A 230,686-nucleotide genomic window follows, 5' to 3' on the forward strand; every position below is an offset into this window, starting at 1 on the left:
AAAGAGATATCCGCAGGCGGCGTCGTGTACCGATACCATGAAGGCGAGCTTCAAATTCAGCTCATCCAGGACCGGTACGGCAAGACCTCTCTTCCGAAAGGCAAAATGGAGCCGGGTGAAACGGTGGAGCAGACCGCGCTGCGCGAAATTGTTGAAGAGACGGGCATTGTTGGCCGCATCATCACACGAGTGGATATCATTCCTTATAAATACAATCATCCTGAATACGGTATTGTGGACAAGGAGGTTCATTATTATCTCGTTGAAGCAGTGCAAGGCACCTTGAAACCCCAGCTGGAAGAAATCAACGGGGTGGATTGGCATGCGCCGCTGGAAGCCTGGAACAAGCAGCGCCGCAACGGGTATAACAACAATGATGTCATCCTGCGCAAAGCTTTGGAGCTGCTTCAGGTGAACATTCCTCGCTAAATCCGCCGCAACGGCCGAACCTCCCGATCAGGGGCGGGGTTTCCGGGACCATACCGGGAGATAGCATAACGGCAGGGCCAGCAGGGAACAGATGATGTTGAACAGCGTCTGGGCGTGGGCGATCTGTCCGGCCGGACCAGCGGCAAACCAGCCCGAGACGGTGGTCAGTCCGAGGATGAATGGGGCGAACAGCACCGCTCCCCCGATATTGAGCACCATATGGGACCAGGCGACGAAGCGACCGGCAGCGGTGCTGCCGATGGCGGCGATCAGGGCGGTGACACAGGTGCCTACATTGGAGCCGACGACGATGGCAACGCCAAGCTCGGGCGGCAGCGCGCCGGCTGTAGCCAGGCTCATCGCCATCGCGATCACGGCCGCGCTGCTGTGCATGATCGCCGACAGTACAGCGCCTGCGGCAATGCCCCAGAGGACGCTTTGGGCAGCCTGATCAAGGAACCACTGGAACAGGCCGAGGCGCTCCAGGTCAGCCCCGATGGATTGCATGAAGCGGATACCGAGCAGAATGGCGGCAAAACCGGCGGCCGCAAGGCACAGATACTGGCTGCGTGTCAGCAGGTTCTTCAGCGACGCATAGCCGCGGGGGACCCGCTCGGCGGATATGACCAGTCCTGCCCAGAGCATCAAGGACAGCGTCAGCAGCGGCAGCGCAGCCTGTCCGATCTGCAGGCTGATCAGCTCGGTGGTGACGGTCGTCCCGATGTTGGTGCCGAGGATGATGCCAAGCGTTCCGGAATAGCTGAGCAGTCCGGCATTGGCGAATCCGATTGACAGCACGGTTACGGCTGTGCTGCTCTGGAGCAGGGCCGTAACCGCCATGCTGGACACCATGCCTTTCAGCGGAGTAGAGGTCGCCTTGTGCAGCCAGCGCTGCAGGAGGGGACCGGCCCAGCGCTGCAGCGCGGCTTCCATCACCTTCATGCCAAGCAGAAACAGGACAAGGCCGTAACAGATAGGAAACCATAGTGAAGACAGCATGATGTTCTCCTTTTCTGGCAGATGAATTCGTTGCTTCGAAGGCAGCCTTTTTAACTACGTATATGACCGGGGGCGGACATGCATGCCAATGAATAGCCCCGGGGAGACAAATAGAGGAGTGAAGTGTAAGTGCCATCGGTAATTTTGGATCGGAGCCGTAAAAAAAGATTAGAGCAGGGCCATCCCTGGATATTCAAGAGCGAGATTGCCTCTGTCGAAGGGGAGCCTGCTGCGGGGGAATTGGTGCAGGTACTGAACCATCAAGGTCGCTTCCTGGCCGCCGGCTATTATAATCCGGCCTCGCAAATTACGGTGCGGGTCGTATCTTATGAGCCTATTGAGCAGATGGACCAGGCTTTCTTCGCTGAACGATTCCGTCAGTGCATGAGTCACAGAGAACGGTTTGTGCAAGGGGAGAACGCGTATCGTCTTGTATATGGCGAAGCCGATTTTCTTCCCGGGCTCATCGTGGACCGCTTTGCTGACGTGCTGGTTATCCAGCTGCTGACGCTCGGGATGGATCGCTGCCGTGACGAGATTGTGAGCGCGCTGGTTGAAGTTGTGAACCCGACCGGAATATATGAGCGGAGCGATGTATCCGTTCGGGAGCTGGAAGGCCTTGAGCAGCGCAAGGGCCCGCTGTATGGGGAATGCCCGCGCCATGTCACGGTGACCGAGAACGGCCTGAAGATCAAAGTGGACATTGTGGAAGGCCAGAAAACGGGCTATTTCTTCGATCAGCGGGAGAATCGTGCGTCGATCAAGCCGCTGATGACCGGCTGGGGCAAACGCAGCGGCATTACACTGCAGGAGATCGAAGCGGACGGACAGAAGAAGAGGGTGCCTGTGAACAAAAGCGGCAAGGAGGTTACCTTTCCGTTCTGGGACGGCGCGACGGTGCTGGAGTGCTTCTCGCATACGGGCAGCTTCACCCTTCACGCCTGCCAGTACGGGGCGAAGAAGGTTACCTGCCTGGATATTTCCCAGCACGCCATTGACAGCGCGCGGGAGAATGTGGAGCTGAATGGCTTCCAGGAACGGGTGGAGTTTGTTGTTGATGACGCTTTTGTCTACTTGCGGAACCAGGTTAAAGGACTGGAGGAGCGTGAGCAGCGCGCACGCGCGGATCAGAAGGTGGATACCTCCAAACCGCTCACGGCCGGGGGCGGGCGATCCTGGGATGTTGTCATTCTTGATCCGCCGGCGTTTGCCAAGACAAAATCGGCGGTGAAGGGCGCTTGCCGCGGCTATAAGGATATCAATCTGCACGGCATGAAGCTCGTTAACGAGGGCGGTTATCTTGTCACCGCAAGCTGTTCCTATCATATGCGTCCGGATCTGTTCCTCGAGACGATCCAGGAGGCAGCGCAAGATGCAGGTAAAGTATTGCGTCTGGTCGAATGGCGGGCTGCGGGCAAGGATCACCCGCAAATTCTCGGTGTTCAGGAAGGACACTACCTGAAGTTTGCCATCTTCGAAGTGAGAAGCAAACTTAAAATATAGCGGTTCGGATTGGCTCCATCCATATGGAAATGAAAGGCTCTCTCCCGGTGTGGAGGGGGCTTTTTGGCGTGGAGATACGGTCCCCAGTCTGCTGGTCCGAATGCTAAATAAATCCAAACGTATGTTCCGTGGATATGGACTTATGTTATACTATTAACCATCAGCTTCAGGCTATTGCCCGCTGGATTTACGATCCGTCAGGCATGCTGCGAAGCGAGTTGAAGGGCGGCTTGAGCCTGCTGGATACCCAAGGGCCGGCTCTTTAGTGAAGCATAGTAATTTGCGTGAATAGACGCTTTATAGATCGCTCTAAAGTAGAGACAATGGATTCGTATATAACGTTTCAGCAGAGCTGGAACATGGGAGGAGGAACAGCATGTCGGTTCAGTTTCTGATCGGCAGGTCCGGCAGCGGAAAAAGCACGGCCATCCGTCGGGCGATTGCAGAGCGGTTGAAGGAGAACCCTTCGGGTAGCCCGATGATTCTGCTCGTGCCGGAGCAGGGCTCCTTTGAGGCTGAATATGCGCTCGTCGCTTCGGATGATGTCCGGGGGACGATGCGGGCCCAGGTGCTCAGTTTCCGCCGTTTGGCCTACAGAGTGATGCAGGAGACGGGCGGTGCCGCCAAAGTGGCCGTCAGTGAGGAAGGCAAGCGGATGCTCCTTTACAAAATTTTAAGGCGCCGCAAAGAGGAACTCAATCTGTTTAAGGATTCTGGGGAGCAGCTCGGGTTCGTCGGAAAGCTGAGCGAGCTGTATACGGAGCTGAAGCGGTATTGTGTGGATGCCGGCTGCATCGAGGAGCAGCTGGAGCGCTTGTCCGCCCCAGGAAACGGCTCTCCGCTGCTGCAGCGGAAGCTTGAAGATATTCTGAAGGTATATCGGGATTTTGAACTTGAAATCTCGCGATTGTATATGGATGAGGAGGATACGCTCGCCACGCTGGCTGAAGGGATGTCTGCTTCCGCGTATATGCGAGGGGCTGAGGTATGGATCGACGGCTTCAACGGGTTTACCCCCCAGGAATACAGGGTGCTCAGCGAGTTGATCCGGCATGCGGGCAGCGTTACGGTTGCGCTGACGCTGGACAAGCCCTATGCCGAAGGAACGGCCCCGCATGAGCTCGATTTGTTCCACCCGGCTGCGGTTACGTACATAAAGCTGAAGGGGATCGCCCATGAGCTGGGCGTAGAGACGAAAGATCATGTGCTTAGACCCGATCCGCTTCCCCGCTTTCAGGATCGGCCCGCACTTGCCCATGTGGAGTCGGGCTATGACCGGAAGATCCGGTGGCAAGGCAAGCCGCTGGCGCTGGATGGCTCAGACGGGCTGCTTCTATATGCGGCCAGCCATCGGCGGGCGGAAATCGAGGGGGCGCTGCGTGAAATGCTCCGCCTCGTCCGGGAGGAAGGAGCCCGGTTCCGCGAGATGGCCGTGTTTGTACGCAACCTGAATGTATACGAGCATCTGGCCGGTCCGCTATTCCAGGAATATGGCGTTCCGTACTTTCTGGACCAGAAGCGAAGCGAGCTGCACCACCCGGTTGTGGAATTTCTGCGTTCGGCGCTAGATATCATTGTGCGGCGCTGGCGATATGAGGATGTGTTCCGCTGCATCAAGACCGATCTGGTGCTTCCGCTGGACGGCTCGTTGTCCCGCGAAGACATGGATAAGCTTGAGAACTTCGTGCTGGCTTCCGGCATTCAAGGCTCGCGCTGGACCGATGGACGTCCATGGCGCGGCGTGCCAAGCCTGTCGCTTGAAGATGGGGAGGATGCATACAGCAGGGCCGACAGGGTGGATGAAGCACATCAGCTGATCGAGCGCTGCAGGGCTGCTATAGCGGCCCCTTTGCTGTCATTCGAGAAGCGATTGAAGAAGGCTGGCACAGCCAAGGAGCAGTGCACGGCGGTGTACTTGCTTATGGAAGAGCTGGCGATTCCGGAGAAGCTGGAGCTGCTGAGCCGTGCTGCACTGGAGGCCGGGCGGCCGGAAGAGGCGAGGGAGCATCGTCAGGTATGGAGCGCTGTGCTTGATCTCCTGGATCAAATTGTGGAGATGATGGGAAGCGAGAAGCTGGGGACCGAGCTGTTCGCCGGCGTGCTGGACACCGGTCTGACTGAGCTGAAGATGGGACTGGTTCCTCCGGCGCTGGATCAGGTGCTGATTGGCAGCATGGACCGGACGAGAGCGGGCGGCGTGAAATACGCATTTCTGCTCGGGATGAATGAAGGCGTCGTTCCGGCCCAGTTTCAGGACGACGGCGTTCTGACTGAGCAGGAGCGGACAAGCCTGGAACAAGCCGGCGTGGAGCTGGCCCCGGGCATCGCCAGAAAGCTGCTCGATGAACGATTTCTGATCTACAGGGCGCTGACGTCAGCGAGCATGCAGCTGTGGGTCAGCTATCCTGCAGCGGATGATGAAGGGAAGCCGCTGCTGCCGTCGGAGGTGATCCGTCATCTGAAGCGTATGTTCAGGGTCGAGGAAGGTGCATTGCCGCCGCGGCCGCACGGAGGACTAAGCGCCGACGAGCAGGAGCGCTATGCGGTTCATCCGGGAAAATCCTTGGCCTATCTGACCGCTCGCCTTCGAGAGTGGATGAACGGGGAGCGGATTCCCGACCTGTGGTGGCATGTATACAACTGGTTTGCGGAGCAGCCGGAGTGGAGAGGTTCACTGGAACGTATGCTGACTTCGCTTCAATATACGAATGAGGCTCGCAGGCTGGGGCAGGAGACAAGCAAGCGGCTGTACGGAACGAAGCTGCGGACGAGCGTATCGCGAATGGAGCGGTTTGTTGCCTGTCCGTTCTCGCATTTTGCCTCTCACGGCCTGAAGCTGCGGGAGCGCCAGCTCTACCGCCTTCAAGCCCCGGATATCGGGCAGCTGTTTCATGCTGCGCTCAGCAGCATGGCCCAGAAATTTCAGGCCCAGCATCGGAGCTGGGGACAGCTGACGCCGGAGGAATGCCTGCGCGAAGCCGAGGAAACGGTAGAGCGTCTAGCGCCGATGCTGCAGGGCGAAATACTGCTCAGCTCCAAGCGATACGGTTACATCAAGCGCAAGCTTAAAAATATAGTCGGCCGGGCTTCCGTCATTTTGGGCGAGCAGGCGCGCAGAGGCCACTTTGAGCCGGTGGGGCTTGAGCTGGATTTCGGTCCGGGCCAGCCGCTGCCGCCGCTTACCTTTCAGCTTCCGGGCGGGGTGACGATGGAGATTGTCGGACGGATCGACCGGGTGGATATGGCGCGTGGCGAGAACGGTCTGCTGCTGCGCGTGATCGATTACAAATCCAGCCAGACGGATCTGCGTTTGCATGAGGTATACTACGGGCTGTCTCTTCAGATGCTGACCTATCTCGACGTGCTGCTGACGTTCGCGGAAGATTGGCTTGGAGAGCACGCGCTGCCTGGAGGGACGCTGTATTTTCACGTGCATGATCCCGTGCTGCAGTCGGCTAACGGCATGGCCCCTGAGCAGGCGGCCGAGGAACTGCTTAAGCGGTTCAAGATGAAGGGTCTGCTGCTGGCGGATCGGGAGGCGGTGTCCCTCATGGACTCCTATCTGGAGAAGGGGCACTCGGCCATTCTGCCGGTGGCGGTGAAAGCCGACGGCAGCTTCTACAGCAGTGCGGCTGTGGCGACGCCCGAGCAGTGGGATGTGCTTCTCTCGGCCGTACGGGACAATATTCAAACGATCGGCGCCCGGATTACTGGCGGGGATGTTGCAATCGAGCCGTATCGCATACAGCAGGAGACAGCGTGTGCGTTCTGTCCGTACCGTCCAGTGTGCCAGTTTGACGAAGCGATTGAAGGCAGCGACTATCAGCTGCTTGGCAAGCCTGGACGAAATCAGGTATGGGAGCTGCTCGGACAGATGAAGGAGGGAGAGGGACAGTGAGCGAGATGATCGGCAGAAACGAAATTCCGCCCAAGCCTGAGGGCAGCTTGTGGAGCGATGATCAATGGAAAGCGATCGTCCTCTCCGGCAATGACATCCTCGTGGCTGCCGCTGCCGGATCGGGGAAAACCGCGGTTCTGGTAGAGCGGATTATTCGCAGGGTACTGGATCCGGAGGCCGGATTCAGTGTGGACCGGCTCCTCGTCGCCACCTTTACGAAGGCGGCGGCTGCCGAAATGCGGCAGCGGATTCGGGAAGCGCTGGAACGGGAGCTGACCGGCGACCCGGATAATGAGCATTTGCGCCGGCAGCTTGCTTTGCTTGGCAAAGCCTCGATCACGACGCTCCATTCTTTTTGCATGGATGTGATCCGGCGCTATTATCAGCTCATTCCGCTCGACCCTGGCTTTCGCATTCTGAATGAACATGAAGCGGATCTGATGCGGCAGGACATTATGGAGGAGCTGTTCGAGGAGAAGTACGGCGAAGCTGGGGATGGCGGTGATTTTATACGCCTGGCTGACTGGTTCAGCGGGGAGCGAACCGATGATGCGCTGTATCGGCTTGTGCAGCGGCTGTATGATTTTTCGCGCAGCCATCCTTGGCCGGACCGTTGGCTCAGAACGACAGCGGCCGATTTTCTGGTGAGCGACACGGCTGCGCTCGGAAGCACCGGATGGGTGCAGAGCATCATGGCGGATGCAGCCCTGGCTCTAAGCGGGGCAGCCGGTCTGCTGCAGCAGGCGCGTGTCCTTGCTGCTCAGCCTGGCGGACCGGGAGCATATGCGGATACGCTGGATGAAGATTTACAGCTGGTGAACAGGCTGCTGGAAGCTGTACAGAGCGGGCCGTGGGAATCGCTGTACAGCATCTTCCGCGATGCCTCGTTCGGCAAGCTGAAATCGGTCCGCAAGGACGAGGTGGAGCCGGAGCTGCAAGAGCGGGTGAAAGAGCTGCGCGAAAATGTGAAAAAGACGGTGAATGAGCTCAAAACCTCCCTGTTCGGTCGTCCGGCAGCCGAATTCTTGAAGGAGCTTCACACGGCAGCTCCGCTGATGAATGAGCTTGCGGAAACCGTTATCGCTTTCGGTGAGCGTTACCGGCAGGCCAAATTGGCCAAGGGGCTCGTCGATTTCAATGATCTTGAGCATTACTGCCTGCATATATTGCGGCACACGGATTCCGAGCCTGACCATACGATGCCGTCGGATGCGGCGCTTGAGTATCGCCAGCAGTTTGATGAAGTGCTGCTGGATGAATACCAGGATACGAACAGCGTACAGGAAAGCATCGTTCGCCTGATCTCCAGGGAGCAGCCGGGCAACCGGTTTATGGTTGGCGATGTGAAGCAGAGCATTTATCGCTTTCGGTTGGCGGAACCGGGGCTGTTTCTGGATAAATATAAACGGTTTGTGTCAGACATCACGGAGGGGCAGTCTCCTGCAGCGCAGGCCGAAGGCGGGCTGGATTCAGAAGCTGCAGGCATTCGCATCGATCTGGCGCGGAATTTCCGCAGCCGGATGGAAGTTGTCGATGCCGTCAACTTGCTGTTCCGGCAGCTGATGAATGAATCGGTGGCCGAAATCGCTTATGACAAGCGGGCTGAGCTTGTCTGCGGCGCTTCCTTCCCTGACCATGATGGGGCTGGGGCAAGTCCGTTTCAGCCGGAGCTGATACTCATTGACCGCGGCGGCAAAGGCGCAGATGAATCAGGCTCTGAATCTGAGCAAGAGGAGGAAGGAGCCGACACTGTCATCGAGGCGGTGGAGATGGAAACCGCCCAGCTGGAAGCCAGAGCGATCATAAGCAAGATTCGCGAGATGACCGGGGAGACGGGCGCGCCGTTAATGGTGTACGATAAGTCGCTCAAAGCGATGCGGCCGGTCGAGTATGGCGATATGGTTATTCTGCTTCGTTCGGCCCAGCTGTGGGCGCCTTTGATTCTGGAGGAGCTGCGGCAGGCCGGTATTCCCGCGCTGGGGGAGCAGAACAAGGGCTACTTCCAGGCAACGGAAGTGGAGATCATGCAGTCATTGCTTCAGGTGATCGATAATCCCCGGCAGGATATCCCGCTTGCGGCGGTGCTGCGTTCTCCGATCATTGGCTTGAATGAAGAGGAGCTGGCACAGGTTCGTCTGTGCGCGAAGGGAAGCTTCTATGACGCTTTGCTTGCGGCTGTTCGGCAAGGCGGACCGCTTGCCTTCTCGTCTGAGCGGAGAACGGGACTGGTGAATGGGCGCTGGGTGAGCGGCTATGAGCCGGAAAGCTTGGCCGAAGCAGCCGTGACGCATGAGCTGGTTGCCGGCCATCCTCCAGGGACCGACAACGGGCAGAGCGAACAGTCTGCCATATCGGCCGAGCTGGGGATGAAGCTGAGCGGATTCGCAGAGCGGCTGGAGCGCTGGCGTGAAGAGGCGCGCAAGGGAAGTCTGAGCGAGCTGATCTGGCGGATTTACAGCGAGACAGGCTATCTGGACTGGGTTGGCGGGCTGCCCGGAGGGAAGCAGCGTCAGAGCAATCTGACGGCGCTCTACGACCGCGCAGTGCAGTACGAGCAGGATACGTCCTCGAGAGGACTGTTTCGTTTCCTTACATTTATTTCGCGTTTGCGGGAGCGCGGCGGAGATCTTGGCGCCGTGGGCGGAGCAGAGAATCAGGGGAATGCGGTCAGCCTGATGACGATTCATAAATCGAAGGGGCTGGAGTTTCCAGTCGTCTTTGTAGCCGGATTATCGAAGAACTTTAACCAGCAGGATCTGAACGCTTCTTTCCTGATGCATAAGGAACTTGGCTTCGGTCCGAAATATGTGGACGAGTCGATTCGGGTCAGCTATCCGACGCTTCCCAACCTGGCGATCCGCCGGCGGTCGCAGCTCGAGCTGCTGGCTGAAGAGATGCGGGTGCTGTATGTGGCGCTGACTCGGCCGAAAGAGAAGCTGGTCTTGATCGGGACGATGAAGGATTTAGCGAAAAAAGCTTCTGCCTGGGCCCAGGCGGACAGCCATCCGGAGCTGCTGCTTCCGGACTACCTGCTTGCCAGAGGGCGCAGCTACCTGGACTGGATCGGGCCGGCGATCATTCGCCACCCGTCCGCCGGGCTGCTGCGTACGATGGCTGGGTTGACGGAGACGTCGTCATCCGGTGTACTGGCAGGGGAGCAGTCTGCCTGGAGCATTCAGGTGACGACGCCGGATGTGCTCGCGGCGCAAGATGTCCGGATCGCAGCCCCGGACGATGAGGATGGGGATGACCGCCACGGCAAGTGGAACGCGCTGCGGAACCTGCAGCCAGTATCTCTGGCCGAGCGTGCGGCTGCGGGGGAAGACGCTGATGCGCGCCGTTCCGCTGTGCGGGAAAGGCTGTCCTGGTCGTACCCTTACGAAACGGTCAGCCAAATTCCGGCCAACACCTCGGTATCGGAAATGAAAAAGCTGCTTGCGCTGCAGGACAGCCCATCCCTGGATCTGTTGGAGGAGCAGTCGGTGATGCGCGGCATGCGGGAAGGGGCGTCAGCGGCAGAGCACGCGTTCACGCTTCGCTTGCGACGTCCGAAATTCATGGAAGCCTCGAAGCTGTCGCCAGCAGAGCGGGGAACGGTATACCACACCATTATGCAGCATCTTCCGCTTCAGGCAGGGACGGGTCTGAATCAAGCGGAAGGAGATGGGCAATCGCATGCGGGTCACGAAGCGGCAGGCTCTTTCGCCTCGATTGCAGAGCAAACGATAGCCGTTCTCGTAGAGAAGGAAATTGTGACCCCTGAACAGGCAGAGGCGGTGCGTCCCGAGGAAATCGGGCGCTTCCTGGACAGTCCGATTGGCCAGCGGCTCCGCGCGGCAGAAGAAATTTGGCGGGAGATGCCGTTCTCCTATGCCCTGCCGGCAGCGGAAGCTTATCAAGGCCTTGCCCTTCTCGGCCAGGCCGCAGCGCTCGGCGAACGAGTTGAGCAGCTCGAGCAGCTGGAGGGCGAGTCTGTGCTGATTCAGGGGATCATCGACTGTCTGTTCCGCATCGACAATCGGCTGGTGCTTCTCGATTATAAGACCGATCGAGTGCTGGAGCATCGGGGTGGCCTGGACGCGCTCACGGAACTGTACCGCTTCCAGCTGGAGCTGTATGCGCAGGCGCTGGCCGACATTTTGGGAGAGCAGGTGCAGGAGAAGTGGCTTTACTTTTTTGATGGGGGCCATGCGGTGCAGCTCTAGGATGATGAGGATATCATGTTGTGATTGAGGATAGGCCGGACGGATTGCAATTGCCCTCGGATTGGAATTCTCTCTGGCGGGGAGAGGTAACGAGGTGCTTTGTAGAACATGTTCACGAATGAGAAAAAGGATCAAGCGGGTACGCTTGGACCCCGGGAAGGAGTATCACGATGCGCATTTTGCATACGGGAGACTGGCATTTGGGCAGAACGCTTGAAGGGCGCAGCCGATTGGAGGAGCAGGAGCAGTTCATCGATGAACTGGTTGCGCTCGCCGATGAGCAGCAGGCTGATCTGATTATGATGGCAGGGGATGTGTATGATTCGGTCAATCCGCCTGCAGCAGCGGAGCAGCTGTTCTATGAAGCGGCTGCAAGGCTGACGGAAGGAGGGCGGCCGATGGTCGTCATTGCGGGCAATCATGATCAGCCTGACCGGGTATCCTCTGTCAGACCGCTCGTGGCTGCCAGAGGGCTGACCCTGATCGGAGCGCCCGTTGCCGAGACGGTGACGGTATCTATTCCTCGAACCGGTGAAACGGCGAAGATTGCGGCTCTTCCGTATCCTTCAGAGGCCAGGCTGAATGAGCTTCTCGGCGGAGACGGCGACGAGGACCAGCTTCGCCGGGCATACAGCGAGCGGGTCGGCCAATTGATGAGCCTGATGGCCAGGGAATTCAGCCCGCATACGGTCAATCTTGCCATGAGTCATATTTATGTTCTCGGCGGCGTCGAGTGCGATTCGGAGCGGCCGATCCAGGTCGGCGGCGCCTATACGGTGGACCCTTCGGCGCTGGCCGTCGGAGCATGCTACACCGCGCTAGGTCATTTGCACCGGGCGCAAGCCGTCAAGGGCGATGGCCTGATCCGGTACAGCGGCTCGCCGCTCGCTTACAGCTTCTCCGAGGCGGGACAGGCCAAATCGGTGACGATGGTGGACGTTGCTCCGGGAGGAACGCCGGTGGTGGAAGAGATTTTCCTAAGGAGCGGGCGTCCTCTCGTGCGCTGGAAGGCCAAGGGGGGACTGGAGGAAGTGTACCGCTGGCTGGATGAGGGAAGAGATCCGGACGCCTATATCGATCTGGAGATCTCCTTGACCGAGGCGATGGGCATGGCGGATATTCAGCGTCTTCGGAAAAGCAGGGACGGCATTATCCATATCCGGCCCGTATATCCGGAGATGGAGGCGCTCCTGCTTGAAACGGAGCGTTCGCAGCTTCCGCTACCGGAAATATTCCGCAAATTTTATCAGCGTCAGACCGGGGGCGGCGAGCCGGAGGAGCATCTGGTTAACCTGTTCCTGGAGCTCGTTGAGGAAGAGGATGCGGACAGCGGGGAGGTGCTGGCCAAGTGAAACCGATTTTGCTGAAATTATCGGGGCTTCAAAGCTACCGGGAACCGCAGGAGATTCATTTCGAAACCTTGTGTGAAGCCGGAATATTCGGGATCTTCGGTCCAACCGGCAGCGGCAAATCGACGCTGCTCGATGCGATTACCTTGGCGATGTACGGCAAAGTGGAACGGGCGGTAAACGGAACACAGGGCATTATGAATCATTCCGAGGACAGTCTGTTTGTATCCTTTACGTTTGAGCTTGCTTCCGCGAGCGGAGCGGAGCGCTACCGGGTGGAGCGGAGGTTCAAGCGGGTGAACGAACTGTCTGTCAGCAACACGGTGAGCCGGTTTATTCACGTCACAGCGGAGGGCGATCAGGTGATTGCCGACAAGCTGGCCGATGTTACCCGGACGGTGGAAGAGAAGCTGGGGCTGAAGATGGACGATTTCACCCGGGCTGTCGTTCTGCCCCAGGGCAAGTTCGCCGAGTTTCTGTCCTTGAAAGGCAGCGAGCGCAGGCAGATGCTCCAGCGCCTGTTTCACCTGGAGCGATATGGCGACCAGCTGGCCATGAAGCTGAGCCGGCGGGTGAAGGAGAACGATGCCGAGCTTAAGTTGGTGGAGGCCGAGCAGCAGGGGCTCGGAATGGCTGGCAAGGAGGCGGTTGCCGAGGCCGAAGAGGCTTTAGCAGCGGCTAAAACGCATGCGGACGCGGTGCGCAAGCAGTTGACAGCTGTCACGGAGCGGGCCGAGGCGCTGGGCAGAATGCGTGAGCTCGATCTGGAGAAGCGGCGGCTGGATAACAAGCTGGCGGAGCTTGCGGCGCAGGAGGATGAAATCCGCAGGCTGGAGCGACAGCTCGAGCTGACGGGGGCAGCGGCGTCCATGTTGCCGGCGCTGGAGACGTGGCGCGAGGCCGAGCGGCAATGGCAGAGCCGGCGCGAAGCAGCTGAGGCGCTTCGCGTTCGAGCCGCCGAGGCGGACAAGCTCGCGGAGGAAGCGACAGCCGCTGACGAAGCGGCCCAGGCGGTGCTGGCCGCAGAGGAGCCGAAGCTGGTGCTGCGCGCGGAGCAGCTGGAGCAGGCGGCGGAGCTGCAGCGAGCGCGCGATGCGCTGCGGGCTGAGCTGGCGCAGCTGGAGCGCCAGTTAGGCGAGACCCGGCAGCAGATGGATGATGTCGGCGGGCGGCTCCGCAAGGAGCAGGAGCTGCTGGAACGCGGCAGCAAGCGCCGGGAAGAGCTTCAGCAGCAGCTGAAGGGGCTGGAGACGCGTTCCGGTGAACGGCAGCTGCTGCATGCGGCAATGCAGAGGCGGCAGGCCGTGGAGGCCGCCGAGAAGCAGCTGAGCCAGGCTGCCATCGAGCTGAAGGAGCAGGAAGAGCGGCAGAAGCAGCTGGAGGCGAAGCGGGATCGGAGCGCTCGCGAGGAACAGTTATTGCAGCAGCAATACATACAGCTTGGGAAGCAGGCGAACCATTGCCGCTCGGCTGCGGCAGCCGCGGGCGAAAGCATCGTGCAGGCGGAGGAGGCTGTGCGGCGTCTTGCCGCCGAGTGGAATGCTGCGCAGCGCGAGAAGCAGCGGCACCTCCTGTCGTTGCAGCTGGCCGCCGAGCTTCGGGATGGTGAGCCTTGTCCTGTGTGCGGCAGCCTGTCTCATCCTCACCCGGCAATGGCGAGTGACGGCCGGGGCAATGAGGACGAAGAGCGCCGGGAGCGTCTGGAACGAGTCTCTGAGCAACTGCAGGAGGTTCGAATCCGCCTCACGCATTTGGTGAATGAAGCCGGTTTGATCGCTGGCGGTTATGGTGCAGAAGCAGATGCTGATTCATTGGCGAATGCTGCGCATCCACTCTCTCCAGACCTGTCTCAGCCGGCTGAAGAGGCGGCTCCGGCGCTCCTGGCGAATCTCGGAGCCGAATGTGATGTGGACCAGGTGGAGTTATATGCGGCCGCTGCCTTGGCAGCCGTGGCCTCAATAGCCAAGGATATCGCCGAGTGCCGGGAAGCGGGCGAGAAGGTCCAGCGCGCGCTCCTCTCCTGTCAGCAGGAGCTTGCAAAGGAGACTGCGGCGGCGGAGAGCGGCAGTCTGCTGCTGTCACAGCTGCGCGAGAGAGTGCGTGTGCTGAAGGGCGAGGTTGCGGAAGCGATCGACGCCTGGGCGCAGGAGAATCCGGAGCTGCCTCTGTCCGAAGCGGAGGAACGCTTCAGGCGCATGCAAGAGAAGGATGCCGAGGCCGAGTCGGTGAGGGAAGGGCTGGAGCGGAGCGTGCCTTTCCTGGAGGAAAAGGCGCAGCTCGTCAAGCATCTTGAGCAGGAGCAGCGCGAGCTTGAGAAGCGCTGGATTCAAGGAGAAGCGCAAAGACAGAGCAAATCGGATGTGTTAAAGGAGAAGGAAGAGCGGCTTCATGCTTGGATCGGAAGCCAGTCGGCAGAGCAGCTGCTGCGCGAATGTGTCGCCAAGCTCAAGTCGCTGAAGGAAACGGCAGAGCGTGCCCACCATCATCGCAAAACAGCGGATGAAACCAGGGCCGCAGCCGCGAAGGAGGCTGCGGTTGCGCAGCAGGCAGCCGAGTCTGCGGAAGAGCATGCCAAAGCCGCCCGGCAGCGCTGGGATAGTCTGCTGGAGTCCTCTCCTTTTGCCACTGAAGCCGGCGTGCTGGAGGCATGCCTGTCGGCTGAAGATAAGGAGCGCTCCGAGCAGCGAGTGGCCGCTCATCGGGACAGTCAGCGGGAATGGTCGCTGCGCCTGCGGGACGTAGAGCAGAAGCTCGGGGGCGTGCCGTTTGACGAGGCGCTATGGCAGCAGATCTGTCTGGAACAGGAGCAGCTGCGCCAAGCGGATGAGGCTGCGATACAGGCCAGAGCGAGAGCCGAGCGGGATGTTGAAGATCTCAGGAAGCGCAATGTCCGGTTTATGGAGCTGGAGGAGCAGCGGGCCGGCCTTCAATTGCAGGGCGAGCGGTTAGCCAAGCTGCAATCCTGCTTGCGCGGGAATGCGTTTGTAGAATACATCGCAGAGGAGCAGCTGATGCAGGTCAGTCAGGCCGCTTCCCAGCGCCTGCGCTTTCTGACCAAGCAGCGGTATTCGCTCGAGGTGGACTCTGGCGGCGGCTTTGTAATCCGTGATGATGCCAACGGCGGTGTCCGGCGTCCGGTATCCACCTTATCCGGGGGAGAGACATTCCTCACCTCGCTGTCGCTTGCGCTGGCGCTGTCAGCCCAGATTCAGCTGCGCGGACAGTACCCGCTGCAGTTCTTCTTCCTGGACGAAGGCTTCGGCACGCTGGATCCCGAGCTGCTCGACACGGTCATCACATCCCTGGAGAGACTGCATAGCGACAAATTGACGGTAGGCATTATTAGCCATGTGCCGGAGCTTCGTGCCCGTCTGCCCCGCAAGCTGATCATTCAGCCGGCGGAACAGGCCGGTGCAGGATCGCAGATCCGGCTGGAGAAAATGTAGCTATTGCAGCTTTGTCAAACCGGTGATAAGGATCACAGAAACAGCAACAACCCGCTGTTATAATACAGTTAAGCCGACATTCTAAGAAGTGCCTGCGAATGGATCGGACCAAGGGTCTCACCATAATCTTTCCCCGCCCTTGCTCCGCTTCATCGATTGCTGGATTGCTGCGATCCGGCCGGGCACTTCTCTTTTTTTTGCCGACAGAGGCAAACATTGGACGAAGCTATGGGCTTTCTTGTATGATGGGAGCATAAGAATGCTTGAAGGGGGACTTTCGAATGGATTGTCTTTTTTGCAAAATTGTGAAGGGTGAAATTCCATCAAACAAGGTGCTGGAAAATGATAACGTACTTGTGTTCCACGACATACAACCTGCGGCGCCTGTCCATGTGCTTATCATTCCGAAGAAGCATATTGCGTCGATGAACGATGCGGCGGACGAGGATTTCGCCCTGATCGGGGAGATGCACCGGGCCGCGCAGCAGGCAGCCGCGGAGCTGGGCATATCTGACAGCGGATTCCGCCTGATTAACAACTGCGGCCGCGATGGGGAGCAGACGGTGTTCCACCTGCATTATCATCTGCTCGGAGGGGCGAGATTGGGCGCGCTGACTGGCCTTTCTTCCTCTCACGGCTAATCTGAGTTAAGCTCGTTTAGTAGACCCTGGAAAGTCCGAACAGGCTGCCGGGGTTATTCCTGATGAGCCGGGGTTTAAAATAAAGCGCCCAAGGTTGACACCATATTTCAGTTTGCCCTATAATGAAGTTTGATGAACCGTGTTATTGCTCTTGGACGGTCTGGTCGGAGGGAGGGAAAACTGGTGTCTGAAACTAAAGTTCGCAAAAACGAGACAATTGATGCTGCACTTCGTCGCTTCAAGCGTTCCATCGCTAAGGATGGCGTATTGGCAGAAGTGAAGAAACGCAAGCATTATGAAAAGCCAAGCGTAAAGCGCAAGAAAAAGTCTGAGGCTGCTCGTAAGAGAAAGTTTTAGGAGGATCTGAACTAGCATGAATCTTAGCGAACGATTGAACGAAGATATGAAGCAAGCGATGAAGAGCAAAGACAAGTTCAAACTCTCCACGATTCGAATGGTTCGTTCGACGATAAAAAATCTTGAAATAGATTTGAAAAGAAGTTTGGATGACAGCGAAGTGCTTGATATTATAAGTCGTGAAATCAAACAGCGCAAAGATGCCCTCCAAGAATTTGATAAAGCGGGTCGTGACGATCTTGCCAGCGAAGCCAAAGCAGAAATTGAGCTTCTTAGCTCCTACCTCCCGGAACAGCTTACTGAAGAAGAAATTAAAGTCATTGTACAGCAGACCATCCAGGAAACCGGTGCTTCTTCAAAAGCCGAGATGGGTAAAGTAATGAGCGCTCTCATGCCGAAAGTCAAAGGGCGTGCAGATGGAAAGCTAGTCAATCAGGTTGTTCAACAATTTCTGTAACAACATAAGTGAAACACTCCTTGAATGCTCAAGGGGTGTTTTTTCTTTATAAACGGTCTGTTGCATGCGCGGTTCGACAGGGTAATCATGGCTGCACAAGCGAGGGAACGGTCCGGCTGTTTTTAATGGGTGATGTCAGGGTAATCTTTTTGAAACGAAAAGGGATGTAATCCGTAATATATGCCATAAGGCGGGAAGTTGCCACATACATTTATCCCGGGGAAGCAACACATATTATGCTTGTGAGTGGTGGGTGAACCTGTCAAACTATATGAAAAGGGAGGGGGAAAGATATTGAAAGCTGAACATGCGTCATCACGAATGCGTTTACGGCAAATCGCAGCCATGCTGTTGCTGGCTTTGATTACGATTGTGTACATAGGTCCTTTGAAGCCTGCCTCGGCCGCCAATATCGGCTCGGTATATGTCATTCCGGTTGACCAGCAGATTGAGCGTGGATTGACCAGCTTTATGGTCCGTGGCTTCAACGAGGCCAAGCAGATGGAAGCCGGGCTGATCGTACTGGAGATCAATACGCCGGGCGGACTTGTAGACTCGGCAGGCGAGATCGCCGAACTGATGCAGAGCACCACAATTCCGATTGTCGCTTACATTACAGGCGATGCGGCATCGGCGGGCAGCTATATCGCGCTGAACGCGGACAAAATTGCCATGGCGCGCGGCAGTATGATCGGCGCTGCCTACATGGCCGATATGATGGGCAATCCGGTAGAGGACGCGAAGATGGTCTCGTGGTGGAAAAGCAAGATGGCCAGCGCAGCCCAGGCTGCAGGGCGCGATCCCAAAATCGCCGAGGGCATGGCCGATCTTAACATCACGGTAGAGATGCCAGAGATCGGGAAGACCAAATCGCCGGGCGAAATTATATCGTTAACGGCAGAAGAAGCATTGACGCTCGGCTATGCCGACACCATCGCTTCAAGCACGGAGGAAGTTATCACCTGGATGGATTACTCCACTCAGGATGTGTTCCGCATGGAGCAGACGTTCTCTGAGCGTCTGGCCTCGTTCTTGACACATCCAGGTGTGATGACACTGCTGCTCTTTATCGGAATCGCAGGCGTCCTCATTGAAGTGATTGTGCCGGGCTTCGGTGTGCCGGGAATCCTTGGCGTTACGGCCTTTGTGCTCTATTTCTTCGGCAATTACGTAGCCGGATTTGCAGGCTGGGAGACCTGGCTATTGTTTATCATCGGGATTGTGATGCTGGCGATGGAGCTGTTCGTCCCAAGCTTCGGCATTCTCGGCATCATCGGTTCGGCTAGCCTTATCGTGGGCGTTGTCCGGGCAGCTTACAGCACGAAGCATGTCGCTCTGTCTCTAGGCATTGCCGCTGCGTGCGCGCTAGTGGCCGTGATCGTGGTTGCCTTAGTGTTTAAGGAGCGGGGCATTTGGCGAAAATTCATCCTGTCGGATAGCTTGACGAAGGAACAGGGCTACATTCCGAACGAGGAGCGAGGCACCTTGGTCGGTCAGATTGGCGTCAGCCTTACGCCACTGCGTCCTGCCGGTACGATGGAGCTGGAGGGGCGTCGGCTTGATGTGGTCACCCTTGGCGGCTATGTTGAAGCCGGAAAGTCCGTTCGCGTCGTTCATACCGACGGGACAAGAATTGTGGTTGAGGAAGAAAAAGGGTGAACTGTGCCTCATAATTGTGTAGTATTAAAAGAGCCAAGCCGGGCAGCAAGGCCCGGGTAAGAATTTAAACTTGATGTGGAGGGTGAACTAAATGGAATTTGATGGGTCTTTGGTTACAGTTTTGTTGATCGGGGTTCTAGCGATCATTGTGCTCAGCGTATTCTTCAGCTTCTTCCCGCTGATGCTCTGGATTTCGGCGCTCGCTTCCGGCGTGCGCATCGGGATTATTACGCTTGTTGCTATGCGTTTGCGGCGTGTTACGCCAAGCCGGATTGTGAATCCGCTGATCAAGGCAACAAAAGCAGGGCTTGGATTAACCATTAACCAGCTTGAAAGTCACTACTTGGCGGGCGGTAACGTTGACCGGGTAGTCAACGCTCTGATCGCAGCTCAGCGTGCGAACATTCCGCTGGAGTTTGAACGTGCGGCTGCCATCGATTTGGCCGGACGCGACGTGCTGCAGGCGGTGCAGATGAGCGTTAACCCGCGCGTTATCGAAACGCCGGTCGTTGCTGCGGTAGCGAGAGACGGGATTGAAGTTAAGGTAAAAGCACGCGTAACCGTTCGCGCCAACATCGATCGACTCGTCGGTGGTGCCGGTGAAGAAACGATTATTGCCCGTGTCGGCGAGGGGATCGTTACGACGGTCGGCTCCAGCGACTCGCACAAGGATGTACTGGAGAATCCGGATCTCATCTCCAGAACCGTATTGTCTAAAGGTCTGGATGCCGGTACGGCATTCGAAATCTTGTCCATTGATATCGCGGACGTCGATGTAGGTAAGAACATCGGTGCATACCTGCAGACCGAACAGGCGGAAGCCGACAAGCGGATTGCTCAGGCGAAGGCCGAGGAGCGTCGCGCAATGGCGGTTGCCCAGGAGCAGGAGATGAAGGCTCGCGTTGTGGAAATGAGAGCGCGCGTGGTGGAATCCGAATCGCAGGTGCCGCTGGCTATGGCTGAAGCGCTTCGCAGCGGACAGCTTGGCGTCATGGATTACATGAATCTGAAGAACATCGAAGCTGATACTCAAATGAGAGGCTCCTTCGGTAAAATGGGTGAGAACACGGATAACTCCGGCAACAACGGCTCCAAAAAATAATGAAAGAGCTGAGGTGAGCCGATATCATGAGTTGGATACTTGAAAATATCTATATCGTCGCGGTTATCGCCTTCTTTCTGATATCAGCGCTCGGCAAGCGAAATAAGGGCAATGAGAACAGATCCCCTCGCGTGCCGGGCTACGGAGGAGAAGGGGAGCATCGGGAGGCTTCAGGAAGGGCTGATGCTTATCCTGAAACATCCTATGGAGATGCCGGGCAGGATGGGTATGAGGAAGATCGCGGGAACGGGTATTCTCTGGAAAATGAGGAGCTCAACCGGGGCCATCAGGGGATGCACCGAGAGCCTGACAGCATGGATCGCCGCATGCAGATGATGCAGTCGGATCTGGACCGCATTCACTCCCAGCTGGACCGGATTGGTCTGGATGTGCCGGAAACGATTCTGGAGGTTACCGATACGGATGAGCAGATCGGAAGCCGTAGAAGCGAGCTTGCCGAGCAGGCCAGAAACGGCATAGTATGGGCAGAAATTTTGGGCCCGTCTCGCGCAAAGCGGCCGCTCGGGCGCCGCTAGAATCTGAAAATCCCAGCCAGTATGTCAATATACAGCAGTTTCCGCTTAAGCTGAATCTGAGGTCATTTCAGACCGACTCGACCGCCTTGTCACATGGTGACAGGGCGGTTTTTTTGTATGTACAGGCCCTGTTACAAGTCCCGATTGGCAGGGGACGATCTTGCTTGGCACAGGCGGAGCAGAATGGGCACATCGTCTGGAACCTTTTGCAGCTTCGATCTCATAAAATGGTGGTGTTCGGCATATGGATTTACAGTACAGGAAGGAGGAAGGCCTTCATATGTCCCGCATCAGCCGCAAGCTGCAAAATTTGATGCAAGAAGTGCTGGATCTGCCCCAGGATCTGATGTTCGATTTGCCAAGGTTGACGCTGATCGGCAATAAGGAGCTGCATATCGAGAACCATCGCGGGGTGCGCCATTTCTCCGATGAACGGCTAGTGCTTGCTTTGTCGCAAGGGTCGTTGGAGATCTCAGGGGCCGGTCTTTCGATTCAGGCGATTCAATCTCATGAAGTGACCGTCATGGGTACCATTCATCATATTCAGTATTCAGAAACGGGGGAGAAACCGTGAATATTCCGACAATGATAACGGTACGGGGATATCTTAAACTGGCCGTCCGCGGAGAGCGTGTGGAATTGTTTATCAACGCGTTGACGGAGGCGGGAATCCCGGTTTGGGATGTCAAGCCGACCGGAATGCATGCCGCGGAGATCAAGCTGCTTCTCCGGGATTTCTGGAGCCTCCGTCCCCTTCTTAAGCGGACAGGCTGCCGGACGAAAGTGATCGAGCGGAACGGGTTGCCCTTCCGCGCCCGCAATCTGTGGAGGCGAAAAGCTTTTGCTCTCGGGCTTGTACTGTTCTTTGCGCTGTTAACCGCCTTGTGCTCGATGGTATGGGATGTTCAAGTGGAGGGGAATGAGACTATAGCTGATGAGGATATACTGGCGGCTGCACAGAAGGAGGGGGTTTATCCTTTTCAGTGGATTTTTCGTCTTCAGCCGATGGACAAGCTGTCAACGAACATGACAGCCCGGCTGCCCGAAGCGTCCTGGGTTGGCGTTGAGCGCACCGGTACCCGCATCCGAATCCAGATCGCAGAAGCGGACATTCCCGAGAAGCCGCCGCTGATGAGCCCGCGACATCTGATCAGCACCAGAGATGCTGTGGTAACCCGCATATACGCCGAGAAGGGTCTGCCCAAGGTCCAGGTCAACAGCCGGGTGAAGAAGGGCGACATCCTCATATCAGGCGTTCTGGGCGATGAGGAAAATTCGCAGACCGTGGTGGCCAAGGGAGAGGTCAGAGGGCTCGTATGGCATGAATATGACATCGAAGTGCCCCTTGTCAAAAAACATAAGGTATACACCGGTCAAGACAAGGAGCGGGCTTACCTGGTGCTGGGAGATCGCGCCATCCAGTTGTGGGGGTACGGGGATATCGCCTATGCCAAGCACGAGATGCTGACCTTCTACGACCCGTTTACGTGGAGAACACGCCAACTGCCTTTCGGATGGATGACCGAGAAAATTATGGAGGTGACCGAGGTACAGCAGACCATCACCGCCGAGGAAGCCAGAACCGAGGGGATCGAAGCAGCTAAAAGGGATATTTTAGCAAAATATGGGGCGGATTCGCGATTTGTGACCCAAAAAATTTTGCATGATAAGAACGAGAATGGTAAAGTTTATATGAAAGTGCTTTTCGAGGTGGAAGAGACCATCGCGAAAGAACTTCCCATAGTATACAATCAAGGAGAATGAGGCTATTTGTCAGAGCAAAAGACCAGCATTCAAATTTTACTTCAAAGTGCGTCAGAAGGTCTGTCCCTATTTGGACCGCAGGATACGTTTCTGAAAATTATCGAAGAGGAAATTCCCGCCACGATCGATTCGCGGGAGGCTGTCATTACCATTCGGGGCAATCAGCGCAACGTCGAGAGCCTGCAGCAGCTGTTTGAGGTGCTGCTTGAACTTGTCCGCAACGGGTATATACTTACCGAGCGCGATGTGCTGTATGCTGCCGAGCTTGCCAAGGATCTGCGGGCAGATCAGCTTCTTGATCTGTTCAAGGGTGAGATCACAACCACTTACAGAGGCAAGCCGATTCGGGTCAAAACGATCGGACAGAAGCATTATGTGACGACGATCAAGAAACGGGACGTTGTGTTTGGAATAGGTCCTGCCGGAACGGGAAAAACCTATTTGGCGGTTGTGCTGGCGGTTGCTGCGCTCAAGGAAGGTTCTGTGAAACGGATTGTGTTGACCAGACCAGCGGTTGAAGCAGGAGAAAGCCTGGGCTTTCTTCCGGGAGACCTGCAGGAGAAGGTTGATCCTTATTTGAGGCCGCTATATGATGCTTTGTATGACGTCATGGGACCGGACCAGGTGGCCAAGGCGCTGGAACGTGGATTGATTGAAATTGCTCCGCTCGCTTATATGCGTGGACGGACGCTTGATGATTCGTTTATTATTTTGGATGAAGCGCAAAATACGACGCCGGAGCAGATGAAGATGTTTCTGACCAGGCTCGGATTCGGCTCGAAAATGGTCATCACCGGGGATGTCACCCAGATCGACCTGCCGCGCGGCAAAAAATCAGGTCTTGTAGAAGCCCAGATTGTGCTGAGCGGGATTGAGGAAGTCGGATTTGTAAGGTTTGCTGAACAGGATGTTGTACGGCACTCTTTGGTACAAAAAATAATCGTTGCATATGATAAAGCTGCAGAAAACCAAGATTAAAAAGGGGATTGTCGCTATGGCCTCCAAAGAACCATCGACGGACAAGTCCATACGGGCGAAAAACAATGGCTGGAAATATAGCGTGGCAACACGCTATATTCTGTTTTTGCTGCTCGCGCTCATTTTTTATATCAGTCTATCTTCCAAGCTGCTCCCCGAGCGCTATGATATTCAGGTAGGAACACGCAGCGAGAAAAGCATCACCGCCCCGATTCAAATCGAGGATAGCAAAGCTACGCTGAAAGCGCAGGAGGAAGCCGCAGAGCGGGTTCAGCCGATCTATACATACGTGCCGCTGCGCAATGATGTGCTGGTTACCCAGCTGCTGGAGCGGATCGAGCGGCTCAATCAGGACACGGATATTTCCACCCAGGACAAAATCTCCATCTACCGCGAGGAAATTCCACGGCGAGTGGATGACTTCGTTAAAAACTTCGTGTCCGCCAACCGGGGAAATGATGCGTATTCATCCGAGCTTCTGGAAGAAATGCTGCGTGTGATTGAACAGCAGACCTACCGGATCCCGGAGGAGACCTTCATTAAGATTCCTAGGCTGGATTCCGAGGATATCAGCCAGATGAAGGTGGTCGCTCGCGATATCGTGTCCAGTCTGATGAATGAAACGACCGATGCGCAGACGCCGCGGGCCAAGGTGGCGGAAATGGTCAGCACCAGCTCGCTGGACGACCGGACAGCGCGCGAGGTCGTTCAAGAGCTGGCGAGAGTGTCGATTACCGCCAACAAGTTCATGGATGAGGAAGCGACCAAGGAAGCGAAGGTGGAAGCCCGTGAGAATACGCCGCCTGTATTTATCAAGCAGGGCGATATTCTCGTGGAGCGGGGACAACTGATTACGCCAGAGCTTTATGAGCTGCTCGGGAAGAACGGGCTGCTCAAGGATGAGGTCAATTATTGGCCGGAGCTTGGGCTGCTGATATTCTCGATACTGCTGTCGCTCGGCATCTTCATGTTCATCAGGCAATCCAACGCTGGATATTTCAAGTTCAACAACTCGCAGCTGCTGATGATGGTGCTTATCTATGTCATTACACTGGTGTCGATGCATTTGGCCGGCTACCTGCAAAGTGACAGCCGGACCTATGTGGGATACCTGGCTCCGGTTGCTGTAGGTGCAATTCTGCTCACGCTGCTGCTGGAGATGTCATTGGCCTATTTCAATGTCATTATTTTCACCATTCTGGCCAGTGTCATTCTGAACGTCCAGCAGGGCGAGATATTTGATTTCCGTTTCGGCCTGTTCGCGGCGATCACGTCCTGTGTTGCGATCTTCTCGCTGCATCGGGCGAGTCAGCGCTCTACGCTGCTGAAAGGCGGAATCATGGTGTCTTTGTTCGGCACGCTGACCGTCTTTATGATGCTGCTGATCAAGGACGGGGAATGGACCGGAACCGAGACGCTGTATTCACTCGGGTTTGCGTTTGCCGGAGGGCTGCTGACCGCCATCCTCGTGATCGGGCTCATGCCGTTCTTTGAAGTGACCTTCGGCATATTGTCTGCCCTCAAGCTGGTTGAACTGTCCAATCCGAATCACCCGCTGCTGCGCAAGCTGCTGACTGAGACGCCGGGAACGTATCATCACAGCGTGATGGTCGGCAATCTGTCGGAGGCGGCTGCGGAGGCGATCGGAGCCGACGGACTGCTGTGCAGAGTCGGGTCGTTCTATCATGATATCGGGAAGACAAAACGTCCGATTTATTTCATCGAGAATCAGAACAACATGGAGAATCCGCACGACTCGATTGAGCCGAAGCTCAGCAAATCCATCATTGTGGCCCACGCCAGGGACGGGGTGGAAATGCTGAAGGAATATAAGCTGCCGAAGCCGATTCGGGACATCGCGGAGCAGCATCATGGCACGACCTTCCTGCATTACTTCTATCACAAGGCGCTGAGGCTGGCGGAAGAGCAGGGGGTCGAACCGGATTTCACCGAGGATGACTTCCGTTATCCGGGGCCGAAGGCTCAGTCGAAGGAAGCGGCGATCGTGGGCATTGCCGACAGCGTTGAGGCTGCGGTACGCTCGCTTCGCAAGCCGACGGTGGAGCAGGTAGAATCCATGATTGAGAAGATCATTAAAGGCCGCCTGGATGACCATCAGTTCAATGATTGTGATCTGACGATGAAAGAGCTGGACATTATAGCAAAAACATTAAAGGAAACCGTGATGGGCATCTTCCATTCCCGGATTGAATATCCGGAGGAAGTGAAGCGTCCGAATCCGAAGCCGGCTGCCGCTGAGGCGGAAGCTGGGCCGGATGGGGAGGCGCCATCCGCGTCGGAAGAGGACAAAAGAAGGAGCGTTTAGGAATGAGCCTGAAGCTGGTATGGAATAATGAGCAGGAACTATACGAGATACCCGAGGAATGGATCGTGATGCTGGAGCGGGTTTTGCAAAAGGCTGCGGAATCCGAAGGCGTCACGGAGGGCGAGGTCGATCTGACCTTTGTCGATGATGAGCAGATCCATGAGCTCAATCGGGAGTATCGCGGCATCGATCGGCCGACCGATGTATTGTCCTTTGCGATGCATGAAATGGCTGGCGACGAGCTGGAGATTATATACGAGCTGGACGAAGAAGATGAGGAAGCGCCTGTTCCGGATGCGCTCGGTGACATCGTCATCTCGATTCCGCGAGCCAAGCAGCAAAGCGAGGAGTACGGGCATTCGCTGGAGCGCGAGCTGAGCTTCCTGTTTGTCCACGGCTTCCTGCATCTGCTCGGCTATGATCATCAGGATGAGACCAGCGAAGCGGAGATGATGGGCAAGCAAGAGGCGGTTCTGGCAGCGCTGGGACTGACAAGATAGTGAAGCCGCACAGACATTCGTTGTATCGGACATTTGCCAATGCCGCTGCGGGCGTCGTGCATGCTTTCAAAACCGAACGCAATATGAAAATTCACGCTGCTGCTGCATTGATGGTATTCATTGCAGCAGCTTTGCTGCAGTTAGACCTGATCCGCTGGCTGTTCCTGCTGTTGGCCGTAGGGCTGGTCTTTACCGCTGAGCTGATCAATACGGCGATTGAAGCGGTCGTGGATCTGGTCTCTCCGCAGGTGCATCCTTATGCGCGGATCGCCAAGGACACCGCAGCAGGCGCGGTGCTGGTCGCCGCCATTGTGGCAGTTGGCATCGGCATTGGGGTGTTCTATGAGCCGATTAGAGGCTGGATCGGTTCATTATTGTAATGTTGCAGCCGGTTGATTCAGCTTTACCTATTTGAAGGGGGAACGATCCATGATCGAAGCGGGAATGTTGATGCAGGAAGCGATTAAAGCAAGGAGCAGAGCCTATATTCCGTATTCGAAATTCGGAGTAGGCGCTGCGCTTCTGGATGCGGAGGGTCGAGTTCATTTGGGTTGCAATGTTGAGAACGCAGCTTACAGCCCGACCAACTGCGCGGAGCGAACCGCTTTGCACCGGGCCATAGCCGACGGACACCAGCCTGGAAGCTTTCAGGCGATCGCGATTGTCGGTGATACGGATGGCCCATGCGCGCCTTGCGGGGTGTGCCGCCAGGTGCTGGTGGAGCTGTGCAAGCCGGACATGCCGGTATTTCTCGGCAATATGAAGGGAGATATTCAGGAGACCACGGTCAGCGAATTGCTTCCGGGCGCTTTCGGGCCTTGGGATTTGGAGAAATAAAACAACCAGGAATAGTGACACAGGAATATAGCGGAGGAATGTTATGCAGAACAAATCATTTAAATCGGGGTTCGTAGCCATTATCGGCAGGCCGAATGTCGGCAAATCGACGTTGATGAACCAGGTCATCGGACAGAAAATAGCCATTATGTCGGACAAGCCCCAGACGACGCGCAACAAAATTCACGGCGTATACACAACCGAGGATTACCAGGTCGTATTCCTGGATACGCCAGGTATTCATAAACGTCAATCCAAGCTCGGGGACTACATGAACCAGACTGCGCTGAGCACCCTCGGCGAGGTCGAAGCCGTGCTGTTTCTGGTGGATGCTTCGGAAGGCATTGGAGGCGGAGACCGCTATATTGCCGAGCAGCTGAAATCGATTCGGACGCCGGTCATTCTGGTGATGAACAAAATTGACAAAATCGAGCCCACGGCGCTGCTGCCGCTGATTGAGGAATACCGGGGACTTCATGATTTTGCGGAGATTGTCCCGATTTCGGCGATGCTCGGAAACAATGTCAGCACGCTGCTTGATCAGATTCGAAAGTATCTTCCGGATGGGCCGCAGTACTATCCTGAAGATCAGGTTACCGATCATCCGGAGCAGTTCGTATGTGCCGAGCTTATTCGTGAGAAGATCCTGCACATGACGCGGGAAGAGGTGCCTCACTCCATTGCGGTCACCATTGAAGATATGCGTGCCCAGGAGAATGGAACGGTGTACATTTCAGCTGTCATTTATGTGGAGCGGGATTCCCAGAAAGGGATCATTATCGGCAAGCAGGGCGCTCTGCTGAAACAGGTAGGCAAGCAGGCGAGAGAGGATATCGAGCGTTTGCTCGGTTCCAAAATCTTTTTGGAGCTGTGGGTGAAAGTTAAAAAAGACTGGCGCAATCAGGAACGGGTTCTTCGCGATCTCGGTTTTCATAAGGGACAATAAGAATCCGATCATCCACCGGGGCTATCGGGCGAAGCATGAGCCTGCCAACAATTGCATTTCATAAATTTGCGCCGGACGCACATCCTATTTTCGAAGATGCAGACGTCATTTCCGAAGAAAGGATGAATACGAATGCGAGATTTTTCGTGGAAGTATTTTACGATGACTGGAGATGTCGATGCTTATTTGCTGTATAAAGAAGTAGCCGGTTCAGAGCCGGAGCTTGCAGCGGCGTTCGCAAATGAAGAGGCGGTCCCGGATGAAGAAGACGAATAACCACTGGTTGCTTCAGGAATGGTTGGGGGAAGAAACATGCTATATCGGGCGGAAGGGATTGTCATCCGCAGCATGGACTACGGTGAAGGGAACAAAATCATTACGCTTTGTACCGAAAAGTGGGGGAAGGTAGGCGTGCTGGTCAGGGGAGCGAAGAAGGTGAAGAGCCGGCACGCAGCCCTGACGCAGCTGTTTACTTATGGCGAGTACGTATTCTTTCGCAACGGAACGGGACTTGGTACCTTGAACGCCGGGGAAATTATCGAGTCTCATCATTCCCTGCGTGAAGATCTGATCAAAGCGGCCTATGCTTCTTATGCCTGTGAGCTTCTGGACCGTGTGCTGCAGGATGAGGAGACGGGCGCTTTTTGGTTTCATCAGCTGAAAGCTTGTCTGATGTCGTTAGAGGAAGGGAAGGATCCTCAGGTTATCAGCAACCTGTATGAGATGAAAATCCTTCAAACGGCAGGCTATGGTCCGGAGCTTGAGGTGTGCGTATCATGCGGTCAATCGAGACCGGATGAGGACATGCTGCTCAGTCCCCATTTAGGCGGAGTGCTGTGCCGCCACTGCAAGCATTTGGACCCGCCGGCCATGAATATTTCGGTCAGGACGCTGGGGCTGCTGCGGCTGTTTGCTAGGCTGGATCTCAGGCGGCTCGGCAATGTGGATGTCAAGGACAGCACCAAAACGGAGCTGAAGCAGGCGATGCGGGCTTTGATGGATGCGCAGCTCGGACTGCGGCTGAAGTCGCGAAATTTTCTGGACCAGCTTGACAAATACAACATTTGACGTGAAGATAAGTTTAAGGTATTATAACTTTTACAGTTTACCTAATGAAGGATTTGGCAACAATCCGAAGCAATTGAATAACATGCGTTGAACGGGAAAGTAGTGAATTGATTGATCCTCTAGCGAGCCGGAGATGGTGAGAGTCCGGTGGATGATGTTCATGAACATGGCACCCGGGAGCATGATGCAATGCATAAAGCGGGCTCTGCAAGCTGTTGGCTAGGAAGCGACAGTTCAGGGCCAAGTAGGGTGGAACCGCGGGAAGCGTCAGCTCTCGTCCCTACGTCTGTACAACAGGCGTAGAGATGAGAGCTTTTTTGTTGTGCAGACTCGTACTTTGAGGATGATTGCATCGTCGAGCGGCGGTTCTCAGCCGGCAATCCTTATGGTGTGGCGGATCAGCTCCCATAAGGCATGCTGCGGGAACGGCAGTATCGAGGTTTGCAACTCCGGAACCAAGAAAGGAGTAAAATCATGAATTTCCAACAGATGATTTTGACGCTGCAGCAATTTTGGGCAGAGCAGAACTGTATCATCGTACAGCCTTACGACACGGAAAAAGGTGCGGGGACGATGAACCCGATGACGTACCTGCGCTCCATCGGTCCTGAGCCGTGGAATGTCGCTTACGTGGAGCCTTCCCGCCGACCGGCCGATGGCCGCTACGGGGAAAATCCGAACCGGCTGTACCAGCACCATCAATTCCAGGTTATTTTGAAGCCGTCGCCGGACAACATCCAGGAGCTCTATCTGGAAAGTTTGAAGCGTCTTGGCATCGATCCGCTGGATCATGACATCCGCTTCGTGGAAGACAACTGGGAAGCACCGACGCTGGGCGCATGGGGTCTTGGCTGGGAAGTATGGCTGGACGGCATGGAAATCACCCAGTTTACGTATTTCCAGCAGGTGGGCGGCATTGATGCGAGCCCGGTAGCCGTAGAGATTACATACGGGATGGAGCGGCTTGCATCTTACATTCAGGATAAGGAGAATGTGTTCGATCTGGAATGGGTGGATGGCATTACTTACGGAGACGTGTTCCATCAGCCGGAGTTCGAGCATTCCAAGTATACGTTCGAAGTTTCGGATGTGAAAATGCTGTTTACCTTGTTCAACATGTACGAGGAAGAGGCTAACAAAGCGATGAACCAGAACCTGGTCTTTCCGGCATACGACTATGTCCTGAAATGCTCGCATACGTTCAACCTGCTGGACGCCAGAGGAGCGATCAGCGTGACGGAGCGCACAGGTTACATCATGAGAGTCCGGAACCTGGCACGCCAGGTAGCGGCCACGTATTTGGAGGAGCGCGAGAAGCTGGGCTTCCCGCTGATCAAGAAAGGGGGCGCGGAGCATGTCTAAAGATTTGTTGTTTGAAATCGGGCTGGAGGAAGTGCCGGCCAGATTCCTTCGTGCAGCCATGGAGCAGCTGAAGGACAAAACCGTCCAATGGCTGGAAGCTTCCCGCATACCGTTCGGAGAGGTGCAGGCTTACGCAACGCCTCGCCGGCTTGCCGTATGGGTGCGTGATGTCGCGGAGAAGCAGGAGGATGTCAGCGAGGAAGTGAAGGGGCCATCCCGGAAAATCGCGTTGGACGAGAACGGGCAGTGGAGCAAGGCGGCGCTTGGTTTTGCAAGAAGCCAGGGCGTAGAGCCGGACAGCTTCACCTTCAAAGAGCTTGGCGGTGTAGAATACATCTACGTTACGAAGAACAGCGCCGGCGTTCAGACCCAATCGATTTTGGCTGAAGGGCTGCTCGGCGTATTAACGTCGATGACCTTCCCGAAAAATATGCGCTGGGGCGGTCATGAGTTTAAATTCGTGCGTCCGATCCGCTGGCTTGTCGCTCTATTTGGCAGCGAGGTTATCAACCTTGAAATTACCGGCGTTCCATCAGGTAACGTAACCCGGGGACATCGCTTCCTGGGCGGTGAGGCGGTTATTCGTGAGGCTTCGGCTTATCGCGAGACGCTCCGCAGTCAGCATGTTATTGTTGATGTGAACGAACGCGAAGAGATGATTGTATCCCAGATTCAGGCACTGGCCAAGGAGAAGGGCTGGAATATCGCCATTAAGGACGATCTGCTGGAGGAAGTGCTGTTCCTGGTTGAAACGCCTACGGTGCTGTACGGTTCCTTCGATCCGTCCTTCCTGGAAATTCCGCAGGAGGTGCTCATTACCTCGATGCGCGAGCATCAGCGCTATTTCCCTGTTCTGGACAGCCAGGGACAGCTGCTGCCGTACTTTGTTACGGTACGAAGCGGGGACAGCCGCTCGCTTGAAGTAATTGCCAAAGGAAATGAGAAAGTGCTGCGCGCCCGCTTGTCAGATGCGAAGTTCTTCTATGAAGAGGATCAGAAGCTGCAGATCAAGGACGCCCTTTCCAAGCTGGAGAGCATTGTATTCCATGAGGAGCTGGGCACGATTGGAGACAAGGTGCGCCGCATTCGCCGCATTTCCGATGCGCTGGCTGCGAAGCTGAACGCTACCGGGGATACCGCCGATTCGGTGAGCCGGGCCGCGGATATTTGCAAATTCGACCTCGTAACCCAGATGGTCTACGAATTTCCGGAGCTGCAAGGCGTGATGGGCGAGGATTATGCCCGCAAGGCTGGAGAGAAGGAAGAGGTGGCCAAGGCGGTATTTGAGCATTATCAGCCGCGCTTTGCCGGGGATGCGGTACCGACGACACAGGTGGGCTCCATCGTCAGCATAGCGGATAAAATCGATACGATTGCAGGCTGCTTCTCCATCGGAATTATTCCGACAGGGTCGCAGGATCCGTATGCGCTGCGCCGTCAGGCTCAAGGGATCGTTCAGATCATACTGGAGCACAAGCTGCCGATCACGCTGTCGGAGGTGTTCACGATTGCGCTCGACGTGCATCAGAACATCCGGGCGCTGAAGCGCTCGGCGGACGAGATCCGCAAAGACTTGTACGAGTTCTTCGGGCTGCGTGTGAAGAAGCTGCTGTCCGAGCAGCAGCGGTATGATGTCGTGGATGCCGTCATTTCCGCTGGCTTCGACCAGGTGGTTTCGGTGGTTTCGCGCGGGCAAGCCTTGATGCAGGCCGTCACGGAAACCGATGATTTCAAAACGACGGTTGAATCGTTCAACCGGGTCAGCAATCTGGCTGCTAAAGCCGGAAAAGCAGCGGTGAATCCGGAGTTGTTCGTGGAAGCCGAAGAAGGGCGTCTGTATGAGGCGTGGAAGACGGTCCGCGAGCCTTACCTGGCTGCGCTTGAAGCAGCAGACGGCGTGCGCGCACTGGCCCTGCTTGGCGATATGAAGGCGCCGATTACCGGATTTTTCGATTCGGTGATGGTTATGGCCGAGGATGAAGCGGTCCGGACGAACCGGCTGGCGCTGCTGTCAGGCATTGACAGCGACCTTAAAAAGTTTGCGGATTTCACTAAATTGGTGTGGTCATAAGAGCTGCGCAACCATTCTTCGGAAAGCAGAACGAGCGGATGTTGCAATCGCCAAGGATAGTGACAGCATAACGGACGAAATGCTATAATAGTGTGCTCAATGAAAGCGGAGCCCGTGTTTAGGCGCGGGATGCCGCTTTCGTCATGCTACGACGGTTGATCATCGGGCTTATTCTTTTGCCGGGTGTTTATTTATGAAGCAGGATTTTAATCCGCTAAACAAGTATATAATAATATTTAAAGATGTTGTTCTGAATGAAGTTTCATGAAAGCGGGTAAGAAATGCAGTAAATACTGCGCTAATCGTATGGCTGAGAAGCAGGTGAGGCGAATGAACGAGGCTACGGGGACACGGATTGTAGTTGACGGGGACGCATGCCCGGTCAAGAAGGAGATTGCTGAGACCGCTCGCGTTTTTGGCGTGCCTGTGGTTCTTGTGTCGTCTTACGATCATCTGCTGCAGGCTGAAGAAGGCGTTGCTGTCGTCAAGGTGGACCGAAGCGATCAAAGCGCGGATCTGTATATCGCCAATCATATTCACCGCGGGGATGTTGTGGTGACCCAGGATTATGGACTGGCTGCGCTTGCACTGGCCAAGGCTTGTCATGTCATATCGTTTCGCGGGCGCCTGCTTCGCAATGAAGACATCGATTTTCTCCTGGATTCCAGACATCATGCGGCGAAGGCCAGAAGGTCTGGGAAATACGGCAAAGGTCCTCGCAAGCTGCTTGATGAAGACCGAAGTTTTTTTCAACATAAACTGACAAAACTTTTAACAGAGTTGCAGGAGAATGTCCACTTGTAGCGAATACTTATTTACGTGCTAACAGAGATGAAGGTGGTTTGGATGAGTACCGGACAAGGCGGTATTCCGGATGAAGTCATCGAGGCGGTGCTAGCCAAGGCCGATATTGTGGATACGGTCAGCAGATACGTGAACCTTACGAAGCAGGGGAAATACTTAAAGGGCTTATGTCCCTTCCATTCGGAAAAGACCCCATCCTTTACGGTTACGCCGGAGCGCCAGATTTTCTATTGCTATGGCTGCGGTAAAGGCGGAAACGCCATTAAATTCAGAATGGAAATCGAAGGATTCTCCTTCCCCGAAGCCGTTAAGACCATGGCCGAAGAGAATGATATCTCGATGCCGGAAGGGCAAGGGGTTCCCGTAATTCCTCGAAATCCGGAGAAGGAACGACTGCTGGAAGCTTATGAGCTGAGCGCCAAGCTGTATCACTTCCTGCTGAAAAATACCGAGCACGGCACGGAAGCGATGCGGTATTTGCGATCCCGCGGGATGAGCGACAAGATGATCGATCAGTTTCAGATCGGTTATGCGCCGGACCGCTGGGACACATTGGTACAATTTCTTGAGAAACGATCATTTGACCTGAAGGAGATGGAGAAGGGCGGTTTATTATCCGCGAGACATGAACAGGACGGGTATCTCGACCGCTTTCGGGGACGCATTATGTTTCCGATTCATGATCGTACGGGCAATGTGATCGCTTTCGCAGGAAGAATTTTGGGGGAAGGTCAGCCGAAGTATTTGAATTCCCCGGAAACGCTGCTGTTTAACAAAAGCCGCACGTTGTACAATCTGCATCAGTCGAAAGCGTCCATACGCAAATCGCGTCAGCTTCTTTTATTTGAAGGCTACGGAGACGTCATTTCGGCTTGGGAGGCAGGCTACCACAACGGTGTGGCCACCATGGGCACTTCGCTTACCGAGAATCAGGCGGCATTGATGAAGTCGATCGCCGACGAAGTCGTTATCGTGTATGACGGGGACAAAGCCGGAATGGCTGCGGCCATGAAAGTGATACCGCTGTTGGAAGGCGTAGGCCTCAGGGTGAAAATTGCTTTGATGAGCGATGGTCTCGACCCGGATGAATACATCCGCAAATTCGGGGCTGAACGATTCAGACATGTGATGGAGACGGCTGTCTCCACGACAAAATTTAAACTTATATATTTAAAGAAAAACCATATACTGCTAGAAGAAGATGGCAAAATTGCTTATGCCAAAGATGCGCTTCCCATTATCGCCGCTTTGCATTCCTCAACCGAACGGGAAGTTTATTTGAGGGAATTATCATCCGAGTTGAATCTTTCGTATGAAAGCCTCAAGCAGGATTGCAACCTGCTCAGGCAGTCCATGCAAAAAAAGATGGGGGATGGGGATAATAAGGGAAATCGGTGGAATAATGGTAGGCATAAAAAAGGGAGTCAGCCTGCACCTGTCCTTCTACCCGCATATCATGCAGCAGAACGAAGGCTGCTGTCCCTGATGCTTCAGGATGCAGAGGCCGCACGTTATGTAGGCGAACACCTCGGGGAATCATTTAATATTGAAGATCATGCAGCCATTGCTGCTTATCTATATGCTTATTACGCACAGGGGAAAGCTCCGGATATCAGCCGCTTTATGTCATCTCTGCACGATGATCGTTTGGAGAAGACGGTCAGCTCGATCATGATGATGGAAGCGCCGGCGGACTGGAATGTTCAAGTGCTTGACGACTGCATACGAGAAGTGAAGAAGTACCCCCAGCAGAAATTGATCGATCAGAAAAAAGAAGAAATGATTGCGGCGGAACGCTCCGGTGATTATTTGCGAGCCGCCCAAATTGCAAGTGAGATTATCGCCCTAGAAAGACAATGAAGGCCAAGCTTTACTGTTTCTAGGGAGGAGGGAGTCGAAAGATGGCGAATGATCAGCATACTGAACTAGAAACGGATTTTACGCTGGATCAGGTAAAGGAACAACTAATTGAACAGGGTAAAAAGAGATCCGTATTGAGTTATAAAGATATTATGGAAAAGTTGTCGCCATTTGATCAGGACACCGAGCAGATTGAGGAGTTCTATGAGCAGCTTGCCGATCTGGGCATTGATGTGGTGAATGAGAATGACGATGACGGAGCTCATCGGCCAGATGATGAGTCTCATGATAACGAGGATTTTTCGTTCGACGATGAGCTGGCGCTGCCGCCGGGCATTAAAATCAACGATCCAGTGCGGATGTATCTGAAAGAGATTGGACGCGTGCCGCTCTTGTCTGCGGATGATGAGATTGAGCTCGCGAACCGTATCGAGCAGGGGGATGAGGATGCGAAGCGTCGTTTGGCGGAAGCGAACCTGCGGCTCGTTGTCAGCATCGCCAAGCGTTACGTGGGCAGAGGGATGCTGTTCCTGGACCTCATTCAGGAAGGGAACATGGGTCTTCTGAAAGCTGTTGAGAAATTCGACTACAAAAAAGGGTTCAAGTTCAGCACTTACGCGACCTGGTGGATTCGTCAGGCGATCACTCGCGCGATAGCCGACCAGGCAAGAACGATTCGGATTCCTGTGCATATGGTGGAGACGATCAACAAGCTGATTCGTGTCTCCAGGCAGCTGCTGCAGGAGCTCGGACGTGAGCCGTCCCCTGAAGAAATCGCAGCAGAGATGGAGCTAAGCGTCGAGAAAGTTCGTGAAATTATGAAAATTGCCCAAGAGCCTGTGTCGCTCGAAACACCGATCGGTGAGGAAGATGATTCCCACCTTGGCGATTTCATCGAAGATCAGGAGGCTCTTGCACCCGCCGATGCGGCAGCCTATGAGCTGCTGAAGGAGCAGCTGGAAGACGTGCTGGATACGCTGACAGAGCGCGAAGAGAACGTGCTGCGCCTTCGGTTCGGTCTGGACGATGGTCGCACCAGAACGCTTGAAGAAGTCGGTAAAGTGTTCGGCGTTACGCGTGAACGGATCCGGCAGATCGAGGCCAAAGCGCTTCGGAAGCTGCGGCATCCAAGCCGAAGCAAGCGATTGAAAGATTTCCTCGAATAACGTGATTCCTGGGACCTTCTGCATGATGGCAGCAAGGTCTTTTTCTTTCCGTAGCGGCCAGGAAATTTAGTTCGTTATGGAAATAATTCCTTCATTTGCTTTTAATTGTAGCTCTTTTCAACAGGCATTGCAAATGATTGAAGTCATTCCTGGCTGGGAAAATATTGAAAACTTGAAGGCGGAATTTAGAGGGTTTGCAGTTTGTTGTAGGGCCTGGTACGGTAATTTTATGGACAATCGTCAATAATTTAATGAATGGTGTGTGGGAATGATTGTGAAGCTATCAAGAAGATTACAGCTCATACTTGAGCAGATTCCGGCCGGGAGCCGCCTGGCCGACATCGGGTCGGATCATGCGTTGCTGCCTGTCGCTGCGGCACAGCAGGGCGTGATAGTATCGGCGGTGGCCGGGGAAGTGAATCCCGGGCCTTATGAGGCTGCCCTGAAGCAAGTTAAGGAATCCGGGATGACAGAAGTTATCCACGTTCGCAAAGGGGACGGCCTCGACGTCATCGCCCCTGGTGAGGCGGATGTGATAACGATTGCGGGCATGGGCGGCAGCCTTATTGCGGCTATACTGGGCCGCGGAGTAGACAAGCTGGCCTCGGTGCGCCGTCTGGTGCTTCAGCCTAACGTAGGCGAGGATACGCTTCGAGTCTGGCTGCATGAACGGGGATGGGTTCTCATTCAGGAACTGATCCTGGAGGAGGACGGCAAGATCTACGAGATTTTGGTAGCTGAGCCGGAGTCCGCTGCGGCGATCTCCAATGATGAGGTTTACCAGGAACGTGTGCTGCCCGGAGGGTCCATGCTGACTCGGGAGTGGCTTCTTCGGTTCGGCCCTTGGCTGACCCGGAAGCCGGAACCGGTGTTTTATGACAAATGGAGATTAGAGCTGGACAAGATGGCACGTATTCTGGATTCATTGTCTCGCTCCGAACTTCCGGCAGCAGCTGAGAAAGCAGAGGATATGAAAGCAGAAATGAATGTCATTCAGGAGGTGCTGGCATGCTTGCCAAAGGACAAACGGTAATTCAATATATGGAGCAGCTTGCTCCAAAGCAGGTCGCTGAACCCGAGGATCGGATCGGCCTTCAGCTCGGAACGCTGCAGAAGGAGATCAAGACCGTGCTCGTAGCGCTTGATGTGAACGAGGAGGTTGTGGATGAGGCCATTGAGCTGGGTGCAGAGCTGATCATTGCTCACCATGCCATCATCTATCGCCCGCTGAAGCAGCTGGTGACGGATTCTCCGATGGGAAAAGTATATGAGAAGCTGATCAAGCATGACATTGCTGTCTATGTCAGTCATACGAACCTGGATGTGACCGAGGGCGGCATGAATGATTGGATGGCCAAAGCGCTCGGGATCGTAGATACGTCGCCGATTCATGACCTGCACAATGAGCAGCTGTCCAAGCTGGTAGTCTTTGTTCCGAAAAGTCATCACCAGGAGGTGCTCGATGCCGTGCTGGGCGCCGGCGCCGGCTGGATCGGCAATTACAGCCACTGCAGCTTCAACATTGAAGGGTTTGGCACCTATATGCCGCGAGAGGGAAGCGACCCCTATATCGGCTCCCATGGCAAGATAGAGCGGGCTGACGAAGTGCGGATCGAGACGATTGTTCCGCACGGTGTCCGCCATAAAGTCATTCAGGCTATGCTGAAGGCCCATCCGTATGAAGAGGTGGCCTATGACCTGTACCCGATGGATCTGAAGGGCCGATCGCTCGGGCTCGGACGGGTAGGGAAGCTGAAGGAGCAGATGACCCTGGCGGAGCTGGTCGAAGTGGTGAAAGAGAAGCTGGACGTTCCTCACGTGCGTGTCGTAGGGGAACCGGACCGCGTGATTCGGAAAGCAGCGGTCATCGGGGGCTCTGGCGGCCGATATATGAGCAAGGCACTATTCCGCGGGGCAGACGTGCTTGTCACCGGCGACATAGATTATCATACGGCTCAGGACGCACTGGCGGCCGGCCTGACGATGATTGATCCGGGGCATAATGCTGAGAAAATTATGAAGGCCAAAGTGGCCGAGTGGCTGCAGCAGAAATTCCAGGATGGAAAATACGAGACCCAGGCCGTTCCGTCTCAAATCAATACGGAGCCATTCCGGTTTATGTAACGCGGGGTGCGGCATTATTTTGAGCTATTACCAATCTTTTGTGTCTTGTGCCGCCTATCGAATTCCTGTATAATATGAACGTCGTCCGGAAAGTTTGACAGACAATCGCTGGCGGTGTTTCACCGCGAGAGGAAAGTCCGGGCTCCACAGGGCAGGGTGCTGGATAACGTCCAGTCAGCGCGAGCTGAAGGATAGTGCCACAGAAATGGACCGCCGATGGCTGCTGTATGGCAGCACAGGCAAGGATGGAACCGAGGTGTAAGAGACCCCGAGGAACGCTGGCGACTTCGTTCCTGGTAAACCCCACCTGGAGCAAGACCTAATGGAACGCAGTCTCTTTCGAGGAGACAGCCTTTGCCCGAGGCGCGTTCGGGTTGGTCGCTGGAGCCTATCAGTAATGGTAGGCCTAGATAGATGATTGTCGCTTCATGTGGCAGGGTAGTTCCCGTTATGACCACCAAGAGCACAGAACCCGGCTTATGGCAAACTTTCCTAACTGCAGACGGCCTCTACAATTTTTATGAATAACATGAAATGAAGCGCACACTTCCTGCGCCCGCTTGGGTGCAAGAGGTGTGCGCTTTTACCTGTTCTTGAAGAAGATATTGTTAAAGGGACAAACGTCCATACCAAATGGCCCCTGGTCTAATAAGCTGTAATCATCAAAGGAAAGGAGATGCTTAAATTATGTCCTATGGAAAAGGATGCCCTGGGCAAGGATGCCCGACTGTATCACCGATCGTGTGCGACCCGATTGTCATCGTGAGAGATCACTATGTTCCGCAGCTTGTTCCTGTCATACATCCCATCAAAGTGGTAGACAAGGTGCACTGCTGTCCGGTTGAGCAGCATTTCTACACGTATGAGGAGACCGGTCCTGTTGGCGTAGGCGGCCCTGTCGGCCCTGTCTCTGTATCCGGAACGAAAGCAGCCAAGAAGCGTGCAGGCAGCCGCGCCCGCAGAAAGCGTTAATCGGTACGGGTTCGCATTTGCCTAAAGGCGCTGAATTGACAGCATCAAGCAGCCTTTGCCGGTATGGATGGCAAAAGCTGCTTGAACGGTCGGTCATTGTTAACGCAGACGCCGGAGTTCTTCCAGCAGGCTGTTAATGACATTTTGCGGCCATAATTGAACGGGAGTTTGGCTATTTCCCGCCGCTGCATTCAGCGCCTCATAAATGTCGATCTGGCCACTTCCGTAATATTTATCCCTTCCTCTGTTGCCCAGATCAATTGTGTACGTGGTCATGAGCTCCATCACTTCCCGATTCGTAAGCTCCGGATTCAGGGACCGAAGAAGTCCCGCCATAGCTGCAGCATGGGGACTCGCCATTGAGGTGCCCGAAAGCGCGGCGTACTGGTTCCCCGGAAAGGTGCTGGCGATATTGGTTCCCGGTGCGGCAATGTCGATATAATCGCCATAGTTGGAATACTCGGCGCGATTCATATTGGCATCCGTTGCCGCTACGGCCAGCACCTCGGGGTAAGCCGCCGGAAATCCGGGGCGCTCGGTATTGTCATTACCCGAGGCGGCGATCAGGACCACGTCACGGTCATAGGCGTACTTAACCGCTTCATGCAAGAACTGGGAGTCAGCATAATTGCCGAGACTCATGTTGATGACCTTCGCACCGTGATCGGTTGCCCAAATAATCCCTTCGGCGACCGCATAGGTCGTTCCGGTGCCTGAGGCGTCCAGTGCCTTGACGGGCATAATTTTGTTATACCAGCTGATGCCTGCCACACCCTCGCCGTTATTGACCAGAGCCCCGATGATGCCAGCCACATGCGTTCCATGCCCTACATCATCCATCGGTTGTTGTTCCGGATCAACAACGTTGTATCCTTCAACGAATTGACCGTCCAGATCGGTATGATTCAGGTCAACCCCGGTGTCAATGACGGCGATGATGACATCCTCGCTCCCCTTGGACAGATCCCAGCCGCGATTCGTTTCAATGGCCGGCAAGTTCCACTGATACTCCGAGAACAGAATATCATTCGGTATATTGACCGTTTCGCTGTTGGCTGCGCCAGATCGGGAACGGGCCGATTGACGGGGAAGATCATTGGTTAAATAAATATAGTGAGGCTCGGTATATTTCGGCTGCCATTTCTTCTCGAAATATTGACGCAGCCCTTTATAATCCAGGCGGTTGGAACGAAATACATAAGCATATCCGAGCTTGCGGGGCTTGCCGCAATCGATGTCTTTGGAGATGGCTTCAAGCTCTTGCTCGGACGGCGGATTCCGAAAGGAAACCACGATTTCATTTTCGTAAAAATGGCTCGCTTTTTCGTTGTCATGGCCAGTTTTCACAGTGATGTCGCGCAGGGTGTCCGCATGGATCGACTCAACCCGGAATTTACCTTCCTTCGGATACGGAATCAGACGCAGATTACGTTTCTGGTGATGAGACACCTTCTGCAGCACCGCTTCATTGATCAATGCGGCTGCACCGATCTTCCTGTCAGCGGAAGGCTCGGCCACGATCACGTAGGGCTGTCCACCCACGGTGAATTTCGGTGATTCGTAGGCTTCTCCGCGCTTGAGCTTCTGCCGGGCCTTCTTGAAATGATGGTTAATCAGCTCCTGATCCTGCGGTTTCAGCTGCGGAAGTTTACCGTTCACATCTGTCGCTTGATTGCTATCGAGCTGGAACCACTTGACTTGGACAAAATGCGGATGAGTACGCTGCTCTTTTGCGGCATACGACTGAATTTGGCCGGGCTTGCGCAATTGGCTGTTGTTTGCCATGGCCCGCAAATGCTGCCTCGCATCCTGACGGTTCAATCGGTCTGTTGCAAGGATGTCGTTATGAACGGTGGATTGCTTGATTGTTTGTTCCTGATGGGGCGTCACCGCTCGGGGTTCTTCCTGGGCGGCCTGCCTAGGGCCTGGCGTTCCGGGCGCTCCGGGCGTATACAGGAAAAACATTAAGATGCCCACCGTAGCGGAGATGCCCGCGATCGTCCATAATAGGCGTGATCTCACAGTTGCTTCCTCCAATCCGTAATTCGTTGATGTGCTCTTAGCGTGGGAAGAGGAGCGCTATTTTATGCGTAAGATGCTTCGGATCAGGCTTGTTTTCTGTCGGGTCGAAGCCGGATAAAATATCCTTGAAAGTGTATTCATTATAGGGATTTCGTTAAGCCGGAAATTGTGATAGGATAATATTTAATAGAATGACCGACGGCTTCGGCCGAAGGTTTACGACCATTTAAGGGGGAGCTACCGTAATGCCAGCAGACAATCTTCAAAAGTTATGCTCAGACTCAAGACAAAAGTTGAAATCTGCTATTTCGATCATGGAAGCATTTTTGAATGAACATGCGTTGCCTCAATTGGTTCAGGATGAGGATGAAGAGACCGCTCATTTCTACAAAGGATTTCTTTCGGATGTTCGCCATCTGCTTGTGTTTTCGGAGGTTTCCTATGAAAAGCTTGGCGTCGTCGAACGTCGCCCTAATTTTGATGCCGAATTTGCCGAGAAGGCTTTGTATAACTTGTATCATCGCTGCGTGAACAATTTCTTTTACCCGAAGAATGAAAGCTACTCCGAGGATGGCCGTTACGCCTATACAGGGCAGGATGCCATTCGTTTCCGCAAAAAACCGGTGCGTCCGGCTCGGGACGTTATTATGAGCATTACCAAAATTTTTGAAGAGCTGCGCGATGATCTGGCTTATTACGAGAGCGATTATCTGACCGAGCGTCGCTTGCAATCGGAAAGAAACCATGCCTAGACGGCAGATATACATCTAACCTTATATCGATTATGATCAACCGGATTTGCAGCAGGCTATAAGAGGCCTGTTTGCAGGTCCGGTTTTTGCATTTGACCGAAGATTGCTGCGGTTAACACCAACTGACAATTCGGATTGTGCATACGGGGGTACCGCTGGGGAGAAAATGTTGACGAGGTGATGCAAAATGGCCATCGATGCCAAAACATTGGTTAAATGTAGTGTAAGCAACTGTCACTATTGGGGAGAACAAAATGTGTGCAAAGCCGATACGATTATGATTGAGATTGACCGTCATGCCGACGTGAAGCTGAATGAAGAATACGGGGAAGAGACGTTTATGAACAACCACCGCGATGTGGCCGAGCAATCGTCTGCCACCTGCTGCTTGACATTTAAGCCGAAGAAATAGGCGATGATCACCTTACAGGAAATGGAGGTCAAATCATGGATCAAAAAAGACGCAACACAGGGATGAAGGTCATCGAGGGGAAGCGTCACCGGGTTGATTTCCCGCGCAAAGATCATCGTGAGGAATTTTCAGCTGAAGTCGCGTCTCCTGTGCAAACTTACGAACGGAAGGAAGAGGTTCGGGAGGCTTCACCGGAAGCAGATCTGAGTACAGGCAGAACTGTCGGATATGTCGGACTTGTACTAGGGATTATCTCCTTGTTCATGTGGTCTGTCATTCTTGGCCCGATCGCTGCTGTAGTTGGTTACTATGCTTATAACAAAGGCAGCCGAACGATGGGAGCTTGGGGGATTGGCCTCGGCGTGCTCGCAACGCTGAGCTATTTTATCCTGATTCCATTTGCCCGTTAACGGCAAACATTAAAGCGACAACGCTTATTCACATTTCTTCTCGGCTGAAGACAGGTTAACTGCCTGGTCTTCGGCTTTTTTTCATCTGGAATGGCATTCCAATAGGTGTTACATAAATTTAACGAAATGGTATAGCAGATTGTACCAAAACGATGTAAAATAGATTTTAACAATCATAACGGGAGAGAATGTGATCCATATGATGCAAATCGATCCGGTAACCTATGTTCAAACGACAGCAACCCAGCGGGCCACGCGTTCCAGTACGGAAGAAACGGCGGTCCGGTTCAGCGATGTTCTTCAGCAAGCGGTGAACGAGGAATCCTCGGAGCAGACTGCCCGACCGATTCGTAGCCTGCCTCCTGGCGTCACTTACGAGGACGGACTGCTGTGGCAGCAACTCGGGAAGATAGACACTTCCATGGAGCGTGTACAGGATTTCCAGCCGGAGAACACCCGGTATACGAGCTTTGAGGAACTCATCACAGCAGCAGGTGAACGATATGGCGTTCCGGTTTCTTTGATCAAGTCGGTTATTCAGATCGAATCGGCTTTTAATCCGAATGCCGTTTCCCACGCGGGTGCCAAAGGCCTGATGCAGCTCATGGACGGCACGGCCAGAGGGCTTGGTGTCAGCGATTCATTTGACCCGGTGCAAAATATTGACGGCGGCACGCGCTATCTGTCCAATCTGCTGCAAAGATTCGGCGGTGAGGTGGCCGTTGCGCTGGCTGCGTACAATGCGGGACCTACTCGCGTAGCATCGCTCGGCATCACGTCGAACGAGGAGCTTATGGCTAACCTCCATGCTTTGCCGGCAGAAACGCAGGCGTACGTCCAGAAGGTCATGGATGCGCGGCGGAGTTATACCATTTAGGATATCATTGTTGAATAATGAGAAGTCGGGGATCAAACGAGAAGCATATCCCATCTGCCTGTTTGGGCGGGGTGCGCTTTACCGTTTGATCTTTTTGTGTAAATATATAATTCTGGACGAACTTTAAAGGATGGACGAAAGGGGATAATACCTTTGATATATTGGGATCACGCAGGAACAACTCCCCCGGATGACGACGTTGTGAGCACGATGGCTGAAGTGATGAAAAAGCATTACGGCAATCCATCGGCCTTGCACCAATACGGGGAGGAGGCTGCGAAGCTGCTGAAGAAAGCACGCGAGGTGTGCGCGGCAGCGCTGGAGGCGGAGCCTTCGGAAATTGTGCTGACCTCCGGTGCAACCGAAGGCAACAATATGGCAATAAAAGGAGCGGCCCTCCAGTACAAAAGCCGGGGCAAACATCTGATAACGACTCGAACTGAGCATCCGTCCGTCTATGAAAGCTTCCGCCAGCTTGAGCAGCTTGGCTGGGAGGTGACATACGTGCCGGTTGATGCCAACGGACGGGTGGATGTTCAGGCGCTTGCGGATGCGGTTCGCAAGGACACAGTACTGGTCAGCATCATGCATGTCAACAATGAGACGGGTGCGGTTCAACCCCTGATGGAGATCGGCCAAACAGTTAAACAACGCAACCACAGAACGCTGTTTCATATCGACGGGGTGCAAGGCTTCGGCAAGCTGGAAGTGTCGCTCAAGAACTGGCAGGCGGATCTATATACGTTGTCAGCGCATAAATTCAATGGCCCCAGAGGCATCGGCGTGCTGTATGTTCGCCGGGGCGTGGAGCTGTTCCCGCTGATGTCCGGAGGACAACAGGAGAACGGGCATCGGGCTGGTACGGAGAATGTGGCGGCTGCGGTCGGCATGGCCAAAGCGATGAGGCTGGGACGTGAGCGGCAGCCGGAATTTTATCGTCAAGCTTCCCTGATCCGGAATAAACTGCTTCAGGAAATCGCGGATATTCCAGGCACGGTCATGAACAGCAGCAGGGAAGGTGCGCCGCATATTATGAATTTCTCTTACCCTGGCGTGAAACCGGAAGTCATCGTCCATGCTCTAGAGGAGCTGGGGATGCTGGTGTCCACGAAATCGGCCTGCTCGTCCAAATTGAGCGAACCGAGTCGGGTTCTGCTGGAGATGGGAAAGGACATGTCCATCGCTTCGTCTGGCATCCGGATCAGTCTCGGCCGCCATCATCGGCTGGAGGATGCCGAGCGATTGATTGATGCACTGAAAACCGCGACGGGAAAACTGCGGCCTTTTATAGAAAGAAAGGGGACTACGAATTAAAATGACATACGATATGCTGCTGCTGCGTTTCGGTGAAATTACGCTGAAGGGCAGAAATCGCAACCGTTTTGAGAAAACGGTATACACCCATATCAAGGCGGTGCTGAAGCCGTATCCGAAGGTCCATATTATCCGGGAATACGGACGGCTGTATGTGGAGCTAAACGGGGAATCTGCGGAGGAGTTAACACAGGTGCTGCGGAAAGTATTTGGCATCGTGTCGGTCAGCCCGGTCCGGGTATGTCCGGTGGATCTGGATGCGATCATTGAAACGGCGCTTGATTTTCTGAGTGAGCGGGAACTGCCGGAAGGCACGACCTTTAAAGTGAATGCCCGAAGAGTGTGGAAAGCATTCCCGCATTCATCCCAAGAGATGAACCACCTGGTGGGCTCGCCCGTGCTTCGCGCTTATCCGAATCTGAAGGTGCAGGTGAAGCAGCCCGAAATAGAGCTGCGCATCGAGGTTCGGGAGAACGGAGCTTATCTGTATTATGAAACGATTCCGGGAGTGGCCGGATTCCCGCTCGGCAGTAACGGCAAGGCGATGCTGCTGTTGTCCGGCGGCATCGATAGCCCTGTAGCTGCCTGGGCGGCCATGCGGCGCGGGCTCGAAATCGAGTGTGTGCATTTCTACAGCTACCCTTACACGAGCCAGCTGGCGAAGGAGAAGGTCATCGAGCTGACCCGCATCCTATCCCGCTATGCAGGCCGGATCAAGCTGCATCTAGTTCCGTTTACCGAGGTGCAAACTTCCTTTGTCGGCAACGGCCAGGACAATATGATTATTACGCTGATGCGCCGGGCGATGCTGCGAATCACCTCCGCGCTTGCGGAGCGGTCTGGTGCGCTGGCGATTGTGACAGGGGATAATCTCGGCCAGGTAGCAAGCCAAACGCTGGCCAGCATGAATGTGATCGGCAGAGCGACGGAGCTGCCGATTCTGCGCCCGCTGGTCACGATGGACAAGAACGACATCGTCAACCAGGCCATCGAAATCGGGACGTATGAAACCTCGATTCTTCCGTATGAAGACTGCTGTACCCTCTTTGTGCCAAAATCCCCGACCACGAATCCGAATCTTCATGTCGTGGAAAGGGTGGAGGCTTCCCTTGAACGGCTTCCGGAACTGATTGAAGCCGCGATTGCCGCGACGGAGACGGTGATTATCAAACCGGATACCGACATAAGCCGGATTAGCGGCAAGGAGAGCCGGGAACCGGTCGTTCAGGAGGAATGGTTCTAATTTCGGACAAGTAGATTCCGGACAAGAACAGGCATCAGAATGCGATTCATCGCTTATTTTATATAACGCAAAAGTGCGAGTGCAATCCCAGGGTTCAATCCAGGGTACGCTCGCACTTTGTGCTTGTTTACAGCGGATGCTGCCTCTCTCAGCAGACTTGTTCTGTGGGTCCATCGTTCAATGCTGCGGGCTTGATGAAGGACGATGCGCATGCTTCCGGCGCAAATGTCCTGCGGTCAGCACGCCCAGAATAATGACGGCAATGAACAGGTAGTGAATAACGGGATGCGTCTCAAAATAAAGAACAAAATGCCGCTCATCGGTGATCATGGAAGATGCGGTATATGCGAGCACGGCTGCGCCTACATAGATAATCCACGGAAACCGGTTGATCAGCTTAATAAACAATGTGCTGCCCCAGACCACGATCGGCACGCTGATCAGCAGGCCGATGACCACGAGCAGCGCATTGTGCTTGGAGGCGCCAGCAATGGCAATCACGTTGTCCAGCCCCATTGCGGCATCGGCCACGATGATGGTGCGTATCGCTCCGCCAAGGCTTTGTCCGGCTTTGATCTGGCTGTGATCGCTGTTGTCATCGGCGAGCAGCTTGTATGCGATAATGACAAGCAGGATTCCGCCAACGAGCAGAAGCCAAGGGATATTTAACAGCCACACCACGAGGATGGTGGCTATAATCCGAAGAATGACAGCGCCGCCTGTTCCGTACAGGATAGCTTTTTTCTGGGTTTGTGGCGGTAAATTTCTGGCTGCAAGGCCGATCACGATGGCATTGTCGCCTGCCAGCACCAGGTCCAGAAATATGATGTTTAGTAATGAAAGGAAAAACTCGGCTGTAGTTTCCAATGTTCTGTCACTCCTCTTAGGACTGCCGATATATAACAAAATAAAAGGCGGATTCATTATAGGCCTATTTTTATCGTTGTGCAAGCATAGCTTGACCATCCCCCACATATGTGTATGTCATGGGGGTGTTGTTAGAGTGGAGACATGGCTGCTGTTGGGACAAATTCTGATGATTAACCTTGTGTTAAGCGGCGATAACGCCCTTGTCATCGCAATGGCGAGCAGGGACCTCCCGGAGACAAGCCGCAGGCGCGCGGTATGGATCGGTACGATAGCGGCTGTTGTGCTGCGTTGTCTTCTGACCTTCGCGGCGGTGATTCTGCTGAAAGTGCCTTACTTGCAGGCCGGTGGGGCTCTTCTGCTGATTTGGATCTCGTTTCAGTTGATGATGCCGAAGGCGGAGGACGAGGTCACTGTATCAGGCGCCCTTAGCTTATGGTCTGCCGTGAATACGATTTTGATCGCGGATTTTGTGATGAGCCTGGACAATGTGCTCGCGATTGCCGGACTTGCCAATGGCGATTTTGCATTAATTGTTATCGGTATCGTGCTCAGCATTCCGATCGTCGTCTGGGGCAGCGGCCTGATCTCGTCGCTGCTGAACCGCTTTCCGGTGCTGTTGTACATCGGCGCGGGGGTTCTGTCATATACCGCAGGCGAGATGATAGTCCAGGATGCTCGTACAGGCCAGCTGCTGGCCGTCTGGATGCCGCAGCTGTTCCCGGTGCTGCCGGTACTGGTCGCCTTCGCCGTGATGCTGTTCGGCGGCCTGGCCAGCTTGACCAGGCAGGACAAACGGCAGGGGTGACATAAGTGAAAGCGGATTGCCGCCACTGGCAAAAGAGGTTCTGGTCTATAATCGCCGCGCTGTAGATTGCGCAGCTGGGAGGGGCTTATGCAAGCCCCTTTTTGGTGTGCCATGTTTCGGACTGCTCCCCGAAATAACGGACAAATTCTGCCTGAACCTGACGGGTCGGTGGTTTTTTTTGTCGGAATGGGCTAAAATTAACGTAACTCCGGATTCATGAACCGAAGGGTGTAGGGAATTATACATACTGTATAGAGAGGGTGATCACAATGTCCTCCAGAAGAGATTTCATGTTAGGTCTGTTTATTATTGTAGCTGGCGTTGTTATTCTGCTCGGCAAGCTTGGATTTTTCGGTTTTGTCGGCCGGACGCTGTGGCCGCTTGTGTTGCTGCTGCCAGGGATCTTGATCCACCTGCTGTTTTTCGCTCGTCGCGTGTCTGCGGCCTTTCTGATTCCAGGCGGAATTTTGACCGTTTACGGCCTGCTGTTTTTGATCTGCAGCCTCGGCGGCTGGGGGCTTATGAGCGCCTTGTGGCCTGTCCTGATTCTTGGCGTTGCGGCCGGACTGTATGAATATTATCTGTTTGAAACTCCGAGACCCGCCAGGGTGCTTCCGCTTGCACTCGGGATTGCACTGATCGGGGTGCTGATTTGGATTTTCACATGGCTCCAAGCGGGAGCGCTGTACGTGATCGCACTTGTCCTGATTGCGATTGGCGTGTGGCTTATTTTCGGCCGGAATCGTTCCAAACGTGATAAATGGAGTCGAGGCTGGTAATATCATGACGTGTAATGACATCAGTTTTCTGAAAAGACTTGATTTCTGCGACGGTTTACCTATATTATAGTTTGTGTGTTGAAGCGTCGGCATATGGTCCGGCGCTTTTTGTGGTCATTCGAATAGAAGGGATTTGAGATATAGCTATGCAATCAAGAGATCAGATTCGCAACATTGCGATCATTGCGCACGTTGACCATGGCAAAACTACGCTGGTAGACAAATTGCTCCAGCAATCCGGTATTTTTCGCGAGCATGAAACCGTACAGGAACGAGCCATGGATTCCAACGATTTGGAACGCGAGCGCGGCATCACCATCTTGGCCAAAAATACGGCGATCACGTACAAGGATTTCTTGATCAACATTGTGGATACGCCGGGACACGCCGACTTTGGCGGCGAGGTTGAACGGATCATGAAGATGGTTGATGGCGTACTGCTCGTCGTTGACGCTTACGAGGGCTGCATGCCGCAAACGAAGTTTGTGCTTGGCAAGGCGCTTGCCCATAACCTGACCCCGATTGTGGTGGTCAATAAAATCGACCGTCCGGCTGCCCGGCCGGCAGAAGTGATTGATGAGGTGCTGGATCTGTTCATCGAGCTTGGTGCGAATGATGACCAGCTGGATTTCCCGGTCGTCTATGCCTCCGCACTGAACGGAACGTCCAGTATGGATCCGGACAAGCAGGATGACAACATGCTTGCCCTATACGAGACGATTATCGAGCATATTCCGTCCCCGTCCGAGAACATTGAAGAGCCTCTTCAATTCCTCGTTACGCTGATGGATTACAATGAATATTTGGGCCGTATCGCGGTTGGCCGTGTCAATCGAGGTGTCATTAAGCAGGGGCAATCGGTTACGGTCATCATGCGGGACGGAACAAACAAGACGGCCCGGATCGAGAAGCTGTTTGGCTTCCAGGGATTGAAGCGGATTGAGGTTCCTGAAGCGGGCGCCGGCGACATTGTGGCTATTGCAGGCATCAAGGACATTAACATCGGTGAGACGATTGCGGATCCGCAGCAGCCGGAGGCGCTGCCGGTGCTGAAGATCGACGAGCCTACGCTGCAAATGACGTTTCTGGTTAACAACAGCCCGTTTGCAGGACGGGAAGGCAAGTTTGTGACGTCACGCAAGCTTCGTGACCGTCTCTTCAAGGAGCTGGAGACCGATGTCAGCTTGAGAGTGGAAGAGACGGACAGCCCGGATGCCTATATCGTGTCCGGACGCGGTGAGCTTCACCTTGGAATTTTGATCGAGAACATGCGCCGCGAGGGCTATGAGCTGCAAGTATCCAAGCCGGAAGTTATCGTGCGGGAAATTGACGGTGTCAAAATGGAACCGATCGAGCGCCTGTTGATTGACATTCCGGAGGAGAGCATGGGTGCCGTTATGGAGAGCCTTGGCACACGCAAAGCGGAAATGGTCAATATGATTAACAGCGGTAACGGTCAGGTTCGTCTTGAATTCCTGATTCCGGCGCGAGGTCTGATCGGCTACCGGACACACTTCCTGACACTGACCCGTGGATACGGCGTCATGAACCATGCCTTTGACAGCTACGGACCGGTTGTCGGCGGCCAGGTCGGCGGACGTCACCAAGGTGTTCTCGTATCGACGGAGAACGGGACATCTACATTCTATGGCATGCTGTCCGTGGAAGACCGTGGAACGTTGTTCCTTGAGCCGGGCACTGAGGTTTATGAGGGCATGATCGTCGGGGAGCATACCCGCGATAACGATATTGTCGTGAACATTTGTAAAGAGAAACAGCTTACCAACGTTCGTTCGGCAACGAAGGATGACACGGTGAAGCTGAAGACGCCGCTCATTTTCTCCCTGGAGCAGGCACTTGAATATCTGAATGATGACGAGTATTGCGAAATCACGCCGAAATCGGTTCGTCTTCGCAAGAAGATTCTGAACAAGAGCGAGCGTGAGCGCGCAGAAAAGCATCGCAAAATGGCTCAGGCAAATCTATAATAGAGATGTTACCTTGTTAAAGGAGTGAACCGTTTATGCAAGCTTGGTTTGCCGCTCATCCGCTCATCTCCTATATTTTGATCTTCGTACTGGTCACCTATGTCTACAACAAGGTGTTCCGGGTACAGCAGAAGCTGCCGCTTCTGAAGGAAATTCTCCTGTATATTTTGATGGCATTAGGTTCGGGGATGCTGCTTATATTCCAGATAGACAAGCTGCCGATTATCCAGTGCCTGCTCGTAGCGGTTGCATTGATGCTGATGGTGCGGATTCGTTATTTTGTGGAAGCACGCCAGAAGAAAAAAGCACAGTCGGAAACGAAATCCTGAGGCGGGAAAAAAGTTTGTTGCTGTTCGGCTATGAAACTTTTTGTCGATTTCGCCGTTAATAAGAGAGAGAAGTCAGCCAGAGTCCGGTTAGCCGACCGAAAGGGAGGTTAACCGGACATTCTCTAATATTGAAGGAAATTAGGTGTTATCCAATGAATTCTACTCAATCAGGCCTTCCTCCGAGAGCCAAGAACGCGGGGAAGAGCCGGAAGAAGCCTGTGCAGAAGAAGAAAAAAAGCGGAGTCAGATCCTTTTTTAAATTTCTTTTTATTTTGATTCTGATCGCAATTTTGGGAGCGGCGTCTTATGCCGGATACCTATATCTTAAAGGAAATGAGATTATCGAATCGAGCGGTGTCGACAAGCCGGTTGCTCCTGGGCATTCCGCCAAGGAAAAGCCGATTACGATGCTGCTGCTCGGGACAGACCATCGTCCTGAAACTGGCACTTATCTTACCGACGTTGTCATGGTCGTCTCCATGCATCCCGAGACCAACACGGCGACCCTCGTCTCCCTTCCAAGGGACACGCTGGTGGAGCTTGAAGGGTATAAGGCAAACAAGCTGAACGCCTACTATCCGAGATTCAAATCCGCGGAGAAGAGCAGCGGGATCAGCGCCGAAGATGAGATGAAAGCGATGCTTGGCAAGTATCTCGATGTCAATATCGACTATGTATCCGTCGTTGACTTTCAGGGCTTCCGGGATGTCGTTGACGCCTTTGGCGGCGTGGATGTCAATGTTCAGTACAACATGTGCTACAAGGACTCTGCCGACGGCACCAACATCGACCTGAAGGCCGGTCCTCAGAAGTTGGACGGCAAGGAAGCACTTGACTATGTGCGATATCGCAAATCATCTAACAAGTGCAGCCCGCGGACGAAGGAATCAAATGACTTTGAACGGAATGCCCGTCAAAGCGAAGTTTTGCATTCCTTGCTGGACCGGATGAAGAGTCTGGGCGGTGTCGCAAGAATCGGCAATGCTTTGGATGCGGTCAAAGATAATTTGAAAACCGATCTCGAACAGGATCAGATTCGCCATATGATCACCACGTATCTGGACATCCGAAAGGACGATGTACTGTTTATGCCGGTGATTGGCGAATGGAGAAGCCCTTATGTTATCGTGAGCCCAAGCGAGTTGGAGAAAGCGAAGCAGGCGCTCAAGGATGAGCTGGCCGGGAAACACCGCCATAGCGAATCCGAAGGGACAGAAGCGGAAAATACGGACTCGCCATGACAATTGAAGGCAAGTTTTGCGCTGTGATATAATACAATATATCAGGAGAAAGTTCATTGTACAGGAGGCTGTAGTCATGTCCTACCTCACGATGCCACAAATCCGCTTGGAGATGCCCAGAGCGCTGATGAAGCTTGTTTATGGCGGCTGGAACATGAACGCCCATTCCTGGTTAGCAGTGCTGACTGATCCTAGTCTTGCTCCACATGGGGAGGACAATGCCTGCATTTTCGACAACCGTGACCTTGTCGACGACGAGGCTATTTGCTCCGTCAACGTACGAGATTACGACACGGGCAGCTTCCGTCCGGTAATCGCTTCTGGTCGGATGTCTGTTTATGGTCATACACAAAGCCCAGTGATAGCTCACTGGGCTTTTTTTGTATGGAATATGTGGGAAATTGGCAAAACCCGTCAGCATTTGATGGCTGTTATTGTCCCCGGTTGCCGGGTGCCCTTTGGCCTTGATTATGCTGGTGGCGGGGCGCAGCAGGCGTGTTCGCCCTCGGCTCCATCGTTTGTGGCACCTCGCCGCCAGTCTCGCCGCCAGTCTCGTCGTTGCCTGGAGCTACATCTCTAGGAAGCTGGGGAACAATACGGCCTACGATATCCGCGAGCTCGGCAGCGAGCCCGGAGATGGGGTTCCCTTCCTGGATATGCCGATTCAAATCGGCAATGCGGTTGTTCAGATCAAGATCAGCGGTAACGAGCGCATTAGCTCCGGCCGGATCTTTTCTGAGCGCCTCGGCTACGGTGTATTTGATCGTCCCGACATCCGCGCGATCAAGACTGCCATCCACATTGACACCAACGACAGCGGTATTGCCCATGACGACACAGTTCGCACTGTTCACTCCTGGAACTTTCTCTGCGATAGCCTTCAAGTGACTGGCAGTAGCTTGGTTCACTTGACCCTGCTCGGGCGCGGCATTATTGGTATTTGGATTTGTATTCTCATTCACATTCTGAACTCTGGCACCGTTTTGTTGATTACGAGGAGAGGGTGATGCGTTATTATGGGCCGGAGCGCAGCCGGCAAGCAACACAACCGTGAGCATAATGCAAATCGCAGTTCTCATAGGTTTGATCTGTCCTTTCGTGGTCATATTCACTGATGTCACCAAGTCACTAAGCTTATTATGTCCGGGATGGAAAGGTTTATGTGTACCTGATGAAGGAGCAGTGGAGGGATAAGATGAAAAAAATATTTGTGCTGGATACGAACGTACTGCTGCATGATCCCCAATCGATTTATGCCTTCGAAGAACATGAAGTGGTCATTCCTGCTATCGTCCTCGAGGAGATCGATTCGAAGAAGCGCCATGCCGATGAAATCGGCCGGAACGCCCGCCAGGTGTCCCGGCTGCTGGACGGGTTGAGAGAGCATGGTCATCTTCATGACGGGGTGCCTATGGAGAACGGAGGGCTGCTCAAAGTTGAACTTAATCATCGCAGCTTCGTCAGGGTACAGGAATTGTTCAGTGAAGCCTCGAATGATAATCGTATCCTGGCGGTCGCATTGAACTATAAGCTGGAGGAGGACGAGAAGGCGGGAGACGGCAGACCGGTCGTTCTTGTGAGCAAGGATGTTCTTGTCCGAATCAAGGCTGATGTGCTCGGTCTGGATGCGCAGGATTACTTGTCTGACCGGACGGCGGATCCAAGCGAGCTGTTTCCAGGCTATACGACCTTGAAGGTGCATCCGGCTGTCATTGATGAGTTTTACAGCTACCGTTATCTTCCGGTTCAACCCTTGCAGCTGTCCTACTCGCTGTATCCGCATGAATTTGTCATATTGAAAGATGAGATGGGGAGTGGTAAATCCGCTTTGCTCCGAGTCAATGAAGATGCAACGAGACTGGAGCCGCTCTATCTAAGCAATGAGCCGGTATGGGGCATCAGCGCGCGCAACGCGCAGCAGCGGATGGCGCTGGAACTGCTTCTCAATGATGACATTCCCCTCGTGACCATCACCGGAAAGGCAGGAACGGGGAAAACATTGCTCGCGCTTGCTGCAGGCCTGTCGAAGGTGGAGGATGAGCACAAATATAAAAAACTTCTGATCGCGCGTCCCGTCGTTCCGATGGGCAAGGATATCGGTTATTTACCAGGGGAGAAGGACGAGAAGCTAAGACCCTGGATGCAGCCGATTTACGATAATCTGGAATACCTGTTTGATACTAAAAAAGCTGGAGATATCGATAAAATTTTGATGGGGCTTGGAAGCATCCAGGTCGAGGCACTGACTTATATTCGGGGGCGCTCGATTCCCGGGCAATTTATTATCGTGGATGAGGCCCAGAATCTGTCCCGGCATGAGGTGAAAACGATCGTATCCCGGGCCGGAGAAGGCAGTAAGGTCATCCTGATGGGCGATCCAGAACAGATAGACCATCCTTATCTGGATGCGGTGAGCAACGGCCTTACTTACGTTGTTGAACGATTTAAGCAGGAGGGATTGAGCGGTCACATCACGCTAACCAAAGGTGAGCGCTCGAAGCTGGCCCAGTTGGCGGCTGATCTGCTCTAACCTGTATGTTATTTCCCGAGAAATGAATCATGGATGTCCCGGCAGCAGCTGTTAGTCTGCTCCCGGACATCCTTTTTCTTTTGGATATCTTAAAAAAAGATAGGACAGCAGCACTAGGAGTTTGGTAAAATAATTGCATGTACCCCAAAGGAGTGAAGATGGGATATGAAGCGGAAAAATTACTGGTTCCTGTTTGCCATATTGCTGCTGTCATTAACGAGTCTATCTCCCGGAAATGACTTCACTCACAACCCTCGCAGAGACTTGCCTGGGGATGAACCGGTACCTCCAAGACAGCAGCCGGAAACTGTAGAGGATAACTTGGGACCGATCCAGGTTGGGGTTTCCCTTTCTCACGACGAATGGGAACAGCTGTCGGAACTGAACGACACCTTTATAGAGACCACCGGAGCGGAGGTCGAACTCGTTCCTCTCGATCCGGAAGACTTGACGATCGAAGCCTTTATGAGCAATCGTGCCTTGAATGAAGGGCCTGATGTTTATTTAATGGACAGTCACTTCATTAAAACGCTTGCAAAGAATGGATACTTGCTTCCTGCGGATGCTTTCCAGGGCATCGTAACCGATGGTGAAATTCTCAATGGATTGATGCCGCCGCTGGCCTGGAACGGCTATCACTGGGGAATGCCTTTTGATATAAATCCTTATATGCTGGTTTGGGAACCGGACAAGCTGCCGGATGCGATGCCGCTCCCGGATGAGCGCAAGGCGTGGCAAGAGCTGCATGATAAAGTGGAGCTACCCGTCTTTTTCATGAATGCGGAAGATCCGTATGCATTTGGAGCGGTTGTACAGCTATTGGATGGAGAGCCTGGCAGACCAGATGCCGAGGTACTGAACTGGCTATCTGACCGTGAGGGGACCTGGGTGCTGCTGGAGAGAGATACGGAGATGGACGCGAATGAGCCTCCCGATGATGCTGCACAGCTCGAAGCGCTTGTCGAGATAACGGCCTATTCCGAGGTTCGCAATCGACAGCAGGAAGGGATCGATACAGCGCTTATCCTGAACAGTCATGCCGAGCAGCCGGTGATCCATACGAGATCGTTTGCAATAGCGGCCCATACAGCCTCACCTTCACTTTCCAGGAAATGGATTACATATATGACATCTAAAGAATCCCAGCGGGCCTGGACCGCCGCCGCCGGGACATTGCCCGTAGTATCAGAGCTGTACGATCCCGGAGCTGTCAGGACAGATCCATGGCGGCTCCACATGCACAATCTGCTGGAGCAAAAAGAAGCCGCGGCCCTGGATTTTGGACGGGAAGGATCGTTCCCTGACTATGCCAAATCCGTCTCGCAGCTGCTTATGGGAGAAATGGATGCCGAGCAGTTTACCGAACGCTATTCGGATGAACAGCCCTGACATGGGCAACTAAAGATCAAGCTCCATTCTGACAATGAGCCGCTGATCCGAACTGCTGACTTCCGTTGCTTTCAGAAATGAAATGAGCTGTTTGGGGTAAAAATTCATATCGAATTCGTCCTGGAGCGACCTCCGGGTAGTGTCGGGAAGCTCAAGACGATTGAATACGAGCCGCTCGACTTCGAACATAATGGCGTTCTGCGGTTCATCTACAACAGAATAACGGCCTTCAATCAGCAAGGACAGGTTGCCGCTCTCACCGGATGCGATGACTTTGCCATCCTCAAACCGGAAGGCAAACGTTTCAAATAACTTGTCCTCAGAACGAAGAAATCCATTCAGATCATCCTCATGTATGTTAATGGTGTACACCTTCCCATTGGTGCTGAGGATGTTTTTGCTGCCCTGAATAAATCCCGGCAAATTCTCCATGGCACTCGCCAGCGCTTGGAAATGCCGCTTCACTTCGTACAAGCCAACATTTTCCCAGTACAGCGTAAATTCATGGATCAGCGCCCGCATAGCCTCAGGATTACCGCTGGTATTCAATGCGCCGTCCACCTGCTGCTGCAGGGCAAGAACCCGCTCCCGCTGCTGGAGAAGGCTGTCCTTCACTTGGGCAAGTTCCGCCGCATTTCGTTCAGCACTTGCGCGTGATGCTTGCAGCTCCCGATACTGCTGATTATACGATTGAAGCACTTGCTGGTCATTCTGGATAATCATATCGTAAAAGTCCAATATTCTGAAAAATCCGGATAAGCTTTGCGCTGAGAGCAGCATGACCAGCAGATGATCGCGTTCCCCCATATAATACGCTCGAAGCACCGCATCCGCCCGGTCCCTTCGCTCATCGATCCGCTCCTCCAGAACGGTGATCCGTTCCCGAAGCTGGCGCTGGGTCACTTCAAGCTCCTGCTGCCTGGCCGTAATTCGCTCGATCTCATGATCGATTTCAACGATAGAGAGGCTATCCTCCAGTATTTTGCGAGCTTCTTCCGAATCCGGCATTATCGGTTCCTGGACCGAATAGGACACGGGTGCCGTCAGGGTGCTGACGAATAGGATGATAACGAGCAGGAACGGAAGGAAACGATATTTAATTCGTGTCATCAAAACAGGTGCCCCCCTGATTGTTAGGTATGTCGAAAGGAATCCGTCCGCTATCCCTTCATCTCAACCAATATATGATGATATAGGCTGAAATATTTAAAAAAAGCGATACGGCAGCTCAAGCGCCGATCGCTTTTTTTAATGGTGCTTTTATTGCTGAAGCGTTTACTTAGAACGACAGGCGCTCCCTTGTGCGAGGACTTTCAGTTTGTCCATTCTTCACGAGCGGATGGCCTTGCTGTCTAAGCCATTAAAGTGGTTTGCCCATATGGAAGACCGTCCAGTAGCTGAAACCGGTGAAGGTCACGATCATATAAGCCCAGAAGAGAAGAATGTAGGTTCTCTCCGTAAATTTCAGATACCCCAAAATTACAAAAAATGCGGTCTGCAGGAAGAAAAGCAGAGCCATCTCGACAAGATCCCCGGCAAAGGCCATTAAACCAATCGTAAGGGTGAAGAAGCCGAGAACTCGAAACATCCGTGCCACGATACCATCCTCCTCTCGTATGTACGCACATAATGCTGCTATGAACATTATAGCGTTATGGGAAAATCGTGTAAATGTTTAACTGGAGATATTTCTGTGATTTTTTACACACCATGTACAGCAGCTGCTGAAAATGCTTCCATCTTCAATGCTTGTTCCGATTTCCCCTTATAGGAGTATGATCTGTAATCAAAATGGAAATACATTTTAGTATCAAATAGATTCTATGAACTCTATGAGAGGCATAGGAATGAAATAAGCAGTTTTTATACCCTATTCAGTTCGCCGATGTTAACGGTAATGAAGACGGTTATTTTAAAGGATGTCGTTAGGAGGGTTTTATGGTATGTCAGCAGTGAGACAGGATGCATGGAGCGCAGAGGATGATCTGATATTGGCAGAGGTGACCCTGCGCCATATTCGCGAGGGCAGCACCCAGTTAGCTGCTTTCGAAGAAGTAGGCGAACGCATTGGCCGAACATCGGCTGCGTGCGGATTCCGCTGGAACAGCTGTGTCCGCAAAAAATATGAGGATGCCATCAGTTTGGCAAAATCTCAGCGCCAGAAAAAGAGCTATTACAAAAAGCAGTCCCAAACAAGCGGTGCACAAGTGGCCGGTTTGACTGCGCCTGAGCTGGACCAGGAGTTATACAAAAGCGAAGGTGCAAGTGAAGAAACGCTTTCCATTGATGCGGTCATCCGATTCCTGCGTCAGTTCAAGGGCGGATTCCAGGAGACTTCCCGTCAGTTCAAATTGATGGAGAAGAGCCTCCGGGAGAAGGATGAGGAAATTGCAAGACTGCGCAGTGAAAATGAGCGGCTGCTCAAAGAAGTGAGTGAAGTGAAGACAGACTATCATGTGGTCAACGATGACTATAAGGCATTGATTCAAATTATGGACCGGGCTCGTAGACTAGCTTTTTTGAACGAGGAAGACGAGGAGCTGAAAACCCGGTTCAAGATGGATGCAAACGGAAACCTGGAGCGGATCGAATAAGAAGGCTCCACGTTTGAAGCGATAGCCCATGCAAGGGGATGTTGTCATGTCCTCTGCATGGGTTATTTGCGTTTCATGATACCGGTTCTGATATATACTAGAACATAGGATTTGGCAACCATCGAGACAAGGTTCTCAGTTCAAGATTATACAGGGGGAACATAGCCATATGGAAAACGGGGGATCGGAATTGGACATTCAGATGATTGGAGCAGGCTCTCTTGGACTGTTATATGCAGGCAAATTAGCCGCCAGCGGGGCCAAGGTGACCTTGTGGTGCCGGAGCGACGAACAGGCAGCCGCTATTCATTCGTCCGGCATCACCATCCACCATAGCGATGGGGGAGAGCTGCATATCCCGCCTGGTGTAGTCCAGGCGCATCCGCTCTCGGAGTTTCACGAGGAAGCTGGAGCCGCGGCGGATTATCTGGTGCTGATGGTGAAGCAGCAAGGGATTGAGGATTTGGTGGAGCGGGTGTTTATCCCGTATGGGAGGAGTATTCAGCGCTGTGTATGCTTCCAGAACGGGACGGGCCATCTGGAGCTGCTTCAGCAGCATCTTCCTTCCGGCGCGATATATGCGGCGATTACCACCGAGGGCGCGAAGCGAATCGGGCCCCGGGAGGTGCTTCACGCCGGAAGCGGGACAACGACGATCGGCCCCTATAACACCGAAGGCATGCCGGAGTCAGGACAAAAGTCAGCATCGCGGGAAATTTCCGACATTAGACTGATTGAGCTGCTGAACAGAGCAGGATTTAAGACTTATTTGTCGAATGAAATTTATACTGCAATTTATCGGAAGCTGATGATCAATGCTGTGATCAATCCTTTAACGGCATTGTGGCGCATTCCTAATGGCGCCTTGCTTGACGATCCCATGCGCATTCAACTCATGAAAGAGCTATTCGACGAAGCATGCGCCGTATATGATGCTGCGGGCATTTCAAGGGAGGATCATCTGTGGGATCAGATCGTGGGCGTATGCCGGATGACTTCGACTAACACATCCTCCATGCTAAAGGATGTGCTGGAGGGGCGTGCAACCGAAATTTCCTGGATTAACGGGAGCATCGTTCGATTGGGGCAGAGACATGGTGTAGCGGCTCCGAAGCATGAACTGCTGTGCAGGCTTATTGAGGGGACAACCAAATAAGGAGGTCTGTGGATGGGGTTTCTGCTAACGATATTCAATACAATGAGCCTTATTCCGGTCATTCCGTTCGGGCTGGTGTATTTTCTGGCCGTAAGATGGGGGAAAGATCGGAAGCAGGCTGTAAAGCTGGCGATGGATGTCACGACGCTATTTTTACTATTTTCCGTCTCCGCGCTGTTTAACAATACGTTTCAATCCAGGTTTGGCTTTTATTTAATCCTGCTTGTGCTGCTCATTGCTGTTGGACTGATTGGCAGCGCCCAGACGCGGTGGAAAGGAAAAGTGGATGTCAGGCGGCTTGTGCGGGTCGTGTGGAGACTGGCTTTTGTAGCGATGAGTTTTTGTTATGTTGTTTTTACTTTTTTTGGATTGATCACATACATAATCAGAGTCATGTATGCCTAATATAATAGCGTGAAATGACAGTCAAATCTTCCTGTTCATCATGGACAGGAAGATTTTTCAATTCCAAGAATGTGGATTTTTATTGACCACTGGTTGTATAATCGGTTAGCATGTACCTTTAAATCTATGAGGAGGAACGCAAGATGAGGAAACACAAAAAACTTCTGCTGCTTATGACGCTGATTCTTGCCTTCAGTTCAGTGTTGGCGGCATGTGGAGCTAACAACAATAACGAGAGTGCCAACAATGGGGACGCTGGTAAACCGAAAGATCAAGTCTTTCGCATGAACCTGGCCTCTGAACCTCCGACATTGGATCCGGGACTTTCCCAGGACAACACTTCTAATACAATCATCAACGCTGTATTTGAAGGACTGGTACGCAAAGGTGAAGACGGAACCGAATTGCCTGGCGTTGCCGAAAGTTGGGACATCTCCGAGGATGGATTGAAATATGTGTTCCATCTGCGCCAGGACGCCAAATGGAGCAATGGCGACCCTGTAACGGCCAATGATTTCGAGTACGCTTGGAAGCGGGTATTGGATCCGAATCTGACGCCTGCATCTCCATATACGTATCAGCTGTACTACATTAAGAACGCAGAGGCTTATAACGGAGGCGACATTAAGGACGCGAGCGAGGTCGGTGTCAAAGCGACGGACGATTACACCCTTGAGGTAACGCTTGAGAACCCGACGCCTTATTTCCTGAGTCTGATGTCGTTCCAAACGTACTTCCCGGTCCACAGCTCGATTGAAGGCAATCCGCAGTGGGCTACTAAGCCGGATACGCTTATTGGGAACGGACCTTTCAAAGTGTCGCAAATGGTCAAAGGACAAAAGATTGAACTTGTCAAAAACGATCAGTATTGGGACACCGAATCGATCAAGCTGGAGAAAGTGGAGATGAGCATTGTGAACAGTGCCGCCACGGAGCTTGCCAGCTACCGGAATAATGAGCTTGACTACGCAGGTCATCCTACAGGAAACATTCCTACTGACCAATTGAACGCCGTCAAGAACGAGCTTGGGGATCAACTGGAGATCAAAGGGATTGCGACCACATACTACTATGTGTTTAATACAACGGAAGAGCCGTTCAACAATGTGAACATCCGTAAAGCTTTCTCGATGGCCATTGACCGCAACGCGATTGTAGAGAAAATTACGCAGGGCGGACAGCTGCCTGCTTTCGGTTTTGTGCCTCCTGGCATCAAGGGGGAGAATGACGAATATCGCAACGAAGTTTCCGATGCTTATTTCGAGGATAACCTGGAGGAAGCGAAGAAGCTGCTCGAGCAAGGAATGAGTGAAGAAGGTTACACGACATTGCCTGAAGTAACGATCATTCATAACTCGGATGACAACCACAAACGGATTGCCCTTGCGATCGCGGATATGTGGAAAAATAATCTGGGTGCCAATGTGAAGGTACAGAATCAGGAGTGGGGCGTGTTCCTTAAAAACCGGGATGACCTGAACTATCAGGTTGCACGTTCTGGCTGGGGCGCCGACTACAATGACCCGATGTCGTTCATCGATATGTGGGTATCGAATAGCGGAAACAACGACGCTGGCTTCAATAATGAAGAATATGATCAGCTGGTAAGAGGAGCTTACACGACCAACGATAATGCAGAGCGTATGGAGCTGATGGCTCAAGCTGAGAAAATTCTCGTTGAGGAGAATCAAGTCATCATGCCGATTTACTACTACTCCAGCGTATCTTTGATCAAGCCATGGGTGAAAAACCTGCACATTGATTACAAAGGCGACATCGATTTCACGCGCGCTTACATTGAGTAGTTCTCTGCTTGTGATGCTGTAATCTAATCTTTCGGGATATATATACGGGTCGTTTCCCAACCCCAATATATATCCCGATTTTTTGTATGGCCACAGGATTTCCAAATCCTGTTTTTGCTGGTGGAAGTTTATGCGTGCTAAGGTTCGCCAGGAAGACTACAATGAAATAGTTGAACTGGCTTGCAACATACTTGGTGTAGAACATCATGATCAGGGGGTTAGTTGAAGAAATGCTGAGGTATGTGGCGAGTAAGTTTTTTTATATGCTTGTATCGTTGTTCATACTGATCTCAGCCACTTTTTTTCTTATGAAGGCCATACCGGGAGATCCCTTTATGGGGGAGAAGAAGCCGTCACCGGAAATATTGGCAAGGCTGATGGAGCAGTATGATTTAGATAAACCGGTATTTCAACAATATACGAAATATCTGAGCAATATTATTCAAGGTGATTTTGGCCTGTCCATGAAACATCAAGGGCAGTATGTCACCGACATCATCGTCGAAACTTTCGGACCATCGCTGCGGCTGGGCCTGATCGCTATCATCGTCTCGGTAGTTATCGGAGTTCTGCTGGGGATGCTGGCCGCTTTATATCATCGCAAGCTGATCGATAATGTGGCGATGGTGCTGTCCGTGCTCGGCATTGCTGTGCCCAGCTTCGTGCTGGCCTCGCTCCTGCAGTATGTGCTGGCTGAAAAAGCGGGGCTGTTTAACGTCATGGGCTTTAACGGCCCGCTGGACTATGTGCTGCCTGTTATGGCGCTATCGGCGCAGCCGATCGCCTTTATCGCCCGTCTGACGCGCTCCAACATGCTTGAAGTGCTTCACTCGGATTATATTAAAACCGCCAAGGCCAAGGGCCTGAGCTGGTTTGCCATCATGTTCCGGCATGTGATCCGTAACGGTATTATGCCGGTCATCACGTATGTCGGGCCTATGACGGCCAACATCATTACTGGTTCGGTCGTGATCGAGCAAATTTTCGGTATCGGGGGCATCGGCAAACAGTTTGTCGAGAGCATTACGAACCGGGATTACACGGTCATTATGGGCATTACAATCTTTTACGGGATTCTGCTGATGCTTGCCCGCTTCATAACGGATATTGCGTATATGTTTGTTGACCCTCGCATCAAGCTGACCAGCAGGAAGGAGGGGTAAACATGGCGACAGAAAATAATATGGCGTATCCGGCCGGGCAGCAGCTGACACCCGAGGATTTCAAGAAAATCGGTCCGGATGAGAAGCAGTCCGAAGTCATTCAGCGCGAAAGCGTGTCCTCCTGGCGGGATGCCTGGGAACGATTGCGTCAGAACAAGCTTGCCATGTCGAGTCTTGTCATTATGATACTGATCATTCTGATGGCTATTATCGGTCCAATGATCTCTAAATATGACTATGAAACGAATGATTTGCTCAATACGAACATGCCTCCTTCTTCGGAGCACTGGTTCGGTACGGATGATCTGGGGCGCGACGTATTCGTCCGGACATGGATGGGAGCCCGGATCTCGCTTACCGTTGGTCTCGCGGCTGCCGCGATCGACCTGCTTATCGGTGTCATCTACGGGGGGATTATGGGATACTTCGGCGGACGTGTGGATGAGTTCATGAACAAGTTTGCTGAAATTTTGTATTCGATCCCGTATCTTCTCGTGACGATTCTGCTGCTCGTTGTGTTCGAGCCGAGTCTAGGGACGATTATATTAGCCTTGACCATTACAGGCTGGATAAATATGTCCTGGATCGTCCGCGGGGAAATTATGCAACTCAAGAGCCGGGAATTCGTGCTCGCATCCCGTTCGATGGGAGCCAGCGCACCAAGACTATTGTTCCGTCATCTGATTCCTAACGCGATGGGACCCATCATCGTGACATTGACGCTGTCTGTTCCAAGCGCCATCTTCGCGGAAGCGTTCCTGAGCTTCCTCGGACTCGGTGTACAGGCGCCGGTAGCATCCTGGGGCTCCATGATCAACGACGCCCTGTCCGGCTGGATGTATTATCCATGGCGGATGCTGTTCCCGGCATTATTCATCAGTTTGACCATGCTTGCATTCAACATTTTCGGTGACGGTCTTCGTGACGCACTGGATCCGAAATTGAAAAAATAGGAGGTGGGAAGGTATGGAACCGATCTTGCAGGTGAATGACCTGAGCGTATCGTTTCGTGTTCGCGGCGGCGAAGTACAGGCTGTGCGCGGCGTGAATTTTGAAATCGGCAAAGGGGAGACGGTTGCCATTGTCGGTGAGTCCGGAAGCGGTAAAAGTGTCACCGCCCAGACCATCATGCGTCTGATTCCGTCCCCGCCCTCAGAGATCAAGAAAGGGGAGGTTATCTTCCAAGGAGAGAACCTGCTCAAGAAAACGAATAAACAGATGGAGGCGATTCGCGGCAAGGACATCGGCATGATATTCCAGGACCCGATGACATCGCTGAATCCGACCATCAAGATCGGCAAGCAGATTACCGAAGTGCTGGAAAAGCACCAGGGCATGAGCTTCAAGGAAGCGAAGAAAGAAGCGATTGAAATGCTCAAGCTTGTCGGTATTAAAAATCCGGAAGAGCGCTTCAACCAATACCCGCATGAATTCTCGGGCGGTATGCGTCAGCGGGCCATGATTGCGATTGCGCTGGCCTGCAAACCGTCGCTGCTGATTGCCGATGAGCCGACAACAGCGCTGGATGTTACCATCCAGGCGCAAATTATGGATGTCATGAAGGACATGCAGCAGCGTCTAGGCACATCCATCATTCTGATCACACATGATCTGGGCGTTGTAGCGGGCATGTGTGACCGGGTGATCGTCATGTATGCAGGGGAAGTGGTCGAGACCGGCACGAAGTGGGAAATATTCAAAAATCCGCAGCATCCGTATACGAAGGGATTGCTTCGTTCGATGCCGCGCCTCGATCAGAAGAAGGGCGAGCCGCTCATTCCGATCGTCGGCACGCCGCCGGACCTGATTAAACCGCCGGTAGGCTGCCCGTTCAGCGCGCGCTGTGAAGAGGCGATGCGAATATGCGAACGGATCGATCCGGGAGCCACTGAGTTCAGCGACACCCATATGGCTCGATGCTGGAATCTGCATCCGATGGCGAAGGAGGCACAGTCGTCATGAAGGACAACCATCTCATTGAAGTTGCAGGACTGAAGAAATACTTTAATGTAGGGAAAGGCAATGTTCTTAAAGCGGTGGATAATCTGAATTTCTACATCCGCGAGGGAGAGACGCTCGGGATGGTCGGGGAATCCGGCTGCGGCAAATCTACGGCTGGACGGACGATTCTCCGCCTCTACGAACCAACTGCCGGATCCGTAAAGTTTAACGGGACCGATATTTACAAGCTGTCCCCCAAGAAGATGAAGGCGATGCGCCGGGATATGCAGATGATATTCCAGGATCCTTATGCTTCGCTGAATCCGAGATTCACAGTGTCGGATATTATCGGAGAGGCATTGGACATTCACGGCATGGCCGGCAGCCGCGCCGAACGCAAGAAACGGGTTGAAGAGCTGCTGGATATGGTTGGCCTGAACAGCGACCATGCCTCGCGCTATCCACATGAATTCTCCGGCGGACAGCGTCAGCGGATCGGGATTGCCCGGGCGCTGGCAGTCAATCCGAAGTTTATTATATGTGACGAGCCGATTTCGGCGCTGGACGTATCGATTCAAGCGCAGGTTGTAAACCTGCTGAAGGATTTGCAGGACCGTCTCGGCCTGACTTATCTGTTCATTGCCCATGATCTGTCCATGGTCAAGCATATCAGCGACCGGGTAGCCGTAATGTATTTAGGCAAAATGGTTGAGCTTGCGGACAGCGAGGAGCTGTACGCCAATCCGATTCACCCGTACACGAAGACGCTGCTGTCTGCTATTCCGATTCCGGACCCCGAAATCGAGGCGAACAAGCAGCGGCTGAGAATGGAGCATGATGGCCAAGGGCCAATCACTGCAGCGAAGGGCGAGGACGGGACCGTTCAGCTACACGAGGCGGACAGCGAGCTGGTTGAAGTGTCGAAGGGACACTGGGTATCCAAAGCTTTCGCATAAGCTCTGAGACCGAGCTCTACCAGCGATCGTCAATCCTGAAAATCCGAAGTATGATCAACAGCCGCAGGCTTGTATGCCGGCGGCTGTTGTTTTCCTTTGACGGAGAACGCCATCATTCGGTACAATCAAGAAAGGCTTCATAAGTCTAGAATGCTATAAATTGCAGAGCCTGCCCGTCCGATATAGGGGAATCATACCGTCAGACGTCAAAGGGAAGGGCGCAAGTATAGTTCCACATACATATTCGATATGGCTATACCTGTATACATTTATGGATGCTGCGATATAGAGAATAGGAGGCATACTTCATGAATATCGTTCCGGATCCTTTATCCGGCGGATCACGTCTTGCCCAGGCATATATTCATCGTTATGACAGCGTTAGCGGCTTTTACGGTGAAGATTACCGCAGCAGCGACGGCTATGAACGGAGAGCGGCATGGCTGGATCAATCCGAAGCCAAACGCATCTCCAGAGCGGCTGTGGTGGACTGTCTACGCACCTATAATCATAAGTTTAATGCCCATCCAGCGGTGGATAAGGCATTGGATGCGCTGGGCCAACCGGAGACACTTGCCATTGTAGGCGGACAGCAGAGCGGACTGCTTACAGGACCGATCCTTGTCATCTATAAAGCGGTGACTATCATTCAGGCTGCCTCAGATGCTGCCAAAAGGCTCAACCGTCCGGTGGTTCCTGTGTTCTGGATCGCCGGCGAGGATCATGACTGGGATGAGGTGAATCACGCCTATTTCCCGACCCGCGATCTCGATATAGCCAAAATCAAGCTGGACCCGAGAGAAAAGCTTCGCACCTCTGTAAGTTATACCGAAGTGAACGAAGAGGAGTGGGAGCTCCAGCTTCAAGGGCTGCGTGAGCTATTGCCGGACAGCCCGAGCAAGGCGGAGCTGCTTGAGCTGGCCCGCACGGCATTCAGCGGCTCCCGCAATTTGAGCGAAGGCTTCGCCAAGCTGCTGGGCGCGATGTTTGGCAAGCACGGACTCATTCTTCTTGATTCTGCGGACCCGAATCTTCGCGCTTTGGAAGTTCCCGTGTTCGAAGCGATCATCAACAACAACGAGGCTCTGGGACTTTCGTACCAGCAGATGGCCCGCGATATCGAGGGTGCAGGATTTGAAGTTCAGGCCGATGTTCCGGAGAATGGAGCCAATCTGTTCTACCTTCACGAAGGCATGCGTCTGCTCCTGTACCGGGAAGGCGACAGGTTCGTCGACCGGAAGGGATGGATTCAATTATCGCGTGATGAGCTGCTGCGCGAGCTGCACGAGCATCCTGCCAGATTCAGCAACAATGTGCTGACAAGGCCGCTTATGCAGGATTCGCTGCTGCCGGTGCTGGGGACGGTACTGGGGATGGGCGAAATTTCGTATTGGGCCATCACCCGCGGTGCTTTTGCGGAAATGGGGCTTCAGATGCCGCTCATATTGCCGAGAATGTCGTTTACATTGCTGGATGATACGGTGCATAAACATATGGATAAGTATGCGCTGTCGTTCCAGGACGTACAGCATCATCTGGAGGAGAAGCGGCAGGCCTGGCTCGACAGTCAGGATGAACTCAATCTGGAGGAGCGGTTCGGTCAGACCAAGGCTGCGTTCGAACAGCTGTATCAGCCATTGATCGAAGATCTTGGCAAGCTGCAATCGGGATTGGTGAAGCTCGGATCGACCAATAAGGATAAAATACTGAAGCAGATGGACTATCTGCTGCGCAAATCGCAAGAAGCACTCGAGCAGCAGCATGAGGCTGCTCTGCGGCAATGGCAGGCTATCGGGCAGAGCCTGATGCCGCTGGGAAGACCGCAGGAGCGGGTGTATAACATTTTCCATTATATGAACCGCTACGGTATGGACCTGATTGACCGGCTGATGGAAATTCCGTATGAGGCATCAGGCACGCACCGTTTGATTCACGTATAATAAAACCAATAACCATTTATTAGGAGGTAAGTGATGACTTCATCCTCGATTCAAAACAGCAGCATTACCGATTTGAAATTGGCCCCGGAAGGCCATCTGAAAATTGATTGGGTAAAGGCGCACATGCCGGTACTGAACCGCGTGCGCGAGCAGTTTGAACGTGAACAGCCTTTCAAGGGGCTCAAGGTGGCGATCTCTCTTCATCTTGAAGCGAAAACGGCGTACCTGGCCAAGGTCGTTAAGGCTGGCGGAGCCGAAGTGACCATTACCGGCAGCAATCCGCTGTCCACTCAGGATGACGTTTGTGCCGCTCTGGTGGAGGATGGCATTACCGTCTTTGCAAAATACAACCCCTCCCCGGAGGAGTACAAGGAGCATCTCATTAAAACGTTGGAAACGAAGCCTGATCTCATCATTGATGATGGCGGCGATCTGGTCACCATTCTTCATGCTGAGCGCCCCGAGCTGCTGGAAGGCATCCGCGGCGGAGCGGAGGAAACAACGACCGGGATTCTGCGACTAAAGTCCCTGGAGAAGGATGGGGCGCTCAAGTTCCCGATGATCGCGGTCAACGACGCGTATTGCAAATATTTGTTTGACAACCGCTACGGCACGGGGCAATCGGTCTGGGACGGCATTAACCGGACGACCAATCTCGTCGTGGCAGGCAAGACGGTTGTCGTTGTCGGATACGGATGGTGCGGCAAAGGCGTGGCCATGAGAGCGAAAGGGCTGGGCGCGAATGTGATCGTCACCGAGGTGGATGCGATTAAAGCGGTTGAAGCTTATATGGATGGCTTCCAAGTGATGCCGATGCGCGAGGCCGCCAAGCTGGGCGACTTTTTCGTAACGGTGACAGGCAATCGCGATGTGATCAGCGGCGCCGACTTCGATGTGATGAAGGACGGGGCTATTCTGTCCAATGCCGGGCACTTCGATGTGGAAGTGAGCAAGCCGGATCTGATGGAGCGCGCACAGTCCGTTCGGACCGTTCGCCGCAACATTGAGGAATACCAGCTGAAGGATGGCCGCAAAATCTATCTTCTGGCCGAGGGGCGTCTGGTCAATCTTGCCGCTGGCGACGGGCATCCGGCCGAAATTATGGATATGACGTTTGCGCTGCAGGCCTTGTCGCTGAAATATGTGAACGAGCAATACGAAACCATTGGCAGCCGTGTCGTGAACGTACCCTATGAAATTGACGAGCAGGTGGCGAGATACAAGCTGGAAAGTCTAGGAATCGGCATCGACCAGTTGAGCGATGAGCAAAAAGCTTATCTGGACAGCTGGGCACAGCATTAATCTGCGGCATATTTGGAAAAGAACGGTTCATAACAAACCTCCTTCCATTCCCGTCAGTGGATGTTAGGAGGTTTTTTTGCGCGCTTTTTTTGAAAAAATGCCCAAAAAAACAAAATGGGTCTTAAAGGTGTTTGATTCTTGACGTCGAATCTATTATTCTAAAGTGGAGGAAAGTGGTGCAAAGTGGGGATTCGGGGTTAAGGAGTGGAGTGCCTGATGTTTATGGGGGAGTTTCAGCATAGCATCGATGACAAGGGGCGGATCATTATCCCCGCCAAATTTCGTGAACTCCTTGGCATTTCCTTTGTCGTTACCCGAGGCCTCGACCAATGTCTCTTTGTATACCCTACTGAAGAATGGGCTGTTATGGAACAGAAGCTCAAATCCCTCCCACTGATGAAGTCTGATGCCAGAGCGTTTACCCGGTTTTTTTTCTCGGGAGCAACAGAATGCGAATTGGATAAGCAGGGAAGGGTAAACTTGCCGGCAAATTTGCGAGAGTTCGCCAAGCTGGAGAAAGAATGCGTCGTGATCGGCGTTTCGAACCGGGTGGAGATCTGGAGCAAGGAACAATGGCAGAAGTATTATGAGCAGTCGGAAGAAGCGTTTAATGATATCGCCGAGAAGCTGGTCGATTTCGACTTCGATCTGTAGCTGTCGGTGAAGCTTCCGTTCTACGCTCGCAAGGAATCTATGATTACATGACAAACGTTAAAAGCAATGGAGGGCGCAGACTTTGTTTCATCACATCACGGTGCTTAAAGAAGAAGCGACAGACGGGCTGCGCATCAAACCAGACGGTATATATGTTGACTGTACGCTCGGCGGTGCGGGGCACAGCTCCCTGATCGCCTCGAGGCTAAGCTCTGAGGGCCGGTTAATTGCGTTTGACCAGGATGACTGGGCGCATGAGAATGCGCAGAAGGTGCTGGAACCTTACGCGGATCGGGTTACCCTTGTCAAAGCCAATTTTCGTGACTTGGAGGAGGTGCTCCGGCGCGAAGTAAGGGCAGACGTGAACGGGCAGCCGCGGGTTGACGGCATACTGTTTGATTTGGGCGTATCCTCACCGCAATTTGACGAAGGGGAGAGAGGCTTCAGCTACAATCACGATGCGCCGCTCGATATGCGGATGGATCAATCGGCGGAATTAACCGCTGCCGAGATTGTAAATGAGTGGCCTGAGCAGGAGATTGCCCGGATTCTCTATGAATACGGTGAAGAGAAGTTCTCGCGGCGAATTGCCAGAGTCATTGCGGATAGACGGGTACAGCGACCTATTCAAACGACGGGGGAACTCGTCGATTTGATAAAAGAAGGCATTCCGGCCGCTGCCCGCAGAACGGGCGGACATCCGGCCAAGCGCAGCTTCCAGGCGCTGCGGATTGCGGTCAACGATGAGCTTGGCGCTTTCGAGGATGCGCTGCACCAAGCAGTTAGGTGTCTGGCGCCGGGCGGAAGAGTGTCGGTCATTACGTTCCACTCGCTGGAGGACCGGATCTGCAAACAGATTTTTAACAGCTATATTCCTAAATGCACTTGTCCACCGGATTTCCCGATGTGCGTCTGCGGGGGCGGGCAAGGCGACCTGAAACTGGTCAATCGAAAGCCGATTATTCCTTCGCAGGAGGAGATTGGCAGCAATCCAAGAGCGCGTTCGGCCAAGCTTCGAATCGCAGAAAAGTTGCAGCAACCAACTTAACCGTTCAAAGGGATTATGCACTAACCAAGAGCAGCTCTACCAGCAATGTTGCAAATCCTGAAACTAAGACAAAGGAGAATCAGCCATGGCATACACGCGCGGCAATCTGGCCGTTCAGGAGAGACAGAAGGAAGCGCAATCCACATATCTCGAGAAGACCAAAGTCATCAAACGCCGATCCCAGCTGCCTCAAAAAGAAAAGCTGCTGTATTTGTTGTCCGTGGTGTTGGTTGTCGCTGTCATGGGCGTGATCGGCATGAGGCATGTTCATTCCTATGACCTGAACCGTCAAATTCAGAGAACAGAGGCTGAGATCCGTACAGCTCAGAGAGAAATCGATCTGCTTCAGGTGAAGAAACAAACGCTGGAGATGGAAATTTTGGATAAAGCCAAGGAACTCGGCTACGTTCCGATTGAGGACCATAACGCGATCCATGTGCAGCCTTCTGCGGGAACGAGAGGGACACAAGGGCCGCTACCAGGGCAAAATGACTAAAGTGTGAGGTTTTTCGATGGTAAAAAAAATCAAACTGCGCACCGTGTTCATAGGGGGATGTATTATCCTCTTTTTTGCTTTATTGATTGGTCGGGTGTTTTATCTGCAGGTTATTGACAATGATTTTTGGCGGGAGAAGGCCTTAACTTATTGGTCGCGCCAGCAGCCGCTGCCTGCCAATCGCGGTACGATCATGGACCGGGACGGCGACGTTCTGTCCATGGATGCGCCAGCGTATACGGTCGTTGTCAATCCGAAGGTCATTCAGACGAATGGACTGGAGGATAAGGTGGTTTCCGGTCTTCATGAAATCCTCGGCAAGGATGAAGGCGAGCTTCGCGAATTGGTAAGAGCCCAGGATGACAAGGGGGAATACTTGATCAACCGCGAAGTGCGAAATGAAGGCTTGAAGATTGACCAGGATACTAAGCTGGAGGTCGAGGCGTTCTCTGAGAGTCTCAAGCAGGAGCTCCGGGACGAAGGCAAAACGCCGGATTCGGGCATCGGCTTCATCAATGAGAAGAAGCGTTTCTATCCGAAAGGCTCTCTTGCTGCCCATGTGCTTGGATATATCGACAGGGAAGGCAAGGCAGTCGGCGGGGTCGAATCCTATTACAATGAGCTGCTGCAAGGCAAGGACGGTTTTGCTGCTTACAAGAGTGACAAGAAGGGAATTAAGCTTCCGAGTGAGGATGACTTATACCAACCTGCCATTAATGGGAAAAATTTAGTACTGACGATTGATGATACGATCCAGTATTATATCGAAGATGCCATGCGCGAGGCCTATGAGCAGTACAAGCCCCAGAGCATCACGGTCATTGCGGCAAACCCGAACACGATGGAGATTCTCGGCATGGCCAACCTGCCGACCTTTGACCCGAATACATACTGGGATGTGCCGAATGTCGGCAACTTCTTCAATCATGCGGTCGGTTCAGTGTACGAGCCGGGCTCCACCTTTAAAATTGTAACACTGGCCAGCGCCGTGCAGGAAAAGCTGTTTAACCCGAACGCCTATTATGAATCCGGTTCGATCAAGGCGGGAGGCAGAACCCACTACGACATCAGGCGGCACTGGGGAACGATCAGCTACCTCGAAGGGGTGAAGCGATCGAGCAACGTGGCCTTTGTCAAGCTGGGCTACGAAATGCTTGGTGCCGAAAGGCTGACCAACTACATTCGCGAGTTTGGATTTACGGAAAAATCGGGCATTGATCTGCCTGCGGAATCTCTCGGCATCATCCATATGAATAATGATTCGGATATTTCAACGCTGACTTACGGCTATGCAGTATCGGTTACGCCGATTCAGCAGATCGCGGCGATTTCCGCCGTGGCTAACGGCGGCAAGCTGCTGAAGCCGTATATGGTGAAGGAGATTCAGGATCCGAATACCGGTGAAACACAGAAGATCGAGCCTGAGGTAATCCGGGAAATCATCACCCCGGAAACGGCGAGAGAAACCGGAACATATCTGGAGCAAGTCGTTGCCGATCAGGTCAACGGTTCCGGCAGACTCGCTTATATCGATGGATACCGTGTAGCAGGCAAAACCGGTACGGCGATTAAATCGACCGGAGGCTACCGCGACCGGACGAAGCAGGTGTCTTCTTTCGTCGGATATGCCCCGGTGGATGATCCGAAGATTGCCGTCATCGTCATCATTGACGAACCGAAGGAAGAGGTCGGCGGCGGCGCGGCTGCTGCCCCGGTGTTCCAAAAGATCGTCTCGCAAACGCTCAGCTATTGGGGCATTCCCAAATCGCAGCAGGATACTGACAACAGCAAGGGGAACGCGCCGAAGGCGAAGGATGCAGCGGCTGAGGTTCGAATGACCTCTCCGGATCTAAGCGGTATGAGAATCAGTGAAGTGAAGGATAAACTGCTCCAGGACGGCTTCGCCTTTGAGGTGCTCGGCAGCGGGAATACGGTGAAGGGACAGTATCCTGCCCCGGGAGCGGTAATGACTTCCGGACAGCGTGTCTATGTGCTGACCGAGGACGACCATGCAATGACGATTCCGAATCTGCATGGTGAATCGCTGCGGGACGCGATGGAGGTGCTCACCTTGATGAAGGTGAGAGTCATTGTCCAGGGCGAGGGCTATGTCACCAAGCAGGTGGAGAGCTCAGAGAATGGGCAGCGCACGGTAACGCTGACTTTGAGAACGGCGGAAGAAATGCTGACCGGCGCAACCGATTCGGAGGAAGAGGAACCCGAAACTCCGGATGAAGAGGCTGAATCGGATGGCAGCGCGGAGACCGACTCGGCGGATGCTGAAGGGCAGGGTTAGCGAGGTCAGCAACGAGGAATAGCTTGTTCTATCCCCGGCTTGTACCGAATACTCATGAGATAAACACCAGTTCATGGGTTTACAGGCTTAAGTCGGGGAGGGAAGCAAGGTGAAAGTTTCCAAGGTATCTCAGCGAAGAAGATTGCTCTGGAGCCTGCTGCTGCTGCTCTTGATGTTCTCGGCCCTGATCGTCAGACTGGCTTACGTCCAGATTGGACAGGGAGCCGAATTGTCCGCGAAGGCGGAGGAGTTGTGGCGGCGGGACATTCCTTTTGCAGCCAAGAGGGGAGAAATATTGGACCGTAACGGAACCGCGCTTGTGACCAGCATCACGACACCGACCATCTGGGCGATTCCCGTCCAGATCAAGGACGCGGACCATACGGCCCGGACATTGGCCCCTCTTCTTGGCATGAACGAGGCTGACGTGAAAAAAAGTATTACGAAACGTTCGAGAATAGAACGGATCAATCCCGGCGGACGAAAAATTACGATGGAGCTGGCTCAGGAAATTCGTGATTTGAAGCTGCCGGGTATCGTTGTTGCCGAGGATAACAAGCGGTATTATCCTTATGGTGATCTAGCTGCTCATATTTTAGGCTTTACGGGCGCCTATAATCAGGGGCTGACCGGACTTGAGGCGATGCATGATGATAAGCTGATGGGCTTTGACGGCAACATCTCTTATCTGTCCGATGCGAGCGGGAAGCAAATGCCGAATTCGACGGAGAAGTATGTGGAGCCCCGGGACGGGCTCAGCCTGGAACTGACGATTGACAAATCAATCCAGGCGATTATGGAACGCGAGCTGGATCAGGCGATGGTCAAGTATCAGGCCAATGGCGCATGGTCGATTGCCATGAACCCCAATACAGGCGAGATTCTGGCCATGGCCTCGCGCCCGGGCTTCTCGCCGGGGAAATACCAGGAATTCGAGCCGGAAACGTACAACCGGAATCTTCCGATCTGGATGACCTATGAGCCGGGCTCAACCTTCAAGATCATTACGCTGGCTGCTGCATTGGAAGAGGGAAAGGTAGATTTAAAAAATGACCACTTCTTTGATTCCGGTGCGGTTGAGGTCGGCGGAGCCCGGCTTCGCTGCTGGAAGAAGGGCGGCCATGGCAGCCAGACATTTATGGAAGTGGTGCAGAATTCGTGCAACCCCGGATTTGTTCTCCTGGGCCAGAAGCTGGGCAAAGAAAGCCTGTTCCAATATATCCGCGATTTTGGCTTTGGCGCCAAAACCGGAATTGACCTGAACGGGGAAGAGAACGGGATTCTGTTCAAGCTGGAGAATGTCGGTCCGGTCGAGCTGGCGACAACCGCTTTCGGCCAGGGGGTGTCGGTGACACCGATCCAGCAGGTTGCCGCGGTCTCAGCGGCAATTAATGGAGGCAAGCTGTATAAGCCTTATGTGGCCAAAGCCTGGATCAATCCCGAAACGGGCGAGAAAGTGGAGGAGATTGAGCCGCAGCTTGTGCGCGAGGTCATCTCCGAGGAGACTTCGAAGCAGGTCCGCGAAGCACTGGAGAGCGTGGTGGCCAAGGGAACGGGACGTCCGGCATTCATCGACGGCTACCGGGTCGGAGGCAAAACGGGAACGGCGCAAAAGGTAGTGAACGGCAGGTATTCTTCCACCGAGCATATCGTGTCTTTTATCGGATTTGCCCCGGCGGATGATCCGCAGATTGTTGTGTACACCGCCGTTGATAATCCGAAGGGCATTCAGTTCGGCGGCGTAGTGGCGGCACCGATCGTTCAGAACATTCTGGAGGATGCGCTGCGTTACATGGATATTCCGCCTCGCAAAGATCAGATGGCGCGCGTGTACAAATACGGGGAAACCCCGATGGTAACCGTGCCGGACCTGGTGGGAGCGACCGTTCAGGATCTGTACGAGGATTTGAACATGAATTTCATGCTGGCCAAATCGGGAACGGGCAACACTGTGATCTCCCAGGCTCCTAAGCCGGGAACCCGGGTAGAGCGCGGCTCGACCATCCGCATTTATATGGGAGAGGATTCCGAGGCAGGGCATGAACATTAAGATACGTATTGGTTTTATTATCCGGCCCTCGTTAACCGGATGATCAAGGATATAGAGAGAAGAGGGATTGCAATGAAATTGTACGAACTATCATCCGTGCTGGCAGCAGCAGTCGTTGATGGAGACGGTGATGTTGAGATTTCGGATCTGCAGGTGGATTCCAGACAGGTGAAGGCGGGTGATCTGTTCATCTGCTTGCCGGGGCACACCGTGGATGGCCACGACTACGCAGCGCAGGCAGCCGCTAGCGGAGCCAGCGCACTTATCGTCCAGCGGAAGCTTGATATTGACCTTCCGCAAGTTATCGTTAAGGATACCCGGCTGGCTATGGCCGCGATGGCTGACAAGTTTTTCAACCAGCCTAGCGCGCGTATGAAGCTGATCGGTGTGACCGGAACGAACGGAAAAACAACGACCACGTACCTGATCGAACGCATTCTTCAAGACTATGGTGTGAAAACCGGATTGATCGGCACGATTCAGATGCGATACAACGGGCAGTCATTCCCGATGCCAAGAACGACTCCGGAAGCGCTCGACCTTCAGCGTTACTTGAACGATATGGCGAGCAGCGGAACCGAATGCTGCGTGATGGAGGTATCCTCCCATGCGCTGGAGCAGGGGCGGGTGAAGGGAACAGACTTCCGGACGGCAATTTTCACGAATCTGTCGCAGGATCATCTGGACTACCATCATACGATGGAAGATTACCGGGCTGCGAAAGGGTTGTTTTTTGCCAGACTGGGGAACGCTTTTGCCAAGGACGAGAACAAGCGCAAATATGCCGTGTTGAACGCGGATGATGAGGCATCGGCTTATTTTGCAAAGCTTACTGCAGCCGAAGTGATTACTTACGGCGTACAGGAGGATGCAGACATTCGGGCAAGCCGTATCGTCATCACGGCGCAGGGCACTTCCTTCCATGTGGATACGTTCCGCGGCAGCGCGGATATCTCGATCCGGATGGTCGGCAAGTTCAACGTATACAATGCGATGGCGGCCATTGCTGCAGCGCTTCTGGAAGGCATTCCTCTGGAAGACATCAAGAACAGCCTTGAAGCCGTGCCGGGTGTTGACGGCCGGGTAGAGGTTGTAGATGAAGGCCAACCGTATGCGGTCATCGTGGATTATGCTCATACCCCGGATGGTCTGGAGAACGTGCTGCGAACCGTGAATGAATTTGCCGAAGGTCGTATCCTGACCGTGTTTGGCTGCGGAGGGGACCGGGACCGGACGAAGCGGCCGATCATGGGGAAAATCGCCTCCAAGTACAGCGACCTTGTATTTGTTACATCCGATAATCCCCGCACAGAGGATCCGGAGCGAATTCTGAAGGATATTGAAGCGGGACTGATCGAGGAAGGCGTGTCTAAGGCCAGCTATGAGCTCATCGTGGATCGCCGTGAAGCGATTGAAAAGGCTATTGAAATGGCAAGCCCGGGCGATGTAGTATTGATTGCGGGGAAAGGTCATGAGACCTACCAGCTGATCGCGGGCGAAGTGCTTGACTTTGACGACCGCATCGTAGCTAAAGACGCGATAAGGGGCAGACTAAAGTGATCCATAAAACATTGCGAAGCATCGCCGACATGTGCGGCGGAACGCTTTCGCCAAACCTTGACGAGAATACGATGATTCATGGGGTCGGCACCGACTCCAGAACGATACAATCCGGCCAGCTCTTCGTCCCGATTGTCGGAGAGAAGTTTGACGGTCACCAGTTTGTCCGTCAGGTGCTGGACCAAGGAGCAGGAGCCGCGCTGTGGCAGCGGGATCATGGACCGGCGCCGGAAGGCCCTGTCATTGTGGTAGAGGACTCGCTGGCGGCGCTTCAGGCGCTGGCCAAGGCGTATTTGCGGCAGAGCGGTGCCAAGGTTGTCGGCATCACCGGCAGCAACGGCAAAACGACCGTAAAGGATATGGTATCCGCCCTGCTTGAGACACGGTATAAGGTGCATAAAACGAAGGGCAATTATAACAATCACATCGGGTTGCCGCTGACCGTGCTGGCGATGGAGGAAGGCACCGAGATCATCGTGCTGGAGATGGGCATGAGCGGGCGGCATGAGATCGAGCTGCTGTCCGGACTTGCGAATCCGGATATTGCTGTTATTACGAACATCGGTGAGGCCCATTTGCTGCAGCTCGGTTCACGCGAGGAGATTGCGCGGGCGAAGCTGGAGATTATTAGCGGGATGAAGCCTGGCGGACTGCTCATCTATCACGGTGACGAACCGCTGATCTCGCGGGTGCTCGAAGAAGCGTCGACCATTAAGCCGGAAGGTCTTCAGACCTTTACGTTCGGAACCGGCAGTGATAACGACAGCTATCCGACAGGCCTGATGTTCCACGGCAAGGGAATTGTGTTTACCTCAAGCCGATCTGCCGGGGAGGCGTTCAGCCTGCCGCTGCTTGGACAGCACAACGTCGTAAACGCACTTGCCGCCATGGCGGTGGCCAGCGAGCTCGGGGTCAGCGAAGAGGAGATTCGCGAAGGCTTTGAGGGCCTCAAGCTTACCGGCATGCGGATTGAGTGCATTGAAACGCGTCATGGCGTAACGGTGCTGAACGATGCTTACAATTCCAGTCCGACAGCCGTCAAGGCTGCCGTGGATGTCCTCGGGAACATGAAGGGGTACCGGCGCCGCATTGCTGTGCTCGGGGACATGCTTGAACTCGGTCCGAAGGAAGCGGAGTTCCATGCGGAAATCGGCCATTACTTGTCTCCGGACAAGGTGGACGTCGTGTTTACTTACGGCCCGCTGTCCCGTCATACGGCGGAAGCCGCACGTCAGTATTATCCGGAGAACAGCGTGTTTGCTTATACAGATAAGGAGGCGCTGATCGCCTCATTGATAGAGCAGATCACCAGCAAGGATGTTGTGCTGGTTAAAGCCTCGCGCGGAATGAGGCTTGAACAAGTCGTCGAGGCACTTGCGGAACTGCCTGGCGGAAACAATGGAAGTAGGGGGTGAGCGGAATGGACTATCAATTGCTGCTGCTGACGATCGCTGTATCGTTTGTCATCGCCGTTATTTCAGCTCCGCTGCTTATTCCGCTCCTGCGCAGAATGAAATTCGGCCAACAGGTTCGGGACGACGGTCCGCAGAGCCATCTGAAGAAAGCCGGGACGCCGACGATGGGCGGCGTTGTCATTCTGTTAGCGTTTACGCTCACGTTTATTAAGTTTTCGCCGGTAGATACCGATTTCTATGTTATGCTGGTTGCCACGCTCGGCTTTGGTTTGATCGGATTTCTGGACGATTATATCAAAATCGTATTCCGCAGATCGCTCGGACTAACCGCGCGTCAGAAGCTGCTGGGGCAGCTGATCTTTTCCGGGGTAATGTGCTGGCTCCTGATCTCCAACGGCCATAGCACCGCCATCGGAATGCCGGGAATGAGCTGGTCTTTTGACTGGGGCCCGTGGTTCTACTATCCCTTCATCGTGATCATGATGCTGGCCATCAGCAATGCCGTCAACTTTACAGATGGTGTGGACGGACTGCTGTCTGGTGTCAGCGCCATCGCATTTGGCGCCTACGCGATCATTGCGATTCAGTCCACCTCGTTTGCAGCTGCGTTCTGCGCGGCGGCGATGATTGGTGCCGTGCTTGGCTTTCTCGTGTTCAATGCACATCCGGCCAAGGTGTTTATGGGGGATACAGGATCGCTCGGTATTGGGGGCGCCATCGGCGCAATTGCGATTGTGACCAAAAGCGAGCTGCTGTTCCTCGTGATCGGCGGGATTTTTGTCATCGAGATTCTTTCGGTGGTCCTGCAGGTCATATCCTTCAAAACGAGAGGCAAGCGGATATTCAAGATGAGTCCGATTCACCATCATTTTGAGCTGTCCGGATGGTCGGAATGGCGTGTTGTTATCACGTTCTGGACCGTCGGATTGATCCTTGCGGTGCTCGGACTTTATATCAACAAGGGGTTGTAGAAATGAAGCATCCAGAACGATACCGTGATCAAAAAGTGGTTGTGCTTGGCCTTGCCAAAAGCGGAGTCCAGGTAGCCAAGGTGCTCCACCAGGCAGGCGCGGTTGTCATTGTTAATGATCGAAAAGAGCGGGACCAGTGCCCTGAGGCTTCGGAGCTCGAAGCTTTGGGGATTTCTGTTGTGTGCGGGGGGCATCCGGATGACCTGATTGATGCGCAGGTGGCGCTTGTGGTGAAAAATCCGGGCATTCCGTACTCGGTTCCGCCAGTTCAACGGGCGATTGAGCTTCAAATTCCGGTAGTGACGGAGGTCGAGGTCGCGTACCATCTGTGCCGTGCCCCGATAATCGGCATCACCGGTTCGAACGGGAAGACGACGACGACAACCTGGGTGGGACAGATCCTCCAGGCTGCTGGCATGTCCCCGATCGTTGCCGGAAATATCGGCATTCCGCTTACGGAAGCAAGCCAGGAGGCCACGGAGGAGCAATGGATGGTTGCCGAGCTGAGCAGCTTCCAGCTGAAAGGCACCGAGGATTTCCGGCCTCGCATCGCTTGTCTGACGAACGTAACAGAGACCCATCTGGATTATCACGGGGGCATGGATGATTACGTTGCATCCAAGGCCAGACTGTTCCGCAATCAGACCGCTGAAGATACCGCTGTGCTCAACTGGGATGATCCCGTGTGCAGAGGTCTCGTGCCCTACATCAAGGCCCGGGTGCTTCCGTTCTCGATGAACGAGACGCTTCGGGAAGGTGTCTATGTGTCGCCGCCTTACATACCGGGGACCGAGGACCAACTGGAGCGGACGATCGTTTATACAGATGACAAAGGCTTTACGCATGAGATCATCCGTGTGGAGAACATCGGTATACCGGGACGCTTCAATGTGGAGAATGCGCTCGCTGCCAGCTGCATCGCGATTGCCGCTGGCGCGCAGCCGTCCCAGCTGGAGGGCTCGCTGTCCAGCTTCCGCGGGGTGGAGCACCGTCTGGAATATGTGAGAGAGACGGACGGCATTGTCTATTACAACAACTCGAAGGCGACCAATGCGAAGGCAACCAGCATGGCGCTCTCTTCCTTCACCCAGCCGATCGTGCTCATTGCGGGCGGACTGGATCGCGGCACGGACTATGATGAGCTGGTGCCTTTTCTGCAAGGCAAGGTGAAGGCTGCGGTACTGCTTGGTCAGACCAAGGATAAATTGGCGGATGCGGCACAGAAGGCCGGGATAAACACGGTCGTCCTCGTCGATAATGGGGAGGACGCCGCCCACACGTTGACCCTGGCTGTTCAGAAAGCTTCCGGCCTGGCCGAAGCGGGAGATATTGTGCTGCTGTCGCCTGCATGTGCCAGCTGGGACATGTTTCCTTCCTATGAGGTTCGGGGACGCATTTTTAAAGAGGCGGTGCATAATCTTTAAGTAGGGGGGTGTGGATAAGCCCCTACTTTGGATGTTCGAGGTGGCCTTCCTATGAACAAGAACCGTCAGGCGCCCGATCTGTGGCTGCTGATTTGCATTATGGCCCTGCTGGCCATCGGTCTGGTCATGGTATACAGTGCAGGCTCTGTGCTTGCCTTTCATGATTATGGCGACAAGTTTTACTTCGTGAAACGACAAGGTTTATTTGCGGTATTGGGACTGGTCGCGATGTATTTCACCTCCAATATCGATTTCAGAGTATGGAAGAAATATAGCAAGCTCATTCTGCTAGTCTGCTTCTTTCTGCTTGTCATCGTGCTTATTCCGGGCATCGGCGTCGTTCGCGGCGGCGCAAGAAGCTGGCTTGGCATCAGCTCTTTTGGCATTCAGCCCTCCGAGTTTATGAAACTCGGCATGATTCTGTTTCTTGCGAGATGGCTCAGTCAGAAAAACTATGATATTACGAATTTTTCCAAGGGGCTGCTGCCCCCGCTCGGACTGATCGGTCTGGCCTTCGGCTTGATTATGCTGCAGCCGGATCTAGGCACCGGAGCGGTGATGCTGGGCGCCGCGATGATGATTGTATTTACCGCAGGGGCCAGCCTGAAGCATCTCGGCTTCCTGTCCCTCGGCGGCATTGCCGGCTTCGTCGGTCTGATTCTCGCCGCACCGTATCGGTTGAAGCGAATTACCGGCTTTCTCGATCCGTGGTCAGATCCGCTTGGAACGGGTTATCAGATCATCCAGTCTCTCTATGCGATCGGACCTGGCGGGCTCGGCGGCCTGGGACTTGGCATGAGCCGTCAGAAGCATGCCTATGTGCCGGAGCCGCAGACAGATTTTATATTCTCCATATTGGCTGAGGAGCTCGGATTCATCGGCGGGTTGACAGTGCTGCTTCTGTTCGCTGCGCTCGTATGGCGGGGCATGCGCATTGCCATGACGATCAGCGACGGCTTTGGCAGCCTGCTGGCCGTGGGCATCATCGGTATGGTGGCGATCCAGGTTATCATTAACATCGGGGTCGTTATCGGATTGATGCCGGTGACGGGCATCACCCTGCCATTGATCAGCTACGGCGGCAGTTCCTTGACGCTGATGCTGACAGCGCTCGGCATTCTATTAAATATATCCCGTTATGCGAGGTGAACCGGCATGCGTGTCGTACTAACAGGCGGCGGTACGGGGGGGCACATCTACCCTGCCGTTGCCATTGCCAGACAATGTGAGGCTGAGGAGCTAACATCTCAGTTTTTATATATCGGAGGCAAGAGAGGTTTGGAAAGCAAGCTTGTCCCGCAGGAGAATCTTCCTTTTGAAAGCATAGATATTACCGGATTTCGGCGCAGCCTGTCCCTCGAAAATGTGAGGACGATCATGCGCTTCTTCAAGGGCGTCAGCAGATCGAAGAAGCTGCTGTCGGATTTCAAGCCGGACATCGTTATCGGCACCGGCGGTTATGTATGCGGACCGGTCGTATACGCTGCGGCCAAGCTGGGCATCCCGACATTGATCCACGAGCAGAATGCCATTCCGGGTCTGACCAACCAGTTTCTGAGCCGCTATGCGGACACGGTAGCGGTCAGCTTTGAAGGCTCGGAGAAGGCGTTCCCCAAAGCGAAAAGAGCAATTTATACCGGAAATCCACGCGCGACGACGGTGATGTCCGCCAATCGTGAGCGTGGATTTGCTTCGCTTGGGATTCCAAGCGACAGCCCGATCGTGCTTGTTGTCGGGGGCAGCCGCGGAGCCCGGGCCATCAACGAGGCGATGAAGGGGATGGCAGCGATGATCGACAGGCTCCCTGGCGTTCATTTTGTATTTGTAACCGGGGAGACGTATTTCGAAGGAACACGGGAGGCGATTCGCAGCGAGCTTGGCACGATGCCAAACCATCTGCATATCGTTCCGTATATCAGCAATATGCCGGAGGTGCTGGCTGCTACGTCGCTGATCATCAACCGGGCCGGGGCCTCGTTCCTTGCGGAAATTACGTCGCTTGGCATTCCGTCCATTCTGATTCCGTCCCCGAACGTGACCAACAACCATCAGGAAGCCAATGCCAGACAGCTGGAGGAGGCTGGCGCTTCTCGCATGATCCTGGAGCAGGATTTGACAGCGGAGCGTCTGTTCGGACAGATTGAGGACATTATGAAGAGCGGCGATGTGCTAGGCGCGATGACCGAGGCATCGCGCAAGCTTGGAAAGCCGGATTCGGCAGCCGTAATTGTTGAAGAGATTCGGAGGCTGACGGTCAAACGGTAAAACGGCCGGACGATTGTCACATCCCTATAGAGCGTGACATAAGATACTCTATAATCGTGACGCACCCATGAGGCCGACATTATGACACCCGGCCATCTCTTCGCCCCGTCGCAAAGATATGGCCTTTTGGTTTGGAAAGTCAAGGGAGGTTTATGTTAGATGCAGCAATGGAAATCGCTACTATCTGAGGCCAATGTCGGGGCTGTGCTATGGAATGAACCGCTGGCAAAATATACAACATGGAAGATTGGCGGACCGGCCGATGTGCTGATTGTCCCTGAAACGAAGGAGCAGCTGTCGGAATTGGTCACTCTTCTCCATGCCCATCAAATCCCGTGGATTCAGCTGGGCCGGGGCTCCAACATGCTCATTGCCGATAAAGGCATACGCGGGGCGGTCATCAAGCTCGGTAAGGGGTTTGAGCATTGTAGCTTTGACGGATGCACGGCATCTGCCGGCGGCAGTATGTCGTTCGTTAAGCTCAGTGTTCTGGCCGGAAAACAAGGATTAACGGGTCTCGAATTTGCCGGAGGCATTCCGGGCTCGGTCGGAGGGGCCGTGTACATGAATGCCGGCGCCCATGGGTCGGATGTGTCACGCATATTTAAGTCCGCTGACATTGTACTGGAAACAGGGGAATTGGTTACTTATGCTGCCGAGGATATGGCGTTTGATTACCGGCATTCCATTCTGCATGAGCGAAAAGGGATTGTAACGGGGGCGGTATTTGCACTCGAATACGGCGACCGCGAGCAGATTTCTGCGGTTATGGCATCCTACAAGGATCGCCGCCGGCGTACACAGCCGCTGCAGTCGGCGACCGCAGGCAGCGTATTTCGGAATCCCCCGGGCGACCATGCGGCCAGGCTCATTGAAGCAGCCGGACTCAAGGGGCTTCGGATCGGAGGAGCGGAAATTTCCGTGCAGCATGCCAATTTCATTGAGAACACCGGTCAAGCGACAGCAGAGGACGTGCTTGCCCTGATGGAGCATATCAAGGCCACCGTAGCCGACAAGAACGGGATCCAACTGGTGCCGGAGGTCTATGTGATGGGTGAGCGGTAAACTCGGAGGTGATACATTGGACAAATTGGTGATTGAGGGTGGAAATCCCCTATCAGGAACCATTCGTATCCATGGTGCAAAAAATGCTGCTTTGCCGATTCTGGCGGCAAGTCTTCTTGCCGAAGGGACTGTCCGTCTAAGCAACGTTCCGCATTTGCTCGACATTGAAGTGATGCTCAGCATATTGAACCGCCTCGGCTGCAAAACCAGACATGAGCTGGAGACGGTCACCGTGGATACGGCGTCAGCCAATTCGTCTCACGTCCCGGAAGATTTAATGAAGCAGATGCGCTCCTCGATCTTTTTGATGGGACCTCTGCTGGCCCGTTTCGGTGAAGTGACCATTTATCAGCCTGGCGGCTGTGCGATTGGCGAACGGAAAATTGATCTGCATCTCAAAGGACTCAAAGCGCTCGGCGCCGAAATCATAGAGGGCGACGAGAAAATCCACTGCCGTGCGAGCCGATTGACAGGAACGGATATCCATCTGGACTTTGCCAGTGTCGGAGCAACTGAAAATATCATGATGGCAGCTGCTACAGCAGCGGGAACAACCGTCATTACCAATGCAGCGAGAGAACCGGAAATCCAGGATCTCCAGCATTTTCTCAACAAGATGGGGGCGAATATTGTCGGAGCCGGGACCGATACGATTACGATTCATGGCGTAGAGCGACTTGAGCCATGTGAGTATGAGATTATTCCCGACCGCATCGTTGCGGGAACTGTCATGATTGCCGCAGCGGTAACAAGAGGCAATGTCACGCTGACGAAGACGAATCCGTCGCACTTATCATCGCTAATCCATGTGCTCAAGCGTGCTGGTGTTCAAACCAGTGCCTGCAATGATATAATGAACATAAGCTGTATGAGCCGCCCCAAAGCTGTGGAGCGGATCGTAACATCGCCGTACCCGTCCTTTCCTACCGATCTTCAATCACAGGTGATGGTTCTCCTGTCATTGGCAGACGGGTTTAGCGTCATGAAAGAGACGGTGTTCGAGGGACGCTTCAAGCATGTGGAGGAGTTGTCCCGAATGGGCGCAGACATTTCAACGGATATGAACTATGCATTTATTAGAGGCGTACAGAGAATTTATGGTGCTACCGTAGAGGCAACGGATCTGCGTGCCGGAGCCGCGCTGGTTATCGCCGGCTTGGCTGCGCAGGGAACGACTGTCGTGGAACAGGTGCATCATATCGATCGCGGTTACGATCGGATTGAAAACATGTTCCAAGGCTTGGGCGCCCGGATTTATCGAGAGACCCCGGTGCCACGGCCGCTTGATTTAGCCAATTGAGGTCCTAGGCGTCCCCTCCTTCACCGATAGGAGGGGATGACAGGCTTTATGGAGAGAGAGGATATGTCCAAGACACCCATGCCTGTCCTGAAAGAGGACAAGCCCAGACCGAAAACAGCCAGGAAAATCATATGGATACTGCTGCTGCTGTTTATAGCCCTGCTGACCATCCTGTTCTTCCGTTCCCCGGTCAGCCAAGTGACGGATATCGAAATCACGGGTAATACGTTTAATACGGATGAACAGCTGCTTGAGGAGAGCGGAGTCGGGGTTGGCGACCAGTTTTTTGGTGTTGATCCGGATAAAATTGGTGAGCGTCTGCAGGCTCTTGGCACGATTCGGGAGGCGCAGGTGATCAAGACGTTCCCCGGAAGCATCAGCATCGTGATTGAAGAACAGCCCACGGTCGCTTACGAGCTGACCAGTGACGGTTCGCTTCTGGCGATTCTGGCCAGCGGCACATCCGTGCCTGTATCAGCCAGCGGCATCGCGGTAGAGAAGCCGATTCTGACGAACTGGGAGCCTTCCGATCCGAACAAGGCGAAGCTGAGCGAGGTGCTGGCCGATATTCCCGGCAGCCTGACCTCGGATATTTCCGAGATCACGCCGTCGCCGACCCTGTCATTTCCGGATCGGATTAAGCTGTACACACGCTCCAAGTTTGAAGTCATTACTACCGTTTCCCTGCTGAAGGATAAAGTGGAGTACCTCAATCAGGTAACCGAAGTGGAGCAGCCGGGTCTCATTACGATGCTGGAGGCGGACTCCTATGTGCCTTTTGTTGCCGAGTCTGAGGACGAAGAAGGGGAATAAGCCCCCCCCTACTCAGCGATAGGAATAAATGGTACAATTGAGAGTATTGGCAAGCTGGTGCAATTCGATTCTTCTATTGAAATTTTAGTGCCTTTTGAATAGCAAATGTTGGCACTAAAAAATATGTAGAAAAAAGAGGGATAGCCCGGCGAATGTTGAATAAATAGAGTTGTGTCATTATAATGGTATTTATTTTGCTAAAAACAGGAGGTGCCAGGGCTTGAGCAACAATGACATCATTGTTAGTTTGGACATCGGTACATCCAAAGTTCGTGCTATTATTGGGGAAGTTAATAATGGAACCTTTAATATTATTGGAGTTGGATCTGCCGACTCGGAGGGAATTCGCAAAGGTGCAATTGTAGATATCGACCAAACGGTACAATCCATTCGCAGTGCTGTAGATCATGCGGAGCGTATGGTCGAGATTCAAATATCCGAAGTATATGTCGGCATTTCAGGCAGTCATATTGGACTTCAATCGAGCCATGGTGTGGTGGCAGTATCGAACGAGGATCGCGAGATTGGCGAGGAGGATATCGATCGGGTGCTGAAGGCAGCCGAGGTTGTCGCTTTGCCTCCGGATCGCGAGATTATCGATGTCGTCGCAAAACAGTTTATCGTTGACGGTTTGGAAGGAATCTCCGATCCGCGAGGAATGATCGGCGTTCGCCTTGAGGTGGAAGCAACGATTGTTACTGGCGCCAAAACGGCAATACATAACTTATTGCGATGCGTAGAAAAAGCAGGTCTGAAGGTGAAGGATCTGGTGCTGATTCCGCTTGGAGCAGGTCAGCTTGCGTTGTCCAAGGACGAGAAAACGATGGGTTCTGTCCTGGTGGACGTCGGCGCAGGATCAACCACCTTGACGGTTTTTGAAGGCGGCAGTCTTGCGGCGACCTCAACACTGCCGGTCGGCGGGGAGTTCGTAACGAATGATATCGCATACGGCCTCCGGACATTGACCGACCAGGCCGAGAAGGTCAAATTGAAATACGGGTGCGCCCTTATCGAAAGCGCGGCTCCTGATGTTGCATTTAAAGTAACGAGAATCGGAAGCAACGTAGACAAGGAATTCACGCAAGAGGATTTGGCGGCCATTATCGAACCGCGGGTTCAGGAGATTTTCCAATTGGTACGTCAAGAAGTGAAGCGCTTGGGTTACAATGAGCTTCCCGGAGGTTATATACTTACGGGTGGCACGATGTCCATGCCCGGTGTGCTGCAGGTGGCACAAAATGAGCTGGCGACTTCCGTGCGAATTGCCATACCGGATTATATCGGTGTTCGTGATCCGGGATTCTGCAGCGGAGTCGGCATCCTCCACAATGCGATCCGAAACATCCGAGTCCGCAATACAGGAGGAAGCAGCAGTGGGAATACCAAGAAACCGGTGAACCGCGCCAAGCAGCATAATCCTGTCGCAGCAACTCAGGAGAGCAGCCAGAAGCCGGGATTTATCGAGCGCTTGAAGAAGATGTTCAGTGAGTTTATATAGCGGATTCATTTGACAGTGGACGTGCCATCCACGCACATTGAGGGGGAGATGGATTAGATGTTGGAATTTGATTTTGAAATGGAGAGCTTGGCTCAAATTAAAGTCATTGGTGTAGGTGGCGGCGGCAGTAACGCGGTGAACCGAATGATCGAGAACGGCGTGCAAGGCGTGGAATTTATTACGGTAAATACCGATGCCCAGGCGCTCCATCTTGCTAAATCCGAGCATAAACTGCAAATCGGGGACAAGCTGACTCGCGGGCTTGGCGCAGGTGCCAACCCAGAGGTCGGCAAAAAAGCGGCCGAGGAGTCCCGTGATTTGATTATGAATACGCTGAAGGGTGCCGACATGGTGTTCGTAACAGCAGGCATGGGCGGCGGTACCGGTACCGGTGCAGCTCCTGTGATCGCTGAAATTGCGAAGGAATGCGGCGCATTGACCGTCGGTGTAGTCACCCGTCCTTTCACTTTTGAAGGCCGGAAGAGATTCTCGCAAGCGGAGCTTGGCATTGAAGCTCTGAAAGAGAAGGTAGACACCCTGATCGTGATTCCTAACGATCGCCTGCTTGAAATTGTTGACAAGAAGACGCCGATGCTGGAGGCATTCCGTGAAGCGGATAACGTACTCCGCCAGGCTGTGCAAGGCATCTCGGACCTGATCGCCGTTCCCGGCTTGATCAACCTCGACTTTGCCGATGTCAAAACAATCATGACCGAGCGCGGCTCCGCACTGATGGGAATCGGAATGGCAACCGGTGAAGACCGGGCGTCCGAGGCGGCTCGCAAGGCGATTATGAGCCCGCTGCTTGAAACTTCGATTGAAGGGGCACGCGGGGTCATCATGAACATCACAGGAGGCGCGAACCTGTCCCTGTACGAAGTGAACGAAGCCGCGGAAATCGTCACCTCGGCTTCGGATCCGGAGGTCAACATGATCTTTGGTGCGATTATCGATGAGAAGTACAAGGACGAGATCAAGGTTACGGTCATTGCCACCGGCTTTGAGAGCAAAGCAGCTCCGGCTGCCCCTGGGCGCCGCACGCAGCAGCCTTCCCAGCCTGAGCAGCACCAGACGCCAGCTGAGAAGAGCAACGTGAATTTAAGACCGTTCGGCAATCAGAGTGCCAGCGATCAGCTGGACATTCCTACATTCCTTCGCAATCGTTCTCGCAATAATGACTAATCGAGGAGCTTCCAGGCCTATCAGGCCTGCGAAGCTCTTTTTGGTTTCCGGCTTTATACTGCCGTTTATCCATGTAAGAGATTTAGCCGCCTGATCCGCTGTATCCTCTCATAACTTCCGCTGGGTCGACAAAAAAAGTCGGTGGACACCTCCCAGGTTTAGACAGACTTTGATTCCTATCCTTTTTATACTAGAAACATCTCCCGGGACCCTGAAAATGCCGCATGAAATGAACGGATATGATCCGAAAGAGACGGGTGAGGATACTGGTTGTTTATATCGATCTGATATTCATCGTCAACCTGCTGATTGACGGCATATTGCTTGCCCTGACAGCCTGGATGCGAAGAATCCGGCCGCGTTTATGGAGAGTGGCATGCTCCTCCTTGCTTGGGGCGATGTATGTCGTGATGATGTTTGTGCCGGAACTGTCGTTCCTGTACACCTTTCTCATTAAATTCATGCTATCCCTCATGATGATCTGGATCGCTTTCGGTTATGCAAGTCTGCAGGAATATATCCGCAATCTGGGCGCTTTCTATATCGTGAACTTTGCCATTGCCGGGGGGATTATCGGGTTCCACTATTTCCTGCAAAGTTCAGGTGAGCTGTTTGAAGGGATTTGGTATAGCGCGACCGGGGGACTGTCCTTTGAGCTGAAGGTGGGGTTCTGGTTTGCATGTATTGCCTTTTTTGTAGTTGTATTCGCGTTCAAGGCGGTTCAGACCACCAAACGCAAAACCGAGAGCCGGGAGACGCTGTTGGCTCCTGTCACCGTATGGATTGGCAGTACGAAAGTACAGTGCACCGGTCTTCTGGATACAGGCAATCAATTGAGCGATCCGTTAACGCGGACCCCCGTCATGGTCATGGAGGCTTCGCTATGGGAGCGAGAACTGCCCCCGGGCTGGAGTGATAAACTGATGGGCGGGGAGCCGGACAAACTGATCATGGAAGCGGATGTATCGGCATTTGCCTGGCAGGATCGATTGCGGCTTGTCCCCTATCGGGGCGTGAACCGGGGGGCGGCATTCATGCTGGCCATCAAACCGGACATGATCCGCATTGAGCTTGGCGGGATGGCCTATGAAACGACCAAGGTGTTGATTGGATTGGACGGAGGGCGACTGTCAGGCGACCGGGCTTACCGGGCGATTATTCATCCCGGGTTGATAGAAGGGGAAGGAATGCCGATTGCGGCCGGCGGCTGTGATGCTGCGAACGCGGAAGGCGGCATGATGGCGCATGAACAGGAAGCTGAGCGAACGGTCGGCTAACCGAATGAATGCGTGACCTGCTTGCCTTGCGAAGATCGGTTAGGGCGCCAATGAAGGATGGATGAGACTGCTTCTTGTTCAAGAGGCGAGGCAATTTCTACGACGTTTGTTTTCCAGCCGGAAAACGTTTAGGAGGAATAAACGGATGCCAGTGAAATGGAGATTAGCGCTGCAGCTGCAGTATTATCGGGTGTTGTTTTTACTGGGCTTGAAAAGCCAGGAGATCTATTATATTGGAGGAAGTGAAGCGCTTCCGCCTCCGCTGACGAAAGAGGAGGAGGAGTATCTCCTAAAAAAGCTGCCTTCAGGCGATGCGGCAACCCGCGCGATGCTGATCGAGCGCAATTTGCGTCTCGTGGTCTATATTGCCCGCAAGTTTGAGAACACGGGAATCAATATCGAGGATCTGGTGTCGATCGGCGCGATCGGTCTGATCAAAGCGGTCAACACGTTTGACCCGGAGAAAAAAATCAAGCTGGCAACCTATGCCTCGCGCTGTATTGAAAACGAGATTCTCATGTATTTGCGCCGCAACAACAAAACGCGGAGCGAGGTGTCTTTTGACGAGCCGCTGAACATCGACTGGGATGGCAATGAACTGCTGCTCTCCGATGTGCTCGGAACGGAAAATGATACCATTTACCGCAATATCGAAGAACAGGTAGACCGTAAACTGCTGCAAAAAGCACTGGATAAACTGAGCGACAGGGAGCGGATGATCATGGAGCTCCGGTTCGGACTTCAGGACGGGGAAGAGAAGACCCAGAAGGATGTGGCTGACCTGCTCGGAATCTCGCAATCTTATATTTCCCGACTGGAAAAAAGAATTATCAAGCGGCTCCGCAAGGAATTCAACAAGATGGTCTGAGGTGAAATCGCTTTGGAATAAAATGCACCCTCAAGGAGATAATGTACAGTAATGTTTCTCCTTGGGAGGTAAGCCATCATGACACGAAACAAAGTTGAAATTTGTGGTGTGGATACGGCAAAGCTGCCGGTTCTGACTAATGTGGAAATGAGGGAACTGTTCCATGAGCTGCAGCAAAACAATGAGCGGTCAGCTCGTGAAAAATTGGTGAATGGCAACTTGCGGCTCGTGCTGAGCGTCATTCAGCGATTTAACAATCGGGGGGAATTTGTGGATGACCTGTTCCAGGTCGGCTGCATCGGTCTGATGAAGGCCATCGACAATTTCGATCTGTCCCAAAATGTAAAATTTTCCACTTACGCCGTGCCGATGATCATCGGAGAGATTCGCCGCTATTTACGTGACAACAATCCGATTCGCGTCTCCCGTTCCCTGCGTGATATCGCCTACAAGGCGCTGCAGGTCCGAGATCAACTCACCAACGCGAACTCCCGCGAACCGACTATTTTCGAAATTTCCGAGGCGCTTAACGTGCCTAAGGAAGACGTTGTTTTTGCACTCGATGCCATTCAAGATCCCGTATCTTTGTTTGAGCCGATTTATCATGACGGGGGAGACCCGATCTATGTGATGGACCAAATCAGCGATGACAAAAATAAAGATGTATCCTGGATAGAGGAAATTGCGCTTCGGGAAGCGATGCACAAGCTGGGGCAGCGAGAAAAAATGATTTTGTCCATGCGCTTTTACGAGGGGAAAACCCAGATGGAGGTCGCCGATGAGATCGGCATCTCTCAGGCGCAGGTATCGAGGCTGGAGAAGTCCGCGATCAAGCAGATGCAAAAACATGTAAAGTCCTGAATGTAACTTGCAATCAAACCAGATAGCGATCCCGTGCGCGGGATCGTTTTTTCATGCCTTGCCGCGCGCATTTCGGGAATGGGCGATACAAAAAATAAAGTTATTTTGACGGCTGGCCACATATATTGAACTATAGGATGAGGCGTCATAAATACATCTAGGGTGTGATGGCATGATACCAGATCAGATGGTGGGGAAAAAAATGAAAATTTCCGACTTTCAAACAAAGGATGTTATTAATATTATCGACGGCAAGCGGCTGGGGCAGGTGAGCGACCTGGAGCTCGATTTGCGTCAGGGACGCATCGAAGCGATCGTGGTCCCTAGCTACGGCAAGTTTATGGGGCTGTTCGGAGGGGGCAGCGAACTGATCATTCCATGGCGAAATATCGTGAAAATCGGCTCTGACGTCGTGCTGGTCAAGATGGAGGAATTGAGAAGGCCGGAGGAGCAAGAGCCTCACGGTTATCTGGATCGGCCGGACCGGCCTGACAGACGAAGTTTCTAACGCAGGTCGAATCGAAGCCGTCGGCGCTGTTCGATAGGTTGCCTTGGGCAGGTTTTCTGGTACACTGGGATAGAGGTGAATGACATGGAACCGTTTGTAGGAATGGCTCGAAGCGGTCCCAATCTGCTCGCTCTCGAGGAGTGGGAGAAGCTGGGCGCGTCGTCGGGGTTGACGGCAGGCTTTACGGGGCGTGAAGGCGGCGTCAGCAGCAGCCCGTATCACAGCCTGAATCTGGCCTTTCACGTCGGGGATGAGCCGGAGGATATTAAGCAGAATCGCAGCCGGGTTGCGGAAGCGGTCGGGTTCACGCTGGCGGACTGGACTTGCGGCGAGCAGGTTCATGGCAGCCGGGTAGCTGTTGTCAGGGCAGACGACAGAGGCAAGGGCAGTCTGGACCGGGAATCCGCTTTTCAAAATACGGACGGACTGGTGACCCAGGTGCCTGGGGTGCTGCTGACCTCCTTCTATGCGGATTGTGTCCCGCTCTATTTCTGGGACCCCATAGAGGAAGCGGTCGGTCTGGCTCATGCCGGATGGAAAGGCACGGTGGCCGAGATCGCCCGGCATATGGTGCAGACGATGGCTGAGACATACGGCAGCAAGCCTGAAGCTATTCGCGCGGCCATCGGGCCTTCGATCGGCGTATGCTGCTACGAGGTGGATGAGCGGGTCATGTCGCGCGTGCGCGAATTAGGTCTGGAACGCTCCGGCAACGCTGGCGATTCCGGGATGTATATCGACAAAGGCAACGGGAAATACATGCTGAACTTGAAAGAAATAAACAGACACATTATGATTAAAGCAGGAATATTGCCGGAACATATCGAATGTACAACATGGTGTACAAGCTGTAGTCATGATATTTTCTTTTCTTACCGCAAGGACGGGGGAACGACAGGGCGTATGGCAAGTTGGATCGGGTTAAGAAAGAGGTGAACCGTCCCTTGAGTTTGTTGGAACGTATGGATCAAGTGCAGCAGCGCATAGCGGAGGCTTGCCGCCGCAGCGGCCGGGATCGTCAGGATGTCAACATCATTGCGGTGACGAAGTATGTCTCGCTGGAGAAGACAGCGGCGGTGCTGGATCACGGTCTGCAGCATATCGGCGAGAACCGCTGGCAGGATGCCAAGAGCAAGTGGGAGGCTTTGGGTGACCGGGGCACCTGGCATTTTATCGGTCATCTCCAGACGAATAAAGTGAAGGATGTCATCGATAAATTCCGGTACATCCACTCGCTGGACCGGCTGTCGCTGGCGAAGGAACTGGAGAAGAAAGCTGCTGCGTTGAATATACAAATATCCGCCTTTTTGCAGGTGAATATATCGGGAGAGGAATCGAAGTACGGTCTTCCTCCCGAGGAAGCAGCCGGCTTCCTGAAGAGCATCAGCAGTCTGGAGCATGTCCGCGTCATAGGACTGATGACGATGGCCCCTTATGAATCGGAGGCTGAGGACACGCGCCCTGTATTCCGCGGTCTGAGACAACTGAGAGATGAGCTGAACAGGCAGGCGCTTACCGCCGAGCCGCTGACCGAGCTGTCGATGGGGATGTCTAATGATTTTGAAGTGGCCATAGAGGAAGGGGCGACATGGGTACGCCTCGGCTCGATTCTAGTGGGAAAAGAGGAGGAGTGACGATGGGCGTGATGAACCGGTTTATGAACTTTATCGGGCTGCAGGAGGAAGAGGAAGTTGTAGAGCGGGAGGCGCTGACCTCTCAGGAAGACCAGGTGGAGACACCGTTTGAGAACCGCAAAAATCAAAATCAAAAGGGCAGCAATATTGTGAGCATACATTCGCAGAAAAATGTGAAGGTGGTGCTGGCTGAGCCTCGCTCCTATGACGAAGCTCAGGAGATTGCCGATCATCTGCGCTCGTTCCGGACCGTGGTGGTCAATCTGCAGCGCGTGCGGAACGATCAGGCGCTGCGGATCATTGATTTTCTAAGCGGAACGGTGTATGCGCTCAGCGGGGGCATCTCCAAGGTGGGCAGCAACATTTTTCTGTGCACGCCGGATACGGTGGAAATTCAGGGAACCATTTCCGAGATTTTAGCTGACGAACAAGACTATAACAGAATGAGGTGATATTTCTTTGACGAATATTTATAGCATTGTCGAATTGCTGTTTCAAATTTATTTCTACATGATTCTCGTGTATGTACTGATGTCCTGGCTTCCGAACGTAAGAGAAAGCTTTATCGGAGAGCTGCTGGGCAAGCTGGTGGAGCCGTATTTGTCTCCATTCCGCCGCTTTATCCCGCCGATCATGGGCATGATCGATATTTCCCCAATCGTTGCGCTGTTTGTGCTGCGGCTGGCTCAGAACGGGGTATATGCGATCCTCGGATATTTTGTATAACGATAAAGGGCGTGTGACCATATGAAACCGGACATCTATGATCATTTTCACCGAGACGAACGGGATTTTGTGGACCGGGCGTGGGAGTGGGTCGTTAACGCGGGGCAGTACCATGAAGCGAAGCTGACCGACTTTCTGGACCCGCGCCAGCGGTTTATTCTGGAATCGCTGGTCAACCGCGCCCCTGATGTGCACGCCGTCTACAGCGGCGGACATCCGGATGCAGAGCGTGTTCGTGCTTTCATCGCGCCCGATTACCGGGACCTGGCGAATGAGGATATGGGGATGAAGGTGCTCAGCATCACCTCTTCTGACCAGAAGCTGGGGGAGCTGGAGCATGGCGACTATATGGGCTCCATTCTCGGGCTCGGCATCAAGCGCTCCAAGATTGGCGATATTCATGTGCTGGAGAACGGCTGTCATGCCGTTGTCTCCGAGGATATCAGCGCGTATCTGCATTTGAACCTGAGCCAGGTGCATCGGGTGCATGTCATGACCGAGCTGTTGCCGCTGGACAAGCTCCAGGTGTCCCCGGTCACGCTGGATACGATGGAGATTACGGTCTCCTCCATGAGACTCGACGGCATTGCCAGCGATGCGTTCCGCATCAGCCGGGCCAAAATTGTCGTTCCGATCAAAGCGGGACGCTGCAGAGTCAACTGGAAAGTGGAAGAGGATCCTTCTACGCCGCTGAAAGAAGGGGATGTGATCTCCATTCAAGGGTTTGGTCGGTTTAAAGTGCTGGAGACGGGCGGCTTGACAAAAAAAGGGCGGTACCGTGTCAAGGTTGGGAAATATGCGTGATGCCTTTGAAGGAATTGCCGTTTTTTTGTCGAAGATTTACTAACAAACATTAATAATGGCGACCGATTAACCGATACATTCTGATGACCGCTGCTGTTTTCATAGACGGGTGGTTTGGCTTATAGCAGGGATGACCGTATCCCGTCTGCAACAAGCCGATATTCTTAGGAGGTGCACACCATGCCACTTACACCACTTGATATACATAATAAGGAGTTTGCCCGTCGAATCCGGGGTTATGATGAAGACGAGGTCAACGAATTTTTGGATCAGGTTATTAAAGATTATGAAAGCGTGATTCGGGAGAACAAGGAAATGCATAACCAGTTAATGGCGATGCAGGAGAAGCTGGATCATTTTGCGAATATTGAGGAAACCTTATCGAAGACGATCATCGTGGCCCAGGAGGCTGCGGATGAGGTGAAGAACAACGCGAAGAAGGAAGCGCAGCTGATCGTGAAGGAAGCGGAGAAGAATGCGGACCGGATCATCAACGAAGCGCTTGGCAAATCGCGCAAAGTCGCATTGGAAGTAGAAGAACTGAAGAAGCAGGCCTCCATTTACCGGACACGCTTCCGCTCGCTCGTGGAAGCGCAGCTGGAACTGCTGAAGCAGGATGGATGGGAGTCGCTGGAGTCGCCTGAGCCGAGTCTTGAGCCGAAAGAGGTATATTAGGCGGATAGCGGTTGACTTTTGGCCTGAAAAAGTCTATAACTAGTAACATAGTTGAATTGAATGAACAATCGTAAATTCGCAGATGGGAACAAGTACACAAGTGGCGCTGTCCCTCAGAGAGTTGGCATCCTGCTGAAAGCCAATGTTCAGACCTTGTGGAATATCGTCCTTGAGAAGCAAAGCCGAAGCGCCGTGAATCCGGAGTGTGTAAGCTAAGCCGTCCTCCGAACGTTACATCGGACCCGTGCCTGTCGTTATTGGCATGGAGCAGAGGTGCTGTTTGGTCTGCGCTTGATGTGCGTTGCAGTCAGACAGAATTAGGGTGGTCACGCGAGTTAAGGTTCTCGTCCCTTGGGGGATGAGGGCCTTTTTTTGATTTTACATGAGTTAGGATGAAAGGAAGATACGGCATGAACAGAGTTGATGTGAAAGAGAAGGCGCGCGCCAGAGAGCTGCGTATCCTGAACAAATGGAAAGAAGAGGACACGTTCAAGAAATCGATCCAGCACCGCGAAGGTCGTCCGAACTATGTATTCTATGAAGGGCCGCCGACAGCGAACGGTGCTCCTCATATCGGGCACGTGCTTGGACGGGTCATCAAGGATTTTGTAGGCCGTTACCAAACGATGAAGGGCTATCAGGTTGTCCGCAAAGCGGGCTGGGATACTCATGGTCTGCCGGTAGAGCTTGGGGTGGAGAAACAGCTGGGCATCTCCGGTAAACAGGAAATCGAAAATTACGGCGTGGAAGCTTTTATCCAGAAGTGTAAAGCGAGCGTGTTCGAATATGAGCATAAATGGCGGGAGCTGACCGAGGCGATTGCTTACTGGACCGATCTCGATCACCCCTATGTCACACTGGATAACAATTATATCGAAAGTGTATGGAACATCCTGGCGACGATCCATGATAAGGGTCTTCTCTATCGCGGTCACCGGGTGAGCCCGTACTGCCCGTGCTGTCAGACGACACTGAGCTCGCATGAGGTTGCACAGGGGTATGAGGACGTCAAGGATCTGTCTGCAACGGCTAAATTCAAGCTGCATGACAGCGGCGAATATGTACTCGCCTGGACGACTACCCCTTGGACGCTTCCGGCGCACGTGGCGCTGGCAGTCAATCCGGATATGGACTATGTTCGGGTACAGCAGGAGGACGGCGTATACATCGTAGCCAAGAATCTTGTGGACGATGTTATGAAAGGTGAATTCACCGTACTGTCTGAACTGAAGGGCGCGGAGCTGGTTGGAAGAAGCTACACCCCGCCGTTCAGCTACATCAAGGCGGAGAAAAGCAATGTGATCGTGGGCGCTTCCTTCGTTACCGATGCCAGCGGTACAGGGATTGTCCATATGGCGCCTGCGCACGGTGAGGACGATTACCGCGTCTGCCGGGAGAATGGCATCAGCTTTGTGAGTGTAGTGAACGGGCAAGGCCGTTATAACGACGAGGTGACTGATTTTGCGGGACGGTTCGTGAAGGACTGTGATCTGGATATCGTGAAGGCTCTTTCGGAAAAAGGGCTGCTGTACAGCAAAGAGAAATATGAGCACAGCTATCCGTTCTGCTGGCGCTGTAAATCTCCGCTCCTCTATTATGCGATGGAGAGCTGGTTTATCGAGACGACAGCGGTTAAAGACAAGCTGATTGAGAACAACAATTCCGTCACCTGGTATCCGGGCCATGTGCGTGAAGGCCGGTTCGGCAAATTCCTGGAGGATCTGGTGGACTGGAACATCAGCCGGAACCGCTATTGGGGAACGCCGCTGAACGTATGGGTGTGCAGCTCCTGTGACGGGCAGTACGCGCCGCACAGCATCGCTGATCTTCGCGCCAACGCTGTAGGGGAAGTGAGCGAGGATCTGGAGCTTCATAAGCCTTACGTTGATGAGGTGAAGGTAAAGTGTCCGCACTGTGAAGGCGGCGTGATGGAGAGAACGTCCGAGGTGATTGACGTATGGTTTGACAGCGGCTCGATGCCGTTCGCCCAATACCATTACCCGTTTGAAAATAATGAGACTTTCGAACATCAGTATCCGGCCGACATGATCTGTGAAGGCATCGATCAGACACGCGGCTGGTTCTACAGCCTACTGGCGGTATCCACCTTGTTTACAGGCAAAGCGCCGTATAAAGCCGTTATGGCTACCGGCCACATTCTGGACGAGAACGGACAGAAGATGTCCAAATCCAAAGGCAATGTCATCGATCCTTGGGAGATCATCGAGGAATACGGAACGGACGCCTTCCGCTGGGCGCTGCTGGCCGACAGCGCGCCTTGGAACAGCAAACGCTTCTCGAAAGGCATCGTCGGAGAAGCCAAATCGAAGGTCATCGATACGCTGGTGAACACCCATGCCTTCCTGACCCTGTATGCCGGCATTGACGGTTATGACCCGGCGAAGCATCAATTCCAAGGTTCGGAGAACAAGCTGGACCGCTGGATTCTGTCCCGCCTGAACAGCCTTGTGCTGGTCGTTGACAAAGGGCTGGCTGTGAATGACTTCCTGAATGCAGCCAAAGCGATCGAGGCATTCGTTGATGAGCTGAGCAACTGGTATATCCGCCGCTCCCGCGATCGCTTCTGGGGCAGCGGACTTGGCGAGGATAAGCTGGCCGCTTACGGCACGCTGACGCATGTGCTGCTGGTGCTTTCCAGAGTGATGGCGCCGTTCACGCCAATGCTGTCTGAGGACATCTACGTCAACCTGGGCGGCGGAGAGAGCGTGCATCTGGCGGACTTCCCGCAAGCGGACGAAGCGATGATCGACCAAACGCTGGAGCAGGATATGGAAACGGCGCGTCAGATCGTGGAGCTGGCCCGCAACGTGCGGAACGAAACGGGGATCAAGACCCGTCAGCCGCTGTCGGAGCTCATTGTGTCCATGGACCGCGAGTTCGACCTGTCCGGCTATGAAATGATTATCAAGGATGAGATCAACGTGAAGGGCATCGTTGTGGAAACGAGCGATAGCGGCTTCGTGGATTTCACGCTGAAGCTGAACCTGAAGGTAGCCGGGAAGAAATACGGCAAGAACGTTGGCTTCCTGCAAGGCGTCCTCAAAGGCATGAGCAGCGAAGAGACCCGAGCGGTTGTTCAGAACGGCGGTGTCGAGGTTGCCTCGCCGGAAGGCGAGCAGCTGAAGATCACTTCCGAAGAGCTGCTCGTGGAGAAGAAAGCGAAGGAAGGCTTCGCCTCAGCTTCCGGATATGGACTGACGGTGGCGCTCAACACGGACATTACACCGGAGCTGGAGCAGGAAGGCTGGGTGCGTGAAGTTGTTCGTGCGGTGCAGGACACGCGCAAGAAGCTGGATCTGCCGATTGAGAAAAGAGTGGCGCTTACGCTGGATGCCGATGATGAGCTCAAGGCGGCGATTACCGCCTTTGAAGAGGTGCTGCGTGAGAACGTGCTGGTCACCGAAGTGAAGTTTGGACAAAGCGCCGATATGGAGCGTGTGGAGCTTGGCGGCAAAACGATCGGCATTCTGATCGACTAATCGCAAAAGCCCGCTTGTATCCATTAGAAAAAAAGACCATCGACATGGTGCCTCCGGGAGGCTGCCATGGTCGATGGTCTTTTTGGCGTTCATGCGCTGTCAATGTCCGTGCAGAGGTACGGGGACGTACGCATGCACTGGCAAAACAGACGCTTCATCGGTGCCGTATGCAAGAATGAGCGGATACATTATTACACATAATAGCAGCACAATGGGCTATACGAGCGGTATCCCGGATTGGCTTCCGGAGGAGCAATGGATACGGCAATGCAGCAATGCGAGTCAAGCGAGCGGCATCAAGCGTCGTTTATCCGATGACTATTCCTGGAACAGCCGCTTGCTGCAGCGATTTACGAACACCGCCGCCGGCCGCGGAAAGGGGGCTTTTCTGTCCGATGTCGGATCAACAGAAATCAGAGGAGAAGCAAGAAGCAAAGCCGCAAGAACCAAAGGCAGGGCAAGAGATACGGGAGGGAAACAGCTCCGTATCGGATGAGGAACGGCTTCAAACCATTCATCGTCTGACGACTGATATCGCTCAGCAGCTTGAGAAATCCCGTATCGCGGACTATACACAGCTGCTGCATCGGCCGTGGAGACTGGTTGGTCTGAACCTGCTGGCAGGGACTGCTCGCGGGGTTGGGATTGCGATCGGCTTTACTTTTTTTGCTGCCACCATCATTTATCTACTTCAGGCCCTTGGCGCCTTGAATCTGCCAATCATCGGCGATTACATTGCGGATATTGTCCGCATCGTTCAACGTCAGCTTGAACTGACCTAATCACAGCAAGAAGATGGGGGTCAGGGGGCAGGTCAGATTAACGTATCGTCATCGTCTTCCCCGGCCACATTCGGATCAAGCAGGAAGCTGCCTTCCCCGCGCTGGATATATTCCACATACTGCGGACTCCGGACGAAGAATACATCGGTGCCATCGATGTTTGTAGCCACAAAATTTTCATATACCTCCACAAAGCCGCCCTGGTCATCTTCATGCTCGATGTCCATTTCGTTATAGCTGTCGATGTTGTTGCCTTCGGCCAAGGCGGGCGAGTTGGAGTTGCCCCAGCTTTCGACGATCTGCCATGCGTCCTCTCCGTCAAAGCCGGAATATTCATGCTCATCGAGACTTGAGCGGCCAAACGGCGGATGAAGAAACTCCTCTTCCACTGGACGGTCATGGGAAGGATTTTGCCGCGGGTTGTCTTTCAGGCAGTACTGGGTGTCCGGAACAGCCTCCAGACGCTCGTACGGGATCGCTTCCCCGCAGATGATGCATGTGCCATAGCGCCCGTGATGGATCGCTTCCAGGGAGAAAATGACACGCTGCAGTTCCAGGTCCATCCGGTCCTGCAGGGCCAGATCCTTCTCGCGTTCATAAACCTCGGTCGCCAGGTCGCCCGGGTGGTTGTCGATATGTGATAATTCACCGGTGTAATCTCGTTCGGATTCCCCCATGCCGTGCTGATCATTATGCACCATGCGCGATTCCAGCTCGGCCTTGCGCTCCATCAGTCTCTGCTTCAGTCGGCGGATCTGTTCCTGAGTTAAATGCGACATGTCAGGCTCCTTTCATGGTCCGGTTATGGGCCGATTGTTGATACCTATAGAGTGCGCGCTAACCAGGGGTTTTACTGACGGAAAATGTTCGCGGGACTGGACAGGAATGGACGATGGTTCAGCGGCTGTGCTACAATAAGACGAGCAAATTTCCGCAAAAGCAACAAAGCATGAGCGGATGAGACAGAACGGAGTGAACATAGCGACGTGGTGTATTATGTGATTGCATTGATCGCATTTATAATCGATCAGGGAACGAAATTTTTAATTGCAAGCAGACTTGAGATTGGGGATAAAATTCCGGTTATCGGTGATTTTTTCCTGATCACTTCTCATCGTAACAAGGGAGCGGCGTTTGGCATTCTGCAGAATCAGCTGTGGTTCTTCATTATCGTCACCATCGCCGTTGTAGTCGGGCTCGTCTGGTACTTGCAGAAGGTTCGCAAGGAAGAACGAAAGCTGCTGCCAACCGCGCTGGCACTTGTGCTCGGAGGCGCTCTGGGGAATTTTATCGACCGCTTGCTGATGGGCGAAGTGGTGGATTTTCTGCAATTCAATTTCGGCAGCTATACGTTCCCGATTTTTAATGTTGCAGATTCCTGCATCGTGATCGGGGTAGGGCTCATTATACTCGACACCCTCCTTGAGGGCAGACGGGAACAGATGAAAGCACATCATGAAACGACAGGCACGGAAGGGAATGAATAGGCTTGCAGGAAGGTGATATGACAGCGGCGATGTGGGAACGGGCCGAGCATGAGGGCGAGGTTATGGAGTGGACGGCAGGACCTGAGGACGCCAAGACGCGGATTGACAAATATATAGCGGAAGCACTTGGGGATGAAGTGTCCCGCTCGCAGGTACAGCTGTGGATCAGCGAGGGCCATGTGACTGTAAATGGCGCTCCGGTGAAAGCGAACTTCAAGCTGAGTGAGGGGGACCGGATATCCGTTCATGTTCCTGAGCCGTCTGCGGTGGAGATTGCCCCCGAGGATATTCCGCTGGAGGTCGTATTCGAAGATCGCGACGTCATCGTGGTGAACAAGCCGCGGGGGATGGTGGTGCATCCCGCTCCGGGTCATCTGACCGGAACGCTTGTCAATGCGCTGATGTTTCATTGCAAGGATCTGTCGGGGATCAATGGCGAGCTGCGCCCGGGCATCGTGCACCGGATCGACAAGGACACCTCCGGCTTGATTATGGCGGCGAAGAATGACAAGGCGCATGCTTCCCTGGCTGCACAGCTGAAGGATCATAGCGTAACCCGAAGGTATATCGCCCTCGTCCAGGGGAATATCAGTCATGATCAGGGGACGGTGGACGCGCCAATCGGCAGAGATCCGCATGATCGCAAGATGTTTACGGTCACGGATCGCAACAGCAAGCATGCAGTCACCCACTTCACGGTGATGGAGCGCTTTGGCGATTACAGTCTCCTTGAGCTGCAGCTGGAGACCGGACGCACTCACCAAATCCGGGTGCATATGAAATATATCGGTCACTCGCTCGTCGGTGATCCCGTATACGGCAAGAGCAAGGGCATTAAAATGAACGGACAGGCTCTTCATGCTGCCGTGCTTGGATTTGTACACCCGTCAAGCGGGGAATATGTGGAGTTTTCTGCGCCGCTGCCTCAGGATATGGAGGATCTGCTGGCGTCATTGCGGAGCCGGTAACGGCTCCTTTCTCATTTGTTCGAGAGGCCCCTGCTTATTGCGGTCCTGCTCCGGGATATGATATAGTGGACGTAATTCTAATGTTAAAGGAGGTGGGCCAGGATGAATTTCGAGAAGGTGAACAACCGTATTAACCAGCTGCCAATCGCGATGGCTGGTATTGTTCATGCTTTTTCCGACAACGGGAGAAGTCTGTCCAATTCCATGATACGTGTTGTAACATCTTCGAGAAGTTGCCTGCCTGCCTTTACGGATATAGCCTGATTTGAGATCAGGCTTGTTTACCAAGGCCGGGGAGCTTGCTCCCTGGCCTTTTTTTGATGTGCGTAATGCAGAGTGCAGGTCTTCTCCAATGACAAAAACCGCTGTGCGGGAGCTTGGTGCTCATCCGAACAAGCGATTTGGGAGGAACCTGAACATGAATATGATCACTGCAAAAAACTTGACCAAATATCACGGCGCCAATCTGGTGCTTGACCATCTTGCTTTTGACATTAAGGAAGGGGAGCGAATCGGCCTGATCGGCCTCAACGGCAGCGGCAAATCAACGCTGATGCGCCTTATTGCAGGCGTAGAGCAGCCGGATGAAGGGCAGATTATGATCCGGAAGGATGCCCGTATCGGCTATTTGGCTCAAACCTTGGCAGATCACGGCCAGCGCACGGTGCTGGAGGTGCTGTCTGCCGGGCTTCAGCAGCTGACAGACTGGAAAGCCGAAATGACGGAGCTGGAGCGGAGTATGGGCGATGCCGAGATTCATGCGCAGCCGGATGCACTCGATCGAATCTTGAAGCGGTATGCCTCGCTGCAGGAGCGCTTTCAGCGCGAAGGCGGCTATGCGATGGAGGCGAGCATTGACAAAATCGCTTCCGGGCTAAGCATCGCCAAGAGCAGTTATGGCCAGCCGTTCGGATCGCTGTCTGGCGGGGAGCAGACCCGGGTTGCGCTGGCGGCGATGCTCATTGTCGCTCCTGATATTTTGCTGCTTGATGAACCGACGAACCATCTTGATCTGGAGAGAGTGGAGTGGCTCGAATCCTTTTTGAAGGAATATCCGGGAACGGTGGTGCTGGTGTCGCATGATCGTTATTTTCTTGACCGGACGGTGACCCGGGTGATGGAGATTGAGGATGGCGAGGGATTCACGGCTGAAGGAGGCTATACCGCTTATATCGAGGCCAAGGAGAAGCGGCTGCTGCAGCAGTTCGAACTGTATCAGGAGCAGCAGAAAGTGGTGGCCAAGATGAAGGAATCGATCAAGCAGCTGGAGGAATGGGGCCGAGTCGGAGGCAACGAGAAGTTCTTCAAACGGGCGGCTTCCATGCAGCGGGCGCTTGATCGGATGCAACAAGTGAAAAGGCCCGTCCTGGAGCGCCGCAGAGCCGAGTTTGAGCTTGAGCAGCAGGACCGGTCCGGCCGCCGCGCAGCTGAATTCGCAGGGTTGTCCATGTCCTTTGGCGGCAAGGATGTGCTGAAGGAGATATCGGGACTGCTGGAATACGGGGAGCGGGTTGTGCTGCTTGGCGCCAACGGCAGCGGCAAATCAACGCTGTTCAAACTGCTGCTCGGTCACCTGGAGCCGGATGCTGGAGTAGTTCAGCTGGGCGCCCGTATCGAGGTCGGCTATTTGGCGCAGCAGGAGGAGCCAGCCGAACCGGGGCGGACCGTTCTCAAATATTTTCAGGAGCTGGCAGGCGTAAGCGAGGGGGAAGCACGCGGCATACTGGCGCGGTATCTATTCTATGGGCCGGCGGTGTTCCGGAAGCTGGGCAATCTGTCCGGCGGGGAATGGACTCGGCTGAGATTGGCGGTACTTGTGCAGCGGAAGCCGAATCTGCTGCTGCTGGATGAGCCGACGAATCATCTGGACACCGCCTCCAGAGAGGCGCTGGAAGAAGCGCTTCAGTTATACGGCGGTACCGTTCTGGCTATTTCCCATGACCGTTATTTTGTAAATCGGCTGGCGGGCAAAGTATGGGAGTTGAAGGATGGCCAATTGACCGTATACCACGGCAACTATGAAGCTTACCGGGATAAGAAGCTGAAGATGGAGCAGGCTATAGTAGGATGGACTCCGTCTCAAGCGGCTTCTTCTAGCAAGCACCAGGCAGCGCCCGTCCAGCGGTCTGTGTCAACACGGGACGATGATGGGATGAACAGTCCGGAACGTCTGGAAGAGGAGATCTCTGCCCTGGAAACGCAAATTCAGGCGCTTGATCGCAAGCTGGAGGACGCAAGCCTCGATACAGGGCAGCATCATGCTGACGTGTCCAGGCTCGAAGCGATCTGGAATGAGCGGAATATGCTGCAAATCCGGCTTGATGAGCTGATGGCGAGATGGGTGGAGATATCATAGCCTCGCCGGCGTGGGGGCAACCCTAATTTGGCAGAAGGAGACTGACTTAAATGTACAAATCATCTGATATAAAATGCATGGCTCTCACCATGTTTTTAGGGCATATTTAGGGTGACTATGATCGCTAGAGTAGGAGATGAATACAAACCATGAGTATTGAAAAATATCAAGAAACTTATATTCAGCAAAATTTTGCAGACCGTATCGGTGGGGCGGGCTATGGCAAGGACACCGCGATTTATAAATTCGAGAAAATCAAAAGAGCCAAAGCGGCTGCCAAGCTTGAGCATCCGGATACTGAACTGATTGACATGGGTGTTGGCGAGCCTGATGAAATGGCCGATGCAGGCATCGTTGCCAAGCTTGCCGAGGAAGCTGCCAAGCCGGAGAACCGGGGATATGCCGATAACGGGATTGCCGAGTTCAAGGAAGCGGCGGTACGCTATTTGAAAAACGTGTTTCAGGTAGATGGCATTGATCCGGCAACCGAGGTGCTGCATTCGATCGGCTCCAAGCCTGCGCTGGCCATGCTGCCTTCCTGCTTCATCAATCCGGGCGATGTGACCATTATGACGGTGCCGGGTTATCCGGTTCTGGGCACGCACACCAAATACCTCGGCGGCGAAGTCTACAACGTAGAGCTGAAGAAGGAAAATGCGTTCCTTCCGGATCTGGCTTCCATTCCGGAGGACATTGCCCGCCGCGCGAAGCTGCTGTATCTGAACTATCCTAACAATCCGACCGGTGCCAGCGCGACCGTAGAATTTTTCACCGAAGTGGTGGAGTGGGCCCGCAAATACGGCGTCGTTGTAGTGCATGATGCGCCTTATGCAGCGCTGACTTATGATGGATTGAAGCCGCTTAGCTTCCTGTCGGTACCTGGTGCGAAGGATGTTGGTGTGGAGCTGCATTCCCTGTCCAAGTCATACAACATGACAGGCTGGCGTATCGGCTTCATCGCAGGTAATCCGCTTGTGGTGAAAGCGTTCGGCGATGTGAAGGACAACAATGACTCCGGGCAATTCATCGCCATCCAGAAAGCTGCGGCTTACGGTCTTGACAATCCGCAAATTACCGAGAAGATCGCCGAGAAATATTCGCGCCGTCACGACATGCTGGTAGAAGCGCTCAATGGGCTTGGATTCAAGGCCGAGAAGCCGAAGGGTTCCTTCTTCCTCTATGTTGAAGCTCCGAAGGGCATCAAAGGCGGACGCCGCTTCGAGTCAGGTGAAGACTTCTCCCAATATTTGATCCGCGAGAAGCTGATCTCCACTGTGCCTTGGGATGATGCCGGCCATTTCGTTCGTTTCTCCGTGACCTTCGAAGCGAAAGGCGAAGAGGAAGAGAAGCGCGTCATTTCGGAAATCCGCAGAAGATTGAGCGACGTGGAGTTTGAATTTTAATAAACCTAATGTATATTGCTGCATGATAGGTTTGCGACAGAATTCGACTTGATGACAGTTGACATCTCATACAGGGTCTGTCATAATGAAGTCAATCGAATAGCACCTTTAAATCAGTCCCGTGAGGCTGGCAAGGTAACGTGAACCGAGGTTCATTCTTTGAAGGCATCATTCTGTCTGCGGACAGCTTGCCATGCTTTCATACGCTCGCATGAAGTATACCCCCTTGCCCCCTGGGCAAGGGGTTTTTTGTGTGCAGAATGTTGTTGGCAAAATGAATGGAGAGACAAGGGATGACCCTGAACATAATAAGGGCTACTGATAGATTGAAGGAGGCTGTAATCGATGAGCAGTGAACAGCAGCATGTCATTATGGACGAAACGGCCATACGCAGAGCGTTAACCCGAATCGCCCATGAAATACTGGAAAAAAATAAAGGCATCGAAGACTGCGTGCTGGTGGGAATTCGGACCCGGGGAGTGTTTTTGGCCAAGCGGATCGCTGAGCGGATCCATGAGATCGAGGGCACGCCCATTCCTTGGGGGGAGATTGATGTCACTACCTACCGGGATGACCGCAAGGTTGACGGAGAGCTTCTCCAGCGGAAGGAAGGGGCAATGCTAAGTCCGGAGCTGAACATCCATGACAAAAAGGTGATTCTGTTCGATGATGTGCTTTACACGGGACGCACGATCCGCGCCGCGATGGACGCGCTGATGGATTGCGGGCGCCCGCGGGCGATCCAGCTGGCGGTGCTGGCGGACCGGGGGCACAGAGAGCTGCCGATCCGGCCGGATTATATTGGCAAGAACGTGCCGACTTCCAGGCAGGAGGAAATTGTAGTTGCGCTTTCGGAGATCGACGGCAAGGATGAAGTGACGATCATTCATGAAGAGAGGAACGATAGATCATGACAACGGCAATTTCACTTAAAGAACGCAGTCTGCTGGGGCTAAAGGATTTAAGCCGGGATGAAATCATGTCGATTCTGAATCGCGCAGCGTATTGGGATTCGCAGAGCGAGAAGGTCGTGCCGATCTTAAACCACAAATTTGTCGTGAACATGTTTTTTGAAAATAGTACGAGAACCCGCTTCTCGTTTGAAATGGCGGAAAAGCGCCTCGGCGCTGAGGTGATGAATTTTGCAGCCGCCGCCTCCAGTGTGGAGAAAGGGGAATCGATCTCCGATACAGTGCGGACGCTGGAAGCGGTGGGCGTGGACGCAGGGGTAATCCGGCTGAAGCCGGCAGGCGTCCTGCAGGAACTGGCTGAACGCGTATCGATTCCGCTCGTGAATGCCGGTGACGGAAATAACGAGCACCCGACACAGGCGCTGCTGGATTTGTATACGATGAAGCAGGTGTTCGGCGAGTTTAGCGGACTGACGGTTTCGATCATTGGGGACATTAAGCATAGCCGCGTAGCACGCTCGAACCTGTGGGCGCTGCAAAAGCTTGGAGCCCGCGTACAGTTCTGCGCGCCTGAGACGATGATGGCTCCCGAGCTTGCCGTACATGCGCCTTATGTCTCCATGGAGACGGCAATGAAGGCGGATGTGGTGATGATGCTGCGAGTACAGCTGGAGCGCCACAGTGAAGGGGTGTTCAAATCGAAAGCGGAATACCGCGAGCATTACGGGCTGACAGAGGAAAGAGCTGCAGGGCTGGCAAGACATGCGATCATTATGCACCCTGCTCCATTCAACCGGAATGTCGAGATCGACGATGCGGTGGTGGAAAGCGAAAAGTCGACGATCTTCAAACAAATGTCCAACGGTGTGCCAATCCGGATGGCTGTCATTGAACGAGCCATGAAGGGCTAAGCGAGGCAGATCATCATTTTTGACGCACTTTTCTAATAAATATACACAAAAGTGAATTTTTATTATACAATATACAGGAAGCGAGCCGCGCTTCTGCTGCGGAGGGGAACAATGGTGCAAATTATAAAAAACGCAAAGGTGCTAAATGAACAGGGACAGCTCGAAACCAAACATATCGTCGTGAAAGACGGGCGGATCGAGGCGGTCCTCGGAGAAGGAGCGGATGTACCGGTTCAGGACGGCAGCGTTCAAACGATAGATGCGCAAGGAAAGCTGGTTACGCCGGGATTCATCGATATGCATGTTCACCTGAGAGAGCCTGGATACGAGCACAAGGAAACGATTGAAAGCGGCAGCCGCTCGGCGGTAAAGGGCGGATTTACAACGATCGCTTGTATGCCGAACACGCGCCCGGTAACGGATACGCCGCAGACGGTGGAGCTTGTGCTTGAGAAAGCCCGCCAGGCCCAGATGGCCAAGGTGCTCCCTTATGCGGCGATCACGAAGAACGAGCTGGGCCGCGAGCTGACGGACTTTGAAGCTTTGAAGTCGGCAGGGGCCATCGGATTTACGGATGACGGCGTCGGGGTCCAAAGCGCCCAGATGATGAAGGATGCGATGAAGAGAGCGAAGGCTCTGAACATGCCGGTCATTGCGCACTGTGAAGATGATTCCTTGGTGAAGGGAGCGTTTGTCACGGAGGGTAAATTCGCGGAGCGCCATGGCCTGAAAGGCATCCCGAACGAATCCGAAGCGATTCATGTCGGAAGAGACATCCTGCTTGCAGAAGCAACAGGGGTACACTACCATGTGTGCCATGTCAGCACCGAGCAGTCGGTCAGACTGATCCGGCAGGCCAAAGCGATCGGCATCTCCGTAACAGCCGAGGTGTGCCCGCACCATCTGGTGCTCTCGGATGAGGACATTCCAGGGCTTGACGCCAACTGGAAGATGAACCCGCCGCTTCGCTCGCCGCGTGATGTGGAGGCTTGCATTGAAGGGCTGCTGGATGGGACGCTCGATATGATCGTGACCGACCATGCGCCGCACAGCGTGGAGGAGAAAGCGAAAGGGATGGAACTGGCGCCGTTTGGCATCGTAGGCTTCGAGACCGCCTTCCCGCTGCTCTATACGCGGTTTGTAGCGACTGGCAAATGGGAACTGTCGTTCCTGGTGAAGCGGATGACAAGTGATCCGGCTCGTGTGTTCGGGCTTGACAGCGGTGTGCTGACACCGGGAGCGCCGGCGGATTTGACCATGATTGATCTGGATTTGGAGAAGGAAGTTAACCCTGAACAATTTGCAACGAAAGGCCGCAATACACCGTTTACCGGCTGGAAGCTCAAGGGTTGGCCCGTGATGACCTGGGTCGACGGACAAGTAAGATGGTCGGAGCAAGACGGATTTTAATTGGAACACTTAGGCGGCTGCCCTCTTAAAATAAATTACACATAGATGACAGGAGTGATCGGGATGCAGGCAAGATTGTTACTGGAGGACGGAACGCTGTTCAGCGGAAAATCCTTCGGCGCGGATGCTGAAATGACCGGGGAGGTTGTTTTCAATACAGGAATTACAGGATACCAAGAGGTGCTAAGCGACCCATCCTATTGCGGTCAGATCGTCACAATGACATACCCTCTGATCGGCAACTACGGCATTACGCGGGATGACTTCGAATCGATTCGCCCGTTTGTACATGGGTTCGTCGTTCGCCGTCATGAGCCTGTACCGAGCAACTGGCGTGCGGAGTATAGTGTGGACCAACTGCTCAAGGAGTACGGCATTCCAGGGATCAGCGAAATCGATACCCGGATGCTGACCCGAATCATTCGTCACCACGGCACGATGAAAGGGATTCTGACAACCTCCAACAAATCGGTGGAAGAGCTGAAGGAAATGCTCGGCGATACTTCGATTGCAGAGCTGCGCAATCAAGTGGCCAGAACATCGACTCCGCAAATGTTCGCCAGCCCAGGCGCCAAGGAACGGATCGTACTTGTTGATTTCGGTGCGAAAAGCGGGATTTTGCGCGAGCTGACCTCCCGCGGCTGCGATGTCATCGTCGTGCCGCACAACGTAACGGCCGATGAAATTCGCAGGCTTCACCCTGACGGCATTCAGCTGTCCAACGGTCCTGGGGACCCGAAAGATGTGCCTTACGCCGTAGAGATGGTGAAGGAACTGCTCGGCGAATATCCGATCTTCGGCATCTGCCTGGGCCACCAGCTGTTTGCCCTTGCTGCCGGAGCGAATACGGAGAAGCTGAAGTTCGGTCATCGCGGCGGAAATCATCCGGTGAAAGAGCTGGCTAGCGGGCGCTGCTTCATCACGTCCCAGAACCACGGTTATACGGTGAACGAGGATTCGATTCAGGGAACGGATCTTGAAGTGACGCATATCAACAACAATGACAAAACGGTAGAAGGTCTGAAGCACAAGAAATTCCCGGCCTTCTCGGTACAATATCACCCTGAAGCTGCACCTGGTCCTCATGACAGCAGCTATCTGTTTGATGACTTCCTGAACATGATCAGAGAGCATAAGAAGAATGAAATTCGGAAGCCGCGCCAAGCAGAGATGGTCGCAGCCGTGAAAGGAGCACGCTAACATGCCTAGAAACGAACAGTTGAAAAAAATACTTGTCATCGGCTCCGGCCCGATCGTGATCGGCCAGGCGGCAGAATTTGACTATGCCGGTACGCAAGCGTGCCAGGCGTTGAAAGAAGAAGGGGTCGAGGTGGTGCTGATCAACAGCAACCCGGCGACCATCATGACAGATACCAACATGGCGGATAAAGTATACATCGAGCCCATCACGCTGGATTTTGTGACGCAAATCATTCGTCAGGAGCGCCCGGACGGATTGCTGCCAACGCTCGGTGGCCAGACCGGTCTGAACATGGCGGTGGAGCTGGCGCGCGCCGGCATTTTGGAACAGGAAAATGTGAAGCTCCTCGGCACACAGCTGGACTCGATCGAGAAGGCTGAAGACCGCGATCTGTTCCGTGAACTGATGCGCGAGCTGGAGCAGCCAGTGCCGGAGAGCACGATTGTGACCACGCTGGAAGAAGCGCTGGAATTTGCACAGGAAATCGGCTATCCGCTGATCGTGCGCCCGGCTTATACGCTTGGCGGAACAGGCGGCGGCATCTGCGCTACAGAGGAAGAGCTGCGCGAAACGGTCAGCTCCGGCCTTCGCTACAGCCCGATCAGCCAATGTCTGGTTGAGAAGAGCATCGCAGGCATGAAGGAAGTGGAGTATGAGGTCATGCGCGATGCCAACGATAACTGTATCGTTGTGTGTAACATGGAAAACTTCGATCCAGTCGGCGTTCATACCGGCGACAGCATCGTGGTTGCACCGAGCCAGACGCTGTCGGACAGAGAATATCAGATGCTGAGAAGCGCCTCGCTCAAAATCATCCGTGCGCTCAACATCGAAGGCGGCTGCAACGTGCAGTTCGCGCTGGATCCGAACAGCTATCAATATTATGTCATTGAGGTAAACCCGCGGGTAAGCCGCTCCTCGGCGCTTGCTTCCAAGGCAACAGGTTATCCGATTGCGAAAATGGCGGCCAAAATCGCCATGGGCTATACGCTGGATGAAATCGTCAACCCGGTGACAGGGCAGACCTATGCCTGCTTCGAGCCGACGCTCGATTATATCGTCAGCAAAATCCCGCGCTGGCCGTTTGATAAATTCACGCAGGCCAACCGGAAGCTGGGAACACAGATGAAAGCGACAGGCGAAGTGATGGCGATCGGCCGCACGTTCGAGGAATCCATTCATAAAGCGGTGCGTTCGCTGGAGATCGGGGTTCATCGTCTGTACCTGAAAGATGCGGAGACACTGAGCGACGAGGTGCTGAAGGAGCGTCTTGTGAAAGCGGACGATGAGCGGATGTTCCTGGTGGCGGAAGCATTCCGCCGTGGCTATACGCTGCAGGAAATTCAGGATCTAACGAACATCGACTGGTGGTTCCTTGACAAAATCGAGGGTCTGATCCAGTTCGAACAGCATATCCGCAGTGAAGCATCCTTGACTTATGAAACGCTGTATCAAGCCAAGCGGCTTGGATTCACCGACCGCGCCATTGCCGAGCTTCGCGCCGAAGGCAAGGCGAGCACGCACATTACGGAAGCATCGATCCGCTTCCTTCGCCATGAGCACGGACTTCGTCCAGTATACAAAATGGTGGATACATGCGCAGCGGAGTTCGAAGCGACAACGCCATACTACTACTCGACCTATGAGACCGAAAATGAAGTGACGCACTCCCAGAAGGAGAAGGTCGTTGTCCTTGGCTCCGGTCCGATCCGGATCGGTCAGGGCATCGAGTTCGACTACTCGACGGTCCATGCAGTATGGGCGATTCAGAATGCCGGCTACGAAGCAGTTATTATCAACAATAACCCAGAGACGGTATCCACGGACTTCAATACCTCCGACCGGCTGTATTTCGAGCCGCTGTTCTTCGAGGATGTTATGAATGTCATCGAACAGGAGAAGCCGATCGGCGTTATCGTTCAGTTCGGCGGTCAGACGGCGATCAATCTGGCCGAACCGCTGAGCAAGGCGGGCGTCAACATTCTCGGTACGAGCCTCGAGAGCATTGATGAGGCAGAGAACCGTAAGAAGTTCGAGGCGCTGCTGTCCAGACTGAACATTGCGCAGCCGAAAGGAAGCACGGTCACCTCGGTTGACGAGGCGGTGGGCACTGCACAGTCTCTGGGCTACCCGGTACTGGTCAGACCATCCTATGTGCTTGGCGGACGTGCGATGGAAATTGTGTACTCCGATAGCGAACTCCTGAACTACATGGAGCAGGCCGTCAAGATCAATCCGGAGCATCCGGTGCTGATCGACCGCTACATGCTGGGCAAGGAAGTGGAGGTCGACGCGATCTGTGACGGCGACACGGTGCTCATCCCGGGCATCATGGAGCATGTGGAGCGCGCCGGGGTTCACTCGGGTGACTCGATCGCCGTGTACCCGCCGCAATACCTGTCGGAGGAGCTCAAGCAGAAGATTACGGAGATCACGATTAAAATCGCCAAAGAATTGAATACTCGCGGACTTGTTAACATCCAGTTCGTTATCTATAAAGGCGAAGTGTACGTCATCGAAGTGAATCCGCGTTCCTCACGGACGGTTCCGTTCCTGAGCAAAGTGACCGGCATTCCGATGGCGAACCTGGCGACCCAGGCCATTCTCGGCACGAAGCTGAAGGATCTCGGTTACGAGGAAGGCATGTGGCCAGAGAGCGAGCATGTATCTGTCAAGGTGCCGGTATTCTCCTTCGCGAAGCTTCGCCGGGTAGAGCCGACGCTTGGACCGGAAATGAAATCGACGGGCGAAGTGATGGGGCGCGATGTCAAATATGCGAAGGCGCTGTACAAAGGCCTGATCGGGGCAGGAATGAAAATTCCTTCCTCCGGCGCGATTATCGCGACGGTTGCCGACAAGGACAAGGCTGAAGCATGCGAGCTCTTGAAGGGATTCCACAAGCTCGGTTACAAAATCATCGCCACCGGCGGCACCGCCGCAGCTTTGAAGGCATCGGGACTCGATGTGACGACGATCAACAAACTGTCGGAAGGCACGCCGAATATTCTGGATATGATCCGCACCGGAGAAGCGAACTTTGTCTTCAATACGCTGACCAAAGGGAAGACACCGCAGCGTGACGGCTTCCGGATTCGCCGGGAAGCGGTTGAGAACGGGGTTGTGTGCATGACCTCGCTGGATACGGTTCGCGAGCTGCTGACGATGCTGGAGACGATCAACTTCTCCTCTGAAGCGATGCCGGTTTAACCGATAAGGAGGGGAATATGACAGCCAGTTATGAACAAATGGCGGGCCGCCTGATGGTGGCCCTGGATTACCCTGACGCCGGGCAGGCCAAGGAGCTCGTGCGCAAGCTGGAAGGCATCCCTTGTTATTTGAAGGTCGGAATGCAGCTGTTCTACACGGCCGGACCGGAGTTTATAAAGGAACTGAAGAGCAAAGGATATCGTGTGTTCCTCGATGTGAAGATGCATGATATTCCGAATACCGTAAAAGGCGGGGCTCACAGCGTAACCCGGCTCGGCGTGGACATGTTTAATGTCCATGCCGCCGGCGGGGCTGCGATGATGGAGGCGGCAAAGGCCGGGGCGGAAGCTGCAGTGGCGGACACCCCGGGGCTTGCCATGCCTGTCATCATTGCGGTAACGCAGCTGACCAGCACCACCCAGGCTGTGATGAACGAGGAAATCGGCATCCCGGGTGCTGTGGAGAACACCGTCGTTCGTTATGCCTCGCTTGCCAAGCAGGCAGGACTGCACGGCGTAGTCGCATCCTCCCTGGAAGTTCCGGCAATCGCCGCAGCTTGCGGAGATGACTTCAAGACGGTAACGCCGGGCATTCGCCCAGCGGGAGCGGATATCGGTGACCAAGCGAGGGTGCTGACGCCGGGGGAAGCCATCCGCAGCGGCAGTCACTACCTTGTGATCGGCCGACCGATTACGGGGGCAGCAGATCCGAGACAAGCAGCAGAACAGATGATCGAGGAGATGATTCAAGCGTGAGTACATTAACGAACATTCCGGAGAAAATCGCAGCGTATCTGCTGCAGATCGAGGCGGTGTCCCTGCGTCCGCATCAGCCGTTCACATGGACATCCGGCATCAAGTCGCCGATATATTGTGACAACCGGCTGACGATGTCTTACCCTGAAATCCGCGATGTCATCGCGGAATCGTTTGCGGCCATCATTCGCGAGCAATATCCGGAGGCCGAAGCGATTGCGGGAACAGCGACAGCTGGGATTCCCCATGCTGCATGGGTGTCTCAGAAGCTGAACCTGCCGATGTCGTACATCCGGGATAAAGCGAAGGGGCACGGAAAAGAGAACCTGATCGAAGGCCTGATCAAGCCGGGGCAAAAGGTCGTTGTCATCGAGGATTTGATCTCCACCGGCGGCAGTTCGCTCAAGGCGGCGCAAGCGGTGAAGGATGCAGGTGCAGAGCCGCTGGCCGTGCTGGCAATATTCAGTTATCAGCTGGATAAAGCGGTACAAGCCTTCGCTGAGGCCGGCATTCCGCTGCAAAGCTTGTCCAATTACACCGCGCTGATCGATGTGGCATTGTCCGAGCAGCGTATTCAGGAGCAGGATGTCGCGCTTTTGCAATCATGGAGAGCGAATCCGTCAGCCTTTGGCGTATAAATCATAAATCGGATCGATGATTGATCCATCGTTATGTGAGGGTTGTGAAACGGTTGTCTGCAGTTAGTAAACTGCGGGCAGCCGTTTTTTTGATTGTTCCCTGCTGACATGATTTGGCTGCATGGGGAGTATGACATATGATATCTGCTATTGCTCGTTTTGATACTCATAACATGTGATTAGTAAATAAAATAGAGAATACTATTGTGAAATTCGCCTAAATTTTATACTATATTAATATCTGAAGTATAAAAATGAGAATGAGGAAGCGTGGATTATTTTAAAGACCAAGAAGGCATAAAGACTTAGAAAGTGATGTCGCAGGCACAATCACGAACTGACATGAACAGAAAGGATTGCAGGACATGAGCCGAAAGAAGGAAGAGGTGCTTCAAACAGGGAGGCGTTTGTTTGTGGAGCATGGCATTATCGATACCAGTATGGAGCAGATCGCCGAGGCGGTACCGGTATCCAAAATGACGATATACAACTACTTTCAGAACAAGGAAGGGCTGCTCGATCAGATTGTGGATCGGATCGTGGACGAGATGATGAAAGAGTACCGTGATATCGTCGATCATGCCAATAGCCCGCTGGAGGCGCTTGATCGGTTAACCAAAGAGCGCGAACGATTCTCGGTCCATGTCAGCGACAAGTTTGTATCCGACCTGGCCAAATTTCCCGATCAGATGGAGAAGCTGATCCGCTTCAATCAAGAGCATGTGGTCCCCGAATTCGAGATGCTGATCTTCAAGGGACAGCAGATGGGACAAATTCGCAAGGATATTTCTCCCCAGGTGCTGGTGGCTTTTTTGACATTTATCAAGGAATTCTCAGCGCGAACGGAATGGTATCAGGGGCTCGGCAGCCTGAATGCCATCAGCGAGCAGCTTTCCACGATCCTATACTACGGCATTATAGAGCGGCCGGAAGACAAGCCGAGCAGCAAGGAGAAGTCTGACTGACGGCCATATGCAACCCGATCAACAATAATATTTAGGAGAAGGGGCTGGACAATCTGGCATTGTATTATAAGGAAAGTGGAGATCGTGAATCACAACGGGTCATCGTCTTTTTGCATGGCGGCGGCGTGGGCGGCTGGATGTGGGATGGGGTGACGGACTATTTTCAGGACAGTTATTGTCTTATTCCGGATCTGCCAGGACATGGCCGGAGCGCGGGAGAGCCCTTTGTATCCATTAGCGATACGGCCGCTTATCTTAATCGCTGGATAATGGATCTCGCTAAGGGAAGAGAGCTTGTGGTTGCCGGTTTCTCGCTAGGCGCACAAATACTCGTTGAAATGCTGGGACAAGAGCCGGAGCTGATGGATTATGCGATCATTAACAGTGTGCTGACAAGCCCGCTTCCAGGAGCCCGTGTCTTTACGCGGCCGCTGATCGGGTTAACCTTCCCTCTCGTTCGAAACAGGTCATTCTCCAGACTGCAGGCTCGGACGTTGTACATATCAGACGCGGATTTCGAGAAATATTATGAGGAATGCTGCCGGATGGAGAAGGAAACACTGCTGTCCATCCTGGAGGAAAATATGTCTTTCAAGGTGCCATCCGGCTTCAAGAAAGCGACCGCCAATCTGCTGGTTACCGTAGGGGAGAAGGAGAAAAGTGTCATGAGGCGTTCTGTACAGCAATTGATGAGCCTGCAGGAGCGTGCTGCCGGGATCATGTTCCCGGGGGTTGGACATGGTGTGCCGCTGGCGGATCCGGCGCTTTTTCACCGGGTGGTTCAACGCTGGCTGGCAGACGGAACGATCGCCAATGAGGTTATTCGTGTTCAGACTTAACAGTCCAGCAGATCTGGACCGAGACATCTGACCATCGCATGCTGCGAAGGGTGGATGTCTTTTTACGTTTAAGGGTGGCCCGAAGTCGGTTGATTCCTTCTTCCTATAGCGGTTTATGTTTAGATAACGCAATATTTGGGTAAAAATCCCTAGAAATTTAGGGCCAGGATTTGGTAGAGCCAGTGAGGAAGTCTACCCTATAATATATAGGATGAATTTAAGGTGCTGTTTATGGTCAAAGGAGGGAGCAGCTTGGAGCAGGCTCGCATACAGATCAGGTTAACCGGAAAGCAGTTTTTTGTGTTGACCGGGATTACGGGGGCCAAGGCTGTCGTAGGTCTTGAAGATCCATTTCGCGGAACGCTGGCCGAAGAGATGCCGGCAGAGGTTGCCCGAATTGAACAAGAGTTGGAGGAGGCCGGGTACATCAGATTGGTTGACGGTGAACCCGAGCTTGTGCCTCAGCTTCTGGAATACATAGAGATTTGTAGCCGCGCGCTGCTCACGATTCATCTCGCGGTGGATGATAAACAGCTCGTGGTGGATGATAAACAGCGCAGCCGAAGCAGCGAGTGCTTCTTCTATTACAGCGCTGACGCTGTTGTTAAGGCTGAACTGAAATATATCGACCACATGCTTATGTACGAGCTAGAGGAGATTGGAACCCCTGCTGAGGCCTGGATGAAGATCATGTCCAGCTTGAATCTGCAAGAGCGTCCTAAGCGGTGCCCGGAGCAGCTCAAGCTGCCGAAGGGGAAACTCTGGCAGTGGCTCAACGGAGAGCAGGAAGCTTCCGGCGCAGCGCAGACATTGCGGAAGGAAGGGAGCTCAGAGCAGGCCGTCACCCGGCTGGCCGAGGCGGTGAAGGCTCCGGAAAGCTATTCCGCGTTCACGGCGTATTACCGGCTGCAGCATGATTGGCGGGTAGAAGGGATCGAGCTGCTGAGAGGCCGGGAGGCCAACTGGGTCGTTCGGCCCGACGATCGCCATGATCAGATACGGGAAGCCTCTGTGATGGAAATTGTCAGGGAACTCGGAGACGTCATCTCCCGTATAAAATAACAGACAGCGTTCATACATGTACAAATTATTATCTGTTCGATATGGAGGTTGCCTTTTATTATGACCAGAATACGCGTGACGCCACAATTATTGAATGAGCAAGGTGTTCAGCTATCCGCTATTGCGAGCGAGGTTCAGCAGCTGCAGGAAAGAGTGCAGCAGCGGATTCAAGGCATGGCCTGGGAATCGCGCCACCGTGCACAGGTGGAGCAGCGTCTGGCCCAGTGCCGGGCAGCATGTCAAGCAGTCGTCGCCAGACTTGAACAGAATCGGACACAGCTTGTGAATAAAGCGAGTGTTTTTGCCCAGACAGATCAGTCTACAGGGAACAGCCTTGCTTTTGGCAAGCAGGCGCTGGTGCATGTCAGCCCGCATACCCTGCTTCAAAGCAGCTATGCTCAAGGGAATAACCGGGCGCAAAGCTCCAAGCCACCGGTGACGGCAGCTGGCGTGGAATTCGATGCGCTTGCGCCTTTTGGCGGCGGGGCCAGCATGTGGGCAGCCAGTCCCATCGCTGCAGCCGGCACCCTGCTAGGGACTGCGACGGCTTCAGGGACGATGTACAAATATTGGGACATGTACCGCAAAGGCTTTGGCGTATGGTTGTCCAAGGACCACCGGGGCAGAACTAGAGCAAACATCAGCAACGGTTTTCTGGCGAACATTCGCAAGAAATCATATGCGGAGCATAACTGGAAAAATCATCCGAGGATTCCGAAATACGTTCTACCGTCGGCAGCCGTCAAGGATTCGCTAAGCTGGAAGGGCGGCAAGCTCGGCTATGCCGGCATCGCCTTGACGACGGTGGGCAACTTCGCCTCCAATATCAAGAATAAGGAAAACGGGGCCAAAATCGCCGGCGATGCTGTGGTTGATGTCGGGGTAGGGGTTGGTACAGTGGTTGCATCCGCAGCGGCTGGCGCCAAAGCGGGCGCCCTAATTGGCACCGCTGTAGGCGGTCCAATTGGAACCTTGGCTGGTGCCGCCATTGGCTTTGGCGTGTCGGTCGGGGCTTCCTATGTGATGAACGGTATTAAATTCGCCGATGTCGACGGCGATGGACAGAAGGACAGCGTTACAGATACGTTGAAGATCGGAGCAGAGAAGCTGGGTTCAACCATTGCCGGTTGGTTCAAATAAGGGGGCTTACTTTTAGAGATGGATATTTCGGAGAAAGAGCAGGAACGGTTTCATTTTCGGTTGATTCCGCCTGAACAAATTCGGGGGGGCGTTGTATGCTTTCTGCTCATTATGCTCATTCCGCTGCTGGTCACGCTGGCTGCGCCGATGCTTTCCCCATATTTATATTCAGCTGCGATCTTGTATGCTGTCATGCTGGGCTGGGGAGTTGTAATCAGCGTCAATCCATACCGCTATGAGGCTGTATTTACGCTATATATGGGCATTTATGGAGCGGCGCTGGCTGTGACGAGTGAGATCGCCATTCTGAAAATGATGTATGACATCGCCCGTGTAGAAAGTCCGTGGTACGGCGCCAGTTCCGTCCTCCTTATGGCTGCGGCTGGCTTGTTGTTCGGCCTGCTTCATATCAGAGCGGTTCGGCGCGGGACGTACCAGGAGATGGAGCGCAAAGGTTTGAACCGGGCAGGGAAGGCCGCCTTGCTGCTTGCCTCGATCGGTTATCTTGCGTATTATCTCGCGACCGCCTTTTTCGGCGAGTTGGGCAGCATGGTGCTGGGGATGGCCGGCTTCTCAGTGCTGCTGATCTTCGGACTGTATGTAGCTGTTGTATTTATACATCGCTACCTATTTATTAGACGCAACATGGATAAGCTCAGAGCGCTGTATCCGGCGTTGGGGCTGCCTAAGGAAGAGCGGGAGGCCGCATATATGCGGGCGAGGAATGAAGCACAAGCCACGGCGAAGCGGCATCGGCAAAGCAAGAAAAGGAGGAGATCATGATGGGGAATCCGCAGACGCTGCTGCCAAACGGATCGATAGTCATTTTGAAAGAAGGGGAGAAGAAGCTGGTGATCTACGGCAGAAAGCAGATACTGGCTGTCGACGAGCCGCAGATGTTCGATTATTTGGCTTGTCCGTACCCTGAAGGATATATCAGCCCGGAGTTCAGTTATGTCTTTAATCATGAAGATATTCAGACCGTCGTGTTTACAGGCTATCAGGATGAAGAAGAGGACGAGTTTCAGACCGTGTTAGCCAACGCGGGCGAGTCTTAAGCATAAAGTTGGAGGTGATTCGATGTCTGGCCGTATTTTGGTTTCGCCTGATGATCTGCGCAGGGCGGCCGCAGAGGTACGCAGCAGCAGCCAGCATGGCGGTGAGCTCGTATTGCGGCTGTCCCGGATTATGGAGACGTTGAATGCGGAATGGGAGGGCGTGTCGCAGCAGCGTTTCGCGGCAGAGGCTGCGCAGACTAAAGCTCAGCTTCAGCAGTTCATCCAGATGCTCCAGGGGATGGAGCAGGAGCTTGTTAGCATTGCCGCCCGATTCGCGGAGGCGGATGCGCAGAAATAAGGCCTTCCTTCGATCGGCTGCAGCCATATTGATGGGGCGGCCGTTTCTTTTTTTATGCCGCGTATGTGTGAATCTTCCGCAGATGGGGCATCCTATACAGCATTAGCATATTCAGCCGGGTAAGGAGACATCGAGATGAACTGGATTTATTACGGGAAGCTGTATACAAGCAAATTTCAGGCAGGATGCTTGGCCAAAAGGCTGGAGCAGGACGGCTGGCTGTTCGGGTATCAAGATCCGCAGCTGGTGGAAGTATACCGCTCCAGAAAAGGACGTTACGGCGTCCGTTTTCTTCCCTAAATCAAAATTCCATCAAAATAGCTCTTGACTTTCGCTGAGTAGTTGATGTATATTTATTATTGCCGCTGTTTCGTAATACAATGTCGCGGGGTGGAGCAGTTCGGTAGCTCGTCGGGCTCATAACCCGAAGGTCGTAGGTTCAAATCCTGCCCCCGCAACCAATTTCTATAATGGTTGTTGTCCTTATATGAATATGTTGTTTCAGGGCCCTTAGCTCAGTTGGTTAGAGCGGTCGGCTCATAACCGACTGGTCGGGGGTTCGAGTCCCTCAGGGCCCACTTTCAAGAAAAACCCTTGCGCTGCAAGGGTTTTTTGCTATGTGTGGGGTTGTTGGAATGAAGTGCTTGATGGTGATTCAAAAACAGGGGAAATGGATTTGCTAACAGCGGTCCTTGAAATCATCAGTAAAAAAAGACCCCATCAACCAAGTAAGGTTAATGGGGAGCAGCGTTACTTATTCTAAATTATCTATCGCGTATTGTGCTTCTTCCTTCGTGAACTTCTCACCGTATTCCGAAATCAATTGATCGTAAATGGCCGAATCGGACATGCTCATAAGTTCTGCGTAGGATTGCGCCTTTTTCAATGCATTTTCTTTCCAATCAACTACAACGTTATCGATAGCATATTGAGCAGCTTCTGCGGGGAAATTCTCTCCGTATTCAGAAGTTAACTGATCGTAGATGCCTGCCTTTGACATATTCATAATTTCAGCATAGCTTTCCGCTTTTTTTAATGCGGCTTTATACTCTCTAGGGACATCCGCTTCTTTTGGTTCTTCTTTTGGTTCCTCTTTCGGTTCTTCCTTCGGCTCTTCCTTCGGCTCTTCCTTAGGTTCCTCTTTAACATCCTCTTTGACACTGGTTAGTTCAACATTCGCTGCGGTATCAGGCTCAGACGCTACTTCCTTGTCAGGTGCTGCTTGTTTAGGTTCCTCTGAATTTCCGAGATTACCTATAAGCCCGACGAGAATAACAATGAGAAGCCAGAACCACCATTTCTTATAAATTGGCTTATTCAATTCGTATTTCCCCCACTTTCCAGATATTATGACATGAAATAGTCTATCAGACCTAGGAATATTTTTCTATATAAATGCAGTATTATTTACCAATTTTCTTAGATGGAATGAGTTGATTGAATCAGCGGAAGTAATTATGAGACTCAATATGGACTTTGGAGGCGATTTTCCTTGCGCTTAAATTGTTTTTATCTATGGAACCAGAACATCAATGCCTTCCAATGATATAATTAGGAAGGATTTACATAATAGAGGTAAAGCTTCCCTAATGTCGAAAGAGGTGGTTTGTATTTTTTTACTTGGCCTTGTATTGCTCGCTATTGGATGCTTCGCGATGCTGTTATCGGGGTTAGAAAAAGTGCTATTGTTCTCGTTCGTATTTACCAAGACTCAATACGTCTTGATGGATGGTATTCTATTGAATATCCCTCCCTACATATGGGGGATTACGAATGCAACTTTTATATTTGGCATCGTTCTAGTCGTCATTGGAGTGATCATTATGGTTTTAGCCAAAAGAGTCAGAACATAGAACTGGGGGGCTTCGGCAAAAATAAAGAGGGTGTTCCAAAGTTTATTTTGGACACCCTCATCTTCACATTTCTTCGTAGACCTCTTCTAAATACTTGATGGATACTTGTTGGGCCTCAAGCTTTATTTGTATATCGCTTTCATAGTAACGTCTTAGATATAAATATAATGATATTGAAGACTTAATTGTGTTATAGCAGCTTTCTTTTTCATGGACAGGAACTGTTTCTTCTAGTTCCTCGATAAGTTCAGGGGCATGTCTTTCAATTTTCCGTACCCCATTTGGTAGCGAATTGTGTTGCATTAAAATTAATGGACCCAGAACAGTCTCTCTGACAAATGAAAGAAAACTGATCACTTCGAATAATTCCCCTCTGCCGAGTTTAGTAGCTGCATAGTGTACCCAAACCCAGAAGCGATCTTCAATCCACTGAACATCAGGGAGAGGATAAGAAAATTGGATTTGATTCAGTAGCTGTTCCAAGGAGGAATCCCGTTGCCATACCACAATAGGTGTTTCTACCCCATCATTTATTTCTTCCATTGTTACAAATTTAAAATCAACATGAAGAGGGCCATGGTACAAGCAAATGAGTAACCGCGGTTCACCTACATGTTCACCAGTGAACCCAGATAAAAGATGACCAAATTGACTTGCTATATGCAGCCTATTCCTCATAATATCCGTTTTAAAGGTTGGGAGATAGACAAGAATCAAATCCAGATCGCTAAACTGATCCATCGAATTCTTCGCCATTGAACCCCCAGCAAGTACACCTACAAATCGTTCGTCATCTTGTATCTGCCTTATCAAATTTTGAACAAACTCTTCATGTTGTTTTAACATGCGTATCACTCCTGTAATTTGACCTATTAAAAATAGGTATTATTTCAACATAACATATTTTAACGAAATATGCACGATTGATCGGGCTGATGCTGATGATAATAGGAATGAATCGCTAAAGGGAATAACAACGAAAAAAGGGGTATGACCGGGATGAGTGGCCGATGGCCATGTGCGCCGAAGGAGGAGTAGGGGCGAGTGTTAAATACATAGATCCATCCGATAACCGTTGTGCTGGAAGCTGGGTGGTTAGCCAGTTGGAGACTTGTTGGGCGCGGGTTCCTCAGCCCTCATGAAGAAAACCCTTGCGTTTGCAAGGGTTTGTTGCTAAGTGTTAAGAAGGCACCTGAACATCTGGATATTTATCGGTCTTTCATCGCTTGTCAACTAAATAACAAGAGGTTGGGGAGGATACAATTATCCTTGTACAATTAACGGTTATATGCACGGCGGAACATGCACAAATGCGCTGTTGCCAGCGGGCCCTTTATTGCGGCGGGATATGCGGGGTGTTTTGCGAGCGGTTAACCACCTTGGGTGGTGTATTATAAATATACGGCGGTGCGGGCGGCAGTTGCGGGGCCGGGGCGAGCGGCTGCGGGTTCGCCACGTATTGAAATGTGCCGCCATCCGGACTTGGCCCATGAGCCCAAGGTCCCTGTGCGCTTTCTTGACCGCGTGAGAAATTAAACAGAATATGCGACACTTCCTGAACCTCGCATTCTCTAGGGAAGGTGCTAGGGACGACGACCCCTTCCTTGGCCTCCAGTTCTTTAATCGCGGCGATCCATTGATTCTGGTGCATTGTATCACGCGCAAGCAGCCAGGCGAGCATGTCTTTAACGCCGCGGTCATTCGTCATCTCATACAGACGTGCCACCTGCAAGCGTCCTTGAGATTCTGCAGCCAGGTTATGTCTGAAATCTGCCAGCAAATTTCCGGATGCGATCGTGTATCTGGAATTCCACGGATAGCCGTTGCTGTCGGTCGGCGCGGCGCCGAGACCCGTGACAATGGCGTGCTGTGGATTGCTGCCTCCCAGGATGGCGGCAATGACCGGATCCTTTGCCGCTTCTTCCAACGTCTCGACCGGCGCGTCATCCAGCAGGCGAGCGATCATCGTGGCCAGCATCTCAACATGCGCGAGTTCTTCGGTGCCGGTATCAAGCAGAAGGTCCTTGTACTTGCCGTCTCCGCGAACGTTCCAGCCCTGGAAGAGATACTGCATGGCAACGGTAATCTCTCCGAACTGGCCGCCCAGCACTTCCTGCAGCCTGCGAGCGAAGACGGGATCCGGACGCTCAGGCTTGGCGCGGAACTGCAGTTCTTTAATATGAAAAAACAATAATATACACCTCACTTTATCATTCTCTGCTGATCTATATTCGACGGGTAGCCTCCATTTGCATGTACCCTCGAAATTTCGCGAAAAGCTTCGGATGATGCTCTTGCTTGTTGACGATTGAAAGCGTGCAGTAAAGTGGCGCGGGCAGGTGGTGCCGAACATGGTCAGTGTCAAGCTGACCAGTGTTAATTATAAGGACCTATCCAATTGCAATTGCAGGAAGGAGAAAAGAATTTGAAATTTACGATTGTACAGCTGGACTCTCTGTCGGAACAGGAGCTGATGAATGGAGTAACAGCTCTGTATCAACAAATATTTGAGACGCCGAGGGGGCTGATTGAGCAGCTTGAAGGCAAGCCAAGCTGGTTGGCGCATGTCGCACTCGATGGCTCCAGCGTGGTGGGGTTCAAGCTTGGCTATGCGTTAAGCCCCAACAAATTTTACAGCTGGCTTGGCGGGGTGGACCCGAAATACCGAAAACAAGGGGTAGCCTCGGCCTTGATGAATGAACAGCATCGTCTGCTTAAAGACAAAGGGTACAAGAAAGTGCAAACCAAAACGAAAAATCGCTGGCGCAATATGCTGATTCTGAACCTGAAGCATGGCTTTGATGTGATCGGCACATACACAGACAGCTTGGGCGAGCCGAAGATCATTCTGGAAAAGAGACTTTAGGTTTAAGCGCCCGGGTCTTTAAATCGATTGGATGTAATTACCTTTTTTTTGAAAAATAGGAATATGATACTATATTCCAGGTAGTATAGACAGCAAGGGGAGTCTTCCCATAAGCAAATCCTCCAGCCTATGGAGAACATTGAGAAGAGATGGATCATTGATGAAAAGCTTGAAAAAATCAGTTGTACTGCTATTATCATTATCATTATTATTAGCTGCTTGCGGAGGGGACAAAACGGAGAGCGATCCTTCTTCTTCCAATCAAGAAGATGTAAAAACAGAAGCGGCTGCTGAACAAGAACCGAAGAAAGAACCTAAGAACGAGCCGGCCGAAGAAGTGTCTACTACGTTATTCTCAAATGAATATATTCAGTTTGAATACCCTTCGACATGGGTGGATCCCCAAGTTGACAATGCTTTAATTCTGGCTGCTTTTGTTGACGCTAACGCTGCCGGGGGATTTGCTGATAATGTCAATATAGTCCTGGAAGATTCCGCAATGACAGCACAAGAAGCTGCAAACCAGGCGGTATCCGATTTAACGAGCAGTGCTGGCGGAGAGGTAATCCAGAACTACCAGCAAATCAGTTACACGGATGCGTTAAACGGCGATTATGATGCAGGAATCCTTACAGGTTCCTATACACAAGGACAGTCCGGAGTTGGAGTCATGTTAACGCAATATTTTGTTGCCACTGGCGATCAGATGTACACGATGTCCCTCAGCTTCGCTAAAGATACATACGAGGATGGCGGAGAACAACTAAAGATTCCTGTGGGAGGTGGATATCTATGCGGCAGTTTATTTATATCAACTTTATAAGTTGCTATTTTGGAATATTGTTTTTTTTGGAAATCCAGCTTTTTGGAAATATATATCGTATAGCCAGGATTACAGGATGGGAACAAGGATTTACGAACAATCTGATTCTTATTGTCAACATCAGTTTAATCTTTCTCTTTGCTGCACTTTACATATATTTTATCTCAAGGAAGCATCAAAATTTATCTAACAGTGTATATATCACTTGTATTACATGGTTTATTTACTTCTACATGGTTAATTATATCTTTAATTATTTTTTCGCGGTTGTGAGGCCGGAAGAACGATTGAGCGCTGGAGCCGGATTTATCGCTTTACTTGCAACATGTATGTACCCTTTTTATATTCTAATTGTTATCTTGCTCAGTCGAACTTCAAAGTTAAAGAATGAATGATCTGTTGCAACAATAAAATCCCGGCCTGCCGTAGTAACGGACTGCGGGATCGAGTCGATGTGATAGGGCCCACTTTCTCGAAAACCCTTGCGCCGCAAGGGTTTTCTTCTTTTGTCGGTTGATAGTTGGTAGTATGGACGTTTCGACGCTCGGAGTCGATCGAAAAAATGGTTTTGTTGGCCACTTTTTTAACATTTGTATGGTATGGAAACTAGGAGTAGCAGGGAGGGATGAGTCATGGGCGGCGAGTTTTATGTCGGCTGGGGAACGCTGGCTTTGATCAATGCGGGGCTTGCGCAAGGAAAAAACCGGAGCGGATTCAATTGGTTTCTGCTCTCCTTGCTGCTCGGTCCGGTGGCCACGTTTCTTATTGTTGTTTTTGATAAACTTGATCACTGAACGAATGAACGCTCGTTAACGAACCTGTACGGCCAGAGCGGCTGGATTTGAAATCATGGACGACATGCGATACAGTTTTAATTGAAGAATAGAATCAATCGAGTTCGGGACGGAGGATCATGAGTGTCGGAATGGGTGCTTAACCAGTCATGGGGATTGCCTGTATTGGCCGCCTTCCTGGCTGTCGTACTGGTGTTCGAGGCCAGGAAGGCGATCAAGGCTTACAAGGAGAAAAAAAGATTCGAGCTCGGCCTGGCGCTGTTCTTTGCGATCATTGCAGTTCTCGCATTGTTCGTGTTGCTGTATTATTAAAAGGGCTGCCTCTGTGAGAAACAGCCGGTAACGCCAAGCAAGCTGCCGAAGGAATTCCTTCAGGCAGTTTGCTTTTTTCATGGATGCTTATGGCCGTTGCTTTCAGCCCGAGCTCCTATAAGATACCCGCCTGTTATCCCTCCTGCGCGGCCGCTTCCGTGGCGGACCAAGCCCTGCCGGCCCGCAAGGCCAGGATGAAGCACAGGATCAGGACGATGGAGGCGGAAATGTAAGGGAAGTTGATGTCGATATCGAATAAATAACCGGCGACGAGCGGCCCCGCAATGTTTCCGAGGCTCGTATAGGCCGAGTTCAGTCCGGCCACGTAGCCCTGCTGATCCCGGGCCAGCTTCACATCTGTGTGCCGATCGCCGGGCGCAAAATATCGATCGACTGGAAGACCAGGAACGTCACCAGGAAGATCAGCCAGTATTTGTGCACGAACAAGGTGAGCAGGATGCACACCCCCGCGGTAATCAAGCTGGTCGTAATGACCCGCTTCTCGCCGAACCGGTTCAGGATCCAGCCGAAGATCGTGGCCTGGACTACGGCTCCGGAGATGGAACCGAACGTAATGATCAACGCGATGTCCGTCGGGGTAAAGCCGAATTTATGGTCAACAAACAGTCCGAATACCGTTTCGTAATTGGCCAGGCCAAAAGAGAGCACAAACACGATGATCAGGCTTAAAAAATACGGCTCCTGGTACGAGCGCAGCAGCTGGGCAACCAGGCTCTGCCGCCTTTCGAGGAACGGGTTCCGGGATGCTGCGCTCTCCTTGAATTGCTTGGAATCCGGCAGGAGCATGAGCGTGATCACCGCAGCAACAGCCCCTGCCACGGCCGCGGCGTAAAACGGGACGCGAATGCCGAATTCGGCAATAAAGCCCCCGATGCGGGGCCGATGATAAAGCCGGTTGTGATGGCCGCATTGATGAACCCCATGCCTTTGGCCCGCTCTTCATTCGACGTCACATCGGCGGTGTAGGCCATGACGGCAGGCATGATCAGCGCCGCACCGATGCCGCCGAGCATGCGGGAAGCGAACAGAAGGACGGGGGAGTTCGCTGCCCCGAACAACCATTCCGAAACGGCGAAGACGAGCATGCCGAAGATAATGATCCGCTTTCGTCCGATCGTATCGGACAGCCTGCCGGCCAGCGGCGAGAACAGCAGCTGGGTGAGCGAGAACGCTGCTACGAGCATGCCGACCGTACCTCCGCTGATGTTGAGCTCCGCCATATAGGTCGGCATGATCGGGATGACGAGCCCGATGCCGGTAAAGACCAAAAATATACTAAACATGAGGAGCAAAATCGCTCCATTATTGCGCAGTAACCAGTGACATGATGATAGTTCCTACAAAAGATTAGAAAATTCAAGCTGCGTATCCGGTTATGAAATCACTCTTATACTGACCATTCGGTTTATATAGCTAAATCATCGTACAGCTGCTGTTCCCGACGCAAACGGACGGAGCGTGCATGTGGAAGAAAAGAGATGCGAAAAATGGAGGATAAGCGGTGCTAAGGAGAGGGAGAGATGGGCCAAACGTTATTTTTGGCGATGCCGTGAAGCAGCACCTGGATTGCCGAATGATAGATGGGCAATGCATCCGCCACCTGCGTCATTCGGGACATCTGGCTAAGGCCTCCGATCAAGCTTTCGAAGATAAAGGCCAAATGCGTAATGTTATGATTCTCGAATTCCCCGGATTCAATCCCCTGCCGCAGCAAATGCTGATTGAATGCCAAGCGTTTCTGGATGATCTCGGCAATCCGCTGCGAGGCATCTTCCGTTGCGGCCTCATTGTTCGTGATGAATTCATCCAGCGCCTTGGTGAAGGGATGGTTCAGATCGTCCCGTACCAGTTGCTCTGCCATCCCGAACAGCTTATCGGCGGTCGTGGCAAATTGATGCTCCTTGCTGTTCCACTTCTCCAGCCATTCCATTCCTCGATCAGATGCAGAAACAGGCCTTCCTTGCTTTTGAAATGATAATAAATATTCCCCTTGCTGCTGCCCGTTGCCTCGACAATATTCTCGATCGACGTCGATCGGTACCCTTTCTGCATGAACAGCGCCTTTGCGGCCTCCGCAATCCGTCGTTTGGTTTCTTCGCTTTGCTGCTGCTTTTTGTTCATGGTCACTCCCCTTTGCTTCCGATTCGTTCTGTCTTTTTTTGTATACTGAACGTTCGTTCTGTATCTTATCAATTGACTTAATAACAATCAAGAGATTTTGGGTTTGACCACAAGATCGGACCCCATGGTAAATAAACCGCTGCCGGGATGGCAGCGGTCATTACGGCTTCTCTGGACGAGGAACTTAGTGGTCGACCATGGACTTATGGGATTTATCCTGATAGGACAACAGGTCGGTTACGGTGACGAACGAGAAGCCGCGCTGCTTCAGCTCGGGAAGGATCGTCTTGAGCGCCTCGACCGTCTGGCTGCTGTTCGGGACATAATCATGCATGAGCACGATGTCTCCGTTGCGGGCGTTATTCAGCACTTTGCGCACGATGGCTTGAGCGCCGGGCTTCCGCCAATCGAGCGTGTCCTGATGCCAGGACCATAGCACCGTCAGCATGCCGATATCCTGGCTCGTATGGACGATCCCTTCGTTATAGCTTCCCCCGGGCGGACGAAAGAGGACGGATGTGAAACCTGAGGCGTTATAGATCGCATCCTGGGTGCGGCTCAGCTCATTCTTTAACTTCGCTGCAGCGATATGATGGAATGAGGGGTGGGTAAAGGAATGGTTGCCGATTTCATGCCCTTCGCCGATCGCCCTGGCGACGAGTTCGGGATGCTTCTCGACACGGCTTCCGACCACAAAAAAAGTGGCCTTGGCTTCATACTGTTTCAGCAGATCGAGAATTAGCCCCGTATTTTTCGGGTCTGGCCCGTCGTCAAACGTGAGGGCGATAACTTGCTTTTGCGTCGGCACTTCCCACACGATTTCGCCGCGTTCCTCGTAATAATCCCTGCCTTTGGTCGCGGAGGACATCGGCTCGGCAGCCGTGGATCCGTAGCAGGTTATCGATGCCGATAGGGCTAACAGCAAACTGATCGCAAATTTGTTCATGGCGTTATTGGTTCCTTTTCAAAAGTTCGATTGGCCGAGGCTGACTGGCAGCCATGCTTTCTTATCTTTTGGCAATTCCGTACGAATTATTCCAGAGCTCCCCGTAGATCGCCAAGGCGCAGCTGATGTGAAAAATGGTAGAATTCATATATTGACAGCGGCTGGCTAAACGTGGTATTATCAGCTTTGTCGCCAGAACGAAAAGGGCGTATCTGCAGTCTGCATATCATTCAGACAGTCAATACGAATCCTATGCGCTGTAAAGAGAAAAGCGTAGTGGCGTTTTGAAGCGATCATCGCGTGGATGCAGCGATATTTGCCGGGGTGGCGGAATTGGCAGACGCACAGGACTTAAAATCCTGCGGTAGGTGACTACCGTACCGGTTCGATCCCGGTCCTCGGCATTATAGGAAAACACGGCCACATCAACGTTAAATTAGCGATTATTTAACGTGAGGTCCTGCGTATCTGCTGTGGAGTTATCCGCGGGTACACAGGATTCGCATAGGTATACGAAGACGCCACCGAAAGGGAGGCGTTTTTGTTTTGGCAAGATTACGGAGTATTAAACCATCGGATGGTGGACGGGCACATTGGCGCGAGGTCCTTGCTGATTTCCAGCAACGTAAGAAGTTAGATGGTATTAGCGAGCAAACTGCACTTGATTACGACCGACACGTTAACCTACTATTCAAACGATACCCAGACGGATGGGAGACGGAGATAGCACTTGCAGAGGCTGTTCTGTCGCATATGTCTGATCAGATTGCGCCGGCAACGTTTAATAGTCGCTTAGTTTATCTGCGCGCATTTTTTAAGTTCTGCGTTGAGGAAAAACATATCAGAGTTAACCCACTCGAGGGAATACGTAAACGTAAGACGGAGAATCGTGCAGTAGCAATTGAGGAAGATGTGTTGAAGGCGCTTCTTAATGCACCGGATCAGACGACGTTTACAGGACTGCGTGACTATACATTGATACTCTTGACGTTAGATACTGGAATACGTCCCTCAGAGGCTCTCAGGCTAATACCAGAGGATTTTAACGCCTCAGCGCACGAGGTATACGTACCGTCAAAGATCGCGAAAAGTCGCATAGCCCGTACATTGCCTATCCTAGACGTAACAATTAAGTCATTGCGAAGGCTTATATCTGTACGGCCGAAAGAGTGGGCGGACGATGTGCCAATATTTTGTTCATATGAAGGGAAGCCGCTTAATCGTCATACGTGGGGTGATCGACTCGAAGTTTACGGGAAACGGATTGGAAAGCACATCCGACCGTATGATTTACGCCATGTGTTCGCGCTCGAGTTCTTACGCAATGGGGCGAATGCCTTTGCCACACAACGAGCGCTTGGTCACACTACGATGGAGATGACACGGCGTTATATCGCGTTAGTTAATGACGACTTAAAGGCAGAACATGCTAAATCAAGCCCACTAAATAAGTTAACTGAAAAGACTACGCGAAGGAGGTCAATTAAATGAGAAAGCCTTCTTCCGGCGGCATTGTCCGCGTCTCTAAGCGCGAGAGCGGCTACGCGATCATTGATCCGTTCTTCTTATCGGACGAGCGCCTCTCCTGGAAAGCGAAGGGCCTTCTCGCGTATCTACTCTCTAAGCCGTCAAACTGGCGCGTATTCACTTCCGATCTGGTTAAGCGGTCAAAGGACGGACGGGACGCGGTGTATTCCGCGATAAAGGAACTCGAATCCTGCGGCTATGTGGAGCGCCGGCAGACACGCGATGAATCGAATCGAATAACCGGCATGGAGACCGTTGTATACGAGCGGCCGGTAATTGACGATCCAGATCCGGATTCCCCGCAAACGGAATTTCCGTACACGGTGGAACCGAAAGCGGAGAATCCGACACAAGTAATTAATGATTTTAATAATAATGACTTTAAGAAAGAAAGTAATAAGAGCGCGGACAACGCTATCCTGCAGGCGCTGGCTAAAGCGTTGCATAAGCTGCCGCTTAACGACACATCTAGCCTTTACGACCACTATTTCGAAGATATTTACGCGATGCTGACGCGTAGATTTAGTGGCCAATTAGAGCCGGAGGTTATTGCATTGGCTGCCGATCGGTATTTCACAAAGGCCGTTGATCTGCGGACTGGAATGCCGAAGCCTAGCGTGTATTCTCCGGTGGGGATTTTTCACGATGCGTATACGGAGGCATTAGCAGAGTGGGCAGCGATTAAATACAAGCGAAATGCGTTCGATAAAAGATAGTGGACTAATCAATTTATGATAAAATAATTAGTGGTTCAGGGTAAGGGGGATCTAACGTGTGAAAAAGGTCTATATAATCCGCGAGAAACAAGAATATAAGTTTGATCCTGACTGGATCGACGATACGCCACCTCTATTATTTGTTGAAGAATGTGAACTGAAAAAATATGAGGATGACTATAATATCATTGACGTCATTGAAGTAGAAACGACGCAAGATTAAGTATAATTGAACGAGGGAGCGATCAGCGGGTAGTCCCCTATCCCCTCCGCAATACATATCGTTATAGAAGCGAATGATAAACGATGAAGTACCCCGCAATCTTTACATACGCAGACGACGGCATCTCCGTAGAGTTTCCGGACCTTCCAGACGCATTAACCTGCGGAGACGACGACACTGAGGCGCTTTACATGGCGATGGATTGCCTTGCGCTGCATCTCTACGGAATGGAGACGGACGGCGACGAGATTCCAGCGCCGACGCACGCTTCGGATATCGTTGTTGGCGCCGATCAAAAGGTGGTTATTATCAACGTACGAAATGCACCAGCGGTTCTCACGTGCAGCCTCCGCCTTCTCACGCGCCTCCCTTTCCGCCTTCAACGCTGCCTTAACCTCGCGCAGCTCCCGAACGGTCATCTCATCGACGGTCTTTTCCGCGCCAGTTGACGGGATAGTATGCGGCTTGGATACGAAGTCGCTACGGTCGATGTCGGATGGTAGCGAGAGCATTTCGAATATCTTTCCGGTCGGTAAATGCGACGACGTCGTCGTTTTTCCGAATTGCTCATACGCTGCCACTAAACGTTGCGCAGTTCGAGGTTCGATTTCGACTTCGCGCAGCCAATCGAGATACTGACCGTGGGCCAAGTCGTTCTCCTTAACGTGCTTAAGTCTGCGTCCGATTTCGAATATAGCCTCGCCTGCGACTCGTTTGTAAGCGTTGATCTCCGCCGTTATCGTTGGGAGATCCGCTGACAATCGCGTATCCTGCGTAACTACTTCGCTCAATGTTATCGCCTCCTTTTTGTTACGGACAGACTTGTCGTAATATGGTAAAATTTCGGTTATAGGAAGATTTATGAAACCGCTAACCGCGAACGTCCATCTATATACCGCGATGCTCGACCGGAGGCATGTTGACGTTTATATTGCGGACGAGCTGGGCGGCAGCGGGCGGATTGAGCGGATTACTGAGAATAGCGTTAAGGTCGGAGATGCGTGGTATTTGCGCGAGAGTTGTACGTTTAAATATGCAGGATAAAACGAATAGGAGATGATGATATGAAGTGCTGTCAATGCGATAAACAAGCCACTGTCGAAATAGCAGAGAACTTATTCTGTAATAACTGTTTCAGCCAACTGCAAAGCGCACTTAATATGCAGCATAATCGAGCGGTCTCATTTATTAACTACCAGTTAGATCAGGTAGAAGCGATCGCAGGAGTTCCCGGACTCTTCCCGAGATATAAGACGCAACCAACCAACGTACATACTGGCGATTACATCTACATTGATAAAAACAGCATCGTCGGAAGTATTAAAAATATGGGCTACATTGACAAAATCGAAATTAGTCTCAATAACAACACTGACGAGAAGCTTGCCAAACTCATGAAACAGTTCACAGAATCGGTCCTTATTTCTGATGAACTAAGCCCTCACGCCAAAGATGAAATCATAGAACAATTATCTTTTATTAGTGATGAGGTCAATAAGCCCAAGCCCGAGCAGAAACAATCAGTTATAAAATCAACCGCTAAAGCTATCAAAGAATCAGTTTCAGGCGTTAACATGCTATACTCACTTTGGGAAAATATACAAAAGATTATTGCGATATTTTAAACAATAAACTCCGTAAACACCGGACTCCGCAGCATCCCTGACCGCGTCCAGTTCCGCATCTTCACACGCGCCCTAATCCGCGGTTCCACGTATACGAAATTGCGGTCCTCACCGGTAATAAGCGGCTTAACAACGTTATAAAACGCCTTTTTATGTGTAGGATTTGCGCCTAGCTCGATAATTCCGGCTGGGCGCATTTTTTCGTTGTCTAGCGTCGGTACAGCCGCAAGCCACCCGAACTCCTCTTTTCGATATCCCGTTATAAATACGTCTGCGTACGACCAATTAATGACCTTTCGCCAATTATCCGATCGTCGCCCCGTTTCATAAACGCTATCCTTCCGCTTGCCGACAACGCCTTCCATGCCGCGACCTTCGATCTGATCGAATAGCGCCTCTCCTGCGCCATCGATAAACGGTACAATACCGAAGCTTGCGGACGGCAACGGGATCTGCGCGAGTATTTCCTTACGCTCCATTAGCGACATCCTGCGCAAGTCCCGCCCGTTATATTGCAGTACGTCAAAAATGACGAACGTGGCCGGTTGAGTAATGGATAATGCCGTAATCTTATCGGCCTTCTTCGCCTGGAATCGCGTCATGACGGCCTCAAAATCCGAGTTGCCGGTCTCTGGATCAACGCATGCGATTTCACCGTCTAAAACGATGTCGTGCGGAAATAAGGCGCCGGTTGAACCGTTAATCTCGGGATACTGGCGTGTACAGTCGTTGTTATGGCGCGTATATAGGCGGACGACTCCATTCTGTTGCGAGTATATCAAGCGGTGGCCGTCGATCTTAGGTTCGAATATAAAACGCGAGTCTGAGAACGGACCAGGCGCGGTTGCAAGTAACATCGGGTCAATAAACATAGTAACGCCTCCTTACCGCATTATAGCGCTAGTTAGCGAGTGAAAGAGGCGGTAAGTTATGTCATTGTATTGAAAGGGGAACATATGTTCCTATATAATTGATGGAGGACAGAGTCAGCTATGATTGGAGGACGATTCGAATGACTACACGTAAAAAGTTAGAGGGTAACGGACTGTGGGAGTCAAGTCGCATGATGTTGCCGGAACACAAGGAGGCAATAATCCGTTATCAACACGAAGAAGGGCGGAGATCGAGACCAACTCTCGATTCTCAGGAGATGGAACTAATTGAGCGTGCACTAGCAGAGTCGTTTTACAAACAGTGCGCAATTACATTAACGATATACGATGAATACGAAGATATTAAATTGAGTGGGATTGTAACATCGCTGAATACTCACAGGCGAGAAATTAAATTTGCAATAAGGACTGAAGATTGGGAATGGATAAAAGTAGATGAAATCATTGCAGTTAGATAATAAACCGTTAACCGCCTCCGTTTTGGTAGGCGTTTTTGGTTCAGCTAAGTCCGCGTATGATAACGATCAATGGGATTTCCGTTGTTGAGGAGAAAATAACGCATTGAAACGCAAAGCAAACGCAGTCTGACGCGAGGTTGACGATGGATTCGCAATAACAAACGAATATAACACGAATTAATAACGAAGTCAATAAAAAATTCGTGATAAAATTACGAAGGTATGATAATATTCAATTCAAGAAAAAATAAGGAGGTATTGAGTATTGTCAGAAAAGAAAAAGAAAAACTCGGAGGAAAATTACGAACCAAGAAAAAAGAGAAAGAAGACTCCTTACGACGAGGAAAACATACCCACTGCTTTTAGGCTTCGAAAACAAAACAAGGCTCCGTTGGAATGGGCTAGCCAAATGAAAAAGAGGAACAAGTCTCGTGTGATAAATGATGCCTTGGAACATTATTTTTTATATTTGTTAGGTGAGGCAGCTATGAAAAAGTACAACGAAGAAGATATGCAAGAAAAAAAGTTAATCTAAACCCAAAATTGCCCCACCGGCGGTGTGCTGGAGGGGCTTTCGTTTATATTCGCTTAAACATCGCAGTATCCCGCGAGTAATGTGTCATGGAGCCGGTCGTAGCGTTCCGGACACGCACGTAATCGGCCGTATACCGATCGATAATTCCGCGTTCGACCTCGACATACTCGCCGGCCGGATCCTCTTCCCAAACGGAGACGAGCGTTTCCGATAGGGCAGCCGCGAAGAAATGGACGTCTTGATAAAGTTGGCGTAAATCGCGTTCCGTACTCATGGTGTAGACGATGACTCGATCGCAAAGAGATAGATTAAAGTAAGCAGTACGAGAATAACAACAATTGCTGCAACGGTTCCTCGTGGGTTTCTCATTGCTTCACATCCTCTATGTACTCCAAAATATCGGAGAGGCTATAGCGGCGACCTGTCATGGATATCAGTGTGTCCAGAATAACACTTAAAGTCTCCAAGTCAATTCGTTTGGTTTTGCCGTCGCACATGTCGTAAATAAGATTGGGTCTGACTTTAGCCTCTCTAGCTAATGCATTCTTCGTAATCCCTGCTTCGCTTAACACGCTCTCAAGTTTTATCACTATTGCCACTGACATTCACCTCTCACCTCCGATTATATCCTTTTGATAAGCAACTTAAAATAATCTATTGACGTTTAACGATAGACGATATATACTACGACTATAAGTTAACGACAGACGTTAATCATAATACGTTAAATTCATGAGGAGGTTTCAAAATAATGACCATTACTTCTACAATCGAAGTCTACCGCGGACCAAACGCACCCTCACTTGAGGTAACTGTCACGCCCGACCTTTATCCGATCGGCTACCGTTACTCCCGCCGCGACGAACGATTTATCCTCGTATGGAAGCCGGAAGGCGGCGCACGCCAGGAAATCGACGTTCATGTTCGGATATTGGCGTCAGTATTACCGAGCACCGCCGCCGGCATCCTCGAAGGGTTCACGGAAGGCTGCGTCATGGTGACGGACGTACAACTTTACAGGCTCGGTTTCTTCACGGGGGTGATTTACAATGCAAGCAACGGTTAACAACGGACTTTCGCGCTCGCATCGCACGGCCACTCGTCGGATAAGCCGCAGAACCCAACGCAATTTGATTCGCGGCCTGGCCTGGTTTATCGCAATGGTGATTCGGGAGGTATTCGCATGATTCTCGATCGCGTGCCGCTGCTACTCGTCTATACGCCGTCTGAATCCGAATGGGTCGAGGCGCAGGTGATACATACTGAGCCGTTGACAGCCGCGTATCATCTTGAAGGATCTATCTGGGTCGCTAGAATCACGCCGCAAGACGACTATTATGTATGGACTACCGATGCCCCTCCGCTTGTCGTATCGCAAGACAAGGGTCCGGACGATATTCCAGGGATCCGCGCCAAACTATTGAGCATGTCCGGTCTTGAGTTTCTCGTTCGTGACGTACTTGATACCGGCGTCGACGTTGAGTTTTCGTTATGATTTCCGCCCTCGATGATGCCTGCCGCGCGAGCGGCTGATAAGCGGAGAGGAGTTCGTGAATGACCCGCCAAGGTTCGAAGTTTCACCGGTTACGGCGCCAAACGTGACCGACGTCCGTAGCGCCAACTGCGGACACCTTTTCGTCTGGCTTGCGGCAACAAGTCGGCGAGTAGTACATCGCGATATGAGAGTTTGCAGGCTCTCCCGGAAAGTTATCGCGGTATCGCTGGTAGCAGGCTGACCGGCGAGGCAATTGCGAGTAGGTGAGATGTCACTTGCTCGCTTTTGTTTATTAATACGAGGGAACATATGTTTTGGTTTCAAAGTTTTTGTCCCGATTTTAAAAATATTTGTCCCTATATCATATGAAAGTGTGCGAAACGTCTCCGACCGGCATTGAAGATAATGTGAGCGGAAAATTTAACGCCAGGGTGTACGGTTTCCGATCGGCACACGTCTTAAACTATATAGGCTCAAAATAAATTTCGCCAAAGTGTGCGAAACAAGTCCGGCAGGGAACATATGTGATGAGGGGCGATAATTTTCCGCGAGACTGTACGGTTTCGCAAAAAGTACCACTAAAAATAAAACGAAAAGGGAGACGATGAACAATGTTCGACATTAACGAAGTAAAGGTGAATATAGCGGAGGCTGCAGAGGGATTTCGGGCAAACTCCGATCTTCAAAATCAATTTCCAAAAGAATTCTTTATTGTGTCTTTATTAAATGGTGCCTTGGAATTTGATACCGCGACAGAGCGTTTAGTGGGTACTTGGCAGTTGATTGAAGAGTCCAATTTAACGACAGCGGGGGTTTTGAGACTAATGGATTATGAACTCGATAATATTGCCTTAGCAATTACTGAACTCGAGAAACTTCAAGCGCCGCATGGTTTTAAAAAACTTCATAGAGATTTTTGTGGCTCTACTACACGTACTATAAATGCCTTCAAGTCACTACAACTGTCAGCAGGCAGTCTAATAATGGGTTCGGATACAGAAAAAGCTGCAGAGAAAATGGAAGAAATATTTCAGGAGATTAGGAGTTCGCTTTCTGAATTTGTCCCCTTGTTGTCCGCGATAATTAGAAAAACATATAGTGTGCAATTGAAATGAGATAAACACGGGGCATCATCCTCGACGCTCTAATTTACACTAAGGAGGCGAACTATTGGACATCATCGATCGGCTATTTGATTTCTACATTATCCAGCACCGTCATTACCTACTCCAATTCCCCGGCGGCCTTTATAGGACGATTCCCGGCGGAGTTAACCCGCTTCGTCGATATCACCTCGAATACCATCTCGAAGGGAAGTCCACGGTCGGCACGTTCGCCGGCCAATACTTCACGAAGTTGATAACGTTTGACGTCGACTTTGAAGACGCACCCCTCGCGAAATGGATCACGTATAAACTCGCCGCAGTATTAGACGCCGCCGGCATTCGCACTTATCTCATCTCATTCAGCGGCAACAAAGGGTACCACCTCGATATCTGTCTCGCGGAAGCGATCGGAGTTAAAGATGCGCGGCTATTCTTCGACTTCATCGTTGCTAGTGCGGACGTGGTCGGAGTCCATGGCGGCAAGGTCGAGTATCGGCCATCCGGCTCGCAAGGCGTCAAATTACCGCTCGGCTACCATCAGAAGACGGGCGCCTATTGCGGATTTTGCACGGTTGAGGACGGCTTACGCGTTATGGGGCCGGAAGAGTCGCACGCCTATTTCCTTGCGGCAGAGAAGACGGAGGCGGCATTAGTACTGGACGCAATTGCAGGAGGCGACGGCCTTTATAGTGAGCGTGACGCGGCCGACATGGAGGAGGCGATCGGACGCCATAGGCCGCTCGAATCGTACGACCAATCGGAGAGTTATACGCTGAGTCGCGCCGCCGATCGGTACAATACCGGATTGACCGGACCTGGCCAACGCCACAAGTCGTTTCTTCTTCTCGCGCGGCTATTCAATCACAACGGAGTAGATAGGGCGGAAGCGCGGGCGGCCATATCGGAATGGTTCGCGTGGCAGGATCCGAAATATTATGACTCGAGTCCGGACTTTTGCGCGAAGGATCTCGCCGAGTGTGTGGATTACGTGTATGACCGGGATCTGACGCTGGCCGCCGAACAGAGAGACATTACGGTGACATTCTCGGAGATAGACGAAATCATGCGCAAGTGTCCGCAGAAGAGTCAGAAGGCGCTGGCGTACGCGATACTCGTTCACTCGAAACGATGGGCGACGGAACCGGGCGGTACGTTTTATATGACCTACGCGCAGATGGCGAGTGCTTCCGGCCTGGGGGAGCGGACAGCAAAGCGGCTGATAGATAGCTTGGCGGCGGCGGGCGTTATCGAGATTAAACGGCGCGACCAACGGAAGAAAGGAACGCATAAGAAGATGCCGAATGTATACCGCGTTCTTCTGCACTGCGACGAGGATAGCGGAGTATATGAAGTGACGGAGGGGGCGGACTTGGCGACCTGCATTAAACACTTCTACGGGCGCGATGAGCTGCGACGAATATTGCCACGGAGACAGTATCAATCGTTTATAGGCGCCACTGGTACTGATAACACCTCATAAACAGTCATTCCAATAACCTAAAGGTATAGAAATAACCATTTAAGTGCCATTTCGTACATCAAAACTTTGGGAGGGTTTAATATGATCCGGAAAGAAGACGCACTAAAAAAGATCCAAAATTTCCTTATTGAGAACAAGGACGTGCCGACGGCCTGGCGATCTGAGTTAGTGAAAGGGCTAACGGAGGAGCTAGAAAGCGAAGGGGTTGTGCCGGCTTTATACTATCTATGGACGATGAAGCATCCAGCACTACTGCGAAAGGGAGCAAAGCAACAGACGATAGGCGAAATCCTTGCGGACTTCATACTTAACATTGACGAGATCGCAGAACGTAAGGCGGAGTATCCCGTTCTCGGTCCGGAAAAGGCACACCGAGACGATAAGCGGAGAGAGAGGCACGTGAATTGCTCTTGCGTTTTGAGCGCGACGACGACTCCGATTATCAGCCGCCAGGCACTGTGTATGAGGACACCTTTGTCGACGGGAATCCGGTAGAGGAGCAACTATTCGGAGAACGCTGCGAAATGTCTGCGGAAGAGTTGACCGATCGACTCGAAACCATCAAGCGAAGCCCGGACGCGTTCATCGGGAAGTACGCCGACGGCACCGCTTGGAACCGCGGGACACTGGACAAACATAGGACGGCCGAAAATGTGGCGGAAGCTATTGCGCGCACTGATATTAGGAGAGTCAGAGTGTGCATGGTTTGCGGCAATGCGTTCTATTCACATAGCGCGCAGCCTGGCCGCGTCAAAGTTTGCGACATCCTGACGCATCTAAAATATATTCCAAGATCTCAATGCCAAGTTACCCGCGACAGGGCACTCGCAATACTCCGAAAGAAGAAGAACAAGAAGTCAGCGTAATCGAACCTTTTTCCAATACTATATAGACGGGTAAACCGTCAATAGGGCATTTTTATTTGCGCTTGAAGTAGCAAAAAGAGAATAAAAGGGAGGTTTGTATCGTGAACGCTGGTACTGTGAAAGCAATCCGATTATCACAAAATATGAGTCAACAGGATTTCGCCGACGCGCTACGTGTTTCGAGGCAGTGTATCACGGCCGTGGAGTGTGGTTATCGTGCAGTTTCCTCGAATCTGCGAATCCGAATCGCTCAGACGTTCGGCACTGGTCCGGATATTGTCGAGGCGATCGAGCGTGCGAAAGAATCCGAAAAATTGGCGCTGTAACATGGCGTCTTTTATTTTTGCTCACATACTTTAGTGATTTAATGCGTTAATAAAGGAGTGTAATAATGAACGACTGTCTAAAACGAATCCAAACGTTAGCCCGCAATCACTGCGCCGCCTTTATCGGTACTGACGGCTGCCGATACGAACCCAACGGACAACCGCGCTGCCAATGGTTCCGCACGGATCCGCAGGCAGTACCGTTTATCGAATCCGGCGACATGCGATGCCTGGAATTTGAACGCTCAGTGCTTCCGATTTATCCTGCGCTAGAATCGCGTTACTTCAACCGCGAAGAGAATACGGCCACATGCGAACGCTGTTCAACGCCGATCGTTAAGACGTCAAACCGGACGAAATACTGCGGAGAGTGTCGCGAGATCAGACGAAAGCAAGGCGCAGCCGATCGGGCAAGACGGCGTTATTGGGCGGCCAAAGTCTAATGTTTTAGGACGTGAAAGACCGCGTAGTAATGCGGGTTCTCGGGCACTAAATTCACGGGGTAGGGTAACGATAGCCGAAAGCTAGTCAAATGATTAGAAAGAGGAGTTGAACGAAATGATTAGCATCGATTACGGCGCGAAGGTACCGATTAAATTCGAACGATTTCCGGCGGATGAGGTGCCCGAGTTATACGACGAGTTAATCGGGTTTGTCCATGGATGGTTAGTTATCGATACCTGGTGCAGAATGGGCGATGTTCAGCGCTGCAAGATTATCGAAAAGTTAGCGATCGAGTTCTGCAAAGAGACGTCGCCGAAACGTAATAACGGAATCGGTCAGGCTATGGTGCGCGGCGGAATAATTGATGCGATCGATATTTACGGAGGAGGCGGCACGGAATGGTTAACGACGTTGTTATCGAACGGATCGAGCCAGTCGGAAACTTCCAACGAAGAGTGATTTTGCGCAACAAGAACGGGGATACCGCCTCGATTTTGTTTGGCGATTCTATCACGGAAAAATCCATGGTATTTAGAGCGTTGATGCTGGCGCCTACTAAATTTAAACGGAGGAATGCGAAATGAGAAGCGAAGTTTGGTCGGGAATAAAAAACGAGGATATGACGGAGGTATACTCACGAATCGGGCCGAGCCTGGGTAAGTCACCGGTTGCGCCGCCGAAGCCTAACCGTAAATTGATGAAAGCCGCAAATGAGATGGGAAAAGCCATCGGCAAGGCCATCGAAGGCACACCAACAGGCGGCGAGTTTACCGGAACTATTGCGGCTCCAATTAAAGCGCGAGGCTTCGGATTCATCTCGCCTGACGACGATGATAAGGAAGTATTTTTTCACGTAAGTGATAGTCCGAATGCCGAAGGGTTAAGGCGGGGTACACGCGTCAGATTTGATTTGAAGCAAAACATCCGCAGCGGTAAGACCACTGCCGTCAATGTGAGTCCCGTATGAGACCGCTATTCCAAGCCATCATTAAAGAGATAGGGTCCTCTAAGGCTATTGCTATCAACTTTTTCGATGAAACCGGGACACACGCAGATCAGATAATTCGCGGTATTGACGGCGTAGAGGAACTCGCGATTATCGATAATGTCCTCGATGCTATGCGCCTCCACAACGTTGATACCGTCGACATCGAAACGGACAGCGAGACCCTTTTCAAGTTATTTCTGCCAGTAGCAGGCGTAAAGGTGACGCTTGTTCCTTCGAGTACGCTTAGCGGTTTATACAGGCAGTTATCGCCAGGCTCTCCGATATACCCGATACTCGAGGACATTTTCTTTGAAAAGGAAGAAGACGAGCCGACCGAAGAAATCAAAGAAATCGAAGAGAATCCGGAGCCGCGGAAGCCGTGGTACATCCGGTTTTTTCAATACATTAAAGGAGTGTTTTTGAATGATTAAATGGGAATTGAAAGAGAAGTATGACCAGCAAGACGCGCGCTTTATCGAGCTACGAAACAAACACAACGGATTAGTTAGGGAAGCCGAGCAAAAGGTCGCGGATCTCGTCGCGGAGAAACAGCGGATTCTTATCCGGGAGTTTGACGGTGAAGACGTAGCTGCGGAACGTGCTGCGATTACAACGGAAATTGAATCCGCAGAAAGGGCCGTACAGGAGGCGAAGAGTGTCCGAGATGCTGCGTTCGCGTACGCATCTGAGAAGTCGCGAGAGGGCCGCATCACCGTGTTGGACCTGACGATGGACTGGAACAACAAAGTCGTTCCGGCTATCCGAGAGAAAGAACTAAAGCCGATTGTTGAACGGATGGACGCGGCCAGGACCGAAATGTATAACGCACTCCTGGATTACTATAACCTCATTGACAAGTACGATCATCAACGCCGGGAGGTCGCAGAACTTGAACAAAGAGATTCCCACCACCTTCAGAGAATGTCATACGGCGTCCATTCGATCGAGCAAGAATACAACCTACCACTCGTATCAACATCAGATATGCGCATGATTAAGGATCGTCGTGCATTGCCAAACGGAATTGCGCGCAAACCAACCGAGAAGGGAGCGAAGTAATTTGAAACTCGATACAAGCTTCGCCAAGCTAGAGGAAATGAAGACAATGGCTGCCGGCCATCCTGAAAAAATCGCCGCTTATACGATGGCTGAGCGCCGATACAAGGAAACTGTTGCGGAATTATTCCACGAAGATTCCGGCGTTAAATTTTTAGAGCATCCGCCTGAGTCGTACGTCGCGGAACTAGAAGCCAAGGCGGAAGAAAGCGGAGATCCGGCCGACAAAGCACGAGCAGTCATCTTGCGCGATAGGCTCGATTACCATGCCGCGAAGAAGACGGCACATATCGACTGGCGTATCAGCCGTGAACGCTTGCGAAACATTCTTGTCAATGACGAAAAGGTGACGGGTGCGGACGTACAAGAGGCGTATAGGTTAGCTCGACATAACCCTAGCGCTCAGATGATGAGTCTTTATACGCAAATAAAACGGAAATATGAAGGAGGGGCTGGCGCTTAATGCGCTGGCTTCTATATTTTCTATGGGAGGGACCCTATGAGTTTATGTTTATCTCTATATCATGACAATAAATTCTTTGTGTGGGCAGACAGCCGGGTTAGCGTAGAAGTCGGCGGGAGAAATTATGCGGTTACAGATGACTACACTAAACTCCATCAGCTCGGGAACCGGGTTATCTTTATGTCCGGTATGCAAGAGATCATAGATGAAATGCTCTTGCGCTTATTTCCTGAAAGCACCTACGAAGATATTCAGCGAGAAGCTAGGGACGTCTACGACGAATTTGTTGAGGTCCATAAAGATTTACCGGGTTACACAGATTCGAAGCACGGTATTGAGTTTGGCATTTATGTACATGAGATCGAACAAGGGCAGCCTAAGTATGTTCAACTTGGCTACCGCGATAACTTTGAAATAAACGAACAAATACCACAGGAAGCAGACGTATTCGGGGTAGCTGCACATTCGGACGTGGCATTACCGCTATTTGTTGATAGGATTAACTCAAGAATGCCAGTCGAGTTAGCTGCGCAGCGTACGTTTGAGCACGTAGCAGATGAAATCGTTGGTGGCTACTTAAATATGTATGTGATTCACTCGGAGGGAGTGGCACACAGTCGTTCTATTATCCGAGACCGAAAGCCTATTAAGACATTCCAAAACTTCTCGTTGCCTCTTAAAGCGACGATGGACGGTAGTATTTACGCTAGTAAATTAACTGCCAGGACAGCAAGCATCGCTGAATCAAACTTTACGAATGGTGCGATCGTCGGCTCGTCTATCAACGTCGGTAACGGTCAGTTTACGGTTGACCCGGCGGGCAACATGTACGCAGGCAACGGGAGGTTCCGCGGCAATATCGAGGCATCGTCGTTCACAGGCGGCACGATAACCGGTGCGTTGTTACGTACCGGATCGAGCGGCCGGAGGATCGAGGTGGATGCGCAGGGGCTGCGCACGTATGACGGTAGCGGACAAAATCGTATTCGCATTAACACCGGTTCGGACGCCGGAGTCGCTTCGATTGTATTTAACGGATCAGGTGGCGGATATGCCGGCGAGATCAATTCGTATCAAAACGGTGGCCTAACGATATTTAGCGAAAACCTTATAATCGGCTCAAACAATACTTCAAATCCGATAAGCATCCAGGGCGCGGCCACCTTCGCGGGACCGGTTCGATTTAACAGCACGGTTAGCGGCATTAGCGTTAATATGTCGGACGTGTACGGCTTATCGGCAACACTATCATCGTTGCAATCGCAAATAGACTCACTGCGAAGTTCTTACAACTCGCATACACATTCCCTAACGTTGCCGACGCATAATCACGGAAATAGCTCTAACCAGAATTGGGGCGGAACTTTTCCGACGGGAGGTCCACGTTAAGATGCAGCTCCGCCGATTACTCGAATGTACGATAGACGTTACTCGACCGGTCCAGGAATTAAGCGAGATTATAAGCGCCGTTCTTTCATGTGTGCCGCCCGATAATCAGGCAGAGATACTATGACAACTCGATGACACGATAGCAGCGGCTATGGTGGATGCGGAGGCTAGCGATTTGCCAGCGAAAGAATGAAATCAGCGCAAAACATACGGCCGTCCTTCGGGGCGGCTTTATTATCTGAGGAGGATGCGAATGAAATACGATACTAACGATCAAATCCGCTCAAGCATCGCAGACTTAACGGAGCGATTACGCCAGGCACGCGTTGAACAGGGATTGCCGCCCGAAGCTAAGCCGCGGCCTGAAGTCGTAGAGATGCCGCTCTCATTGGCGCTAGTCGAACGTCTGCAGCCGTTTAGAGCAATCGCGATTAAGTATGCGGCGATTCTTGCGGCCGGACAAGTTACGCGGATTGATACGGACAAGCTCGCTGAGTACGAGGAAATGGTCCGATTACTTAGGCGTTCGGTTGGGTTTTGGTGCGGCATGCACGCGTTAGGTGCCGGGAGTGTGCTTGCCACAATGAAGCGCCTTAACACAATGATTGACGAGGGCAAGGCCGGCGAGATTAATATCAGCGACGAGATGCGCAAGCTTCATATATTTATCGGATGGATGACGAAGGACAGCGGCCTCGACCATGATCTATTTGACCAGCACGGTAAATACGATATGGACGCGCGCAAAGAAGCTAAACGCCTATTATCCGATCCGTCCGCACTGAAGGCGGAGATTGACGCAGCAAGGGCGCAGATTAAACCAGAGGAGGACGATGTGTATGAGTAAACAACGGAGAACATTGGAAGCGCAACTGACACCGCAGCAACAAAGGGCCGCTCAGCTTATCGTTAGTAACGAATGGGCCGAGTTACTAAACGAAGACGGAAAGAAACGAACGATGAAGGAGCTTGCGGATGAGATCGGAATTGCGCGGTCGACTCTATTCGAATGGAAGGCGCAGGAGGCATTCGCGGCTTACGTAAATTACCTGACCGAACGACAACTCGACGCAATGCGATCGGAAGTGTACGTCCAGCTAATGCGGGCTATTCGCGGAGGGGCTAACGGTATACCTTCCGTTAAGGCGCTCGATCTATACATGCGCAGATACGGATTATTGACGGATAGAACTGTCGTCGAGGATACGCGGGAAACGATCGAGACGAGACGTAAGACGGACGATGAGATCCGCGCTGAGATTGCCGAACTTGATGCGATGGTGAGCGGTGAACGGGCGACTATTTCGGACTAAACCTGAGGTTTCACCTACGACACGCTCCTGGTGTAAGGGTACGCTGAAAAACGGGGGTCACTGCGGATATTATTCCGTTCGGGCCTCCGTTTTTATGCGTTTGAGTGCAAATAGACGACGGATGGACGGTGGCTTGCGGTAGTGCTGGCGGCCGTAACCGTTGATATGGCGCGGTTTTTGGCGGGTAGTACGGCGTTAGACATATGGTCAAAATGTATGTTTTGTACATATGTAGGTCGCTTTAAAGCGGTGAATCAAAGACCCCAAGGGGGTACCAATTAGGCGTCAAAACAGGCGACCATAAAATCCGCGGAACAAAATTTGATCCGGGGGTCAATAGAGTCCGATTTAAAAGGCGCAGTCTAAACGGAGTAATTTCCGTCTGGACTGCGCCTTTTTGCGTTATAGAACTGCTTGTATATACGCGAATATTACCGTATAATAGAAAAACGTGAAACGCACAGTAGCGAGGGGGCACGCTATAACATCACGGATAAATTAACGGTGAGGTCCTCGTGTACCTATCGCCGATTTAACGTATATAACGCCTGTGAAGCCGCGTCAGGACTGCGTTAAGTGGTGCAAACCACTTAAAATCCTGCGGTAGGTGACTACCGTACCGGTTCGATCCCGGTCCTCGGCATTATAACTTGCGTCTGGTCATAAAGTAGGCTGGCCCCCTTGTGGGTCAGCCTATTTGTTATTCTGTGGTAATCCATCATCCTCTATGGATTAAGAAGTGTTACGGTTGATCTACCATTATTACATAGCAGGGGGAGAGGGGCCTTGAAGAGATTTCATAATGATTGGGACGATGTATTAAAAGAAGAAATGGACAAGCCGTATTTCAACGAGCTTCGGTACCGGATTGCGGAGGAATATTTAAGGTACACGGTATATCCGCCGAAGGAGGATATATTTACAGCGCTGAAGGAGACATCGTATGCTTCGACGAAAGTGGTCATTCTGGGGCAGGACCCCTATCATGGCAAGGGTCAGGCGCAGGGACTGAGCTTCTCTGTTCGGCCCGGGGTCGCAATTCCGCCATCGCTGCGAAACATTCATCAGGAGCTGGCCGAGGATGTTGGTGCCGAAATTCCCAAGCATGGATCGCTCAAGCACTGGGCAAGACAAGGAGTGCTGCTGCTTAACGCCGTATTGACCGTGCGGGAGGGACAGCCTAACTCTCATAAGGATCTGGGCTGGGAGACCTTCACCGACGCCATTATTTCGAAGCTTAACGAGCGGGAGCAGCCGGTCGTTTTCATATTGTGGGGCAGTTATGCCCAGAAAAAAGGGGCGTTTATCGACGGGAGCAGACATTGTGTGCTGAAGTCGCCTCATCCGAGTCCATTTGCTGCCCATAAAGGCTTTTTTGGCAGCCGCCCGTTCTCGAAGGCGAATGCTTTTCTGACCGAGAGAGGACTGGAGCCTGTTCGGTGGGAGCTTCCGCTTTCGCCTGAGCAAGGAGACGAATAAAACATAGAGGTGACCCATATGAAGCATTGGATTGGCCGTCATGTTGTCATTCAGCGTACAGATCATGCGATGACTACCGTTGAAGGCGTGCTCAAGGGCTGGGATACCGTTCAGGAAAAGGTCATCCTCGCTCCGGGCGATCTCGCCATACCGTTTCGCTCCATCCATCGAATCCGGCAGGCCGACTCGTCTGCAGCCTTGCATTCGATCGGTTACATCATCAGCCATAACATTCAATTTGACAATGCCATCTATTTCGGCTCATCCGTTATGATATGGAAAGGGAATCGTTTGGTAGCCGGGCATGCCATACTGACGGCGCATGATGAGCAGACGGTGACGTTATCCGACGGGCGGCGCCTGCTTAAGGATGAACATATATTCGTTGTGCGTTCATTAAGAGGACAAACGAAATAATTAAGAAGGTGTCCAAGCCTGTCGCATAGTTCGCATGCGGCCATCGGCAGTCAGACACCTTTTTTGTTTGCTTGCTTAGAGCCGTTCGATTCGGCGTGCGAGGAACAGCTCGTACAATCGGACGACGACGATTTTGATCATAATATAGATCGGAATAGCTAACAGCACACCCAGGAGGCCGAAGAAATCGCCCCCGACCAGGATAAGCACAATTGTCGTTAAGGGATGAATCTCCAGCTGGCGGCCATAGATGACCGGTGTCAGAATATTGTCCTGAATTTGCTGGGCAATGACGATCACAACCACAGACCAGAGAGCAATCGTAGGCGACTCGATAAAGCCTACAATGACGACGGGAATGGAGGCGAGAAATGCGCCTACATAAGGAATGAAATTGAGAAAAAAGGAGACGACAACCAGCAAAAGCGAATACGGCAGGCCTATGATTAAAAATCCGATATACATTAACACGCTCAGAATCAAATTCAGGATTACTTTGCCGATAATAAAATTGCTGAGTGCGTGATCGATATCGTCCAGCACCTCTTGTCCATCATTCCGGTATCTTTTGGGGATGACAGCAAGCAGTCTGGCTGGAAGCTTGTTGCCTTCCTTCAGCATGTAATACAAGAAGATCGGCACCGTGGCAATAATAATCATTACACTCGACACCAGGCTGATCAGATGGGTGATCGAATTGCTGATCCAGGTCATCATACGGTTGATGGAATCGGTGATCGTGGTGGCCAGCTCCGATTCGGTCGGGATAAACCGGGACCAGGCAGGGTTTTGCTGCAGCTGCGAGATTTGATGCTGTACATCCTGCACGAGAAAAGGCGCATGCTCGATGAAAAGATCGATCTGCTCCCGGAGCGTCGGCCATACGACCGTGATGAAGATGGCACAGATTCCCCCGAAAACAAAATAGATCATCAGCACCGCGAGCGCGCGCTTGATCTTCTGGCGTTCCAAATAATCAACGATAGGACGCAGTAAATAATAGAAGAAACCGGCGATCGCCGTAGGGAAAATGAGCATTTTAACCATGGAGACGAAAGGCCGGAACAGAAAGCTGACCTTCGAACCAAGATAAAGGATCAGGAGCAAAGCCATAATCCCGAAACATGTTCTGAAATATTTGCTTTCCAGCATGGGAAATCCTCCTCCAGATGGGTGATGGCTTAATAGTTGTAACATTTGTATTTAACCCGTTTGGAGGAGGATGAAATCGGGGCGATAGCATCAAGGCCGGATGGTGACTTGGGTTTGTACCGGAACGAGGGCTGCCAGCTGCACAACATCTTCGTTATGCATACGTATACAGCCATGGGATACGGCTTTCCCGATAGAGGATGGATCATTCGTGCCGTGTATGCCATAATGCGGCTTGGACAGCCCGAGCCAGTAGGCTCCAAAAGGGCCACCGGGATTCGGTTGTTTGTTGACAATCAGATATGTGCCCGGCGGGGTTTCCGTCGCCATTTTCCCGATCGCAACCGGGAACTCGCGCACGACCCGATCACCATCCAAGAGGTACAGCCGGAAATCGGACAGATCTACGATGATGCGGTATTGTGGCATAAGTTTCACTCCTTCCGGTATTAACCTATGATGCCGGATGCGCCTGGGAACCCAGATACAGCTAAAATAGGCAAATTACAACTTCACCAGTTGGTAGAAATTTCATCGGAGGACAGCGGGCGACCGATGGTATATTTAAGGGACAGGCAAATTTAGGCTTGAAGCAGGAAGGGGGATTGGGAATGTCTCCTGCACGCTTTTATCGAAAATATATAAAGAGCAACATGTTTACCAAAATGCTGCTGACGATCTCGCTGATCGCGGTGCTGACCATCGTGACGTTATCGATTGTGATGTACTATTTTCTGTTTCAGTCTGCGGTCAGCAGCGAGCTCGACATCCAGCGCGGGGCGGTGGAGCGGGTCGAACGCAGCGTCAACAGTAAATATGAGAATGTGCAGTCCTATGTCAACGAGCTGTACCGGAACTCCTCGCTTGGCATTGACACATCGTACTTCTTGATGAATACATTCAATGAATATATGGCCAAACGCATGAGCCGGATTGCGGACAACGTACAGGCCAACACAGACAGCGTGCTGGCTTATTTCAAGCAGAGAATCGATGATGATCCGGATATCGAGAATATTATGCTGTACAGTGCCGAGCAGCAGTATATGTATGTCTACAAGCAAGGCAGCATGACCAGGTTATATCCAGCCAATGCCACCCACTCGTACATCCCGGATGTGATGGCCATGGAGAGTCAGAGCGTGACGCTTCCGAATCTGTGGATTCGCAAATTGACCGGAGAGCCCGAAATGCCGTTATATTCGATTCGCGTGCCAATCAACGATATGAGCACCTACAAAAATCTGGGGCAACTGCTTGTGTTCTATCGCACGGATGCCATCAACTCCGTCCTGCAAGGACAAGAGGAGCCGATGAAGGGGTTTGTGATGGTGATGTCGGGGGATGGACGGGTGCTGTTTGATTCTTCCGGCAGATATTATGGCGAAAAATATATGTACGCAGACCGGCTCGTCCAATCCAAAGGAACGGTGGATCTGGGCGAGGAATCTTATGTCACAACATCCGCCCACAGTCAGGCGGGTTATACGGTAGTCGGGATTACGCCTAAACGAGAAATTTCGGAATCCCTGCAAGGTCTTAAAAATACGATTATCATCGTTGCCGCAGTGTGCATTGTGGTAGCGGTGTCGATTCCCTCGCTTGTCATTGTCAATTACTCACGCCGGACGGATAATATTATCCGGTTTATGCGCAAGGTGGAAAAAGGGGAGTTTGTTGCCCGGATGCAGGATTCCAAGGATGACCAGCTGGGCCAGATCGCGAGCAGCTTCAACGAGATGCTGGACGAATTGACGCGGTATATCGATAAGGTCTATAAAGCGGAGATCAACCAGAAGAATGCCGAGCTGGCTGCTTTGCAGGCACGAATCAATCCGCATTTTCTGTACAATACGCTGGAGGTCATCCGAATGCGGGCGCTGTCACAGGGAGCGCAGGACGTGGGCGATATGATCTACAGCCTGTCCATGCTGTTCAGAAATATCGTTCAGCACAAATCCTGCTACACGCTCAAGGATGAGTTGGAAGCGTGTCGCCTGTATCTGGAGCTGTTCCGGATCCGCTATAAGGATAAATTCATATACAAGATGCACTGTGACGAGAGCATCAAGTCTGTACAGATGATCAAAATGACGCTGCAGCCGCTCATCGAGAACTATATCGTTCATGGTTTGCGGAGCGAGCGGGACGATAATTGGCTGACGATTACGGCCGTTCAGAAGGGGGAGGCCGTGCATATTGAGATTGTAGATAACGGCCGGGGCATCGAACCCGAGGAGCTGGAGGAGATTAACAACCGGCTGCAGCTGGCCGAGACGAGCGGGGAATCGTTCGGGATTCGGAGCGTTCATGAGCGTCTGAAGCTGACTTACGGCAGCGCTTACGGCATGGACATCCAGAGCGAGCCGGATGCGGGAACGGTGGTAACCGTCAAATTGCCGATCATGAAGGAGGGGGAGGAGCGCGATGTATAAGGTTTTTATTGTAGACGATGAGCCGTTCATCATCGAGGGTCTGTACGATGTGGTGGACTGGGCTAAATACGGCATGGAGATTGTTGGCCATGCGGAGAACGGGCGGCAGGCACTGGAGAGAATGTCCGTCGTGCCGGTGGACATTCTGGTGACCGATATCTCCATGCCTGTCATGACCGGGCTTGAACTGATCGAGGAAGCGCGCAAGCTGAACGCCGAGCTGAAGGTGATCGTGCTCAGTGGATTTGACGATTTTGCATACCTGAAGGAAGGGCTTCGACTTGGCATTGAGAATTATCTGCTCAAGCCGATCAATTTGAGGGAGCTGGAGGAAACGCTGGTCAGCACAACGGACAAGATGAATAAGTCCCGCCAGGAGATGCGGCTGGATGAATACGATATTCATATTTTACGCAGTAATATTTTGTACCGCTGGATCACGGACCGGATCGAACCGAAGGAACTGGAGGAGCGGGCGGCTCTGCTCGGACTCGATCTGAACCAGCCCTATGTGATGGTGGCCATCGTCAGGGCCGAGTTTGCCCCGATTGAAAGCAGCCTGTATCAGCTGGCCGAGCAAGAGTCCGGCGTGCTCTATTTCCGGGACCATGACGGGGACCATGTCGTTATTTTTATGATGAAGGACCCTGACACCGACAAGGCCCGGGCGATTCGTCTGCTTCAGCAAGTGCGGGGGCAGTGCTTCGAGGATGAGCTGTCCATTTCGCTCGGAAGCGTGGAGAGCCTTGGCGGGCGTTATACCGACAGCTATCTTCATGCGAAGGAAGCCCAGGAGTACTATCTGGTGCTGGAGCAGCCTTCCTATGTGGACTATGTGGATGTACAGGCGAAGAAGGGAGAAGCTTCGCTCTCCTATAGCATCGACTGGCCGGAATATGCGAAAGGAATTGCCGCACGGGACAAGGAGGTGTTGTTTCAGCTCATTGACAGTGACTTTGATCGATTGCGTCATATGCCCGGCATGACACCGACGATTCTGAAGAGCATTGCGGTAGAGATGGTCATCCGGCTAAAGCTGGAATTGAATGACATCCAGTATACGGCAGCGCCTGATTTTCTGAAAAATACAGTGTCGGACATTATGGAATCCGTCTCCATCGACGCGCTCATTACCGCGGTGAAGGACGGCGTTGGCGGTCTGGTCGATTCTCTGAACCATGATGTGAAAAGCCCGGTCATCCAGCAGATCCTGCATCATATCCAGCAGCACTTTCATGAGGACTTGTCGCTGAAGGCGCTTGGCGCGGACTATCATATACACCCGGTGTACCTCGGGCATCTGTTCCATAAAGAGACGGGCGAGAGCTTTACGGAGTATATTAACCGGTACCGTATTGACAGGGCCAAGGACCTGCTGCGCCATACGCCAATGAAGGTTCAGGACATCGCCAAAAGTGTAGGCTATTGGGAAACCGGTTACTTTTACAAACAGTTCAAAAAATTTGTTGGCTTATCACCAAGAGATTTTAGAGGAATGCTCTGATTTGTAGAATCAGAGTTTTTTCTTTATTTTCACCATAATACCTTTAATTTTTCGCCTATGTGAAAATGCTTTCATCCTATAACCTTATAGGTGTAGAGACAACTGGAATCAAAAGGGAGGATAAACATGAGTAAATTGAAAAAGAAATGGCTCCTGCCGCTGACACTGCTATTGTCTGCATCCATGCTGCTGTCCGCTTGCGGAGGAAGCAAAAGCGAGAGCGCGGGGACCGGCGGGGGAACAGCCGAGAAACCGGTTGAGCTGATCTGGTACACGATCGGAGCTCCTCAGAAGGACCTTGGTATGGTCGTAGAGGAAATCAATAAATACACCGCTGAGAAAATCGGTGTTACCGTCGACATGAAGATGATCGATTTCGGTGACTACAACCAGAAGATGCAAGTGATGGCTGCTTCCGGTGAGCCAATGGACATTCTGTTCACCAGCTCCTGGGCATTCGACTATGTGCAAAACGCACGTAAAGGCGCATTCATGCAGCTGGACGAGCTGATCGAATCTCATGGACAAGGCATTAAAGAGGTGATCGATCCAGCGTTCCTGGAAGGCTCCAAAGTAGACGGACATAACTATGCGATTCCGGCAAATAAAGAGCTTCCTGCGCAAGAGGTGTGGCGCTTTAACAAAAACCTGCTGGACAAATATAACCTGGATATCTCCAACGTAAGATCCATGGAGAGTCTCGAGCCGCTGCTCAAGACGATCAAGGAGAACGAACCGAACGTCGTTCCTTTTGCCATCGGCAAAGACTTCACTCCTTTGCTTCCATTTGACTACATCATCGAGAAAATGCCGATGGCCGTGTACCTGGATGACAACGAAGAGCTGAAGGTTGTCAACTTCCTGGAAATGCCAGAAACATTGGAAACACTGAAACTGATGAACAAGTATTACAAAGCCGGCTACATCTCTCCTGAAGCCGCTACAACGACTTCGACCCAAGATTTGATGACTTCCGGCAACTGGTTCGTGGACCGTGCGGCAACCCAGCCATTCGCGGATAACCTGTGGACTCAAAGCTACGGCTACCCTGTCGTATCGACGCCTGCAGGCGATGCAACGATCTTCAACTGGTCGGTAATGGGTTCGATGCAAGCGATCTCAGCAAACTCCAAGTATCCTGAGAAGGCGATGGAATTCCTGAATCTGCTCAACACCGACGTATATCTTCGGAACCTGGTTGATTCCGGTATCGAGGATGTTCACTACAAGAAGCTGAGCGAGAACGTGGCGGAGAACCTGCCAGAAGCTAAAAACTATGATATGCCTACGTTCGCACTGGGCAACGTCATGCTGACTTATCTGAATCCGGAAGATCCGGAGAACAAGTGGGAAGAGTTCAAGAAGTTCAATGAGTCCGGCGTTCCGGCTCCGCTCCTTGGTTTCAACTTCGACCCTAGCAATGTTTCGACGGAGCTTGCTGCTGTCAACAACGTAAAAGAAGAATTCTGGTCCCCGCTTATGACAGGTACGGTTGATCCGGAAGAATTCCTGCCAAGAGCGATCGAGAAGCTGAATGCAGCAGGTCTTGACAAAATCATCGCAGAAGCACAGAGCCAAATTGACGCTTGGAAAGAAATCAAGTAATAGCAATGCCTGAGGTCAGCCTCCTTCGGGGAGGCTCACCGATTGGGTATGGACAAGGACAGGGCGGCTGAAATGGACCGCCCTTCTTTTGTTCATGGATGTACTTCACGAGGAGGGGTAAGCGTGAGAGCGATCGGACAGTTTTTTAAAAATATTATGACCAACAAAGCCATGCTGTTCATGGTTCTGCCGGGGACGATATGGTTCCTCTTATTCTCATATTTGCCCATGTTCGGGACGATCATCGCATTTAAGGAATACCGTTTCAGCCGCGACGGCTTCTGGGCGAGCATCGTAAACAGCAAATGGGTAGGTTTTGACAACTTCAAGTTTCTGTTCAGCACCAATGACGCTTATATCATTACGCGAAATACGGTGCTCTATAACTTTACGTTCATCATTCTCGGCCTGATATTTGCCGTGGCGCTTGCCATCGTGCTTTCCGAGATTGCCAACAAAAAACTGGCGAAAGTATATCAAACCGGAATGTTCTTGCCGTACTTCCTGTCATGGGTTATTGTCGGCTATTTTGTGTTTAGCTTCCTGAGCATGGACAAAGGGATGCTGAACCAGATTCTCGGATGGTTTGGGGCAGAGCCGATTCAATGGTATTCGGAAGCCAAGTATTGGCCGGTTATTCTGACATTGATCAGCTTATGGAAGGTGATCGGCTACAACAGCGTCGTATATCTGGCCGCCATAATGGGGATTGACAGATCGTTGTACGAGGCGGCGATGATCGACGGGGCGAATAAATGGCAGCAGATCAAAGCCATCACGCTTCCGATGCTGAAACCATTGATGACGATCCTTACGCTTCTTGCGATCGGTAAAATCTTCTATGCGGACTTTGGTCTCTTCTATCAAGTTCCGAGAGATTCGGGAACGCTGTATTCCGTCACGAACGTTATCGATACCTACGTGTACCGCGGTCTGAAGACAACTGGCGAGATTGGCATGAGTACCGCCGCTGGTCTGTACCAATCGGTCGTCGGCTTCATTCTGGTCATCTTCTCCAACTATATCGTTCGTAAATATGACCGGGATAATGCGCTGTTCTAATCGGTCGGTCTACCAAGAAGGAGGTATGTGATGTGTTCAAATCGAAAAGCAAGATGAAGGATTTCCATCAGCTTTCATTCGGGTGGAACATTGTGTTCAACCTGATTGCCGGTATATTTGCATTTCTGTGCGTGTTTCCGTTCCTATTTGTGACGATCATTTCTTTCACGGACGAAACGACGCTGGCTCGAAACGGCTATCAAATCTGGCCGGAACAATGGAGCCTTGAGGCCTACCGCTACGTATTCCAGACAGGCGATGCGCTGCTTCGCTCTTACGGCGTGACGATCTTCGTTACGGTTGTCGGCACACTGCTTAGCTTGTTCATTATTTCGCTGTACGCTTACGCGATTTCGAGAAAATCGTTCCGCTACCGGAATTTCTTCTCGTTTTTCGCCTTCTTCACGATGTTGTTCAACGGCGGTCTCGTGCCGACTTACATCGTGGCCACGCAGCTGCTGGGTCTGAAAGATTCGATTTGGGCCTTGATTTTGCCGCTGGCGCTTAATGCGTTCTATATTATGATCCTGCGCACGTTCTATAGCACAAGCGTACCGGATGCGATTATCGAGTCCGGCAAAATTGACGGTGCGAGTGAGTTTAAGATTTTCTACAAGCTGGTGCTGCCATTGTCGCTGCCGGGTCTGGCTACGATCGGTCTTTTCAGCACTTTGGGCTACTGGAACGATTGGTTTAATGCCTTGCTGTATATCGATGATCCGAACCTCGTTCCGCTGCAATCGATGCTGATGCGGATTGAGACGAGCATGCAGTTCATTCTGCAGAATTCCCATAATTCTTCGCTGAGCATGCAAGCTCTGCAAAGCTTGCCGCAAGACACGTCACGCATGGCGATGGTTGTGCTGGCAACGGGGCCGATCATTCTCGCTTATCCGTTCTTCCAGCGCTATTTCATCCAAGGTCTGACCATCGGTGCGGTAAAAGAATAATGGCTTAAGCTACCCGGAGGGGATAACATGACATACAAAGATGCTAGCAAACCGATTGATGAGCGGGTCGAGAATCTCTTGGGCCTGATGACACTGAAAGAAAAGATCGGACAACTCATTCAGCCGTTCGGCTGGGAGACTTACGAGGTGAAGGACGGCAAAGTCGTCTTGACCGAGCAGTTTCAGCAACAAGTAAAAGATAGCGGCGTAGGTTCCCTGTACGGGACCCTGCGCGCTGACCCATGGACCGGTGTAACGCTTGAAACCGGTCTTTCTCCGCGTGAAGGCGCAGTGGCCGTAAACGAGATTCAGCGCTTCGCCATCGAGGAGTCGAGACTGGGCATTCCGATCTTGATCGGAGAGGAATGCTCCCACGGGCACATGGCGATCGGAGCGACGGTCTTCCCTGTGCCGCTGTCCATCGGCAGCACTTGGAACGTCGATCTGTACCGCGAGATGTGCCGGGCGGTCGCGCTGGAAACGCGCAGCCAGGGCGGCGCCGTGACCTACTCGCCCGTGCTGGATGTCGTGCGCGACCCGAGATGGGGACGCACGGAGGAATGCTTCGGCGAGGATCCTTATCTGATCGGCGAGTTTGCCGTTGCGTCTGTGGAAGGGCTGCAGGGAGAGCGGCTCGACAGCGAGCATAGCGTAGCTGCGACACTGAAGCATTTTGTCGGGTATGGAAGCTCTGAGGGCGGCAGAAACGCAGGTCCTGTTCATATGGGAATGCGCGAGCTGCTGGAGGTGGATATGTATCCGTTCAAGAAGGCGGTTGAAGCCGGGGCAGCCTCCATTATGCCTGCCTACAACGAGATCGACGGTGTTCCATGTACCGTCAACAGCGAGCTGCTGGAGGACATCGTGCGTCAGGAGTGGGGCTTCGAAGGGATGGTCATCACCGATTGCGGAGCGATTGATATGGTGGCTTCCGGTCATGATACGGCTGAAGACGGCATGGATGCTGCCGTTCAGGCAATCGAGGCCGGCATTGATATGGAGATGTCGGGCGTCATGTTCGGCAAGCATTTGCTGGCTGCTGCAGCGTCCGGGCGACTGGATGAGTCGGTCATTGACCAGGCTGTGCGCCGCGTGCTGACGCTGAAGTTCAAGCTTGGCTTGTTCGAGAAGCCTTATGTCGATCCGCAGGTGGCCGAGCGTGTGATTGGCAGCAAGGAGCATAAGGAGCTGGCCAGACAGCTTGCTGCTGAAGGCATCGTTCTGCTCAAGAACGAGCACCAAACGCTGCCGCTTGCCAAGGATAACGGCATCATCGCGGTCATCGGACCCAATGCCAATCAGGGCTACAACCAGCTCGGTGATTATACCTCACCGCAGCCGCCATCCAGCGTCACGACCGTGCTCGAGGGCATTCGCGCCAAGCTGGAACATGAGCCGGACCGGGTGCTGTACGCGCCGGGCTGCCGGATCAAGGATGATTCCAGAGAAGGCTTCGATTATGCGCTGAGCTGTGCCGAGCAGGCGGACACGGTAGTGCTCGTGCTTGGCGGATCAAGCGCCCGCGATTTCGGGGAAGGGACGATTGATCTTCGCACCGGAGCCTCCAAGGTGACGGATGATGCATACAGCGACATGGACTGCGGCGAAGGAATCGACCGGATGACACTTCAGCTCTCCGGCGTTCAGCTTGAGCTGGCTCAGGAAATTCACAAGCTGGGCAAGCGGCTGGTGGTTGTCTATATCAATGGCCGTCCAGTGGCGGAGCCGTGGATTGATGAGCATGCAGATGCGATTCTGGAAGCGTGGTATCCGGGGCAAGAGGGCGGACATGCCGTTGCCGACATTGTGTTCGGCGATGTCAATCCGTCCGGCAGGCTGACGATTTCGGTGCCGAAGCATGTCGGGCAGCTGCCGGTGTATTATAACGGCAAAAGATCCCGGGGCAAACGGTACTTGGAAGAAAATTCAGAGCCGCGCTATCCGTTTGGATACGGGCTTAGCTATACGCAATTCACCTACAGTGATATTCGTATTTCGGATGAAGTGATCGGAGTAAACGGTTCCGCGGTGGTTTCCGTTCAGGTGGAGAACAGTGGCGACCGGGAAGGGGCCGAGGTTGTTCAGCTCTACGTCAGCGACGTGAAGAGCCGGTATACCCGTCCGGCCAAGGAGCTGAAAGGCTTCCGCAAAATCCGGCTGCAGCCGGGCGAAAAGCAGATTGTTGAATTTCACATCGGAGCAGAGCAGCTCCAGTATGTCGGACAGAACTACAAGCAGGTAGTGGAACCCGGGTTATTCCGCATTATGATTGGCGGCAATGTCCAGGAGACGCTCAGTGTGGATCTGACGGTGAAGGAGGATTAAGCGATGGAACGGATGAGAAGGTGGATTCGCGAGCTGTCAGAGCACCAGTGGCTGGAGGTGATCGAGCTCAAGGAGTGGGACATCACCCGCACCGTTTACATGGTGCCCGGTGTTTACGAAGGATACGAGCCTTATCCGGAAGGACTGGATTTCGAACGCTTTCCGAGCAAGCAGGGAACGACGTATTTCTTCCGGCGCAGCCTGAGCATTCCGGAAACCTGGGAAGGGTCCTCCATCGGGTTCATCTTCCAGTCCGGAGGGGAGGGGCTGCTGCGCATTAACGGCGCTTCCTACCACGGATTGGATCGCAATCATACGTATGTGACGCTGGATCCGCAGCAGGTCGGCATGAAGATGGAGCTGGAGATTGAGCTGTTCGATCCGATTCCGGAGCCAGTGGATCCACTCAACCAGCAGGCGGTCATTCAACCGCCGATTACGAAGGTGAACAGCCTGCTTGTCCAAGCGAATCCGCAGGTGCAAAGCCTGATGTATACAGTCACGATCATTCGAGATTCGCTGCTCCTGCTGCCGGAAGCGGATATGCGCCGCATCCGGCTTAAAGAAGCGCTCTATCGGTCGATGGATGCCTATGTGGATCTGGATGAGCAGGATATCAGAGACGGTCAGGCGGTAGCGGCCATCGAGGAGCAATTGAAGCAGCAGGTTGCAGAGATCGGCGGCAACAGCGAAGGCGTAGAGCATATGGTCGGACAGTCCCATATCGATATCGCGTGGCTGTGGCCGGTCCGGGAGACGGTGCGGAAGACTAGCCGAACGTTCTCCACCGTGGATGCGCTTATGCGCGAGTATCCGGAATATAAGTTTGCGCAGAGCCAGCCGCTCCTGTACCAGTTTCTGAAGGATCATGATCCGGAGCTGTACGAACGGGTGAAGGCACGGATCAAGGAAGGACGCTGGGAACTGGTGGGCGGCATGTGGGTCGAGCCGGACCTGAACATGCCGAGCGGCGAGTCGTTAATGCGTCAGATGCTGTACGGGCAGCGCTTCTATCAGCAGGAATTCGGCCTGACCTCGTACATCGAGTGGCTGCCGGATACGTTCGGATACTGTGCGTCGCTGCCTCAGATTTTGCAGCATGGCGGCATTCGTTATTTCATGACCACAAAGCTTGGCTGGAATGATACCAACACCTTCCCATATGATCTGTTCCACTGGGTCGGGATCGACGGCACGCCGATGCTGTCCTACTGCAACCACGGCGTGAATGAGAACACGCTGCCGAAGGATGTGCACGATCATTGGCAATCCTTCCGTCAGAAGGCTGTGCATCCGGAGCAGATGCTGCTGTACGGGCATGGAGATGGCGGAGGCGGCGTTACGCGAGAAATGCTGGAATATGTGAACCGGGCGGAGCTGATGGTCGGCCAGCCAGCAAGCAAATACAGCACAGCCGCTGAATTCTTCGGCAGCATTGAGCAGAAGGCGCCGAAGCTGCCAAAGTGGCACGGCGATCTGTATCTTGAGCTGCATCGCGGAACGTATACCACCCATGCGCGGAACAAGCGGCATAATCGCAAAGCCGAAATTCTGTACCGCGAGGCCGAGCTGTGGAACGCGCTTGCCTTCCCGGCCATGGCTGACGAGGCGAAAGAGCGCGTGGTCCATGAGCTGCACGAGGGCTGGAAGCTGATCCTGCTCAACCAGTTCCACGACATCATTCCGGGCTCGGCCATTACTGAATCGTATGTTACCTCCGAGAAGGAGTATGCGGAAGTGTTCCATAAAGGACGCGCAAGCCTGCAGCAGGGTCTCCAGGTGTTAACCGATCAGGTGGACACGGACGGGGACGGCATTCCGTATGTGGTGTTTAACAGCCTCGGCTGGGTCCGGGACGGGATGGTGTTCATCGAATTGGGTACCGAGCACGCCGGGCTTGTCCCGTATGACGAGCATGGCACGCGTCTGCGCTATGATGTGCTTGCTGGAGAAGAAGGGGAAGCGCATCAGGCAAGAAGCGGCCTGTATGTATATATGACCGGCATTCCGGCGTTGGGGTACGCCACCATCTGGCTGCGACCGGATGCAGGAAATGCAGGGGAAGCGCAGAAGGATACAATGGGGCTGGAGGACACATGGGAGACGCCTTACTACAAGGTGCGCTTCAATGAACGCGGTGAAATGATCAGCCTGTGGGATAAAGAGGCTTGCCGGGAAGTGATTCAGACGGGCGAGGCGGCAAACCGCTTCCAGTTCTTCCATGACCGTCCGACGCTGTGGGATGCATGGGACATCGATCCTCGTTATGAGGAGCAGCCTGCCGGCGAAGCTGAGCTGATGGAGAAGAAGCTTGTTCACTGTGGAGAAATGATGGATGTGCTTCGATTCCGCTGGAAGCTTCATCGCTCGGAGATCGAACAGGACGTGATCTTCTATCATCATGACCGGCGAATCGATTTCAAAACGCATGTCAGCTGGAACGAATCCCATAAGCTGCTTAAAGTGGCTTTCCCGGTTGAGGTCGTTGCAGATAAGGCAACGTATGAAATTCCGTTTGGCACCATCGAACGGCCGACGCACCGCAACACAAGCTGGGAGCAGGCGCAATACGAGGTGTGCGGCCACCGCTTCGCGGATGTGTCGGAGCACGGATACGGCGTCAGCCTGCTCAATGACTGCAAATACGGCTACGACATTCAGGGAAGCACGATTCGCCTGTCCCTGCTGCGTGCGCCGAAGTGGCCGGATATCACGGCGGATCTGGGCGAGCATGACTTCACCTACTCGCTGTATCCGCACATCGGCGATTGGCGCAGCAGCGAGACACTCCGCCGGGCAGCGGAGCTGAATCAGGAACTGCCGTGCGTCAAGGCAAGTCCGAAGCAGGGAAGCCTGCCGTCCAGCCAGTCGCTCATTGGGCTGGATAGCCGCTATGTCATTCTGGATACGGTGAAGCCGGCCGAGGACGGTTCCGGTTTCATCCTGCGGCTGTATGAATCTGCCGGCGGCAGGGAAGACGTGAGGCTGACATGGCCGCTTCCGTATCATACGGCGAGCCTGTCCAATGCGCTGGAGGAAGAGCTGGAACGCATCGAGGCCCAGGACGGCGCGCTTGTGTTGTCCTTCAAACCGTACGAGATCAAGACCATCAAATTCAACATCCAATAACATTAACAGTCAAAGGAGCCTATACATCATGGAACAATTCAGACTCCCCCAAATACCGATGCCTAAGCTTGAGCTGCCGCAATCGATTCAGGACGTGCTGCAGGAGGCCGACGAGAAGCTTGCGCATCGCCCGAAGCTGCTGAAGCTGTTCAAGAACACATTTCCGAATACGCTGGAGACGACAACCAAGCTCTTGGATGACGGTACGACATTTGTCATTACCGGTGACATTCCGGCGATGTGGCTGCGGGATTCCGTGGAGCAGGTCGTTCATTACATTCCGTTCGCGAAGAATGACCTTGCCCTTCAGCGCATTCTGAGCGGCTTGATCAAGCGTCACTTCCAGTACATCCTGATTGACCCTTATGCGAATGCATTCAATGAGTCGGCGAATGACTGGCACTGGAATACAACGGATGAGACAGATATGTCGCCTTGGGTATGGGAACGGAAATTCGAGATCGATTCCCTCTGCTTCTCGGTGCGTCTGGCCTATCTGTATTGGAAGGAAACTGGCCTGACGGACGTATTTGACGCCAATTTCAAAAAAACGCTGCTGACGATTGTCGAGCTGTTCAAAACCGAGCAGCATCATTTCGAGAAATCGCCGTACCGCTTCACGCGCAACAACGGCATTCCGACCGATTCCCTGCGCAACAAAGGCCTTGGCATGCCGGTCAATTATACGGGTATGATCTGGTCCGGCTTCCGCTCCAGCGATGACGCTTGCGATTTCCATTACAACATTCCGGGCAATATGTTCGCGGTGGTAGCGCTGCGCCAAATGCAGGAATTCGCTGAGTGGATCTTCCGCGACATGAAGCTGCTCGCTGAATTGAAGGAGCTGGAAGCAGAGGTTGATCATGGCATCCAGCTGTACGGCATCTATCGCCATCCGGAGTTCGGCCCGATCTACGCTTATGAGACTGACGGCTATGGCAACTACTGCTTGATGGACGATGCAGGTACGCCTGGCTTGATGTCGATTCCTTACCTTGGTTATGTATCGGCCGATGATCCGATTTACCAGAATACAAGACGCTTTGCCCTGAGCAAAGAGAATCCGTTCTACTATGAGGGCAAAGTGGCCAAAGGAATCGGCAGCCCGCACACGCCGCCGAACTACATTTGGCATATGGCGCTGTCGATGCAGGGCATCACCGCAGAGACGCCGGAAGAGAAGCTGCAGATGATTGATATGCTGGAGGCCACGGATGCGGATACCGGCTTTATGCATGAAGGCTTCCATGCGGACAATCCGCATGAGTTTACGAGAAAGTGGTTCGCTTGGTCGAACAGTCTCTTCTCACAGCTTGTGTATCAGGCGATGAAGGCAGGGATTCTGTAATGAGCAGGCTCATTGCGTTATATGATCCGTCGTTTCCGGCAGCTTCGGCTGCCGGCCTGCCGGGTTCGGCAGAGGGATTGGCAGCGTTTGACGTTGTATGCAGCGCCGCGGAGCTTGCCGACGTGCTTGCGAAGGAAACCGGCAGCGGCGCGAGCTTCGTCAATCTGCATGCACCGTATTTTCCGAAGGCAGCTTGGCTTCAGATTCTCGGCTTCCTTCGCGAGGGTGGCGGCCTTGTCAGCATCGGCGGAGCGCCGTTCAAACGTCCGGTCCGCTTCGAGGACGGCGAATGGATCGCCGAGCACGAGCAGACCGCGTACCATCAGCAGCTTCACATCCATGAAGCGCTGCCTGTTGACAGCGGACGCGTCAGCGGTCTGAAGAGCAGCGAAGACATTCCGCTGATGAGCGCAAGCAGCGGCCTGCTGGACGTGAGCGACACCTGGAATCTTGTGCCGCATGTAACCAAGAGCAGCGATCTCCCACATCAGATGGGTTCGGCGGGTCCGATGGACACCCGCATCTATCCGCTGCTTACCGGCACGACAGATTCGGGGCGCGAAGTATCAGCGCCGGCGGTGCTGTGGGAGCATGTCGGCGGCCCATATGTCGGCGCCCGCTGGCTGTTCGTCAATCAGCCGCTCTCATCTTCCTTCTGGCAAGGAGGAGGGTCAGAGGAGGTTCGCCGCTGGGCGGAATTTTGTGCGCTCGGCGTGACTGAGCTGTGGATCAAGCCGAATTATGCTTCCTATGAAGCTGGCGAGCGCCCGGTGTTGACCTTGCAGGCTCAGCGGCTGGGCAAGGCGCTTTCAGCGCATGAGAAACAGACATGGACATTTCATATTCGGGTTGAATTGGCCGAAGATTCGGCTCTAGTCTGGGAGCATCATCTATCGGTGGATGTTACAGGTCAGTTCCATGTGCAGCGCATGGCTGTGCCGGTGGAGGTGCGGCCAGGGGCGTATCGCGTCATGTGCGAAGCGAAAGGCCCCGGCGGTGAAGTTCGCCGGTTGCGTCAAGGCTTCTGGGGAGCGGATGCGCAGCTGCTGGAGCAGGGCACACCGATCAGCGCCGGCCGGGATTATTTCATGAAGGACGGGCGCCCGCTGCCCGTCGTGGGCATGACCTATATGACGTCCGATGTGGCGCGCAAGTTTCTGTTCCTCCCGAATACGGATGTGTGGGATCGGGATATGGCCCAGATGCGTCAAGCAGGCATCAACTGGATTCGGACAGGCATATGGACCGCTTATCGCAACATCATGCAGGTGGACGGCCATGCGTCGGAAGAGGTGCTGCGCTCCATTGACGCCTTCTTGATGACGGCGAAGAAGCATGACCTGCAGGTCACCTTCACCTTCTTCTCCTTTACGCCCGAGACGTGGGAAGGCGAGAACCCGTATCTTGATCCGAGAAGCGTGGAGGCGCAGAAGCGGTTTATTCGCTCGATCATCATGCGCCATAAAAACACGAAAAACGTCGACTGGGATCTGATCAACGAACCATCGATGTTCGACCCGCCGCGGATATTCTCGGATGGGCCTCGTTCCTCGCGGGACCGGTTCGAGCGGTCGGCCTATGCCGAGTGGCTGAAGCAGCGCCATGGCCGCATTGAACGGCTGCAGGAGCGGTGGAATATGACAGCGGAACAGCTGCCTTCCTTCGAAGCGGCAGTGCCGCCGGAGCCGGAGCAAATCAACTTCGATGTCCAGGATATGCATCAGGGCAAAAAAGGACTGCAGTGGCTCGATTATGTGCTGTTCTCGATGGAGATGCATAATCGCTGGGCGAAGGAGCTGTATGAATCGATCAAAGACGTATGTCCTGATCATCTGGTTACCGTTGGACAGGATGAGGCTTTGGGCGCGCAGCGGCCGTCCCCGTTCTTTTACGCCGAGGCGGCGGATTATACAACGGTGCATTCCTGGTGGCTCAACGATTATCTGATCTGGGACGGTATCTTCGCGAAGACGCCGGACAAGCCGAATCTGATCCAAGAGACGGGCATCATGTACGTGGAGACGCCGGACGGACGGGCGAAGCGCAGTGAAGCGGAGCTTCGCAACTTGCTGGAGCGCAAGTACGCTTATGCGTTTGCAACCGGCGGTGCTGGAGCGATCCACTGGATCTGGAATACGAATTTTTATATGGATAATGCCAATGAATCACATATCGGGGCGGTTCGCGCAGACGGAACAGAGAAGCCAGAAGCGGACGTGTCCTATGAATTCGGATCGTTCATGGAAAGCATCCGTGATCTGTTCCAAGGGCGCAAGCTGGAGGAGACCGCGGTTATTTTCCCATATTCGAATGATTTCTCTAACCGGAAGCTGGCGTTTGAGGCCACAACCAAGGCGACACGGGCGCTGGCTTATGAGCTGAACGTGCCGTTTAGAGGCGTAGGGGAGTACGATCTGAGTTCGCTGCGCCGCGATCCGGCCAAGCTGATCATTCTGCCGAGCGCTCATAATGTGGATGATAGTGCGTTTGCCGATCTGATCGACATCGTCAAGGAGACGGGAGCGACGCTGCTGCTGACAGGTCCTCTCAGTCTGGATGCTTATTGGCGTCCGGTGAGCCGCCTTGTAGGCGAGCTGGGCAACAGACAGCTGCACAATGTCAGACGTGAAGAAGCGCTTCGTATCGGTGAAGAGACGGTTCAGGTCTCCTATGGACACCGCAAAATCGCCGAGCTGTGCAAAGAAGTCCCTGCTGAAGCTGGAAACGGGATGGCGGTGCCATCGATCATTGAAGTTGCGCTCGGAAACGGCCGCTTGCTGTGGAGCCCGCTTCCGCTGGAGCTGAATGACCGGATCGATACGGTTGCGGCGGCTTACCGCTATGCGATGAAGAAGTCCGGAGCAGATCAGGGCCTGATCTGGCATAAAGGCGGCGAAGCGTCCGGCGTGTATGGCCGGAAAATTTCGTTTGAAGATGGCGCGCTGTTTGTATTCGGCTCGGAGCAAAGCTGGGATACGGAGATTGAAATCAAGGACCCCGTGTCGAACGCGGTATATTCCTTTATACTGGAAGCAGATCGTTCAGTACTGTTCGCTGTGAACAAGAGCGGAGAGCTGCTTGCGGTTTACCGCCCAGAAGAAGTAACGGTAGCGGCGGCACAAGGCTAATTAAGGAGGATAACGATGGATCAATCCAGAAAGGCGCATATCATTTCGCATACGCATTGGGACCGGGAATGGTACCTGCCGTATGAAAAACATCATGTACGGTTGATCGAGCTGATGGACAGCCTGCTGGCAACGATGGAGAAGGAACCGGAATACCGAAGCTTTTTCCTCGACGGGCAGACAATTATCATTGAGGACTACTTGCAGGTAAGGCCTGAGAAGAAGGAACAGCTGGAGCAGCTGATCCGCGACGGGCGCATCATTATCGGCCCTTGGTACATTCTGCAGGATGCTTTCCTGACCAGCAGTGAGGCGAACGTCAGAAACATGCAGATTGGCCATCAGGATGCGGAGAAGTACGGAACGGTAGCCAAAATCGGCTATTTCCCGGATACGTTCGGCCTGACCGGACAAATCCCGCAGCTGATGGTGCAATCCGGCATCGATAACGCCTTCTTCGGCCGGGGCGTGAAGCCGACCGGCTTCAATAACACCGTATCGGATGGCGGATATGAATCCTCCTTCTCCGAATTGATGTGGGAGGGCCCGGATGGCTCCAAGGTGCTGGGCATTCTGTTTGCCAACTGGTACAGCAACGGCAACGAAGTGCCGGTGGATAAGGAAGAGGCGAAGAAATTCTGGGACCGCAAGCTGGCGGATGCCGAGAAGTATGCCTCGACCCAAGAGCTGCTGTACATGAACGGCTGTGACCATCAGCCGATTCAGACCGATCTGCCGGAAGCGATCCGCACTGCTAAAGAGCTGTACCCGGATACCGAATTCATTCATTCGAATTTTGATGATTATCTGAAGGCGGTTCGCGAGAAGCTTCCGCAGGATCTGTCATCCGTCAAAGGCGAGCTGCGCAGCCAGCGCACTGATGGCTGGGGCACACTGGTTAACACCGCCTCGGCTCGCGTTTATTTGAAACAGATGAACCAGCGCGGACAGACGCTGCTGGAGAAAGTGGCCGAGCCGCTGGCCTCCTACGCGAGCCTCCTTGGCCGGGAATACCCGCATCATCTGTTTACGTATGCATGGAAGACGCTGATGCAGAACCATCCGCATGACAGCATCTGCGGCTGCAGCGTGGATGAGGTGCACCGCGAGATGGTCACCCGTTTCGAGAAGAGCGCCCATGTGGCCGAGAACATCGTGGACGATAGCGTACGTGTCATTGCAGACGCAGTGAATACAACGGCATTTGCCCAGTATGGGGAAGACCCATTGCCGCTGGTGGTGTTCAACACGACCGGATGGAGCCGCAGCGGTACGGTCAGCGTTGAGCTGGACGCAGAGCGTCTCTATTTCCGGGATGGCTTCTCCATTAAGGAGACAAGCCGCCGGATGAAGGATGTTGATCTATCCGGCCGCGTGCTTGTGGACGCACAGGGACAAGCCATTCCATGCACCGTCGAGGATCTCGGCCAGCAGTTCGGCTATGATCTGCCGGATGATAAATTCCGTCAGCCTTATATGTGCAGACGGGTTCGGTTGACATTTGAAGCAACCGATATTCCGGCGATGGGGCTGTCCGCCTATGCCTGGGTGAAGAGCGACCGGAAGCCTGCGGTGACAGGCACGCTATTCAGCGGTGTCCGGGTGCTGGAGAATGAGCTGCTTAAAGTGGATATTGCCGAAGACGGATCCTTTACGCTGACGGATAAGAAGAGCGGACAAGTATACCGCGACCTCGGCATCTATGAGGATACAGGGGATATCGGAAACGAGTACATGTACAAGCAGCCGGATGGCGAGCAGCCGTTGACCACGAAAGGGCTGGCGGCGACGTTCCGGGTGCTGGAGGATACGCCGTACCGGGCTTCCGTCGAAATCGTCCATAACTGGTCGATTCCGGCCTCTGCAGAGGCCAAGCTGGATGAGGAGCAGCGCGAGCTGGTGTACTATCCGTACCGCAAGTCGCAGCGTTCGGCAGAGCTGGTGCCGATGACCATCCGCACCGTGCTCAGCTTGAACCGCAGCGGCAAAGGTGTAGAGATTGAGACAACGCTGGATAATCGCGCGAAGGATCATCGTGTTCGTGCATTGTTCCCGACGGATCTGGACGCATCTTTCCATTTCGTTGACTCCATGTTCGAGGTGGCGAAGCGGAACAACGTGCCGGCCAAAGAGTGGGAAAATCCGAGCAACACGGCGCATCAGCAAGCCTTCGTGGATGTTGCTTCCGAAGGCGCGGGGCTGACCGTAGCCAACCTCGGCTTGAACGAATACGAGGTGCTGCGCGACGGCCGCAACACGATTGCCGTCACGCTGCTTCGCGCTGTGGGCGAGCTGGGCGATTGGGGGTACTTCCCGACGCCGGAAGCCCAGTGTCTGGGTGAATACACCGTGCGTATGGAAGTGATCCCGCATCAGGGCAGCGGCATCGGGGATGGAGCCTATGCCGAGGCGTACCAGTTCCAGGTGCCTTGGACAGCTGTTCAGACGGGCGTGCAGGAGGGCACGATTGCGCCTGTGTTCACACCGTTTGAATGGAATGAAGGTTCGCTGGCGTTCTCCTCGCTGAAGGTGAATGCGAAGACAGGCGACCTGATGCTGCGCTGGTACAATCTTGCGGGGAATGATGCCGAACTCAACCTGAGCACTGCGCTGCCTGCCACCGGAGCTTATAAGAGCGACATTCTGGAAACGGAAGGCGCGCGTCTGGAGCTGGCCGAGGGAGGCAACCTGAGTCTTGCGGTCAAGCCTTATGAGATCGTAACGCTCGGTGTGAGAGCTGCACGCTAAAGCAAGCCGCTCATGAACATGAACAAGCGCTTAGCGTTTAACTTGAAACATTGAATTGAACTAAAACAGCGAGCCGTCTCGGCCAACAGGCCTGGGCAGCTCGCTGTTTTTATGACCGGAAAGCAGCAGAAAGCTTGAGCAAGAGCGTGTTATTCCTCGGCGTCTATCGGTTTCTTCTCATAGGCAATAAGTGTGATGTCCCGGCCGGTAATTTGGGCGATGGTGGCCTCGGCATCCTGAATCGCCTTCAAGGTGCTGTCCTCCTCGTTCAGGGCTGCGATGGTATACTCATTCGTGCGAATTTCCATGTGGACGGCTCCTTTGTGGTAAAATTCAAGTCATACAAGGCTTCATGCTAGTTAAGTTTTCCTGTACAATGAACAAACATACGACCATATACGGATGAAAGGGGATGTTGTAACGATGATTCGGTTTCAAGGACTGCATCATGTCAGTCTGGCGGTGCGGGATCTGAAGCGGGCCAAAGTCTTTTACTCCGAAGTGCTGAAATTTCCGGAGCTGCCGCGTCCACCGTTTAATTCCAAAGGGGTGTGGTATGCGGTTGGTGATCAACAGCTGCATTTGCTCGAGCATCCGGAAGGCGATACGCTCCGTGATCGAGGTATTGATACGACGGACGGGCATTTTTCGATCTGGGTGGCTAGTTTCAGTGAGACGAAGGCATATCTGGATCAGACAGGCATTTCTTATGAGGCCAGGGCGGACAGCGTAGCCGGATTTGCCCAAATCTTTCTGCTTGATCCGGACCGCAACATTATTGAATTCGCAGCGCCATATGGGTCATAAAACGGGACGGCAACAGTCCATGCGGAGCAAGATGCACCGCCCGTAAGCACAACCTATCCAAAAAGCCGAACACGAAGCGGGGCTGATCCCCGATTGACGTGCTCGGCTTTTTTAGATTTTATACCGGAAATGCTTTCGGGCATCGACTTGAAGCCGTCCCCGCCAAGAATGGAGGGGAGTCACATCAAGCAGAGCGGCTTTGCCGGAAGCAAATGGAGAAGAAATTAAACGCACAAACGCACAAGTCTTCAGATGCGGTCCAGGAAGGATTGGATAAACGGAATCGCTGCCCCGACAGGAACTCCATTTTCCGGTGAACGGCTGAGATGAATAAAGGGCTCATGGCTCGGAAATGCCGTTTTTTCATGTACCTTTTCATGAAGAATGTGAAGATCCTGTTCTTCCAGATAAGGGGAAATATGTCCTCCGATAATGAACTCCCGGTTAATGACAAGGTGAATGTTGTTGATGGACAATGCCAGCATATCCAGAAACCGGTCCCACCTCGCCATAAACGGAGCCGCACCGGAGCGCAGCTGGGCAAAGAAATGATCGAGCGTCTCGCCTTCCTCCAGAAGTGCGCTGACAGAGCAATAGGTTTCCATGCAGCCATTCTTGCCGCAATAGCAGGAGGGCCCGTTGCGATCGATGGTCATATGCTCCACGGTACCGCTATGTCCTTCTTTTCCCATCTCAATCTGATTGTTGATGATGATGGCTCCGCCGAGGTGTCGCCCGATCGACAGGTAGACGGCATCGCCGATATCATTCCTCACCCACAGCTCGGTGGTCGCCGCACATTTGGCATCATGCACAAACCTGCAAGGATACTTGAGATATTGAGAGAATGCCGTAATTTCAAGCCCTGTAAAGTTCAGTATTTTGCCATACGTAATCTTACGCCCATCCACCGACGTCAAGGCTTGTACCGCAAGCCCGATCCCCAGCACCTGCTCATCCGTTACCGCCAGCGAAGCAATGAAATCCTGGACGATCCGGCTCAGCGCTTGGTAGTAGCTGTCGGCATTGACATAAGGAAGCGGGACATCCGTCTTCTGAATAACGGTGCCAAGCAAGTCGACGGCAAGCATGCGCACCGTCTCCTTCTGAATCTCGACCCCGATGGCAACCCGGGCCTGCGGACATATCGCATAGGCGGTTGCACGCCGGCCTACAGAGGATTCAAACTGTCCGCTCTTCGCAATCAGCTGCTCTTCTTCGAGACGGACCAGATTCTGGGATACGGTGGGCAAGCTCAAGCGAAGCTGACTGGCTATTTCTTGCTTGGACAGCTTTCCCTGCTGATAGATGAGATGGTAAATCGAGGAATAGTTATTTTTTTTAATGTCTTGAAACGTGATGCTCTGATCCATGATCATACCCCGTTATATAAAGTTGTTTTGTAAAATGGATTGGCCTAATTTCAGTTTCAATATAGCATACCCAAGAAAATAAAGAAACTTTGGCAAGAAGGATTATGCCAAATTTGATCTTTTTAGGTGTTGACGAATGCGGTTTCACGTTTTATATTATAAATGAATTTTATAAAATAATTTTACAAAATTAATTTAGAGAATGGAGAGAAAACATATATGGGAATTATTGAGAAAATGCGCTTGGACGGCAAGAAGATCTTTGTTACAGGTGGTGCAAGGGGAATTGGTAAAAGTGTTGCAATCGCTTTCGCTGAAGCAGGAGCGGATCTGGCCATCGTGGACCTGGATATTGCTGAAGCGGAGAAGACTGCTGCAGAGCTTGAGCAGAACCATGGGATTAAAGCGATTGCGATCCAGACGGATGTAACGAAACCGGAAGATGTCGAGGCCATGATCGAGAAGATTCTGCATGTGTTTGGACGTCTGGATGTTGCCTTCTGCAATGCGGGGATATGCTTGAATATTCCGGCTGAAGAGATGACCTATGAGCAGTGGAAAAAAGTGATTGACATCAATCTGACCGGCGTATTCCTGACGGCGCAGGCGGCAGGCAAAGTAATGCTGAAGCAAGGCGGCGGCTCCATTATCAATACAGCCTCCATGTCCGGACATATCGTCAATGTTCCGCAGCCGCAGTGCTCGTACAACGCCTCCAAAGCCGGAGTTATCCAGTTGACGAAATCGCTGGCTGTTGAATGGGCCACCCGTAATGTGCGTGTGAATTGCATTAGCCCCGGTTATATCGGTACCGAGCTTACGCTGAATTCGCCCAGCCTGAAGCCGCTCATTGCGCAGTGGAACGAGATGGCCCCGCTCGGACGGATGGGAAGACCGGAAGAATTGCAATCGATCTGCGTGTATCTTGCGGGCGATACCAGCAGTTTTACAACAGGAGCCGACTTTGTGGTGGATGGAGCGTTTACTTGCATTTAACCGCGCAGCAACCGACGTTGTGCACATAAACAGGAGGACAACTCGATGAATTATTTACTTGGAACAGATATTGGCACGTCCGGCACCAAGACCATTCTGATGGATGTGGAGGGCAATCTCATCGCTCAGGATCTTCAGGAGTATGATGTGTTGACACCTAAACCGCTGTGGGCCGAGCAGTGGCCGGATGTTTGGCTCCAGGCAGCCAAAGCCTCGATTAAAAACACCGTTAGAAAATCACGCATCCCGCCAGAACACATTCGCGGCATCGCCATCAGCGGCCTGTACGGCGGCTCGGGCATTCCGCTGGATGAGAACATGGAGCCGGTGAGACCGTGCATGATCTGGATGGACCGGAGAGCTGAAAAGGAAGCGCAGTGGGTTCTTGACCATATCGGCGAGGAGAAGCTGCGCCGGATTACGCATAATGGAGCCGATCCTTACTATGGCTTTACCAAGATGCTGTGGATGAAAAACAATGAGCCTGATCATTGGAACAAAACGAAGCTGTTCTTGCCTCCGAATGATTATGTCATCTACAAACTGACCGGAGAGGTCGCCATCGATTATTCATCGGCTGGCAATATTGGCGGCATCTTTGATATGAATACGAGAACCTGGTCGTCCGAGATGATGGAGGCGATGGGCATTCCGCGGTCGATGATGCCGGACAGACTGGTGGAATCGACTGACGTGGTAGGCGGCTTGACGAAGGAAGCGGCAGCCGAATTGGGGCTGGCTCCAGGCATGCCGGTAGTCGCCAGCGGGATTGACTGCGGCGCAGCCAACATTGGGCTGGGCGTGTTCGAATCCGGCGTCTACGCGGCGGCCATCGGGACATCGATGTGCGCGGCGCTGATCTCCGACAAGCCGGTGAAGGGCAAGGACCTGATCGCCTGGCCTTATCTGTACGATGCGAAGCGTCTCTCTTATTATTTTGCAGGGGGAGCGACTGCCGGGGCGATTGTGAAATGGTTCCGCCAAACGATGTGCCAATTTGAGCTGGAAGCTGAACAGGCAGGCGGAAAAAAAGCGTACGACGTGCTGAATGAGCAGGCCGCTGCCATTAAGGCAGGAAGTGAAGGGCTGATTGTGCTCCCTTATTTTATGGGAGAGCGAAGTCCAATCTGGGATTCGGATGCCAAGGGAACGATTGTCGGGCTGTCGCTGGCCCATACGAAAGCGCATATCTACAGAGCCTTCATGGAAGCGGTTGCCTACTCCTTGCGCGATGCGATGGAAGCGACTGCGGAAGATCTGGGCGAGTATATTCTACTTGCTGGCGGGGTCACGAAATCGAGGCTGTGGAGACAGATTTTTGCCGATGTGACGGGTTATCCGATTGTATGTCCCGTGCACGATGTGGAGGCGAATATGGGGGATGTGATGCTGGCCGGTATCGGCACAGGGCTGCTGACCTACGAGGACGTGAAGAAGTGGCAGGTGCTGGATGAGAAGATCATGCCGGATCCGCACAATCATGATCAATACAATGAATATTACCAGGTGTATAAATCGGTTTACAATAATTTGAAGCTGGATATGAAGGCGTTGACGCGGCTGGCTTGATCGACTGATCACAGACCAATCGCTTCAGGAGGGAACCAAATTTGCTGGAAAAGGATATGTGAGCAGATGAACAAATGGAAGAAAAGAATCGGTTATGGTGTTGGTGATTTGGGCTGCAACCTTGTATTTAGCACTATGGCGTCTTATTTGATGTTTTTTTATACCGATGTGTTTGGCATTACTGCAGCCGCCGCCGGAACTTTAATGCTGGTAACCAAAATCTTTGATGCGATAACGGATACCGGCATGGGGCTACTGGTTGACCGGACGAAGACCAGATGGGGGCAAGGAAGGCCGTACTTTCTGATCGGCGCGCTCCCTTTTGCCGTGTTCACGGTGCTGACGTTTATCGTCCCTGATTTCAGCATGACGGGAAAAGTGATCTGGGCTTATGTGACGTATACGCTGTTATGCACGGCCTATACGGTGGTGAATATTCCGTTAAACACGATTGTGCCGCGGCTCACTTCGGATGTGCATGAGCGGAACTGGCTCGTCTCCACAAGAATGATCTGCGCATTGATTGGAACCGCTTTAGTGATGTCGATCACGATGCCGCTTGTTGAGTTTTTTGGCAAGGGAAATACCCAGCAGGGCTTCCTCATTACGATGTCGCTCTATGGTGTGATCGCGATGCTGATCTTTGTGTTCACCTTTATGAATACGGAAGAGGTTGTCCCTCCGTCCGTCAAGCGCACGAAATCGTCATTCCGTGAGGACTTTAAAGGTTTAACGGATCAGGCGTGGATCTTCTTTATCTTGAATTTTCTGTACTTTGCCTTGTTTGTTATCCGGAACACAACGGTCATCTATTATTTCACATACAATCTCGGGCGGACGGATTGGCTGACGTTTGTCGGACTGTTCGGCATTCTGTCCGGGCTGCCGATGCTGCTTGTGCTGCCTTGGCTGCAAAGAAGGATGTCGAAGAAACATGTGCTGCTGTTAAGCGCAGCCATTTATATTGTCGGTGATTTCATCATCTATTTCGGAAAAACATCACCTGTGATGCTTATTGCAGGGCTGGCGATCACCGGTCTTGGCATTTACGGGATATTCGGCACCACCTTTGCCATTCAGCCGGACGTGATCGACTATTCAGAGTATAAAAAGAAAAAGAGCATCTCTGGCATGATCGCGGCCTTCCAAGGCTTCTTCGTCAAAGGGAGCATGGGGCTTGCCAGCGCGCTGGTCGGCGCTTTCCTGAATATGGGCGGCTATGTCCCGAATATGACACAAACCGCTACCGCGTTAACGTATATTGAAATTTCGTTTATATGGGTTCCTTTGATGCTGTGCGTGCTGATCGGGATTACGACGCTCTTCTATAAGCTCGACCCGATGCGCTCGGAAATGGATGCAGAGCTTGAAGGAAGGCGCGCTGCCGTTAGCGGCCACGCGGTGAATATGTAATTGACCAAACGACAGCCCGTCTCGGCTGTCGTTTGTTGCTGTTGTGGGCCAGGACGCCGCGTTGGCGCTCCTGGCTTCTTTGTCCGAGGAACCGGAGCTTCCGTGTAATAAATTCCATATAATTCAATTAAATGAATTTATTTTACATGATGAGTACATCGGAAAAGCATTATTGTAAATTTTTTCCGATAGTATATATAAGGATTCAGTCGCATGTTCTGCCGTAATAGACTTGTCAATTTTGACTTGCGATAGAATTGTCCGCTTCAAGCAACCGCAGACGAATCAGTTTCATCTCGAAGATATGGACACCGTCAGGTGCTCAGGATTCATGTGGATTGTTGTCACTTAGACGACGCGGATGGCGAATCGTGCAAGTGCAAATCGTAGTCAGAATGATGGGCATGTGAAGAAGCTTATGTAGCAGCAGTCCAGTTTGGATATTTGGAGAGGGGGGTGGAGAGAAGGGGATTCGAACGGGAAATGAACATGTTCCAGGTGCAGAACTTAACGGCTGAAGCGAACCGTGGGAAAAGATCCATAAATCGGCAAGTATGCTGCATTCGGCATGATGTCGAACGTTCCAAACCTTCCATTTCTCGTATCGCAATTTCTGTACCGTGGAACATCAACTTCCTCCCTCCCGAACTGTTCCTTTTAGAATGCTGCATTAGGATTATCGCAGTCAGTTTCGAGATTGCGCTCTGGAAATTTGAGAGAGTTTTGGCCACTGGCGGGTACCTTCATTGCTGGTGCTCGGGTTACACTGCTCGCTCGTGTCTTCACGGGGATCTTAAGTCGAAGTAGAGCGCTATACCCTCCTTGCCAATAAATGCAATGCTAACCGGACTGTGTTTATGCTCACTGAGAGTCAGGGAGGGACTGATGAAGGGACACAATCTTGATTATTGACAGGATCATCATGTCATGGCAAGGCTGGGATGTGAAATGATGCAAGGTGAGTGATGGTGAGGGCTAGGGAAGGCAAGCTATGAACGTGAATCTATAATGAAATGGGGTGGGTCTTTCAAATGTCTCAGTCCAATATTCCTAATATTACACCTGTCATTACTGTTAGCAGAGACGATGCAATCAATCTCCTTCTGTCATCAATTGCGATGGAGGAGCTTGGGCTCAGCCATATTATTAATGCAGAGGGAGAAAAACTGCAGTATGTGCTCGGCACTTTACCGGGATTAACAGGACCTGGTGCCACGCTTAGCGATCTTCTTTTAATGAATGAAAGTGTAAGGAGCACCCTTCAGGACTTGACGAAAAAAGAATGGCTGCTGTAGAGCAAACTGGAGAGCATTCTGTCAACTCCGATCTCTGTCGGGCCGCCTGGACCAACAGGTCCTACAGGATCGACGGGAGGACTTGAACCGGGTGCTTCTTTATTCACCGTTCAGGGAACAACGGGAGCAGCAACGATCGGGGTGGGGGACAGCTTTATTTTTCAGTCAGACACACTTGATGTATCGGTATCAAGCGGGTCTGCAATTGTGCAAATTGAAAACGTGTCATCTATAACCGGGGCCACGGGAATAACAGGGGCAACCGGAGTAACTGGTGAGCCGGGAGTGACTGGAGCTACCGGAGCCACTGGGGCTACGGGTGCAACCGGAGGGACCGGGGCGACAGGCGAAGCTGGAGTGACTGGTGAGACAGGAGCGACCGGGGCAACGGGAGTAACTGGGGTGACCGGAGAGACGGGAGCGACCGGAGCCACAGGAGAAGCTGGAGTGACTGGCGAGACCGGAGCGACCGGGGCTACAGGAGAAGCAGGAGTGACTGGCGAAACAGGAGCGACCGGGGCTACAGGAGAAGCAGGGGTGACTGGTGAGACAGGAGCGACCGGTGCCACGGGAGCAACTGGGGTGACCGGAGAAACGGGAGCGACCGGAGCCACAGGAGAAGCTGGAGTGACTGGCGAGACCGGAGCGACTGGGGCCACAGGCGAACCTGGAGTGACTGGCGAGACCGGAGCGACCGGAGCCACAGGCGAACCTGGAGTGACTGGTGAGACCGGAGCGACTGGGGCCACAGGAGAAGCTGGGGCGACTGGTGAAACGGGAGCGACTGGGGCAACTGGTGAAGCCGGGGTGACTGGCGAAACAGGAGCCATCGGAGCCACAGGAGAAGCTGGAGTGACTGGCGAGACAGGAGCGACCGGGGCCACAGGTGAAACCGGCCCAACAGGTCCGCCAGGACCGACAGGAGCACTTGAACCGGGCGCTACTTTATTCAGTGTTCAGGGTACAACAGGAGAAGCCACCATTGGCATGGGAGAGAGTTTTATTTTTGAGTCAGAAACACTCGATGTTTCAGTAACCAGCGGCTCAGCAGTGATACAGATTGAAAATATTTCTTCGATCACCGGAGCCACCGGAACGACCGGTGCTACAGGCGAGACGGGGGTCACGGGAGTGACCGGAGCAACAGGCGCTACAGGAGCAACAGGAGCAACTGGAGTAACTGGTGCTACCGGAGCGACCGGAGCCACTGGAACGACGGGAGCGACCGGCGTGGCTGGCCCGACTGGACCAGTTTTGGGGGTTGATGGGTTCTCGGCACTAGCAAGTGCTCCGACAATAGCGGATCGACGCAGTTAACTGGCTTTACCGTCACCAGTCCTTTTTATAACAATGGCACCTTCAATCCAGCAACCGGAAACTTTACCGTGCCGACCACCGGCAGGTACTCCGTTAAAGCGACCATCAATTATGCAACGACGGCAGCTCTGACGGTATCTTTAGGGACGGGAATCAACCCGGCATTTGTGATCCGCCGGACTTCGGCTCCTGTCACGAATTTATTGAATGGGCTTTTCCCGGTATTGAATGTGAATATTGCTCTAGTCTTATCCCTACGGGCTATTCTTGGGAGCGGCACAGTGACATTAGGGGGAGATGTGGAGCTGAATGCAGGCGATGTGATCGGATTGTTTTATGAAGCAAACGGCTTGACAATTCCGCTGAATATCGGCGGTCCGACCCCGGGCATTGTGTGGTCCATGCACCGAATTGTATGATGCATTCGTGTAGTTTGTAGATCTTAATGTAATCAGGTCGACCTCCATGGGACTGGAAGCCTTTGGGGGTCGATATTTTTGATCGTGAAGGATGTCTCCTGCGATCCTGCATTGAGCTGAGCATATGTCATTTCATAGAGAATTGGAACATTTTGTCGTAGCCGCAACCAACCTATTTTGATAAATTGGAACTATATGGATCAAATGGTTGAAAGTATGGGTTGGAAGATGCGGAGGGGACTGAAGAGGATGAGGAACGAAGTTTTGTCGATACGGGATTTACGGATGAAGTTTAATCAGCGTTATGTGCTGAATGGCATTGATCTGGATGTGAGGGAAGGGGAGATGATTGGCTATATCGGGCCGAACGGAGCTGGGAAGAGTACCACAGTAAAAATATTGCTCGGCTTGACGAAGGGATATACGGGGACGGTGCGTGTCTTCGGTGAAGATATTGATGCGGGAAGTTACGAATATAAGCGCAGAATCGGCTATGTTCCGGAGGTCGCAGAGCTGTATGATCAGTTGACCGCTTCAGAATATTTGACGTTTACCGGGGAGCTGTACGGGCTGTCGGCAGATGATGCGGATTCTAAGGCTCGACAGTTGATGGAATGCTTTGAACTGGAAAAGGTCTACCATTCCAGGATCGCTACGTTCTCCAAAGGGATGCGGCAGAAGGTGCTGCTCATTTCCAGCCTGCTGCATGACCCGGATCTGTTGTTTCTGGACGAGCCGCTAAGCGGGCTTGATGCCAATAGTGTGATGGTGGTGAAGGAGATTTTGGCGCTATTGTCAGCTCAGGGAAAAACGATCTTTTACTCCTCTCATATTATGGATGTAGTAGAGAAGATCAGCAGCCGGATCATTCTGCTTGCTGATGGCCGGATTGCGGCCGATGGCACCTTTCAGGAATTGCAGCAGCAATCCTCGGAGGGGACGCTGGAGGAAGTGTTCAATCAGTTGACCGGATTCCATGAACACGCCTCCATTGCCCAGCGGTTTGTTTCGATTGTTCGGGAGGGTGATTAATATGCGGGAAGCGGATCAACAGTTTCGAATCTTGCGTCTGCTGGACCGGCTTCAACCTCTTCTAAGGACAACCGGCATCCATTATCCGACCCTGCGCCGGATCCTTCAGGTAAAATTGCTGATGGATCGGCGAAGAGTTCCCACCCTCTTGTCGAACCGAAACCGGAGCGAGGACGAGGAAGTTAATTATTTTGTGCGTTCCTTGTGGTTGTATGCTCTGCTCGGCTTGATGCTTGTTCTGTTTATGATGCTGGAAACCCAATATATGCTGCTAATGAGTCTGGTAATGGGAATCCTGATGTTCTTCATCATGATGTCTATGATTTCGGATTTCTCAGCTGTCATGCTTGATGTAAGGGACCGAAGCATTATTATGACCCGGCCGGTTGATGGCAGAACTGTCGGCATGGCAAGGGCTATACATACCGCTATCTATTTGTTGATGCTAACAGGTTCACTGGCCGCTGCTTCGCTTGTTGCGGGGCTCATCAAGCACGGCGTTCTCTTTTTTGTTATATACGTTATCGAATTGGTGTTGGTGAATCTTCTGATTCTGGTTGTGACTTCGGTGACTTATCTGCTGCTGATGAAGTATTTAAATGGAGAGAAACTGAAGGACATTATTAATTATGTGCAAATCGGGCTGACGGTTGTCCTCGCGGTTGGCTATCAGTTTGTTATCCGATCTTTTAATTTTGCGGGGATGGATATGGCTTTTGAACCGGTTTGGTGGCAGCTGTTCCTTCCGCCTGTATGGTATGCAGCTCCGTATGAATGGCTGATAGGAAGCGGAGGCAGCGCATGGCTGTACTTGTTGTCAGCGCTGGCTTTGATTGTCCCGATTATTTTATTGATGCTGTATGTTCGGTTAATGGCCTCTTTCGAGCAGCATCTCGAAAAGCTGGCGCATAGCGATGCGGGAAGGGGGCGTCCCCGTGATCGCTTTGACCGCATGCTGTCCAAATTGGTCTGCCGGACGGAAGAGGAAAGATCCTGCTTTCGATTCTCCGCCATTATGCTGCGGACGGAGCGGGAGTTTAAGCTCAAGGTTTACCCGTCACTGGGGATGGCGCTTTTCTTCCCATACCTTTTTCTCTTTTCTATGTCGAATTCAGGGTCAGCTTGGTCGGAGGTTCGGGAAAGCAGCTTTTTCTATTTCCTGTACATGATGCCGCTGATGATCATTTCGGCTGTTTTCATGCTTAAATATTCAGGGAAATCAAAAGCGTTCTGGCTGTTTGGGGCAGCGCCTTTTTCGAATCTTGATCCGCTGTACAAAGGAGCACTTAAAGCATTCGTGGTCAAAATATACCTGCCGCTCTATTTCGTGAATGCCACCGTGTTTGCATTTATATTTGGATCTCGGATTATACCGGATCTGCTCGGTATTTTACTGGTTGGAACAGCTGTTGTACCGTTGTTTGGCAAGGTCATGCTCAGTGATCCGCCATTTTCGCAATCATTCTCCATGGCCAATCAGAGCGGCGGAGGAATGGTATTTGCCGCAATGTTCGTTCTTGGAGCGGTGGTGGCGATTCATATCGCGAGCCGCATGCATGTTCTGGGCATGGCGGCCTTCATTCTCGCGCTGCTCATCATCAATGTATGGAGATGGAAGAGGACGTATAGCTCGGCTAAGCAATCTATCGAGCATTGACAACGAACGGGTGTTCTTGTATAATTGACATATAGTCAATTAACTCCATCTATTCGCTTCAAGACTTCCTCTCGTGTTTCTTTTTTGTTACAACTGCAATATTCAAAATTGAATATCCCACATATGTATTTAATTACCTGTGATTATAACTATTAAGCCCTATATAATCGTTCTAGAATTATATAGAGGATGGTGTTTTGTTTGCATCTAGAATGGCTTGGCTTTATGTTTTTTTCTTCCATTGAGGCGTTGTCCTTATATGTGTTGATTATGGCTTTGTTCAGGTTTAAAGTTATGGATTACGCCTGGCAGGCCGTTACCCTGGTTTTGTTGATTAATGTACAAAGCTTTATTCTCAGGAATGAGTTTGCCTTATCCGATCTCGTTCCGGTAATCAGCATTTTAATGTTCGTTTTTTTCTTCGCCGTTGTTGTGAAGATGCCGTTTGTATGGGCAGTGCTTGCTACAATACTCGGATACGTTATTTTCGCCGTGATACAGACAAGCATTATTGTGACGGTGTTTGGTTCGATCACAGCGATTCAAACCTCGGTCATGAATGGTTATCTGCTACAGTTAGCAAGTGCAGCTGTTCTGTTAATCATCTCATGGGTTTTAAAGAAACGAAATCTCGGATTCGCCTTTAATATGGAGGTTTTAAGGTTTAAATTTGAAGATTTCTTGGTCATGATATTTATCATCATTTTTATTGGAGCGATTACGCTTTTCCTATATCTGAATCAGACGTGGCTAACATTGCTGTTTTTCATCGTTAATGCCGGTTTTCTTCTTTTTTACGCAATACGAAAGGAGAAGGTCCATGATTGATTCATTATCATTAAAATTGGCCGAAGGACTGAAGAAACATGTTCCCGACCATAAGGCATCCATCCCCGTGCTTAAGCGCGGGTTGGATGTTATCCTGAATACGGTAGGCATCCTTGTTATGTCGCTGGGTATTTCCCTGATTACAGGGAACACCCGGGAGGTTGTAATCATTCTTCTATCGTTTGGCTTGCTCCGGCAATTGTCCGGAGGATTCCACCTTCAATCGAATGTTGGCTGTATTCTTCTTTCCTCGTTTTTATTCACTTCCTTGTCATTTCTCCAGCCTGGACAAGCAATAACTGTGGCTCTCACCTGCATAAGCATCGTTCTTGTACTTTTCTTTGCACCTTCGGGCATCACAGGCTACACACGGATTCGTCCCAAATACTATCCTGCGCTGCGGATATCATCCGCCGTTCTGGTAGCCAGTAATTTGTTTATCCTGTCGCCAGTTGTGGCTGTCAGCTTTTTTGCTCAGTCATTAACGCTTATACATCGAATAGGAGGTGAATCCAGACATGGTTAATCTCGTTCGCAGGATCAATCGTCGTCTTCTGTCATCGCTAGCATCGGTCCTTTCTTTGGTTGCTGTAGTATCCGTAAGCACGGCCAGCATTCTGTTCGTTTATAAGGGAGAAGTGCCTGAGGAACTGCTCCGGAAGGAGGAGTAGGGAATGCACCGCCATCTTACGTTTTATATCCATCGTGAAGGGGTCGTATTCGGCTCCTTCGTTTTTTTACTCATCGAATTCTATTGATTGGTAGCAAGTAACAAAGAAAAGAACCCTTGCTACGCAAGGGTTCTCGGCGATGATCTGTAGTGGGCTCGAACCACTGACCCCCACCCTGTCAAGATGGTGCTCTCCCAGCTGAGCTAACAGATCATGAATAATTTTCAAATGTATTAATTATATTAACACCCGTTTTGCCTGATGTCAATTGCTTTTCGTTATAAAAAATCGCTGTTCAGTCCAGAATAGATAAAGTATGATTTTTCCGGACAGGAGCGTGCTGAACACAGTGAAGATCAAGCGAGCAAGCCGTAGAAGCAGAACGATCAGTACTCTTGTACTATCGGCGCTACTTTGTAGCGGATGTAGCATAGCTGAAAGGACGTCCGTTGAGCTGGTTCCTCTTCATTCGCCTGCTGGGGCGGTGATGCTGGATGTGTATGATCGTTCGGTGGACAGTGAGGTATATTCTTCTCCGAAAATTGAAACCCTCGAAGAGGAAGAAACATTAAAGCCAGCAGATGACTGGGATACGCTGAAGCGCGTTCGATAATTGAGAGCTAGATTTTGATTCCCGTTGTAGATGGCAAAGGTCCAGAACCGCCTGCCTTCCAGCGCTGGCGGTTCTCCATAGTGAGGTGCTATTCTTCTTCATCCCACTTGCGGGAATATCCTTTTTTAATTGCGTAGAAGACAGGATAGATGATGGCGACCGAAATGATCACGGCCCAAAATATCGTGCTTCCCATGCTGCCGCTTTCCATGCAGGTACCCCTTTCCGATAGATGTCTGCTTACACTATACAGGAAATCGAATATTTTGTATAATATTGCGACCTGGTTTCTATATGAGACTGCGAACTTTTTACATAAAGAGGTGTTGTCCCATGGCGGCAGAGATTATTAATGTAACGACAGAAGAACAGTTGCAGCAGGCTCTGGACATTCGGAAGGATGTATTTGTGCTTGAACAGAAGGTTCCTATCGAGCTTGAAATTGATGAATACGACAGTCTGGAGGCCGATGCTCATCATATTCTGATCAAATCAGAAGGGCAGTACGCCGCAACCGGGCGGGTGACTTATTATAATAAAGATTCTGCTAAAATGCAGCGCATTGCCGTTCGTAAGCCGTTTCGCTCCAAAGGCATCGGAAGAGTGCTCATGATGGCTCTGGAATCGAAAGCACGAGAGCTGAAGCTGAAGTATGCCGTCCTGGATGCCCAGTGTCAAGCGGAAGAGTTTTATCAAAAGCTCGGATACGTTACCATTTCGGAGGAGCCGTTTGATGATGCAGGTATTCCACATGTTCGAATGAAAAAAGAACTTTAGTATCTACACGAGAAAGCTCCCCGAAGCATGATGGCTGCGGGGAGCTTCTGTGTCAGAATGTCGGAAGATTGTCCAGGTTGTTGCTCGGATCACCGTCAGCGTTGGAACGCAGGTGTTCGTCACCATCCCGGCCGCGGAAGACATTCAGGTTTTTGATCTCTTTATTTTTAACCATTGCTTGTGCCGTTTTGTAATCCACCACTGAACCGGAATCAAGCTGAAGTTCCACAATATCGCCGTCGCTATTTTTACGAACGGCCACAACCTCGGATTGCTGCATTTCATTTGCCATAGTCTATCGCCTCCCTGGGGATAGTGTTCCCATGGCAGCTTGCAGCCTATTCATCCCGATCCTTTATAGCACTATAATTCATATATCTTTTGCTGCTCAACAAACTCCATCTCGCCGGTTTTACCTACAAAGTCTTGCACATCATCACTGTAATGCATAAGGTATGTACGCTGCTGGATATGTTCAGGCAGGCTGAGCAGCTCTTGAAGCGTCGTATGAACTTCGCCGGGCCCCTGGAGCTGGCATTCATGTAATATCAGTTCACATTCCCGTTCATTCACCAGCTTGTTCAGCAGTTCGGGGTCAAACACCATATCGGCGCTATAAAAGATGCGGTCGTTCAAATAGAGGGAATAGCTGTCCTTGCCCGGAATATGGCGGGTCTGGATCAACTCGACCGTGATCCCTTTGGAAATGTCGGCCTTCACGCCGGGCTTCAGCGGACGAACATCAAAGATATCTTCCAGGCAAGAAATCTCTCCCTGTTGATACAAACCGCCCCGCAGCGTATGATCCCACAACGGGGCAGCCAGTGCCTCGCCGATGTACAGCGGGATTCTCCGCTTGAACTTCATCTTCATCATAAACGCAAGCTCTTCCAGCCCGCCTACGTGGTCGGCATGGATATGGGTGATCAGGACAGCATCAATATCGTTGAAGGAGCGTCCCATTTCATGGAGCGCCAGAGGAGCTGTACTCCCACAATCAATGAGCAGGGTGAAATCATCGTCTAAGAGCAGTGCGTTGTTGTTATAGTATTTCTTGGCAAACGCACTGCCTGTGCCAAGCATTTGCAATTTCAAACTCAAGTTGGGCGACCTCCTGATGATGGTGTTGTAAAAATCCGTTAAGCCTACTATATTTTAAACGAAAACGCTCGCGATTACACGAGTTTATGCGAGATTGCGCATAGGACTACAGGCGGGTTTTGTCCGGATTTTCGCCATAAAGTCCGGTTTGGGGCGCAACTTGTGATGAGGCTTGTAGTATACACATATAACAACATGTGATTCGATGGAGGGACGCTTTCAATTATGAAATGGAAAAAGGTGCTGGTATGTGTACTTGTGCTATCTTTAATCGGAGGAAGCGGACTGTTATTTGCGGATTCCATTAATGATCGTGTGCGTGTATGGCTGAACGGACGTGAGTTGAAGGATGGGGGTTACTTGATTAATGGCACGACTTATGTGCCGGTTCGAGAATTTGATGGTGCGGTCCAATGGGATTCCAGAACGGGGAATGTTCAGGTCATCAAGCCGAATGTGCATATATTTTTGTTCAAGGGAGACACTGTATTCGGTAACGTCAATAAAGGAAAGCTGAAGTTCAACGTATTCAGCCAGATTGACAGCCTCAACAATGAGATCTATGCCGTGAAAGTTGCGATCGAAGATCCTGCGGGGAACATTAAGGACATTCAGTCACAGGTGATCAGAGACCCGAGCAAGGATAATTTCTGGTTCAGGACCTACGACTTCACCTACGATTTTAATACGGCAGGAAAATACTCGGTCGGATTCTACATCAGGACCAGTGCCAATGCCAGCTTTGTCAAGGTGGCGGAGAAGGTGATCACCGCGCTGGATTAAGCGCTCGGGCTTCCAGGCAGCAAATTGACCTGACAGATGCTTCCGTGATACGATACGGGAGTATGAATAATTTTAACCGAAGTGAGGTTTTCTTAATGAGCGAACATAACCATGAGCACGGCGAAGCATGCGGCTGTGGACATGATCACGACCATGATCATGAGCATGAGGAGTTTGTCCTGACTTTGACGGATGAGCAGGGAAAAGAAGTAGAAATGGTGCTCGTGGAGACATTTGATGTCGGCGAGAAGCTGTACGCCCTTCTGCTTGAGCGCGGCAATCCGGAAGCAGACGGTGTCATTTTGCGTATGGAAGAAGAGAACGAGGAAATGGTTCTTTACAATATCGAAGATGAAGACGAATGGAATGAAGTCGAAGCGGCTTATAACGAGCTTGTAGCGGCAGCATCCCAGGAGTAAACGGACGAACGAACAAGAGGTCAAGGAATGAAGGGAATTCATTCATTGGCTTCTTTTTTTGCTTTTGTATAGAAAAAGTGCCCCTGTAGCCAAACAGCTCAGGGACACTTTCTTGATGCGTACAACCGGCTTCACTGCAAGCGGTCAGAAGATCGGATTGGCCTCAACGATCACTTTGACGTTCTGGATGCTGCGGTCCTCCGGACCCTTCACCGGCAATCCGACATCGACATGATCAATAATGTAATCGATATTTTGCTGGGAGATAACCTCGCCCGGAAGGAGAATTGGGATCCCCGGCGGGTATACATAAATGAATTCTGCGATGATCCGCCCGGCAGACTCCTTGAACGGTACGACCTCCGTATCCCCGTAGAACGCATCGCGCGGGATGAGGGACAGCTGCGGAATCTCCGGTATTTTCACAATAAGCTCATTGCTTTCGTTCACATCCTTGTACTTCTCGGCCAGCTCGCGCAGCGCATGCAGCAGCGTTTCGATGGTCTCCGGAGTATCTCCCGGTGTAATCAGGCAGAGGATGTTGTACATGTCGCTAAGCTCAACTTCGATATTGTAATGTTCGCGAAGCCAGTTCTCCGTCTCATATCCTGTAATCCCCAGATGGCGGACATGAATCGTCACCTTGGTCGGATCATAGGAATAGGTCGCTTCCGTACCCAAGATATCTTCCCCGAAGCAAACCAGTCTTGGAATCTCGTTGATTTTCTTGCGGGCATACTGTGCCATGTCTATCGCTCTTTGGGCCATAGCTCGTCCGTTCAAAGCCAGGTTGCGGCGGGACGCATCTAGTGATGCAAGCAAGATATACGAGGTGGACGTCGTGGTCAGCATGCTGATAATCGTCTGCACCCGGTAAGGATTAATGTACCCGTTCTTGGTATTGAGATTAAGCACCGAACTCTGGGTCATTGAGCCGCCGAGCTTGTGAACGCTCGTTGCCGCCATATCCGCTCCGGCCTCCATCGCCGACATCGGAAGGTCCTCGTGAAAATGGATGAGCACGCCATGCGCTTCGTCAACGAGCACAGGGACGTTATAGCTGTGTGCCAGATCGACGATGTCCTTGAGATTGGTGCTCACGCCGAAATATGTCGGATTGATGACGAGCACGGCCTTTACATCCGGATGGCGCTTAAGCGCTTTTCGAACCGAACTGATTGTAATGCCGTGATCGATGCCGAAATTCTCATCTTGGGCAGGGGAAACAAACACCGGCTTGGCTCCTGTAAAAATGATGGCAGACAAGACCGATTTATGCACATTGCGCGGGACGATTATTTTCTCCCCGGGTCCGCAGACGGACATGATCATCGTCATGATGGCGCCGCTGGTCCCTTGCACGCTGAAAAACGTATAATCTGCTCCGAATGCGTCTGCCGCCAGCTTCTGGGCTTCCTCAATCACGCCTGTCGGCTGATGCAGGTCATCCAGCGGTGCAATGTTGATCAGGTCTATGGAAAGGGCATTATCCCCGATAAATTCACGAAATTCCGCATCGGTACCGAGACCCTTCTTGTGTCCCGGGATGTGAAATTGCACCGGGTTTTTGGCCGCATGTTCCTTCAGTGCGGTGAAGAGCGGTGTACGGCTATGGTCCATGGACATTTGTCACAACCTTTCTTGGTATGAGATCGAATTTTAGCTTTGCGTTTCATCCAAATGTATATTTTGCGAAAATCGAGCGGCTGCTTCCACATCGGACAATATATCGAGCCCAAACGGTTTGATCCATCTCCACCGACGTTGTCAGGGAGCGGAAAAAATCGAATTTTGCAAAAATCTGAAACAAAATTGAGTATAGCAAAATAGGTGGGGAATGCAAGCACATAATCTGCGGTTCCTCCCCGCCGGGCAGATCAGCCATCGCATGAAGTGAAGGGGGAAGAAGCTTGCGCCGCTGTTTCAGTATGAACGACGGGCGCCTGGAATATGCCGCTGACACCATGAAAAAGGAGCCTGCGTGATGATTCACACAAGCTCCCTGGAGGTTCATGGCTGCCGCTATCGGCCTGATCGATCGCAGGCAGATTCATAGCAGGCACGGGTTTCTCGGTCTCCTCGGATACGTGCACAGTGGCCTCCCTCGCCTCTGCTGAAACGACTTGCAGTTATCTGACAGGATGCGGCGGTCCCGCGTCCGGTTAAAATGCCAACCGATATAGCGGCAGCAGCGTTTCGAATGTCTTCTGAATGGTTTCGATCAGTTCATCTCCGCTCAGCTTGACCGCTTCTTCACGCGGAATCTGCAAGCCGCACATCACTTCGGACTTCTTGACTTGTTGAAGCTTGCCGATCAGCGTCTGGAAGTCTTCCTTGTTCATCGCTTTGTGCGGTGTGCCCTGCGGACTCATGTGGTCCATGGACCAGTAGAAGGTATCGGGCAGCGCCTTGATCGTCTTGCTGAGCTGGCGCTCCAGATTCGCGGCGAACACGGTTTTGTTCGGGCTTTCATATATGATTGCAAAGATGATAAACAGATGGGACCCGAACATGCCGACCTCAAAATGGGGCAGCGCCTTGTATCCCCGCTTGTTGGCCGCCCAGGCGACCCAGGTGTCGATCGGCGGATTCACCGTTCTCCGGGCATGCTTGGCCACGTGAACATGCATTTCCTCCCCGGCCAAAGCGGATACATACGGTGCGAGCTCGGCGCCGAGCGTCTCCAGCTTCGGTCTGACCCGCTCGATCAGTGCCTCCATGCGCCCCTCAAGCCCCGGAACCGAGAATACGTCAAAATCCTGCTCGTTAAATCCGTTGAAATTCATCTATGTACAGCCTCCCTGTCTTAGTGAGCATATGATGCGCGTTTAGTGTACCCATTATACCATAGCGGAAATTGAAATAATGAGATGCTAGAACCACCTTCATGCGATATTCATGCAAGCAAAAATAGTCAATAAACCAAGTTACCCTTACATAAGATGGAGTATAAGATATAGATAAGACAACGTCAAAATCCAAGCATCCTCACCGCCGTTTTGAGATCGCTAGCAAACCAGAGGAGGGAGTGCCGTGAATAAGAGCGAGGAAGTGGAATATTGTAACCTGGAGCTCCGGTTTGACCGTCGGCATATCCAGGATCTGATCAAAGAGCTGATTCAGGAAGGGTATTCGCTGTACTGGAACGAGAATGAAGCTCAGTTTGTCATTTCAATCCGGACGGGGCGCAAGCTGGTGAAACTTCGGTTTCAGCGCACGGGTACCGGATATAAGCTGGTTGGCGATTACATGATCCGCGACCCGAAGCTGGCCGAGTGGATGGAGAAGCTGATTGAGAACACGCGGGGGCATGCGGTTGTCAAACGCTTTAAGGACCGCCAGATATTGATTGAGAATATTTTGTTCGGAGAGGTCATCCGTCTTGTTGAGATTTCGGGGTACCGGCAGCGGGTGCTGTTCCAGAAGGGGACGCCGATGACGGAGCAGGAGATGGTCAAATTATTCGAGTCAAGCGAGGGCGAGCGGCGGCTTCTGCTGTGCAGACTGGAAACCGATGATGAGCTGGAGAAGCTGCATGCCGCGATGCAGCGCGGTGATCAGGAAGAGATAGGCGCATGCAAACGAAAACTTGAAGAGCTGTGGCTCGAGCTGATGAGGCTTGAGTGGTGAGAACCATACAACATAGGGAGCACGAACAACACTCCGTTTCTAAAGGGGTGTTTTCGCGCGGTCTGATTTTGGGGCAGGGGTTCACTTCTATGCGGAAAAACGTTAATATAAGAGTATTGTAAATCATCTCGGTGCGAGGTGAGTTACTTACAAAAATATAATGGAGCAAAGGATGGAGAACCAGATGGCAAAACAACAAATTGGTGTCATTGGCCTTGCTGTAATGGGCAAAAACTTGGCCCTGAACATTGAGAGTAAAGGTTTTACCGTTTCCGTATATAACCGCTCTCCGCAAAAAACGGAAGAAATGCTCAAGGAAGCAGAAGGAAAGCAGGTTAAGGGAACGTTTTCGATTGAAGAGTTTGTCGATTCTCTGGAAACGCCTCGCAAAATTCTGATCATGGTTCAAGCCGGACAAGCTACCGACGCTACGATTGAGCAGCTTATTCCGCATTTGGACAAGGGCGACATCATCATCGACGGCGGCAACGCTTACTTCCCGGACACCCAGCGTCGCAGCAAACAGCTGGCAGACCTGGGCTTTAACTTTATCGGAGCCGGCGTATCCGGCGGCGAAGAAGGCGCACTGAAGGGCCCTTCCATCATGCCTGGCGGACAGGAAAGTGCCTACAAGCTGGTTGAGCCGATTCTGACAGCGATCTCTGCCAAAGTAAACGACGAGCCTTGCTGTACATATATTGGTCCGGACGGCGCGGGTCATTACGTGAAGATGGTTCACAACGGCATCGAATACGGCGACATGCAGCTCATCTGCGAAGCGTACCAACTGCTCAAGGATGTGCTTGGCCTGGATGCCAAGGAGCTTCATGAAATTTTCTCCGAATGGAATAAAGGTGAGCTTGACAGCTACCTGATCGAGATCACGGCAGACATCTTCTCCAAGTATGATGAGGAGACCGGCAAGCCGATGGTTGACGTTATTCTCGATACGGCCGGGCAGAAGGGCACAGGCAAATGGACAAGCCAAAGCTCCCTTGATCTGGGCGTGCCGCTGTCCATGATTACCGAGTCGGTATTCTCCCGCTTCCTCTCTGCACTGAAAGAAGAGCGCGTAGCAGCAAGCAAAATTTTGAACGGACCGAAAACGGCGTCTTTCGACGGCGACCGTGCGGAGTTCATCGAGAATGTGCGCAAAGCGCTCTTTGCGAGCAAAATCGTGTCTTACGCTCAAGGCTTCGCGCAACTGCGCGTGGCGTCCGATGAGTACGACTGGAACCTGCAATACGGCAAGCTGGCAAAAATCTGGCGCGGAGGCTGCATCATTCGTTCCCGCTTCCTGCAGAACATTACAGATGCCTACGAGAACAATCCGGAGCTGAAAAACCTGCTGCTGGATCCGTTCTTCAAGGACATTATCGAATCCTACCAGGACGCATGGCGTAAAGTCGTTGCCTCTGCGGTGACGCTCGGCATTCCGGTTCCGGGCTTTGCAAGCGCGCTGGCATACTACGACAGCTATCGCTCCGCTAACCTTCCTGCGAACCTGCTGCAGGCGCAGCGCGATTACTTTGGCGCGCATACGTTCCAGCGGGTGGACAAGGAAGGCACGTTCCACTTTAACTGGATGGGATAATCCGGTTCTGCTCCCTGATCTCAGGGGAAGCTTCCGGCGGTATGGCGGTCGCGCAGCCCGGGAGGCTGCGCTGTCCGTCCACCAGCCCATGCATCGCCTCAAGCAGGCAAGCGCGAAGATCATCGCTTCGGGTATGACAGTAGCCGCCGCTTCCGAGCAGGAGCAGGGCGGCTTCACAGTAACTGCTGAAGTTTTGCAGCAGACGTGGCTTGGAAAGGTCCAGCAAGGCCGGATCTTTCCGGGCCACTTTTTTTTGTACATAATGGAGCACCCACACAATATCCTCCCGGCATAGCGGATAAGACGGGTCCATAATCCGGCTGAGCCGCTTGGGGATGGGGAGACGGCTATCGTCCTCGCAGGAGACAGACATGCGCCCTCCTCCTTTCTTATAATCTCTCACTATGTAGCATATGAGTGTGGATGTTAAGATAGACATCGCATTTCGGGTCGCGACAAGCTTGCGGTGTCCTTTAGGCACGGCTGAACTGAAGCGACATGCATTGTCGAAAGATTTCTGCCTGTGGTATGATATGTTCAATCTAATTCCGGTGAAGGCAAACACCAGCCCTATCGGAAAGCATAAGAGGGGTGTAGGATTGAATCAGGTAAGCCAGAACATCATTCTGATCGGGATGATGGGGACGGGAAAGACCACCGTCGGTCGTCTCGTTGCAGAGCGGCTCGGCTTTCAGCTGCTCGACCTTGATGCCGAGATTGAGCGGATGGAGGGACGGACGATCCCCGAGATGTTTGCAGAGGAAGGCGAGGCTTATTTCCGCAAGGCGGAATCCAGAGCGCTTCATAACGTGCTTGCTGCCAAGCGGCTTGTCATCGCAACGGGCGGGGGAGCCGTCCTGAATCCAGACAATTGCGCAGCGATGAAGCAGGGCGGATGGGTAGCTGCTTTGACGGCGGATGCGGAGACCATTATCGAGCGGGTGCGGGGAGATGCGAATCGCCCATTGCTTGCGGGCGATGTGGAGGAGCGGGTGCGCCGGATTATGGCGGAGAGAGAAGACAAATATCGTTTCGCCGATGTGACCATCGATACGGTAGGGCGAAGCGCGGATGAAGTCGCGACCGAGATTTTAACGCATTACCGCGGCTAAGCTTGTTAGCAGATGTGATGCGTGGATCAGGGACTGTCGCTCCCGTATAGGCTTTCGGATGCAGTGAGGTGAGGCAGGCGTTCGGATGACAGTCACAGATTGGCACGGATTCCCGTGCTTGTACGAACATAAAAAAAAGGCGGGGAACCGCAGTTCCCTCGCCTCAATCGCCGATGGCGGGCATCTTATTCTTCGTCAGCCGCCCACTGCAGCATGCCGCCCTTCATGTTCACCACATTGGCATGGCCTTGGTGGCTCAAATATTCGCACACATGCTGGCTGCGGCCGCCGCTGCGGCAGATGAAGATCACTTCCTGATCCTTCGGAATTTCGTTCAGTCTGGCGGGAATTTCCCCCATCGGGATGTGCTTGGCGCCGCTGATCATGCCTGCGGCCACTTCTTCATCCTCGCGGACGTCGATCATATAGATGTTCTCGCCGTTTTGCAGTCTCTCTCGAAGCTCTGAAGTTTCAATTTGAGGGATCGGTTTCATAAAGGTTGCCTCTTTTCTGAAGAAATATGTTTTGTATACTAAATTTTAGAATGGACTACAAGTTACATAGTCTATGATAACGAAGCGGCGTTTTCCCTGTCAATTTAAAGAAGAAACGCCTGCTCGGCAGCGGGGATTCATGCCCTATTCCAACCTAAAAGGAGCGTTACCAATCATGGATGTTATCGTAAGACCTACTGAGAAACTAAGCGGCGAAATTGGAGCCCTGTCTTCGAAAAATTACACGACACGCTATTTGCTGGTGGCCGCGCTCGCCGAAGGAACCAGCACGATCTATTATCCGGCCCACAGTGAGGACAGCGATGCGATGAGAAGATGCATCCAAGATCTCGGGGCGACGATTGTCGAGGATGACGAGAAGGCGGTCATCACCGGTTTTGGCAGCGCGCCTCGTGACGTTGCGGAACTGAACGTGGGCAATGCCGGTGCTGTGCTGCGATTCCTAATGGGCATTGCTGCCTTGTCTTCGGAAGTGAAGTTTGTCAACACATATCCGGATTCGCTCGGGAAGCGGCCGCATGACGACTTGATCGATGCGCTTGAGCAGCTCGGAGTGCAGGTGGAGCACCATAATGGGCGCCTGCCAATCACCATTCGCGGAGGGAAACCGAAGGGCGGTCGCATTACTGTCTCCGGTGAAGTCAGCTCCCAATATTTGAGCGCGCTGTTGTTCCTGACGCCGCTGCTGCCGGAGGACAGTGAAATTACGGTCACCGGTGACCTGAAATCCAAGGTGGTCGTTGGCCAGACGCTGGAAGTGCTGGCGCAGGCCGGTATTACGATCGAGGCTGCGGATGATTACACCTCCTTCCGCGTGCCTGGCCAACAGTCTTATAAAGCGCAGGTCTATACCGTGCAAGGCGATTACCCGGGCTCGGCGGCGGTGCTGGCGGCAGCGGCCGTGACGCAGTCGGATGTGACGATCCGGAACCTGTCCGAGGACAGCAAGCAAGGAGAGCGCGCCATTATCGATGTGCTTCGCACGATGGAGGTGCCGCTCACGCACGAGAATGGCAACGTTCGCGTGCAGGGCAACGGCAAGCTGAAAGCGCTGGAGTTTGACGGGGATATCGCCACGGATGCGGTGCTGGCGATGGTAGCCGCAGCTGTCTTTGCCGAAGGGACCTCCCGCTTCTACAATGTGGAGAATCTTCGTTATAAGGAATGCGACCGCATCACCGATTACTTGACGGAGCTTGCCAAGGCCGGAGCCCAGGTGGAGGAACGTCAGGCGGAGATCATCGTGCATGGGCGTCCGGAAGGGGTCGAGGGCGGCGTAGAGATCAACGCGCATTATGACCATCGCGTGATCATGGCTCTGACCGTTGTCGGCCTTCGCTCCCGGCAGCCGATCCGCATTAAAGATGCGCATCATGTAGCCAAATCGTACCCGCAATATTTTGATCATTTGCAGGCGCTTGGCGCCGATGTGGAATGGGTAAAATAAACAGACAGCAGGGAAATTGCTTGCTCAGTTTGATACAATGAGCCGAAAGGTGGGGTTTAACATGGCATTTGAAAATCCAAGCCGGGAACAAATTGCGGACATTTTGCGCAGTGCAGGCAACATCGCGGTTGTCGGGCTGTCCGACAAGCCGGAACGGACGTCTCACATGGTTGCCGGTGCAATGAAGGAGCGGGGCTACCGCATCATCCCGGTAAATCCCGGTGCGTCTGAAATTTTAGGGGAGAAAAGCTATCCGACCTTGAAGGATATCCCTGAGCCGGTGGACATCGTGAACGTGTTCAGAAGAAGCGAGTACTGCGCCGATGTGGCGCGTGAAGCGGTGGAGATTGGCGCTAAGGTGCTGTGGCTCCAGCAGGGAATCGTGAGCGAGGAGGCCGCGGCCATCGCGCAGGAGCATGGACTGACAGTCATCATGGACCGGTGCATCAAGGTCGAGGATGCCATCGCGCTTGCCGGAGGCAAATCGTAACGATATGTGAGGAAGGATGATCAGCAGGCCCTTGCCGATAATGCGGGTGGCGGATCGCGCGTGCCTTGACGAACAAGGCGGCAGAGCGTCCCGTGCAGGCACAGGGCTTGTTTTTTTCTGTATTTCTTTGACAAAAAACAAGGTTATCGCGTACCATCAAGGATAGAGAAAGGAGGGCTCGCCTTGAATTGGTTGGGATCATTACAGCAGCTGGGCAGAGCGGTTATGCTCCCTACGATGGCGCTACCTGCGGCAGCTCTCCTGCTTAGCATCGGGAGTTTGCCTTGGGCGGCGTGGGGGCTGGAATCCGTGGGCTCGGTTGCTCAGGCTGCCGGACATGGCGTGTTCTATTACATGCCCTATCTGTTTGCGATCGGAGTAGCCTGGGGGCTGTCAAATCAGGGGGGGCCGGCAGGACTTGCCGCGCTCGCGGGCATGTTCATCTATGATCAGGTTATTACCCGGTTGGGGGATGGCAGTGTACAGCCCTCGACCTTGGTCGGTATCATCTTCGGAATGCTATCCGGTTATGTATATAACCGGTTTAAACATATAAAGCTCCCGGAGGCTATCCAGTTTTTCGGCGGCTCCAGATTTGTGCTGCTGATTATGGGCCTGTTCTCGGCCTTGTTCGCCTGGATGATGCTGGGGGTGGCGCCGTTTGTCCAGAAGGGGCTTGATTCCTTTTACGTCCTCACGCTGGAGATGGGCGCATTCGGTCTGTTTTTATACGGTATCCTCTACCGGGTTTTGACCGCTTTCGGTCTGCATCATCTGCTAAACAATGTGTATTGGTTTCAGCTAGGTACATATGAGACGGAGGATGGGACGATCGTTCAGGGGGACCTGCCGCGTTTCTTTGCGGGGGATCCGACGGCGGGCGACTTTATGGCCGGTCTGTTTCCGATTATGATGTTCGCGCTGCCGGCGATTGCAGTTGCCATCATTCAGGAGGCCCGTGAAGATCTGAAGCCCAAGGTGAAAAAAACGTTTATGCGGTCTGCGCTCGTCTGTTTTTTGACCGGGGTATCGGAGCAGATTGAGTTCGCGTTTTTGTTCGCTTCCCCGTTCCTGTATGTCGTGCATGCGTTGATGGCCGGATTTGCGATGGTGCTGACGTATATGCTGGACATTCACCACGGGTTTTCCTATTCCGCCGGATTTATCGATTTTGTGCTCAACTACCATCTGTCCCAAAATGCATGGATGCTGATTCCGATCGGGGTCGGCTATGGCCTGGTGTATTATTTTCTGTTCCGCTGGGCCATCCGTACCTTCGAAATACCGACCCCAGGCCGCGAGGAAGGCTCCGCGCTGGAAGGATGGGCCGGGGATATTCCTTACCAGGCGCCGCTTATTCTTGAGGCTCTGGGGGGCAAGGACAACATCGTCCAGGTGCAGTCCTGCATGACACGCCTGCGATTGACGGTACATAATGACCGTCAGATTGATTCCGACGCGCTCAAGCTTCTGGGCTCGGCAGGGATCATCAAGCTGGGCGGAGGCAATGTGCAGGTGGTGTTCGGCACGTATTCCGAGCTGATTCGGGAGGAGATCAACAAGCTGATGCAGCGCGATTTGCCGCGCGTATTGTTCAGTGCGCCTGTACAGGGGCGGATGATGCCGATTGATGAGGTGCCGGATGATATTTTTGCAGCCAAACTGGTCGGTAACGGGGTCGCCTTCCTTCCGGACAAGGGCGAACTGGTATCTCCGGTATACGGCACGGTGATGCATGTGTATCCGACGATGCATGCCATCGGCATTTCCACGCCGGAAGGGCTCGAGGTGCTGATCCACATCGGTATTGATACTTCACAATTAAAAGGGCCGTTCACCGCGGTTGTCAGCGAAGGGGATGAAGTCGAGCCCGGGCAGCTGCTGGTGAAGTTTGATCTGGCGTATTTGAAGACACATGCCGCTTCATTGGCAACGCCGATGGTGATCACGAATCCGGACAAGGTTAGATCCTGGAGCTTCGCTCCGTTCAAGTCGGTCAAAAAAGGGCAGTCTTCCGTCATGTCCGTTGTTTTAAATGAGAGTCACGCTGGGGGTAGAGAATCATGATACAAGGCATTGGCGCAGCAGCAGGTGTCGCAATCGGAAAGGCTTTTGTGCTGCCGCACTGGGAACTGGATCTTCCGGATTCCGAGATGAATGCAGTCGATTTGGCCAAGGAGTTTGAGCGCCTTTATGAGGGCATCCGAACCTCCAAAAATGAAATCGAATATATCAAAAACGAATTCAAGGAGATGGTGGGGCCTGAGGAGTCTCAAATTTTCGATGCGCATCTGGCCATCCTTGAGGACCCTGTGTTCATGAATGAAATACAGGGCATTATCGAGCGTCAGTACAAGGCAGCCGAGGTGGCGGTCAAGGAAGCGATCGACCATTTTGTGTCCATGTTCGACCTGCTTGACGATGAGTACATGAAAGAACGTGCGCTTGATATCAAGGATGTCGGGAACCGGCTGCTCAAGCATTTGCTGGGTGCGCCGGAGGTGAAGCTGCCGGCCGATACGCAGCCCTATATTCTCGTGGCCAAGGAGCTCTCGCCATCACAGCTTGTGCATCTTAATCCCTCCCATGTGCTGGGGATCGTCACGATGACCGGAGGCAAGACGTCCCACTCGGCCATTATGGCGCGTGCGCTTGGCATTCCACTCGTCTCCGGGATCGAGAACAAGCTGGAACATCCGATACAGACCGGGGAGAAGCTGATCGTGGACGGGGATCAGGGGCTATTGTATCTGAATCCGGACGCGGCGGTGCTTGAACGCTATGAATTGATCCGCGACCAGCTGCTGAAGAAGAAGGAGCAGCTGCAGCTGCTCGCTTCAGTGGATGCAGTCACGAAGGACGGCGTGTATTTTAATCTGGCAGCGAACATGAACTCGATCAAGGAGCTGGATATCGCCCTGCAAAATGGTGCCAAGGGCGTCGGACTGTTCCGGACGGAGTTTCTGTATATGGATCGCCACAGCTTCCCGAGCGAGGAGGAGCAGTTCGAGGTTTACCGCCAAGTCGCAGAGAAGGCGGGCGGCTCATCGGTCGTCATCCGCACGCTCGATATCGGCGGCGACAAGCAGCTCGACTACTTCTCTCTGCCGGAGGAGGATAATCCATTTCTCGGCTACCGGGCAATCAGAATCAGCCTGGACCGGACGGAGCTGTTCCAGACGCAGCTGACCGCGATTCTTCGGGCCAGCGCATATGGCAACGTCAAGATTATGTATCCGATGATCTCCTCGGTGGAGGAGATCAGACAGGCCAACGTCATTCTGGCCCGGGCCAAAGCGGAGCTGGATCGCCGCGGCATCGACTACAACAAAGAGATCCAGGTTGGCATCATGATTGAGGTGCCGGCAGCCGTTACGATCTCGGATCTGCTCGCGGAAGAGGCGGATTTCTTCAGCATCGGCACCAATGATCTCGTACAGTATGTGCTGGCTGTAGACCGGATGAACGAACAGATTGCACATATGTATCATCCGTTTCATCCGGCCGTGCTGCGCATGCTGCGAACGACCGTGGAAGCAGCGAAGCAGGCGGGCATCCCTGTTAGCGTATGCGGCGAATTGGCCGGGGATGAGCGGGCGATTCCGTTGTGGCTGGAGCTTGGCGTGCATGATTTGAGCATGTCTACCCAGTCGCTGCTCCGGGTGAAGCATCGGATACTGAACACGAAGGCGTCTGAAGCGAAGGTGGAGGCAGCGGCCTGCTACAAGCTCCGGACCAGCTCGGCGGTCGAAGAGCGGCTGACGGCGTTTGCCCAGCGGAGCAGCTTTCAGTCCGGGGGCAATGGCACGGATTATTCCGCATCGTAATGTCTGCGGCTCTTGTGTGGACTGACGTGGCTTGTATCCTATACAGCTAAACGAAACTGCCAGTGGACCTATGGCGCCTATGTAGGCTATGCCGACTTGGGCTGCCGGACAGCATGGTGTGAAGCTTCCTCGGCGAGACGATGTAGAAGCCGAGTGTGCTGAGCTTCACTGTCGTTTATGCTGCTAGGAGCGAATCGATTGGATTGATGTTTTTATGATGCAGCTTCTTTGTCATAAGGACAAGCCTTGCACGACAAAGCGCGGCACAGCGAAAAGGCCGCCCTCGCAAAGGGAGAGGAAGATCCTCTTCTTATATGCGAGGGCGGCCTTTCTTGGTCTTGGTTCGCGCAATAGATAGGATGCAGTTTACCAGGCTGCGACCGTACCGTCGGTCCGGGACTCGGTTCCGCCACACAGCACGCCTGTGGATGGATCCCGCCATATGATCTGTCCCCGGCCGAAGGACCCGGAATCGAGGGTGACCCGGATATCATGGCCCCGGCGCGCCAGCGCCTGTGCTATAGCATTCGGGAATGAAGGCTCCACATGCACCGTTTTTCCGCTGGTCCATTGCCATCTAGGCGCATCCAGGGCAGCTTGCGGATGCAGTCCGTAATCAATGGTATTCATGACCACCTGCAGATGGCCTTGCGGCTGCATGTAGCCGCCCATGACGCCAAACGGCCCGACAGGCTGGCCATCTTTAGTCAGGAAGCCCGGGATAATCGTATGATAAGTCCGTTTCCCCGGCTCCAGGCGATTGTCGTGGCTCTCATCCAGCGAGAAGTCGCTGCCCCGGTTCTGGAGTGAAACTCCGGTTCCAGGCACAACCAGCCCTGATCCAAAGCCCATGTAGTTGCTTTGGATGAATGACACCATATTGCCCTCGCCATCGGCTGCGGCCAAATAGACGGTGCCGCTGCCGCTTGGATCGCCGGCCTCCGGCATGATGGCGGTATCGCCGATCTTCTGCCTGCGAATCGAAGCATACTCCTCGGACAGCATGCGGCCTAGATCCGCCTTCATATGGCGGCTGTCCGTAATATAGCGCTGTCCATCGGCAAAAGCGAGCTTCATCGCCTCAATCTGACGATGATAGTCGATGACGCTGTCTTTGCTCTGCGTATCAAAGCCCTTCATCATATTAAGCGCCATCAGGGTGACGAGGCCTTGCCCGTTTGGCGGAATTTCCCATACGTCATACCCGCGGTAGGACACGCTGATCGGCTGTACCCATTCAGGCTTGAAAGCAGCCAGATCGTCGGCCTCCAGGTAGCCGCCGGCTTCCTTGACATAAGAAGCGATTCGCTCCGCGAGCTCGCCGCGATAGAAAATCTCAGCGCCGGTCTCGCCGATGCTTGCCAGGGTGCGGGCATGATCCGGCAGCCGGAACAGCTCGCCCGGCCGAGGCGCACGGCCTGCGGGGGCAAACGTATCGAACCAGCCCTGGTAACAGTCTTCCTTGAAAATCTCTTTAAAGCGGGCGTAGGCCTTCTCCCAGAAAAAAGCCACCGTAGGCGACAGGGGGAAGCCTTCCTCCGCATATGTAATCGCCGGCTTCAATGTTTCCGCTAAGGGCAGGCGGCCAAATCTGCGAGACAGTTCGGCCCATGCAGCCGGAACCCCAGGGACGGTAACGGGTAAAGCGCCGAAGGTCGGCATTTTCTCATGGCCGGCTTCCTTCACCGCCTGAATTGATATCGAACGCGGGGCCGGTCCGCTGGCATTAAGCCCGTGAAGCGAGCCGCCCGTCCAGACGAGGGCAAAGGCGTCGCCCCCGATGCCGTTGGCATTGGGCTCCACGACGGTCAGCGCAGCAGCTGCCGCGATCGCCGCATCAATGGCGTTGCCGCCTTGCTTGAGGACATCAAGCCCGGCTTGAGCCGCGAGCGGCTGTGAAGTGGCCACCATGCCTTTGGCGGCATATACGGGCATTCGGTAGGATGGATAAGGATGATAATAGGAATCAAACAACAGAGGCAGCCTCCTTCCGCACATGGCGCAAATGTATTATTACTGGAATGACCTTTCTTTAAAAAAAGGGGGTGAGGCGTAGAGCCCCACCTATGATTTGGACTGAGCAAGCGCATCGCAGAATGCGAGGCCGTATGGCGGAAGATCGGGAGGACGCCGCGCCGAGATGATGTGTCCATCAACCACGACAGCCTCATCCTTCCAAATGGCTCCAGCATTCTCCATGTCGTCCCGGATTCCCGGGGTGGATGTGACGGTAGCGCCTTCCAAAATTTTAGCCGAAATCAGCACCCAGCCGGCGTGGCAGATTTGCCCGATCGGCTTCTTGGCTTCATGCATCTCTCGAACAAGCTCCAGCACCTTGTCATAGCGCCGCAGCTTGTCCGGCGCCCATCCGCCCGGCACGAGAATACCATAATAATCCTTGCTGCGCAGCTCCTCGAAGGAATACTCGGCCAACGCGGGAACCCCGTATTTGCCGATATAGGTTTTGCCTTTTTCATAGCCGGCGAGATGAACCTCGGCGCCCTCTTCACGAACCCGGTATACCGGGTACCATAACTCTAAATCCTCGAATTCTTCGTCAACCAGAGCGATTACTTTTTTCCCTGAAAGTCTCATTCGTAAGATCAGCTCCTTTCTATACTCAAGAGCAGGCGTAATGTGAATACCACTCTTCTAAACGAGCTTATTGTAACAAAAAAACAAACGAAATTCATTTTTTGCGTGTTAGATAAAATAGATGGACCCAATGACCGAAGTATTATATATCTGGTAAATAAAGCATTCACCCAATTTTGGGACATTCTTTGTTATGATAGTCGGAGAGAACTAGTGCTTGATAGGTGTATCGAAGGCTTGTTGGGACTAAAGACAATACGCAATGAATTTGGGGTGGGCGATTTGTTCAAAGGTAGTCATTGTACTTGTGGGCAGAAGATGAATCTGGAATTGAGAATGTTAATCCACCAGAAGAAAACGAGAATCTACGATGTGCCGGTTTACGTATGTGAACATTGTGAACATTACGAAGTTTTGAAACCGGTAAAGCCTTACGTTGTTCAGTACATAGCAGCCATCGATGGCAGTCTCGAGCATGCCGACGTATCCTTGGCGGAGATGAATGAGTCGGTGCATGTCCTTTACAGCGTTCTCCAGGGAGCTGATCAAGAGACGGAAGCCGAAGTTTTTGCACGCTTCAAGGAGGCTTTTGACGACCGTGTCAATATGCTGCTGGATTTATTCGGCTGTGCCCGGAAGATGAAAGATGAGGATTGGATGCGGGAAATCCAGGAACGACTGGAACAATTAAGTGAATTCGCAGTATTACTCCCTGAAAACTCGAACTTTTATGCCAGATAATTTTCAGAAAATTTTCGCGGTTGTTGGATTTTTCACGCACTTTTTGTTAGGATATAGGTAAGGTTAAGAACTTCAATACTGAAGGGAATGTATATTGAGTGGCGACCTTGACGAAAATGACTACTACCGAACAGCTGAACAACGCACTTGAAGCATCGGTACATAGACCGCTGCTGCTGTTCAAACACAGCACCAGATGTCCCATTAGTGCAGCCGCGTATAAGGAAGTAGTCTCGTATCTGAACGACCAGCCGAATGAGCGGGCAGATTACGCAATCATTGACGTTATCGCCGACCGCCCGGTGTCCAATCAGGCGGCAGACATCCTGGGCATTCGGCATGAATCGCCGCAGGTCATCCTGGTAACAAACGGAGTGCCAATCTGGCATGACTCCCATTCCCATATTACGATTGAAGCGCTAAAGGAACAAGTGGACGGCATTTGAGGCCGCGTGTTTGCACAAAGCAATATTTTGTCGTATCATATTTTCAATTAGTATTGAGCGAATAAAATCTATTGGCAATGGAGAGAAGGAATTTGACGGTAACCATTTACGATGTAGCGCGTGAAGCAGGCGTTTCCATGGCAACGGTTTCGCGGGTTGTTAACAATAACCCCAATGTTAAGCCCCAAACCCGGAAGAAAGTGTATGAAGCGATAGAGCGGTTGGGATATCGTCCGAATGCGGTGGCCAGAGGTCTGGCCAGCAAGAAGACAACCACTGTCGGGGTCGTCATCCCGGACATCTCGAACTCGATTTTTGCGGAAATTGCCCGCGGCATCGAGGATATCGCGAACATGTATCACTACAACATTATTTTGTGTAATGCGGACAAGCGCAAGGAGAAGGAGATTCGTGTCATCAACACCCTGCTTGAGAAGCAGGTGGACGGGCTTCTTTTCATGGGCGGTACGGTTACGGAGGAGCATATCCAGGCGTTCCAGACCTCGGCTGTGCCTATCGTATTGTGCGCAACGCGTGACGAGCAGGGCAACTATCCGTCTGTTGATATCGACCATGAGCAGGCGGCATTCGATGCGGTGAGCACGCTCATTCGTCACGGACATCGGGAAATTGCGATGATCAGTGGTACGCTGCAGGATCCGGCGAATGGTTATTCCCGTTTCCAGGGATACAAGCGTGCGCTTGAAGCGGCGGGCATCGAATATCAGGAGGATCTGGTGCGCATCGGCAACTATCGCTACGAGTCCGGTGTGGAAGCAATGAAGTATTTCCTCGGTCTGAAGAAGAAGCCGACGGCCATCTTCTCGGCAACCGATGAAATGGCGATCGGCGCGATCCACAGCATTCAGGATGAAGGCTATAAAGTGCCGGATGATTTCTCGATTATTAGTGTAGACAACATCCGCATGGCTTCGATGGTGCGTCCGCAGCTTACGACCGTGGCCCAGCCGATGTATGATCTGGGAGCGGTGGCGATGCGTCTGTTGACCAAGCTGATGAAGAAGGAGAATGTGGACAACCCGCGGGTTATTTTGCCGCATGAAACGATCCTTCGCCTCTCGGTCAGCCATGTTAACGAATAGGCTGAATGCTGAAGGGTACAGTTGTATTCATACATGATGGAAATGAAGAAGGCTCCTTTTTAGAAGGAGCTTTTTTTCTGGGATTTGATGCGATCATCGCTGTACATTAACGGAATAACAGAAAGGGATGGATGATAGTGACAGAGCCGGTCATTGGGCTGATTGGGGCTATGGATGCAGAGATTGAGCTGCTGCTCGGGCAGCTGGAGAACCAGGAACAGATCGTGAAAGCGGGAATCTCTTATTTAACAGGCAGCATTCAAGGAAAGCGGGTCGTTGTATGCAAATCCGGTGTGGGCAAGGTGAATGCAGCGGTAACGACGCAGATTCTGATCGACACCTTCGGCGTGTCCAAAGTGGTGTTCACCGGCGTGGCAGGGGCGCTTCATCCGCAGCTGGATATCGGGGACATCGTCATTTCGGCGTCCTGTCTGCAGCATGATATGGATGTTTCGCCGCTCGGGTTTGCCCGTGGCGTCATTCCATATCAGGAGGTATCGGATTTTCCGGCGGATGCGGCATTGGTTCAGCTGGCTGAGGAAGCGTGCAAGGCGTTGTCTGTGGAGCGGTATGTAGTTGGCAAAGTGCTGTCCGGCGACCAGTTTATTGCCAGCAGAGACACAGTGAAGATGCTGCATGAGCAGCTGGACGGGGCATGTGCCGAGATGGAAGGGGCTGCCGTGGCCCAGGTATGCTATATGAACGATGTGCCTTATGTTGTCATCCGTTCGATGTCCGATAAAGCCGACGGGTCGGCGCATATCAATTTTCCGGAATTTACGGCGAAAGCCTCTGAACGTTCCTATGACATTGTATATTATATGCTGAACCGGCTATAGATAATGCCAAAATCCCCGAGTCTCTCTTCATTGCAGAGCCCGGGGATTTACTGTTATTTAGACACTATACGTTTCAACCGTTTCGAATATCCTTGACCGTGTTTATTCAATACATGAATCGTTGCCGGAAGCGCAGTCGGTCGAATTGCTCCTGGGAAGCTAAGGGGACTCTACTGCCGATCCGGACCATGAGGCAGTTGGCTGGATGCGAGCATATTTCCGGATCGTCGGTCGCGTACCACTCCATGTCGACAACTTTCATGAGCCGCTCCATCATTTTGCGGTACTCCCATACGTTCAAGCCGCTTCCCTTCAGATCCCAATGCCAATAATATTCCGTCGTAAACACAATGTATCGTTCCATCTGACCTTGCTCGAACGCGGTTCGAATCATCTGCTGACCAAGTCCGAGAGAACGGTATTCTGCAGCGACTTCGATGGCGCCTAGCTCAATTAAATCTTCCATCTGGCCCTCCGACCATCGTTCCTGCTCATCGGGATAATGGAAGGTGACATAACCTACAATTTGGTTGCGATCGCGAGTGATAATAATTCTACCTTCCGGAAGAGCTGCGATTTCGATCAGCGCTTCATGCTGCTCTGCCGGACGGCGAAAAGCATGGAGGCCGGGATGAAAATCGAGCTGGGACAACTGCTCGGGGGGGACGGGTCCTTCAATGACGAGGTTCTGGTTCTCCGGAAACAGCACATGAGATTGGTACAGCTTGCAGTGTTCCATCCGTCAGACTCCTTTCAGTTCCATACCCTACTTATAGCAAAAAAATAAAAAAATGAAAAGCAATGACAGATAAACGCGTCCTATGATATAATCACTTCGACATAAATTCTTCACATTTTTTCCGTTGACAACAGGTGTCTGCTCCCTAAATAAAAGGGTTAAAGATTCGCCGCATGACTGAAGCTTCGGAATAACCCGGGATTTGGTGTGAAGTAGGTTTCATTCAATCATTTTGTAAGCGCTGTCCACCTATAAGGAGAACGATTGAAGAATGAGGAGGATGTAAACGATGAATCAAACGCATAGCGAAATATTGCCAAGTGAAGTTTCTTACTCCAATATGGGCCAATATGAGCAGGCGCGTTCCCAATTTTCCTGGGATGAGATCGAGCGGCACTTCACCTGGTACGAGACCGGCAAGGTGAACATGGCTTATGAAGCGATTGACCGGCATGTAGCCGAGGGAAGAGGAGACAAGGTTGCGTTGATGTACAGTGATGCTTCGCGCAATGAATCTCTTACCTATGCCCAGCTTAAGGAGCAGTCCGATAAGTTCGGGAATGTGCTTCGCAAGTATGGAATTGGAAAAGGCGACCGGGTATTTATATTCATGCCGCGCGGTCCGGAGCTTTATGTCAGCTTGCTGGGCATATTGAAAATCGGTGCCGTTGTCGGTCCATTGTTCGAAGCGTTCATGGAAACGGCGGTTAAGGACCGGCTGGAGGACAGCGGAGCCGTCGCATTGGTAACTACGCCTGTGCTCTTGCCGCGTGTAAAAAGAGACGAGCTGCCTGAACTGAAACATGTCATTGTGGTCGGTGATACGGAGCCGCTGAACGATTCATCGCTGATCGATTATTTCTCCGAGATGGAAGCTGCTTCATCAGAGCTGGAGCTGGAATGGCTGGGGCGCGAAGATGGACTGATCATGCACTACACTTCCGGTTCCACCGGCAAGCCCAAAGGCGTCTATCATGTTCAAAATGCGATGATTCAGCATTATTATACGGGCAAAGCGGTACTAGACTTGCAGGAGGATGACATCTACTGGTGCACAGCGGATCCGGGCTGGGTGACGGGTACCTCCTACGGCATATTCGCGCCTTGGCTGAACGGGGTGACGAATGTCGTTCGGGGCGGAAGATTCAGCCCGCAGGATTGGTACAGCACGCTTGAGAAGAATAAGGTAACGGTATGGTACAGTGCACCAACCGCGTTCCGGATGCTGATGGGGGCCGGCTCTGATCTGATCGATCAGTACAATTTGAGCTCCCTGCGGCATGTTCTCTCCGTCGGTGAACCTTTGAATCCGGAAGTGGTGCGTTGGGGGTATAAGGCCTATAAACAGCGGATTCACGATACGTGGTGGATGACGGAGACGGGCGGTCAGTTGATCTGTAATTATCCGGGCATGGCAATCAAGCCGGGCTCCATGGGACGTCCGCTGCCAGGCATTACCGCTGCGATCCTCGACGATCAAGGGCGTGAGCTGCCGCCGAACACGATGGGCAACCTGGCGATCAAGACGCCGTGGCCATCCATGATGCGGGCGATCTGGAACAATGAAGCCAAGTATGAGGAGTATTTCCGCATCCCGGGCTGGTATATATCCGGTGACTCAGCTTACATGGATGAAGAGGGCTACTTCTGGTTCCAGGGCCGAATCGATGATGTAATCAATTCCTCTGGAGAGCGTATCGGTCCGTTTGAGGTCGAGAGCAAGCTTGTGGAGCATCCGGCGGTGGCAGAAGCCGGCGTTATCGGGAAGCCGGACGTTACCCGTGGCGAAATTATCAAAGCCTTTATCTCGCTGCGCGAAGGCTATGCTCCTTCCGATGAGCTTAAGGAAGAGATCTACCGGTTCGTGAAGGAAGGTCTGTCTGCACATGCTGCTCCGCGCGAGATTGAATTCAAGGATAAGCTGCCGAAGACCCGTTCCGGTAAAATCATGCGCCGCGTGTTGAAAGCATGGGAGCTGGATTTGCCGACAGGGGATCTGTCTACTATCGAGGACTAAGGATAACCAAAAGCCTTCCTTGCTGCGTATGGAAACATCGTTTCCATACGGCAAGGAAGGCTTTTTCTGTGCATCGTGAGGACTGAGGAGTTAGGAGTGGAGGCTACAGTTGGCGAGATTTAAATTGAAGAGAGGTGTGTCCGGCGAATACCGGGCACACCCTCGTGTTCATTATGGTTCAATTATTCACTCTTTTCGAAGAATACCGCGGAAGATGGCGGTGATTCACCATAGGCATTCACGGCCGTAATTCGGAAGTAGCCACTGATCGGGTTGCCGCTGGTGTAGTAGAACTCTGTCGACTGGCTAGATCCGATCTGCTGGAAATTGCCGTTGTCCGGACTGAAGTATACGTTGTAGCGAATCACTTCTTCCTGTCCGGCATTGCCCGGCCAAGTGGCGCTGAACCCTTCCGGTGTTGCCGACAACGTCGGTTGTCCCGGAGGGCTCGGCGGGATCATGGTATCCGCCTGGCCGCCTGTAGCCGGGTCCGTTATTTCTTCGCCGTCGGACTCCCCAGGTGTATCATCGGGGAAGGAGTCCAGATCCTCTTCATCGTCGCCTGGCATCGGCATGTGAATGCCGAGTGGACCAACAATTGCGCTTGGCTCGGATGTTTTGCCGACCACATCGACGGCCACCACGTAATAGGCTGTAAATGGACTATCTGAGCCAAGGCCGGTAAATACCGTCGTTTCATCGGCCAGCACAACGCGATCCTGCACGAAGGCGCCGCCGTTTAGCGATTTGAAGAGGCGATAACCGACGACATCCGGTGATCCGCTAGGCGAGAAGCTGATGCTTCCTGCCGAGTAACTCACATTCTTCGGTGGTGTCGGCGCTTTGCCGTCATCAGTTCTCGGATCGATCTTAGTCGGCACTCCGGATTTGGCGTCAGCCGGCAAGTAGGATTCAAGCGATCCTTTCTCGCCCTTCATCACCCGCAGCGCTTCTTCCAGCTCTCTGATCAATTCATCAATCGGCTTAGGCCGCTTGATGACATTTTGTTCTTTGAGCATGTCTTCCGGCGTTTCCTCTCGCGGAATGTAGTTGACGCCTCGGTACGTAATGTACTTGGCTTTGACAATGCCGTCATCCACTTCGGTTGGCACATACTTTTGGTTGAACAGGTCTGTTACAAATCTGTCCGTCAAGCTTGAAGGCAGCTTGCCGCTGTATGCGGACACCGTCTTCGACACGATTCCTTCCGGTCTTTCGAAAGCGCTGGTCGGGAACAAGTCTGGTTTGGCATCTGTAACCTCGTTCATAATCCGGGCCCAAATCGCCTGTGCATGTCTTCGCTGATCACCAACCAGCGTATGGATCGGCTTCTCATAGCCCACCCAAACACCGAGTGTGATATCAGGGGAGTATCCCATGAACCAGACGTCGCCGTAGTTTTGCGTGGAGCCTGTTTTGCCGACAACCGGAATTTCATTAAATTTCTTGTAAGTATCGCGCACTTTGCTGCCTGTACCGTTCGTGATGACGGTGCGAAGCATATCGGTCATCAGATAAGCAGTCTGCTCGGAAAATACCTGCACAGGCTCCGCTTCGTGCTTATACACGATGTTGCCTTTGGAATCGACGATCTTCTCAATCATATAGGCATCGTTGAATTTGCCCTGATTTCCGATCGCGCTATAGGCGTTGGTCAGCTCCTCGACCGTTACCCCGGTGCTAAGACCGCCCAGAACGCCGGTCGACGCCGCGTAATCGCTCTCCTTCAGCGTATTGATGCCCAGCTTCTTGGAGAACTCCCAAGCGTTCTCTATGCCGATGGTCTCGTTAAACAGCTTCAGCGCCACCGTATTGGTAGAATCGTTCAACGCCTGACGGGCGGTCATCAATCCTCTGTATCCGCTGTAAGAGTTCTTTGGAATATGATATACCTTGGAATAATCCTTCAAAATAATCGGCGAGTCATCCACGATGCTTGCAGGCTGAAGCGCACCCGATTCCAGCGCCGGCAGATAGGCGGCTACGGGCTTCATCGCCGAGCCTGGCTGTCTTTCCATCTGCGTAGCGTAGTTCATCTGCTCCTTGTAGAAATCGCGGCCTTCAATCATGCCGAGAATGGCGCCGGTCTTATTGTCAATCATCATCGCGGCCGTCTGCTCCATCCCTTTTTCCTCGCTGTCAGGGAAGAAGTTGCTGTCATCCTCGGCGATCGCGCGCATCGTCCGGTACACCGTCCGGTCGATGGTTGTATAGACTTTATAACCGCCGGTGCTTAATTGCACCAATGCGGCTTCCTTGGCAGCCTTGCTGTCTTCGTCGGCAGAGTCGTTCTCGGCGAGCTCCATCAAAATTTTGGATGCCTGACGCTCGACTTCTATCATCAGATATGGATAGGTAACATAAGCCTTCTGAGTTTTCGGAGCCAGCGAGCTTTTGATATCAAAGGCTTTGGCTTCTTCATACTCCGCTTGCGTAATCTTGCCTTCCTGCAGCATGCTGGCCAGCACTCGGGACTGACGGTTCAACGCTCGCTTGAACGCTTCCTCATCGAAATTGCCCTGCCCGTTATAGGCCGAGTAGGCTGAAGGAAGCTGAGGCAGACCCGCCAAATAGGCGGCTTGGGCAATGTTCAGCTCATTCAGATCGTTGATGTTAAAGATTCCCCGGGCTGCGGCTTTAATGCCGAATACTTGATAGCCGCTGGAGCCGTTGCCGAATGGAACTTTATTCAAATACCCGGTAACAATCTGCTCTTTCGTCAGAAAGCGCTCCATGCGCATGGACAGCAGAATCTCCTTGACCTTACGGTTGTCCGTCCGATCCCGGCTTAGAAATGTGAGCCTAGCCAACTGTTGGGTCAGCGTACTTCCCCCGGTTTGGGTAGGTTCGTTCAAGAGGCGCTCCTTCACCGCGCGGGCAGTTCCTCTGAAATCCACCCCTTTATGGGTAAAAAAGCGATTATCCTCGATTGAAACGATGGCATCTATGACGATCTGCGGAATATCCTCATAATTGACAGGACGTCTGTCTTCATCGGTCCTGAGCTGTCCGATAGGGGAGCCATCCCTGAAGTAGGCGAAGCCGGTTATGGCGTTTTCGTTGATCGTCTGTTCGATGACAGATCTCGATCTTACAGGTTCCTCCTTAACGATGGAGGTGACGTAGCCGCCAACGGCTCCTCCGACGAACAAGACGCCCATCATCCCCAGCACGAAGAGCCATCCGAAAACCGAACCCATGATCCGCCAAAAGGATCTTTTGGTCGGGGCTTTTTTCTTCTTAGCAGGCCCCTGTTTTTTCTCCTCAACCATGAAATGTTACTCCTCCTTTTAACGCACCTATTATAGCATAAATCGAAGGTTTTGAATCATATGTTCGTCTTTAGCATGTCCTTTTTTGCAGAAGATTGACTTTTCCGAAACGCTTGTGTTATAAATAATTGCAAAAGTTTCATACCGTTGAAAAGCGTTGAAGGACCTCAGTAAAAGGGCGAGCAAGCGTTGGCAGAGAGTCGGTGGCTGGTGCAAACCGATAACGATTCCCCTTTGAATTACCGTCCTGAGCTGGCCGTGGGAACCGTGCAATGGGCTTTAGGCTCACTTGCGCGCAGTAGTTCGGTACCGGGATTACATTCCCGTTATGGCAATGAAGTGAAAGTCTGTTCGCTGCAGGCTGGGATCAACCCTTTTTTGCAGCTGCCGGATTTTAACTAGGGTGGTAACGCGAGCGCTCCTTCTCGTCCCTTGGGATGAGAAGGAGCTTTTTTGTGCGCATAGCGATGGAAAACCAATCCGTTTAGAGAGGAAGTGTTGTTGGATGAAATGGGAAGAACTTACAGATGGGCAGCAACAGGAGGTTCAGCGTCAGCTTGACATCATCTCGCGCGGTGTCGTGGAGATCATTCCGGAAGAGGAGCTGAAGCAGAAGCTGGCGAAATCGGTGGTGACCGGTGAGCCGCTGCGCGTGAAGCTGGGTATGGACCCGTCCGCGCCGGATCTTCACCTCGGCCATACGGTTGTGCTGCAGAAGCTGCGGCAATTCCAGGAGCTGGGGCACCAGGTTCAGCTCATTATCGGTGACTTTACCGGCCGGATCGGGGATCCGACAGGCAAATCGGAGACGCGGAAACAACTGACCGAAGAAGATGTGAAACGAAATGCCGAAACTTACCAGAAACAGATCTACAAAATTCTGGATCCGGAGAAGACGAAGGTCTACTACAATTCCGAATGGCTTGCGCCGATGAGCTTTGCCGATGTCGTCAATCTGTCGGCGAAGGTGACGGTTGCGCGCATGCTGGAGCGGGATGACTTTACGAAGCGTTACCAGAGCGGACAGCCGATCAGCATCCATGAATTCTTCTACCCGCTCATGCAGGGGATGGACTCCGTGGCGCTGAAGACTGACATCGAGCTGGGCGGAACGGATCAGAAGTTCAACCTGCTGATGGGCCGCACGCTCCAGAAGGAATACGGTGTCGACACGCAAATAACGATTACGATGCCGCTTATCGAGGGGCTCGATGGCGTGCAGAAGATGAGCAAAAGCCTGGGCAACTACATCGGGATCGATGAGGAGCCGAATGAGATTTACGGAAAGTCGATGTCCATCCCGGATGAACTCATGATGAAGTACTACAGCTTGGCGACGGACCTCGACAATGAAGCGCTGAAGGCGCTGGAAGAAGGCTTGAAGGACGGCAGCGTTCATCCCCGGGATGCCAAAATGCGCCTCGCGCACACCTTCGTGCGGATGTACCATGGGGTGGAAGCAGCCGATGCGGCTCAGCAGCATTTTGTTACCGTCTTTCAGCAGCGGGCTTTGCCTGACGACATTCAGGAGTACCAGATCCCGGCAGAGGAGCTTGACCAGGGCGCTATTCGCCTGATCCGGCTGTTGACCTTGCTTGGCTTTGCATCTTCCAACGGGGAAGCGAGACGGAGCATTCAGCAGGGCGCTGTGAAATGGAATGAGGATAAAATAACGGACGTCAACGCGGACATTACGCCGCAGGAGGGGGATATTATTCAGGTCGGCAAACGCAAATTTGCCAAGCTGAAGCTGTCCTGATCGGGGCACCTATGAACAAGACGGGCTTCCTAGCTGAAGCCAACTGGCCTTAAGGCAACAGCCAGTTGACATTCGGCTTGCGGAGCCCGTTTTCACGTATGGGGAGTGGAGTGCCCCTATACCGATGCGCCGGGGCAACAGGGCGGTCAACTCGCCAGACACAATAAGAAAACCCGGAGGCCAAAAGGCCTTCCGGGTTTCTTATTGTGGATCTTAACGGTTGTAGAACTCGACGATTTGCTTCTCGTCGATATCTTGAGAAAGCTCGGAACGCTCTGGAAGACGGATGTATTTCCCTTCCATTGCCGTTTCGTCGAACTCAAGGTAAGCCGGGAGATGCACGCGGTTAGCCAAAGCTTCCTTGATGGAAGAAAGGCTGCGGCTTCTCTCGCGAAGACCGATAACATCGCCAGGGTTTACGGAGTAAGAAGCGATGTCTACTTTTTTGCCGTTCACAGTCACGTGACCGTGTGCTACCAGCTGGCGAGCACCTGCACGGGAGTTGCTGAAGCCAAGACGATAAACGAGGTTGTCCAGACGGCTCTCAAGCAGGAACATGAAGTTCTCACCCGCAATACCTTTCATGCCGGTTGCTTTCGCAAACAGGGTGCGGAATTGCTTCTCGCCCAAGCCGTACATGTGACGGAGCTTTTGCTTTTCTTGAAGCTGCATACCATAGTTGCTCATTTTTCTCCGTTGGTTAGGACCATGTTGGCCTGGAGGAAAAGGACGTTTCAATTCTTTGCCAGTGCCGCTCAAGGAAATTCCAAGACGACGGCTCAATTTAAATTTAGGACCGGTGTAACGTGCCATTGTTATATAGACTCCTTTTTTAGTAAAGTTTCATTAGGGCTCTATTTGCGCCGTATTTGTCTCTATTCCATCCGTTCAATGCCGGAAAGAATCTGACGGGAAAGTTCAGCCGCTGTCCTGTCAGTAACAAATGACGTGAGGGTGACACAACGATTCCGCCCAAATTCATTGAATGCATTGCATTCTGACTCAACAATAAATATTATATGAAGTAATGATATAAAGTCAAGTTCAAGGTTTACATAAGTTTGTCTAAATTTGTCGATAGGACTATAGAACTAAAAAATATTGGGAATAACGCAAGAAATATAATGCAATCGTGGGTAAAACAGATTAAGATAAGAATAGTATATTTAGTCGCAAATAGCTACTCTACATGATTTGATTTGGTATGTAGCCTGTTTATGTCCGGTGTTAATACGTTGTTTTAGGCAGCATGCGCATCAACCGGAAGCATCTTCAAGCCGGAGTTCATGTCCGTAAGCTTGAGAAAAGGCTTTATCATGGTGCAAAGGAGCGCCCATTATGTCAGAGGAACAACGTGAAGTGTATAAGGGCTATATCGGTCCTGCGATTATCGATGACGAGATGCCGCTAAGAGGGGCTTCTTCCATTCTGCAAAATCTGGATATTACCCCTTACGATTTCACTTACCTGCACCCGCTGATTGAGGACAGTTATATGGAGTGGCTGCAAGAGTGCTCACAGATTGAAGCGCTCAAGCCGTTTCGGTGGGCTGTCCTTTCTCATGACGGAGCTTGGCTGGCCGGAGCGGAAGAGCTGAGAGCGTATTTTGCCGCGGGAGATGACGATGCGGTAGCGCAGGCGCTTAGGTACAGCAAGCCGGTATGCAGCAGAAGCATGGAAAGGCTCGGCGGCCAGGTGATCTGCGCGGTCCCGCTCTTGAGCCGGGTGTACGGCGACCTGTTCGCGATCATGATCAGCGTGTCGCCGCCGGATGAACCGGGTAAGGACAGGGCGCTGCTGCTAACGGAGCCTTATGCGCTGCTTTACCGTGCCAATTTCTACCGCCGATTTGAGCATCTGTTTGTGAAGGATCTGGAAGAAGTTCACATCAAGGCCGAGCGCGAAGCGTCCCGCCGTTCTCTTCTGTTTCAGTATGTGAAACGGATGCATGTCCAGATTAACGTTGACAGCGTCATTACGGAGGCGATCGAGAGTGTCCTCTCCCTGTATCCCGACGTAAAGGTCGAGCTGTACATGTCCCAGGATCATGAGAGCGCGCATCCCTTGGTTCGCCAGCTGCTGCTGCGGCACTGGCAGGAGGAGGTTTTTGTCCGCACCTTTATGGAGGGCAAAATGACCATACATAAGCAAGAAGATCCGGATGCCCTGGTGGAAGTCGGAATTCCGATGGGAGGAAGGCAGGGCGTATACGGCGTGTTCCATCTGGAGGCTGCCCCTTCGGTGTTCTCGGAGATGGATCTAGAGCTGCTGAGCATGATGGCGGATGCGGCGGGAACGTCTTTTGAGAATGCCAAGCTGTACGAGCAGTCCAATCTGATGATTCATGAACTGCGGATGATGAATGAGCTTACGCGGAGACTGAACAAAAGCCTGCATCTGGTCGAGATTTTTAAATTTGCCAATCAGGAGCTGCTGAGCATGCTCGGGGCAGATTACTGCTGCATTCTGATCTACAATGCGGAGTTGGACGGGCTTGAGGTCGTGTCCAGCAATGCGGAGTGGATGCTGAAGGAAGTGCATGATATCAGCTACGGACTTGGCGGGCTGGTGTACCGGTCCAAGGAGGCGCTCATTCTGGCGGACTATGAGGAGGAGCGTCCGGCAGAATCGAGGTTGATGGAAAGCACAGGCTCCCGATCGCTCGTTGCAACTCCGCTGCTGATCAACGGGGAAGTGGGCGGGGTTGTGCTGTTGACTCACCATAAGCCTCATTATTTCTCATACGACAGCTATCGGCTGTTGCAGGCGCTTACGAGCCATATCGGCCTGGCCATCGGCAATGCCTTCCTTCACGCCGAGGTGCGGAGAATGGCCAATCGGGATATGCTGACAGGGCTGTATGCGCGCCACTATCTCGACGATCTCATCCAGGAATGCCAGAATCGGGACGTATGCGGCTCGCTGATCGTGATTGATATCGACCAGTTCAAGCAGGTGAATGATACCTTCGGGCATCAGCGAGGGGATAACATATTGAAGCAGGTAAGCGGAATTGTGAAATCTGCGATCCGGCACAATGATATCCCTGCCCGATGGGGCGGCGAGGAGCTGGCTGTCTATTTGCCCGGGCTTGGCGTGATGCAGGCGGTGCGGGTGGCAGAGCGAATTCGCTCCCGGGTTGCGGAGGAGACGGACCCTAGAGTCACCGTGTCCTGCGGCATATCGGAGTGGAGCTGGACGGACGAGAAGGTGAGTGTAGAATCCCTATTTTACCGGGCGGATATGGCCTTGTATGAAGCGAAGAACGGGGGCCGGAACCGGATCGTGGTGGAGAAGTCTCAGACAGAATAATACGGTAGCTGAAGAAGCCTCAAGGTGCATGCCTTGGGGCTTCTTTCTTGTGGTTCTGACATCCGCACCGATGACAGACAGGCTGCCCAGCTTGCTGGTGATGAAGGGTATAAACAGGCACAGGTCGGACAGTCTAAAATCAAGAACGAATGGAAAGAGGCGGGATGCATGTTCAACAAGCTCAAATGGCGACATATGCGGCTGTTTATAGGATGTCTGCTCGTGCTGGCAGCGGGAGGAGCCTCGGGATGCGCATGGGACAATCCGCTGCCGCCGGAGGAGGCGCTGAACCGGGCGATTGCCGGTCTGTCGGGGGTGGATAATCTGGCCTTCAAAGGCAACGCAGCGATTCGCAGCGGTGAGGAGGGCATTTTTGAGCAAAATCTGGCCTTTGAGGGCGAGCTGAAACAGCATAACCAGTTAATCCTTTCCTCTAAGACGGAAAAAAATCAGAAGCTGGCACACCATGATATGCCGGCAGCGCGCCCTTGGATGGCGAGCGGGCATAAGGTGACGCTCAAGCGGAAGCAGGGGCAATGGAGCATGCTGTCGCCCGGTCATACAGAGGACATGTGGATGTCGCGGCTGAATCCGCTTGAACAGCTTGAATATGTAGGCAGGGCGGAGAAACGGGTTGCCGATGAGTCTGGAGCGGCCCGGGGCACGCGCGTGCTTCGGGTGGAGCTTACTGCCGAAGCGGCCTCACGGATGACACGGGAAGCTTTGAATGAGCAGATGGAGGCCATCGGAAGAAGAATTGAGCAGAAGGGTGACCCGCTCTACAGCGACAATCCGTCTGTCCGGAAGCAGCTGAAGGCGTTGTGGCAAAAGGAAAATGACGAGCTTGCCAAACTGCTGCAGCAGGCGGAGGTCAACGCGGTGTATCATGTGACGATAAACAAGCGTTCCCAGCTGCCGACGAGGCTGACGATGGAACGGCAGTTATCCTTGCCGGACGGCGCAGGCGGGAGGCGGACCGAAACGCTTGTATCGGATATTACGTTTGCCGAACCGTAAGGGCTGAAGCGTTTATTTTTGCAGCTGGGCGCTGACGCCGGAGTCTCTCCCGTGCTACAATAGGCTATGAATTTACCGCTGTTCAATTTGTTGGCAACATAGTGACAGCATCAGAGGAGGACTAGACAGATGCGTGACCCAAGAATACAGAAGCTGGCTGAAAATCTCGTGAACTACTCGATTGATATGCAGCCTGGCGAGAATGTGCTCATCGAGATGATCGGTTCCGAGCGCGATCTCCTCAACGCCATCGTCGAGGAGGTTTCCAATAAGGGAGGACGGCCGTTCGTTCAACTGACGGATCGGACGGTTCAGCGGGCTATGTTGAAAAATGCAACCCGTGAGCAGCTAGCGCTTTGGGCAGAGCTGGATTTGAACCGGATGAAGCAGATGGATTGTTACATCGGCATCCGCGCAGGCGAGAATGTGAATGATCTGGCGGATGTGCCGGAAGAGAAGATGAAGATGTACAATTCCATTTATTCACATCCTGTACATAGCGAGCAGCGTGTCAAGCATACGAAATGGGTTGTTCTGCGCTATCCGAACGCGAGTATGGCCCAGCTTGCCAATACAAGCACGGAGGCGTTCGAGGACTTCTATTTCGATGTGTGCAATCTTGACTATTCCAAAATGGACCGTGCGCAGGATCCGCTGGCCGAGCTTATGAGAAACACGGATAAGGTGCGGATCGTGGGCCCGGGGACAGATCTCAGCTTCTCGATCAAAGGCATCGGGGCCGAGAAATGCTCCGGTCAGAAAAACATCCCGGACGGAGAGGTATACACCGCGCCGGTGCGCGATTCCGTCAATGGTATGATCACGTACAATACGCCAACCTTATATAACGGCGTAACGTTCGAGAACATCAAATTTGTGTTTGAGAACGGTAAAATTGTCGAAGCGACAGGCAGCGACACGAAGCGATTGAACGAAATTTTAGATTCCGATGAAGGCGCGCGTTATATCGGCGAATTTGCGATCGGCTTCAACCCGTACATTCTCACGCCGATGAAGGACATTTTGTTTGACGAGAAAATCGCCGGCAGCCTGCACTTTACGCCTGGCCAGGCTTACGAAGTGACAGACAACGGCAACCGCTCATCCATCCACTGGGATCTCGTGCTGATTCAGCGCCCGGAATACGGCGGCGGCGAAATTTATTTTGACGATGTTCTGATCCGGAAAGACGGTCTCTTTGTTTTGCCGGAACTGGAAGCATTGAACCCGGAAAATCTTAAATAGATTGGAAAATATGTTGCAAAAGAAAACGGATTCAATGTATCATGAAGGAGCAATGATGAGCAATCAGAGATCCTAAAGTTACGGAGGGATTCGTATGTCCAATAAGAACAATGAGGCCGTTGTCGAAATTTCGCAAACTGCCAGTCAATTTTCATCCTCCATTGTTCTGCAGGCCGAGAACAAGTACATCGATGTAAAGAGCATCCTAGGCTTGTTCACGACACTGGTAAGCAACCAAAGCTATGAGCTTCATGTCCATGGGCCTGATGCAGAAGAAGCGAAGAAGGCGCTGCTGGAAGTGTTTGATAAGCACGGCCTGAACGTCAAAGTAATTGAATAGACATTGGAGAGGCGCCCTTCATCCTTTTGTGGGATGAGGGGTGCTTTTTTACGCGGATGAAGCATACGATTTTGAGGATAGTAGATATTGTAATTTTACAGCGGCGATGAAGACGTCTATAATGCAAGAAACTGCTGTTAACAGGATAAGGTGTTCCGGAGCACGCACACCGATAGACGTTTTTATGATCTAGTCCTTGTATTGATTTGTGATTTCGACTAATATTAATGATAGTAGTTATCACTTGTTACTTGTTGTGATATTGACATAGGGGGGAAGATCATGACTTCATCTGATTTGCAGGAACAGCTGAATCTTAAAGCGATCAGTCTTCTACATGAAGATGCAGATAAAATTCTAAAGCTCATTGAAGTACAGATGGAGAATCTGGCAACCCGTTACTGCCCTCTCTATGAGGAAGTGCTGGATACTCAAATGTACGGTTTTTCCAAGGAAGTTGACTTTGCCGTTCGTGCGGGCCTTCTGCCGGAGAGTACGGGAAAACAGCTGATCAGCAAGTTGGAACGCAATCTGGCGCTCCTGTACGAAGCCATGAATCAACAAGCCGAATAGCCTGTCCTCGTACAGGCGGCATACATAGAAATAAGGCTATCCCCGATCTGCCGGGGATAGCCTTTTTATGTTCAGCTTGGATTCACAGCTTAAATTATTGATATAAACTAAAAACTGTTGTATTTAAAGCGCTTCCAATCATCCATACAATGAACACATGAAACAACATCATTCAGCATGAAGGAGGGAATGTCCATGAATCGGGTTTCATGGAAGGGAAAATCGCTAATGACGGTGCTGGCACTTTTATTGGTGATTACAGGCTGCAGCGGAGAGGTGCAGAAGGAGGGCAGCACTGCGGAAGAGGGGGGCATCGATCGGGAGAGCCCGGTGCTCACAAACCCCAAAGATTTCAAATTTGATCCGCCGGTCACTGTTTCGACCGGCATACGCTGGTCTGCACAGGGGGAGAACGAATTCAAGGAAGGGGAAACGATCCAGGATAATTTCCACACCAGATGGATGAGCGACTCCATGGGCATTAACCTTACCTTTGACTTTGTCGTTCCCAACCTGGAGGATTACCAGACGAAGCTGAGACTGATGATGGCGGGAAACCAGAAGCTGCCGGATGTGTTCACAACGAAAGTAGAGATGGCCAATGACCTTATCTCGGCTGGAAAGGTGCAGCCTCTTAATGATTACATCGATCAGTATTTGTCCGATAATCTGAAAGCGATTTATGAGAAATATCCGGAGGTGCTGTACCCTGTCACTAGAGACGGGCAAATCTACGGCCTTCCGAATATGTTTGCGATGGATGAAGGCACCGTGATGTGGGTCCGAGAGGATTGGCTTAACGCGCTGGGCCTCGAGGCGCCAACCACGATTGATGAGATGACGGAGGTGCTGAGAGCTTTCACCGAGGATGATCCGGATGGCAACGGCAAGGATGATACGCTCGGACTCGCGGTTTCGCTGAAGGAAGGACCCTATAACTGGATGTCCTCGGCGGACGGTTTGGTCGGAGCTTTCGGCAACCATATGCCTTCCAAATATATATGGGAATATTGGAATCCGGACGAGAGCGGACAGTTGGTATACAACGGTATCCAGCCTGGAATCAAGGACTTCCTAGCGCAGATGAGAGACTGGATGTCCAACGGCTATGTCGATCCTGAAGCAGGCATCAAGGACGCTGCCAAGGCAGGGGAGATCGCTGCGAGCGGTGAGGCGGGCATTATTTTCGGACCTCCCTGGATGGATGGGTACCCGCTTGGAGGTGTAGAAGGGTTTAAGGCGTATCCGCTTCCAGCTGGACCTGGCGGGCAGCAGGCGCGCGCCGAAAAATCGATGGTCAGGGATTATCTTGTGTTCAACAAGGACTTCAATAATGTTGACGCCATGATGGGCTATATTAACAAGATCTATGCCGCAAGTTTCGGTGAAGAAGATCCATACTTCGATGAGGCGCTGCGAAACGGATGGATGGAAGGCTATGACTATGTGCTGCATGAAGGGAACGTGTACCGGGGCAATTTTGATGAGCATGGGATACCAAGTGATAAATGGCCGAACCCAGCCGACGCCAACGTCACCTATGACTTGACATTACCGTTCATGAACGGCATCATCCCATTCCAAAGCGACAGCGCATTCCAGAAATTCCTTTCCGACCCGGATGCAGACCCGGACAACATGGCGGAGATCAGTGTATCGAAGGCAAAGCCGCGCATGCTGGAGGCTGGGATTGTGCGAGTGTCCCAGAACGATAATGTGATTGTGAACTATTTCAACGGTCCGCCTACCAAAACGATGGTCTCCAAAGGCGAGCTGCTGATCAAGCTGATGACGGAGAGCTATTTGAAGATCATTTATGGCGACGAGCCTGTAGATTATTTTGATACCTTCGTCGAGGAATGGAAGAAGAACGGAGGGGATCAGATGACAGAGGAAGTTAATGAATGGTACGAAAATGTCAAGCAGTAACCACCACAGAATCATGAAAGGAAGGAGGGGAGTGTATGACCGAACCGGTATTCAATACCGATAAGAAGGCGCTGCGTCTCCCTACGAGAGGCTGGCGGGCGTATTTACAAAAGACATGGCCCCTTCATGTCCTTCTGCTTCCAGCCGTCCTCCTTGCCCTTGTCTATAATTACATTCCGATTATGGGCATTGTGATCGCTTTTCAGGATTACAAACCGTGGCTCGGCTTTGGAGGCTCCCCGTGGGTGGGGCTCGATCATTTTCGGTATTTGTTCGAATACCCCGACAGCATGCAGATTATCCGCAATACCCTGATCATTGCATTTGCGAAAATAATGACCAATATGTTTGTGCCGGTTATCTTCGCCCTATTGCTGAATGAGATACGCATCAAGTGGTTTAAACGAACGGCGCAAACGCTGGTTTACCTGCCGCACTTTTTGTCCTGGGTCATTTTGGGCGGGATATTTGTTGATATTCTATCTATCCGCGGCGGGATTGTGAACCGTTTCCTCGGCACGCTGGGAATCGATCCGATTGCATTTCTCTCGAACGGGGACTGGTTCAGATTTACAGTCATTGTGACCGATGCGTGGAAAGACTTTGGTTTCTCGGCGATCATCTTCCTTGCGGCGATTGCAGGCACGAACCCATCTCTGTACGAAGCTGCTGAAATCGATGGCGCAAACCGCTGGCAGCAGGTCCTTCACGTTACTCTGCCCGCCATAGCCCCGATCTTCATCGTTGTGGCGACGCTGTCGCTGGGCAGGGTGCTGGACGCTGGATTCGATCAGATCTTTAATCTGTATAATCCGCTTGTCTACAGCAAAGGAGATATCATTGACACATTTGTATACCGGGTCGGCCTCCTGGGCAGTCAATACAGCTTCGCAACGGCCATTGGTTTCTTTAAATCGTTAATCGGCTTCATCATGATCGTGATCAGCTATCGGCTGGCATACAAATGGGCCGGGTACCGGATATTCTAGGGTTGTAGAGAGGCCGCTTGCAAGAAGCTTTTTCTTAAGGATAGGAGGTGTGGAATGCGATTTTACTCTAAGACTTATAAGACGTTCCAGTTTTTCAATTATACATGTATCGCTCTGCTCAGTCTTGCCTGTATTTTACCGTTAATTCATATTCTCGCGGTGTCGTTCAGCTCCCGGGATGCGGCTACGGCCAATATCGTCAATTTTATTCCCATTGACTTCACTACAGCCGCATACAAGGAAACCCTCGGCAACAATAACTTCATTCGGGCGCTGTTGATCGGGGTGCAGCGGACGGTGCTAGGTACAGTGCTATCCCTGATCGTGACGATGATGGCCGCTTATTCGCTGTCAAAGGAGCAGCATCGGTTCCGCGGCAGAAACATCTACTCCTGGTACTTTATCATCATCATGCTATTTCACGGCGGGCTGATCCCCACCTATCTGGTGGTGAGCGGCACTGGTCTGATGGACTCGATCTGGGCCTTGGTGATTCCTTCGGCTGTCAATGTATGGAATATGATTCTGATGCTCAATTTCTTCAGGAATTTGCCGCAGGAGCTGGAGGAGGCTGCACTGATGGACGGTGCGGGACATTTCCGGACGCTGTTCTCCATCTTCATACCGGTTTCGATGCCCTCTGTGGCCACCATTATGCTCTTTACGATGGTCGTGCACTGGAATTCCTGGTTTGACGGCATTCTGTATATGACCAAGGTTGAGGATTATCCGTTGGCTTCATTTCTTCATACGATTGTGGTCAAGGAGAACTTCTCGGAGGTTGGTGTCGATTTGGCAGCACTTCATCAGATTTCGAACAGAACTGTCAAATCATCTCAAATCTTTATCGGAGCACTGCCTATCTTGCTGGTGTACCCGTTCTTGCAAAAATATTTTGTTAAAGGAATTGTGCTGGGCTCGGTAAAAGGTTAAAACAGACCGTTCTTCATTGATTTCATGTAAACTGACATTGAGACATCCTTTGAAGAGCGGAGGCGAATATGAAGCGGCTGAATACCTTTCAGAAAATCATTGTCCTGCTGTCGATCCTGCTGGTACCGGTCATCCTGATTTACACCTATTCCAATCGGGTTAGTATGAGCATCATTCAACAGGAGTTGATTCAGCTCACGCTGAACCAACAGAACTTTCTGACAGAGCAGCTCGATATGATTAGTGAGCAGCTGTGGAAATCGGCTTATATTACGATGTCCGATCCGAATGCGTTAATGCTGCAGCATCCTTCAATTACAAAACCGGGCTACGATACGTTTAAAACGATCGAGGCGCTGGAGCATCACCTGCGGCTGCAGAGCACATCGTACAGTTGGCAATATGAGCTTACCCTTTTTTCCCCCGTCACTGGCATGTATATTACTACCGATTCGAACCGGCAATTTGATAACGCTTACTTTAGTGAGCATTTTTATACGAATTGGTCATATGTCAAGCTCGATTCGGGTGCTGGCCAGCAATATTATTTTGTGCGCCATATGACCAAACCGTTCACGCTCGATGATCATCCAGAGGAGCTGAGCCTGATCCTGGAGGCGGCCATCCCTGCCAGTAACATTGCGCAAATGATGGAGCAATTTGCTGCGGGCAGGTCCGGGGAACCGATGTTTTACCATCCGGACTATGGAGGCATTACCCGCCATCTTGCCGATTTCGAAGGGACGGATCATCTCCAGGGTTTGCTCAGCGATTATCCATTTGAAGGCAACGGCTACGAAATTGTAAGGTCTGGCGGGCAGAAGTATCTGATGAATTATACGGAATCCACATGGCCGGGATGGTATCTAGTTGACTTCGTCCCGCTCAAGACAGTTATCGCCTCCTTGAATCAAAGCTTGATGTGGTTCTACTTCATGATGGCGTTGCTGCTGCTCATCGGCATTGGTTTCGCGGTCATTATATACCGCAGCGTGCAGCGGCCGATGCTGCAGCTGATTAAGGGGGTACGCAGACTGAAGCAGGGGAATTATGCTTTTCGGCTTCCGGTGAACGGGCAGAGTGAATTTCATTATCTATTCTCCGAGTTCAACCGCATGAGTGAGGAGACGCAGGAGCTGATCGAGAAGGTGTATGTCAGCCAGCTCAGAATTAGGGACGCTACGCTGAAGCAACTGCAGTCCCAGATCAATCCGCACTTTTTGTATAACAACTTTGCCTTTATTCAGAGCATGACCCAGATGGGGAACCGGGAGGCAGTCATCGCTTTTACCCAGCATCTCAGCCAGTATTACCGGTATACGACCCGTACCGAAATGACAACAACCCGCCTTGATGAAGAACTTGAGTTGATTCAAAGCTATCTGGAAATTCACAGGATGCAGATTCCAAGGTTGGACTATGACATCGATGTGCCTAGACATCTTCGGTGTTGGTCCATTCCAAGGCTCATTATTCAGCCGGTTGTGGAAAACGCGATTGTGCACGGCATCGAGAATTCGCTCAACGATGGGCTCATACGCGTAACCGGCCGCATGGAAGAGACACATGCGGTTATCACCGTGGAGGATAACGGGGGAGGAATCAGAGCCGAGGATCTTGAGCATCCTCGGAGCAGGATGAACCGTACGATGGATGAGAACATGGGATGCGGCCTGTGGAACATTCACCAGCGTCTGCTGCTGTATAACGAGGACGGGAATGGTCTTAGCTTTGCCCCCTCCGAACTGGGAGGATTGAAGGTAGTGCTCCGCTTCCGTGTTCAAGAAGAGAAATCGCTTAACAAGCACAAGCATTCGGAGGGATCAGAATGATATCGCTGCTTATCGTAGATGATCACCCGCATCAGGCCGACGGAATCGCCCATATTGTGACGGAGTCAGGGCTTCCGTTTATAGGAGCGGTTTATAAAGCATATTCCGCGAAGGAGGCGCTCGAGTGTTTTGCTGCCCACCGGGTTGACATTGTCATTACGGATATTCGGATGCCGGAGATGAGCGGGATTGAACTGATCAGCCGGATAAGGGAGAGCTCCAGACAGGTAAAATGCGTGCTGCTTTCCGGTTACGCCGAGTTCGAGTATGCCCAGCGGGCGATGGAATTACATGCTTCGAAATACCTCATGAAGCCGGTCAAAGATTCTGAGCTGCTGGATACGCTGCACAAGCTTCACGGTGAGATTATGACGGAGGCGAATCGGACCCAGATGTACCAGCAAGCAGTTCACGCAATGCGGGTGCATACCCCCCTGATCAGGGAAGCGTTCCTTCGGGATCTTATCGAAGGCAAGGCGATTCTGCGACGTGACCTGGAGCGGCGGTTGCAGGCCCTTGAGCTTCCGTTTACCGCCGGAGATGAGGTGTTGTTTTTTGCCATCCAGCTCGAGGATGACCTGTCGGGCTACAACGGGCATGACAAGGCATTGATCAGTTACGCAGTCGGCAATATCGGAGAAGAACTGCTGCAGGATTCATTTGATGTCTGGTATACGGCCATGAATGATCGGATCATCGCATTTGTGCTCAAGCCGAGGGAGAATAAAGGGCTGCACGCCGCAGACAGACTGGAGCGCAGGGCCAAGGAATTTCAGCGCAGCGTCTATCGGTATCTGAAACACATGATCTCGGTAGGGATTGTAAGCAGCCCGGTAGCTTTCCCCGATGAACTGAACGAGGCCTCTCACAAAAGCCGTCTGTTGTTCCGCAACCGGGAGGATAAAGTGGCTGGCCTGTTCGCTATCATCAGTGAACTTCCGCAGCCGAAGCTGTCGGGACTGATTGATTCCCTATACCAGCCGCCATCCCTCTCCAATCTGATGGAGATCGGGCGCTGGGAAGAAGCGTACGAGAAGCTTCGGGATATTTTTGCCGAGCTTGAACATAAATGGACGGATTCGCCAGAATATGCCCAGGAAGCATTTTTTGTCATCGCTGGTTCCTTCCAGTTTGTCTCGCATAAGGAAGGCAAGCAGCTGGTCGATATGATCGGCCCTTTATATGCCTCGATGCTGGAGAAGCATACGACCTGGGATTTGCGGAGCTTTCGCGACTGGGCTTTCAAGTCGCTTCAGTGCATAGCAGAGCTAGCCGAAGAACAGAAGCCGGGATACAGAAGCACGACACTTTCTCTTGCCCAGCGCATTCAGCAATATATTGAGCGTCACTTGAACGAGGACTTATCTCTGCCGCTTATTGCAGAGGAGCTTGGGTTTCACCCGGCCTATCTCTCTAAAGTGTATAAATCGGAAACAGGGCAGACGCTAAGCGATTACTTGCTGAAACGACGGATGGAGCATGCCGCTGTCCTTCTGCGAAAGACGGATTCCAAAATATACGAGGTGGCCGAACAGACAGGCTACCAAACGGCGCATTACTTTATCAAGCTGTTCAAAAATTACTACGGCGTTACCCCGCAGCAATTCCGCCAGGGCCAAAGCGGTAAAAGATAGGCCAACAAGTCAACAAGAAAGGAGTGGCTGTTATATGACATGGTGGAGCAGCAACAGGCTCAGGCTGATCCAGAATAATCTGCGTGAAGTCGACGCGAATATGGACGTTGATGCGCTCATCCATCAGCTTAAGCAACTGGAAGCCAATGTACTGATGATGAATGCAGGCGGCATATTTGCCTTCTATCCGTCCCGACTTCGCTATCATTATGTAACTCCCTACTTGAAAAAGGATCTGCTAGGCGAAGCGATAGCCAAAGCTCACGCGAACGGGATTCGCTTCATTGCCCGGTTCGACTTCAGCAAGGCGCATGAGTCGGTGTTCAGGCAGAGACCGGAATGGTTCTACCGTACTAGGGAAGGACGGGAGGTGAACTATTACGGCATCGTTCACACCTGTCTGAACGGGGGCTATCAGCAGCGTTATTCCCTTGATATTTTGACAGAAGTGTTAAGCAGCTATGATGTGGACGGCGTATTCTTTAATATGTTTGGTTATCAAAACTGGGATTACAGCGGGAATCATTACGGCATCTGTTATTGCGACAACTGCAGGACGCGTTTTCGGGAAATGTATGGTCTTCAGCTTCCGGAGCCAGAGCAGCAAGATGACTTCGTGTACAGGAAGTATCGCGAATTCCAAGAGATCACCGCAATGGAAATGCTGGATACCATCCACGATCATATCAAGGCGTTGAATCCGCAGACAGCGATCAGTACCTATCATCCACATAAGGTGGATATCGTTAGGCATGAGTCGGCTACCGCATTAAATCGCGCTTCTTCGAAATGGTTGTATTCGGCTGCGGAGAACGTGATGCCGATTTCCGGCAGCTATGATGACAAGCTGTCAAGCAACTGCTCCATTAACGCCATCGACCTGACCTACAGGTTCACAGGGGTATCGCGATATGAAACCGAGATTAGGCTGTACGAAAATTTGGTGAATGGTTCGGGGCTGGATTTTTGCATTATCGGTGTTTTCGAAGATTATCCGGACATGGACAATATGGATAGCGTCGCGAAGGTTTTTCGGTTTCACAAGAAGCACGAGCATCTGTTTGGCAGCTTCTCCTCCATGGCTGACGTTGTGCTCGTGAAGCCGCCGGCCTCCGAGCGGGATTCATATACAGAATACCTGGGACTATTCAAGATGCTGAAGGAGTCCCATATCCTCTTTGATGTGATCTCACAGAATCGATTGGAGCAGCTCCGCAGAAGCAGGGCCAGGGTGGTGGTGCTGCCGGGAATCACAAGGACGACAGCGGAGGAGCTGGATGTTCTGCTGGAAGCAAGGGATGGCGGCAAGCATATTCTGGCAACGGGAGCGGCCTTGTCCGCTCAAACGACCGCGCTTTCGCGCCTGTTCGGGACTTCGGTGGATACGATCATCGCCGACACGACGGCCTCCTATATGGTCGTGGATGATAAGACCATGTACCCTGAGCTTGAGCGAAAGCAGTGGGTTATCGTCCAAGGTCCTTTTGCAGTCCTTCACCCCGGAAGCCAGGCATCCGCAAAGCTACCCTATATGGCGCCATCCAGCTTCGGGCCGCCGGAGCGGGCGTACGGGCATGAGCTTACGGACCGCTATGGTCTCGTTCTATTCGGGAAAACAACGGATAGCAAGGGGATGGGGGCGTACATGGGCTGGAACGTTGGCCGTTTGTACCATGACCACGGTTTTGCCGACCATAAATATATCGTATGCGGGGCGATACGACACTTGCTGAACGGAACTGCGACACTGCGCGCCGAGGCTCATCCCAGCGTGGAGATCAACCTCCACCGGTTGCCGGATGAATCCTATATGCTGCAATTGTTGAACTTATCAGGCTTTAATGGATCGACCTATGAAGCGCCGATTGATATGCATGATATTAATATTCAATTGCGAGGAA

Annotated in this window: 210 protein-coding genes, 4 tRNA genes, 1 other RNA gene, 3 pseudogenes and 2 other annotated features (2 of these 220 running past the window's edge); of the genes and pseudogenes, 184 read left to right on the forward strand and 34 right to left on the reverse strand. The window is 52.5% G+C overall.

The window, feature by feature from the left end; translation table 11 throughout:
* A protein-coding gene (locus tag CHH75_RS03305; RefSeq protein ID WP_095263108.1) for an NUDIX hydrolase crosses the window boundary here: on the forward strand, positions 1-429 show its 3' portion. Its footprint begins 9 nt before the window's first position; only the last 429 of its 438 coding nucleotides appear in the window; its start codon lies beyond the left edge, outside the window; its stop codon occupies positions 427-429.
* Between the two features lie 27 nt (positions 430-456).
* On the opposite strand, the gene CHH75_RS03310 is transcribed toward CHH75_RS03305, so the two are convergent.
* Entirely contained in the window at positions 457-1,428 is a 972-nt protein-coding gene (locus CHH75_RS03310; protein ID WP_095263109.1) for a Na/Pi cotransporter family protein, read from the reverse strand.
* 129 nt (positions 1,429-1,557) lie between these two features.
* Between CHH75_RS03310 and CHH75_RS03315 the strand changes: the two genes are divergently transcribed.
* From CHH75_RS03315 to CHH75_RS03460, 31 genes are all read left to right on the forward strand, one after another.
* Positions 1,558-2,931 carry a class I SAM-dependent rRNA methyltransferase gene (locus CHH75_RS03315; RefSeq protein ID WP_095263110.1) on the forward strand — a complete coding sequence of 458 codons (1,374 nt, stop codon included), beginning with the start codon at positions 1,558-1,560 and terminating at the stop codon, positions 2,929-2,931.
* A gap of 134 nt (positions 2,932-3,065) precedes the next feature.
* Complete coding sequence (locus CHH75_RS25115) at positions 3,066-3,197, forward strand: hypothetical protein (RefSeq protein ID WP_255222948.1); 132 nt, start codon at positions 3,066-3,068, stop codon at positions 3,195-3,197.
* A 110-nt stretch (positions 3,198-3,307) separates the two neighbouring features.
* Entirely contained in the window at positions 3,308-6,829 is a 3,522-nt protein-coding gene (gene addB / locus CHH75_RS03320; RefSeq protein WP_095397439.1) for a helicase-exonuclease AddAB subunit AddB, read from the forward strand.
* A gap of 5 nt (positions 6,830-6,834) precedes the next feature.
* Complete coding sequence (gene addA, locus CHH75_RS03325) at positions 6,835-11,034, forward strand: helicase-exonuclease AddAB subunit AddA (protein ID WP_095397551.1); 4,200 nt, start codon at positions 6,835-6,837, stop codon at positions 11,032-11,034.
* A 170-nt stretch (positions 11,035-11,204) separates the two neighbouring features.
* Positions 11,205-12,386 carry an exonuclease SbcCD subunit D gene (locus CHH75_RS03330; protein WP_095397440.1) on the forward strand — a complete coding sequence of 394 codons (1,182 nt, stop codon included), beginning with the start codon at positions 11,205-11,207 and terminating at the stop codon, positions 12,384-12,386.
* On the forward strand, positions 12,383-15,829 hold the full coding sequence (locus CHH75_RS03335) for an SbcC/MukB-like Walker B domain-containing protein (protein WP_095397441.1): 3,447 nt from the start codon (positions 12,383-12,385) through the stop codon (positions 15,827-15,829). Before CHH75_RS03330 ends, CHH75_RS03335 begins: the two co-directional genes overlap by 4 nt.
* A gap of 281 nt (positions 15,830-16,110) precedes the next feature.
* Positions 16,111-16,470, forward strand: a complete 360-nt coding sequence (locus tag CHH75_RS03340) for a histidine triad nucleotide-binding protein (RefSeq protein ID WP_095263114.1) — start codon at positions 16,111-16,113, stop codon at positions 16,468-16,470.
* Between the two features lie 183 nt (positions 16,471-16,653).
* The gene (gene rpsU, locus CHH75_RS03345) at positions 16,654-16,827 is read left to right on the forward strand and encodes a 30S ribosomal protein S21 (RefSeq protein ID WP_005547957.1); all 174 of its coding nucleotides are present in this window, start codon (positions 16,654-16,656) and stop codon (positions 16,825-16,827) included.
* A 16-nt stretch (positions 16,828-16,843) separates the two neighbouring features.
* Positions 16,844-17,284 carry a GatB/YqeY domain-containing protein gene (locus CHH75_RS03350; RefSeq protein ID WP_095263115.1) on the forward strand — a complete coding sequence of 147 codons (441 nt, stop codon included), beginning with the start codon at positions 16,844-16,846 and terminating at the stop codon, positions 17,282-17,284.
* Positions 17,285-17,605: 321 nt separating this feature from the next.
* The gene (locus CHH75_RS03355; protein ID WP_095263116.1) at positions 17,606-18,943 is read left to right on the forward strand and encodes an NfeD family protein; all 1,338 of its coding nucleotides are present in this window, start codon (positions 17,606-17,608) and stop codon (positions 18,941-18,943) included.
* A gap of 91 nt (positions 18,944-19,034) precedes the next feature.
* Complete coding sequence (floA, locus tag CHH75_RS03360; RefSeq protein ID WP_095263117.1) at positions 19,035-20,045, forward strand: flotillin-like protein FloA; 1,011 nt, start codon at positions 19,035-19,037, stop codon at positions 20,043-20,045.
* A 26-nt stretch (positions 20,046-20,071) separates the two neighbouring features.
* On the forward strand, positions 20,072-20,581 hold the full coding sequence (locus CHH75_RS03365; RefSeq protein ID WP_095263118.1) for a hypothetical protein: 510 nt from the start codon (positions 20,072-20,074) through the stop codon (positions 20,579-20,581).
* Positions 20,582-20,861: 280 nt separating this feature from the next.
* Positions 20,862-21,155 carry a sporulation protein YqfC gene (yqfC, locus tag CHH75_RS03370; protein WP_095263119.1) on the forward strand — a complete coding sequence of 98 codons (294 nt, stop codon included), beginning with the start codon at positions 20,862-20,864 and terminating at the stop codon, positions 21,153-21,155.
* Positions 21,152-22,345: a sporulation protein YqfD gene (gene yqfD / locus CHH75_RS03375; protein WP_095263120.1), complete on the forward strand. Its 1,194-nt coding sequence runs from the start codon at positions 21,152-21,154 to the stop codon at positions 22,343-22,345. The genes yqfC and yqfD overlap by 4 nt, the downstream gene beginning before the upstream one ends.
* A gap of 6 nt (positions 22,346-22,351) precedes the next feature.
* Entirely contained in the window at positions 22,352-23,323 is a 972-nt protein-coding gene (locus CHH75_RS03380) for a PhoH family protein (protein ID WP_095263121.1), read from the forward strand.
* Between the two features lie 16 nt (positions 23,324-23,339).
* Positions 23,340-25,649, forward strand: a complete 2,310-nt coding sequence (locus CHH75_RS03385) for an HD family phosphohydrolase (RefSeq protein WP_095263122.1) — start codon at positions 23,340-23,342, stop codon at positions 25,647-25,649.
* A 2-nt stretch (positions 25,650-25,651) separates the two neighbouring features.
* Positions 25,652-26,149 (forward strand): rRNA maturation RNase YbeY, encoded by a 498-nt coding sequence (gene ybeY / locus CHH75_RS03390; RefSeq protein ID WP_095263123.1) that lies wholly within the window; start codon positions 25,652-25,654, stop codon positions 26,147-26,149.
* 20 nt (positions 26,150-26,169) lie between these two features.
* On the forward strand, positions 26,170-26,529 hold the full coding sequence (locus CHH75_RS03395) for a diacylglycerol kinase family protein (protein WP_255222949.1): 360 nt from the start codon (positions 26,170-26,172) through the stop codon (positions 26,527-26,529).
* 52 nt (positions 26,530-26,581) lie between these two features.
* A complete protein-coding gene (gene cdd, locus CHH75_RS03400; RefSeq protein ID WP_095263212.1) occupies positions 26,582-26,986 on the forward strand; it encodes a cytidine deaminase in 405 nt (134 codons plus the stop codon).
* Positions 26,987-27,029: 43 nt separating this feature from the next.
* Complete coding sequence (gene era, locus CHH75_RS03405; protein WP_095263125.1) at positions 27,030-27,932, forward strand: GTPase Era; 903 nt, start codon at positions 27,030-27,032, stop codon at positions 27,930-27,932.
* 132 nt (positions 27,933-28,064) lie between these two features.
* Positions 28,065-28,208: a YqzL family protein gene (locus CHH75_RS03410; protein WP_095263126.1), complete on the forward strand. Its 144-nt coding sequence runs from the start codon at positions 28,065-28,067 to the stop codon at positions 28,206-28,208.
* A 36-nt stretch (positions 28,209-28,244) separates the two neighbouring features.
* Positions 28,245-29,000, forward strand: a complete 756-nt coding sequence (gene recO, locus CHH75_RS03415) for a DNA repair protein RecO (protein ID WP_095397442.1) — start codon at positions 28,245-28,247, stop codon at positions 28,998-29,000.
* Between the two features lie 474 nt (positions 29,001-29,474).
* Positions 29,475-30,362 carry a glycine--tRNA ligase subunit alpha gene (gene glyQ / locus CHH75_RS03420; protein ID WP_095263128.1) on the forward strand — a complete coding sequence of 296 codons (888 nt, stop codon included), beginning with the start codon at positions 29,475-29,477 and terminating at the stop codon, positions 30,360-30,362.
* Positions 30,355-32,433, forward strand: a complete 2,079-nt coding sequence (gene glyS / locus CHH75_RS03425) for a glycine--tRNA ligase subunit beta (RefSeq protein WP_095263129.1) — start codon at positions 30,355-30,357, stop codon at positions 32,431-32,433. The genes glyQ and glyS overlap by 8 nt, the downstream gene beginning before the upstream one ends.
* Before the next feature lie 306 nt (positions 32,434-32,739).
* Positions 32,740-33,237, forward strand: a complete 498-nt coding sequence (locus CHH75_RS03430; RefSeq protein WP_095263130.1) for a YaiI/YqxD family protein — start codon at positions 32,740-32,742, stop codon at positions 33,235-33,237.
* 42 nt (positions 33,238-33,279) lie between these two features.
* On the forward strand, positions 33,280-35,097 hold the full coding sequence (dnaG, locus tag CHH75_RS03435) for a DNA primase (protein ID WP_095263131.1): 1,818 nt from the start codon (positions 33,280-33,282) through the stop codon (positions 35,095-35,097).
* Between the two features lie 41 nt (positions 35,098-35,138).
* The gene (gene rpoD, locus CHH75_RS03440) at positions 35,139-36,263 is read left to right on the forward strand and encodes an RNA polymerase sigma factor RpoD (protein WP_095263132.1); all 1,125 of its coding nucleotides are present in this window, start codon (positions 35,139-35,141) and stop codon (positions 36,261-36,263) included.
* Between the two features lie 274 nt (positions 36,264-36,537).
* The gene (locus CHH75_RS03445; protein ID WP_095263213.1) at positions 36,538-37,296 is read left to right on the forward strand and encodes a tRNA (adenine(22)-N(1))-methyltransferase; all 759 of its coding nucleotides are present in this window, start codon (positions 36,538-36,540) and stop codon (positions 37,294-37,296) included.
* Positions 37,272-38,387: a Nif3-like dinuclear metal center hexameric protein gene (locus CHH75_RS03450; protein ID WP_095263133.1), complete on the forward strand. Its 1,116-nt coding sequence runs from the start codon at positions 37,272-37,274 to the stop codon at positions 38,385-38,387. The genes CHH75_RS03445 and CHH75_RS03450 overlap by 25 nt, the downstream gene beginning before the upstream one ends.
* Positions 38,388-38,476: 89 nt before the next feature.
* An RNA gene (gene rnpB / locus CHH75_RS03455) (RNase P RNA component class A) lies at positions 38,477-38,882 on the forward strand.
* 192 nt (positions 38,883-39,074) lie between these two features.
* Positions 39,075-39,359 (forward strand): hypothetical protein, encoded by a 285-nt coding sequence (locus CHH75_RS03460; RefSeq protein WP_095263134.1) that lies wholly within the window; start codon positions 39,075-39,077, stop codon positions 39,357-39,359.
* A gap of 99 nt (positions 39,360-39,458) precedes the next feature.
* Here the strand turns inward: CHH75_RS03460 and CHH75_RS03465 are convergent, their stop codons facing one another.
* Positions 39,459-41,381 (reverse strand): S8 family peptidase, encoded by a 1,923-nt coding sequence (locus CHH75_RS03465; RefSeq protein ID WP_095263135.1) that lies wholly within the window; start codon positions 41,379-41,381, stop codon positions 39,459-39,461.
* A gap of 245 nt (positions 41,382-41,626) precedes the next feature.
* On the opposite strand from CHH75_RS03465, the gene CHH75_RS03470 reads away from it, so the two are divergent.
* From CHH75_RS03470 to thiI, 6 genes are all read left to right on the forward strand, one after another.
* Positions 41,627-42,133, forward strand: coding sequence for a YpuI family protein (locus CHH75_RS03470; RefSeq protein ID WP_095263136.1), 507 nt, complete (start codon positions 41,627-41,629; stop codon positions 42,131-42,133).
* Positions 42,134-42,320: 187 nt separating this feature from the next.
* The gene (locus CHH75_RS03475; RefSeq protein ID WP_095263137.1) at positions 42,321-42,545 is read left to right on the forward strand and encodes a DUF1540 domain-containing protein; all 225 of its coding nucleotides are present in this window, start codon (positions 42,321-42,323) and stop codon (positions 42,543-42,545) included.
* 35 nt (positions 42,546-42,580) lie between these two features.
* On the forward strand, positions 42,581-42,955 hold the full coding sequence (locus CHH75_RS03480; protein WP_095263138.1) for a hypothetical protein: 375 nt from the start codon (positions 42,581-42,583) through the stop codon (positions 42,953-42,955).
* 199 nt (positions 42,956-43,154) lie between these two features.
* Positions 43,155-43,832: a lytic transglycosylase domain-containing protein gene (locus CHH75_RS03485; protein WP_425320424.1), complete on the forward strand. Its 678-nt coding sequence runs from the start codon at positions 43,155-43,157 to the stop codon at positions 43,830-43,832.
* Positions 43,833-43,985: 153 nt separating this feature from the next.
* The gene (locus CHH75_RS03490; protein WP_095263139.1) at positions 43,986-45,146 is read left to right on the forward strand and encodes a cysteine desulfurase family protein; all 1,161 of its coding nucleotides are present in this window, start codon (positions 43,986-43,988) and stop codon (positions 45,144-45,146) included.
* A gap of 1 nt (position 45,147) precedes the next feature.
* The gene (thiI, locus tag CHH75_RS03495; RefSeq protein WP_095263140.1) at positions 45,148-46,389 is read left to right on the forward strand and encodes a tRNA uracil 4-sulfurtransferase ThiI; all 1,242 of its coding nucleotides are present in this window, start codon (positions 45,148-45,150) and stop codon (positions 46,387-46,389) included.
* Between the two features lie 177 nt (positions 46,390-46,566).
* Here the strand turns inward: thiI and CHH75_RS03500 are convergent, their stop codons facing one another.
* Positions 46,567-47,256 carry a TerC family protein gene (locus CHH75_RS03500; RefSeq protein WP_176475443.1) on the reverse strand — a complete coding sequence of 230 codons (690 nt, stop codon included), beginning with the start codon at positions 47,254-47,256 and terminating at the stop codon, positions 46,567-46,569.
* A gap of 136 nt (positions 47,257-47,392) precedes the next feature.
* On the opposite strand from CHH75_RS03500, the gene CHH75_RS03505 reads away from it, so the two are divergent.
* From CHH75_RS03505 to CHH75_RS03525, 5 genes are all read left to right on the forward strand, one after another.
* Positions 47,393-48,064 (forward strand): TerC family protein, encoded by a 672-nt coding sequence (locus tag CHH75_RS03505; RefSeq protein ID WP_095263142.1) that lies wholly within the window; start codon positions 47,393-47,395, stop codon positions 48,062-48,064.
* A gap of 290 nt (positions 48,065-48,354) precedes the next feature.
* A complete protein-coding gene (locus CHH75_RS03510; protein ID WP_483310910.1) occupies positions 48,355-48,843 on the forward strand; it encodes a hypothetical protein in 489 nt (162 codons plus the stop codon).
* Between the two features lie 146 nt (positions 48,844-48,989).
* A complete protein-coding gene (gene typA, locus CHH75_RS03515) occupies positions 48,990-50,831 on the forward strand; it encodes a translational GTPase TypA (protein WP_095263144.1) in 1,842 nt (613 codons plus the stop codon).
* 35 nt (positions 50,832-50,866) lie between these two features.
* The gene (locus CHH75_RS03520) at positions 50,867-51,160 is read left to right on the forward strand and encodes a YlaH-like family protein (protein WP_095263145.1); all 294 of its coding nucleotides are present in this window, start codon (positions 50,867-50,869) and stop codon (positions 51,158-51,160) included.
* Positions 51,161-51,312: 152 nt separating this feature from the next.
* Complete coding sequence (locus tag CHH75_RS03525; protein ID WP_095263146.1) at positions 51,313-52,401, forward strand: LCP family protein; 1,089 nt, start codon at positions 51,313-51,315, stop codon at positions 52,399-52,401.
* Positions 52,402-52,832: 431 nt separating this feature from the next.
* On the opposite strand, the gene CHH75_RS03530 is transcribed toward CHH75_RS03525, so the two are convergent.
* Positions 52,833-53,480, reverse strand: a complete 648-nt coding sequence (locus CHH75_RS03530) for a YhcN/YlaJ family sporulation lipoprotein (RefSeq protein ID WP_095263215.1) — start codon at positions 53,478-53,480, stop codon at positions 52,833-52,835.
* A 116-nt stretch (positions 53,481-53,596) separates the two neighbouring features.
* Between CHH75_RS03530 and CHH75_RS03535 the strand changes: the two genes are divergently transcribed.
* Both CHH75_RS03535 and CHH75_RS03540 read left to right on the forward strand, forming a co-directional pair.
* Positions 53,597-54,931, forward strand: coding sequence for a PhoH family protein (locus CHH75_RS03535; protein WP_095263147.1), 1,335 nt, complete (start codon positions 53,597-53,599; stop codon positions 54,929-54,931).
* A 165-nt stretch (positions 54,932-55,096) separates the two neighbouring features.
* On the forward strand, positions 55,097-56,320 hold the full coding sequence (locus CHH75_RS03540) for an extracellular solute-binding protein (RefSeq protein ID WP_095263148.1): 1,224 nt from the start codon (positions 55,097-55,099) through the stop codon (positions 56,318-56,320).
* A 9-nt stretch (positions 56,321-56,329) separates the two neighbouring features.
* Here the strand turns inward: CHH75_RS03540 and CHH75_RS03545 are convergent, their stop codons facing one another.
* Positions 56,330-57,430: a coiled-coil domain-containing protein gene (locus CHH75_RS03545; RefSeq protein ID WP_230875542.1), complete on the reverse strand. Its 1,101-nt coding sequence runs from the start codon at positions 57,428-57,430 to the stop codon at positions 56,330-56,332.
* A gap of 250 nt (positions 57,431-57,680) precedes the next feature.
* Positions 57,681-57,917, reverse strand: a complete 237-nt coding sequence (locus tag CHH75_RS03550; RefSeq protein WP_095263150.1) for a DUF2626 domain-containing protein — start codon at positions 57,915-57,917, stop codon at positions 57,681-57,683.
* Positions 57,918-58,263: 346 nt separating this feature from the next.
* On the opposite strand from CHH75_RS03550, the gene CHH75_RS03555 reads away from it, so the two are divergent.
* The 38 genes from CHH75_RS03555 to CHH75_RS03740 all read left to right on the forward strand — a co-directional run bounded on the left by CHH75_RS03555 (position 58,264) and on the right by CHH75_RS03740 (position 101,254).
* Positions 58,264-58,914 carry an RsfA family transcriptional regulator gene (locus CHH75_RS03555; RefSeq protein ID WP_095263151.1) on the forward strand — a complete coding sequence of 217 codons (651 nt, stop codon included), beginning with the start codon at positions 58,264-58,266 and terminating at the stop codon, positions 58,912-58,914.
* Positions 58,915-59,083: 169 nt separating this feature from the next.
* Positions 59,084-60,070, forward strand: coding sequence for a ketopantoate reductase family protein (locus CHH75_RS03560; RefSeq protein ID WP_244908049.1), 987 nt, complete (start codon positions 59,084-59,086; stop codon positions 60,068-60,070).
* A gap of 12 nt (positions 60,071-60,082) precedes the next feature.
* Positions 60,083-60,475 (forward strand): DUF3397 family protein, encoded by a 393-nt coding sequence (locus tag CHH75_RS03565; protein ID WP_095263152.1) that lies wholly within the window; start codon positions 60,083-60,085, stop codon positions 60,473-60,475.
* Between the two features lie 143 nt (positions 60,476-60,618).
* On the forward strand, positions 60,619-62,280 hold the full coding sequence (locus CHH75_RS03570; protein ID WP_095263153.1) for a peptide ABC transporter substrate-binding protein: 1,662 nt from the start codon (positions 60,619-60,621) through the stop codon (positions 62,278-62,280).
* Between the two features lie 230 nt (positions 62,281-62,510).
* On the forward strand, positions 62,511-63,443 hold the full coding sequence (locus tag CHH75_RS03575; protein ID WP_095263154.1) for an ABC transporter permease: 933 nt from the start codon (positions 62,511-62,513) through the stop codon (positions 63,441-63,443).
* A 2-nt stretch (positions 63,444-63,445) separates the two neighbouring features.
* Positions 63,446-64,396: an ABC transporter permease gene (locus CHH75_RS03580; RefSeq protein ID WP_095263155.1), complete on the forward strand. Its 951-nt coding sequence runs from the start codon at positions 63,446-63,448 to the stop codon at positions 64,394-64,396.
* A 13-nt stretch (positions 64,397-64,409) separates the two neighbouring features.
* Positions 64,410-65,405 (forward strand): ABC transporter ATP-binding protein, encoded by a 996-nt coding sequence (locus CHH75_RS03585; RefSeq protein WP_095263156.1) that lies wholly within the window; start codon positions 64,410-64,412, stop codon positions 65,403-65,405.
* Positions 65,402-66,340 carry an ABC transporter ATP-binding protein gene (locus CHH75_RS03590; RefSeq protein WP_095263157.1) on the forward strand — a complete coding sequence of 313 codons (939 nt, stop codon included), beginning with the start codon at positions 65,402-65,404 and terminating at the stop codon, positions 66,338-66,340. Before CHH75_RS03585 ends, CHH75_RS03590 begins: the two co-directional genes overlap by 4 nt.
* Before the next feature lie 308 nt (positions 66,341-66,648).
* Positions 66,649-68,280 (forward strand): bacillithiol biosynthesis cysteine-adding enzyme BshC, encoded by a 1,632-nt coding sequence (gene bshC / locus CHH75_RS03595; RefSeq protein ID WP_095263158.1) that lies wholly within the window; start codon positions 66,649-66,651, stop codon positions 68,278-68,280.
* A 33-nt stretch (positions 68,281-68,313) separates the two neighbouring features.
* Positions 68,314-69,582, forward strand: coding sequence for an adenosylhomocysteinase (locus tag CHH75_RS03600; RefSeq protein WP_095263159.1), 1,269 nt, complete (start codon positions 68,314-68,316; stop codon positions 69,580-69,582).
* Between the two features lie 216 nt (positions 69,583-69,798).
* Positions 69,799-70,236 carry a division/cell wall cluster transcriptional repressor MraZ gene (gene mraZ / locus CHH75_RS03605; RefSeq protein WP_095263160.1) on the forward strand — a complete coding sequence of 146 codons (438 nt, stop codon included), beginning with the start codon at positions 69,799-69,801 and terminating at the stop codon, positions 70,234-70,236.
* A gap of 82 nt (positions 70,237-70,318) precedes the next feature.
* Positions 70,319-71,284 carry a 16S rRNA (cytosine(1402)-N(4))-methyltransferase RsmH gene (gene rsmH, locus CHH75_RS03610; protein ID WP_095263161.1) on the forward strand — a complete coding sequence of 322 codons (966 nt, stop codon included), beginning with the start codon at positions 70,319-70,321 and terminating at the stop codon, positions 71,282-71,284.
* An 85-nt stretch (positions 71,285-71,369) separates the two neighbouring features.
* A complete protein-coding gene (locus CHH75_RS03615; RefSeq protein WP_095263162.1) occupies positions 71,370-71,780 on the forward strand; it encodes a cell division protein FtsL in 411 nt (136 codons plus the stop codon).
* 16 nt (positions 71,781-71,796) lie between these two features.
* Entirely contained in the window at positions 71,797-74,076 is a 2,280-nt protein-coding gene (locus tag CHH75_RS03620; RefSeq protein ID WP_095263163.1) for a penicillin-binding transpeptidase domain-containing protein, read from the forward strand.
* A gap of 109 nt (positions 74,077-74,185) precedes the next feature.
* Entirely contained in the window at positions 74,186-76,126 is a 1,941-nt protein-coding gene (locus CHH75_RS03625; protein ID WP_095263164.1) for a stage V sporulation protein D, read from the forward strand.
* Between the two features lie 72 nt (positions 76,127-76,198).
* Entirely contained in the window at positions 76,199-77,686 is a 1,488-nt protein-coding gene (locus CHH75_RS03630; protein WP_095263165.1) for a UDP-N-acetylmuramoyl-L-alanyl-D-glutamate--2,6-diaminopimelate ligase, read from the forward strand.
* Positions 77,683-79,101, forward strand: coding sequence for a UDP-N-acetylmuramoyl-tripeptide--D-alanyl-D-alanine ligase (locus CHH75_RS03635; protein ID WP_095397444.1), 1,419 nt, complete (start codon positions 77,683-77,685; stop codon positions 79,099-79,101). The genes CHH75_RS03630 and CHH75_RS03635 overlap by 4 nt, the downstream gene beginning before the upstream one ends.
* A 5-nt stretch (positions 79,102-79,106) precedes the next feature.
* Positions 79,107-80,072 carry a phospho-N-acetylmuramoyl-pentapeptide-transferase gene (gene mraY / locus CHH75_RS03640; protein ID WP_095263167.1) on the forward strand — a complete coding sequence of 322 codons (966 nt, stop codon included), beginning with the start codon at positions 79,107-79,109 and terminating at the stop codon, positions 80,070-80,072.
* Positions 80,073-80,074: 2 nt separating this feature from the next.
* The gene (gene murD, locus CHH75_RS03645) at positions 80,075-81,496 is read left to right on the forward strand and encodes a UDP-N-acetylmuramoyl-L-alanine--D-glutamate ligase (RefSeq protein WP_095397445.1); all 1,422 of its coding nucleotides are present in this window, start codon (positions 80,075-80,077) and stop codon (positions 81,494-81,496) included.
* Positions 81,497-81,547: 51 nt separating this feature from the next.
* Positions 81,548-82,645 carry a stage V sporulation protein E gene (spoVE, locus tag CHH75_RS03650; protein WP_095263169.1) on the forward strand — a complete coding sequence of 366 codons (1,098 nt, stop codon included), beginning with the start codon at positions 81,548-81,550 and terminating at the stop codon, positions 82,643-82,645.
* A 6-nt stretch (positions 82,646-82,651) separates the two neighbouring features.
* The gene (murG, locus tag CHH75_RS03655; protein WP_095397446.1) at positions 82,652-83,761 is read left to right on the forward strand and encodes an undecaprenyldiphospho-muramoylpentapeptide beta-N-acetylglucosaminyltransferase; all 1,110 of its coding nucleotides are present in this window, start codon (positions 82,652-82,654) and stop codon (positions 83,759-83,761) included.
* A gap of 159 nt (positions 83,762-83,920) precedes the next feature.
* On the forward strand, positions 83,921-84,826 hold the full coding sequence (gene murB, locus CHH75_RS03660; RefSeq protein ID WP_095397447.1) for a UDP-N-acetylmuramate dehydrogenase: 906 nt from the start codon (positions 83,921-83,923) through the stop codon (positions 84,824-84,826).
* Between the two features lie 16 nt (positions 84,827-84,842).
* A complete protein-coding gene (gene murA, locus CHH75_RS03665) occupies positions 84,843-86,126 on the forward strand; it encodes a UDP-N-acetylglucosamine 1-carboxyvinyltransferase (protein WP_095263172.1) in 1,284 nt (427 codons plus the stop codon).
* 63 nt (positions 86,127-86,189) lie between these two features.
* Positions 86,190-86,939: a cell division protein FtsQ/DivIB gene (locus CHH75_RS03670; RefSeq protein WP_095263217.1), complete on the forward strand. Its 750-nt coding sequence runs from the start codon at positions 86,190-86,192 to the stop codon at positions 86,937-86,939.
* A 220-nt stretch (positions 86,940-87,159) separates the two neighbouring features.
* Complete coding sequence (gene ftsA / locus CHH75_RS03675; RefSeq protein ID WP_095263173.1) at positions 87,160-88,437, forward strand: cell division protein FtsA; 1,278 nt, start codon at positions 87,160-87,162, stop codon at positions 88,435-88,437.
* Positions 88,438-88,494: 57 nt separating this feature from the next.
* Positions 88,495-89,619 (forward strand): cell division protein FtsZ, encoded by a 1,125-nt coding sequence (gene ftsZ / locus CHH75_RS03680; RefSeq protein ID WP_095263174.1) that lies wholly within the window; start codon positions 88,495-88,497, stop codon positions 89,617-89,619.
* Between the two features lie 239 nt (positions 89,620-89,858).
* The gene (gene spoIIGA, locus CHH75_RS03685; protein ID WP_176475444.1) at positions 89,859-90,896 is read left to right on the forward strand and encodes a sigma-E processing peptidase SpoIIGA; all 1,038 of its coding nucleotides are present in this window, start codon (positions 89,859-89,861) and stop codon (positions 90,894-90,896) included.
* 145 nt (positions 90,897-91,041) lie between these two features.
* On the forward strand, positions 91,042-91,764 hold the full coding sequence (gene sigE / locus CHH75_RS03690; protein WP_007129475.1) for an RNA polymerase sporulation sigma factor SigE: 723 nt from the start codon (positions 91,042-91,044) through the stop codon (positions 91,762-91,764).
* Positions 91,765-91,842: 78 nt separating this feature from the next.
* A complete protein-coding gene (gene sigG, locus CHH75_RS03695; RefSeq protein WP_095263175.1) occupies positions 91,843-92,625 on the forward strand; it encodes an RNA polymerase sporulation sigma factor SigG in 783 nt (260 codons plus the stop codon).
* A 172-nt stretch (positions 92,626-92,797) separates the two neighbouring features.
* Positions 92,798-93,133 (forward strand): YlmC/YmxH family sporulation protein, encoded by a 336-nt coding sequence (locus tag CHH75_RS03700; RefSeq protein WP_095263176.1) that lies wholly within the window; start codon positions 92,798-92,800, stop codon positions 93,131-93,133.
* Between the two features lie 84 nt (positions 93,134-93,217).
* The gene (gene pgeF / locus CHH75_RS03705) at positions 93,218-94,069 is read left to right on the forward strand and encodes a peptidoglycan editing factor PgeF (protein WP_095397448.1); all 852 of its coding nucleotides are present in this window, start codon (positions 93,218-93,220) and stop codon (positions 94,067-94,069) included.
* 8 nt (positions 94,070-94,077) lie between these two features.
* Positions 94,078-94,767 carry a YggS family pyridoxal phosphate-dependent enzyme gene (locus tag CHH75_RS03710; RefSeq protein WP_095263178.1) on the forward strand — a complete coding sequence of 230 codons (690 nt, stop codon included), beginning with the start codon at positions 94,078-94,080 and terminating at the stop codon, positions 94,765-94,767.
* A gap of 2 nt (positions 94,768-94,769) precedes the next feature.
* Positions 94,770-95,219 (forward strand): cell division protein SepF, encoded by a 450-nt coding sequence (locus CHH75_RS03715; RefSeq protein WP_095263179.1) that lies wholly within the window; start codon positions 94,770-94,772, stop codon positions 95,217-95,219.
* A gap of 16 nt (positions 95,220-95,235) precedes the next feature.
* Positions 95,236-95,493, forward strand: coding sequence for a YggT family protein (locus CHH75_RS03720; protein WP_095263219.1), 258 nt, complete (start codon positions 95,236-95,238; stop codon positions 95,491-95,493).
* 21 nt (positions 95,494-95,514) lie between these two features.
* On the forward strand, positions 95,515-96,297 hold the full coding sequence (locus CHH75_RS03725) for a YlmH family RNA-binding protein (protein WP_095397449.1): 783 nt from the start codon (positions 95,515-95,517) through the stop codon (positions 96,295-96,297).
* 180 nt (positions 96,298-96,477) lie between these two features.
* Complete coding sequence (locus CHH75_RS03730) at positions 96,478-96,972, forward strand: DivIVA domain-containing protein (protein WP_095263181.1); 495 nt, start codon at positions 96,478-96,480, stop codon at positions 96,970-96,972.
* A gap of 70 nt (positions 96,973-97,042) precedes the next feature.
* Positions 97,043-97,327, forward strand: a binding site (T-box leader).
* Between the two features lie 55 nt (positions 97,328-97,382).
* A complete protein-coding gene (gene ileS / locus CHH75_RS03735) occupies positions 97,383-100,472 on the forward strand; it encodes an isoleucine--tRNA ligase (RefSeq protein ID WP_095263182.1) in 3,090 nt (1,029 codons plus the stop codon).
* Positions 100,473-100,867: 395 nt separating this feature from the next.
* Positions 100,868-101,254 carry a DUF5665 domain-containing protein gene (locus CHH75_RS03740; RefSeq protein WP_155617297.1) on the forward strand — a complete coding sequence of 129 codons (387 nt, stop codon included), beginning with the start codon at positions 100,868-100,870 and terminating at the stop codon, positions 101,252-101,254.
* Positions 101,255-101,286: 32 nt separating this feature from the next.
* Here CHH75_RS03740 and CHH75_RS03745 read toward each other — a convergent pair whose 3' ends face one another.
* The gene (locus CHH75_RS03745; RefSeq protein WP_095397450.1) at positions 101,287-102,033 is read right to left on the reverse strand and encodes a TraR/DksA C4-type zinc finger protein; all 747 of its coding nucleotides are present in this window, start codon (positions 102,031-102,033) and stop codon (positions 101,287-101,289) included.
* 207 nt (positions 102,034-102,240) lie between these two features.
* Between CHH75_RS03745 and lspA the strand changes: the two genes are divergently transcribed.
* The 22 genes from lspA to CHH75_RS03845 all read left to right on the forward strand — a co-directional run bounded on the left by lspA (position 102,241) and on the right by CHH75_RS03845 (position 122,442).
* Positions 102,241-102,741 (forward strand): signal peptidase II, encoded by a 501-nt coding sequence (gene lspA, locus CHH75_RS03750; RefSeq protein WP_095263185.1) that lies wholly within the window; start codon positions 102,241-102,243, stop codon positions 102,739-102,741.
* A gap of 29 nt (positions 102,742-102,770) precedes the next feature.
* Positions 102,771-103,709: an RluA family pseudouridine synthase gene (locus CHH75_RS03755; RefSeq protein WP_230875571.1), complete on the forward strand. Its 939-nt coding sequence runs from the start codon at positions 102,771-102,773 to the stop codon at positions 103,707-103,709.
* 102 nt (positions 103,710-103,811) lie between these two features.
* On the forward strand, positions 103,812-103,973 hold the full coding sequence (locus CHH75_RS24740; protein ID WP_176475445.1) for a hypothetical protein: 162 nt from the start codon (positions 103,812-103,814) through the stop codon (positions 103,971-103,973).
* A 154-nt stretch (positions 103,974-104,127) separates the two neighbouring features.
* A complete protein-coding gene (gene abc-f / locus CHH75_RS03760) occupies positions 104,128-106,065 on the forward strand; it encodes a ribosomal protection-like ABC-F family protein (RefSeq protein WP_095397451.1) in 1,938 nt (645 codons plus the stop codon).
* Positions 106,066-106,214: 149 nt separating this feature from the next.
* Positions 106,215-107,468: an LL-diaminopimelate aminotransferase gene (locus CHH75_RS03765; RefSeq protein WP_095263187.1), complete on the forward strand. Its 1,254-nt coding sequence runs from the start codon at positions 106,215-106,217 to the stop codon at positions 107,466-107,468.
* A 345-nt stretch (positions 107,469-107,813) separates the two neighbouring features.
* Positions 107,814-108,383 (forward strand): bifunctional pyr operon transcriptional regulator/uracil phosphoribosyltransferase PyrR, encoded by a 570-nt coding sequence (gene pyrR / locus CHH75_RS03770; RefSeq protein ID WP_095263188.1) that lies wholly within the window; start codon positions 107,814-107,816, stop codon positions 108,381-108,383.
* Positions 108,377-109,291, forward strand: coding sequence for an aspartate carbamoyltransferase catalytic subunit (locus CHH75_RS03775; RefSeq protein ID WP_303621122.1), 915 nt, complete (start codon positions 108,377-108,379; stop codon positions 109,289-109,291). Before pyrR ends, CHH75_RS03775 begins: the two co-directional genes overlap by 7 nt.
* Before the next feature lie 111 nt (positions 109,292-109,402).
* Positions 109,403-110,701 carry a dihydroorotase gene (locus tag CHH75_RS03780; RefSeq protein WP_095263190.1) on the forward strand — a complete coding sequence of 433 codons (1,299 nt, stop codon included), beginning with the start codon at positions 109,403-109,405 and terminating at the stop codon, positions 110,699-110,701.
* A 63-nt stretch (positions 110,702-110,764) separates the two neighbouring features.
* Positions 110,765-111,901 carry a glutamine-hydrolyzing carbamoyl-phosphate synthase small subunit gene (carA, locus tag CHH75_RS03785; protein WP_095397453.1) on the forward strand — a complete coding sequence of 379 codons (1,137 nt, stop codon included), beginning with the start codon at positions 110,765-110,767 and terminating at the stop codon, positions 111,899-111,901.
* A 1-nt stretch (position 111,902) separates the two neighbouring features.
* A complete protein-coding gene (gene carB, locus CHH75_RS03790; RefSeq protein WP_095397454.1) occupies positions 111,903-115,109 on the forward strand; it encodes a carbamoyl-phosphate synthase large subunit in 3,207 nt (1,068 codons plus the stop codon).
* A 17-nt stretch (positions 115,110-115,126) separates the two neighbouring features.
* Positions 115,127-115,864 (forward strand): orotidine-5'-phosphate decarboxylase, encoded by a 738-nt coding sequence (gene pyrF / locus CHH75_RS03795; protein WP_095263193.1) that lies wholly within the window; start codon positions 115,127-115,129, stop codon positions 115,862-115,864.
* Positions 115,861-116,502, forward strand: a complete 642-nt coding sequence (gene pyrE / locus CHH75_RS03800; RefSeq protein ID WP_095263194.1) for an orotate phosphoribosyltransferase — start codon at positions 115,861-115,863, stop codon at positions 116,500-116,502. The genes pyrF and pyrE overlap by 4 nt, the downstream gene beginning before the upstream one ends.
* Before the next feature lie 365 nt (positions 116,503-116,867).
* Positions 116,868-117,467, forward strand: coding sequence for a TetR/AcrR family transcriptional regulator (locus CHH75_RS03805; RefSeq protein ID WP_095397455.1), 600 nt, complete (start codon positions 116,868-116,870; stop codon positions 117,465-117,467).
* 59 nt (positions 117,468-117,526) lie between these two features.
* Entirely contained in the window at positions 117,527-118,306 is a 780-nt protein-coding gene (locus tag CHH75_RS03810; protein ID WP_244908050.1) for an alpha/beta fold hydrolase, read from the forward strand.
* A gap of 252 nt (positions 118,307-118,558) precedes the next feature.
* Positions 118,559-119,368, forward strand: a complete 810-nt coding sequence (locus CHH75_RS03815; protein ID WP_244908051.1) for a hypothetical protein — start codon at positions 118,559-118,561, stop codon at positions 119,366-119,368.
* A 60-nt stretch (positions 119,369-119,428) separates the two neighbouring features.
* The gene (locus CHH75_RS03820; RefSeq protein WP_095263197.1) at positions 119,429-120,508 is read left to right on the forward strand and encodes a WXG100 family type VII secretion target; all 1,080 of its coding nucleotides are present in this window, start codon (positions 119,429-119,431) and stop codon (positions 120,506-120,508) included.
* A gap of 18 nt (positions 120,509-120,526) precedes the next feature.
* Positions 120,527-121,291 carry a hypothetical protein gene (locus tag CHH75_RS03825; RefSeq protein ID WP_095397456.1) on the forward strand — a complete coding sequence of 255 codons (765 nt, stop codon included), beginning with the start codon at positions 120,527-120,529 and terminating at the stop codon, positions 121,289-121,291.
* Positions 121,288-121,566, forward strand: a complete 279-nt coding sequence (locus CHH75_RS03830; protein WP_176475446.1) for a DUF4176 domain-containing protein — start codon at positions 121,288-121,290, stop codon at positions 121,564-121,566. Before CHH75_RS03825 ends, CHH75_RS03830 begins: the two co-directional genes overlap by 4 nt.
* 22 nt (positions 121,567-121,588) lie before the next feature.
* Complete coding sequence (locus CHH75_RS03835; RefSeq protein WP_095263200.1) at positions 121,589-121,864, forward strand: WXG100 family type VII secretion target; 276 nt, start codon at positions 121,589-121,591, stop codon at positions 121,862-121,864.
* 135 nt (positions 121,865-121,999) lie between these two features.
* Entirely contained in the window at positions 122,000-122,164 is a 165-nt protein-coding gene (locus CHH75_RS24745; protein WP_176475447.1) for a hypothetical protein, read from the forward strand.
* A gap of 84 nt (positions 122,165-122,248) precedes the next feature.
* A tRNA-Met gene (locus CHH75_RS03840) sits at positions 122,249-122,325 on the forward strand.
* A 43-nt stretch (positions 122,326-122,368) separates the two neighbouring features.
* A tRNA-Ile gene (locus tag CHH75_RS03845) sits at positions 122,369-122,442 on the forward strand.
* A gap of 176 nt (positions 122,443-122,618) precedes the next feature.
* Here the strand turns inward: CHH75_RS03845 and CHH75_RS03850 are convergent.
* Positions 122,619-123,185 carry an Ltp family lipoprotein gene (locus CHH75_RS03850; RefSeq protein WP_155617303.1) on the reverse strand — a complete coding sequence of 189 codons (567 nt, stop codon included), beginning with the start codon at positions 123,183-123,185 and terminating at the stop codon, positions 122,619-122,621.
* A gap of 595 nt (positions 123,186-123,780) precedes the next feature.
* Positions 123,781-124,563, reverse strand: a complete 783-nt coding sequence (locus CHH75_RS03860; RefSeq protein ID WP_095397458.1) for an aminoglycoside 6-adenylyltransferase — start codon at positions 124,561-124,563, stop codon at positions 123,781-123,783.
* Positions 124,564-124,624: 61 nt separating this feature from the next.
* Here CHH75_RS03860 and CHH75_RS03865 point away from each other — a divergent pair.
* Positions 124,625-124,859: pseudogene (locus tag CHH75_RS03865) on the forward strand (hypothetical protein); the annotation flags it as partial.
* Between the two features lie 191 nt (positions 124,860-125,050).
* On the opposite strand, the gene CHH75_RS03870 reads toward CHH75_RS03865, so the two are convergent.
* Positions 125,051-125,908: a manganese catalase gene (locus tag CHH75_RS03870; RefSeq protein ID WP_095263226.1), complete on the reverse strand. Its 858-nt coding sequence runs from the start codon at positions 125,906-125,908 to the stop codon at positions 125,051-125,053.
* A gap of 234 nt (positions 125,909-126,142) precedes the next feature.
* On the opposite strand from CHH75_RS03870, the gene CHH75_RS03875 reads away from it, so the two are divergent.
* The 4 genes from CHH75_RS03875 (at position 126,143) to CHH75_RS03890 (ending at position 128,512) form a co-directional block, all read left to right on the forward strand.
* Entirely contained in the window at positions 126,143-126,583 is a 441-nt protein-coding gene (locus CHH75_RS03875) for a GNAT family N-acetyltransferase (RefSeq protein WP_230875546.1), read from the forward strand.
* Between the two features lie 160 nt (positions 126,584-126,743).
* Positions 126,744-127,406, forward strand: a complete 663-nt coding sequence (locus tag CHH75_RS03880; RefSeq protein WP_095397459.1) for a hypothetical protein — start codon at positions 126,744-126,746, stop codon at positions 127,404-127,406.
* A 632-nt stretch (positions 127,407-128,038) separates the two neighbouring features.
* The gene (locus CHH75_RS24750; RefSeq protein ID WP_176475448.1) at positions 128,039-128,200 is read left to right on the forward strand and encodes a hypothetical protein; all 162 of its coding nucleotides are present in this window, start codon (positions 128,039-128,041) and stop codon (positions 128,198-128,200) included.
* Between the two features lie 123 nt (positions 128,201-128,323).
* Positions 128,324-128,512, forward strand: coding sequence for a hypothetical protein (locus CHH75_RS03890; RefSeq protein ID WP_095263228.1), 189 nt, complete (start codon positions 128,324-128,326; stop codon positions 128,510-128,512).
* A 133-nt stretch (positions 128,513-128,645) separates the two neighbouring features.
* Here CHH75_RS03890 and CHH75_RS03895 read toward each other — a convergent pair.
* The 3 genes and pseudogenes from CHH75_RS03895 to CHH75_RS03905 all read right to left on the reverse strand — a co-directional run bounded on the left by CHH75_RS03895 (position 128,646) and on the right by CHH75_RS03905 (position 131,600).
* Positions 128,646-129,816, reverse strand: a pseudogene (locus tag CHH75_RS03895) (MFS transporter).
* Positions 129,817-130,037: 221 nt separating this feature from the next.
* A pseudogene (locus CHH75_RS03900) lies at positions 130,038-130,654 on the reverse strand (TetR/AcrR family transcriptional regulator).
* 184 nt (positions 130,655-130,838) lie between these two features.
* Positions 130,839-131,600: a polysaccharide deacetylase family protein gene (locus tag CHH75_RS03905; protein WP_095397461.1), complete on the reverse strand. Its 762-nt coding sequence runs from the start codon at positions 131,598-131,600 to the stop codon at positions 130,839-130,841.
* A gap of 318 nt (positions 131,601-131,918) precedes the next feature.
* Between CHH75_RS03905 and CHH75_RS03910 the strand changes: the two genes are divergently transcribed.
* The 4 genes from CHH75_RS03910 (at position 131,919) to CHH75_RS24755 (ending at position 134,066) form a co-directional block, all read left to right on the forward strand.
* A tRNA-Leu gene (locus CHH75_RS03910) sits at positions 131,919-132,004 on the forward strand.
* Positions 132,005-132,146: 142 nt separating this feature from the next.
* Positions 132,147-133,091: a tyrosine-type recombinase/integrase gene (locus CHH75_RS03915; RefSeq protein WP_095397462.1), complete on the forward strand. Its 945-nt coding sequence runs from the start codon at positions 132,147-132,149 to the stop codon at positions 133,089-133,091.
* Positions 133,088-133,843 (forward strand): helix-turn-helix domain-containing protein, encoded by a 756-nt coding sequence (locus CHH75_RS03920; protein WP_095397463.1) that lies wholly within the window; start codon positions 133,088-133,090, stop codon positions 133,841-133,843. Before CHH75_RS03915 ends, CHH75_RS03920 begins: the two co-directional genes overlap by 4 nt.
* A 58-nt stretch (positions 133,844-133,901) precedes the next feature.
* On the forward strand, positions 133,902-134,066 hold the full coding sequence (locus CHH75_RS24755; RefSeq protein WP_176475449.1) for a hypothetical protein: 165 nt from the start codon (positions 133,902-133,904) through the stop codon (positions 134,064-134,066).
* Between the two features lie 155 nt (positions 134,067-134,221).
* On the opposite strand, the gene CHH75_RS25590 is transcribed toward CHH75_RS24755, so the two are convergent.
* Positions 134,222-134,857, reverse strand: a complete 636-nt coding sequence (locus CHH75_RS25590) for a DUF3102 domain-containing protein (protein WP_483310912.1) — start codon at positions 134,855-134,857, stop codon at positions 134,222-134,224.
* A 70-nt stretch (positions 134,858-134,927) separates the two neighbouring features.
* Here CHH75_RS25590 and CHH75_RS03935 point away from each other — a divergent pair, with 70 nt between their 5' ends.
* Positions 134,928-135,110: a hypothetical protein gene (locus CHH75_RS03935; protein WP_095397464.1), complete on the forward strand. Its 183-nt coding sequence runs from the start codon at positions 134,928-134,930 to the stop codon at positions 135,108-135,110.
* Between the two features lie 20 nt (positions 135,111-135,130).
* Complete coding sequence (locus tag CHH75_RS03940; protein ID WP_095397465.1) at positions 135,131-135,691, forward strand: hypothetical protein; 561 nt, start codon at positions 135,131-135,133, stop codon at positions 135,689-135,691.
* On the opposite strand, the gene CHH75_RS03945 is transcribed toward CHH75_RS03940, so the two are convergent.
* Positions 135,688-136,563 (reverse strand): ATP-dependent DNA ligase, encoded by an 876-nt coding sequence (locus CHH75_RS03945; RefSeq protein ID WP_095397466.1) that lies wholly within the window; start codon positions 136,561-136,563, stop codon positions 135,688-135,690. The two genes, CHH75_RS03940 and CHH75_RS03945, sit on opposite strands and share 4 nt — an antisense overlap.
* Before the next feature lie 140 nt (positions 136,564-136,703).
* Between CHH75_RS03945 and CHH75_RS03950 the strand changes: the two genes are divergently transcribed.
* Complete coding sequence (locus CHH75_RS03950) at positions 136,704-137,042, forward strand: YolD-like family protein (RefSeq protein WP_095397467.1); 339 nt, start codon at positions 136,704-136,706, stop codon at positions 137,040-137,042.
* A gap of 265 nt (positions 137,043-137,307) precedes the next feature.
* Positions 137,308-137,577, forward strand: coding sequence for a hypothetical protein (locus tag CHH75_RS03955; protein WP_095397468.1), 270 nt, complete (start codon positions 137,308-137,310; stop codon positions 137,575-137,577).
* A 43-nt stretch (positions 137,578-137,620) separates the two neighbouring features.
* Here the strand turns inward: CHH75_RS03955 and CHH75_RS03960 are convergent, their stop codons facing one another.
* Both CHH75_RS03960 and CHH75_RS03965 read right to left on the reverse strand, forming a co-directional pair.
* Positions 137,621-137,851, reverse strand: coding sequence for a hypothetical protein (locus CHH75_RS03960; protein WP_095397469.1), 231 nt, complete (start codon positions 137,849-137,851; stop codon positions 137,621-137,623).
* A 91-nt stretch (positions 137,852-137,942) separates the two neighbouring features.
* The gene (locus CHH75_RS03965) at positions 137,943-138,182 is read right to left on the reverse strand and encodes a helix-turn-helix domain-containing protein (protein ID WP_095397470.1); all 240 of its coding nucleotides are present in this window, start codon (positions 138,180-138,182) and stop codon (positions 137,943-137,945) included.
* Between the two features lie 146 nt (positions 138,183-138,328).
* Between CHH75_RS03965 and CHH75_RS03970 the strand changes: the two genes are divergently transcribed.
* From CHH75_RS03970 to CHH75_RS04050, 17 genes are all read left to right on the forward strand, one after another.
* A complete protein-coding gene (locus CHH75_RS03970) occupies positions 138,329-138,643 on the forward strand; it encodes a hypothetical protein (protein ID WP_095397471.1) in 315 nt (104 codons plus the stop codon).
* 117 nt (positions 138,644-138,760) lie between these two features.
* Positions 138,761-139,072, forward strand: a complete 312-nt coding sequence (locus CHH75_RS03975; RefSeq protein WP_095397472.1) for a hypothetical protein — start codon at positions 138,761-138,763, stop codon at positions 139,070-139,072.
* A gap of 611 nt (positions 139,073-139,683) precedes the next feature.
* The gene (locus CHH75_RS03980) at positions 139,684-140,187 is read left to right on the forward strand and encodes a hypothetical protein (protein WP_095397473.1); all 504 of its coding nucleotides are present in this window, start codon (positions 139,684-139,686) and stop codon (positions 140,185-140,187) included.
* A 451-nt stretch (positions 140,188-140,638) separates the two neighbouring features.
* A complete protein-coding gene (locus CHH75_RS03985; RefSeq protein ID WP_176475450.1) occupies positions 140,639-141,658 on the forward strand; it encodes a hypothetical protein in 1,020 nt (339 codons plus the stop codon).
* A 410-nt stretch (positions 141,659-142,068) separates the two neighbouring features.
* Positions 142,069-142,524 (forward strand): hypothetical protein, encoded by a 456-nt coding sequence (locus CHH75_RS03995; RefSeq protein ID WP_141235804.1) that lies wholly within the window; start codon positions 142,069-142,071, stop codon positions 142,522-142,524.
* A 101-nt stretch (positions 142,525-142,625) separates the two neighbouring features.
* Positions 142,626-142,850: a helix-turn-helix transcriptional regulator gene (locus CHH75_RS04000; protein ID WP_095397477.1), complete on the forward strand. Its 225-nt coding sequence runs from the start codon at positions 142,626-142,628 to the stop codon at positions 142,848-142,850.
* 65 nt (positions 142,851-142,915) lie between these two features.
* Entirely contained in the window at positions 142,916-143,293 is a 378-nt protein-coding gene (locus CHH75_RS24590) for a hypothetical protein (protein WP_141235805.1), read from the forward strand.
* Positions 143,294-143,408: 115 nt separating this feature from the next.
* The gene (locus tag CHH75_RS04005; protein ID WP_095397478.1) at positions 143,409-143,753 is read left to right on the forward strand and encodes a hypothetical protein; all 345 of its coding nucleotides are present in this window, start codon (positions 143,409-143,411) and stop codon (positions 143,751-143,753) included.
* Between the two features lie 121 nt (positions 143,754-143,874).
* On the forward strand, positions 143,875-144,261 hold the full coding sequence (locus CHH75_RS04010) for a cold shock domain-containing protein (protein ID WP_095397479.1): 387 nt from the start codon (positions 143,875-143,877) through the stop codon (positions 144,259-144,261).
* Positions 144,258-144,713 (forward strand): hypothetical protein, encoded by a 456-nt coding sequence (locus CHH75_RS04015; protein WP_095397480.1) that lies wholly within the window; start codon positions 144,258-144,260, stop codon positions 144,711-144,713. The genes CHH75_RS04010 and CHH75_RS04015 overlap by 4 nt, the downstream gene beginning before the upstream one ends.
* On the forward strand, positions 144,706-145,341 hold the full coding sequence (locus CHH75_RS04020) for a hypothetical protein (protein ID WP_095397481.1): 636 nt from the start codon (positions 144,706-144,708) through the stop codon (positions 145,339-145,341). The genes CHH75_RS04015 and CHH75_RS04020 overlap by 8 nt, the downstream gene beginning before the upstream one ends.
* A gap of 1 nt (position 145,342) precedes the next feature.
* Entirely contained in the window at positions 145,343-145,801 is a 459-nt protein-coding gene (locus CHH75_RS04025; protein WP_095397482.1) for a hypothetical protein, read from the forward strand.
* A 36-nt stretch (positions 145,802-145,837) separates the two neighbouring features.
* Positions 145,838-147,190, forward strand: a complete 1,353-nt coding sequence (locus CHH75_RS04030; RefSeq protein ID WP_095397483.1) for an autotransporter outer membrane beta-barrel domain-containing protein — start codon at positions 145,838-145,840, stop codon at positions 147,188-147,190.
* Positions 147,191-147,443: 253 nt separating this feature from the next.
* The gene (locus CHH75_RS04035; protein WP_095397484.1) at positions 147,444-148,037 is read left to right on the forward strand and encodes a hypothetical protein; all 594 of its coding nucleotides are present in this window, start codon (positions 147,444-147,446) and stop codon (positions 148,035-148,037) included.
* Positions 148,030-148,503 carry a phBC6A51 family helix-turn-helix protein gene (locus tag CHH75_RS04040; protein ID WP_095397485.1) on the forward strand — a complete coding sequence of 158 codons (474 nt, stop codon included), beginning with the start codon at positions 148,030-148,032 and terminating at the stop codon, positions 148,501-148,503. Before CHH75_RS04035 ends, CHH75_RS04040 begins: the two co-directional genes overlap by 8 nt.
* Before the next feature lie 786 nt (positions 148,504-149,289).
* A complete protein-coding gene (locus CHH75_RS04045; protein WP_095263230.1) occupies positions 149,290-149,982 on the forward strand; it encodes a uracil-DNA glycosylase in 693 nt (230 codons plus the stop codon).
* Positions 149,983-150,000: 18 nt separating this feature from the next.
* A complete protein-coding gene (locus tag CHH75_RS04050; RefSeq protein ID WP_095263231.1) occupies positions 150,001-150,399 on the forward strand; it encodes a hypothetical protein in 399 nt (132 codons plus the stop codon).
* A 75-nt stretch (positions 150,400-150,474) separates the two neighbouring features.
* Here the strand turns inward: CHH75_RS04050 and CHH75_RS04055 are convergent, their stop codons facing one another.
* Both CHH75_RS04055 and CHH75_RS04060 read right to left on the reverse strand, forming a co-directional pair.
* Complete coding sequence (locus CHH75_RS04055) at positions 150,475-151,551, reverse strand: AI-2E family transporter (RefSeq protein WP_095397486.1); 1,077 nt, start codon at positions 151,549-151,551, stop codon at positions 150,475-150,477.
* Positions 151,552-151,641: 90 nt separating this feature from the next.
* Positions 151,642-151,980, reverse strand: coding sequence for a L,D-transpeptidase (locus CHH75_RS04060; RefSeq protein WP_095263233.1), 339 nt, complete (start codon positions 151,978-151,980; stop codon positions 151,642-151,644).
* Between the two features lie 182 nt (positions 151,981-152,162).
* Here CHH75_RS04060 and CHH75_RS04065 point away from each other — a divergent pair, with 182 nt between their 5' ends.
* The 10 genes from CHH75_RS04065 to CHH75_RS04110 all read left to right on the forward strand — a co-directional run bounded on the left by CHH75_RS04065 (position 152,163) and on the right by CHH75_RS04110 (position 171,785).
* On the forward strand, positions 152,163-153,986 hold the full coding sequence (locus CHH75_RS04065) for a cache domain-containing sensor histidine kinase (protein WP_095397487.1): 1,824 nt from the start codon (positions 152,163-152,165) through the stop codon (positions 153,984-153,986).
* Positions 153,979-155,490, forward strand: a complete 1,512-nt coding sequence (locus CHH75_RS04070; protein ID WP_095263235.1) for a response regulator transcription factor — start codon at positions 153,979-153,981, stop codon at positions 155,488-155,490. The genes CHH75_RS04065 and CHH75_RS04070 overlap by 8 nt, the downstream gene beginning before the upstream one ends.
* A 126-nt stretch (positions 155,491-155,616) precedes the next feature.
* Positions 155,617-157,095: an ABC transporter substrate-binding protein gene (locus tag CHH75_RS04075; RefSeq protein WP_095397488.1), complete on the forward strand. Its 1,479-nt coding sequence runs from the start codon at positions 155,617-155,619 to the stop codon at positions 157,093-157,095.
* A gap of 132 nt (positions 157,096-157,227) precedes the next feature.
* Positions 157,228-158,157: an ABC transporter permease gene (locus tag CHH75_RS04080; RefSeq protein ID WP_176475462.1), complete on the forward strand. Its 930-nt coding sequence runs from the start codon at positions 157,228-157,230 to the stop codon at positions 158,155-158,157.
* A 53-nt stretch (positions 158,158-158,210) separates the two neighbouring features.
* The gene (locus tag CHH75_RS04085) at positions 158,211-159,107 is read left to right on the forward strand and encodes a carbohydrate ABC transporter permease (RefSeq protein ID WP_155617451.1); all 897 of its coding nucleotides are present in this window, start codon (positions 158,211-158,213) and stop codon (positions 159,105-159,107) included.
* A 27-nt stretch (positions 159,108-159,134) separates the two neighbouring features.
* Positions 159,135-161,432: a glycoside hydrolase family 3 N-terminal domain-containing protein gene (locus CHH75_RS04090; protein ID WP_095397489.1), complete on the forward strand. Its 2,298-nt coding sequence runs from the start codon at positions 159,135-159,137 to the stop codon at positions 161,430-161,432.
* A gap of 3 nt (positions 161,433-161,435) precedes the next feature.
* The gene (locus CHH75_RS04095) at positions 161,436-164,561 is read left to right on the forward strand and encodes an alpha-mannosidase (protein WP_095397490.1); all 3,126 of its coding nucleotides are present in this window, start codon (positions 161,436-161,438) and stop codon (positions 164,559-164,561) included.
* A 28-nt stretch (positions 164,562-164,589) separates the two neighbouring features.
* Entirely contained in the window at positions 164,590-165,909 is a 1,320-nt protein-coding gene (locus tag CHH75_RS04100; protein WP_095397491.1) for a glycoside hydrolase family 125 protein, read from the forward strand.
* The gene (locus CHH75_RS04105) at positions 165,909-169,037 is read left to right on the forward strand and encodes an alpha-amylase family protein (protein ID WP_095397492.1); all 3,129 of its coding nucleotides are present in this window, start codon (positions 165,909-165,911) and stop codon (positions 169,035-169,037) included. The genes CHH75_RS04100 and CHH75_RS04105 overlap by 1 nt, the downstream gene beginning before the upstream one ends.
* 15 nt (positions 169,038-169,052) lie before the next feature.
* Positions 169,053-171,785 (forward strand): alpha-mannosidase, encoded by a 2,733-nt coding sequence (locus CHH75_RS04110; protein WP_095397493.1) that lies wholly within the window; start codon positions 169,053-169,055, stop codon positions 171,783-171,785.
* A 149-nt stretch (positions 171,786-171,934) separates the two neighbouring features.
* On the opposite strand, the gene CHH75_RS24760 is transcribed toward CHH75_RS04110, so the two are convergent.
* Positions 171,935-172,093, reverse strand: coding sequence for a hypothetical protein (locus CHH75_RS24760; RefSeq protein ID WP_176475451.1), 159 nt, complete (start codon positions 172,091-172,093; stop codon positions 171,935-171,937).
* Positions 172,094-172,208: 115 nt separating this feature from the next.
* Between CHH75_RS24760 and CHH75_RS04115 the strand changes: the two genes are divergently transcribed.
* Positions 172,209-172,592 (forward strand): VOC family protein, encoded by a 384-nt coding sequence (locus CHH75_RS04115; protein WP_095397494.1) that lies wholly within the window; start codon positions 172,209-172,211, stop codon positions 172,590-172,592.
* Positions 172,593-172,840: 248 nt separating this feature from the next.
* On the opposite strand, the gene CHH75_RS04120 is transcribed toward CHH75_RS04115, so the two are convergent.
* Positions 172,841-173,965 carry an ROK family transcriptional regulator gene (locus tag CHH75_RS04120; RefSeq protein WP_095263244.1) on the reverse strand — a complete coding sequence of 375 codons (1,125 nt, stop codon included), beginning with the start codon at positions 173,963-173,965 and terminating at the stop codon, positions 172,841-172,843.
* 219 nt (positions 173,966-174,184) lie between these two features.
* Here CHH75_RS04120 and CHH75_RS04125 point away from each other — a divergent pair, with 219 nt between their 5' ends.
* From CHH75_RS04125 to CHH75_RS04165, 11 genes are all read left to right on the forward strand, one after another.
* A complete protein-coding gene (locus CHH75_RS04125; protein ID WP_095397495.1) occupies positions 174,185-174,961 on the forward strand; it encodes an SDR family oxidoreductase in 777 nt (258 codons plus the stop codon).
* Between the two features lie 45 nt (positions 174,962-175,006).
* Positions 175,007-176,530 carry an FGGY-family carbohydrate kinase gene (locus CHH75_RS04130; RefSeq protein ID WP_095263246.1) on the forward strand — a complete coding sequence of 508 codons (1,524 nt, stop codon included), beginning with the start codon at positions 175,007-175,009 and terminating at the stop codon, positions 176,528-176,530.
* Between the two features lie 66 nt (positions 176,531-176,596).
* Complete coding sequence (locus tag CHH75_RS04135; RefSeq protein ID WP_095263247.1) at positions 176,597-177,943, forward strand: MFS transporter; 1,347 nt, start codon at positions 176,597-176,599, stop codon at positions 177,941-177,943.
* A gap of 1,031 nt (positions 177,944-178,974) precedes the next feature.
* Positions 178,975-179,238, forward strand: coding sequence for an alpha-helical endospore appendage domain-containing protein (locus CHH75_RS25015; protein WP_217989069.1), 264 nt, complete (start codon positions 178,975-178,977; stop codon positions 179,236-179,238).
* Between the two features lie 6 nt (positions 179,239-179,244).
* Positions 179,245-180,555, forward strand: coding sequence for an exosporium protein (locus tag CHH75_RS25020; protein WP_483310916.1), 1,311 nt, complete (start codon positions 179,245-179,247; stop codon positions 180,553-180,555).
* Between the two features lie 281 nt (positions 180,556-180,836).
* Entirely contained in the window at positions 180,837-180,974 is a 138-nt protein-coding gene (locus CHH75_RS25025) for a hypothetical protein (RefSeq protein ID WP_217989071.1), read from the forward strand.
* A gap of 249 nt (positions 180,975-181,223) precedes the next feature.
* Positions 181,224-182,006 carry an ABC transporter ATP-binding protein gene (locus CHH75_RS04145; RefSeq protein WP_095263248.1) on the forward strand — a complete coding sequence of 261 codons (783 nt, stop codon included), beginning with the start codon at positions 181,224-181,226 and terminating at the stop codon, positions 182,004-182,006.
* 1 nt (position 182,007) lies between these two features.
* Complete coding sequence (locus CHH75_RS04150; RefSeq protein WP_095397496.1) at positions 182,008-183,663, forward strand: hypothetical protein; 1,656 nt, start codon at positions 182,008-182,010, stop codon at positions 183,661-183,663.
* Between the two features lie 201 nt (positions 183,664-183,864).
* A complete protein-coding gene (locus tag CHH75_RS04155; protein ID WP_095397497.1) occupies positions 183,865-184,491 on the forward strand; it encodes a hypothetical protein in 627 nt (208 codons plus the stop codon).
* On the forward strand, positions 184,484-185,017 hold the full coding sequence (locus tag CHH75_RS04160) for an accessory gene regulator ArgB-like protein (protein ID WP_176475452.1): 534 nt from the start codon (positions 184,484-184,486) through the stop codon (positions 185,015-185,017). Before CHH75_RS04155 ends, CHH75_RS04160 begins: the two co-directional genes overlap by 8 nt.
* Entirely contained in the window at positions 185,010-185,162 is a 153-nt protein-coding gene (locus CHH75_RS04165; protein WP_095397499.1) for an AgrD family cyclic lactone autoinducer peptide, read from the forward strand. Before CHH75_RS04160 ends, CHH75_RS04165 begins: the two co-directional genes overlap by 8 nt.
* A gap of 140 nt (positions 185,163-185,302) precedes the next feature.
* On the opposite strand, the gene CHH75_RS04170 is transcribed toward CHH75_RS04165, so the two are convergent.
* Both CHH75_RS04170 and CHH75_RS25125 read right to left on the reverse strand, forming a co-directional pair.
* A tRNA-Val gene (locus CHH75_RS04170) sits at positions 185,303-185,375 on the reverse strand.
* Positions 185,376-185,863: 488 nt separating this feature from the next.
* The gene (locus tag CHH75_RS25125) at positions 185,864-185,986 is read right to left on the reverse strand and encodes a hypothetical protein (protein WP_255222950.1); all 123 of its coding nucleotides are present in this window, start codon (positions 185,984-185,986) and stop codon (positions 185,864-185,866) included.
* Positions 185,987-186,108: 122 nt separating this feature from the next.
* On the opposite strand from CHH75_RS25125, the gene CHH75_RS04175 reads away from it, so the two are divergent.
* A complete protein-coding gene (locus CHH75_RS04175; protein ID WP_095397500.1) occupies positions 186,109-186,552 on the forward strand; it encodes a GNAT family N-acetyltransferase in 444 nt (147 codons plus the stop codon).
* 52 nt (positions 186,553-186,604) lie between these two features.
* On the opposite strand, the gene CHH75_RS04180 is transcribed toward CHH75_RS04175, so the two are convergent.
* Both CHH75_RS04180 and CHH75_RS04185 read right to left on the reverse strand, forming a co-directional pair.
* Entirely contained in the window at positions 186,605-186,844 is a 240-nt protein-coding gene (locus tag CHH75_RS04180) for a DUF3892 domain-containing protein (RefSeq protein WP_230875547.1), read from the reverse strand.
* 71 nt (positions 186,845-186,915) lie between these two features.
* On the reverse strand, positions 186,916-187,653 hold the full coding sequence (locus tag CHH75_RS04185) for an MBL fold metallo-hydrolase (RefSeq protein ID WP_095397501.1): 738 nt from the start codon (positions 187,651-187,653) through the stop codon (positions 186,916-186,918).
* Between the two features lie 225 nt (positions 187,654-187,878).
* On the opposite strand from CHH75_RS04185, the gene CHH75_RS04190 reads away from it, so the two are divergent.
* Both CHH75_RS04190 and CHH75_RS04195 read left to right on the forward strand, forming a co-directional pair.
* Positions 187,879-188,436, forward strand: coding sequence for a stalk domain-containing protein (locus tag CHH75_RS04190; RefSeq protein WP_095263255.1), 558 nt, complete (start codon positions 187,879-187,881; stop codon positions 188,434-188,436).
* A 95-nt stretch (positions 188,437-188,531) separates the two neighbouring features.
* Entirely contained in the window at positions 188,532-188,855 is a 324-nt protein-coding gene (locus CHH75_RS04195; RefSeq protein WP_095263256.1) for a DUF1292 domain-containing protein, read from the forward strand.
* Between the two features lie 144 nt (positions 188,856-188,999).
* Here CHH75_RS04195 and CHH75_RS04200 read toward each other — a convergent pair whose 3' ends face one another.
* Together CHH75_RS04200 and CHH75_RS04205 are read right to left on the reverse strand one after the other, a co-directional pair.
* Entirely contained in the window at positions 189,000-190,475 is a 1,476-nt protein-coding gene (locus CHH75_RS04200; protein ID WP_095263318.1) for an aminotransferase class I/II-fold pyridoxal phosphate-dependent enzyme, read from the reverse strand.
* A gap of 542 nt (positions 190,476-191,017) precedes the next feature.
* Positions 191,018-191,641 carry a YktB family protein gene (locus CHH75_RS04205; protein ID WP_095263257.1) on the reverse strand — a complete coding sequence of 208 codons (624 nt, stop codon included), beginning with the start codon at positions 191,639-191,641 and terminating at the stop codon, positions 191,018-191,020.
* Positions 191,642-191,888: 247 nt separating this feature from the next.
* Here CHH75_RS04205 and CHH75_RS04210 point away from each other — a divergent pair, with 247 nt between their 5' ends.
* Positions 191,889-192,485 carry a hypothetical protein gene (locus CHH75_RS04210; protein WP_095263258.1) on the forward strand — a complete coding sequence of 199 codons (597 nt, stop codon included), beginning with the start codon at positions 191,889-191,891 and terminating at the stop codon, positions 192,483-192,485.
* A gap of 184 nt (positions 192,486-192,669) precedes the next feature.
* Positions 192,670-194,079 carry an NADP-dependent phosphogluconate dehydrogenase gene (gene gndA, locus CHH75_RS04215; protein WP_176475453.1) on the forward strand — a complete coding sequence of 470 codons (1,410 nt, stop codon included), beginning with the start codon at positions 192,670-192,672 and terminating at the stop codon, positions 194,077-194,079.
* On the opposite strand, the gene CHH75_RS04220 is transcribed toward gndA, so the two are convergent.
* Positions 194,063-194,452: a hypothetical protein gene (locus CHH75_RS04220; RefSeq protein ID WP_244908055.1), complete on the reverse strand. Its 390-nt coding sequence runs from the start codon at positions 194,450-194,452 to the stop codon at positions 194,063-194,065. The genes gndA and CHH75_RS04220 overlap by 17 nt on opposite strands.
* 226 nt (positions 194,453-194,678) lie before the next feature.
* Here CHH75_RS04220 and CHH75_RS04225 point away from each other — a divergent pair, with 226 nt between their 5' ends.
* Positions 194,679-195,191 (forward strand): shikimate kinase, encoded by a 513-nt coding sequence (locus CHH75_RS04225; protein ID WP_255222951.1) that lies wholly within the window; start codon positions 194,679-194,681, stop codon positions 195,189-195,191.
* Positions 195,192-195,376: 185 nt separating this feature from the next.
* Here CHH75_RS04225 and CHH75_RS04230 read toward each other — a convergent pair whose 3' ends face one another.
* Positions 195,377-195,685 (reverse strand): rhodanese-like domain-containing protein, encoded by a 309-nt coding sequence (locus CHH75_RS04230; protein WP_095263260.1) that lies wholly within the window; start codon positions 195,683-195,685, stop codon positions 195,377-195,379.
* A 175-nt stretch (positions 195,686-195,860) separates the two neighbouring features.
* Between CHH75_RS04230 and aroA the strand changes: the two genes are divergently transcribed.
* The 4 genes from aroA to ptsP all read left to right on the forward strand — a co-directional run bounded on the left by aroA (position 195,861) and on the right by ptsP (position 201,470).
* Positions 195,861-197,153, forward strand: coding sequence for a 3-phosphoshikimate 1-carboxyvinyltransferase (aroA, locus tag CHH75_RS04235; RefSeq protein WP_095397502.1), 1,293 nt, complete (start codon positions 195,861-195,863; stop codon positions 197,151-197,153).
* Positions 197,154-197,214: 61 nt separating this feature from the next.
* The gene (locus tag CHH75_RS04240; protein WP_095263262.1) at positions 197,215-197,643 is read left to right on the forward strand and encodes a CoA-binding protein; all 429 of its coding nucleotides are present in this window, start codon (positions 197,215-197,217) and stop codon (positions 197,641-197,643) included.
* 183 nt (positions 197,644-197,826) lie between these two features.
* Positions 197,827-199,710: a glucose PTS transporter subunit IIA gene (locus CHH75_RS04245; RefSeq protein WP_095397503.1), complete on the forward strand. Its 1,884-nt coding sequence runs from the start codon at positions 197,827-197,829 to the stop codon at positions 199,708-199,710.
* Complete coding sequence (gene ptsP, locus CHH75_RS04250) at positions 199,707-201,470, forward strand: phosphoenolpyruvate--protein phosphotransferase (protein WP_095397504.1); 1,764 nt, start codon at positions 199,707-199,709, stop codon at positions 201,468-201,470. Before CHH75_RS04245 ends, ptsP begins: the two co-directional genes overlap by 4 nt.
* Before the next feature lie 366 nt (positions 201,471-201,836).
* Here the strand turns inward: ptsP and ggt are convergent, their stop codons facing one another.
* Together ggt and CHH75_RS04260 are read right to left on the reverse strand one after the other, a co-directional pair.
* Positions 201,837-203,468: a gamma-glutamyltransferase gene (gene ggt / locus CHH75_RS04255; RefSeq protein WP_095263265.1), complete on the reverse strand. Its 1,632-nt coding sequence runs from the start codon at positions 203,466-203,468 to the stop codon at positions 201,837-201,839.
* A gap of 66 nt (positions 203,469-203,534) precedes the next feature.
* Positions 203,535-204,065, reverse strand: a complete 531-nt coding sequence (locus tag CHH75_RS04260) for a type 1 glutamine amidotransferase domain-containing protein (RefSeq protein WP_095397505.1) — start codon at positions 204,063-204,065, stop codon at positions 203,535-203,537.
* A gap of 318 nt (positions 204,066-204,383) precedes the next feature.
* Here CHH75_RS04260 and CHH75_RS04265 point away from each other — a divergent pair, with 318 nt between their 5' ends.
* The 4 genes from CHH75_RS04265 to CHH75_RS04280 all read left to right on the forward strand — a co-directional run bounded on the left by CHH75_RS04265 (position 204,384) and on the right by CHH75_RS04280 (position 207,194).
* Positions 204,384-204,806 (forward strand): hypothetical protein, encoded by a 423-nt coding sequence (locus tag CHH75_RS04265; protein ID WP_255222952.1) that lies wholly within the window; start codon positions 204,384-204,386, stop codon positions 204,804-204,806.
* Positions 204,807-204,904: 98 nt separating this feature from the next.
* Positions 204,905-205,252: a bacillithiol system redox-active protein YtxJ gene (gene ytxJ / locus CHH75_RS04270; protein WP_095263267.1), complete on the forward strand. Its 348-nt coding sequence runs from the start codon at positions 204,905-204,907 to the stop codon at positions 205,250-205,252.
* A gap of 92 nt (positions 205,253-205,344) precedes the next feature.
* A complete protein-coding gene (gene ccpA, locus CHH75_RS04275) occupies positions 205,345-206,355 on the forward strand; it encodes a catabolite control protein A (protein WP_095263268.1) in 1,011 nt (336 codons plus the stop codon).
* Between the two features lie 131 nt (positions 206,356-206,486).
* On the forward strand, positions 206,487-207,194 hold the full coding sequence (locus CHH75_RS04280) for a 5'-methylthioadenosine/adenosylhomocysteine nucleosidase (RefSeq protein WP_176475454.1): 708 nt from the start codon (positions 206,487-206,489) through the stop codon (positions 207,192-207,194).
* A gap of 106 nt (positions 207,195-207,300) precedes the next feature.
* On the opposite strand, the gene CHH75_RS04285 is transcribed toward CHH75_RS04280, so the two are convergent.
* On the reverse strand, positions 207,301-207,933 hold the full coding sequence (locus tag CHH75_RS04285) for a GNAT family N-acetyltransferase (RefSeq protein ID WP_095263269.1): 633 nt from the start codon (positions 207,931-207,933) through the stop codon (positions 207,301-207,303).
* 289 nt (positions 207,934-208,222) lie between these two features.
* On the opposite strand from CHH75_RS04285, the gene acsA reads away from it, so the two are divergent.
* The gene (gene acsA / locus CHH75_RS04290; RefSeq protein ID WP_095397506.1) at positions 208,223-209,950 is read left to right on the forward strand and encodes an acetate--CoA ligase; all 1,728 of its coding nucleotides are present in this window, start codon (positions 208,223-208,225) and stop codon (positions 209,948-209,950) included.
* A gap of 182 nt (positions 209,951-210,132) precedes the next feature.
* Here acsA and CHH75_RS04295 read toward each other — a convergent pair whose 3' ends face one another.
* Positions 210,133-213,222, reverse strand: a complete 3,090-nt coding sequence (locus tag CHH75_RS04295; RefSeq protein ID WP_095397507.1) for a transglycosylase domain-containing protein — start codon at positions 213,220-213,222, stop codon at positions 210,133-210,135.
* A 148-nt stretch (positions 213,223-213,370) separates the two neighbouring features.
* Positions 213,371-213,658 (forward strand) — a binding site (T-box leader).
* 69 nt (positions 213,659-213,727) lie between these two features.
* Between CHH75_RS04295 and tyrS the strand changes: the two genes are divergently transcribed.
* Positions 213,728-214,981: a tyrosine--tRNA ligase gene (tyrS, locus tag CHH75_RS04300; protein WP_095397508.1), complete on the forward strand. Its 1,254-nt coding sequence runs from the start codon at positions 213,728-213,730 to the stop codon at positions 214,979-214,981.
* Positions 214,982-215,194: 213 nt separating this feature from the next.
* Here the strand turns inward: tyrS and rpsD are convergent, their stop codons facing one another.
* Positions 215,195-215,794, reverse strand: a complete 600-nt coding sequence (gene rpsD, locus CHH75_RS04305; RefSeq protein ID WP_095263273.1) for a 30S ribosomal protein S4 — start codon at positions 215,792-215,794, stop codon at positions 215,195-215,197.
* A gap of 525 nt (positions 215,795-216,319) precedes the next feature.
* Between rpsD and CHH75_RS04310 the strand changes: the two genes are divergently transcribed.
* The 11 genes from CHH75_RS04310 to CHH75_RS04360 form a co-directional block, all read left to right on the forward strand.
* Complete coding sequence (locus CHH75_RS04310; protein WP_095397509.1) at positions 216,320-218,293, forward strand: sensor domain-containing diguanylate cyclase; 1,974 nt, start codon at positions 216,320-216,322, stop codon at positions 218,291-218,293.
* 33 nt (positions 218,294-218,326) lie between these two features.
* Positions 218,327-219,310, forward strand: coding sequence for a hypothetical protein (locus tag CHH75_RS04315; RefSeq protein WP_255222953.1), 984 nt, complete (start codon positions 218,327-218,329; stop codon positions 219,308-219,310).
* Positions 219,311-219,439: 129 nt separating this feature from the next.
* On the forward strand, positions 219,440-220,555 hold the full coding sequence (locus CHH75_RS04320) for an aminopeptidase (protein WP_095397510.1): 1,116 nt from the start codon (positions 219,440-219,442) through the stop codon (positions 220,553-220,555).
* Between the two features lie 94 nt (positions 220,556-220,649).
* Complete coding sequence (locus CHH75_RS04325; RefSeq protein ID WP_095263276.1) at positions 220,650-220,895, forward strand: HPr family phosphocarrier protein; 246 nt, start codon at positions 220,650-220,652, stop codon at positions 220,893-220,895.
* A 282-nt stretch (positions 220,896-221,177) separates the two neighbouring features.
* Positions 221,178-221,468, forward strand: a complete 291-nt coding sequence (locus tag CHH75_RS04330) for an Fpa/YlaN family protein (protein WP_095263277.1) — start codon at positions 221,178-221,180, stop codon at positions 221,466-221,468.
* Between the two features lie 195 nt (positions 221,469-221,663).
* Complete coding sequence (locus CHH75_RS04335; protein WP_176475455.1) at positions 221,664-223,397, forward strand: extracellular solute-binding protein; 1,734 nt, start codon at positions 221,664-221,666, stop codon at positions 223,395-223,397.
* Positions 223,398-223,432: 35 nt separating this feature from the next.
* Positions 223,433-224,386 (forward strand): ABC transporter permease, encoded by a 954-nt coding sequence (locus CHH75_RS04340; protein WP_095263279.1) that lies wholly within the window; start codon positions 223,433-223,435, stop codon positions 224,384-224,386.
* 54 nt (positions 224,387-224,440) lie between these two features.
* Positions 224,441-225,319 carry a carbohydrate ABC transporter permease gene (locus CHH75_RS04345; RefSeq protein ID WP_095397511.1) on the forward strand — a complete coding sequence of 293 codons (879 nt, stop codon included), beginning with the start codon at positions 224,441-224,443 and terminating at the stop codon, positions 225,317-225,319.
* Positions 225,320-225,387: 68 nt separating this feature from the next.
* On the forward strand, positions 225,388-227,151 hold the full coding sequence (locus tag CHH75_RS04350) for a sensor histidine kinase (protein ID WP_095397512.1): 1,764 nt from the start codon (positions 225,388-225,390) through the stop codon (positions 227,149-227,151).
* Positions 227,148-228,785 carry a response regulator transcription factor gene (locus CHH75_RS04355; RefSeq protein ID WP_095263282.1) on the forward strand — a complete coding sequence of 546 codons (1,638 nt, stop codon included), beginning with the start codon at positions 227,148-227,150 and terminating at the stop codon, positions 228,783-228,785. Before CHH75_RS04350 ends, CHH75_RS04355 begins: the two co-directional genes overlap by 4 nt.
* 34 nt (positions 228,786-228,819) lie before the next feature.
* A protein-coding gene (locus CHH75_RS04360) for an alpha-amylase family protein (protein WP_095397513.1) crosses the window boundary here: on the forward strand, positions 228,820-230,686 show its 5' portion. It continues 134 nt past the right edge of the window; only the first 1,867 of its 2,001 coding nucleotides appear in the window; its start codon is at positions 228,820-228,822; the stop codon falls past the right edge of the window.

It is taken from the genome of Paenibacillus sp. 7541 (assembly GCF_002276395.1).
GTDB classification, from domain to species: Bacteria; Bacillota; Bacilli; order Paenibacillales; family Paenibacillaceae; genus Paenibacillus_AQ; species Paenibacillus_AQ campinasensis.

What these genes read in the sequence shown, in the direction of transcription:
- CHH75_RS04320 (WP_095397510.1), top strand. Translation starts at nt 219,440, where the DNA reads ATGCGTGACCCAAGAATACAGAAGCTGGCTGAAAATCTCGTGAACTAC.
- CHH75_RS03755 (WP_230875571.1), top strand. Translation starts at nt 102,771, where the DNA reads ATGTGGGAACGGGCCGAGCATGAGGGCGAGGTTATGGAGTGGACGGCA.
- era (WP_095263125.1), top strand. Translation starts at nt 27,030, where the DNA reads ATGCAGAACAAATCATTTAAATCGGGGTTCGTAGCCATTATCGGCAGG.
- CHH75_RS03905 (WP_095397461.1), bottom strand. Translation starts at nt 131,600, where the DNA reads ATGAACAAATTTGCGATCAGTTTGCTGTTAGCCCTATCGGCATCGATA.
- pyrR (WP_095263188.1), top strand. Translation starts at nt 107,814, where the DNA reads ATGAGCAGTGAACAGCAGCATGTCATTATGGACGAAACGGCCATACGC.
- CHH75_RS03630 (WP_095263165.1), top strand. Translation starts at nt 76,199, where the DNA reads ATGAAATTGTACGAACTATCATCCGTGCTGGCAGCAGCAGTCGTTGAT.
- thiI (WP_095263140.1), top strand. Translation starts at nt 45,148, where the DNA reads ATGACATACGATATGCTGCTGCTGCGTTTCGGTGAAATTACGCTGAAG.
- carA (WP_095397453.1), top strand. Translation starts at nt 110,765, where the DNA reads ATGCAGGCAAGATTGTTACTGGAGGACGGAACGCTGTTCAGCGGAAAA.
- CHH75_RS03555 (WP_095263151.1), top strand. Translation starts at nt 58,264, where the DNA reads ATGTCAGCAGTGAGACAGGATGCATGGAGCGCAGAGGATGATCTGATA.
- CHH75_RS24750 (WP_176475448.1), top strand. Translation starts at nt 128,039, where the DNA reads ATGGGCGGCGAGTTTTATGTCGGCTGGGGAACGCTGGCTTTGATCAAT.
- addB (WP_095397439.1), top strand. Translation starts at nt 3,308, where the DNA reads ATGTCGGTTCAGTTTCTGATCGGCAGGTCCGGCAGCGGAAAAAGCACG.
- CHH75_RS03965 (WP_095397470.1), bottom strand. Translation starts at nt 138,182, where the DNA reads ATGTCAGTGGCAATAGTGATAAAACTTGAGAGCGTGTTAAGCGAAGCA.
- mraZ (WP_095263160.1), top strand. Translation starts at nt 69,799, where the DNA reads ATGTTTATGGGGGAGTTTCAGCATAGCATCGATGACAAGGGGCGGATC.
- aroA (WP_095397502.1), top strand. Translation starts at nt 195,861, where the DNA reads ATGGATGTTATCGTAAGACCTACTGAGAAACTAAGCGGCGAAATTGGA.
- CHH75_RS03745 (WP_095397450.1), bottom strand. Translation starts at nt 102,033, where the DNA reads ATGTCGCATTTAACTCAGGAACAGATCCGCCGACTGAAGCAGAGACTG.
- CHH75_RS03860 (WP_095397458.1), bottom strand. Translation starts at nt 124,563, where the DNA reads ATGTTAAAACAACATGAAGAGTTTGTTCAAAATTTGATAAGGCAGATA.
- CHH75_RS04190 (WP_095263255.1), top strand. Translation starts at nt 187,879, where the DNA reads ATGAAATGGAAAAAGGTGCTGGTATGTGTACTTGTGCTATCTTTAATC.
- mraY (WP_095263167.1), top strand. Translation starts at nt 79,107, where the DNA reads ATGGACTATCAATTGCTGCTGCTGACGATCGCTGTATCGTTTGTCATC.
- CHH75_RS04240 (WP_095263262.1), top strand. Translation starts at nt 197,215, where the DNA reads ATGGCATTTGAAAATCCAAGCCGGGAACAAATTGCGGACATTTTGCGC.
- CHH75_RS04205 (WP_095263257.1), bottom strand. Translation starts at nt 191,641, where the DNA reads ATGAATTTCAACGGATTTAACGAGCAGGATTTTGACGTATTCTCGGTT.
- tyrS (WP_095397508.1), top strand. Translation starts at nt 213,728, where the DNA reads ATGAAATGGGAAGAACTTACAGATGGGCAGCAACAGGAGGTTCAGCGT.
- CHH75_RS03510 (WP_483310910.1), top strand. Translation starts at nt 48,355, where the DNA reads ATGTTAGGTCTGTTTATTATTGTAGCTGGCGTTGTTATTCTGCTCGGC.
- CHH75_RS03835 (WP_095263200.1), top strand. Translation starts at nt 121,589, where the DNA reads ATGTCTGGCCGTATTTTGGTTTCGCCTGATGATCTGCGCAGGGCGGCC.
- CHH75_RS04050 (WP_095263231.1), top strand. Translation starts at nt 150,001, where the DNA reads ATGAAGCATTGGATTGGCCGTCATGTTGTCATTCAGCGTACAGATCAT.
- spoVE (WP_095263169.1), top strand. Translation starts at nt 81,548, where the DNA reads ATGAACAAGAACCGTCAGGCGCCCGATCTGTGGCTGCTGATTTGCATT.
- CHH75_RS04330 (WP_095263277.1), top strand. Translation starts at nt 221,178, where the DNA reads ATGACTTCATCTGATTTGCAGGAACAGCTGAATCTTAAAGCGATCAGT.
- carB (WP_095397454.1), top strand. Translation starts at nt 111,903, where the DNA reads ATGCCTAGAAACGAACAGTTGAAAAAAATACTTGTCATCGGCTCCGGC.
- CHH75_RS03585 (WP_095263156.1), top strand. Translation starts at nt 64,410, where the DNA reads ATGGAACCGATCTTGCAGGTGAATGACCTGAGCGTATCGTTTCGTGTT.
- CHH75_RS03530 (WP_095263215.1), bottom strand. Translation starts at nt 53,480, where the DNA reads ATGAGAACTGCGATTTGCATTATGCTCACGGTTGTGTTGCTTGCCGGC.
- CHH75_RS03730 (WP_095263181.1), top strand. Translation starts at nt 96,478, where the DNA reads ATGCCACTTACACCACTTGATATACATAATAAGGAGTTTGCCCGTCGA.
- CHH75_RS03540 (WP_095263148.1), top strand. Translation starts at nt 55,097, where the DNA reads ATGAAGCGGAAAAATTACTGGTTCCTGTTTGCCATATTGCTGCTGTCA.
- glyQ (WP_095263128.1), top strand. Translation starts at nt 29,475, where the DNA reads ATGAATTTCCAACAGATGATTTTGACGCTGCAGCAATTTTGGGCAGAG.
- CHH75_RS03765 (WP_095263187.1), top strand. Translation starts at nt 106,215, where the DNA reads ATGAGTATTGAAAAATATCAAGAAACTTATATTCAGCAAAATTTTGCA.
- CHH75_RS03485 (WP_425320424.1), top strand. Translation starts at nt 43,155, where the DNA reads ATGATGCAAATCGATCCGGTAACCTATGTTCAAACGACAGCAACCCAG.
- CHH75_RS24590 (WP_141235805.1), top strand. Translation starts at nt 142,916, where the DNA reads ATGAACGACTGTCTAAAACGAATCCAAACGTTAGCCCGCAATCACTGC.
- CHH75_RS03700 (WP_095263176.1), top strand. Translation starts at nt 92,798, where the DNA reads ATGATACCAGATCAGATGGTGGGGAAAAAAATGAAAATTTCCGACTTT.
- CHH75_RS04130 (WP_095263246.1), top strand. Translation starts at nt 175,007, where the DNA reads ATGAATTATTTACTTGGAACAGATATTGGCACGTCCGGCACCAAGACC.
- CHH75_RS24740 (WP_176475445.1), top strand. Translation starts at nt 103,812, where the DNA reads ATGAATTTCGAGAAGGTGAACAACCGTATTAACCAGCTGCCAATCGCG.
- CHH75_RS04020 (WP_095397481.1), top strand. Translation starts at nt 144,706, where the DNA reads ATGATTAAATGGGAATTGAAAGAGAAGTATGACCAGCAAGACGCGCGC.
- CHH75_RS03670 (WP_095263217.1), top strand. Translation starts at nt 86,190, where the DNA reads ATGTCCAAGACACCCATGCCTGTCCTGAAAGAGGACAAGCCCAGACCG.
- CHH75_RS04120 (WP_095263244.1), bottom strand. Translation starts at nt 173,965, where the DNA reads ATGGATCAGAGCATCACGTTTCAAGACATTAAAAAAAATAACTATTCC.
- CHH75_RS03460 (WP_095263134.1), top strand. Translation starts at nt 39,075, where the DNA reads ATGTCCTATGGAAAAGGATGCCCTGGGCAAGGATGCCCGACTGTATCA.
- CHH75_RS04110 (WP_095397493.1), top strand. Translation starts at nt 169,053, where the DNA reads ATGGATCAATCCAGAAAGGCGCATATCATTTCGCATACGCATTGGGAC.
- CHH75_RS04055 (WP_095397486.1), bottom strand. Translation starts at nt 151,551, where the DNA reads ATGCTGGAAAGCAAATATTTCAGAACATGTTTCGGGATTATGGCTTTG.
- CHH75_RS04145 (WP_095263248.1), top strand. Translation starts at nt 181,224, where the DNA reads ATGAGGAACGAAGTTTTGTCGATACGGGATTTACGGATGAAGTTTAAT.
- pyrF (WP_095263193.1), top strand. Translation starts at nt 115,127, where the DNA reads ATGACAGCCAGTTATGAACAAATGGCGGGCCGCCTGATGGTGGCCCTG.
- CHH75_RS04115 (WP_095397494.1), top strand. Translation starts at nt 172,209, where the DNA reads ATGATTCGGTTTCAAGGACTGCATCATGTCAGTCTGGCGGTGCGGGAT.
- CHH75_RS03355 (WP_095263116.1), top strand. Translation starts at nt 17,606, where the DNA reads ATGCGTTTACGGCAAATCGCAGCCATGCTGTTGCTGGCTTTGATTACG.
- CHH75_RS03535 (WP_095263147.1), top strand. Translation starts at nt 53,597, where the DNA reads ATGAAAAAAATATTTGTGCTGGATACGAACGTACTGCTGCATGATCCC.
- rpsD (WP_095263273.1), bottom strand. Translation starts at nt 215,794, where the DNA reads ATGGCACGTTACACCGGTCCTAAATTTAAATTGAGCCGTCGTCTTGGA.
- CHH75_RS04230 (WP_095263260.1), bottom strand. Translation starts at nt 195,685, where the DNA reads ATGAAACCGATCCCTCAAATTGAAACTTCAGAGCTTCGAGAGAGACTG.
- spoIIGA (WP_176475444.1), top strand. Translation starts at nt 89,859, where the DNA reads ATGATCCGAAAGAGACGGGTGAGGATACTGGTTGTTTATATCGATCTG.
- CHH75_RS03620 (WP_095263163.1), top strand. Translation starts at nt 71,797, where the DNA reads ATGGTAAAAAAAATCAAACTGCGCACCGTGTTCATAGGGGGATGTATT.
- dnaG (WP_095263131.1), top strand. Translation starts at nt 33,280, where the DNA reads ATGAGTACCGGACAAGGCGGTATTCCGGATGAAGTCATCGAGGCGGTG.
- ptsP (WP_095397504.1), top strand. Translation starts at nt 199,707, where the DNA reads ATGATACAAGGCATTGGCGCAGCAGCAGGTGTCGCAATCGGAAAGGCT.
- CHH75_RS03960 (WP_095397469.1), bottom strand. Translation starts at nt 137,851, where the DNA reads ATGAGTACGGAACGCGATTTACGCCAACTTTATCAAGACGTCCATTTC.
- pgeF (WP_095397448.1), top strand. Translation starts at nt 93,218, where the DNA reads ATGGAACCGTTTGTAGGAATGGCTCGAAGCGGTCCCAATCTGCTCGCT.
- CHH75_RS04015 (WP_095397480.1), top strand. Translation starts at nt 144,258, where the DNA reads ATGAGACCGCTATTCCAAGCCATCATTAAAGAGATAGGGTCCTCTAAG.
- CHH75_RS04195 (WP_095263256.1), top strand. Translation starts at nt 188,532, where the DNA reads ATGAGCGAACATAACCATGAGCACGGCGAAGCATGCGGCTGTGGACAT.
- ileS (WP_095263182.1), top strand. Translation starts at nt 97,383, where the DNA reads ATGAACAGAGTTGATGTGAAAGAGAAGGCGCGCGCCAGAGAGCTGCGT.
- CHH75_RS03780 (WP_095263190.1), top strand. Translation starts at nt 109,403, where the DNA reads ATGGTGCAAATTATAAAAAACGCAAAGGTGCTAAATGAACAGGGACAG.
- sigE (WP_007129475.1), top strand. Translation starts at nt 91,042, where the DNA reads ATGCCAGTGAAATGGAGATTAGCGCTGCAGCTGCAGTATTATCGGGTG.
- CHH75_RS04105 (WP_095397492.1), top strand. Translation starts at nt 165,909, where the DNA reads ATGAGCAGGCTCATTGCGTTATATGATCCGTCGTTTCCGGCAGCTTCG.
- CHH75_RS04165 (WP_095397499.1), top strand. Translation starts at nt 185,010, where the DNA reads ATGGTTAATCTCGTTCGCAGGATCAATCGTCGTCTTCTGTCATCGCTA.
- typA (WP_095263144.1), top strand. Translation starts at nt 48,990, where the DNA reads ATGCAATCAAGAGATCAGATTCGCAACATTGCGATCATTGCGCACGTT.
- floA (WP_095263117.1), top strand. Translation starts at nt 19,035, where the DNA reads ATGGAATTTGATGGGTCTTTGGTTACAGTTTTGTTGATCGGGGTTCTA.
- CHH75_RS03340 (WP_095263114.1), top strand. Translation starts at nt 16,111, where the DNA reads ATGGATTGTCTTTTTTGCAAAATTGTGAAGGGTGAAATTCCATCAAAC.
- CHH75_RS04150 (WP_095397496.1), top strand. Translation starts at nt 182,008, where the DNA reads ATGCGGGAAGCGGATCAACAGTTTCGAATCTTGCGTCTGCTGGACCGG.
- CHH75_RS04065 (WP_095397487.1), top strand. Translation starts at nt 152,163, where the DNA reads ATGTCTCCTGCACGCTTTTATCGAAAATATATAAAGAGCAACATGTTT.
- CHH75_RS04280 (WP_176475454.1), top strand. Translation starts at nt 206,487, where the DNA reads ATGATAGTGACAGAGCCGGTCATTGGGCTGATTGGGGCTATGGATGCA.
- CHH75_RS03590 (WP_095263157.1), top strand. Translation starts at nt 65,402, where the DNA reads ATGAAGGACAACCATCTCATTGAAGTTGCAGGACTGAAGAAATACTTT.
- yqfC (WP_095263119.1), top strand. Translation starts at nt 20,862, where the DNA reads ATGTCCCGCATCAGCCGCAAGCTGCAAAATTTGATGCAAGAAGTGCTG.
- recO (WP_095397442.1), top strand. Translation starts at nt 28,245, where the DNA reads ATGCTATATCGGGCGGAAGGGATTGTCATCCGCAGCATGGACTACGGT.
- CHH75_RS03975 (WP_095397472.1), top strand. Translation starts at nt 138,761, where the DNA reads ATGATTCTCGATCGCGTGCCGCTGCTACTCGTCTATACGCCGTCTGAA.
- murB (WP_095397447.1), top strand. Translation starts at nt 83,921, where the DNA reads ATGCAGCAATGGAAATCGCTACTATCTGAGGCCAATGTCGGGGCTGTG.
- CHH75_RS04040 (WP_095397485.1), top strand. Translation starts at nt 148,030, where the DNA reads ATGAGTAAACAACGGAGAACATTGGAAGCGCAACTGACACCGCAGCAA.
- ggt (WP_095263265.1), bottom strand. Translation starts at nt 203,468, where the DNA reads ATGTGCGGAAGGAGGCTGCCTCTGTTGTTTGATTCCTATTATCATCCT.
- CHH75_RS04010 (WP_095397479.1), top strand. Translation starts at nt 143,875, where the DNA reads ATGAGAAGCGAAGTTTGGTCGGGAATAAAAAACGAGGATATGACGGAG.
- CHH75_RS03310 (WP_095263109.1), bottom strand. Translation starts at nt 1,428, where the DNA reads ATGCTGTCTTCACTATGGTTTCCTATCTGTTACGGCCTTGTCCTGTTT.
- CHH75_RS03980 (WP_095397473.1), top strand. Translation starts at nt 139,684, where the DNA reads ATGTTCGACATTAACGAAGTAAAGGTGAATATAGCGGAGGCTGCAGAG.
- CHH75_RS04220 (WP_244908055.1), bottom strand. Translation starts at nt 194,452, where the DNA reads ATGTCTGTCTCCTGCGAGGACGATAGCCGTCTCCCCATCCCCAAGCGG.
- CHH75_RS04030 (WP_095397483.1), top strand. Translation starts at nt 145,838, where the DNA reads ATGAGTTTATGTTTATCTCTATATCATGACAATAAATTCTTTGTGTGG.
- ybeY (WP_095263123.1), top strand. Translation starts at nt 25,652, where the DNA reads ATGAGCCTGAAGCTGGTATGGAATAATGAGCAGGAACTATACGAGATA.
- CHH75_RS03450 (WP_095263133.1), top strand. Translation starts at nt 37,272, where the DNA reads ATGCTTGCCAAAGGACAAACGGTAATTCAATATATGGAGCAGCTTGCT.
- CHH75_RS03430 (WP_095263130.1), top strand. Translation starts at nt 32,740, where the DNA reads ATGGCTGAGAAGCAGGTGAGGCGAATGAACGAGGCTACGGGGACACGG.
- murD (WP_095397445.1), top strand. Translation starts at nt 80,075, where the DNA reads ATGAAGCATCCAGAACGATACCGTGATCAAAAAGTGGTTGTGCTTGGC.
- CHH75_RS04355 (WP_095263282.1), top strand. Translation starts at nt 227,148, where the DNA reads ATGATATCGCTGCTTATCGTAGATGATCACCCGCATCAGGCCGACGGA.
- bshC (WP_095263158.1), top strand. Translation starts at nt 66,649, where the DNA reads ATGAATATCGTTCCGGATCCTTTATCCGGCGGATCACGTCTTGCCCAG.
- CHH75_RS03410 (WP_095263126.1), top strand. Translation starts at nt 28,065, where the DNA reads ATGCGAGATTTTTCGTGGAAGTATTTTACGATGACTGGAGATGTCGAT.
- CHH75_RS04035 (WP_095397484.1), top strand. Translation starts at nt 147,444, where the DNA reads ATGAAATACGATACTAACGATCAAATCCGCTCAAGCATCGCAGACTTA.
- CHH75_RS04180 (WP_230875547.1), bottom strand. Translation starts at nt 186,844, where the DNA reads ATGGCAAATGAAATGCAGCAATCCGAGGTTGTGGCCGTTCGTAAAAAT.
- CHH75_RS04075 (WP_095397488.1), top strand. Translation starts at nt 155,617, where the DNA reads ATGAGTAAATTGAAAAAGAAATGGCTCCTGCCGCTGACACTGCTATTG.
- CHH75_RS04085 (WP_155617451.1), top strand. Translation starts at nt 158,211, where the DNA reads ATGAAGGATTTCCATCAGCTTTCATTCGGGTGGAACATTGTGTTCAAC.
- CHH75_RS24745 (WP_176475447.1), top strand. Translation starts at nt 122,000, where the DNA reads ATGAACTGGATTTATTACGGGAAGCTGTATACAAGCAAATTTCAGGCA.
- CHH75_RS03575 (WP_095263154.1), top strand. Translation starts at nt 62,511, where the DNA reads ATGCTGAGGTATGTGGCGAGTAAGTTTTTTTATATGCTTGTATCGTTG.
- CHH75_RS03365 (WP_095263118.1), top strand. Translation starts at nt 20,072, where the DNA reads ATGAGTTGGATACTTGAAAATATCTATATCGTCGCGGTTATCGCCTTC.
- CHH75_RS03830 (WP_176475446.1), top strand. Translation starts at nt 121,288, where the DNA reads ATGATGGGGAATCCGCAGACGCTGCTGCCAAACGGATCGATAGTCATT.
- CHH75_RS25015 (WP_217989069.1), top strand. Translation starts at nt 178,975, where the DNA reads ATGTCTCAGTCCAATATTCCTAATATTACACCTGTCATTACTGTTAGC.
- addA (WP_095397551.1), top strand. Translation starts at nt 6,835, where the DNA reads ATGATCGGCAGAAACGAAATTCCGCCCAAGCCTGAGGGCAGCTTGTGG.
- CHH75_RS04345 (WP_095397511.1), top strand. Translation starts at nt 224,441, where the DNA reads ATGCGATTTTACTCTAAGACTTATAAGACGTTCCAGTTTTTCAATTAT.
- CHH75_RS03950 (WP_095397467.1), top strand. Translation starts at nt 136,704, where the DNA reads ATGACTACACGTAAAAAGTTAGAGGGTAACGGACTGTGGGAGTCAAGT.
- CHH75_RS03545 (WP_230875542.1), bottom strand. Translation starts at nt 57,430, where the DNA reads ATGACACGAATTAAATATCGTTTCCTTCCGTTCCTGCTCGTTATCATC.
- CHH75_RS04060 (WP_095263233.1), bottom strand. Translation starts at nt 151,980, where the DNA reads ATGCCACAATACCGCATCATCGTAGATCTGTCCGATTTCCGGCTGTAC.
- CHH75_RS04090 (WP_095397489.1), top strand. Translation starts at nt 159,135, where the DNA reads ATGACATACAAAGATGCTAGCAAACCGATTGATGAGCGGGTCGAGAAT.
- CHH75_RS04350 (WP_095397512.1), top strand. Translation starts at nt 225,388, where the DNA reads ATGAAGCGGCTGAATACCTTTCAGAAAATCATTGTCCTGCTGTCGATC.
- CHH75_RS04260 (WP_095397505.1), bottom strand. Translation starts at nt 204,065, where the DNA reads ATGAGACTTTCAGGGAAAAAAGTAATCGCTCTGGTTGACGAAGAATTC.
- CHH75_RS04325 (WP_095263276.1), top strand. Translation starts at nt 220,650, where the DNA reads ATGTCCAATAAGAACAATGAGGCCGTTGTCGAAATTTCGCAAACTGCC.
- CHH75_RS04175 (WP_095397500.1), top strand. Translation starts at nt 186,109, where the DNA reads ATGGCGGCAGAGATTATTAATGTAACGACAGAAGAACAGTTGCAGCAG.
- murG (WP_095397446.1), top strand. Translation starts at nt 82,652, where the DNA reads ATGCGTGTCGTACTAACAGGCGGCGGTACGGGGGGGCACATCTACCCT.
- CHH75_RS03525 (WP_095263146.1), top strand. Translation starts at nt 51,313, where the DNA reads ATGAATTCTACTCAATCAGGCCTTCCTCCGAGAGCCAAGAACGCGGGG.
- CHH75_RS03520 (WP_095263145.1), top strand. Translation starts at nt 50,867, where the DNA reads ATGCAAGCTTGGTTTGCCGCTCATCCGCTCATCTCCTATATTTTGATC.
- CHH75_RS03715 (WP_095263179.1), top strand. Translation starts at nt 94,770, where the DNA reads ATGGGCGTGATGAACCGGTTTATGAACTTTATCGGGCTGCAGGAGGAA.
- CHH75_RS04265 (WP_255222952.1), top strand. Translation starts at nt 204,384, where the DNA reads ATGAATCTGGAATTGAGAATGTTAATCCACCAGAAGAAAACGAGAATC.
- CHH75_RS03350 (WP_095263115.1), top strand. Translation starts at nt 16,844, where the DNA reads ATGAATCTTAGCGAACGATTGAACGAAGATATGAAGCAAGCGATGAAG.
- CHH75_RS03935 (WP_095397464.1), top strand. Translation starts at nt 134,928, where the DNA reads ATGAAACCGCTAACCGCGAACGTCCATCTATATACCGCGATGCTCGAC.
- CHH75_RS04070 (WP_095263235.1), top strand. Translation starts at nt 153,979, where the DNA reads ATGTATAAGGTTTTTATTGTAGACGATGAGCCGTTCATCATCGAGGGT.
- CHH75_RS04285 (WP_095263269.1), bottom strand. Translation starts at nt 207,933, where the DNA reads ATGGAACACTGCAAGCTGTACCAATCTCATGTGCTGTTTCCGGAGAAC.
- CHH75_RS04200 (WP_095263318.1), bottom strand. Translation starts at nt 190,475, where the DNA reads ATGGACCATAGCCGTACACCGCTCTTCACCGCACTGAAGGAACATGCG.
- CHH75_RS04005 (WP_095397478.1), top strand. Translation starts at nt 143,409, where the DNA reads ATGATTAGCATCGATTACGGCGCGAAGGTACCGATTAAATTCGAACGA.
- CHH75_RS03945 (WP_095397466.1), bottom strand. Translation starts at nt 136,563, where the DNA reads ATGTTTATTGACCCGATGTTACTTGCAACCGCGCCTGGTCCGTTCTCA.
- acsA (WP_095397506.1), top strand. Translation starts at nt 208,223, where the DNA reads ATGAATCAAACGCATAGCGAAATATTGCCAAGTGAAGTTTCTTACTCC.
- CHH75_RS03480 (WP_095263138.1), top strand. Translation starts at nt 42,581, where the DNA reads ATGGATCAAAAAAGACGCAACACAGGGATGAAGGTCATCGAGGGGAAG.
- CHH75_RS03825 (WP_095397456.1), top strand. Translation starts at nt 120,527, where the DNA reads ATGGATATTTCGGAGAAAGAGCAGGAACGGTTTCATTTTCGGTTGATT.
- CHH75_RS04125 (WP_095397495.1), top strand. Translation starts at nt 174,185, where the DNA reads ATGGGAATTATTGAGAAAATGCGCTTGGACGGCAAGAAGATCTTTGTT.
- CHH75_RS03570 (WP_095263153.1), top strand. Translation starts at nt 60,619, where the DNA reads ATGAGGAAACACAAAAAACTTCTGCTGCTTATGACGCTGATTCTTGCC.
- CHH75_RS25115 (WP_255222948.1), top strand. Translation starts at nt 3,066, where the DNA reads ATGGACTTATGTTATACTATTAACCATCAGCTTCAGGCTATTGCCCGC.
- CHH75_RS03330 (WP_095397440.1), top strand. Translation starts at nt 11,205, where the DNA reads ATGCGCATTTTGCATACGGGAGACTGGCATTTGGGCAGAACGCTTGAA.
- CHH75_RS03475 (WP_095263137.1), top strand. Translation starts at nt 42,321, where the DNA reads ATGGCCATCGATGCCAAAACATTGGTTAAATGTAGTGTAAGCAACTGT.
- CHH75_RS03920 (WP_095397463.1), top strand. Translation starts at nt 133,088, where the DNA reads ATGAGAAAGCCTTCTTCCGGCGGCATTGTCCGCGTCTCTAAGCGCGAG.
- glyS (WP_095263129.1), top strand. Translation starts at nt 30,355, where the DNA reads ATGTCTAAAGATTTGTTGTTTGAAATCGGGCTGGAGGAAGTGCCGGCC.
- CHH75_RS03970 (WP_095397471.1), top strand. Translation starts at nt 138,329, where the DNA reads ATGACCATTACTTCTACAATCGAAGTCTACCGCGGACCAAACGCACCC.
- CHH75_RS04295 (WP_095397507.1), bottom strand. Translation starts at nt 213,222, where the DNA reads ATGGTTGAGGAGAAAAAACAGGGGCCTGCTAAGAAGAAAAAAGCCCCG.
- CHH75_RS03820 (WP_095263197.1), top strand. Translation starts at nt 119,429, where the DNA reads ATGACCAGAATACGCGTGACGCCACAATTATTGAATGAGCAAGGTGTT.
- CHH75_RS03470 (WP_095263136.1), top strand. Translation starts at nt 41,627, where the DNA reads ATGCCAGCAGACAATCTTCAAAAGTTATGCTCAGACTCAAGACAAAAG.
- CHH75_RS04135 (WP_095263247.1), top strand. Translation starts at nt 176,597, where the DNA reads ATGAACAAATGGAAGAAAAGAATCGGTTATGGTGTTGGTGATTTGGGC.
- CHH75_RS04100 (WP_095397491.1), top strand. Translation starts at nt 164,590, where the DNA reads ATGGAACAATTCAGACTCCCCCAAATACCGATGCCTAAGCTTGAGCTG.
- gndA (WP_176475453.1), top strand. Translation starts at nt 192,670, where the DNA reads ATGGCAAAACAACAAATTGGTGTCATTGGCCTTGCTGTAATGGGCAAA.
- CHH75_RS03385 (WP_095263122.1), top strand. Translation starts at nt 23,340, where the DNA reads ATGGCCTCCAAAGAACCATCGACGGACAAGTCCATACGGGCGAAAAAC.
- CHH75_RS24760 (WP_176475451.1), bottom strand. Translation starts at nt 172,093, where the DNA reads ATGGAAATTCGCACGAATGAGTATACCATCGCAGCCCTGAACGAGGAG.
- CHH75_RS04340 (WP_095263279.1), top strand. Translation starts at nt 223,433, where the DNA reads ATGACCGAACCGGTATTCAATACCGATAAGAAGGCGCTGCGTCTCCCT.
- CHH75_RS03565 (WP_095263152.1), top strand. Translation starts at nt 60,083, where the DNA reads ATGGGGTTTCTGCTAACGATATTCAATACAATGAGCCTTATTCCGGTC.
- CHH75_RS04310 (WP_095397509.1), top strand. Translation starts at nt 216,320, where the DNA reads ATGTCAGAGGAACAACGTGAAGTGTATAAGGGCTATATCGGTCCTGCG.
- CHH75_RS03615 (WP_095263162.1), top strand. Translation starts at nt 71,370, where the DNA reads ATGGCATACACGCGCGGCAATCTGGCCGTTCAGGAGAGACAGAAGGAA.
- sigG (WP_095263175.1), top strand. Translation starts at nt 91,843, where the DNA reads ATGACACGAAACAAAGTTGAAATTTGTGGTGTGGATACGGCAAAGCTG.
- abc-f (WP_095397451.1), top strand. Translation starts at nt 104,128, where the DNA reads ATGAATATGATCACTGCAAAAAACTTGACCAAATATCACGGCGCCAAT.
- CHH75_RS03805 (WP_095397455.1), top strand. Translation starts at nt 116,868, where the DNA reads ATGAGCCGAAAGAAGGAAGAGGTGCTTCAAACAGGGAGGCGTTTGTTT.
- CHH75_RS03580 (WP_095263155.1), top strand. Translation starts at nt 63,446, where the DNA reads ATGGCGACAGAAAATAATATGGCGTATCCGGCCGGGCAGCAGCTGACA.
- CHH75_RS03880 (WP_095397459.1), top strand. Translation starts at nt 126,744, where the DNA reads ATGAAAAGCTTGAAAAAATCAGTTGTACTGCTATTATCATTATCATTA.
- CHH75_RS25125 (WP_255222950.1), bottom strand. Translation starts at nt 185,986, where the DNA reads ATGGAAAGCGGCAGCATGGGAAGCACGATATTTTGGGCCGTGATCATT.
- CHH75_RS03725 (WP_095397449.1), top strand. Translation starts at nt 95,515, where the DNA reads ATGAAACCGGACATCTATGATCATTTTCACCGAGACGAACGGGATTTT.
- CHH75_RS04335 (WP_176475455.1), top strand. Translation starts at nt 221,664, where the DNA reads ATGAATCGGGTTTCATGGAAGGGAAAATCGCTAATGACGGTGCTGGCA.
- CHH75_RS04160 (WP_176475452.1), top strand. Translation starts at nt 184,484, where the DNA reads ATGATTGATTCATTATCATTAAAATTGGCCGAAGGACTGAAGAAACAT.
- rpoD (WP_095263132.1), top strand. Translation starts at nt 35,139, where the DNA reads ATGGCGAATGATCAGCATACTGAACTAGAAACGGATTTTACGCTGGAT.
- CHH75_RS04095 (WP_095397490.1), top strand. Translation starts at nt 161,436, where the DNA reads ATGGAACGGATGAGAAGGTGGATTCGCGAGCTGTCAGAGCACCAGTGG.
- CHH75_RS03600 (WP_095263159.1), top strand. Translation starts at nt 68,314, where the DNA reads ATGACTTCATCCTCGATTCAAAACAGCAGCATTACCGATTTGAAATTG.
- ftsZ (WP_095263174.1), top strand. Translation starts at nt 88,495, where the DNA reads ATGTTGGAATTTGATTTTGAAATGGAGAGCTTGGCTCAAATTAAAGTC.
- CHH75_RS03560 (WP_244908049.1), top strand. Translation starts at nt 59,084, where the DNA reads ATGGAAAACGGGGGATCGGAATTGGACATTCAGATGATTGGAGCAGGC.
- CHH75_RS03740 (WP_155617297.1), top strand. Translation starts at nt 100,868, where the DNA reads ATGTCGGATCAACAGAAATCAGAGGAGAAGCAAGAAGCAAAGCCGCAA.
- CHH75_RS03940 (WP_095397465.1), top strand. Translation starts at nt 135,131, where the DNA reads ATGAAGTGCTGTCAATGCGATAAACAAGCCACTGTCGAAATAGCAGAG.